Source organism: Sphingobacterium sp. GVS05A (genome assembly GCF_019969845.1).
Lineage (GTDB): Bacteria > Bacteroidota > Bacteroidia > Sphingobacteriales > Sphingobacteriaceae > Sphingobacterium.
In genome coordinates this window covers 288,358-519,043 of the sequence record NZ_JAHXYR010000002.1, presented here as the reverse complement: position 1 = coordinate 519,043, position 230,686 = coordinate 288,358, and the positions used below count along the sequence as shown (strand labels likewise).

Here is a 230,686-nt window from a genome sequence, read left to right as displayed (position 1 = left end):
TTAGGTTAATTCGCTCCCATTCCGAATTTCCATAGCTGATCTCATAATAACCATCTTTGAACCGTAAGAACGGTAATTTGAGATTTTTTTGATCTAATGGAATGGATTTAATCTCTTTTTGGTTAACAGTCACGTTTTCTAATCCATCTAAATTGAGGGCAAGAAACACCAATGGAAAGTCCATGTTTTCCTCGGCATGGACGATATATTCTATATTGAATTGGCTCTGATAATCATAATCCAGTGTGTCGCGCACAAGGTGTATGTCAATTCGTTCGCGAAGTACTTTTGCTTTACTCGAAGGAACCAACTGGGCCGTAATGCTATGGGGGCCAAATGGATTGGCCATGTTGGCTGAGAGTGCCAACACCGAAAGCAAAAGAATAATCGTTAGACCTATTATCTTACTGTTCATAATTGTTTATTTAATGCATCTTCCATTCCGCTGGTTATAAATGAACCTCGTAGGCTTATTTAATTCGCGGTTAATCTATTAGCAAACAAATAACTGGAAGTGAAAGTATAAAATAAAAAGATGAAAAAAAATCTGGATTTATATTCGCAGGCAGAAATCTCACAAAAGCCGAAGTAGGTGGGCTAGGGAGAAGATAGCGGTTATGCCCAATTCATATTCGTAGAATCCCAAAGGAAATCAAGTTTAGAGAAGGGGGCAAAGTACAATAGAAAAGACCTGTACGGCAATCGTACAGGTCTTTTTTATTGTTATAATTTTAATACCAATTATACGCCCAGCAATAAACGAGCTGGATCTTCTAATAATTGTTTTACACGAACCAAGAAGCTTACTGACTCACGACCGTCAATAATACGGTGATCGTAAGAAAGCGCGATATACATCATTGGACGGATCACAACCTGACCATTCTCAGCGATAGGACGTTGGATGATGTTGTGCATACCCAAGATTGCTGATTGTGGTGCGTTGATGATAGGTGTTGACATCATAGATCCAAATACACCACCGTTAGTGATTGTAAATGTACCACCTGTCATCTCGTCGATCGTTAATTTGTTATCACGAGCTTTACCCGCCAATGTAGCAATCGCTTTCTCGATTTGCTCCAATGACATCGCATCTGCGTTACGGATAATAGGAACAACTAGTCCTTTAGGTGCAGAAACTGCAATTGAAATATCTGCAAAATCAGAATACACGATTTCATTTTCTTCGATACGAGCATTCACTGCTGGCCATTCTGCCAATGCTGTAGTTACTGCTTTTGTAAAGAAAGACATGAAACCAAGACCGATACCAAATTTCTCTTTGAACGTATCTTTATATTTAGCACGTAGATCCATGATCGGCTGCATATTGACTTCGTTAAAAGTTGTCAACATGGCTGTTTCGTTTTTAACAGCTACTAAACGTTTTGCGATAGTTTTACGTAAAGAAGATAATTTCTCACGACGCTCATTTCTGGAACCAGCAACTGGTGCAGCTGTAGTTGTAGCGGCAGGAGCAGCAGGTTTCGCAGCTGGAGCTGCAGCTTTTGCAACAGGTTGAGCCTTGTCAGCATCTTCTTTTGTGATGCGGCCATCTTTACCTGTTCCTTTTATAGTTGAAGGATCAATTCCTTTTTCTCTCAAAATTTTTGCAGCAGCAGGAGAAGCCGTACCAGCAGCGTAGCTATCTGGATCTTCGTCTTTTGCAGCAGCAGCTGGAGCTGCAGTTGATGATGCCTCAGCAGCAGGTGCAGCAGCCGGAGCTGAACCACCAGCAGGAGCTTGACCTTCTTCAATTGTACAAACGACAGCACCGATTTCTAAAGTATCACCTTCTTGTGCAATGATTCTTAAGATACCTGCTTTTTCAGCTGGTAATTCAAACGTCGCTTTGTCTGACTCCAGTTCGGCGATGTTTTCATCCATCTCCACATAATCGCCATCTTGTTTCAACCATTGTGATAAGGTTACCTCCGTGATAGATTCACCTACGGTTGGTACTTTAATTTCTAAGCTCATATATAATGTTCTTTATTGACAATTGCGTCCTATACATAAGACGCAATTGATTTTAAATTGTTTTTATTCGAATGATTTATTTAAGATCTCTGCTTGTTGAGCAACGTGTTGTTTCATATAACCTGTTGCTGTACTTCCGCTTTCTTTACGTGCTACGAAACCTGTAAATGCAATCTCAGTACCCATCAGTTTGCGGCAGTAGTAAGACCATGCACCCATGTTCTCATTTTCCTCTTGCACCCATACAAACTCTTTAGCTTTGTTGTATTTTTTACGGATTGCTTTCAACTGCTCAGCTGGGATTGGGAACAATTGTTCGATACGAACGATCGCTACATCCTTACGTTTGTCCGCTTCTTGTTTTTCCAATAAGTCATAATAAACTTTACCAGAACAGAACAATACACGTTTTACATCTTTTGCAGCTACATTTGCATCATCGATGACCTCTTGGAATACACCTTCTGTGAAGTCTTTCAATGGAGAAACAACTTTCGGGTGACGCAACAATGATTTCGGTGTAAAGATCACCAATGGTTTGCGGAATTCGCGTACTAATTGACGACGTAACAAGTGGAAGTAGTTGGCTGGTAAGGTACAGTTTGCCAAGATCATGTTCTCATCTGCACATAATTCCAAGAATCTTTCGATACGTGCCGAAGAGTGCTCAGGACCCTGTCCTTCCATACCATGTGGAAGCATCATCACTAAGCCATTTGAACGTCTCCATTTTGTTTCCGCACTCGACAAATATTGATCTACGATGATTTGAGCACCATTGTAGAAATCACCGAATTGTGCTTCCCAAATTGTTAACGAGTTTGGATTAGAAGATGCATAACCATATTCAAAACCTAAAACAGCATATTCTGAAAGTAAGGAGTTGTAGATCGAGAATTTGTCGCCACCTTTGATATTTGCCAATGGAATATATTTCTCTTCAGAATCTTCCAAAGTCAATACCGCATGACGGTGCGAGAATGTACCACGTTGTACATCTTGACCTGAGATACGAACACGGTTGCCTTGATCCAATAAAGTCGCATAAGCCATTAATTCACCCATTGCCCAATCGTATGCATCATTGCTGATCATTTTTGCACGATCTTCGAACAGACGAGTGATCTTACGGAAGAATTTTTTGTCCGAAGGTAAAGTCGTGATCTCTTTCGCTAATTTCAAGAAAAGATCTTTTGCAACTTTAGTTTTATCCGTAGTTGTCGATACTTCTCCTTTTTTCGCTGGACGTAATCCTTCCCATGCACCTTTAAACATCGGAAGATCTTCAGTCAATACTTCAATAGTTTTCGCTTCTTCAAGTTTAGTCTGCAATTCCGCCTTAAATTCTTTTTCTATATTTTTTGAATACGCTTCGTCAATACTTCCTTCGGAGATTAATTTTTTCGCGTATACTTCTTTTGGATTCGGATGTTTTTCAATGATTTTGTACAACAACGGTTGTGTGAACTTAGGCTCATCAGCCTCATTGTGACCAAATCTTCTGTAACATAATAAATCGATAAATACGTCTGTTTTGTATTTTTGACGGTATTCAACAGCCAAATTAATCGCATAAACTACAGCTTCTGCATCATCTCCATTGACATGGAATACAGGCGAAGAAGTGATTTTTGCAACATCGGTACAATATGTTCCAGAACGTGCATCTTTATAGTTTGTTGTAAATCCGATTTGGTTATTGATAACGATATGTACTGTACCGCCAGTTTTGTAACCATCTAGTTTGGACATTTGAGTTACTTCATAGACTACGCCCTGACCAGCAATTGCAGCATCACCATGGATAATGATCGGTGCAATTTTTGATGAATCACCATCGTATTTGAAGTCGATTTTAGAACGTACCATACCCTCTACAATTGGATCTACTGTTTCCAAATGGGAAGGGTTTGGCGCCAAACTCAAGTGAACGGATTTGCCATCGTTGGTTTTGACTTCAGAAGAGAAACCCAAATGGTATTTTACGTCACCACCAAAGTTTACCTCTGGATCGTCTGCATAGGTTTTACCTTCAAATTCCGAGAAGATGGATTTGTAAGATTTACCCATGATATTGGTCAATACGTTCAAACGACCACGGTGAGCCATACCGATTACAAACTCTTGGATGCCAATTTCTGAACCTTTTTCGATAACTGAATCCAATGCAGGGATTAAGCTTTCTGCACCTTCCAAAGAGAAACGTTTTTGACCTAAAAATTTAGTACCCAAAAAGTTCTCAAATACAACAGCATGGTTCAGTTTGTTCAGGATTCTCTTTTTGGTATCCAAAGAGAATTTTGGCATATTGCGGTCCGCTTCCATGCGATCCTGCAGCCATTTTATCTTTTCTGGATTACGGATATATTTGAATTCTGCACCAATAGAACGGCAATAGGTATCTTCAACCAGTTGACGGATATCTTTTAATGTTGCTGGACCTAAGCCAACTTCTACACCTGCATTGAAAACTGTACTCATGTCTGCCTCAGCAAGACCAAAAGTTTCCAATTCCTTGCCAGGGTAGTACTTACGTCTTTCGCGAACAGGGTTGGTGTGAGTGAAGAGGTGGCCACGGTCACGGTAACCGTTGATCATGTTCAGCACATTGATTTCTTTCAATACGTGCTCAGGAGTTGCTTCGCCTACTGAACTTGTTGTTCCACCAGCATTTTGACCGAAATCAAAACCTTCAAAGAATTTTTGCCATCCGAAATCTACCGATTGGGGATCTTGCTTGTACGATTGATATAAGCCATCGACATAAGCCGAATCAGCATTACTCAAATATGTCAGATTGTCCATTTACAATTAAAACTATGAAATTTGTCAAAGTTATGAATAAAAAAAGAGTTTCTAATACTGAAATTGAATAATTTAATCAATAAATCTATCCAATTCTTAACATTTTTAGCATGATTTAAAAGCGCCCTACAGGGGTCTACAAATTTCTTTTGTTTTGAAATTATTTATTTCTGCCGAAGATTTATTTAGCGAGTAATTCATCCAATTTTGGAAGACCGTTTGGGAAGTTGGTTTTGATCAATTTCTGCCAATCCAAAGCCTTGTTGTCCTTTTCACTTGTGCCGACGCCAGCAATATGGGACCATTGTCCGTATACAGTGGCGGGAGAATAGTCCAAAAGCTGTTCTTCAAACCAGGATGCTCCCTTTAACCAATTGACCTGATACTCATGCACAAGATAACTGGCGGCGATCAATCCCGCCTGATAGGGGATATAACCCGTCTTTTTTAATTGTATCATGGTACTATTGATAAAATCATGCGCTGTCTGACCGGATTTCCATTTTTCGAATAGCTCCTCATTCACCGTTAACGGAGGGACATCTGCTGTAGTACTGTTTTTTGTACCCAGCGATTTGAAAAATACATTAGGATATTTTTTGAGCATAAAACGGAAATAATCCCGCCAAAGTAAGATGTCTATTATTTTTTCAAATCGTTTATCTTTTTTTCCTTCGCCCAATTTCTTAATGTTGTTGTAAAGAAGGATCGGGGATAAAGCTCCAGCAGCGATAAAAGGGCCCAATATGACAGGATCCTGCTCCGTTTCCGGATAGGTGGATAATACCGAATGCATAATACTCAATGCCGTATCTTCTCCACCCAATATATAGATGTCATCAACAGATTTGATCTCCTCATCTGAATAGCCTAGGTCTTTCAACGTGGGGATCTTGGTGTCTTCCAGATGCGGGGGTGTCAGGAAATTGGATGGGAAAGGAATCGGTTGACGTACCGTACTCTCACGTTCCACCTTTTTCTTGAAAACGGAAAATCCATTCGGAATATCCTTGATCGGAAAAGGGAGATCTTCTTTATGGTAAAGTGTATGCCCAATAAAATGGCGGAGGTTGATTTTGCTATTCCAGAGCTCACTCTCTACTTTTTCGGAAATAGAGGTCTCGCGCAGCGCAACTTCCCGATGGTGATAGACTTCATTAACCTGATATTTTTGGGCAATACGAGGGATAATATCTTCAGGTTTGCCAATATAGGTTAGCAGGTCACTTCCATGATTTTTTAATTTTTCTTTTAAGGCAGTGACGGCTTCGATCACAAATGCTGCACGCAGTACACCAGTATTTAAATTACCAAATTGATTGCGGTCAAAATAACGGGGGTCAAAACAATAGACAGGAATGATGAAGGAACTCTTCTCAGAGGCTTGATAAAATACCTCATTGTCATGAAGTCTTAAATCATTTCTAAACCAGATCATTGTAGCCCTTTTGTCCATAGAGGTGAAGATAAATACTTTTTAGTGCAGCCTATTTTCAGAAGATTTACAAATATATAAGGATATTGTGTTTGTGAAAATATTTAGGCGTGAATTGACATAAAAAGGACAAAGAAGTGGTTTTAGACAGAATTGCTGTTTGTAATAAATTTCTGACAACAGCTTCATTTGCTTAAGTCATACGTGGAAAATAGCCTAAACGATCGATGATTGCTCCTATATCTACAGAAAACAAGTTGCTCTAATATAAAAATAAAAATAGTGTTAAACTTATTTGAGATTTCTCTGTTCTAAAATTAGAGAATTATGATCGTAGTTAGTCAACGTATTTGAAGAGAAAAACTAGCATGGGCTTTTGCAATCTATAGGACAGTTAAAATGAGATCCAGCCGATCGTTTGGTTACTCATTAAAACCAAAGGTAGTTTCATGCTTACCTTAAAAATAAAAATAAAAAAATGACTGCAACTAGCACATTTATACCATTGAAAGCGAGTGCTCAGAAATAATTATAAGAATGAAAAAGGTGTTAATTAGTGGGCTAAATACCTATTTGGGACGACGGGCGTCATGCTATTTACAAGCGAAGGATTTTGATGTTACAGGTTTGGTGCGCAATTTGTCCATTTTTAATAAAATCGTGAAGGAGAAAGTGACCGCAAGACTTTTTGAACTTGATTTGTTGCGGAAGGGACCCGCTTATGATAATTTTCAGATCAGTAACCTGAACTTTGGGATTTATTTTACGCAGGTTCCGACCTTGGATAACGATATTCAGCTCCAGTTGGAACTGCTAGGTCTTCGTAATTTTGTTGAAATCTGTAGGCGGGCAGGCAATAACCGCGTGATCTATGTGGCCCGACTGATGGATGAGCATTTTTTAGAACCTGTTCGGAATCTATTGGAAGCTTTGCGCGTACAGTACACTATTGTGGTTAAAAGTAGTGTTATCGGTAAGGAAAGTGTGCTGAACCGAATTTTTAGCAAGTTGGCCAAACGGCAGACCATATTCTATTGGAATTGGGTGGCCTCGCTGAAATTTCATCCCTTACCTTTATTGGATGTCTACCGCTGGCTTCGGGAAATGCCTTGGGAAGGTAACTTTATATCTGAGGTGATTTACCTTGGTGGACATGAAGAGGTAACGTTTAGAAACTTGTTTTATCAATTTCTCGATTATACTTCCAATACACAAAAGCGCGAGATTGGCGTAAATAAATTTTTTGCGAAGCTATTGCTGAGCCGTTTCAACGATATCAATAAGGAAGATATCGATGAGTTTAGACGGGTGCTTTATTATGAAAAAAATGTGGACAATTCAACCTGGCAGAAAGTCCAGTCCTTTGAATTTACCCCGCTGAAAGCCTATGTCAGTATGGATACCTAATTTTTTTTGTATTGTCTAATAGTCAACGGAAACCTTCACTATGCTTATCCTTTAATGCTTTTTTGCCTGCTTTTGGGGGCTGTCGCTATAGGAGTTTTTTGTTTGTGAGCTTATGATATTTATATAAAGTAGTTATAGTCCCAATGGAGACAGGGGTGAATAATTATTTACTTCTAAATTATTCTGTTAAATTTGTGGATTAACGCGTTGATACAGATTTAATATATGGGATACAATAGTCTAGCAGCATGTGTTGCGGATCTTGAAAAACATGGTCATTTAATCCGGATTAAAGAGGAAGTCGATCCTTACCTCGAAATGGCTGCAATTCATATGCGGGTGTTTGATGTCGAGGGACCAGCATTGTATTTTGAAAATATCAAAGGTTCAGAATTTCCCGCTGTTTCCAATCTCTTTGGTACATTGAACCGTTCAAAGTTTATGTTCCGTGATTCATTGGATCATCTTAAAAAGCTGGTAGATGTCAAGATGAACCCGGGGGCTGTGCTAAAAAATCCATTTCAATATATCGGATCATCCATGACTGCGCTAGGTGCCTTACCTTGGAAAAAGAAGGCAGGCGCTCCGATTCTACATGGTAAAACAAGCATCAGCAAGCTTCCTCAAATTGTTAACTGGCCAATGGATGGTGGTGCTTTTGTCACCATGCCACAGGTCTATACGGAAGATGTAAATAAACCTGGAATTATGCATGCCAACCTGGGGATGTATCGAATTCAGCTTTCAGGAAACGATTATATCCCGGATCGGGAAATAGGATTGCACTACCAACTGCACCGCGGAATTGGTATTCATCAGACAAAGGCCAATGAACTTGGTGTGCCACTTAAGGTAAGTATTTTTGTGGGTGGTCCGCCGGCGCATCCTTTGTCTGCGGTCATGCCTCTGCCAGAAGGCCTTTCTGAAATGATCTTCGCTGGAGCCTTAGGCAATAGACGGTTCCGTTATTTTTACGATGATGAAGGTTTTTGTATTTCGGCAGATGCAGATTTCGTGATCACAGGGACTGTTTATCCCAATGAGAATAAACCGGAGGGGCCTTTTGGTGATCATATAGGCTATTATAGTCTTACCCATCCATTCCCCTTGATGAAGGTGCACAATGTATATCATAAGAAGGATCCGATCTGGTCATTTACAGTAGTAGGGAGACCACCACAGGAAGATACTAGCTTTGGAGCGCTTATTCACGAAATCACAGGGGCAGCAATTCCTCAGGAAATCTCTGGACTGCATTCGGTAAATGCTGTGGACGCGGCAGGAGTGCATCCCTTATTGTTTGCGATAGGATCAGAGCGTTACACTCCTTATCAACGTGTGGATCGTCCACAGGAGATTTTAACCATTGCCAATCAGATTCTTGGAAAAAACCAACTGAGCTTGGCCAAATATCTTTTTATTTCAGCATATGAAGATAATCCCAAATTGGATATCTACGATATTCCAGCATTTTTTGGACATATTCTGGAAAGGATTGATCCTGCGCGAGATCTTCATTTTCAGACAAATACGACCATAGATACCCTAGATTATTCGGGTGATGGATTAAACGCGGGTTCGAAGGTGGTATTTGCAGCTGCGGGAACAAAGAAAAGGGAGCTTGCACGAGAGCTACCTGCAAATTTTGACCTGCCAAGACCTTTCAACCAAGTGAAGCTTGTGATGCCGGGTGTATTGGCTATCGATGGAAAGGCTTTTACGACCTATGGAGATGAAGCTGCGGTAATCGGGGAATGGTGTCGTGTGGCTGAAGGGTTGGCATGGGAAGGTTTTCCGCTGCTGGTACTGTGTGACGATGCTAGTTTTACAGCGGAGACTGTCAATAACTTCGTCTGGACAACCTTTACGCGGAGTAATCCAGCATTTGATATTCATGGGATAAAGAGTTTTACAACATTCAAACATTGGGGCTGTGAAGGACCGATTATTATTGATGCCCGCTCGAAACCTCATCATGCACCAGCATTGATTAAAGATGAAGCTGTTGAAAAACGGGTTGATCAATTGGGCGCTAAAGGTGGCTCTCTTCATGGAATTATTTAGAAATTCGGTAGAAAGGGCTAAATATAAAGAACTTTCATAAACAATTAGCATAAAGTATATACAATTTAATCTGATGAAAACAGAAGAATTATTAGCGAAGTCAAAGGGAAGCCAGCTTCAGTTTCAGGAAGTTTTGGATCATATCGCAGAACAGTACACGTATAATCCGACGTCATTTCAAAATGGAAAGCTGAAAAACTCGGCAGCGGAAAATCAGGGGAGTGCGAAAGTATTGTATTTTGCTAAACTCAATGATCTTTCTGCCGCAGATACCTTGATTTTGTTTGCAGAGCATTATCAGAATGTATTGGATAACCCGGCGGGGGAGGGACATCAAAATATCCGCCAGTTTATGGAAAATGGCTGGGATGGGGTTGTTTTTGAGGCTGATGTACTGACCGATAAATAAGTCGGGAATGTTATCATTCATTTAAGTCAAATATAAGCCAACAGTCATTGGAGGATTTGTACCGCGATCCGATCAAATATATAGGGGCCTCGAAAGAAGCCCCTATTTGTGTAAACTAATTTATAGTACAGCGCACCTGTCTATTAACCTTTGCTTTCGCAATCTTCGTCTTTGCTGCCTCCGAAATAGACCATCCAGCAGATGCCAAATTGATCCTGGAATGAACTGTACAGTTCAGCAAAAAATGTTTCTCCCAAGGGCATTTCCACTACTTTTGCATTGGCGCTTAACGCCGTATGTAAGGTTTTTGCTTCTTCAGCATTGTCACACATCAACATCACATAGGTATTATTGCCCTGTACGTACTGCTGACCGAAAGCTGGAACGACATCCGCGCCCATAAGCATGCTCTCGCCATTGATGGAAATGGCTGTATGACAGATTTTGTTTTTGGCCTCATCTGGAATTGCTGGCATTTGTGGATCTGCAGGGATATCACCGTAACGCATGTATCCCGGATTTTTGGTTTGAAAGACCTTTTCATAAAATGTGAAAGCCTCTTCACAGTTACCGTCGAAATTTAAATAAGCGTGTAATTTTGCCATGATTTCTAATTTTTGAATATATTGATTATTTCTTTGACGCGTATCTTTTCACTTTGATGCTGGTAAAAGGTGCGCGTTATACCTTATCTTCTCAAATTTTCCTCCAATGAGCAGTAACCAGGAGGACTGTCTGTGGACGTGAAGATAAAATTAAGCTGAAGTTTTGATAAAAATCTTGCCCTAAGGCAAGATTTGAAAATGGACCTTCGCTGATAGGAAAAACCTTTAATTGCCGTGAACAATTTCTTTTCGGATACGGCTCAATGAGGTATCTGTGATGCCGAGATAAGAGGCAATATGTTTTAAAGGAGCCTGCTGGATCAGGATTGGTTTTTCTTTGATCAAACGCAGGTATCGGCTGGTCGCGGGTTCAGTGATCATGGCAATAGCTCTATTTTTGCTGTGGACCAGTTCTGCTGCCATCCATGAACGCCCCCATTCCCTAAATTCAGGAATACGATGAAATAATTCCTGATGATCTTCAAATCGTATTTTCCAAAGCTTGGTGTCCGTAAGCGCCTGAATATTTTCCACTGTTGGCGTACGTTGAAAAAAAGAAGCAACTTCAATAACGACATCGTTGTCACTGCAAAAGCCGATCGTGACCTCGTTGCCTTCATAGTCGTGCAAAAAAGAACGCGTAAGTCCATATTCTATTAAATAGTAAGCATTGGAGACCTGCCCTTTGCTCAGTATAAAATCACCTTTTTTTATCGTGATGGCTTGGTGTTTCTCTTTTATGGAATTCAGTTCATCAGGCGTAATTGCAAGATCACTGTAAAAAGTTCCTATTAGATCCATGTCCTTGGTTTATTTGATTACATAATGAAATTAAAGATAAATCTTGAAATGTGTTGTTAATCAATTGTGTGATTATTGTAAACAAATTAGTGTTTTGTTGCTAATTTTATTTGTTTGAATTATATTTTTTAGTAAAAACATAATAAAAATTAAAAATTATTATGAATTTAGTTTTTAATTGTTTTACTTTGTGTCAAGAACATAATGTAAAAACGAAATATTTAAAATTTTCATAATATGTGTGGAATTATTGGCGCTTTTGAATTGAAGCAACCTGCAGACTCATTGAGATCCCAAGTATTGGAAATGTCAAAACGTATTCGTCACCGTGGTCCAGATTGGTCGGGCATATTTACGGGCGAAAAAGCTTTATTGGCCCATGAGCGACTAGCTATTGTTGACCCGAAATCAGGTAGTCAACCTTTGTACAGCCCGGATGGTAAAGTTGTATTGGCTGTAAATGGCGAAATCTATAACCACCATGAATTAAGGAATAGCCTTCCTGATTATGCGTTCGCGACGCAGAGTGATTCGGAGGTTGTATTGGCGTTGTATTTAGCTAAGGGGCCATCATTTGTCGATGAGTTGAACGGTATCTTTGGTTTTGCATTATATGATTCGCGTGATGACTCATTTTTTGTTGCCCGTGACCACATGGGGATTATCCCATTGTATTACGGGAAAGATGCTCAAGGGCAACTGTTTGTCGCTTCTGAATTAAAGTCTTTGGAAGGTTTCTGTGAGACGATCGAGCAATTTCCTCCGGGACATTATTTATATAGTAAAGAAGGTACAACCCCACAACGTTGGTACCAACGCGATTGGGAAAGCTTTGATGCGGTGAAAGATAACGCGACTGATATCGCCGTATTGCGTAAAGCATTGGAAGATGCGGTGCATCGCCAATTGATGTCAGATGTGCCCTATGGTGTATTGCTTTCGGGAGGTCTTGACTCTTCCGTGATTGCAGCGGTAACCAAAAAATTTGCATCCAAACGTATCGAAACGGATGATAAAGAAGATGCCTGGTATCCACAATTACATTCTTTTGCCGTTGGCCTGAAAGGTGCACCAGATTTAATTGCAGCACAAAAGGCGGCTGATCATATTGGAACAATTCACCATGAAATCAACTTCACTATTCAGGAAGGCTTGGACGCCATCCGCGATGTAATCTATCACCTGGAGACCTACGATGTGACGACTATCCGCGCTTCGACTCCGATGTACTTACTGGCACGTGTGATCAAATCCATGGGAATCAAAATGGTGTTGTCTGGTGAGGGATCCGATGAGCTTTTTGGCGGCTATTTATATTTTCACAAGGCACCTAATGCGCAGGAGTTTCACGAAGAAACAGTTCGTAAACTGAAAAAACTGTACCTCTATGATTGTCTACGTGCAAATAAATCGCTGGCAGCCTGGGGTGTCGAAGGACGTGTTCCTTTTCTGGATAAAGAATTTATGGATATTGCCATGCGTATCAATCCATCTGATAAAATGATCCGTGATGGTAAAATGGAGAAATGGGTTGTGCGTAAAGCTTTTGAGGATTATCTTCCGGAAAGCATTGCCTGGCGTCAAAAAGAACAGTTCTCGGATGGTGTCGGCTATAGCTGGATAGATACCTTAAAAGAGCAGGCAGAAAGCAAGGTCTCTGATCAGGAGTTTGCTGCAGCAGCCGAACGTTTCCCAATCAATACACCAAAAAACAAGGAAGAGTTTTTGTATAGAACAATCTTCGAATCGCATTTTCCTTCTGCAGCTGCAGCACAGACTGTTCCTTCGGTAAAATCTGTCGCTTGTAGCACACCAGAAGCCCTTGCTTGGGATGCTTCTTTCCAAAATCTGAATGATCCATCTGGAAGAGCAGTAGCCTCTGTGCATCAGGAGAGCTACGAAAAGTCTAAAGTGGAAGCAGTGTAGATAATCAACCAACCATATACTTGTAATAGGGGTGCCCAAGGGCACCCCTATTTTTTGTGTAAGCAGGCCCCATGAATATGTTTTTTGAATTATCTTTAGTAATTTTCTAAAAAAACCAAACCAACCGAACCTACGGAATGGTGAACTAATTAAATTACAAATGAAACGATATACTAAACAGAGAAACTTGAAGTCTTTTGGGTTGGCATTTATGCTATTGAGTAGCTCAGCGATTTTTGCACAAAATAAAGATGCTGTTGTTGCGGCTATTGTTCAGGAAGCTCAGGCAAACTCCCAGCTTGAAAACTATGCTTTTGAACTTGTTGATATGATCGGTCCACGTTTGGTGGGGAGTCCACAAATGCAGCAGGCACACGACTGGGTGGTCAAACAATACACCGCACTTGGTGCGGATGCACGAAATGAACCTTATGGAGAATGGCGTTCCTGGGAAAGAGGGACCTCAACGGTAACGATGACTTATCCACGGATCAAATCACTCGAAGGGACGCAATTAGCCTTTAGTCCGATGACGAAGGAAAAAGGTGTAGAAGCAGAAGTGGTGGCGATGCCCCTGTTTAGTTCTCAGGCTGATTTCCAGTCTTGGTTAAAGACGGTAAAAGGTAAAATTGTCCTAATCGGAATGAACCCGATCTCGGGTCGTTCGGATGCCAACTGGAAGGAATCTGCCTCTGCCCAGGGGTATGAAAAATATCAGGCTTTAAAGAACGGGCAGCTCAAGCAATGGGAGCTCAGTATGACCTATACCGGGAGTACACGACGTACATTACCATTTGCATTGGAAACCGCTGGTGCTGTAGGTGTGATCGATTCTTACTGGACAGAACTGCCGGGACTTACACGGATTTTTGATGCGAAATCGAAGCAGATTCCTGTTTTTAATATTGCTTTGGAGGATTATAGCCTCCTTCATCGTATGGCTGTGCGTGGTGTCAAACCGCGTATACTCTTGCAGGGTAAATCCAAGGAACTCGGTACAGCAAAAACTTATAATAGCATTGCCGAGATCAAAGGAAAAGAGAAGCCCAATGAGTATGTAGTTTTGTCGGCACATTTAGATTCATGGGATGGGGCTTCGGGTGCGACAGATAATGCAACGGGGGTGATTACAATGATGGAAGCAGTTCGCATCCTGCGGAAAGTATATCCTGAAAATAAAAGAACGATCCTCGTCGGTAACTGGGGGAGTGAGGAACAAGGCTTGAATGGCTCGTCAGCTTTTGTGGAAGATCATCCCGATATCGCAAAAAATATTCAGGTGGTATGGAACCAGGATAATGGAACGGGACGTATTGTGCGTATCGGTGGTAGCGGTTTTGAAAAGGCGTATGAATATATTGGACGTTGGCTGCAATATCTACCCGAAGAATTTCGCAACGAGATTCAGACCAGTTTTCCGGGAATGCCGGGAACGGGTGGAAGTGACCACTCTTCTTTTGTACAAAAAGGGATTCCAGCCTTTGGCCTTTCTTCCACTTCCTGGGATTACGGGAAATTAACCTGGCATACAAATCGGGATACCTACGATAAAATTGTCTTCGACGAAGTCAAGCAGAATGCGATTATTGTTGCGGTATTAACTTACCTCGCTTGTGAGGAGCCGGAATTGGTGTCAAGAGAGAAAATCGTATTACCTGTGGATAAAACCGGTAAACAAATGGCATGGCCAACAAATTTACAGTCTAAAAGGACAAGCGGTAATTGATGAACCATTGAACAATTTATTCTTAATAATACAAAGGCGCCAATCGGAAAAGAAAGGCGCCTTTGTGTTAAAAACATATTGCCACTTATTTTTTTAGATGTTGATTAAAATAATCCGCAATTTTCTCGTACATATGGATACGATCTTTGCCCATCACATTATGTTCGTGAGTAGGGTATAAGAAATAATCGACCTGTTTCCCGGCCTTAATACAGGCTTCTAAAAACTCCATGCTGTTTTGTTGTACCACTACTGGGTCCTGGGCACCATGGATGATCAACAACCGTCCTTTTAGCTGATCGGCCTTATTCAATAAGGATGTCAGTTTATATCCTTCAGGGTTTTCCTGAGGTGTGTCCATATAACGCTCGCCATACATTACTTCATAAAACTTCCAGTCAATAACTGGACCTCCAGCGACTGCGGCTTTAAAAATATCGTTATGATGTAACATAAATGAAGTCGTCATAAATCCACCGAAGCTCCAGCCGAAGATCCCCATGCGTTGTTGATCGACAAAGGATTTTGATTTTAGGAATTCAATTCCTTTGAGCTGATCGGCCATTTCATTTTGACCAAGGTTACGGTGTGTAGCCGTATAAAAATCACGGCCTCGGTAATTGGTGCCGCGATTGTCCATTGTAAAGACAATATATCCCTGTTGGGCCATATAGAGATCAAAGTAACCTGCACCACCTAGCCATTTGTTGGAAACCAATTGCGAATGAGAACCACCATACAGATAATACATGACCGGATACTTCTTCGCAGGATCAAAATCATTTGGATAGATAATACGGCCGGTCAGTGGATATTTGCCATCAGCAGAAGTAAGTTGGACAAATTCTATTTTTGGATTATTAATTTTTCCGCTAAATGGATTGTCAGCTTTGACCAGGACAGTTCCCTTGCCCGATTTGACCTCTTTGATCTGGATCATGTTTGGTGTCTTCAGGTCACTATATTGGTCATAGATATATTTGCCATCACCACTCAACGAAGCCTGGTGTATACCCGATTCATTTGTTAGCTGTATTGTTTTTCCGGATTTAAGGTCTACCTCAAATAATTGACGGTCCATGCCATTATTGGTGACGCCGATATAGCTTATTTTGTTTCCATCAGCTGAGAATTCCAAGAGGTTTTCTAACACAATATCCTTGAAACCTAATTTTTTAATCAGTTTTCCCTCTGTATTGTAGAGGTAAAGCTGGTTGTAGCCATCTTTGTCGGATTGGTAAAGAAATTGATCCGCTGTGTTTGGTAAGAAGGTAAGTGGATTTTCTGGCTCTACCCAAGTTGTTGCGGTTTCCTCAAACAATGTTTTAACCAGTGCTCCGGTTTCAACATTGTATTTATTGAACTTGAGGTCATTTTGGCCGCGGTTGAGAACGCCTACATAAATGAATTTGCCTGAAGGATCCCAGGTTACACTGGTCAGGTATTGTTCGCTATGATCTCCGGTCTGTAAGGTTACTTTTTGTCCTGTAACACTGTTGTAGATAACCAGTGTTACCTCCTCCGATTTTTGCCCTGTCATGGGGTATTTTATCCATTTGATTTCGGCAACTTTCGGACTCCATTGGGGGAGTGGATAGTTGGCGACCATGGTTTCATTCTTGCGGTAGTAGAGTAATTTGTCATTTTGAGCATTCCACCACATGCCTTTTTTTATACCGAATTCCTGACGGTGGGTATAATCACTACCATTCACAATACCTTTGTCGCTGTCGTTGGTTACTGCAGTTACTTTTCCGTTTTTGTCAACGATGGCGATATTATTGTCCACCAAATAAGCGATTTTAGAAAAGTCTGTGCTTAGTTCGCGGTTAGCACCTTGGCTATCGTTGCCGATAAAACTTTCGATATTTTTGGACTTGAGATTATAGATGACAGTATATACTTTGTCTTTGCCATCTACCTGAAGCAAGAGTGAATTGCCATCACGCCATTTGTAGTCGTAAGGAAACATGCGTAAGCTGAATGTTTCGTTTGGAATTGCAGCTTTCAAAGCTGTTTCGAGCTCAGTTTTAGATAACAAGCTCGTCTCTGTCCAATTGTTTGCTGCACTTTTGGAGAGCAGATTTTGATACGATTTATCGAGGTAAGAGAGGCTGTTTGATTTTGGTATCCAGGAAGCTGCAGTAATCGATGTTGGCGCATAGGTGCGTGGTCCGAATACAGTTTCTTCCAAATTAAGGTTTCGTTGGGCATGACTGGTTAAGGCACTTGCCAACAAGAAGAATAGCGCAATTCTTTTCATTAGAATAATTTATTTTTAATGATGCTGAGCCGATCATAAGTGTTTTTTTGCCCTTATGATGGAGTTTGCTTTTAAATTTTATAGGGCTAAATTAGGGAAATAGCCCTATAAAACCTAGTACAGAATTGTTGCTTGTCTAACTGAAATTGTTGTGTGGACCTAGAGTTTGCGGAGCCAGATATTTCTAAACTGGACCAGATCACCATGATCTTGCAGGATAATGGGGCCGGGACCATGGCTCACCTGTTTCGGAAGTCCAATATACTCTGTTGTGCCGTCAATCTGGGTGTTATTCTGGACAACGACGCCATTGTGGAGAACAGTGACTGTTCCTTTGCTGATCAGTAGGCTGTCTTTGTTAAACTGAGGAGCCTTGTAGATGATATCGTATACATGCCATTTGTCCGTTACGATGACCTGAGCTAGCGGCGGACGTTGCTTGTAAAGACTTCCCGCACCACCATTGACATAGGTTGGGTTGTTATTGTTGTCCAATACCTGAATTTCATAAAGTCCCTGGAGGAAAATGCCACTATTCCCTCTGCCTTGTCCTTCGCCCTTGATGAGCTCCGGACTCTTCCATTCAATATGGAGCTGAAAGTCGCTGAAATGCTCGGTTGTCTCGATATTTCCAGTTCCGGGTTTTACTTCAAGCGTATTATTGGCAACTGTCCAGTTTGCATTCCCCTTTTCGCTCTTCCATTTGCTCAGGTCCTTGCCGTCAAAAAGAACAATGGCATCACTTGGGATTCCCTTGTTAAGTGTTACTGTTGGCGGAACAGGTTTGTAATACTCTGTATCGCTGGGTTTCATATTTGTTTGGGCATGGATTGCGCTGGAACCGCATAAGATCGCCAGGCATAGTGCCGAAGATAAAGAAAAGTTCATCTGTTGGGTTTTTGGTGTATTTAAACTTAGGAAAATTTGCCTTTATATACAATTATAATTTTAGAATAGAATCTATTTAAGTGCCTGAATGTATATGGATGAGATTTTTCTCTGGTCTGATGCTATTGAATTTGTTGAAACTGTAGATTTTTTGATTTCGGAACAATTTGCTTAGGTTTGTGCATGGCAACCATTTTACAGACAGTCTCATTGAAAGAAGCGCGGTTTTATGCGCCAATTGGCTATTACGAGGAGGAGCAGATTCTCGGGAATGAATTTTTTGTGTCTATTGATGTCTCTTTCCCTTTTCATAATACAGAAACCGAAGATTTGCGGAATACGCTAAATTATGAAGAACTGTATCAGATCACTGCTCGTGTGATGCAACCCAAACGGAAACTGCTGGAATCTGCAGCTGCAGAAATATTGGAACAGATTCGGCTAGGGGTACCTCATGCCGTAATGATTGAGGTTGTCATACGCAAATCGAATCCACCGTTTGGCGGTGATTTATCCTATTCGCAGGTCGGTTTGAAATACCTGAATGATTAATTTTCAAACTGGACCAGCAAAAGTTTGAAATACCTGCCTAAATTTGCGGATCCATTGTATAAAAGTGTCAAATTGTTAAGATGAATATTTACGATCTTGTTATAGCCGATAAGGAAAAGATAGCATTAGAAGATGTTTTTTTAGCGGAAGATAGCCGGCAGAAACTGCAACAGCTGATCAAGGAGCATCGCTATATTCGAGAGCTCTCGCAATATGGTCTGCCTGTAAGCAACAAGATTCTATTACACGGTTATTCGGGTTGCGGAAAAACAACGACGGCAAAAGCTTTGGCGACGGCACTCGACAAACCGATCTATATCTTGAACCTGAGTAACTTGATCTCATCCCGCATCGGTGAGACCTCACAGCATATCAAGCAGGTCTTTGACAAGGCGGGACGTGAAAAAGCTGTACTGTTTCTCGATGAATTTGACCAGATCGGAAAAGCACGGATCAGTGAAGAGAAAGATGTAGGGGAGATGCGCCGCCTGGTAAATACGATTATCCAACTGATCGATTATTTTCCGGCGGAAGCCGTATTGATTGCAGCAACCAATCATCCCGAAATATTGGATACGGCAATTATCCGGCGATTTCAGCTTCGGCTGGCTTTTGAATTACCCACTCATGCACAGCTGGATGCCTATTACGCTAAATTATTTTCTCCCTTTCCGCAATATGATGCATTGGTGTCACGGATTTATGATATTTCCTATGCAGAGGCAAAAGATTATATCTACGATGCTGTTAAATTTTTGCTGATTAGGGCACTGGAACAACAAGATAGACCAGAAGAGAAAAAGTAAAAGAACCATGGTTAATATTTTGTAAAATTAAATCCGCCTGAAAACAGTTTGCCTACTGCTACGTTAATGCTATACCGGGTAGTGGGATCATGTCTTCCAAGCAATGACAATATCGCGCCCTTTTATGGACGATTTTAAGTGTGTTGTGTCAAAATGTCGCTTTAAGCTATTTGAAAATGACATTTTGTCTTTATTTTGCGGCTGGTACGTGAATTGAATATCCCCTAGAAAAGAGTTAGAAAATAAAGCTTAACAAAAAATAAAAAAAATTAGGAGGACAAAAAATGGCATTAATTAAATTCCCTACAAAAAGTTTGAATACCGACGCAGTAAATCCATTTGTAAATACTGTATTTGACAATCTATTCAATGATAATTTTATTTCAGATCGTTTAGTTTCACGTGTTCCTGCGGTGAATATTTCGGAGTCTGAAAAATCATTTAAGATCGAAATGGCAGCTCCGGGATTGGATAAGTCAGATTTTAAAATCAATGTGGATAAAAATCTGATCACTATTTCAGCGGAGAAAAAAGAAGAGCAAGTAAGTGAAGAAAAACTATATAGCAAGAAGGAATTCAATTATAGTTCATTTTCAAGATCATTTACCTTACCTGAAACGGTTGACTATAGCAATATTGAAGCAGCCTATGAAGGTGGAATATTGATTTTAACTGTTGGCAAGAAAGAAGATGCTATTATCGCAAAGCGTTTGATCGAAGTAAAATAGTTCGTACCGCCTATATGATAAACATAAAGATCATATGACAAGCGCATCCTGACCGATGGTCAGTTGATACTCAAATAAGATAGTTTTTTAGGTTAGTTTATGTTTTGATCCCTCGGAATACAAAAATATTCCGAGGGATTTTTTTTATCCAATCTCTTCATATCCCTCTGCACGAGGTACTTTGGCCAGATAGGGCTCCATTTCTTCCGGTAATTTGGTCAATTTTCGCAGCTTTAAGTCAAGCCAGGCACCATCAACATTTACTGTACAGCATAATGTGCCATCCTGGCGATAGACCTTATGGATAAAAGAAAATCGACTATTGATTTTATTGTATTTGGTCAGTTCCACTTTTACCTGGACGTATTCATCCAGATGTACTTCCTTTGCGTAGATCAATTCTTCCCGAAATAGGATCGGTCCGATCTGAAACTGGGCAAACTTGTCCAAAGAAAAACCCATTTTGTTCAGCATGTTGCTCCGTGCCTGTGCACAGATATCGGCATAGGCAGAATGACGCATGTGTCGATTGGCATCTATTTGTGCCCAGATGACCTGTCCCTCATAAAATATATTTTCCATAATTATTATTGTGATTTGCCTCCTTTTTATGAACAATTTACATATTTTTAAATTAAGCTGTAACACTTTGTTTGTTTGCTATACTTATTACCTGAAAAGATCTTAAAAAGAAAATTTACCATTGGCTCATTCGGAAACAGAATTTCTTCAGTTGATTGACGAAAATAAAGGAATTATCGTCAAGGTGAGCCGTATGTATATGGATGATCACGATGGACGGCAAGATCTTTATCAGGAAATTGTTTATCAGCTCTGGAAGTCCTACGCGACGTTTAAGCAGCAAAGTAAATTTTCAACATGGATGTATCGTGTTGCATTGAATACCGCGATGGTATTTTTAAAGAAAGAGAAGAAACATCAGATTTACGATAGCCTGGAAGAACGACATGATTTTCCGGACGAATCCTATAATCCGGATAAAGACGAACAGCTAAAAATATTCTATCAGGCGGTGCATGACCTGAATGCCGTAGAAAAAGCATTGATCTTTTTGTTTTTGGAAGGCCAGAGCCATCGCGAAATCGCCGCACATCTTGGTATATCTGAAGTCAATGCGCGGGTCAAATTAAATCGTACAAAAGAACGGATTCAACAAATCATTAAAAAATACAATTATGAATTTTGATGAATTAAAAAAATCTTGGCAGGAACAGCCAACAGATGAGGATCTACAAAATCCAAATCTCAAACATTATAAGGAGGTCGGTAATATCATGGCCAAACTGAGACGCAATATCAAACGTGAATTTGTTTCATGGGTGGTGTGCATGTTTTTTCTGATTGCTGTGCCCATGCTGCCAATCTATAAAATTTCAGGGTATGCAGCTTTTGCGTATTACTTTTTTATTGTGCAGATCTCGCTGTCGAGCCTGTTGTATTACCGCAGGTTCTATTACCTGATCGAAAGTGCTAAGCAAATTGATCTCCTGGCGTCCCGTGAGCATCTCCTCAAGCTGTATTACGATCTCAAATATGCTGTGGAGACTTATCGTATCGTTGCCTACGTGATGATTCCGCAAGCCTTGTTTCTTTACCTCATTATGATTGGCCAAAATAGGGCAGTCGCTTGGTTTGAGAAATTATATCATTTCAAAGATACTCTGCAGCAGGATCCTAATTTTATACTATGGATGATTCTCTCGGCGATTTTCTCCATCCTAATTATCGTGTTGATTACCGAATTTATGATCCGGGCATATTATGGGGATTATGTCAAACAGATCAGAGAAAACCTGGACCAAATGGAAGCGGAATAAGGGTGTTGATGCGAAAAAGGTAAGAACTTTGTGGTTCTCGAACTTGGATATTTCGTATCTTGTTATCGAAAATCCTTGTCCATGATGTACAATCCGACCAAGAAGTTACAACGTAGTTCTCAAATATTAAGCATATTAGCAAAATATGGTTTCAAAGATGCCATTGCCCGATTGCCATGGAAAGGGCCAAGAGCGAGTTTAGAGCGTAATATAGATGTTGATAAAATCAGTGTATATACGCGTATTCGCATGGCTTTGGAAGAGCTCGGACCGGCCTTTATCAAGTTGGGACAATCGGCTTCCACCCGCGAAGGTTTGCTCCCAAAAGATCTCGTTGAGGAACTCAAAAAACTTGAAGATAATGTCCCGCCCTTTGAAGTCGACATTCAGGAATATCTTACTGAAGAACTCGGATTAGACATCACTGAACAATTTGAGACCATCGCATCGGAGCCCTTTGCCGCAGCGTCCATTGCTCAAGTCTATCGGGCGACATTAAAAGACGGCACAAATGTCGTCTTAAAAGTCCGTCGACCGGGAATAGATGAGGTCATGCGTGTAGATCTTGCGCTCATGCGGGATATCGCTAAGATTCTGACCATGTACAATGATGCACTGGAAAATCTCAACCTTTCCCTCATCGTAGAATCTTTCGCCATGACCCTGCAAGAGGAAATGTCTCTGGTCATCGAACGCCATAACATTGAGCGCTTTGCTAAAAATTTTAAAGGCAACAAACTGATCAAGGTGCCCAAAGTTTATCCCGATCTCTCCTCTGATCGCGTGCTCTGTATGGAGTATCTCGATGGTTTCAAAGTGACAGATGTTGTGGAAATTAAACGACGGGGAATGGATGTGGAAACCTTGGTGAAAAATGGGATCAATCTATATCTGGAACAGGTGATTATCCATGGTTTTTTTCACGGTGATCCGCACCCTGGTAATATGATGGTAATGCCCGATGGGCGTATTGCCTTTCTGGACTTTGGCAACATGGGCAAATTGCTTGGAATTGACCGACGACAGCTCGAGGAGTTTATCCAATCAGCGATTTCCGAAGATGCGGTCCGACTGGCGGATGTCATAGAGGACGTGGCTGTAGTGAGTCATATACCTGACCGAAATCAGTTTGAACGCTCCCTATATGAAATATTTGACATGATTGATAATGTTTCCCTAGGTGATCTCAGCCTTGATCTGCTGTTCAATAAACTCTGGAAGATCATTGGTGATAATCGCTTGTATTTTCCGGAATATATCTATCAGCTCATGCGGGGGATTTCTTTGATGGAGGGTATCGGCCGCCAGCTTTATCCTGATCTCAATATCATGGAGAGCATTAAGCCTTTTGCCCGACGGATCATGATGGAACGGCTATCGCCAGAAGCGATTTTCAAGAAGGGAAAACATAAGATAGAGTCTTTCGCACGCGATGTCGAAAAACTTCCGGAGGATATGCGGGCTTTGGTACGCTTATTCCGTACGGGAAATTTCACCTTGAATCATCGTCTGATCAGTGCCAGGTCCTTCAATGCCATACTCCGTAAAGGGGTCAACCGCATTGTGATCGGTATCATGTTTATGTCCCTCAACTTACTGGGGGGAATGGTAATTGTCGCGCGTATTGAACCGCAATGGTGGGGTATTCCCGTTTTTGCCTGGATATGCCTGGGCTCGGCATGGGTCTTTGCGGTCTATTTGTTTATTGCCATGATCCGGGCAAAAGATAATGATTAAATGACCGCCCCTAGTTCATCTATATTTTTGAATAATACACACAACGAATTAGCTGGTATAAGCTAATCGCATACGAAATAGTCATGGAAATCAATCTAATTGGAAAAAAAGCCCTGATTGGCGCAAGTTCTGCCGGTATCGGTGCCGGGATTGCCAAAGTTTTGGCATCCTGTGGCGCCTCGGTTACCCTCGCATCACGTAGTGAGGAGAAGTTGAAGCATACTTTGGAAAGCCTGGACAGCTCAAAAGGGCAGGTACATCAATATATTCTGGTCGATTACAATGATCATGAAGACTATAAAGCACAAATAGATCGTTATTTTGAATCAAACAAAGTGGATATCCTGGTCAATAACTCCAACGGACCACAGGCGGGAACGATTGATCAGAAAAATCTGGCGGATTACCAACATGCCTTTGAACTTTTATTTCAAAATCACTGTTATACGACATCTTGTGCCTTACCTTACATGTTGGCAAATGGTTATGGACGCATTATCAATGTATCGTCTTCCACTGTAAAAGAGCCCGTATCTAATCTGGTTTTATCAAATACCATCCGTACCGCTCTGATAAGCTGGAGCAAATCGCTTTCAGATGATGTTGCAAAGGATGGCGTGACGGTCAATAGTATATTAACAGGGCTGTTTAATACCGAAAGAATTCAGTCTTTGACTAATATGGATGCACAGCGCTTGGGTATATCCTATGAAGAAGCCTTGCAATTGCGGTTAAAACAGGTGCCGGCTGCTCGTTTGGGTGAGCCTGAGGAATATGGCTACCTGGTCGCCTTTATCTGCTCGACCTACGCCAACTACCTCACTGGAACCAATATTCCGCTGGATGGTGGTATGTTGAAAGGCTTGTAAGGTAAAAAAGAAAATCGCCCGAGATGAGGGCGGCGAGCTTATGGCTGAGTAGTAGTAAGCCTTTAAAAAAAGTGGCTATCCAAAATCTTGGGTAGCCACTTTTTTTGTGTGATTTAAAAAACTTTGCTTAGTTCAAAACCAATTCAGTATTGACAATAATGTCCACATCAGAAGCAACTGCTTCTACACCTGAAGGTAATTTATCATTGTATTTAATACCAAAATCCTGACGGTTAATTTTTGTTTTTGCTGTAAAGCCCGCACGCGTTTTTCCCCAAGGATCGGTAATAACACCACCATTTTGAGTGACATCAAAAGTTACTTTTTTAGTTACGTCGCGGATGGTCAGATCTGCCACCATAATATATTTACCTTTCACTTTCGCATTTTTGAAGGTGACGGATTTTAAAGTCATCTTAGGAAATTTGTCCGCAGCGAAGAAATCATCTGTTTTTAAGTGATTGTCACGTGCTTCAATACGCGTATCAACACTATTGACATCAATGGAAAAGTTTACTTTTGCATTGTTGAAACTTGTAGCGGTTGCAGTTTCCACTGTTCCCTCCACTTTGGTAAACTGACCATCGACAAAACTGATACCAAGGTGTTTCACATCAAATCTTGCATTGGTATGTCCCGGATCAGCAGACCATTTTACCTGCGCTACAGCAACATTAACCATTAACGCTGCCACTGCCAAAAATTGGAAAAATCTATTCATGTTGTTTTCTATTTGTTTATTTATCAAACGTTTAATTGTTCAAAATGTTTGTTTGAACAAGCTTCTGCAAAGGTGGGATAAACTTGAATAGAAAAAATTGATGTAGGTCAAGAATTTCGATTAGGCTTTAAAATTTGTCTTTTTAAGCGGCTCAAAAACTCTTGTGTCACCCCAAGATAGGAGGCCAGTTGCATATTGGAGATCCTGGGATATATTTTAGGATAGCGTTTGATAAAATCCAGATAGCGTTCCTGAGCCGTAAAACCTATGCTGGAGATAATACGGTGCTGGGATGCAATCTGTGCACGTTGGGCCATAATTCTGGAAAGTTTTTCATAAATCGGATGGTCTTCGTAGAGTTTGTCTTTATCCGTTTTTGATAACGTGAGTACTACTGAATCTTCGAGTGCCTGAATATTTTGTAAAGCCGGTTCCTGATAGTTGAAACTGGCAATATCACCCACCCACCAGTCTTCTATGGCAAATTGAAGGATATGTTCTATCCCATCAGCCGTGACATAGAATGACTTAAACAGCCCACTGACGACATAAGCTTCATAATGACAGACTTCACCTGCCCTTAAAAAGTATTCCTTCTTCTTGATTTTTCTGACATGATAACGCGATACAATATCATTTAATTCTTCTTCGCTGACATTGATGCGTTGTTTTACAAATTCCTTGAACTGTTCCATTAGGGTGTAAAATACGAAAATTTGCGCTTTATAAAGTAGAATTAACAACTAGAATGATACAATTTTACGAAACTTATGCCTCGGTCGAATTTTTGTTTTCAGTGGTGACACAATTACAAAACGATGAAAATCAAAAAACCAAACATCTTTTATCCGTTGTATCGTTCGTTGTTCTTTGTCGGTAAAGCTGTTATCGATGGTAATAGTAAAGATATGTTATCCTAATCTGTCAATTGGACATTTTGGTGTAATATTTGAATAATAGGAAACGTAATTCAACTTAGTTTCATCAATAATTGGTATCTTTTATTGAAATTTAAAATTTTGGTAAAAGTCCAACGTTAAACATGTTCTAATGAAGTTTGTAGCACCGAATAAACTTGAAAATGATAAGGTCGTATTAAAGTTGATTGACCAAAGTGATTTTGATACGCTTTATCAAGTAGCTAAAGATCCGTTGATATGGGAGCAGCATCCCAACAAAGACCGCTGGAAGGAGGAGGTTTTCCGGTCGTTTTTTGATGCTGCATTGGAAAGCAAAGCAGCTTATCTTATTTTGGATAAAGCGACTGGGGAATGCATTGGAAGCACCCGGTATTATGGTCTGAATGAGGCCGAAAAATCTATTTTTGTTGGCTTTACCTTCTATGCAAGGGCTTATTGGGGGGCGGGTATCAATCCTTTGGTCAAAGAAATGATGTTTGACTTTGCCTTTAATTTTGTAGATAAGATCTATTTACACGTAGGTGCTGAAAATTTCCGTTCGCAGAAAGCTGTCGAACGCCTTGGGGCAAGCAAAGTCGCCGAAAAAATGGTGTCTTATGTGAACGAACCCGAACGGAAGAATTTTGAATATGCACTGGAGAAATCGACCTGGCTTAGAGCCAAGAGATAAGGGACTGATCTCTTTACAGGATTATCCCTTGACTCCGCTCAATATACTGCCTATAATGACAGTTAGCACAATCAATGTGATGACGATATAGAGCTTATCTTTTTCGATAACGAAACCAAAAAGGGAGCCGATCACCCGTACAATCGGTGTACAGATCAAAAGCAAAACCCCGAGTTGTATGATTTGGGGAATATTTTTGCTGAATGCTCCTACGATAATACCGCTGATGGTCGTATTGGATTTGCCCTCACCGACGAAATCTTTATAGTTGGGTACCGTATCCTGTCCGTGGACGATCAAATACCAGATCCCACCGATCACTAACACGGAGGAGGCCAGGATAACACCTGTCCGTAAAATCTGTCCCACCAAAAGTGAGATATCCTTATCGCTCCAATAGTTTTTTGAAAATACTTGTTTCATCTGCAAATAATTATTTATTAAATGTCTATGGCCAAGGGCATAAACGAGCGCATTAATTTTTTTATGTAATTGAAATTACACTGTTCAAAATTGATATTCGACTGTGTGACACTGGTGAATATCAAATGTATGAAGCTTATTCGTCTAAAATTTATGTTGAAATCCATTGAAAATCATTTCCAGTGCGACCAATGTGATGGCAACGGCAAAAATGATACGCAAGGTCTTGGGATTCATTCTTTTCAAAAGCTTTGAACCCGTAATAGCACCACAAAGCACACCCAGAATGACTGGAAAGGCAATCCCTGGATCCATATAACCCCGTTGTAGATAGACCACAGCTGAGGCTGCGGCTGTCACCCCGATCATAAAATTACTCGTCGTGGTACTGACTTTAAAAGGAATTTTCATCATGCTATCCATGGCGAGTACTTTAAGAGAACCCGAACCGATACCCAGCAAACCAGATAGAATACCTGCGACACCCATCAATGAAAAACCACCGGCCACATTGGTCAGTTTGTAGGGGACAAGTTTGCCATCCAATGGATAAGTACTGTTCAATTTTAGCTTTTCGGCTAAAGCTGAACCGCCGGAAAAGGCATGCTCATTTTTCTTGCGCACCGTCATTGCGGCTGAAAAGATCAGTACCACACCAAAGATAATGGCGATCGTATTGGTCGGCATATAAATTGCAATAACAGCACCGATGACAGCACCGATTGTGGTCGCAATTTCCAAAAACATGCCGAGCCGAATATTGGTAATCCCTTCTTTGACATAGGCTGTAGCAGCCCCGGAAGAGGTGGCAATGGAAGCCAGCAGTGCGGCCCCAATGGCATAACGAATATCAACATGAAATAGAAGGGTCAGCAATGGAATGACGACGACCCCTCCCCCCAAGCCTGTCAGCGATCCTAAGAGTCCCGCAACAAAAGCACCCAAAAGGAGGATGAGTGTAAAGGTGAGAATAGTCATATATTTTGTTTATTGATCCAGCATGGAATAATACCAACTGAACGATAATTTGTTGTAAACTTAAGGGCTTTTTGTTGTTTTTGAAACTTTATGCCCTGAATAGATACAAATGTTACATCAACATGTACCCTGAAAAGAGATACTGCCTTACACCTCACAGCGTAGGCAGTACCGATGACCATTAATGGTCTAAGTATATAGTATATAAAATGGACTTTATTGATCTGCGACTCTCCGTTGTACTTTTTCAGTCCGGTTGAAGATGTCATAGATAATCGGGAACACGAGCAAAGTCAAGATGGTAGCGGATATCAGTCCACCGATAATGACGATCGCGAGCGGTTTTTGTGATTCCGAACCTATACCAGTAGAGAGTGCGGCTGGCAACAATCCAATTGAAGCCATTAATGCCGTCATGACCACAGGCCGCGTACGTGATTTGACCCCTTTGTAAATAGACTGATCGTTGGGCAGGCCATCTTTTTTGTTCTGATGGAATTCGGAAATCAGGATAACACCATTTTGGATACATATCCCAAATAAGGCAATCATACCCACACCCGCGGAGATCCCGAAATTCATGCCAGTCACATGTAGTGCAATAATTCCGCCGATCAATGCAAAAGGGACGTTGGCTAGAACGAGCAAAGAATCTTTGATATTGCCAAATAAGATAAACAATAAGAAGAAGATCAACACCAAGCTGATCGGCACAACCTGCGCTAGGCGATGTGTCGCCCGTTGCTGATTCTCAAACTGACCGGTCCAGCCAATGGAATAACCATCGGGTAATTTGATCTTACTAACTTTCTGCTGTGCTTCGGCAATGGTACTCCCCAGGTCACGATCACGGATGGAAAATTTGATACCAATATAGCGTTTGATATTATCCCGGTAAATAAAGGCTGCACCATTGTCCTTTTCTATTGTTGCGATACTTTTTAGAGGGATCAAGGTGCCATCACCACAGGGGACCATCAGCTGCGCAATATCTTTTTCTGTCTTCCTGTATTCTGGTGCATAACGCAGGCGAATGTTAAACTTGCGCTCCCCATCGTATAATACGGAAGCTGTCTTTCCACCAAAAGCCATTTCCAATACCGCCTGGGCATCGGCCGGTAGCACATTAAATGCAGCCATGCGTGTTCTGTCCAGGATAACACTGACCTCCGGTTGGCCGATATTCAGGATAATACCGGGCTCCTTGATCCCCTGTATATCCTTGATCTGTGCAAAGACCTCTTTCGATAGGCGGTCCAGTGTAGCGAGGTTGTCACCAAAGATCTTAATCCCGTTCTCGGCCTTAAATCCCGCGACAGCTTCCGCGACATTGTCCGAAATGGGCTGGGAATAGTTGTAGGTAATCCCTTGATACTGCTTGAGCTTATGATCCATCTCTTCGATCAGCTGATCCATGTTAATCTTTCGTGTCCATTCTTCCTTAGGTTTCAGTGCTACAGCAAATTGCACAAAGCCGAAACCGTTTGGATCTGTTCCATCGTTGCTCCGTCCGGTTTGCGATAATACACCTGTTACCTCCGGAAAGGATTCCAATGTCGTTTTTAATACTTTGGTTGTTTTGATGGATTCCTTTAAGGAAGTACTCATCGGCATTTCGGCGGTTACCCAAAGTGAACCCTCATTCAATGTAGGCAGAAACTCGGTTCCTAGAAATTTAGCGGAAAATAATACCGTACCCAGTATGACCAGTGATACAATTAAACTCAGACGTTTATTTCTAAAGGTAAATCCAAAACTTTTGGCTACGATTCTGTTCCAAAACTCCACAAAAGGATTATGCCGTTCTTTGACATTTTTGTTTAACAGGATATGGGATAGTGCCGGTACCAGGGTCAGTGTAAATAACAGCGCACCTAATAGGGCAAAACCGAGGGTAAAGGCCAGCGGCGAGAACATCTTGCCTTCCACCTTTTGGAAGGAAAATATAGGGATCAATGAGGTGATGATAATTAGTTTGGAGAAGAAAATGGCTTTTCCCAACCCGGTACCCGTCTGTTTGATCCATCCTGCCTTGGCCATTTTGTTGAATTTTTCCATTCCCAGTTTATGGGCTTTATGATCTAACATTACAAATATACCCTCGACCATGACTACAGCACCATCGATAATAATTCCGAAATCCACCGCACCCAAAGAGAGTAGATTGGCGCTCATACCCGCCAGTTTAAGACATAGAAATGCGAATAACAGGGCAAGGGGAATGACGATGGAAACGATTACTGTCGTCCGCCAGTCGGCCATGAAAAGCAATACCATCAGGGTGACCAGTACAATACCCTCGATCAAATTGTGCATGACTGTGTGGGTGGTGAAATCCATCAGGTTGTCGCGGTCATAGAAGGTTTGCATTTTGACATCCTTGGGCAATATCTTGTCGTTGAGTTCCGCAATTTTTGCTTTTACGGCTGTCAGTACCTCCCTGGGGTTTTCTCCTTTACGCATCACCACCGTACCGGCAATAACATCATCGCTTTTGCCAAAACCGGCTTGCCCTACCCGGGGCATGGAACTTTCTTTGACCTCTGCTACATTTTTGACGAATACAGGGTTTCCACGTTCGTTGATCACCGTAATGTTTTCGATATCATTGATGGAGTTGACCAAACCGATACCACGTACGACATAGGACTGTCCACTTTTTTCGATCACATCGCCACCGACATTGAGGTTACTTTTGCTGACAGCATCGTAAACCTGTAAGGGGGTAAGATTGTATTTGTCCAATTTAATGGGATCGGTACTAATCTCATAAACGAGATCCTGGCCACCGAACACATTGATGTCAGCAACCCCCGGAACACCTCTCAATGCCCGGTCAATAACCCAGGTCTGTAAGGTCAATAGATCCCTGGAATTTCGTTGGTCGCTATGTAGGGTATACCTGAATATTTCTCCTGTCGGACCGTATGGCGGTTGCACCTCAGGGTCTATATCTTCCGGGAGGCTGACCGAACGCAGCAAGTTGTTGACCTGATTGCGTGCAAAAGTATCATCCACCCCGTCATCAAAGATGATTTTAACAATGGAAAGCCCAAACATGGTCGTACTGCGGATACTGGTTCTCTTCTGAACAGGACTCATGCCCAGTTCAATAGGAGTGGTCACAAAGCGTTCTACCTCTTCGGCACTACGGCCGTTCCATTGGGTGATGATGGTAATCTGTGTATTGGTTACATCTGGAAATGCCTCAATAGGCATACTTTTGAAACTAATAAAGCCAGCAATAGCCAAAATACCAACCCAAATAAAGGTGAACGCTTTATTTTTTATGGAAAAGGCAATGATATTTTTAATGAATTTGTTCATTCTCGTAAAAAGCTAACACGGGTTAATTATTCAATGCTCTATAGATCAAAAGCTTGTTGTTGACAATTACTTGCTCGCCCTCCTGCAACCCGGTACTGATGTAGGTGGTTTCTACATTTTGTTTCATGGGTTGGATCTCGTGGATCTTAATGTCATTCTGTGATTTGTAGATTAACACAAAATACTTGTTCTGATCAAAAATGACCGCATCCGACGGGATGGCCAGTGCCTGGGTATTGGAGTGATGAAGCAGCTTGATCGTGGCTTTACTATCCGGAATAAGTAGGCCGTCTTTGTTATCCAGAACAACGCGTGCCTGCATGGCGTTGGTTTGTGGATCTATGATTTTAAAGATTTTGTCGATACTGCCCTCGAACTTTTTGTCCGGATAGCTCAATGTGGAGACAACGGCAGGCATGCCCATGCTGATCTTGTCGATATCCGTTTCATTGACATTGAGTATTGCCCAGACGTCTTTGGTGTTGGCGACATCAAAGATATTGTCGCTGCGGTCGCTACGCAATTGCATATCTTTATTGATGTTTTTTTGAACGATATATCCATCAATAGGGGATACAACGGAGTAAATATTGCCCGTACGAACATTGTAAATCTGACTGACGGCCTCTGAACGGCGCAATTGCTCCTTGGCTTTGGTCAATTGCCCTTTAGCCTCAAGCATATCCTTGTCAGTACTCAATTTACCGTTATACATATCCTCTGCGACACGGTAATTCTTTTCGGCAAGCAGCACATCCGTTTTCGCATCGGATAGATCTTTTTGTATACCCGCAACCTCTGTACTTCTGATTGTTGCGAGTACCTGGCCTTTATGTACATAATCACCCAAGGATACATTGACGGATACAACATTCCCACCAACGAGTGGAAAGATGTCAATGTAATTGTTCTGATCGGCCGATATCTTACCGAAGAAATTTAGTTCCTCCGTTACATTTTCTTTTTTTACAGTGGCAAAACTCGTCGATTTGAGCATCGTTTCGCTGATTTCAAAACCTTTGACAATCGCTGAATTGTCGGTTTCTTTATGATTCTGGCAGGCGTATAAGAATACGATGGCCAAAGTGCTTAGGAGAAGTTGTTTAGTTGACATGGCTTGAATTGAATATAGGGGTTTGCGCCAAGTAGTTAAGCTGCTCGGCATTGAGGATAATTTCTTTTTTCATATCATAAAGCTTGAGGATAGATATCCGGTAACTATCCATAAAATCGGTGAACTCAACTAGGGAGATATTGCCTTTTCTGAAATTGCTGAACACACCATCGTAGACTACAGCAATATTGTGCAGGTCGTCAGCCGTAATAGTGAAATATTGATTGTATTGATTTTCCCAAGACTGATAGTTGGAACGGATCTGCGATTCCAATAGCTGCCGTTGTACTTCGATATTCTTTTTGGCTTCTTCTTCGGCATATTTGGCCTTGATAATATTTCCCTTATTTTGTTTCCATAGCGGAAGTGGAATAGCTGCTTTGAGATTCAGTTCATTGTGAAATGTTCCTCCGTTTTGGCTGTATTCTAATCCGAGATTGATATCGGGTGTATTCAATGATTTTTGCCATTTGGTAAAAAGCTGTGAGCTTTCGGCAGTTTTTAACGCAAATTGATAGTCGGCATTATTTTCAAGTGCGAGGTCGAACATCTTGTCCATGCTCATTGTAGGTTTGATTGCTAATTCCCGATCTGCCTCCGTATCCGATAGATTGGGGAGCACATCTTCCTGATTGGAGAGCAATACCCTTAATTGTTGTTGCATACCGATAATGGTATTGGTGGCACTCGTTTTTTCGTTGGTGAGATCGATGGCCATGGTTTGCAGACGAACTTGGTCCCGAAGTGAGACGTTTCCCTTTTTGCCTTCTTCCTTATAGGCTGTCAACAGGCTGTTGAGATAATCCAGTTGTATATTGATGTCGGCCAGTTTATGCTGTTCGAAATAAAGAGAATAGAATGTTGTCCTTAGTTGTGCCCGTAGACTGGCCAACAACTGGCTGAATTGCAGTTTTGAAAGCTCAACATTTGATTTGGCAAACTCAACCTCATTTTTCTTTTTTCCACCCAGATAAAGCAATTGGGATACGCTGGCATCTTTTGATCCTCCCACATGGAATGCCTTTTTATTTTGTGGGTCATAAGCATTGACAGCGACTTCCAATTGCGGAAGCTCCCAGATTTTGGCCTGAATGACATCCGCTTCGGCTTGACTGATATCATATTGTTGCGCCAATAGGGAGAGGTTGTTTTTTCGGAAGGCTTCTTCACATTCAAGAAGCGTCATTTTTCTGCCAGAAGACTGCTGTATTGTTTTGCTAGTTGTATTTTCAGAACGAGCAGTTGTATTTTTCGAATGCATAGCATCGAAGGTAATTGTGGGGTTCTGTTGTGCAAATGCAACGGAATTTAAAAACAGCAAAAATAGCAAGGATTTCTTTGTCATCATGATCGAATCTTATGCAACAAAGAACGCGGGCGCAGATTAAAAGTCCCTTAATAAATACTTAAAAAAAGCTTAAAATTTGATCATTCTTTACCTCAGCTGCCTATTGGATGGGTAGCGAGTCGCTGTTTTCGGTAGTCGACTTGGGGAATCTGAGTGTAAATGTATGGGCCGAATGCTGTGTATTGGCTTTGTATTCGACGCTGGCCTGATGAGAATCCATAATGCGTTTGACGATCCGCAGCCCTAAGCCCGATCCGGTGGTTTCTGAGGCATTCTCGCCACGGCTGAACGCATCGAAAATACGCTTTTGATCCGTGCTGCTCAGCGCAGCTCCATGGTTGGTTACAAGTACTTTCAGTTGCGTCGGAGATTCATGGATAACAACAGTTACTTCAGGGTGATAGGAGTACAGCGCTGCATTTTTGAATAGATTGACAAAGGCGATTTCAATCAACTGTGCCGAACAAACAAGGGTCAATTTAGGATCTGCGATGCCTTTAATAGAAAAATCAAGTTGCAGTTCAGGAAATGCTTTTGCAACCTTTTCGTATGCCGTGAAAATGATTTCGTCAATCCGTTCTTCCTGATAGGTGGTTTGGAGTGTTGCCGAATCAAATTTTGAAAGGAGCATCAGCGAGTTTGTGACTTCAGAAAGATGCTGTGTTTCTTTTGCTATATTGTCAAGTACATGGCTGACATCTTCATCAAGCTGTTGTTGATGCCGGAGGTTCTCCAATTGGAATGACATTCTGGCCAGTGGTGTGCGCAGCTCATGGGAAGCACTTGAGTTAAATTCTTTTTGGGATTCAAATGCACTGGACAGCCGTTTCAGCATGGTATTGAATGCTTGGGTTAATACCGCGATCTCATCCGTATTTCCGCCATATTTAACCGGGTTGGTCAACTTACTGGCATTGATTTGTGTAATGTCCTTTTTGAGTCTGTCCAACGGATGTAATAAACGGAGAATAAGATTGTAACTAAAGATCCAGATCAGCAAGGTGCTGAGTAGGAATAAGATCGTTAAGACGATCGCCAGGTGATCTAGTTTCTCGTTGCCGGAATAATCCTGGGCTTTAACCAAAAGGTAGTAAGCCTGTTTGTTGATCAGGTAGTATTTGCCTAATATTTCATATTGGTCCTGTTTGTAGAAGATTCGTTTTTCATTGTCCAGACGGTTGATAATCGCCTGATTCCAGGTAATTGTTTTGTCTTTTACCGTGCTGAAAATAAGTTTTTTATGCTTGTCCAGGATGATGACATCCTCATAAAATAGCCCATCTTCAATATCCTGAAAATAAGTTTTATACGATTCGCGGTCAAAAGAAGGCGTATTGGCAATATAGTGTGAAATATAATCCAGTTTATCAACCAGCCGCTGACGGAATTGATCATTTCTGAAATCAACGCTGGCATAATAGATGATGAGCATCGCGATTCCGAATAGGATGGAGAATGCAATACTAAAACTGATCGCTATTTTCTTTTTTAAAGTCATTTATCCGCAGCGAGGTAATAGCCAAATCCAGGTCTGGTGTGGATAAGTTTATTTTCAAAATTCTTATCAATTTTTTTACGTAAAAAATTGATGTAAACTTCGATGGTATTTTGTGTTGTCTGAAATTGATTTTGCCATACTTCTTCCGAAATATGCTGTTTGGATAAGGTGCGTCCATTGGCCTGTGCCAATAGCAACAGCAACTGAAATTCCTTCTGTGTCAGGTTGATTTCTTCATTTGACCGCAGTACCCTGGCCTCTTCGGGATAAATAATCAGATCATCGATGACCAATGTTTTGGGGCTATTGCTTTCGTTGTGTTGCTGCCGGCGAAGAAGTGAGTTGATGCGCATCAGCAACTCATCCAGGACAAAAGGCTTGACTAAATAATCATCTGCGGCACGGAGAAATGCTTCCTTTTTGTCGTCGATATCATCATAGGCGGAGAGAATGATAATCGGGGTCAGCGCATCATGACTGCGTATTTTCTTGCAGATTTCTAGACCGTTTATCTTGGGAACATTGATGTCCAACAAGTAAAAGCCGTATTTTTTTTGATGCGTCTGCGCCAAAAATTCAATGCCATCAAAGGCCTGGTCACAAGAGAAGCCCTGACTTAGTAAAAAGGATTTAATTTCAGTAGAAAGAACCCTGTCATCTTCGAGTAGCAAAATGTCCACCATAAATGTATGCATTGTCGTTTTGTAAAAGTAAGCAAATTTTGCAAACCTCATTAATAGGATCCTTTTGGAGCTTTCTTTTCGTGGAAATAATTTAGTAACACAAGATTTACACGAAGAAATATGAAACAAAAAGAAATCTAAGTAGATTCAAATCGAAATTATAGATAAACATTATGGAAAGCAGAAGAGAATTTCTTCGAAGGACCTTGTTATTTTCCGGAGCTGCTGGTATCGCTAGTTTTATGCCGGCCTCCATTCAGAAAGCCTTTGCGATAGATCCGGTGCCGGGAAGTAGTTTTCTGGATGCGGAGCATATTGTGATCCTGATGCAGGAAAATCGTTCTTTTGATCATACGTTGGGGAGTCTCTCCGGTGTACGGGGTTTCAATGATCCACGTGCGGTGCGGTTACCCAACGACCTCCCGGTATGGTATCAGACAGATAAGGCGGGGAAGGTATTTGCTCCTTTTCGGCTAAATCTCAAAGAGAGCAAGGTGACTTGGATGGGCTCACTTCCCCACAGCAGGGCTAGTCAGGTGGACGCCTATAACCAGGGGAAATACGATCAATGGTTGACCGCGAAGCAATCGGGTAACAAGCAATATGCGGCAATGCCACTGACGCTGGGTTATTTCACACGTGAAGATTTACCTTTCCACTATGCACTGGCGGATGCTTTTACCGTATGTGATCAGAATTTCTGTTCAGGCATGACCAGTACAACGCCCAATCGTTCTTTCTTTTGGACAGGTAAGATTACCGAAATAAAAGATGGATTGCAGAAGGTCAATATTCGTAATGATGATTTCGGTTATGGCAAAATGACCTGGGAAACCTTTCCCGAGTTGTTGGAAAAGAACAATATAGATTGGCGTTTTTATCAAAATGAAACAAGCTGTGGTGGCGGACTATCGGGTGAAGAGCGGGCTTGGTTGTCCAATTTTGGTTGTAATCTATTGGAATTTTTTCAGGCCTATCAGGTCAAATTCAAAGATACTTATGTCAGCAACCTCGCAACACAGGTGCGTGATCTGCCAGGGCAAATCTCTAAGCTCGAAGAGCGGTCGCCGGAATCCGAGGAGCAGGCGGAGAAAATCCGTGTTGACATCCGTAAGAAAAGTGAAGCGCTGGAGCGGGCCGAAGCTGAACTGAAACAATTCAATGCCGATAATTATAATAAACTGTCTGATCTTACGAAATCTTTACATCAACGAGCCTTTACGATCAATAAAGGGGATAATAATTACCGTAAGCTGGAGACATTGCAGTTTAAGGAACAGGGTAAAAAGCGGACTTTGGAGGTGCCTAAAGGGGATGTGCTGGATCAGTTCCGAAAAGATGTCGACGGTGGTAAATTACCTGCGGTATCCTGGCTGGCGGGTCCCAAAAATTTCTCGGATCATCCCAGTGCTCCTTGGTATGGTGCCTGGTATGTGTCGGAAGTATTGGATATCCTGACCAAAAATCCGGAGGTCTGGAAAAAGACCATTTTTATCATCACTTACGATGAGAATGATGGCTATTACGACCATGTGAAACCTTTCCTCGTGCCGGATCTAAAGAAGAAGGATACAGGAGCCTGTTCGGAAGGAATTGATAGCGAAGTGGAAATGGTACGTCTGGACAACGAGCTCAAACAGGGGATTCCAAAAAAACAGGCCCGTGAGGGAGCGGTTGGGCTGGGATTCCGTGTGCCGATGTATATCGCATCGCCTTGGTCACGGGGAGGAAAAGTCTGCTCCCAAGTGTTTGACCATACCTCGACTTTACAGTTCTTGGAATACTTCTTTAACCATAAATACAACAAAAATATTCATCTGGATCATATCAGCGCCTGGCGGCGGACGATCTGTGGTAATTTGACAGCAGCTTTCACCCCCTTTGTCCAAGCGAAGGAGCAGCTCCCTTTTCTAGATCGAAACCAATATATAGAAACCATATACAACGCTCAGTTCAAGGATAATCCGGGCGGGTTTATTGAAATTACGGACCTGAATCAGGCTACACAGCAGGTTTGGACTTCGAAATTCAATCGCGTACAGGAAAAAGGAACCCGTAAATCACCAGCCTTGCCCTATGGGCATGATGCCGTTGGCTATGTGCAGAACGGTCAATTTAACCTGAAGATGCAGGTGGATACAACCATATTTGGTAAAAAAACGACTGGAGTGCCTTTCAACGTCTATAGTCCACTTGCCTATACAGACGAAGAGGACCAAATCGAAACCTATCGAAACTGGAATTTTGCGGTCAAGGCCGGAGATAGCCTCGACTATCAATGGGATCTGAGGAAATTTGAAGGACAGCAATATGCCTTTGAGCTGCATGGGCCAAATGGTTTCTACCGAAAGTTTGCCGGACAAAAAGACGCGCCAACATTGTTGGCAGCGGTGTCTCCAGAACTTAAATCACTGACCAAAGCACCAACAGGCAAACTGCAACTAACACTCAAAAACCTGGATGCGAAGACTGTTCAGGTGGAGGTGAAAAGTTTGAATTATCAGCATTATACAGCGACAAAGGAAATTGGAGCCGGTAAAGAACTTATCCTGCCCTTGGATATTGCCGCACAGGGCAATTGGTATGATCTTGCCATCAAGGGGCTGGGCAATGCTGGTTTTGAACTACAGCTTGCGGGACGATTGGAGACGGGAGTGGAAACCACGACTGATCCCTTATTGGCCTAGTGTTTTGCACGAAAAGCTGTTTTCATGAGCAGTCCCGCCGTGACTGTCGGTTGGACCTTCCGTTGCAGGATTTAGGTAATACAGCAATTTGACTGGGGCAGCTTGACTAAGGTCATTTAAAACTGCGGTTAGATGTTCTTCTCATCGTAAGCGAAGTAGCTACAATGGGAAGAACGCACGAGTTTGGGTATGTTTATAAAATAATAAATTTGGTTTCGGGAAAATGCTTTTGAATGTAATTGCGGAGATAACGCTGTGTTTCTGTGCTGATGGTGCTGTCTTCAAGTACGGGGAACGTATTGTAGATGACGGTATGCAGATTGATCCCACCTGTGGCAATGGCTTCCAGGCTTAATAGGGTATGATTGATACTGCCCAATTTGCCGGAGGTTACAAAAAGTAAGGGATAACCCATTTCTTTGATATAATCTATGATTAGGTAATCCTCAGCGAGTGGTACCATGAGGCCACCGGCACCTTCTACCAGTACAGCATCATAGCGTTGGCTTAACTGTGCTGTCGCTTGCCTGATTTTTTCGAAGTCTATTTCGCGTTTATCTATTTGCGCCGCCAGGTGAGGTGATGCGGGGTAGCTGAAAATTTCAGGCATGGTTGTTTTCTCCTGGTCATCTCGGGTGAAAGGGATGCCCATCAGTTCGCGGTGTAAGGTAATATCTTCGGAAATTGTTGTGTTGCCGGTCTGTACCAGTTTTTGAGTTATTGTACGCAGACCTTCTGCATTCCATTGCTTTGCAATAAGACCAGTTGCGTAACTTTTGCCTATTCCGGTATCTATGCCGGATACAAAGTAAATGTTGTTTTTCATTTCCATGTTTTTTTGCTATTTATTCGATTGTCAATTCAGTGGTATGTGCTGTTGATATCTCGCAAAGATCTAACGTTTGTCAGGGTGCCAAACTTTATGTTTGCACTGCTTCTTGTTTAATTATTCATCTTTTCTTTGCAATGATATAGATGGGGTGATAGGTTAACGGAACCTGTGTGCCGACGGCATAACGATCTATATATTCGGTACAATAGGCCTGAAGTTTGCTTTTCGTCCAACGATGATTTTTTATACCTGTTACTCCGGTTTCTTTCAGGTGGCTGAGTACCTGCAAGGGGTTTTCAAAGCTGAGGCTCAAAAGTTCTTCTTCTACGGAGAGAATTTCATAGCCCAATGCCAACAATTCCGCTACCAGTGCCGATTGGGTATGATAGGTTAAGCCGACTCCTGTTGTGCTGCTGATCTCGCGCATATTTTCTTCGCCAAATGTGCTGAATGCTAGGATACCGTGCGCTTGAAGTGCGGTATGGCAGTGCGCAAAGAAGGCGCTAGGGTCTTCAAACCATTGAATAGTGGAACAGGAGGTAATGAGATCCAGTTCGTCGGGTAAACTGCAGGTTTCGGCATCGGCACAGATAAAGCTGTAATGTTGCGAACCATGCTGCGGCAAGACAATACTCTTCATACTTTTGATCATTTCTGGACAAATATCGTTGAAGATCGTATGTTTTGGAGAGAGCTGCAGGAGCAACAAATGGGAAAAGAGTCCGGTTCCACAGCCTATTTCGAGCACCCTATCTGGTCTGATGAGAAAAATATTCCGGAGCAGTTTGATCATTTTTTCGGCAATTTGACCTTGCACAACCGCCGCCGAGTGGTAACTCTGTGCGGCTTTCGAAAAGCGGGATCTGATCCGTTGTTTGTCTATGATGTTAAGCATTTTAGATCTCCTGCAAAAGCTGTTTAAATAATTTTTCGGGATAGTGGGCCATGTCGACAAATTTATGAGGAGTGTGCGCCCATGCCCGTTGTTGGTTTTCCGAACTGAAAATGCGGTCATCAGTTCCGATATAGGCCTCATCCCATTGGAAAGCTGTTGCTGATGGTACTGTCGCCTGTTCTTCAATTGCGATCAGTTCTTTTCGCAGACTCGCGATGTCCCGCCTGGGGGCTTTAGCAAGAAAATGGTTTAACATCTCCCTTGAACCGGACATCCGTAGTCTGAATTTATCAAGCGTTTTTTCGCTTAACGTGTTCAAGGTGGCCCTGAATACCTGGACTGGAATCCCTCTGTTGTCATCAATCGGAAATGGCGTGCCATTGATTGCTGTACAGATACTGATCGGATAATGCTTTAACCGAAGTTCTGGTAATACCTGTGAGGCCGCCCATACGCCCATAGACCAAGCGAAAACCTGGATTTCTTCGTAGCCCTTTAGGAGGTTTTCGTCCAGTGTTAAGGAAGAATAGTCGTAGGCGATCATCAGATCCTGTCCGGATCGGGCGTAACCAGAAAACAGATGTTCATCCATTCCCCATCCCGCAAAGAATAAGACAAGCTTTTTGTTGGATGGTATCGGATTATTCAGTGATACCAAATTATCTGGGTTAGCCGGATGATGTGCGGGCGTAATTTTTTTGAATATCATAGGCTTGCTGCAAGTTGATGAATCAGCGATGTTGGCATCCCTGCTGTTAATGAAATACGTATTCTTGAAGTTCCTTCCGGAACGGTAGGTGGACGGATCGGAAGGACATAAAATCCTTTTCGTTGCAGTTCTTCTGCTTTCAGGACAGCCCCATTGCTATCGCCTATTATAAGAGGCAGAATATGGCTTTGTGAGCCGCATTCGTACCCCTTTGCGATGATCTGTTGTTTGAGTAATATACTGTTTTTACACAATTGCTGACGTCTATCTGAAAAACTGTCCAAGCGTTCCAGAATAAATAAACTCCAGTGGAGATTGATTGGCGGGAGTGCGGTTGTGAATAGCAATGTCCGCATTTTATTGATCAGACAATCCCGAATCGGCTGCCGACAGACGAGGTAGCCGCCTAGCGAGGCCAGCGCTTTTCCGAAGGTGCCTGTCAGGAAGTCAATGGCAGCAATGCATCCCTGCTCTTCTGCGCAGCCAAGTCCTCTTTCGCCACGTACGCCCACCGCATGAGCCTCATCCACATACAACATGACATTCGAATAACGGCGTTTGAGGCGAACCAGGTGGCCGAGGTCTGTACAATCCCCGTCCATACTGAAAATGCTTTCCGTGACGATAATGACGCGTTCGAAGTGGGAAGCATGTTTTACTAGTAATTCTTCCAGATGGGCATAGTCGGCATGGCGATACCTGAAATGCTGCGCAGCTGAAAGCCGGATCCCATCAATTAGACTGGCGTGCACCCATTTGTCAGCTAGGATTAAGGTACGCCCATGACAGATGGCTGGAAGTATACCTGTATTCATGTGATAACCACTGTTAAATACCAGGGCACTTTCGGTACCGAACATAGCGCTCAACCGCTCCTCCAGTTGGGTATACAGCACATGATTTCCAGTTAAGAGGCGTGAAGATGAAGCGCTGAAAAGCGCATTGTCGCTGTTGACCGATTGTAAAAATTCTTCACGCAATGTCAGGTCCGTAGCCAGATCCAGATAATCATTTGAGGAGAGGTTATAGCCGTTTTTCTCCTCGTATTGGATGCGGTTTCCTTGCTGGGTAATCAGAGGGAGTGCTCTGCTATTGCCTTGTTTTCCGAGTTTGTGAAGCTCATCCACAAAACTGTCAAGTAAATTGTTTTCCATTAGTAGATCTCTTTAACGACCTTGAATTGAACCTGTTCTTTCTTCTGGGGGCATCCACAAAGCTATGGTGTAGACTGTGCCCCATTAATTGATTTCTCTGACGACCTTGAGCAAAGCCTGTGTCAGTTTGTTTAACTCTTCAGGACCAATGATAAAAGGCGGCATGATATAAATCAATTTGCCAAAAGGTCTGATCCAGACACCTTCTTCAACAAATCGTTTTTGTATACTCGCCATGGATACAGGATTCTTCATTTCGATAACAGCAATGGCTCCCAAAATCCGGACATCTTCTACCTGTGGATAGTCTTTTGCTGGGGAAAGTGTTTGTTTCAGTTGTTCTTCGATAGATTTCACCTTTGCTTTCCAGTCTGTTGACAATAATAATTTGATCGAGGCAAGTGCTACTGCACAGGCCAGCGGGTTTGCCATAAAAGTCGGGCCGTGCATAAACATACCCGGGCTGCCATTGGAAATCGTTTCTGCAACAGCCGTAGAAGTGATTACTGCAGATAAGGTCATGTATCCGCCTGTTAAGGCCTTACCAAGGCATAGAATATCTGGCGCTACATCCGCATGTTCACAAGCAAAGAGCTTACCGGTGCGACCGAATCCAGTGGCGATTTCGTCAAAAATCAGCAAGATGTTATTCTCCTTACAGAGTTGTGCCGCCTGACGAAGGTACTCGGGATGATAAAAGCGCATTCCACCGGCCCCCTGAACGATAGGTTCAAGGATCAGACCCGCCAATTCGTCCTGATGTGTTCTGATAAGTGCGGCCAGTGGAGCAATGTCGCTGGCATCCCATTCTTCATCAAATCCAATTTGAGGGGCCGCTGCGAAGTAACGAAGGGGGAGGGTATTGCAGAAGATGCGATGCATACCGGTCACAGGATCGCATACAGACATGGCATTCCAGGTGTCACCGTGGTATCCCGAACGAACGGTAACAAAGTTGGTCTTGTTGATCTTCTTTTGTGCCACCCAATACTGTACAGCCATTTTGAGTGCCGCTTCCACTGCAACGGAACCTGAATCGGCATAAAATATTTTGCTGAGTGAAGGCGGTGTGATTTCAAGGAGCATTTTGCCAAGGGCAATTGCCGGTTCGTGTGTCAAACCACCAAACATCACATGCGACATCTTGTTGAGCTGGTCCGTTACCGCAGCATTTAATACCGGGTGGTTATATCCATGGATGGTACACCACCAGGATGACATGCCGTCGATCAGCTGCTGCCCATTTTCCAGTTCAATCATACAACCATCCGCCCGCTTCACTTTGTAGGCTGGCAGTGGGTCTGTGATACTGGTATAGGGATGCCATAGGTGCTGTCTGTCGAAATTGTCGGTGGTATGCTGCGCTGTCATGATGTTATTTTTTTCAATTCCTGATTTTCTACCTTTGATCTATTTTTCCTGATGCTGTTTGTCCAGATTGCGTTGAATTTTGTGGTCAGGTCTCGACCATTGTGGTTTTTCACCCAGTGCCTGGTATTGGCTATCCTCCATTGCGATGGTTTCAGGCTGGCTTTTTTTCTCAAAAGGCTGTTGGGGGATCAGTCCTAACGTTTTGAATAGCTCCATATCCTCGTTTATAGCAGGGTTGGGGGTTGTGAGTAGCTTATCGCCAGCAAAAATGGAATTTGCGCCAGCAAAAAAGCATAAGGCTTGCCCCTCGCGACTCATATTGCTGCGACCTGCTGATAAGCGAACCTGCGTTTGTGGTAATAAAATCCGGGCAGTGGCAACCATACGCACCATTTCCCATATGGATACCGTTTCCATCTCTTCCATCGGTGTACCAGCGACCGGAACCAGCGCATTGATCGGTACCGACTCGGGTTGGGGAATAAGCGAAGCCAGCGTAATCAGCATATCCGCCCGGTTGGCTATGCTTTCCCCCATACCAATAATACCGCCACTACATACAGTGATGTTTGTTTTACGGACATTTTCGATGGTTTGCAAGCGATCATCATAACTTCGGGTCGAAATGATCTCTTCATAGTATTCCGCTGAGGAATCCAGGTTGTGATTATAGGCATAGAGACCTGCCTCCGATAACCGCAGTGCTTGATTTTCGGTCAGCATACCCAAGGTACAGCAGACTTCCATATCCAGTCTGTTCAGTGTCCGTACCATATCCAATACTTGGTCAAACTCGGGACCGTCTTTGACATTGCGCCAGGCAGCTCCCATGCATATCCGTGAACTGCCACCGGCCTTGGCTGCCAGAGCCTGCGTTTTTACCTGTTCTACACTCATCAGCCGCTCGGCCTTAACGTCAGTATGATAGCGTGCTGCTTGCGGACAGTAAGCGCAATCTTCAGGACATCCACCAGTTTTTATGGAAATCAAGGTAGATACCTGTACCTTATTTGGATCATGATAGGTACGGTGAACTGTAGCAGCTTCGTACAGCAGTTCCATGATCGGTTTGTTATATAAGGCAATAACTTCTTTCTGTGTCCAATTCTTTTCTGTGCTCATATTCTATGTGTTTGATCGTTTGTAAATCAGGTTTTTATAGTAAAAGGATAGTGTGGTTGTCAAATTTCCATGCGTCTGTTTTTTTTAGTTGAATTGCAAAGATTACAGTTTAAACCTTAACTTTGGTAGTCCGAAATAAACATAATGAGTAGTCCGGTTAGTATAGGTTTTCATTCGATTATCAAGATAGATCGCCGCAAGGAGGATGCTGTTTATATACAGATCGTCTATCAATTTATCAATGCTGTCAAGCGCAACCTGCTGGAGGATGGGGATCTTCTCCCGGGAAGCCGAAAGATAGCGACGGAATTGAATGTGCACCGAAAAACAGTGGTCGCCGCACTAGCGGAACTACAAGAGCAAGGCTGGGTGGAAATTCTGCCAAACAGGGGGACCTTTGTGAAAAATCCCGAACGTGTGATTACTGCTGCTTCGGCAATCGAAGCTTTTCGGCAGCCACCGGATCGCGCTCCATATTATTTTAGAAAAGAATTGATCCTGGATACGCCGGTATTTGAAATTCCTGAAAAATATTATTTTACGGACGGTACCCCAGACTACCGTATTATCGAGACTGAGGAGCTGGTACGTTTTTACGCCTCCATGGTAAAACGGAAAAAGAAGAGTGATGAATTTCCGGCTACGACTGATGGAAATCTATTTTTTAGGGATCAATTGAGCTATTATCTCAATTTGACACGTGGTTTCCATCTCTCGCGGAACTTTCTACTGCCCATTGCCAGCCGTGAGCAGATCTTTTCTATTTTATCACGCTTATTGATTCAACAGGGGGATATTGTACTGGTCGAAAATCTAAGCTATTTTTTGCCGAACATGATCTTTAGCCAAGCCGGAGCCAAACTGAAAACGGTTCCTGTAGATGCGATGGGAATGGATATTGATTATATCGCAGATCATTTTGCACCCGGTGAGATCAGGTGTGTTTACATCAATACAAAATGCCAATACCCTACTACAGTAAGTCTTTCTGAAAAAAGGAAAATACAGCTGTTACAACTGGCCGAACAGTATAATTTTATTGTGATCGAAGATGATGTTGATTTTGAGTCTTCGCTTGTCAAAGACAAGGGAGAATCTCTTTTTCGCAAAAATGCAGGGAATAGGGTGATCTATACGGGAACATTTGGTCGTTTTTTGGATCCCGGTTTTCAGATGAATTTTTTGATTGCTCCTCAAGATCTCCTGGAGGAGGGAAAAAAATACCTAAATCTCTTTGGTAAACCCAATTTTATGATCGAAAAAACATTGGGTGAAATTATCCATCAGGGCGATATCTTTCGGTATCAGCGGAAGTTTCAAAAAATAATTGCTGAACGGAAAGACCTATTTGCGCAATTACTACAAGGTAATTTTGAAAACAAAGTTACATTTGAAGTTCCGGTTTCAGGGCTAGCGTTTTGGATCAGATTCAATGTCAGCTTTTCACTGACCATCTTACAGGAAAAAGCAAAGGAAAAAGGCGTATTGCTGCCGAGTAACTGCCTGTACCAGAACAGAACTGTGACAGCCTTGCGCTTAGGTTTTGCTCATCTCGATGAGAAAGATATGTGTGATGCGGTTCGTTTGCTGCATGAAGCTTATCAAGAGACTATCGGGGCTAGGTAGGGGTGTGCTGGCCTTGCGCATAGGTTTCGCTCATCTCGATGAGAAAGACATGTGTGATGCGGTCAGTTTGTTGCATGGAGCCTATCAAGAGACTGTCGGGGCTAAGTAGAACTGTGCCAGCCTTGCCACTTGGGTTCTGCCCATCTCGAAGAGAAAGATAGCTGTGATCCGTCTGTAGTCTGTGATCTTTTGGAATATGGTCGGAATTGTAGTCAACTAATCTGTAGGATAGCTATCAATTTTTCCTTTATTTCCTGAATGGGATCCCTTAGATCAATAAAGTATTGTCCCTGCCAATTTTTACTGTGTGTCGCCTGCTTGTTTTGGGTGATACTCCAGTCTGGATATACACGAAATCCACGTTTGCCCTCCTTTTGCGCTGTTGTTAAGATTTGTCTGTCGATCAGAACCTGTTTTGGGAAAACAAAGAGACCAGCATTTTGTTGCTGTTCCGTGGCAATAATGTAATAGTCAATAGCGTCATCGGCGGTAAATGCTGTCGTTTGACCCTGTGCGTCACGTTTCCAGAGGGTGACGAATTGTCCCACCTTTGTGGGCGTTATTTTGGCTTTTCGAAACTTGATATTCCGCTCATCAAGTTGAAAATTAAAGCCGAAATAACCAGCACATTCCTCGTCCTCGGTTAGATTCGTTATACTTTTGGATAGGATCTCTCCCAGTTGTTTTAATTCTTTAATCATGTATGCTGATACTACCTTCTCTTTTTTTTGAATTTATGATTGTCACGAAATGCCTAACAAGACCATATCCTAGCTGCTATTTTGGTACTGGCCAGTAGCCTTTATTTTGTGTCGGCGTTGTAGATTAACTGTACGACGCCCGATTTGAATGCTCTACTTTCCATGAGTTTTAAATGCAATCGTTCAGATAGATTCTCGAATAGTGGTTTTCCCTTACCCAAAACAATTGGATGAACGGAAATACGGTATATGTCAACAAGATTTGCCTGTATAAATGTTTTGATTAGACTTGCTCCACCATAAAGCCAAATATCTTTTCCCTCTTGCTGCTTTATCGCTGATACTTTTTGATGAATGTCATCACTAATAAAGATGGCACCAGGATCTTGCCTTGGCTGACGGGAAAAAACATATTTTTTCTTTGCGTGAACATTTCTCCAAAGACTAGCTTCGGCTTCACTGGCATTGCTGTCTGGCTGAAAATTTCCCCAGGCATCATAACTGACACATCCATAAAAGATGCTGTCGATACGCGATAGAAAACCATCGAAGTTCATATCATCGTCCATAATGCACCAGTCGATTTCGCCATTTGGACCTTCAATAAATCCATCTAGCGTCATGGCTAGATCCAATATGATTTTTCTCATATACATATTGCTTTAATCTATTTTTTAATGAATAAACCCTATCATAATTTGTCGTGCGGATGTTGGGCAGGAGTGTTGAATTATGGGGGGATCCCTGTGTTTTTAAGGATGCCTAAATATAGTTAAATTATAAAATGTAGGCAAATGAAAAGAAAAAGCCCGGAGAGGAATCAACCGGGCTTAGAGATTATATAAGGGGAATAATACTTGCTTAAAAAAGTGAAGACCTAGTCTTCATCGGTGATAATGTCATCACCATCTAACTCGAAACCTTCACCAAGAAAGGTATACTCTAGTTCGAATAATTCTGAATCTTTAATCATTTTATTTCTTATTTTTTGATATTCAAATTTATCACCCTTATTTAAGTTTATCGTCAATATAACATGAAGTTTTTGTTAAGGCGACGATTATATCTTTTTGAGTGCAATATCTAGTTTTTGCGCCTGGATGATCCGGCTAAAAAACTCTTTTAGATCAAAATATTCTTCGGGCAGATATAGCGGTTTATTAAATTGTGTTGCGCTCTCAATAAGTAAGGTATTCGGATCTGAATTGCTGACTTTAAAAATATAGCGGGCTGCCCGTTCAGGTAGTGCCATACTGATGTTTTTTAATTTTGTTTCGGGAGCGTATGTATACCCTTTTGGCAATTTGATCTCCATATAACTTTCTTCCTGGATCAAGGATCCAAAATCAATCGGGTAATTTCGTTCGGTCAGATTAAAAGGATTTTTGGTGGTTTTGCTTTCAATGTAAGGATTGAATGCGAGCTGGTCATTTTGTAAGTTGGCAAAATTTTCAATCTCGATTTCAAACTCTTCAGCGAGGGGTTTGTCTAAAGAATCCCTATTGGAGACTTTAAAGCTATTGATTTTGATACGGTTGTTTTCCTCATCCCATTTTTCGTAAAACTCCTCTTCTGAATTACTGCCCTGTAAACGTTCACGCATTCTCGATGCCATATAACCATTACGAGAGGTTACCCATTTTCCTTTTAATGTGCCATTCTCCATGAGCTCACCGAAGAAGAAATTACTCTGTGAAGAGGGTAGTTTTGACTCGAGTTTCACCCAGTCAGACTCGCCAGCCAAGGGAATAGAACGGCCTTGGTAGTTGACGCATTTTAAGGGGATATTTCCGAAGGGTTCATAGGGAGAGGTTGCATCTAATAGATAGTAATCTTCGCCGATTTTTACCTGGGCGACAACATGGTTGAATTCCGATATTGCAGGTGCATACAGTCCCGCATAACCGTTGTCGCGTGTAGATAAAATAACTGGAATAGCATCTAACTGAGCATAACGCAATGCATTGACCAACCCGAGATTGATGTCGGCGCTATTACCTGTTCTTTTTTCAAGCGCTTCTTTGATATTTTTCGCATAGATCGAGTGCTTATTGTTCCATTTGATCCGTTTCTGAAAATACGCGTAGAGATGGACGGCTTTTGCCATATCATTATTCGTCCCCTGCAGTACAGGTTCAATAAATTCTTTTAAGGCTCCTTTTCGCTTGACCTGGCCACCAAAACTTTCATCAGCGATTAATTTTTCCCGCACATTCTCCCAGGTAAGGGAGAAGTCTTTTGTGGGCCCCATCGGGATACTGTACCGTCCGAGTTCAAAAAAGAGAATAGACCGAAAGTTTTTAGAAGAGGTCATGTAGTCTTCACTGTGGAAGGCCGGAATATTCTCCATGATATAGGTCGTTTTGGTACCCAGAATATCACCGATTTCACTACGCAGACTGGTATTGTAATTTTCTGTTTTACGATCTTTGATGGGAAACCCTCCCTTTAAATTGGATTTATAGTGACAGATTTCCGGTATACGTGTGACATACTCACTATAGATTTTGGGAAGTTCTTCCTGAAATTCCCAGGAATTGAGGTTAAAAATAAAAGGCGATTCCGTTTTGTAGCGATATTCAATAATTGTTCCCTCCTGAACCTGCGGAATGGCAGCCTTGGTTAAGGAGATGTTTTCTGAAGAATTTTCGTTAAAGATATTTGCCTTTGTCATTTCAGTTTCGACGACTTTATCACCCTGGAGGTGATAGGAAGCTCCTTTGATGTCGGTGACAACCTCACGTTCATTTCCGCTTTTGTAAAGCGGGATGGTGAAGTTCGCATGTTCATAGCCTTCCTTGTTCAATATTTTGATCCGAACATGTTTGACGAACTCGACAACCAAGCCCGTATGCGAAGTGTAGTTGACCTGTGCGGAACCATACTCCCGAATGACAAATGCGTTGGCTGCAGTGTCCAATTTGCCAATATCGATCGCGAAATCTTCTTTTTTTACCTTACCGAATGAAAAATCTTGGGCATGAGCCCAAAAACTGCCGAGAATAAGCAGGCTGGTGAAAAAACCTTTCATAAAAAGTCACTATATGGTTAAGAATTATAGTGCTAATGTATGAAATAATATTAAATTTTATAAGGTAAAATTTTCCGTTTAAGTTGTTGTTGAACAACCTTTACGTGGATTGTTCAACAAGTTTTAATTTCTCACATATTTGCTGAATGGCTTCAGGCTGATCGGAGCGTGGAACCTAACAGTGTGTTTCGAGACCATGACCTCAAAAAGAGTGTTTTTTAGCGAGTTAAAGTCCTTTTTTGATGGGTTTTAATACGTGAAATCAAAGGTCAGCGTTACATATCGGTTGTTCTCACCCTTCCATTTTGGTCCGGAAAGTAAAATCTCCTTGGCTTTGTTGTCCAGATAATCATTGGCACTTTGTAAGATATTGATATTGGACGGGAAACCATCTTTATCAATATAGAAATTCAAGCGCACGGTACCTTCGTATCGACTGTTAGCTGTTTTCTTTTTAACGTAATTATTAAATGACTTCCATCCCCAAACGGGTTCTGCACTTTTTGTTTTCCGGGAGGACATGGTTGTAACCACTACCTCGTCAAGTGTCGCACTGGAAGGTTGTAATTTTATATTCAGGTTTTTGTTGCGGCGCATATTTAATGCAACCGTGTTATAACCTACAGCCATGATGTCGACTAGCGAGTCCACTGTGCTCGGTTGAATGGTGGCCTTGCCCTGAGCATCTGTATTTGTAGCCAGTTTGCTATTGGGCTGCATGATAGTAACACCTGATATCGGTAAGCCAGTTTCTTTGTCACGTACAGTGACCTGTAAAGGACTACCAAAGGTCTGTGGGGTCACATTGACACCAGCTATCCTGCCAGCGAGCGCATTGCTTTGACTGACCTGTTGGCCTCGGATCACAACTGAACTTCCGGTGATACTCTTTTTTGCTTGGGGGGTATAACCAAATACCTCCACACTGTCTAACATTTTTGAGTCAGCAGCGGCTAGGTCCCTGTGGATGCCACTATTCATTTTTTCAACCGGAGCTATGCGTACCGATGGCTCCTGATGTACTGGTACTGTCTCCTCCTTATATTGACCTAGATCGGAAGACTTATTGTTGCCTGCCAAGCGGGGGCTATCCTGCTCTTTGATATGAGGTTCAATGGCAGATGAGGCCGCCGTATCGTCTTGAGGTACCGATTTTGAAGAAGGTACATCAGCCGGTACAGAAACATCTGCAGTCCGCTTAGTCTCGGCCGGATTTTTTTGCTGCTGGAAATAGAGTATACCCGCACTTAGGATAGCGACTACTGTCGCAGCTATGGCCAGTCTTTTCCAGTCGAAGACTTTTATTTTAGCTTCTTTTTTATGCTCGATGCGTTGCGCAATACGCGCGTTGAGTTCGGAAGGAACAGTACTGTTTTGATCCATTTCTATACCCATAAGAATATCCGCCAACATGGGATCACGTTGGGCCTCACGTTCAATGGCGTACATCTCTTTGGGAGAAAGTTGGCCGTTGACGTATTTCTTTAAGTATGCTATGTCATAATTACTGTCGCTCATTCCAAGCCTCCATGCAATTTTTTAAATTCCGCTTCCCATTTTGGATGTAACTTTTAACTTCATTTAAGCTATATCCTGTCGAGTCACTGATCTCTTTGTAACATTTTTCCTCCAGAAAAAAGAGTCTGACGGACTGCTCCTGTTTGTCCGGTAGCTTTTCCAGACAGCCTTCCATTGCAGTCAATTGTTCCTCTTTTTCATCCTGTTGTTCATACTGATGCAGATCTTCGGGATATTTCACAAATTCATCCAAAGAAATTTGTGATTTGTTCTTTTGCGACCTTAAATACATCAGGCAATGGTTTTTGCTCAATACATAGAGCCATCTCGGAAAGTCTTTGATTTCTTGCTTATTAACTTTGTAGATGAGCTCTTCAAAAATATTCATCACGGCATCTTTGCTCAATTCTGGATCTTGGAGATACCGTAAGCAGACATAATACACCATTTCGGTATGTCGTTGATAAAGATCCCCCAATACCTTGAGATCAGATGCCTCCTGATATTGCTGCAAGAGCTCATGGTCTTGCGTTGAATCCTTTTTTGATGACTTGTATGCGAACATTTGATTTGCTAAAAATATTTTTTTTTTCTGGTTTATGGAAATTTAATATTAGCTGCATCCCTTGACAAAAAATTGAACGATATGAGAACGATACTTTTTTTAATGAGCATGCTGCTATCCATTGGTGGATATGCAAGCCAACAATACGAAGTGAAAGGAAAGGTGACCGATGCAACGAGCAAATTAGCGTTAAGAGGTGTGGTGGTAACGAATGTGCAGACCAATGAACGTCAATCCACTGACCGTGATGGAAATTATCAGATCAAGGTCACTACCGGTAGAACGACTTTGGAATTCAGTTACTTCGGCTATATTACACAGCGTGTTGAGGTAAAAAGAAAGGGGAAAGTCGATATCGTCCTGGTAAAAGATACGCATACATTGGATGAAGTTGTCGTTATGGGCTATACTCCAAAAGCTAAGCAAAGTGTGGTCGGTTCTGCGCAGATCGTCGCAGCATTGTCTGGACAGGTTGCGAATGTAAACATAAGGAAAATGCCTTATATGCCAGACCAAAATCAGGAATCGTATCAAAAAATCAAGGAAAACAAGTTTATCAATCCAATGAAGGAGCCGCTGTCAACATTTGCTGCCGATGTGGATGCTGCTTCATACAGTAATGTCCGTCGGTTTATCAATGCGGGCAGTTTGCCCGATAAGGATGCCGTACGTGTTGAAGAGATGATCAATTATTTTCAGTATCAGGTAGCGGGACCAAAGAATGGCGAACCGGTGAATATTGTAACCGAATTGACCAAGGCACCTTGGAACAATGCCCATCAATTGATGCGGGTGACGTTAAAAGCTAAAGATATCCCGACAGACAAACTTAAAGCCTCGAACTTAGTTTTTTTGATCGACGTATCGGGGTCGATGATGGGACCGGGACGATTACCTTTGGTGAAATCTTCCTTGAAAATGTTGGTGGATCAGTTGCGTGATATCGACCGTGTGGCTATTGTAACCTATGCAGGTTCGGCCGGAGTGAAACTGGAAAGTACAAGTGGAAGTCAGAAAATGAAAATCAAAACGGCCATAGACGAACTGGAGGCCGGAGGAAGTACTGCCGGTGCTGCAGGGATCAAAAAAGCCTATGAGATTGCCCGCCAAAACTTGGTTAAGGGTGGAAACAATCGGATTATTTTGGCCTCCGATGGTGATTTTAATGTGGGCGAGAGTAGTGATGAGTCTATGGAAGAACTGATTGGTAAAGAGAGTAAATCTGGTGTTTTTCTGACCGTGCTTGGTTATGGTATGGGAAATTTGAAAGATAGTAAGATGGAGATCCTAGCAGATAAAGGGCATGGAAATTATGCTTATATCGATAATATCTCCGAAGCCCGGAAAGCCATGGTTACCGAATTCGGAGGAACATTATTTACGGTGGCTAAAGATGTGAAAATTCAGGTAGAGTTCAATCCGAATTATGTACAGGCCTACCGCCTGGTCGGCTATGAAAACCGTTTGCTTGAAGCGGAAGATTTCAACAACGATCAAAAGATGGGCGGCGATATGGGCGTAGGTCATGTGGTTACCGCCCTGTATGAGATCGTTCCTGTCGGTGTCAACTCGACAATGGTCGGAACAGTTGATCCGTTGAAATACCAGCAGAACTCAACCAAAAATATCGCCGTCAAAGGAAACGGGGAATTGGCAACTGTCAAATTCCGTTACAAAGAACCTGATGGTGATAAAAGCAAATTGCAACAACAGGTGGTACAGGCTAAGGTGACCGATTTGAATAAGGTCAGCGAAGATTTACGTTTTGCAACTGCTGTGGCCGAACTGGGGATGTTACTTCGTGATTCGGACTTTAAACAACAGGCTAATTTTGATGGTTTGATCGCACGTGCGAAGACCGCAAAGGGAGCAGATGATGAGGGTTATCGTGCTGAATTTATCCGAATGGCAGAAAATGCACGGGACTTATCGAAAACGAAAATGTAGGGGGGTACAGAGTTAGTGTATTAACAATTAAGTGTTGGGGAAAGGTGGAGAAACAGTTTGGGGCAGTTGATAAACAAAATCGCTGTTCCAGGTTGTTTTATTTTTATGGCTTATTTCGAAATAACACGTGTCGTTTGGTTGGTATTAAATTTGAATAAATAGATTTTGGAAAATAGACAACTGAAAATCGTAAATAAATAGATATTTTTAGGGACAAATAATTGCTTATTTCGCTGTGTGCCGGAATTGATGCTGGTGCAGGCTAATAAAGAATAGACAAATAACACAATTTTGAATGAAAAATTTCCTTTTATGTTGTTTTCTCTTAATAGGGATGGGGATACAATCACAAGGTCAAAATACAGCGCTCAACAAACAGCAGACCATAGCTTACATCAATAAGCTGTACAAGATTGCCTATCGCTATAAAGAAACCAAAATTGACACGGTTACGGTGGACGGAAAAGTCCTGACCGTTTTTCTGTCCACTGGTCAGCATTATAGAAGCGATCTGTCAAAGTCCGAACCGCTTGTCATTGCACGGGTAAAATCAGGTTATCAAATCCGTTATAAATCCGCTGCAAATACCGAGGAGATCTTGTGGGCCATTCAAACCGAAGATGATGCCAAACGTTTACAGAAAGCTTTACAGCATTTGATCGGGATACTAAAGACAGAAAAGAAGACTGATCCTTTTGGAAGCTAATGTCGCGTTGTCGTACTGTAGCTAAACTTTTTTCTAGTATGTTCGGCAAGACACGAACTCGCCGAACATAAGAGAAAGTCTGGGGGCATGCACACAGAAGGTGTGTTTCGGATTGCTGAAGGGGTTAACCAAAATGCCCGCTGATATAATTACGAGTGGTTTCGTGTTGTGGATTGTTAAAAATCTGATGCGTATCTCCTTGCTCTATAATCTCCCCAAGATACATAAAGACCGTTTTGTCGGCGACACGTTGCGCTTGCTGCATATTGTGCGTGACGATGACAATGGTATATTTTTTTTTCAAATGGTGAATGAGTTCCTCGATCTTTAGGGTACTCACCGGGTCCAATGCCGAGCAAGGTTCATCCATCAAAATAATTTCGGGACGAAGGGCTACCGCACGGGCGATACAGAGTCTTTGTTGTTGCCCTCCGGAAAGCCGAGTAGCTGGTTTTTTCAGATCATCTTTTACCTCCTCCCAGATATACGATTCTTCCAATGCCTTTTGTACGGTTGTCTTATCAGCAATCAGATTGTTGATCTTGAGACCATAGGTGATGTTTTCGTATATGCTTTTGGGAAAGGGATTGGCTTTTTGGAATACCATACCCACACGCTTGCGTAGATCCGTAACCTCTATATCTTTTTGATAGATCTCGCGACCATCCAATTTGATATGTCCCTCTATTTTGGCTTCTGGATAGAGATCATGCATACGGTTAAAACTCCGCAAAAGGGTACTCTTGCCACATCCTGAAGGTCCGATCAGAGCGGTAACTTTATTTTCCTCAAATTCGATATTGATATTTTTCAACACCTGTTTGCTCCCAAACCATAGGTTGAGATTTTCAGTGACCAATTTACTTTTCATTATTTCTAAACTTATATCGAATATAGAAAGCTGTTAAATTCATGAGGAAGACCACAATGATAAGCACCAATGCTGTTCCGTATGCAATAGGTCTGACCTCCTCAATCGACTGATGCTGCGTGGACAACATATACAGGTGATAGGGTAGTGCCATAAACTCCTGATTGAGGTTGCCAAAGGAATTGGTGATATAGAATGCGGCTCCTGTAAATAGTATGGGTGCTGTTTCACCGGCCGCGCGGGAAAGTGTCAGGACGATACCTGTGAGTATCCCCGGTAGAGAGGCGGGAAGGACCACATCTTTGATCGATTCAAATTTGGTGGCTCCTACAGCCAATGCGGCCTCCCGCATGCTTCGTGGAATACGGAGCAGGGCCTCCTCCGTTGTGGTAATGATATAGGGAAGGGACAGCAGGCCCAAGGTCAGTCCGGCAGACAAAATCGAGGTGCCGAAATTCAATGCCTGAACGAAGAGTGCCAGACCAAACAGGCCATAGATGATCGATGGAACACCGGATAAATTACGGATGGAAGCCCGGATCGTGCGGGTCAGCCAGGTATTCTCTGCATATTCGTTGAGATAAATGGCACAACAGATTCCAAAGGGAATGGAAAATAATGCCGTTATCAGGGTCAGAAATACCGTACCTATAATCGGAGTAAGAATACCTCCCCGTGTCATACCATCGGAAGGTAGCTTGGAGACAAAATCCCAGGATAGTACATGGGAGCCTTTCGTGAAAATATCGTATAGGATCACGCACAAAAAGAAGCATACAAGTCCTGTGGACAGGAGAAGCGTACCCCATTCGACGATTGGTGCCAGTTTTTTAAATTTATGCAGCATGGTATTTTCTAAAGCGGTTGATAAAATATTCACCAATCAGATTGGCCACCAAGGTCATAAAGAATAAGACAATCGCTATGGCAAACAAAGCATAGTAATGTGTGGTCTGATAGGGGACTTCACCCATTTCGATCGCAATAGTTGCGGTAATGGTTTTGACCGAGTCAAAAAATCCTTTGGGAAATATTGCAGCATTCCCCGTGGCCATCAATACAGTCATGGTTTCGCCGATGGCTCTTCCCAGTCCCAGCATGACGGCGGCAATGATTCCTGGTGCTGCTGCTGGGATCGTGATCTTGCGCAGTGTCTGCCAGCGAGATGCACCGAGACCATAACTCGCTTCGCGGTAAGTTTGCGGTACAGCATGGATGGCATCTTCGGAAATGGTAATGATCGTTGGGAGGGCCATAATGGCCAGTAAGATTGCTCCATTTAAAGCATTCAGCCCATTGGGTAGATTGTTTAGATCCGCTATTCCGGGACCAACCAATACGATCCCCAAAAAACCGATCACGACCGAAGGAATTGCTGCAAGCATCTCTATGGCTGGTTTTAAGATCGTCTTGAGTTTGGGGCTTGCGTATTCGGAAATAAAAGCTGCGGTACCCACTCCCAGTGGAATGGCAATCAGCATAGCACCCAGAGAAACGATCGAGGTACTTACGATTAATGGCAGAATGCCGTAGGCAGGTTCTGCTGCCGTGGGATTCCATTGGCTTCCGGTGATAAAATCCAATGGCGAAACTTCCAGAAAGAAGGCAATTGCATTGTAAAGCAACATGAAGAAAATACCACCCAAAAGTGCAAGCACCAGATATCCGGTGGACTTGAATATGATTTTGGCGATCTTATCGATGGCGACTCGTTTTTTGTACTGCATGTTATTTTATTGAATAAGGTAATAACCTGAGTTTTCGATGATCTTGGTCCCTCCTCCTTTGGTTTCAAATTGGATAAATGACAGCACTTTGGCCCATGATTTTTCGGGAATAAACTGATAGAGGGGACGTTGAAAAAAATATAATCTATTTTTTATTGCTGTAGGATCTAAGGGTGATATAGCATTGGAATCTGCATCATTTTTGATTTTCAATACTTTGATACCTTTGTTATCCTGAATCTTTTTGGAAATATAACCGGCACCGACATAACCGATACCAGACTTGTCAATTTTGATGGCTTCCAGAATTTGTGCATTTCCGGTCATTTCTTTGGCCTTTTGGCTATAGGCTATTTTTAGCTTCTTGCGAATAAATGAATAGGTTCCCGAACTGCTCTGTCTACCATAGATATTGATCGGAACATCCTGTCCAGAAACAGATTTCCAGTTTTCTACCTGACCGCTCATGATTTTTGAAAGCGTTTTTACATCGATCTCCGTGATCGGATTGTCGCTGTGAACAACAAAAGCGGTGGCATCTTCGGCAAAGACAACGGTTTTCAGGAGCATGTTCTTCTTTTTGAAGAGTGCCTGCTCTTCTTCGGTCAGCGGACGCGATGAGTTGGCGATATCTGCCTGACCATTCAATAGGGAAGTAATGCCAAGTCCCGAACCGCCACCGGAGATAGCCATACTGAATGTTGGATCTGTTTTATTGTAGGCCTCGGCTAGATTAACAGCAAGATTCACTTCGGTATCCGAACCTTTCATTTTGATGGTATGATCGGTATTACCGCAGGACCATAACAGGGTACTGAAACCAAGAAGGACAGTAGAAATAAGACGATTGAAAGCCATATCATTCATTCTTACTAAGTTAAACACAACAAGAATGATTTTGTGTTAGGTTTGTGTTATCTTATTGTGAATTAATATTTTGTACACACATTACCTCATGTTGGTCGTAGTCAACCGGGGTGATTTATACGGCAAACAGCTAAATAGTGTTAAAGCGTTTTTATAAACTGAAATGATTTGATAGATTGTGGTAATTTTTCAGCTTCGATAATAGTCTTGTTATGAGCGACTCCGGTAAGTTTTTATTGCTGTTATTCATCATTTGTTTATCCAGCTATTTAAGTCCCATCTATGGCCAAAAAGGAAATGAATATAGGGGGACAGTTTTGTCGGCTGATACAACCTTACTGCTCCGGGGGATTAACCTTTTAAACTTGAATTCAAAAAAACATACTGTTACGGATGTTTATGGAGATTTTGTCCTCGACTATAGATTAGATGATACCATTGAATTCAGACATGATCACTGGCAAACGAAGCTAGTTTTTGGCGACAAGCTAACAGATTCTATCTTTCTAAAGAAACGCCCTATCGTCCTTGATGAAATTGTGATAACAAGGAACCGACATAACAAAGAGATCGATGATTTAAAGGAAATAGAAAAGGAGAAGAACAAGAAAGCTGGTATCTATTATGGAGGAAAGCCATCTATTGCACTTCTAAATCCCTTTGGCGGGAAACCCATCACTTTTTTCTACGAACTTTTTAGCAAGAATGGAAAACGAGCTAGAGCAATGGAGAAGAATATCCAACATGCGATTAAGGAAAGCAAAATAGACAGTGTCTTTAATAGAAATGCTGTTAAAATGAGTATCACCATAAAAGACGAGGATATTACGACTTTTATGGAAAACTACAGGCTAACTTTTGAACAGGTGCAATCCTGGAATACGTATGATCTGTACCTTTATATAAAGAAGAGCTATGAATCATTTACTGCGAAACGAGAATAGCAATCCTGTTTATCGTCGTAAGGTATTTGGCATAAAATTACATCATTCTTTCTCTACTGTTACTATACCCAGATAAACGCTGTTCATACTACGATTGCTGCCATCTGTTGCTGCAAAACCAAGATAGAGGTGAAAAATTGAACTTTCTCTGACCTTAGGTAGATCAATCAATTGGGATCGATATTCGATAGAATTGCCCAATGATACTCCAGTGGCATGGTTTTTCGGATCCTCAGGCAATAAGAGTACCATGCTTCTAAAGTCACTTAGCTCATGGTGCAGCAATTCTTTCGTTATTTTGAGTTCCCATTTGATCTCGATCTTGCCGTTTATGATCTCGGTGGATGTGGAAATGATAATGTCTTCCAGTCCTCTGCTAATAGCAAACTTTTCATAGTTGATTGCAGGTCCCTGTTCACCCAGGAGGACTGCATGCTCAAGATGATAAGACATCGCCGCATTAAATGCGGTCATATTTTCTCTATATCGCTGAAAACCTAAACGGAAAAATTTTGTGAATTGACCCAGAAAAGTTTGGGTAAAGGCAAATTTACTTCTGTTTTTATTTTCACTGTCAGATAGTTTTCTTCTTTTTTTGACTTTAGGAAGCGAACGTACATAGGTGATATCCTTCCATTTGCAAAACACGACAGCGCCAACCTTTCCGGATGGAGCGCCGTTTGCTCCATTATTTACTCGTGCCATAAATTCATTTATAATTGGTTTGATTCTTTTAACAGACAAGTAGGGGGAAAGTTTGCCTCAAGCAGTATACTTATTGTAAATTAACTGATACAAAACAGGGATATAATAGGGAGATTATACGCTTTCATCCGAATGAGGTCCGTATGAAGTCCGTATGAAGTCCGAATAAAGTCCGTATGAAGTCCCTATTAAATGAAAGTTAGATCCCTAGTTAAACCCTAGTTGGATCCTAGTTGAAAAAAAAATTTAGTATTGAATGGGAGAGGGCTGGGGCTTGTGATTAGTACAAAAAAAAACAGGCATTTCGCCTGTTTTATATAATATGAAATCGTAATGAATATCGTTGAGACTGATTAAAATAAGAGTATTGCGAAGACGGGAATAAGTGCAACCATTGAATACATCACCGCGACTCTTTTTTGGAGGTATAGGCTGATTGATAACAATAGTTCACTGTTTTCAATACTTTCTATTGTTCCGCCATTGCCCATAACCGAAGGACTTACTTCAACAATTTGTCCCTGTTCGTCTTCGATTTTCCAGGCCGACATCCACATATTACGCGTACTCCACTTATATTTTTTGTCAATTAGACTAATGGTTGCTCCCCCTGTCCAGTTGTTGTATTCGATGTCACCGATCAGTTCACCCTGTTTATTGCGTATTTCAGTATATGGGTTGAAAAGGCCTTTATTTTTAAAACTATATTGATCTGAACGAATAGAGACATTGGCATCTAGCGTCCAGTCATTGGATTCCAATGAGCCGATCTGAGTATCATTGTTATATAACTTTGATTTATTTCCCAATAAATTGTTCTTCCAGCTGTAAATAGATCTCTTTTCCATAATTGTCTAGTTTAATATGTTTATTTTTCAAATTAGTATACGTGTCGGGAACTATGTTACAGGTTTTTTTAAAAATGTGATAAATATCTTGTAGTCATCTACATTCTAAAGGAAGGAGCTGCTGTGATGTCCGGTAAAAACTGTATTTTCGTATTTAAAATCACATTACATTGACACATCAAGAGAAGTCGAGTCAGATCAGAAGGGAGATAAATCTTTCCTATCAACAGCTAAAAGGAGCCTATCCCATATTAAAACTTCAGAATAGTATCGGATTGGCTATATTTTTAATTGCTATTATTGCTATCCTTGCTGTATCAATATGCTGGTACAAAGCACTTGTTCCTACCTGGCTGATGATTGTTGCGAACGCTTTTTTTATGGGGGTTCTTCATGAAATCGAGCATGATCTTATTCACTGGCTTTATTTTAAAAAGCAGAAGACTGTGCATCATTTTATGCTTTTCACCGTTTGGATCTTACGTCCGCTGACAGTCAACCCTTGGATCCGGCGTACCTTACACCACCATCATCATAAATTTTCGGGGACATTACACGATGTGGAGGAACGTAGTGTGACCAATGGCGAACGTTGGACAATTAAACGTCTGCTGACAACGCCCGATGTTGTTTTGGGTGGACTACTACGTTTACATCGTATGTTTAGTGATATGGATCAGGAAGTCAAGAATGGTAACCTGAAAGTGGAGACATCGTCAAAATTGAAACAGATCATGTTTTTGAGCATTGTTCCTGTGACGATTTTTGCACATGTCATCTTATATTTCTTCTTTGCGGATGCGCTATTGGATTGGTTAAATGAACGTTCTGTGGTGAATTTGAGTTTTCCACACTATGTTGATAACATGTTGATAAGTCTAAATGTGATCATTTATACGATCCTGTTGCCTAATTTACTGCGGCAGTTTTGTTTGCATTTCATCACTTCCAATATGCATTATTTCGGTGATGTGGAGGAGGGGAATGTGATTGAACAGACGCAGGTTCTCAATATCTGGTGGACATATCCGATGCAATTATTCTGTTTCTTTTTTGGGTGGACACATAGTATTCATCACTTTGTCGTCAATGAAACCTTCTATGTACGCCATATCGGTCGTAAGAAAGCACAGGAAGTGCTGAAAAAGTACGGTGTTCGATTTAATGATCTGGGCACTTTCAAAAGGGCTAACCGTTTTCGGGAGTTTTCGAAGTAGTGTCACTTTTCTTCCGGTATTCTTTATAGTTGCCTTGTTGTTCATATGTAAGTGCACCTTCTTCACAATAAGCGCCCAGATAAACAGTGGATTATTTATTGGTAAGTATGCGCTTGGCGCAATCGGAAGCAATGAGCAACGCTGCTGCTAGCATAATAATATCTTTTAACACCAAACGTCCTGCTGCGGATAGGTAGGGGAAGCCAACGTTTGGTGAGGGTAAATCACCATCTAGTTTTGGGACAAAGGTATCAGGTGTGGTCATGAGAAAAGTTAGTGTCACGATGGACATTCCTATCGTAAATATGGCGCCCCATAAACCTATTTTTGGAAACCAGATTCCCAACAAAGTCATCGACCCGATGACGACGATTACGAAGCCCAACAGATAAGAAAAGGTATACGTCCCATTTTGTTGATGCCAACTCATATTTTTCTTAACCATCAGACCTTCTGGGTTTTTGAATAGCTGATATTCGGGAACCAGTTTTCCATTTTTATCCTCGGCATATTTTCCTGTGTTGTGGTAAAAGAAATTCATAAAGGGGCTGTTGATGACAAATGGAACAATGCCATCCGCTTCGTATTGATACACTTTTAAACCACCTATCCAGGCCATAACGATAAATATCGTGATGCGGGCAAAATTGATAAAGCTGTTTTGGCTTCTCGCGAACATGTTTATTATTTTTTCCATCTTACTTTGTCTGATTAAAGAATAAAGCAAAATTAGATAGGATTAGGTTGTCAAAACATGGACAAATAGGGTTATAACATAGACTTTTTGGCAACAATAGATAGTCCGACCTGTTCGCGAAAGACTTTTGGAGATACACCGATCATCTTTTTGAAAAACCTACTGAAATAAAACTCATCCAGATACTGTAGCTCGGCCGCAATTTCTTTGATGCTCTTAGGGGTTAAGTGAAGAAGCCTTTTGCTTTCGAGCACAATACGTTCCTGAATAAGTGTGGAAGGGGATTTACCCCATTTCTGTTTCACTTTTTTTGTGAAAGCAGCAGAACTCAGATTATAGTATTCAGCGTAAAAAGAGACACTTTTATGTGTTTTGTACTTATTTTCCAAAAGTTGTTCAAAACCATCGATAGGATCCTTACGTGATGTGGTTGGTAAGGATAGTTTATTGGTTAATATCTTCTGTTTGCTTGCAATGGCGAGGATGAGCTGCAGGTAGGTCTTTGTAATTGCCTGATCAAAGGAAGCGGACGAATATTTTAAATGATCTATTTTGTCTATGATCGCAGTAATTTCCTGAAATGCTTCTTGTGTCAACGCGACATGCGGTTGTAGGTAAATGTTGTTGAATAATAAGCCATTGCAGGCTACCTCATCCTTATGATACTCGATGCAATAGAAATCGCCATGAAATTTTAACACCTTTGTATGCTCTGCTAGCTTTTCTTTGACTGAAAACATTTGAAAAGGGGATAGAAATAAAATGCTTTTCGCAGCAGATTGATAAGGTACCAAATCTATTGAAAAGTGAAGCTCCTGCTCCATTAAAATAATGAAGTAGAATGGTTCGGTCAATTCCAACTGCTCCGAGAGGATCTCCGGGATTCCAACTTGAATAAGTGAAGACGTCATAGCAGTAAAATACAAAATTTTTATTTACCGACTTTATCCTATAGAATCGTCATGATATAATATTCATAAATTCAATACTCCCATTTATTTATAAATAGATGATTGTTTCAGTTTTATCAGCCCGTAGACTGATAAAACTGAAATATTCCAATTGGATAACTGTCAATTTCATGGTGAATGGACTTCCTCCCAATTAATGTGCACTCGTAAAATAATAGATCAAATAAAATACAATCAGCACACAAACGGCAATAATAATTGTTCGTTTGATATTGCGACCAGCAGGTGCATCATCTTTTTCTTCAACGGCTATAGGAGGTAATTTTTCCTCCTGCTTCTCATTGCTATGCTCTGGGGTGTTGAATTGATTTTCCATCTTTTTAATTGTTGTCTCTACCGATAGAACAAGTTTGAACTGCAAATCGTTTAAAATGTTCGATTTTAGAGAAGGCTGCTGCTAACCTTCAAAAACGTGGGAATGTGAATAAATAAAAAGCTAAAACGTTGTGTTTTTTAACGGATTTGCATACATTGCAGCTGCACTTAACACGAATAAACCTAAACAACCCGTAAACTGATGTTTACCATAGCTTTCGTGTTGGATAGGTCTATGAATAAATAAAACTCATGAAAAGAAGAACACTCATCGGATCTTTAATGGCTGGCTGTATGCTATTGGCCATCAATCCGACTTTTGCGCAACAAAAAGCCGAAAAAAAAGAAATTGGTCTACAGTTATATTCTGTACGTGAAGAAATCAGCAAGAATCCGAATTTCGATCAAATTCTACAAAAGATTGCTGCGCTTGGTTATACTGGAGTGGAAGCTGCTGGTTATAAAGATGGTAAACTGTACAACCTGAGCCCACAGGAATTTAAAGCCAAAGTGGAAAAAACAGGAATGAAGGTATTGTCGTCCCATGCGACAAAAACATTGTCTGCACAGGAACTTGCATCTGGAGATTTCTCAGAATCCTTGAAATGGTGGGACGAATGTATCGCTGCCCACAAAGCTGCCGGTATGAAATACATTGTAACACCTTGGATGGATGTGCCTAAGACGCTCAAAGATCTTGAAACGCAATGCCGCTATTTGGATGCTGTAGGTGCAAAATGCCGCCAACAGGGAATATTGTATGGATACCACAACCATGCACACGAATTTAAAAAGGTAGAGGATAAAGTGATGTTCGATTACATGTTGGAGCATACCAATCCTGAAAATGTGTTTTTTGAAATGGATGTTTACTGGGCAGTAATCGGAGATGTAAGCCCTGTGGATTATTTCAACAAGTACGCAGGCAGATTTAAAGCTTTACATATCAAAGACCACCGTGAAATCGGTCAAAGTGGAATGGTTGGGTTTGATGCGATCTTTAACAATGCTAAAACAGGTGGACTGAAATATCTTTTCGTTGAATTAGAAGATACACGCAATGATATTTACACAGGCCTTGAGCAAAGTATCGACTACCTGAAAAAGGCTTCTTTTGTAAAAGATAGCTATTCAAAATAGCTGTAAAATCGGGAGAAAATTGACGATGCTGAGACAATTGTCCGGTTGACAGATTTATTATTTTTCGGTAACTTGATCGTATTAATAAGGAATTGTTTAATCGTATTAAATCGGATCATATGAAACGGATTATTGTTGCTACAGACTATGCTGAAGAGGCAGAACATGCCTTGAATTTTATACTGGAAGTTTTTGCAGGTAAAGAATATGAGATTGTCTTATTTTCTCTCCAGAACCCTTCCATCCATGCGATGAATGCACGTCTTTCTCCCGATTCTATGTTCAAAATTTTTGAACATCAAAACAAGATTTTAAAACATAAAGCGGAGGCTATTACCCAACAGAGTGGGGTGCCCGCCGTCCCTTATCTGGCTACTGGTTTGTTCTACGATCAGATTACAAAATGTATTCAGGAAACCGGTGCCGATCTACTGGTCATGGGTATGGCCAAACGGTCGTTTGACCAGGATATGTTGGGCAATACAACGACCGCAGCCATCAGTAGGCTAAAAATTCCTATTCTCTCTGTACCATTGGGAGCACAATTCACCGGCCTAAAACATATTCTCTTTGCCTGCGACATCGTTCGTGGTGTCCAAAAAGAGATCCTAGAAAAAGTTAAAGATTTTGCAACTGACTTTAATGCTGTCCTAGAGGTGCTCAATATCCGTAAAACCGTCGAACAGCTAAACGAGGAAAAAGGTAGTGCTACCCGTGAAGCCATCAACGATGTGATGGGGATTGTCAGCTATTACTATAAAAATGTAACTTCAAATGAAGTGGTGAAAGCTATTCGTGATGAGGTCAAAGAAAGCCATACGGACCTATTGGTTATGATTCCTTATAAATATGGTTTCTGGAGCTCGTTGACACATCGCAGCAAAACACGGATGATGGCCTCTGGCCTCGATGTTCCATTGCTGACAATATCAATATAGTTCAATATCTGGCGGTTATTTATAGTGCCTATAAAATTTGTTGTTGAAAAGTTCCGACGGGTCGTATTTTGTTTTGGTCCTGAAAAAACTGTCTGCTTTTGGATAGACTTTCCTCATTTTGTCTTTTGTGATGTGTAAACGATAAGGAAGATAATAGGTTCCTTCATTTTTAATAGTTGCATCAACCAAAAGATCTGTGAGTGTCTGCATCTCGACTTCCTGCTGTGCTGTTTTTTTCTGATTAAACAGCAGTACGAAACCGAAAACATCTTCCTGGGCATAGTTTAGGTAAGCATCATCGTCCCGATTGACCGCACGGATCGTAATATTTAGTAGATCTAGCTTTGATTTTAATAAAATAGGTTTTATATCCTGAATGAATTTCATGAAATTTCGTTCAGGAATAAAATATTCGTGGAGCAGATCTGTCGATGTGGTATCTTTATTTTCAATCAAAGAGACTTGGCTATCCATGATCTCATTTCTGGTGAAGGTAAGATGCCTTGCCGGAATAGCGGAGGATGTCTCAAGATCCCAGCGGAGTCGCTTTCCATATTCGCTATTGACGCTGCCCCGAAATATCAGTCTCTTGGTTTCTTCCATTTTCTTGCTCTGTTGAGCCAGCTGTATCGGTTGTTCTACCGTCTGCTCAAAATAGTTGAGCGTAGCCTCCGCTAGAAAATTCTTGTTGGATACTCGTAACCGGCCAAAAACTAGATCGACCTTCGGGTTGTCAAGAATATATTTTTTATAGTATTTCATATAATTTTCGGGTGCTAAATTGATGTAATGAAATTTTAAAGATCGATTATTAACGACTTTAAGTTTCACGTCGAGTATAATACCAAATAGGCCATATCCACCAATCACATGATGAAAAAGTTCGCTATTTTCTTTCCTACTGCAAAGGAGCACCTGACCTTTGGCATTCATTAATGTAAAGGAAAGTACACTGGATGCTAAAGGTGGCGAATTTTTTTGCCATCCATGTCCATTAACACTGAGCGAGCCTCCAATAGAAAAAGAACTAAATGCTTGCATCACCGCAATTGATTTACCATAATGATCTAAATAGTGAATAGCATCTGACCAAAGTGCTCCCGAACCGACTGTCAATATATTTTCAACAGTATCCAGCTCCATGTGGTTGTAAGGGAGCATATTGAGTACAATTCCATCGGGATACATCGTATGCCCACCCATACTGTGACGCGCCCCTGCGACGGAGATTTTTAAGCCCTTGGCATTTGCATACTGCAGAATTTGCCGCAATTGATTTTCGATTGCTGACCTGTCTTTTGGAATGGCAATGATGGTGTCGACTTTGGTTGGGTTTAAGGTACTGGCATCATCCATATAATGAGGCGGAAGTGTCCTGTGGATGTCTGTTTCTCCCCATTTTGTTCTAAGAATATGGGCAATTGGAAATGCAATAATGCCAAGAACAATAACTATAATAATAAATGAAAAAAGTTTGATTTTTTTAGTTACACGCATTGGCTTTGATCAATTAGATATTGCGCAATATTGCAAAAATATTTCACCACCAAAATAATATAAATTTATTGTTTTTTAGTTCTATTTTTATGGAGAGAGCTATTTAACCGGATTTTATCAAAGTCTCTCAAAAAAAAATAATATGTGTTATGGAATTCTGCCGCCCGCCGCATCCCTGTTCAAATTATTGCTTAAAAAAATGATAAAGTATACCTGTTTGTTCCTATTTGTTTGTACTACCCAGGCGCTTTTTGGCCAGGTGAGCCACTACGAAGGCAAGATTACAGATGCCAGTGGAAAACCTCTTAAAGATGCTGCCGTGATCAGAGTGTCCGATAAGGTGCTGCTCAGTTTTTATGAACCGATTAATAGTAGAGGTCGGACTGTAGTACATTCTGATGCCAAGGGCGTATTTGGGATTAACCTCAATGACCGGGATAAAATACAGGTGTGGAAATATCCAGTTCAGCTACCAACGACTTACCTATTATATGAGTTTCGGTCGGATCCATTTGATAAGTCTGGAGGTTATCTTGTCGAACTCGTAGCAGCGAAAGAACAGCATACTGATGTGAATTTGTTTCCAATAGATAGCTCAATCACAACAGGTTCCCCTAGACCGGTCGTCTTTAGAAATAATGGTGGTTCTTATTACAGCCTCGAGGAGAAGAAAAATCGAGTGTATATTCATCAGAACCCGACGCCGGGATATGGACTCCTAGATATTAATCTGACGCTCGGTGGATCTATCAGCAGGGCGAATGATCGCGTAAAATTACAAACTGATTATTTACAGGGGCATGCTGTGGGAGGGAAATTGCTCGCTTCCGATGATGTTCCCTACAGCTGGGGACCTTTGGTTGCCCAGACTGATCCATCGACAGTTTATAACAACAAAAATATCTACCGAACTGGATACCACACATCCACGGCGGTAGATATGACCTATTATAAGGATGGCTTGGGGAAATTCTATGGCGAAATCGAATATGCAAAGAAGCAGGGGATATTTGATCCGAATCGTGGTAAATCCTGGAACTCCCAGTTGACTTATTCGCTTTATATCGGAAATGAACATCACTTCCAGGTCATGAACAAATTTAATCAATCGGATGAGGATATGCCTATGATAGGTAATAACTATGCGAATGTCCTTATGGGGGCTTATCTCTCACCGATTAACTTCGATGCTAGATCAGCACCTACTGCTACAGCATCTATAAAATATGCTAATCCTTGGTTTTTATTGCAGAATAATCGGGACAATCAATCTAATTTAAAGTACATAGGTGCGCTGAAATATGACTGGAGCCATCCGGAATTTTTTCTGGCGGCAAATCTAAACTATCAATATCATCAGGATAAACTAAACTATGGTCTAATGGGTGACATGGCTGGAATGAACCGGGATATATTTGTCAACCGTAGATTGAGAACAAATCTGTTCAATACCAATGTACAGGGTAAATATTATTTGGCTGGAGATAAAAAACTGCAATTACAGGGGGATTTTTGGTATAGGAATCAACAGATGTCTCTAGATCGTTCTGCGCTGGATTTTGCCCCAGTATCCTTGTCACACCAGTCTTCGGAGTTCCAGGTGGGATTAGTCGGGAAAGGGGTGGGGGGATATAACAACAACTGGACTTTTGACCTGTTGCCGGGACTGCTGATAAGCAACAAAAGTAAAAATAAGACCGCCGTCAATTTCGTGGGACAGGTCATCCATAAGTTTAATTTTGATCTGTTTGATTGGGGAAATATAATAACCAATGTATGGGGGAAATTTGATCTTTCACATCTCGAGCCTAATCAGATCAATAATGATATACAGTTTAGTCTGATGCGGTACTCCATCCGTGATTTTCAATCTTTCCTACCTGTGGATGAACTGTTGTTGCGGGATCCCGTAGATAAGTTGCAACGGAAAATCAATTACGAAATTGGATCTTCATTCAATTTATACCATTGGAATCTGGAAGGAAGTTTTTATCAATTTTATGTGAAGAATGGTTATGCACCGTTACTGGAAAATGGACAATATCGTCTGGCAAATGCAGTGGATTATCAGCAGAAAGGATTTCGGATCTCATTGTTTTCTCGTTTTGGTATCAATGATGAGCGATTATCTTGGACTCCGAGACTGGATTTCCACCGATACCTTAATAAAGTGGATAAGATCTATGCCGCGGGTGACCGTATTCAAATAGCCGGTATGCGGGAAATCAGTAAAAACTATATGGTAGGTCAACCGATTGGAGTCATTATGGGGACTGGATATGAGCGGGCTCCTGACAGCCAGCGACGTATTGATGCTGTGGGATATCCTGTCGTTGCTAATGAACAAAAGATTTTAGGTAACCCCAATCCGGATTTTTCATTTGTTTTTGCTAATGAGTTGAAATATAAGGGATTTTCTCTGGAGATTGATCTCGAATGGAGCAAAGGTGGGAAGGTCTGGAATGGAACACGGCAAATGCTTAATTATATGGGGCGCTCGTTAGAAACTGCTGCCGAACGAACGCTAAAAGACCAACTATTTCCGGGAATTGATCCACAGGGGAATATAAATAACAAAACGGTAGACTATTATGATCCCGCAGTGGGAACTGACAATAATAGATGGGTACGTTATGGTTTAACAGGTGTTGCCGAAGATGTTATCGAAGATGCAAGTTATCTACGTCTCTCCAGAGTAAACATTTCGCGTAATTTTGACATATCACGGCGCTACCTGCAAAAAATTAATGTGGGCCTTTATGCTGAAAATTTAGCTTACTGGAGTAAATACAAGGGCAACTTTCCTGGTTCCTCATTGCTAGGACAGAACAGTGCCGTTGGTCTGGATTATTTTAACTCGCCTCTGATGCGGACTTTTGGGTTTAATGTAATGCTGAAATTTTAATCTGACCGCCATGAATATAGATAACTTAAACACTGCCGGAAATAAATCAGGTTATGAAAGTCTCCTGTCTGATATCCCCACAAAAGGGAATCCTTATACTATTGAAAATAATTCAATGCGATGTAAACAAATAAATCTTGCACATTCGGCAAGCAGCAATAACTGGTTGTTGAGTTCTTTTTTTGCAATATTATATCTGCTATTTACAATGAATGCATTTGGTCAGGTAGATGCCGTAAATAAAAAAATAGATGAATATGCTGGTCTGCTGCCTTTAGAACGTGTGTACGCACATACGAATAAAACTATATTTGCACCCGGAGAATCGATTTATTTTACCACATATCTATGTAACTCTGCTTTTGGTGTTTCCAATCAAAGCGATATGGTCATCGTCGATCTGATTGCACCCAATGGACAGGTAATCTCACATCAACAATTTGCAATACAATCAATCTATGCTAAGGGGAGTGTAAGATTGGACAGATCGCTGGTCGGAGGTCGTTACAAATTGAAAGTGCAGACACCTTGGATGGCAAATTTTCCAAATCTAGCCTATGAAAAAGAAATTACATTGATGCGGACCAATCCACCGCGGTTGTTAATGCAGCTACAGCTGGAGAAGGAATCTTATGGGAAGGGAGAAACTGCCGTGGCAGACTTTGCTGTCAAAGATCTGGGAAACCATCCGCTTTCAAATCAAACTTTTGACTATGAGGTGAACATTGGGGGACAACTGTTTCTTTCACAAACGGGTAAGACGGATCATCTCGGTAAATCCCGTATAGAATTTGCATTGCCGGCAACCTTGAAAGACAAACATGTAAGCCTGAATATCCGATTTGTAAACCAACAGCTGATGGAGTCGATATCCAGAAATGTTCCTATTATCCTTGAAGATATAGATATTAAATTTATGCCTGAAGGTGGTTATCTTCTGGAAGGTTTTCCGAATACGGTTGCGGTTAAGGCCCTCAATGCAGAGGGATTTCCGGCCGATATTGAGGGGGGCATTTATGATGATGCAGGAAAAGAGGTGGTGAAATTTTCATCTTTCCATCAGGGGATGGGTAAGTTTTCATTTATTCCAAAAATGGGACAGTCCTACTATGCGAAACTGGAAAAGCCCTACAGGACAAATGAACGGATTACATTGCCTGCAATAAAAAACGCTGGTGTGAAAGTACAGTTGGAAGAGCAGTCAAAAGATAAATTGAAATTGCAGGTCATCAGTAGCATGGATACTCGGGTGACCTATTTGATCAGAAAAGAAGATAAAATATTTCGTACGGCAGACCTGGCTGTAACAAAGGGAATAAATTCGCTGGCTGTAGCAAAAGATGGTCTACCACAAGGGGTATTGAGTATCTCAGTGTTGCAAGGGGAACAAATTTTGAGTGAGCGTTTGTTCTTTAATACGATAGATGAGGGATTGCAGATTCAGGTAACGACTGATAAGGCCATCTACAAGACGCGGGAAGATGTGCGGTTGACGATTGAAACGCGAGATGCAAGCGGGAAATCCATTCCGGCAGCATTATCACTGAGTGTTGTTGATGATAAGCTTTTAAGTTATCTGGACGATAAACAGCATCACATGCTCTCTTGGATGTGGCTTGGAACGGCATTACAAGGTGATATCTATCAACCTGCATTCTATTTTGATCAAACGAAGGAAAAACGTACTCAGGCACTTGATATGCTTTTGTTGACACAAGGCTGGCGGAATTATCAATGGGATAAGGTCTTGAGCAATATTGAACTAAAAATTGTTCCGGCACGCGTGTACAATATGCTGTCAGGTATAGTTTATAAGCAAGCCAATGGACGGGAAACACCTTATTCATCAACGATGTATGTGGTTGCTGATAGCTTGTTATATACCGTAAAACCAGATGAAAATGGGCGTTTTTCGGTCAGGACTATTCCTTGTGCTGCCTGGCAGATTTATATACCGAAACATCGGATAAATGAAAGTTATTATATTTCTTCGTTGCAGAATGATCAGGCCAGAGACAAATCCATTGGGGTGCGAAGGAGCGATACTGGGCTCTTTTTTGGACAGTCGAGAGCAGGCCTCTCAATCCAGTCTCGAGCAGTGAAGGAATCTGTTCCGCCAACGGTGGAGACAGTATCCCCAACTTTCGATCAGGATACGAACTTGGAGGAAATTGTAGTGATCGGATATGGAGAAGATAGAAAGACGTTACTTACGGCTTCGGTGAGCAGAATCAATGTCGAAACCTTGTATGCGCAAGCAAACTTAGTATCGGCATTGTCAGGTAGGGAAGCGGGAATTAATGTCAGACCCTCTATTGAGAGGTCGACTGCACCAATTGTTATCCGGGGGATGAGCTCCATTGGTGGCAATGGTGGCCCGCTGTTTGTCGTAGATGGCATACCGTATAATGAAGCCAGTTTTTCCGACTTTAGTCGATTTTCTGCGGACCTGATCGAAAGTATCAGCGTCTTAAAAGGTTCCTCGGCAATGGCGATTTACGGTTCCCGTGGCGCCAATGGTGTTGTCCTGATCACGACAAAAGGTGGAAAAGGTGCAGAACAAATGACCAATAATGTTTTGAACAAAAGCCATCTAGTTGGCAGTCAAAAATACCTGACTTTAAATATGATATATCCGAAAATTCGTTTTGATCAACCAGAGGAGTTTTATGTGCCTAAATATCAAAATAAACAGGCTATGATCAAAGATGATTTTAGGGATAATATTTATTGGAATTACCATATTGAGACCGATGTCCGGGGCCGTGCCCAGGTTACTTTTTCCAATGCTGATGAAAATACCTCTTATCGGATCATAACGGAAGGGATTGCTGCAAATGGTATGATAGGACATAATCAGCAAGCGGCTTATCAGGTAAAAAACGAAATTGGCCTGGACGTCAAATTGCCTTTGTATGCGTCTCAGGGTGATTTGATCAATGCGCAATTGCTGGTTGATAATACCAGAAAGTTGCCACTATCCGTCAGCAGCCAGGTGGACTTGGTAGGAGACAACCTTGAATGGAAATCTGAGGGTAGTACCCTGAAAGTAGGGGCACAGAAACAAAGCCAGCTGCTTGTCCCACTTGAAGTAAAACGTCCCTCGAACGAAAAAGATAAGATACGTTTTTCCATCCGTACGGATTCCACGGTATTGGGAATTATAAAAGACATCAAATTATTTAATAAAGGCTTTCCTGTGGAGTTCGGGCATTCAACAACTAACTACCTGGAACATGAATTTGAAGTGAAAAACGCTATCCAGGGGTCGCAACGGCTTTCGGTGGAGCTATACCTTAATCCATTGAAGCAGATTACGCGGGGACTGGAGCGTATTGTCCGGGAACCATACGGCTGTTTTGAACAGGTCTCTTCTTCGGTTTATCCCAATATTTACGCGCTCTCGCTTATGCGCCAAATTAGGGCTGATGAATCCTTGCAGCGCAAGACAAAAGAATTTTTGGAAAGCGGTTATAAAAAATTAGCAGCCTACGAAATTAAAGGTGGCGGCTTTGATTGGTACGGTAAACCGCCGGCACATGAGGTTCTTTCAGCCTTTGGTTTAATTGAATTTATTGAAATGAGACCATTTATTGATGTAGATCAAAAGATGATCGACCGAACCCGCGACTGGCTTTTATCTAAAAAAGATGGTCGAGGGGGCTATCGCCAAGGCACCGGAAGGTATGCCTTTTCCGGAAACCGCACTTTGATAAACAATGCTTATATCACCTATGCGTTGAGTATTGCGGAGGTGAAGGATGAAATTGAAGCGGAGTTTCAAAAAGCCTATCAGGAAGTTTTGCGGTCAAAAGATCCTTATCTTATGGCCCTCGTTGCACTTACGGCAAGTAATCTCAAAAAAATGGAGCAATTGGAAAGCCTGAAGTTGCAATTAAAGGAATTGCTTCCCGCAGTGATTGCAGATCAGAAAGGTAAGGCAGAAGGAAGTATTACAGAATCAGATGGACGGTCGCTAAGAAACGAAACCTTAGCTTGGATAGCTCTTGTTTTTCAATTGGACAACAAGGCATCCCCGGAATTGACCACTTGCATGGAGGCGCTTATTCAATCTGCTAATCAGGGCTATTATGGCTCAACACAGGCAACTGGTCTTGCATTGAAAGCTGCGACAGGATACTATCAACTATTTGATAGTAATATGAAAGAAAAAAAAGGGAAAAACATGGAATTGTGGCTGGACGGCCAACTGTTGGTTCGTGATACCACATTCCAAACGGATTCTTTGAGCAGGTCGTTTCTGTCGGAGCTTCCCGCTGGCAAGCATCGGGTCTCCATCCGCTTGGAAAATTTGGATTATGCCGTAGCTTCCTACCGGTTCAATTATTTGACCACAGAACCACCAAGTGCAAAAGATAGGACACTGGATCTGTCAACATCTTTATCCAGCAATCATGTCCGTCTGGGCGATAATACGGTACTCAAGGTACAGTTATACAATAAAGGGGATAAGGCAACGTCTATGCCATTGATCAAGATCGGTATTCCGGGAGGACTAACGCCAGAACCACAGCAATTAAGGGATTTAATGGAAAAAGGTTTTGTGGATTACTATGAAATTTTTGGAAATTACCTGGTCTTATATTGGCGTGGAATTGATGCCAAAGAAACCAAAGAATTGTCCATAGATTTCAAAGCGCAGGTACCGGGAAAATATCAGGGTGCAGCATCTTCGGGTTATTTATATTATACCGAAGAACTGAAAGATTGGCAAGAAGGATTAAAGGTTGAGATTGAGTAGTCGAATTAATTATTTGCATAATTGGAATAAAACAAAGCCTGTCAATATACTTTCGACAGGCTTTGTTTGTATCCTATAGCTGTTTTTATTGGATAAGGGGCAAAATTTTATCCCAGATCTGCTGATAGATTTTATCATCCTGGACAAGGCCTTTGTCATCGTAGTAATAATTTCCGGAATTACCGCTTCCGGCTTGAAGGCGTTCGAACAGAAATATATTGAGAATGATTTTGGACCTTCGATCTGGGAGCGGGACAACTAAAAAATTGAAGATTCTTTTATCACCATCACGACCAAATATTGATTTGCTTTTAAGAGATACACTGGTTTGAATAAAACCTGAAGAACGGTCTAATTGAGCAATATAGTAACCGCTTTCTTGAAGTGCTTGTACGACTTTTGTATAGGCGGAATCTGCGGAAATTGTGATGGTCTTTATCCGTTCTGGATCTTGTGCAGTGGCAACATTGATCCAAAATAACATAGAAAGGGTGAATATTAGTATTAATTGTAGTCGTTGAGTCATAGTTGTAAATTAAGAGTGTAAAATAATTACTTAAAGCTAATGATTTTTCTCTTGTGAGCCAATTGTGTGACTTAACTTACCCTTTTTCCTAATATCTTTAAACTTCGTTCTACCCCATCTAGCGTAGCAATATTGGGAAGGTTGGCCCATTCCTGGAATCCCATTTTTTCAAATAAGGTGATGCTAGGTACATTGTGCGCAAAGATGAAACCCAATAAGGTATGGACGCCAAGGTTAGGGGCTTTGTCTATGCAGTATTGGAGGATTTGCTTGCCCAGTCCCCGGCCTCGCTGTTGTTCATCCAGGTAGATGCTTATCTCTACTGTCGCATCGTATGCTGGTCGACCGTAAAAAGACTGGAAGCTGACCCAGCCGAGGATATTATTTTGTTCCTCTACCAACCATAATGGTCTCTTTGACGGGCTGTGTTCGTCAAACCATTTTTGCCTGCTTTCTACGCTTACGGGACTGGTATCTGCAGTGACCATTCTCGATGCAATGGTGGTATTGTATATGGCTACGATACGAGGTAAATCTTCTTGTCTGGCGTCACGAAATACTAACTGGCTCATGTTATATGTTGTTTTAGAACTAAGGTCAAAAATATTAGTTTTATACTATAGTTGATGCTTTTTGATCAATTTTTTCCATTGTTTATTCGGCTGCAGCTTTTGAGATGAGGTGATAGTTTTTATATAACAGCGGATATTTAACACCGGACTCCCGGCCATTTCTGACCTGCTGGCAAAAAGGGGCTAAAGGGAACGTTTGGGAGCAATGTGCTTTTCAATAGGTATAAGATGAAGGCATAATTCCAAGATACCTGTATGATAAAAGCAAAAATTACACTAATTTGAACAATTATTTCTCTTGAATATGATATAATATGCTCATCTTAGGGTAAGCAAATAGTTGTTCTGTTTGCTAAAAATTATAAACCTGAATGCAAACGGAATCGTGTACGCCTATTTTAAGCGACCGAGTCCTGCATTTTACAATTCCTTAAAGTAGCTGAGTAGTCCGTGGGAGAATTGAGTAAACGGGACGTTTTGGGCTGTGACAGCTGATTTTCTTTGGATTTATCGTATCACTATGGATCAACAACTACCTAAACAATCAATTCGAATTCGCTCAATGGATGTCATGCGGGGTATGACTCTGTTTCTCATGTTATTTGTCAACGATTTATTTGCACCCGGTGTTCCGGAATGGCTGCTGCATACCAAAGCGGAAGTCGATGGCATGGGGCTGGCAGATTGGGTTTTTCCGGGATTTCTTTTTATGGTTGGTATGGCTGTACCATATGCGGTGGCTGCTCGGGAGAAGCAGGGAGAATCTACTCTTCTGATTTTTGCGCATATTGTGACCCGTACCGTGAGTTTAATCCTGATTGGTGTCTTGATTCTGAATGGTGGACGTGTGGATGCTTCATTGACGGGTATGTCTAGTTTTTGGTGGCTAGGATTGTTGTATCTCTGTGTATTTCTGATCTGGAATAGGTATCCTACTACATCCGGTAATCAGACCCTATTTAAAGGGATGCGTCTGCTTGGGGTTCTGGGGATCTGTTATTTGGCTTATTGCTTTAAAGCTGCAGAGGGTAAAGGCTTGGAGATCGGTTGGTGGGGAATCTTGGGCTTGATCGGCTGGGGTTATTTTGCTGCTGCCACTACTTTTGTGTTAAGTCGGGGAAGGCTCTCCATTGTAATATGCTTTTGGCTGCTGTTTCTTGTCCTGAATATCCTGTCTCAAACAGCATTCAAATTGCATATTCCGATCATTGGAGACTACTTAGGGGTGCTGTTATCAGGGAATGTACCTTGTATTGTATTGGCTGGAACAATCATTGGCATCTTGATCAAACGATATGCTGCTACACCTAAGCTACTTTTACGTTGGATGCTGATTATTGGAATACTTTGGTTACTGGGCGGGTTTGCACTGCGTCCCTGGTTTATATTATCCAAAATTCACGGCACGCCAAGTTGGGCATTGCTCTGTTGTGGTATCAGTCTGCTCTTACTGCTTGTTATCTACTATGTAATAGATATTCGGAAATACCATAAAGGAATATTCGTCTTCGAGGAGGCCGGAAAGAATTCTTTGACGACCTATCTCGCACCGGATTTAATTTATTTCATCTGTTGGGGATTGCAGATTCCTTTGTTTTTCTATAAACAATCGGATAATATGCTCCTTGCGGTTGGTGGTTCACTGCTATGGGCTTTCGCTATGCTGTGGTATGCTATTTTACTGAAAAAGATAAATATCTATTTAAAACTTTAATAGAAGACGGATCGTTGTACGCTTATTATATGGCTAAATAGAGAACGAAATTTAGTCAAGCGACTCAAGATCGGTTCAGTTTAATTCGAATCTTTAATATTATGATGTGTATGAAATCTAAAAACAGTATAAATCCCCTCGAGTTAATAACCCTTGGCTTTACAGCGATAGCCTTATTGTTAATGACTGTTAGCCCACAACGGAGTTGTGCACATGGGAAAAATAAAAAAGTGGTGATTGCCTACGTTACATCTTGGTCAACAGTGACGCCGGATCCGACTTACCTGACCCATATCAATTATGCTTTTGGGCATGTCAATGACAGTTTTGATGGAGTGCGTATCGACAATGAAGCCAGATTACAAAGTATTATTGCGCTGAAGAAAAAGCATCCACACTTGAAAGTCTTGTTATCCATTGGTGGTTGGGGAAGTGGTCGTTTTAGTGAGATGGCTGCTGATGTCGTTAATCGGGGGAAATTTGCCAAGGATTGTGAACGGGTTGTGAAAGATTTTAAACTAGACGGTATTGATATTGATTGGGAATATCCGACTAACTCTTCCGCCGGTATTTCTGCGGCGGAATCGGATACCGAGAATTTTACCTTATTGATGCGGGATATCCGGAAGGCTATTGGTAAGAAAAAACTATTGACACTCGCCTCGGTATCAAGTGGTCAATATATTGCTTTTGATCAGATAAAAAACGATGTAGATTTTGTGAACATCATGACTTACGACTCGGGCAATCCACCATATCATCATGCGAGCTTGCATCGTTCTCCCTTATCGGGGCGCACAACCTGTGCTGAAGCCGTTAAGGCGCATATTGCCGCTGGAATGCCTGCCGAAAAATTGGTGCTTGGTATTCCGTTTTACGGACGGGGAAATAAAACGGACATCAAAGGGTTTATAGATTATAAGGATCTCCTGAATTTACAGGGCTTTGAACAGAAATGGGATGATGAAGCGAAGGCCCACTATCTGGTCAATGCACAGGGAGAACTAGTACTGACTTTTGAAACTCCAGAATCCATTGCCTTGAAATGCGATTATGTGCATGGACAGGGCTTACTGGGAGCAATGTATTGGGAATATGCCGGTGATACCGAAAGTGGGGTATTACGGGATGCGGTGTATAAGGGAATTATACGTTGATATAGGGCACTCCAATATAAAGCCTTCCAAAAGAACCTAAAATACCGAAATTACTGAGCTGTCGCAAGACTCCTTACTTGCTGACGCAGTAATTTCGGTTATGGAATTGATTTCTAGCGTCTACGTTATTGTGATGACGATTAGAAGGCTGTCCATTTTTGACTGGACTGTCCAGAAGCTATTACCGTTTCGATAAATTTCATGCCCCTAGTTCCATCTGCAACGGTAGGGAAATCCAGCATGGCCTCCGAGGGACTGGTGCCGTTTATTTTTGCAAGAATTGTAGCTGAAAAATTCCGATAGATATTGGCAAATGCCTCGATGTAACCCTCCGGATGCCCTGCTGGTAAGCGGCTATTGTGCTGGGCAAGAGGACTAAGATATTGTTGTCCTGCACGGAATAGTTGTGCCGGTTCGTTAAGCGGTTTCAATAGGAGGCTATTGGGCTCTTGCTGGTTCCATTCCAAACCGGCTTTTTCTCCATATATCCTTATTTTTAAAGCATTCTCTTCGCCTGCCGCTACCTGTGAAGCCGAGAGTACGCCGGTTGCATCATTTTCAAACCCCAGTAGGACATTACCGTCATCTTCCAGTCGCCTTCCTGCTACGACTGTACGAAGATCAGCACAGACCTTGGTTATTTTTAAACCGGAAATATATTCAGCCAGATGAGCGGCATGTGTTCCGATATCTCCCATACAGCTGCTTAGTCCTCCTCTTTCAGGGTCTGTTCGCCAGGCGGCAAGCGGGGATTCGTTTTCAATCAATGTGCTGAGCCAACCCTGTGGGTATTCGACCATGATTTTACGGATATTGCCGAGCTTGCCTTCGCGGACCAGTTGACGTGCCTGTTTGACCATTGGATAGGCCGAATAGGTATAGGTGACGCAAAGTAGCAATCCCGATTTATTAACTTTCTGCTGTAATAATTGGGCCTCTTGCAGGGAGAAGGTCATGGGTTTTTCCAGGAGCACATGAAATCCATGTTCAAGAGCAAGCATGGCGGGTTCAAAATGGGCAACATTGGGGGTGACAATACTTACAAAATGCATCCGCTCGTCAGGGGGCAACTGACTTTCGCGCAGGATCATTTCCCGAAAATTTGTATAGATTCGATCCGTCGGGAGCGAAAGCAGCTCTCCGGACTCCTGTGCTTTAACGGGGTCAGAACTTAATGCGCCGCAGCATAGTTCGACCTGTCCATCTATCCCTGCAGCCATACGGTGCACAGCGCCAATAAAAGCATTCTTGCCACCGCCTATCATGCCCATCCTGATTTTTCTGATTTCCATAATAACTGTATTTTAGGTTTAGGCTGTTACCCGTCTGATAAACCGATCAATTTTCTATTCAAGTCATTATCACTACCAGCAGCGGCAAAATTGTCGAATGCACGATCGCCTACCCGGATAATGTACTCTTTGATATGCTGTGCACCCTCACGAGCGCCATCCTCAGAATTTTTAAATGCACATTCCCATTCGAGGACTGCCCAGCCCTGAAAATCATATTGTGTCAACTTGGTGAAAATTGCTTTGAAATTAACCTGTCCATCACCAATAGAGCGAAAGCGGCCAGCCCGTGCTTGCCAATCTTGATATCCACCATAGACACCTTGACGACCCGATGGGTTGAATTCAGCATCTTTTACATGGAACATCTTGATCCGCTCATGGTAGATGTCGATGAATTGCAGGTAGTCGAGGCATTGCAGGACAAAATGCGATGGATCGTATAGAATATTTGCCCGTTTATGGTAATTTACTTTCTCTAAAAACAGATCAAAAGTAACGCCATCATGTAGATCTTCACCCGGATGAAGCTCATAGCAAAGATCGACATCGTACTGTTCACAGATATCCAATATGGGGAGCCACATTTTGGCGAGTTCAGCGAACCCTGTTTCGATCAGATTTGCTGGACGTTGTGGCCAAGGATAAACATAGGGCCAGAGAAATGCGCCGCTAAATGTTGCGAGGGCTTTCAAACCGAGATTATGGGAGGCTTTAATCGCATAGTGGAGCTGCTGTACAGCCCATTGTTGTCGCTCATTGGGATTATTATGCAGCTCTTGTGGAGCAAATGCATCAAATAATGGGTCAAAAGACGGATGCACAGCGATCAGTTGCCCCTGTAGATGGGTCGATAATTCGGTGATCTCCAGACCATGGGATTGTACGGTGGACTGGAGCTGCTGTGCATAACCTTCGTCTTCAGCAGCTCTTTGAAGATCTATTAAGCGCGCATCCCAAGTAGGAATCTGGATACCTTTGTAACCGAGCGAGGCTGCCCATTGGCAGATACCTTCCAAGGTATTGTAGGGTGCATTGTCACCAGCAAATTGCGCCAAAAAAATAGCAGGTCCTTTAATTGTTGTCATAAATCTTTTTTTAGGTGAAAAGGTTCTCCTCTCGGAGGACCTTATATCCGTAAGTTCGTTATTTTAAGCCCAGGAACGATCCCCTTTTTTATAGGGCATATCTCCTTCGTATCGACCTGGCGCCTGATTGTATCGCAGCGCCTGTTTATAGCCTATTTCCGAAGAGAAATAGCCTAGTAGTGTCAATTGCTTAAACATGGTATAATAGTGATTGGGTAAATCTCCTTTTTTGGACATATACTCTTTTGCCTCTTTATCGATTGCTGTGAGTAGGCTAAGCCTTTGCTCAGCTGTGGCTTCCACGAATCCCAGCTTATGCATTTTATTACAGGCCACATCCAAGTTGTCCATTCCTTCAAGAAAGACCTGTTGATCCGGAGCTTCATAACAATCGTTTACCATGACCTTCATAAATGAGCCGACTTTGGCTGCTTTGGCACCCGGGCTCTTTTGGGTAGTTGGAAGTATGGTGTCGGCTACTTCGTCCAGGAATGCGATTTGCTGGGGAGTTAAATTGAGGCGTTCCTTAAGGTCGCTTTCTTTGCTGGAACTGCAGCCCGTCAAAAAAGCATTACCACCAATCACGGCTCCACCTGTAAGCAGGGCAATCATCTTTAAAAGTGTTCTTCTTTCCATGGGCTTAGCTATTATTTTTCTTGAGCTCATTGACGGCATGGTCTACGGCCCGTGCTGTCAATGCCATATAGGTCAATGATGGATTTTGGCAACCCGATGAGGTCATGCAGGCGCCATCGGTAACATATACGTTGGGACAATCCCAGACCTGATTCCACTTGTTGAGCACCGAGGTTTTGGGGTCGTGTCCCATTCTCGCGGTTCCCATTTCATGGATACCATGTCCCATGGCATGGCCACTGTCCCAGGTGTTTACATTTTTTACACCTGCGATAGTAAGCATCGCTTTTATTTCTTCCTGCATATCCTTTCGCATCTTCAGCTCATTATCTTTCAGTTCAGCATCCATAGCTAATACAGGCAATCCCCATTTGTCCTTGCGATCTTTATCCAGTGAGATTTTATTTTCGTGATAGGGGAGTATTTCTCCAAAGCCTGTTGCACCGATAGTCCACTGGCCGGGTTCAGTAAGTGCATCTTTAAAATCACCACCTATATTGAGTTCGGCAACCTCTCTGCCCCAGCCTTCACGACTGGCACCGCCTTGATAACCAAAACCACGCAGGTAATCTCTTTTGTCACTGCCTATATTGACAAATCGGGGAATATAAAATCCATTTGCCCTCTTACCGAATATATAGCGGTCTTCGTAGCCTTCCACTATTCCGGAAGCACCGATGTTGTAATGATGGTCCATTACATTATGGCCCAACTCACCACTGCTGCTCCCCAAACCTTCGGGCCAGATGTCTGTTGCTGAGTTAAATAAGACCCAAGCACTGTTGAGAGCCGAGGCACATAGAAAGACCACTTTACTCTTGAACTCATAGGTTTGGTTGGTTTCGGTATCTAAGACCTCAACACCAGTGGCCTTTTTGGTGTTTTTGTCATACAGGACCTGCCGAACCAACGAATAAGGCCTGACAGTTAAGTTGCCCGTTTTCATTGCGGCCGGTAGGGTAGAGGATTGGGTACTGAAATAGCCTCCAAAAGGGCATCCTTCCCAGCATCTGTTCCGAAATTGACATTTTGATCTCCCTGGAATCAGGGCTGTAAGGTTTGCTACCCGTCCAATGATCAGGTGCCGCTTGTCCCCATATTCTTGTTTAATGCGTTTGGCAACATCTTTTTCTACGCAGTTCAACTCCATGGGCGGCAAGAACTGTCCATCCGGAAGGTGTGCAATATTTTCTAGGGATCCGCTGATTCCCGCAAATTTTTCGACATGGTCGTACCAAGGGGCGATATCATTGTAACCTATTGGCCATGGCACGGCAATTCCATCCCGCTCATTGGCTTCAAAGTCCATTTGGCTTAGCCTATAGGACTGTCTACCCCATAAGGTGGATCGTCCTCCCATGCGGTAGCTGCGCCACCATGTAAACGGTTTCAATTCGGTGTAAGGGCAGTCTTCTTCATTTACCCATCCATCCATGACCGCTTCTGAGGCTGCCCAGCCACGGTGGATAACCGGATATTTCTTTTTCTGTTCTACTGTTGTGCGCCCGCGGTGTGGGAGATCCCATGGTTCGCGTAAGGCAGATTTATAATCTTTGACATGCTCGTAGGGGCTACCCCGTTCCAGCATCAGGACCTTCAAGCCCCTTTCACAAAGCTCTTTTGCTGCCCATCCTCCACTGATGCCAGAGCCAACGACGATGGCATCATAGGTATTAGCTTCCATACTTGATTATCGTTGAAATTGAGTTCATAATTTTATTTCGGTTTATTCTTATGCGATAGCCGCATATGCTTACATGTAGTTCCCTTGTCGTGAGATAAATTTACAGCATCAGTTGAGCATCTTTCAACCGCTATTTGGGTAAAAAAATATGCTATCTTGCTATTTTTTGTGTTTATAATCGTATATTATCTGTTCAGATAGCATATATATTTGCTAGCAATAATTTATTATGAAAACACTTATCCAGAAAATACATGTCGAAGAACAGTATTCTTTCGCCTGTCGAACGTACAGAACGCCCACTTTTGAAACTGCTTGGCATAGGCATCCCGAGTGCGAGCTGATTGTGATCACAGAAGGTAATGGAACAGCGCTTATTGGTGATTATATTGGCGATTATAAGCAGGGAGATGTATTCTTCCTCGGTTCAGATCTGCCACATTGGTTCCGTAAATCCAAGCAGGATGCTGTTGGTAGTGCTATTGTTGTTCATTTTCTGAAGGACTTTTGGGGTGCGGGATTTTTGGCGCTGCCGGAGATGCATGTGATCGCTGGATTGTTGAAAAATGACAGTACGGGAATCCAGCTTATGGGAGGTCTTTCGAATGAGATTGATCTTATGATCCGTCAAATTGAAAATACGGAGGGGCTTGAACGTATTCAGCTATTATTGAGCTGTATGCAAAGAATTGGAGCATCCGAGGAACAAAAAGTGATCACCATGGCTTTTGATACGATCGCAGGCCGTGAGGAAAATATCGTTATAGAAGCGATAATAGATTATTCTTTTAAGAATTTTTTAAACCCGATTTCACTCGAAGAGGTTGCTTCCAGCACTAATTTGTCTGTTTCGGCATTTTGCCGTTTTTTCAAAAAAAACATAAAAAAGAGTTATTTTGATTTTATCAAGGAACTCCGGATCGGCCATGCCTGCAAACTATTACGGGATACAGATCGGCCTATTTTGGACATCTGCTATAATAGTGGCTATAACAGCTGGGCACATTTTAGCAAGCAATTTAAGGTGGTGACAAAGGCATCCCCGCTAAAATATAGAAAACAGTTTCGTACAGGGTAGGGCTTAAAAAAAGAAAAGCCATACTCAATGTTGAATATGGCCTTTCTAGTGGAGCTGGAGAGATTCGAACTCTCGTCCAGTCATGGTACTGTATACGCTTTCTACATGTTTAGCTTCTCTTTGATTGTCGAGCGAGGGAAGGTGAGTCGCTTACCTATACCGTACGCCGTAGTTGCTGTTTCTCACAAGTGCTTAGCAACATCACACTTGCCAGTTCTATCGTTCGATGCCCCGAATGTTAAACCAAAGAACAGGATCTAACGGGACAAATAGCTATGTTAAGTCTAACTTAAGCAGCTAAGGCGTAGTTTTCTTCGCCAGTTATAATTCTGAAAGTTCAGATTAAAGTGCTCTACTAACAACGCACTACATGCTTACATAACCGTCTCCATCCTGTCAATTCCGGTCAACCCCAATTATGTCTTACAAAGATACGGCTTTTTTGATGATAAATCAATACAGACAGCTTTTATTTGGGGGATATTCTGTTAAAAATAGCACCATGGTGCCGTATACTCAAACTGTAGTCGGAATAATGGACTGCAGTGGGCTTCAAACCTATTTATTGTTTAATGATAGATTTGATGTTTTAGAGCCCGCTACTGCAAAATTTAAAATGAAATATTGATCTTATTTTCGCCTTGAACTGGGTCGCCTTCTTTCGTTGTGAATTTGCTTAAGGTTATTTTCTTTCCACCAATATCACAGACAAATGTATCTGTTCCATCATCAATTATCTTTCCTTTTGCTCGATAGAATGCCTTCACCTTTTCAAAAGAATCGGGTGTAAACAGAAATAGGTCTCCGGCTGGATTATTAGTTTGATCCGTGGAAAAGTTGTAGTAGGTGATTTTACCGTTGGGATACATGGGGATCAGCTTGCACAATACATCTGGAGCGGTTTCGGTAACGGCATCCCTAAAATAATAGTCCATCCCACCTTTCTCGTTCGGAGTGCCTTTGGCAGCTGAACTATCTTCCATATAATTGATCAATAATGCCAATCCGATCAATACGGGGAGACCGATTAAAATGCATTTGAAGAAAAATTTGCGCCGGTTTTTATCGCGTAATAAGAAGTTGATTTCACTCATGGTATGGGGCTGTTTGGATTGATCCTAATTTCTATCTTTTTGAAGAATTAATAAATGGTGAATATAGCAAATTCTTTACGATTTGTTGTAGTTAGTTACGTCAATAGCATTATTGAGGTGGAAAGGGATTTTTTAGGAACAAAGTAGGGGGTATTGGAGCAAATTTGTGCGGTCGTGATTAGAAAAGAATAAGGTCCAATTCCGAATCGAACTTGGACCTTATTTAATCCTTGTAGGGAGTTTCAAAAAATATTATTGCCGTCAATCACAAAGATTGACTTTTGATACCGCCTTTTATTTTAGTAATCCTGCTCGTTTGAGTAGGGGCTCAACAGACGGTTCCTGTCCTCTAAATCGCTTATAAAGCACCATTGGATGTTCTGTTCCCCCTTTGGATAAGATATTGTCCTGAAATTTATGGGCAATATCGGTGTTGAAAATGCCATTTTGTTTGAAATAATCAAACGTATCTGCGTCCAGTACTTCGGCCCATTTGTAGCTGTAGTAGCCTGATGAGTAACCGCCATTGAAAATATGGGAAAAGGCTGTGCTCATCGCATTCTCTTTCACATCAGGGTATAACTTGGTGGATGCGAATTGTTCATCTTCGAATGCTTTCAGATCAGCAATGGCACTTGGGTCTTGTCCATGCCAGCCCATATCCAACAGGCCAAAGCTCAATTGGCGCATCGTGGCCATTCCTTCCAGAAAAGATGCACTCTCACGGATTTTTTCCACGAGTTCCATTGGGATCACTTCTCCGGTTTCATAATGTTTGGCAAACAATTCCAGAGCTTCTTTTTCGTAACACCAGTTTTCCATTACCTGACTTGGTAACTCAACAAAATCCCAATAGACAGACGTACCGGATAAAGTAGGATAGATCGTGTCCGCCAACATGCCATGTAGGGCATGACCGAATTCGTGAAATAGGGTTGTTACCTCCTGAAAAGTTAATAGGGAAGGCTTAGTCGCTGTTGGACGGGTGAAATTGCATACGATAGATACATGCGGACGTTCTTGCTTACCATCTTGTACGTACTGTGGCTTGAAGGATGTCATCCATGCACCGTTTCGTTTCCCTTTACGTGGAAAGAAATCGGCATAGAAGATCGCTACCAATTCTCCATTATCTTTGGTGACTTCAAAAGTCTGTACTTCTTCGTGATAGGTTTCAATGTCGTTGACTTCTTTGAAATTGATACCAAATAGTCGGTGGGCAACCTCAAATGCACCATGCAACACATTTTCGAGCTTAAAATAGGGCTTCAGCTTTTCGTCATCCAGATTAAAACGTTCCTGTTTTAATTTCTCTGCATAGTAAGCGCCATCCCATTTTTCAAGCTGTTCGATACCGTCCAGTTTCTTGGCGAAAGCACCTAATTCAGCAAACTCATGTTGTGCTGCCGGTTTTGCTTTTCCAAGCAGATCGTTCAGAAATTCGGTTACTTTAGTCGGATTTTGTGCCATGCGCTCGGCTAACACAAAATCTGCATGGGTTGCATAACCTAATAATTTAGCGCGTTCAAAACGTAGTTTTACGATTTTCAATACATTTTGAACGTTGTTGTACTCATTGTCCTGAAAGGCCTTGCGCCCCGCGGCCAGGGTGATCTCTCGACGTAATTCGCGGTTATCGGCATAAGTGACAAAGGGCAGATAACTTGGGAAATCCAAAGTAAATAACCAGCCCTCTTTTTCATTGGCTTTAGCTAATGCCTGGGCAGCCTCAATGGCCCCCTCTGGAAGTCCCGCCAGATCTTTTTCTTCGCTAACCAGGAGCTGATAGGCATTGGTCTCTGCAAGAACATTTTCACCGAATTTTAATTTTAAAAGCGATAGTTCGGCATCAATCGCACGCAACTGTTCTTTCTGCTCATCATTCAACAGTGCTCCATTGCGAACAAAATCTTTGTAGGATTTTTCCAATAACGTTGTTTGTTCTGTGGTAAGTGACAGTTGATCTTTCTGATCGTAAACCGCTTTTACGCGTTTGAACAAGTCAAAGTTTAGCGTAATGTCATTGCCTAAAGCGGATAATTTAGGGGCAACATCCTGTGCTATCTTTTCGAGTTCATCATTGGTCTCCGCAGAATGGAGATTGAAAAAGATACTGGACAACCTGTCTAAGGTCTGTCCGGAATAGGACATCGCTGCAATGGTATTGTCAAATGTAGCTGCGTCAGAATTGTTAACAATGGCGTCAACTTCATCTTTTGTCTTTTGAATTGCTGCATCAAATGCAGGGATATAATCTTCGTTTTTTATCTGTGAAAACGGAGCCGTATCGTGCTTCGTTTTGAATTTTTCTGTTAAAATACTCATAAAGGTAAATGTAATAAATATTTGGCTGAAGCGCCAAAATCATTGTGAATTATGTGCTATGGATGATATTTCCCAAAAATGGGTATCTTCGAAGCATGAAATTGAAATCTATTTATCTGCGGATGTTAGCGATTGGACTAGTCCTGATCATGACAATGGAACTGTATGCGCAGCAGAACTGTGATTCCCTGAAAAAGGAGGTGCCAGCGTTCTGTAAGCTCCTGGATGACGATGCAAGGGTAGAGTTCCCAAAAGATTATGCTAAAATCGCTTCCTGTATGGAGATTGATTCTGTCACGGGGATGCTGCTGGGCTATGATATGGTCAAGATGAAAGCTCTACAATTGCAAAAGGAAAAAAATAGGCTTTTCACTTACGGTGACTGGATGGATATGGTGGTGGAACTGAAAACAGGTAAGGAGTATCGCAATGCCGTGCAGATGATGGAATTGATTCAGCACAGGATCAATCGTGCGGACTGGAATCAATTGCTAAAGTTGATGAAAGAGAGTATGTTACCTAGCCATCTAGAGGCTCTTGAGCTGGATAAGGTGGAGAAAATGCTTTTTGATCCGCAGAATAAGGATAAGAAATTCATCGAGGTGATGGAGCATATTAAATAAAAGGACGTATTTGAATATACCGTTGTGGAAAATTCAGCGGGATTGATACAAAAATGGGCTATCCAATTTTCTTGGATAGCCCATTCAGTATACTGTGTATTGATTATGCCAATTTGCCTAATGCTTCTTTGATTCGTTTTAATGCTTCGATCAGACTTTCGTCAGAAGCAGCATAAGATAAACGAATGTAGTTGTCATTACCAAACGAGTCACCGCCTACGGTTGCGACGTGGCCAACATTCAATAAATATAAAGCTAGATCAGATGAATTTTTAATGATATTACCATCTTGGTCTTTTTTGCCAAAGAAGGATGAAATTTCAGGGAAGAAATAGAAAGCGCCTTCTGGAAGATTGGTGCGTACTCCTGGGATATCGCTCAATAGATCAAATACCAATTGACGACGACGTGCAAAGGCTTCTTTCATTTTGTTGACCGATTCTAATCCTTGTTCATATGCAACAATACCTGCACGTTGTGAAATCGAGCAAGTACCTGAAGTTGTCTGGCCCTGTAATTTATCATTTGCTGCTGCAATAGTTTTGTTGGCGGCAATATAACCTAAACGCCAGCCTGTCATCGCAAATGCTTTTGAGAAACCATTGATGATAATAACACGATCTTTGATGCTGTCAAACTGTGCAATGGATTCGTGTTTGTCCACAAAGTTGATGTGCTCATAGATCTCATCAGATAGAATGAATATCTGTGGATGCTTCTCGAAAACCTTAGCCAATGCAGCTAGTTCATCTTTACTATAAACTGTTCCGGTTGGATTGTTTGGTGAAGAGAACATAAACAGTTTGGTTTTTGGCGTAATAGCCGCTTCCAATTGTGCAGGTGTAATCTTAAAGTTATTTTCGATCTCGGTATTGATAAATACTGATTTTCCTTCTGCTAAAACAACCATCTCCGAGTAGGATACCCAATATGGTGTAGGAATAACTACTTCATCACCTGGATTGATCAATGTTAAGATCACATTAGACAGGGATTGTTTTGCTCCTGTTGAAACAACGATCTGCGAAATATCATAGTCCAGATTATTCTCTGTCTTCAATTTATTCACAATCGCCTGACGCAATTCAGGGTATCCGGGTACTGGCGAATAACGTGTCCAGTTTTCATCCAGGGCCTTCTTTGCCGCATCTTTTACATGTTCAGGCGTGTTAAAATCAGGTTCACCTACGCTAAGGCTAATTACATTAACGCCTTTTGCTGCTAATTCGCGGCCCAACTTGGTCATTTTAAGTGTAGCCGATTCGGACAAATTATTTATCCTGTCTGATAAGTATGATGATGTGCTCATGGTAAGACAAAGATATTATATACGTCGCAAATAATTGTCTTTATTTTTGAAAATTTACAAAGAAAATGGGTGTTTTTATTGGTGCTTTGGTAACAAAAAGCGCTTGAAGCGATTTAGCCTATAAATATTGACATCTTTGTGCTATTGATGTGTAAAACTAATCGATTTGATTTGGCGTTATATCTTTACCTTTGCCCCTACAAAATGCAGGTCATGTCGAGACAAACAAGATTGGTTTTATTATCGCTGTTTACGGGAATAGGCTTAATGATCATTAAGTTTGTTGCCTATTTTTTAACAGATTCCAGCGCCATCTTTACAGATGCCGCCGAGAGTATCGTCAATGTTGTGGCCTCAGGTTTTGCATTTTATAGCATCTACCTTGCTGCACAACCTAAAGATGAAAACCATCCTTATGGACATGGTAAAGTCGAGTTTTTTTCTGTTTTCCTTGAAGGGGGGCTGATCTTTATCGCTGGTGCGATTATTTTGGCCAAAGCCTGTTACAATATCTTTTTCCCAGCAGAAATCACACATCTCGAACAGGGGATCTATTTGATCGGAATTACTTCGCTTATCAATTTTGCTGTGGGACTTTATATCATGAAAAGAGGGCGTGCTTTGGGATCCATTACCTTGGTGGCGGATGGTAAACATCTGCAGGTGGATGCCTATAGTACGATAGGTTTGATATTGGGCTTACTTCTGATGAAGCTAACGGGATTCCAATGGATCGACGTGGTGATCTCCATTATATTGGGACTTTTTATCTTATTCAATGGCTACAAATTGCTTCGGCAGTCTATCGGTGGTCTGATGGATGAGTCGGATACCGAACTTGTGCAGGATGTGGTGGCTATTTTGGAACGTAATCGTAAGGCGGAGTGGATTGATGTGCATAATCTTCGGGTGCAGCGCTATGGAAACGAACTGCATGTGGATTGCCATCTGACCCTACCCCGTTACCTTGATTTAGTGAAGGTACACGACGAAATTTCGGCAGTCGATAAGATTGTCAATAAGGAAATGTCTGTTCGCACGGAGTTTTTTGTACATGCGGATCCTTGTCTCCCACAATGTTGCCGTTATTGTCAGGTTGCAGACTGTCCGATCCGTTCGGAACAATTTAAAGGTAAGATCGCTTGGGATATGGATAAGGTGACACGCAACCAAAAGCATTTTTCCTACGCGGTGGCGGACTAAAAATGAAAATGCTTTTTGCTTGTGGCTCATGTCTATAGCAAATCTTTTCTTCCTACCTTATCACATAAACGAAAAATATACTTGATTCTATAAATATGTATAAAAAAAGGTATCTTTGCCTTTTAGCAAAAGAGTTTAAAAATCCTATATGAAGCACATTCGTAATTTCTGTATTATTGCGCATATTGACCATGGCAAAAGTACTTTGGCAGATCGCCTTTTAGAGTATACCAATACCATCAGTCAACGCGAAGCACAGGCACAATTACTTGATAATATGGATTTGGAACGTGAACGTGGTATTACGATCAAGAGTCACGCCATCCAAATGAATTATAAAAAAGATGGTCAGGAATATATCTTGAACCTGATTGATACTCCTGGACACGTTGACTTTTCATATGAAGTATCCCGTTCTATCGCTGCCTGTGAAGGGGCGTTGTTAATTGTGGATGCATCACAGGGGATTCAGGCGCAAACAATCTCAAACTTATATTTGGCTTTAGAGCATGACTTGGAAATCATCCCGATCTTAAATAAGATGGATCTTCCGGGGGCGATGCCTGAAGAGGTGAAAGATCAGATCGTCGATTTGATCGGTGGTGAACGTGATGCAATTATTCCTGCTTCTGGAAAGACCGGTCTTGGGGTTCCAGATATCCTGGAAGCTATTGTTGCACGGATTCCACACCCTGTAGGTGATGCTGATGCACCGCTACAAGCGTTGATCTTTGACTCTGTATTCAACTCATTCCGTGGTATCATGGCCTATTTCAAAGTTGAAAATGGCGAAATCCGTAAAGGGGACAGAGTAAAATTCGTAGCGACTGGCAAAGAGTACTTTGCGGATGAGATCGGTACGTTGAAGCTCAATCAAGTGCCAAAAGAAGTCATCAAGACAGGGGATGTAGGTTATATTATTTCTGGTATCAAGGAAGCTCGTGAAGTGAAAGTAGGGGATACCATTACCCATAAAGACCGCCCTTGCGGCGCGGCTATTCAAGGATTTGAAGAGGTGAAACCAATGGTGTTTGCTGGTATCTATCCTGTGGATACAGAAGACTATGAGGAATTGCGTGAATCAATGCACCGTCTGCAACTGAATGATGCCTCTTTGGTATTCGAACCGGAGTCTTCAGCAGCTTTAGGTTTTGGTTTCCGTTGTGGTTTCTTGGGTATGCTCCACATGGAGATTATTCAGGAGCGCTTGGAAAGAGAGTTTGATATGACGGTAATTACTACCGTGCCCAACGTATCTTATAAAGCCTATATGACAAAGGATAAGGAAGAAGTGATTGTACATAATCCTTCAGACTTGCCCGATCCAAGTAAATTGGATTCGATTGAAGAACCTTATATCAAAGCTAATATTATTACGAAATCGGATTTCGTGGGACCGATCATGTCTTTGTGTATTCAAAAACGCGGTACAATCATGAATCAGCATTATCTGACTTCGGACCGTGTGGAGCTGGTTTTTGAAATGCCAATGGGTGAGATTGTATTTGACTTCTATGACAAGTTGAAAACTATTTCCAAAGGTTACGCTTCATTTGACTATCATCAAATCGGTTACCGTACTTCGGATTTGGTTAAATTGGATATCCGATTGAACGATGAACCTGTGGATGCCTTGTCTTCCTTGATTCACCGAAGCAATGCCTACGATTTTGGTAAGAAGATCTGTGAGAAATTGAAAGAACTGCTGCCTCGCCAGCAATTTGAGATTCGTATCCAGGCTTCTATCGGAGCGAAGATCATCGCACGTGAAACGATTTCCGCTTTGCGTAAGGATGTAACCGCAAAATGTTATGGTGGTGATATCTCACGTAAACGTAAATTGTTGGAAAAACAGAAAAAAGGTAAAAAACGCATGCGTCAGGTTGGGAACGTAGAAATTCCGCAATCTGCATTTATGGCGGTATTGAAATTGGATTAATAACATTTAAATTATATAAAATAAAGGAGCTCTTGGGCTCCTTTTAAATACAATCAAATCTCCTAAACATGAATCTATTAGATGGTAAACTAGTTTCCGAAAAAATCAAAGAGCAAATTGCGCTGGACGCAGCCGAATTTACAACGCAAACTGGCCGTAAACCGCATTTGGTGGCTATCCTTGTCGGTAATGATGGTGGTAGTGAGACCTATGTGGCCAGCAAAATGCGCAATTGTCAATTGGTCGGCTTTGAATCTACAAATATCCGTTACGATGAAAGTATCAGCGAAGAGGAATTGATCGCTAAGGTCAAAGAAATCAACAAAGATGATACGATCGACGGTCTGATCGTTCAATTGCCTTTACCAAAACATATTGACCCGGACAAAATTACCGAAGCAATTGATTATCGCAAAGATGTGGATGGATTTCACCCGATCAACTTGGGTCGTATGCAACGTAATCTTCCTTGTTTTATCCCGGCGACACCTTATGGTATTATGTTGATGCTTGATTATTACAAAATTGAGACAGCGGGTAAACATGCTGTGGTGGTAGGTCGTAGCAATATTGTTGGTTCGCCGATGAGCATCTTATTGGCTCGCAATGCCAATCCTGGAAACTGTACTGTTACCTTAACACATAGCCGTACGAAAGATCTTAAAACTGAGGTTTTGCGTGGTGATATCGTCGTGGCGGCTATCGGTAGAAAGAATTTTGTTACTGCAGATATGGTCAAAGAGGGGGCAGTGGTAATTGATGTGGGTATCAATAGAGAAACATCTACTGAAACTAAATCTGGATTTAAATTATATGGTGACGTGGACTTTGAACATGTGGCACCTAAAGCTTCCTGGATTACTCCGGTACCGGGTGGTGTGGGTTTGATGACCATCGTCGGATTATTGAAAAATACATTGGAAGCGGCGAAGGGGACAATTTACCCAAAACAATAAGTTTTTCTATTTGGCATAGAAGTTGTAAATTGAAGACTAGTTAATCATATAATTACAAACTTACATGAAAACATCATGCAGTTGATAGGCTCCAAAATGGATAAATATAAGCTCTTGATGACTTCTTGCCATTAAAAAACAAATATTCTAATGAAAAAAATTGCACTTTTAGCAGTAGTAGCGGGAGCATTGGTAATGTCTTCTTGCAATAATTCGGAGAAAAAAGCGTCAGACTCGACAGATACTGCGCAAACAGTAGGTGAACATGTAGATGCAGCAATAGCAGATTTAAAGAACGCCGAAGAAACTGCGCGTTTGAAAGCTGAGGAAGCTAAGAAAGCTTTAGATGAAGCAATCGCCAAAGGTGATAAGGCAGCAGAAGAGAAAGCTCGTGTGGCTTCGGAAGAGGCTAATACAGCTTGGGAGAAAACTAAAACTGCGTTGCGTGACGCTGGTCAGGACGTAAAAGAAGGTTTGATAGACGCGAAAGATGCTACGGTAGACGCAGCGAATAAAGCTGCTGATAAAACTAAAGATGTAGCAAAAGATGTAGCGGATGGTACTAAAAAAGTGGCTGGTGATGTTGCTGATGGTACTAAAAAGGTAGCTAAGGATGTTGCTTCCGGCACAAAAGAGGCTGCAAAAGATGTGAAAGATGCTTTTAAAAAGTAAATGACAATAGTGGCCGCAAAGCCAAAAATGTTAGTGATGCGTTGAAAAACTAATTCGCTTACTTAAAAATAAAAAACGGAGACTGTTTCAGCCTCCGTTTTTTATGTTCTTTTATTTGTATTGACAGTCATTAATGATCAGCTTTTGGAGCGGATATCACCGCGATGTACCAGCATAGGAGGGACGCTAATCGTCGTTACAGCAGCATATCCAATATTATTATCAGGCCTACAACTATGCTGTCATTTGTATCAAATTTAGCGCTGCCGAAGGCCTATATCATCGTTGTGCTGCGGTGCAGGCAGGCTTAATGAATCGGAGCAAACAAATTATTTGTTGTAGTAATCCCACAATAATTTGGAGAGATTGCGTGTCAATACTTCTGCAGCATTGGTTTTACCCCAGCTCTTATCCTGATTGTTTTTGGTGAATATACTGAATACATAGTCTCCCTTAGGTGCATTGACTAAAATCACTTCGTTACGTACATCATCCAAGGAACCAGTTTTAGAGGCTGCCTTGACTGTAGCAGGAATCTGGGAAAGCGCTCTTTCATCATAGAACATATTGCCCAGAAAACGATACATCCGATCCGAAGATTTTACTGAGACTACTTTTCCCTGACGGATCAAAGTTAGGAGATCTGCCATCTCCTTGGCTGTCGTCTGTCCCCAACCGTATTTTTCCCAATCAGCTTTTCTTCCTTCGGTTTGCGAATTGACACGGGTATGCTGTAATTGAAGGTCGCTCATCAACTTGTTAATTGCTATTCCACCACCAGCAAGCTTTTGATTCCAGATGCTTGTTACATTGTCACTATAGGACAGCATGAGAGCGACGAGTGTTTTGAGATCAACTTTGCTGCTGTCCTTAAAAAATTGCATCAGACCTGAGCCACCATACTTTTGACTTTCACGATAGACATACTCTTGGTCCAATTGCAGCTGTCCTTTTTCAATTTTATCAAAGACGCCCACTAAAATTGGGATCTTCACAACGCTTGCTGTAGGAAAGATACTATCGGCTCCGATGTTGACTTCCTTGTGTTTCTTGAGATAATGCACATAGATACCTACTTCTCCCTGAAAACCCTGAATAAGCTGTTTTATCTCTTTTTCCAGTTTTTTATCTGTACTTCGTTTTTGCCCGAAAGAATACAAAGACAGGAATAGTAACGTAAATGATAGGAAAATTTTACTCATAGTCAGGTCTTTATCTGTATTAAATGTGGTGGATAATCGTTATTTTTATTGTTTAATGGGCTTAAGTTATGAAATATCCATGATTGGAAAGCACAAACACTGATGAAAATAACCTGGATATTCCATATAGCCTTTCAAAGATAGATTATTTGCATATGAAATTATTTATGATTTTGATCGGTTGTAAACCGAAAAATAGACGTACAGAACAGCATGATATCTTTTTTGGAATCGGTAATGAACTGAAGGATTTTATAGACCCAATTAAAGATTTCTGGCCTGATGCTGATGGTAAAATTCATATTGATGCTTACCGTGTGGTTAATAAAATCGGAGAGTTTGAAATTAAGGTGGTAGAAAAAAATAATTCTACAGTGTCGGATACAGAATTGAAATTATTTTTTGTCAACCTGGGGGGCTATAAGCCAAATGAGTTTGATGAATTTCATTACAAGGAACTGATTGTTGCCCCCAATTTGGCTAAAGCAACAGAGAAGGCCAAGCGCACCGTTTTTTGGAAGCACCATAGCACAGCTCATATTGATGATAAATATGGGTTGGATGTCGATGATATTTATGAAATAGAAGATCTGTTGCTTGATGCGGATAAAGTAAAATATCATATTCAGATTGTTCCCAAAACCGGGTTGAAAGAGGATGTAATTGCAAATGGCTATTTTAAGTTGAGCGCATTATAGCTTATTTGGCGGGCGAACTCAAAAACACATAATACTTAGACATAAACAAATCGGGCTTCTTCTTTAGGAAGCCCGATTTGTTTATATGGAGACAAGTGTCAATAGATCGTGTTTGTCTCTATTATTCTATACCTTGTTGATCTCGGTGTTGTTTACGGATAACACTATGCTTTTTACCGTAGACGAAGTAAATCAATAGACCTAGGGCCAACCAGATTGCCAGACGTTCCCAACTTTCGATAGGTAGTGAGGCCATCATCAGTACACAGACAATGATACCCATAACTGGAACAAAAGGAACTAGAGGTGTTTTGAATGGACGTTCTAGATTGGGATCGGTTTTGCGGAGTACCAATATACCTACACAAACCAATGTAAAGGCAAATAAGGTACCTATACTCACCATGTGACCAAGGTCGGAAACAGGAACAAATCCAGCGAAGATACTTACGAATACCATAAAGATTGCATTTGTTTTCCAAGGGGTCTGTCTTTTGGAAAGATCAGAAAATATTTTTGGAAGCAATCCATCTTTACTCATGGAATAGAATACCCGGCTTTGTCCGAGTAACATGACAAGAATAACAGATGTATAACCTGCAATAATCGTAATAATTAATGCTGTATTCAGAAAATGATATCCTGTTTTCGCAAATGCCGTAGCTACTGGTTTGGCATCGCCTTTAAACATGGTATAATTTTCAATACCTGTCATTACATAAGAGAACAATACATAAAGAAGGGTACAGATAATTAATGATCCGATGATACCAATTGGCATTCCTTTTTTCGGATTTTTCGCCTCTTGAGCAGCCGTACTTACAGCATCAAAACCAATAAAAGCAAAGAATACAACACCTGCTGCACGCAATACACCGCTGATTCCGAAATGACCGAAGTCATCGCTCTTTAGAAAAGCCCAAAAGCCTTGCTGTCCATTTTTGACCATTTCCTCACCAGCATTTACCGGGATAAAAGGATCGTGGTTTGCAGGGTTGATAAAGCTCCATCCCAACGCAATGAAAATCAATACAACGCCTACTTTTAGGATCACTAGGATATTGTTTACGCGTGATGATTCCTGTGTTCCACGCATTAATAGCAGCGAAAGCAAACATACGATAATGATGGCTGGTAAATTAACCATACCACCTTCCCATGGGCCTTTCAGCAGTGCGTCGGGTAGATGGATGTGGAAAATCATCAGGAGCTGATTAAAGTATTGCGACCAACTGACGGCTACAGTAGCACCCGCTAGTGCGTACTCCAATACAAGGTCCCATCCGATAATCCAGGCAACGAACTCACCCATAGTTGCGTAAGAATAGGTGTAGGCGCTCCCAGCGACCGGAATCATGGATGCAAATTCGGCGTAACAGAGACCTGCAAAAGCACAACCAACGGCAGCGATAATAAAAGATAGGATAACGGCGGGACCAGCATTCTCTGCAGCTGCAATTCCGGTTAAGGAAAATAGTCCTGCGCCAATGATAGCTCCAACACCTAGCGCAATTAATCCGCCACTTGTTAATGTTCGTTTCAGTGTATGTTCACCATTTTCATTTGCCTCAGCAATCAGTTTAGGAATCGATTTTTTAAATAGCATAGGATTAATTCTTTTTCGATTATTTAGCTTTTTAATTGTTTAATTAATGTCAAATATAAATGATATCAACGACAAAAGGGAAGATTGCGCTTCCCTTTTGTAATAAAATTTTGTATAAAATCTAAATCAAACGATTGTAGCGCTATTAGTAGGCTGCAGTAAAACGTTTGTTTGTAAACTGTTTGTTCTCGATCTCGTCCACGATGGCAACGGCAAGATCTTCAACTGATAATCTCGAACGCCCTTCTTGATCAAATACTGGCGCATCCAAGCCCGTGCGATAATTGCCCGTGCGCGTACCGCCAGCATGCGGATTCATCTCGATGGCAGGGCTGATCATGGTCCAGTTCAGTTGTTCTTCTTTGCGAATGGTATCAAGATAATCTGCTGCTGCCAAAGCTCCGGGTTTGATTTCCTGAGGGAAATCTGCTGAATCGACCAGACGATTGCCATCAATTAATAAGCTTCCAGCTCCACCAACAACAATAAATCGTTTAATGCCTGCATCCTTAACGGCTTGTTGAATTGCCAAAGCGCCTTTGGTAAAATCTTCGTATAGGTTAGGGTTAGTCCAGCCCGCATTAAATGCCGAAATAACTACATCAACGCCTGTTAAAGCATTTACCAACTGTTCATGATTTTTGATGTCAACCTGTACTTTCGTTATTTTGTCGTTCGATGGAATGCTATCTGTATGACGAGCAAGTGCTACGACCTCGTAGTTGCGGTCAACCAATTCTTTGACAAGATGTGTTCCTACGTATCCTGTGGATCCAATTACTGCTACTTTCATGTGTGTTTTTAATTAAATGTTTTACTGAAATCAACCAGCGTCATTTTTTCCAAACGCGCTACAATATCAGTGTCGACTTCCTGATAAAGATCCTGCAATTTGGCATTGATGTTTTTACCTACAATACAAGCTGGATTGGGATTGTTGAATTTGCCCGATAGCTCATTTTGTTTTGTACTTTGATAGATGTCTGCAAGGGTGATGCGCTCTTTTTCCTTGTTTATGCGAATACCTCCACCTTTGCCCTCTTTACTGATTAATAAAGCTGCTGCTTTCAGCGAAGCGATCTCCTTGCGGACTACAACAGCATTTACCTGGATGCTTGACGCGATGTATTCGGAAGAAAGCCACTGTTCGGACTCTTCCAATTGTGCTAGGACCATAATATGTAAAGCTGTTGCAAATCTCAAGTTGTGTAACATCCTGTTGCTGATTTTTTATTTTTGATAACACAAAGGTAATGCAAAAGGTTTTAAACTGAAATAAAAAATATTACAGTTTAAAACCTTCTGACAATCACATGATAAAAAGTCTCGTTTTTTATTTTTTCTCGTTAAATTTCTTGTAACTATCCATGATATATACCCGCAGTGTTTCTATGCTGCTGTTTTGGATAAACTGATATGAAGGTCTAAATCTTTCTTTAAATAGTGCTAGTTCGGAAGTGTTAAGAGGCGTCAGCTCTTTGATGAGATTATCTGTAAACTTCCGGTCAACGGCTCTTTTTTCCATTTCCGCTACGAGAAGTTTGTAGTTTGAGCGTGCCTGTTTACCTTCCTTGCTAAATATGCGACTGGGAGAGATACGGATCCCACCACGGTTTTTGCTGGCATCCGAATATTTTCCGGCTTCTTTTTCCCGTTGAATTTCAGCTGCAAGTCTACTGTCAGTCATCCGTTCGACGATAACCTGGCTCAATTCGATAGGAGTATTTATCCTGTTCAAATAGACTCTCCGTAGACTTGTATCATAAATAAATACAGTATCTTGTTCGTACCCGTTCGCTTTGATCAAGAAGAGATCATTGATATTGGCATCGATGGCAAATGATCCATCTCTGTTGGTCTGAACTTCTACTTTGCTCCGTAAATTCTGGATCTGCGCAGCTTCTATCTTTTCTCCGCTGACAAGCTCCATAATAATACCTTTGGTTTTTTCCTGTGCAAATAGTTGTCCTGAGACCAACGTAATCAATAAGCCGCTTAGAATCGTTTGTATTACTTTCATGGGGATATATATATTATACATAAATGAGCTTGTTACCTTCCGTTTTTATTCGTTTATCAAAAATAACGAATAGATTTTGAATTATCGCGCTAATTCGCCTTCCATGTATTATTGTCCGGATTCTTGTCTGGCATCACGTCATCGGGATCTAGCTGAACAGACTGCAAAGCTTCGTTTGTCGCAATTTTAAATTGCCATACATTGTTTCTTTCCCAGATTTCCACGGGTAGTTTTTTTCTTATTTTTTTGCCCGATACAGTGGTTGCCTCTACGATAATAGGCATTGGCAATTTTTCCAGATTTTCCACAGTAACCAGTGCGCCGAGCATAGGTTGATTGTTGACATAGGAAACAGCCTTGATCGCCTGATCCATTTGCCAGTTGTTGACAAACCATCCCCGCCAAAACCAATTGAGGTTTTCACCGGTTCCGTTTTCGATGGCTTTAAAGAAATCTTCTGGTGTCGGATGTTTAAAAGCCCAGTCCTGGATGTATTTTTTAAAGGCGTAATCGAAGCGCTCTTTGCCGATAATCTCATTGCGCAATAATTTTAGTCCGTAGGCTGGTTTGTAATATACAAGGGCACCAATATTACGCTCTTTCATATTTTGTGGTGTACTCATAATCGGCTCGAGATTCTGTGATGTGAAAATATACGAGCGGCTGGCCTGAAGACGATGATATTCACCTTTATTAAATTCTTGTGTCGCTAACTCATTGATAAAAGTATTGAAGCCTTCATCCATCCAGCCATGTTCACGTTCGTTGGACGCGACAATCATAGGGAACCAGTTGTGGCCAAACTCGTGATTGGTCACCCCCCAGAGTGAGCCTGCCTTGGCTTGATTGCCACAGAATGACAGGGCAGGATATTCCATACCACCTACGTTGGATGCAACATTTACGGCTACAGGATAGGGGTATTCAAACCAGTTTTTGGAATAAATTTCGATTGCCGCTTTGGTGTATTCTGTTGAACGCTCCCAAGCATTGTTGCTGTTACTTTCTACAGGATAAGCTGACAGCGCAAGAGCTTTTTTGCCACTTGGTAGATTGATCTTAGCGCCATCTAATATAAAGGCAGTAGAGGATGCCCATGCGATATCCTGTGCATTGTTGAGTTGATATTTCCAGGTCAACGCTTTTTTGTTTGGTCTGGAACTTTTTGCGGTCACTTCTTCCGCTGAGCGAATCAATACCGTTTCATCACTGCGTAATGCCAGTTGATATCTTTTGAATTGGTCTGCTGTAAACACCTCCTGTGGATTTAAGAGCTCGCCTCCTAGAACAACGATATGATTAGCAGGTGCTGTGATTTCTACCTGATAATTGCCAAATTCGCGATAAAATTCTCCGGGTCCTGTATAAGGCAATGTATTCCATCCTCTAATGTCATCATATACACAAAGCCTGGGAAACCACTGCGCAATAGCATAGATTTTTCCATTTTTGGTGTCAAGGATACCCGTACGGTCAGCACCATATTGTGGCACGGTATATTGGTAAGTAATCTTGAATGTAATTTTTCCACCTTTACTTTTCAGCGCGGCCGGTAGTCGCAGCTGCATACGTGTATCATCAATAATGTACTCTATGGTTCTTCCGTTGATATCGGTGACAGACTGGATCTGGTAACCGCCATCAAATTTCGAGTTTCCATCACCATATCGGCTATTGGTCAACGGAGAAATCAACTGACCACGGCCATGTTGTGAAAACATGTTTTGGTCTAATTGAAGCCAAAGGTAATCCATATTGTCAGGACTGTTGTTACTATAGGTAATCTCCACTGCACCAGTCACCTGATCATTTTGGTCGTTTAGTGATGCCTGTATCTTGTAGTCTGCAGCATTTTGCCAATATCCGGGGCCCGGCTTACCGGCTGCAGAACGATAATCATTTCCATTGTTCTTGAAAAACAAGGGTGCAAAAGCTTCGGTATAACTATAGTTGGATGTTTTTTCCTGGGAAAAGGACGGAAAAGCATAGCTCAAAGCAACAAGGCTCAAAGAAGCCAATGCAAGTCTTTTCATCATATCTGTTCGTATTAAATTATGTTTATTGGTCACAATATACAATGAAAAGTACATAAGGCAAAAAAAAGCTCCTTTTTAAGGAGCTTGTAACAATTATTTTAAGTTGCTGTTATAGTCGTCTTCACTGAATCCGAGTAGGATACCCTTACCATGTTCGATCACAGGGCGTTTGATCATACTGGTATGTACCTTTAATACGTTATTGGCACTATTTGCATCAACGACCCCTGCTTGTTCCTCTGCAGTCAGTTTCTTCCAGGTAGTACCCTTTTTGTTGACCAGTGATTGCCAGTCAACCTTTTTCTCCCATTCTTGTAGTTTTTCATCACTGACACCTTCTTTTTTGAAGTCATGAAATTGATAGGCAATCTGATTGTCTTCTAACCATGTCAAGGCTTTTTTTACTGTGTTACAATTTTTGATACCGTATACCTGTAGCATAATGATTACAATATTAGTGAGCCCAAATTTAAATAATCCGTGATGCATTTCATGCCTTATCAGACCTGTTTTTTTGTTGAATAGTTAGACAGTGCCGGGAGTCTGTGAGCGTTTGCATGTCAATCTATCTGATTTGGCTTGAATTGGCCTTGCTGGATAAACTACATCTCGGATGATGAACAACTGTCTGCTTTATCACCGTACAAGGATTATGCTAACAAATAATTGATAGTGTATTTAGTACACTTTAAAAATTAGGAAGTGATAATTATTTTTAATAATTTAGTAGCTTCAAGAGTTAATAAAGATTAAAATAAATCAATAACAGTAATATGAGCCTAAAAGATTTTAAAGGTGTATTGACGGGAGATCAAGTACAAGAGTTGTTTGAAGTTGCAAAGAAACACAAATTTGCTTTGCCTGCGGTAAACATTATCGGAACAAATTCTATCAATGCGGTAATGGAAACTGCTAAAGCAGTAAACTCTCCTGTAATTATTCAATTGTCAAATGGTGGTGCACAATTCTATGCGGGTAAAACATTAAATAATGACAACTTGCAAGCTTGTGTATTGGGTGCGGTATCTGCAGCACAACACGTGCATTTATTGGCAGAGCACTACGGTGTTGCGGTAATTTTACACACCGATCACGCTGCTAAAAAACTTTTACCTTGGATCGACGGTTTGTTGGACGCTGGTGAGAAATTCTTCGCACAACACGGTAAACCATTGTTCTCTTCACATATGTTGGATCTATCTGAAGAACCTATCGAAGAGAATATCGAAATTTCTGCAAAATACTTAGTGCGTATGAAACCACTAGGTATGACTGTAGAGATCGAATTAGGTGTTACAGGTGGAGAAGAAGATGGTGTTGACAACTCAGATGTTGACAGCTCTAAATTATACACACAACCAGAGGAGGTTGCTTACGCATACGAAGAATTGTCTAAAGTATCCGACAAATTTACAGTTGCGGCAGCATTTGGTAACGTACATGGTGTGTACAAACCAGGTAATGTAAAATTACAACCTGTGATCTTGCATAATTCTCAAGAATATATCCGTGAAAAATACAATCTTGCTGCTGAAAAACCAGTGAATTTTGTGTTCCACGGTGGATCTGGTTCTTCTCCAGAAGAAATTGCTGAGGCGATCTCTTATGGTGCGATCAAAATGAACATCGATACAGATATGCAATGGGCATTTTGGGATGGTGTAAGAGGTTATGAAGCTAAAAACCACGATTATTTGCAAGGACAGATCGGAAACCCTGAAGGTGCAGATTCTCCAAACAAGAAATATTACGATCCACGTGTATGGTTACGTAAAGGTGAAGAAACATTTGTTGCTCGCTTGAAAGAGGCGTTTGCTGATTTGAATGCAGTAGACGTAAACAGCAAACTGTAAGCTGAACAAAATATATTATAATATGAGGTGTCCTGGATTGCAGGGCACCTTTTTTTGTCAAAATAGGTTAAAAAAAGGGCTTAATAGTGATGATTGGCGTGTTTTTTGACATTAAGAAATTCGAATAAGTCAGGATGAATATGCAATCCCTGGTGACGATGCAAATCACGATACAGCGGAGAAGCATATCAAAAGGTGAAAATATAGATAAAACAGCTATGAAATTTTTAGGAATCAGTGCATTTCTTTTATTAATGACTCAAGTCGGTTTCGGACAGGCGAAACAAAATGTAGGCGATTTTAGTTCAGTTGTCGCTACAGATAAAATACAGGTAGAACTGATCAAATCCAATGAATCCCTGGTGACCTTTGAAGGGCAGAACCACGAGAATGTAAAGGTAGTCAATACAAATGGTGCCTTGGTCCTAAAAATGAATACCTTAAATATGTTGCAAGGAGGGAATATCTCTGTAAAAGTGTATTATAAAAGCTTGAAAAATATAGAGGCTAAAAAAGGGGCTAAGGTATTTGCCACATCAAATAATGTCGTGTCATCTGACCAGCTAAAACTCTATGCATCGGAGGGTGGATTGGTGGACCTCTATGCTGATGCGAAAAATGCTGAGGTGAAAGTGACCTCGGGAGCAACGGTAGCACTCTATGGTAAAGCAGATAGACAGGAAATTATCTCTAATTTTGGTGGAAAATATGAGGGGAAAGATTTTAAAACTAAAACCACTCTTGTCACAGTGAACGGCGGCGGAAAAGCGGAAGTCAATGTGATCGATTCTATTGAAACAAAAACTCGTGGGGGCGGCACAATCGATGTGTATGGCAAGCCAGAACAGCGCGTAGAAAAGAAAATGGCGGGCGGAACAGTCAACTTCAAATAAGAAACTGTCTTGATTTTGTCAATTTTGATCGTACGTATTTTTGATCAAAATTGACAAAATTTGAAGAAAGTTTAAGTTAAAAGATCAAATAAAAGGTTTTAGACTAAGATTTTCCTAACTATGTGTTTAACCTTTTTGTTGAAAAGGTCAAATATTTTGTTTTTCTAGTCTTGAACCTTCTTCATTTGTGCTTAAAATACGTATTTTTGTGAGGGAATAATAAAAATAGTATTATGGCAAAGCGTAATTATGTTTCAAATTCTACGGAATCTACGCGCATGTTCAAAAATGACTTTTTGGAGTCTTTGACGAAAGTGCACTGGAGTGTACCTTTGATTTTCTATGTACCCGTAGTTGTTTTCTTTTCGTATAAAGCTCTGGTTTGGGGAGAGATTTCCCTAATGACATATCTTGGGTACTTTGTTTTTGGTTTGGCATTTTGGACAGCGTTTGAATATGCACTCCACCGCTGGGTATTCCATTTTCATCCGACCTCAGAATGGGGGAAACGGATCGCTTTCATTTTTCACGGTGTACATCATGACTATCCAAGAGACCGGATGCGCTTGGTGATGCCTTTATCGGCAAGTATCCCTTTGGCAGCGTTAGTATATTTTGGATTTACATTGTTCTTTTCAAATGAGTTTATCCTGGCTTGCTTTTTCTCCGGATTTATGATTGGATACCTGATCTATGATGAATGTCACTATGCCATGCACCATGCAAACTTTAAGAGTGGGATTTTCAAACGCATTAAACAGCATCATATGTTACATCACTATTCGGATCCTGAAAAAGGATTCGGTGTGAGCTCGTCATTATGGGATGAAATATTACGTTCAGGTTTCGAAGAAAAAGAGCCCAAAAAAGAAACATCGACACTAAAAGAAGAAAAAGCATAACGCTTTTCTATTGATTATAAAAAAGCCTTTGGAGTAATTTCAAAGGCTTTTTTTGTGGGCAATATTTATTGGTTGGCGAATTTGAATTTTAAAATGCCAACTAAAAGATGACGCTTTTTGATGTGTTTAATCCTTCCTCTAAGTTGTTTTTCTTGATGTTATTTATTGTTAATAATTTTGTTAGATAAAACTAACTTATTATTTTTATTTATAAAATAACAAAAACAATAATGGAATATGTGATCATACTATTGGAGGAAAATAGAAAAAGGCTAGAACGTCATGTTCGTGATACCAATCTGATGAAGGCTGATATTCAATTGGCAACGAAAGAAATGCAGCAGATTGGTCAATTGAAACGAGCGATAAAAATTTTAAAACAGAAAGCAAAAAGCTATGGCCAATAGTGATCTACGTGCTATAGAGCGGTATTGGCAAACCTTAACACTTTCAAGCAATGCGCTTTATAATGCGGATAAATTTGAGGAGGCCTTATTGAGTTATCAGTGCGCGTTGGCCAGTGCGGAGCTATTAAATAACCATCTGACAGACTGTATTTATTTGGAAGTTCCTGTTATGCAGGTCTATATTATCTCATGCAATAATCTCGCAAATACTTATATTGCTTTAGGCGATTTCGAGCAGGCTGATCGTATGCTTAAGCGTGTGTTATATTATTTGTTACATCTTGTTGTTCACGTTCAACTCGATCAAAATGAGATTCAATCCGAACTGAAAAGAGCGACATCAGCCTATCAGCAATTTGCAGAAAAAACAAATATGGAGAAGCATAAGAGAGCGCTTTTTTTTGATTTATTCAAGGAACAATTATTTGAGCGCGAATAATAAATTAAATTTAGGTTTTGCAGCGTAGATTAGCTATCCCTTTAAAACAAAATACCGCAAAGCATTATTTTGTCTATGGATAGCTACAAATAGATAGGATCTGGTAGCTGATTATCTATGTAGTGCTCCTTCAGTAAATCTCATCGATGCGTGTGTTTCACTTCGGGTAGCTATCTGCTAAAACAATAAATAATAGGAGTAATGGTAAAATTATTTTTAGTCCGTCACGGTCAATCGCAATGGAATCTTGAGAACCGTTTTACCGGTTGGCAAAATATTGATATCACAGTCTTGGGACAACAAGAAGCGCGACAAGCCGGGAAAGCATTAATGAATGAACCAATCGATCTCGCATTTACTTCTACACTGATCCGGGCACAACATACTTTGGAGATCATTCTCAACGAGATCGGAAAGCCCAATATTCCGATTATCGTTGATGCTGCACTGAATGAGCGGAGCTACGGAAACTTAGAAGGACTAAATAAGGATGAAACCGCTGAAAAATATGGTGTGGAACAAGTCCATATCTGGCGAAGATCTTTTGATGTAGCTCCTCCGGGCGGTGAAAGCTTAAAAGATACCTACAATCGGGTGATACCGTATTTTGAGAATTTCATACAGCCAGAGTTGGACGCAGGTAAAAATGTTCTTATTGTCGCACATGGTAACAGTTTAAGAGCGCTCATTATGTATCTGGAACATCTCACCTCGGCACAGATCCTTGAGCGGGAAATAGCAACCGGAGATCCCATTACTTATCAATGGGATCACAATAAAATCATACGATAGCCGGATGTTGTCGCTAAGGTTTAGTTCGAATAGACTTAACTGTTTGCAAACAATCAGCACAGTATATGGACAGGCATCATAGGTCAAAAGATCAGGTAAAAAAGCCCCAAATTTTTGTCACCAGGAAGCACACGATCAGACCATAAAATACAGGTAGCAATGTCGCTACTGTCGTCCATTTGCGACTTCCTGTTTCCTTATAAATGGTGTATATTGTCGTGCTGCAGGGATTGTGAAGAAGACTGAACAGCATCAAATTAATGGCGGTCAGTGTTGTCCACCCACCCGCGTGTAATAAGGTCGATACCTCATTTGCTGAGCCTTCAAACAATACACCGGTACCAGCCCCGGGACTTCCGACGGTGAGTGCAGTTAACATGAGTATGGTTGGGATAACAATTTCATTGGCTGGAATGGCAACGATATAAGCCAATAAGATAACTCCATTTAGGCCTATAAATAAACCCATCGGGTCGAGGCCTTGAATGAGCCAGAGCGCTATATTTTGATCAGCGATATGAATGTTGCAGATCAACCAAATAATCGCACCAGCGGGTGCAGCAAAGATGATAGCCCGCCATAAAACGATCAATGTGCGGTCTATGAATGAGCTGTATAATGTCTGAAAGAATCTCGGTGGGCGATAAGGGGGCAGTTCTAGCGTAAAGAATGAGGATTCTCCTTTGAGTAATGTTTTTGACAATAGCCAGGAGGTGAAAAATGTAAATGCAATACCAAGGATCGCAATGAAAATTACAGCAAACATGGCGACTGAGCCAGACCATTTGGCAGGAACTAAAATACCTAAAAAAAGACTGGCGATCAAAATCTGTGTGGGCCATCTTCCATTGCACAGCGAGAAGTTATTGGTGATGATAGCAATTAATTTTTCACGTGGACTGTTAATGATCCTTGTCGCGACAACACCTGCAGCATTACAGCCAAAGCCCATACTCATGGTCAGTGCTTGTTTGCCATGAGCACCGGCTTTTTTGAATATCCGGTCTAGATTGAATGCAACCCTAGGGAGGTAACCAAAATCTTCCAACAATGTAAATAATGGAAAGAAGATCGCCATGGGTGGCAGCATGACCGATATGACCCAGGCAGTAGCTAAATAGATCCCGTCAATCAGAAAACCACCTAGCCAAACAGGAATATCCATGTCCGTTGACGTATCCTTTAAAAACGGATAAACATGATCGAGCAATAACGTTGATAGCATTTGTGAAGGATAATTTGCCCCTGTGATGGTGAGCCAAAGGATCAATCCGAGCAGCATAAACATAATCGGAAATCCCCAGATACGGTGGGTGACGATATGATCGATACTGCGGTCCAGTCGAAATGAATAGCTGTCCGAATCTGTTGAAACATGGTCTTTTACCAGTTTGCTCGCTTTTGCATAAATCGCTTCAACCAGCTCATTTCGATAATTATCTCCTAGTTTAAATCGATATGCTGTGGCGCGATGCAATATAGGAGCTAAGTTTTCACAGTCAATGGAATTGGATAGTTGTCCATTTTGTAAGGCATCAATAATGCTTTTATCATCTTCAATCAGACGCATGGCCAGCCAATTCGTGTTGGTTAGCTTGCTGTCCAGCGTATGGAGATCGTTGGCTATTGTCGCAACAGCAGTGCCAGTTTGCTTTGTCAACTGAAAAGAGGTTGTTTTTTCGGGGAGGAAACTACCGTCAGCCACTTGATGAATGGCAGCCAAGAGGTCTGAAAGACCTTCTTTAGTACGGGCGCTGGTGGCAATAACAGGTATGCCGAGATCCTTTGATAGGGTTCGTACATCAATCTCTATCCGATGACGTCGTGCCTCATCCATAAGGTTGAGACATAAGGCCGCTTTGTTGCTAATTTCGAGGATTTGAAGAAGCAGACTGAAATTGCGTTGCAACCTGCTAGCGTCGACGACAATGACCGTGACATCGGGTTGGCCAAATAGGATAAAATCTCGGGCGACCTCTTCATCTTCGGATGTAGAAAGTAAGGAGTAGATGCCGGGGAGATCAATGATTTTAAATTTATCGCCTCTATGTGAATAACTTCCTTCAGCTCGCGTAACAGTTTTACCCGGCCAGTTTCCAGTATGCTGTTTTAATCCCGTTAGCGCGTTAAAAATGGAACTTTTGCCTGTATTGGGATTTCCCGCTAAAGCAACAGTGTAGGTGGAATTTCCCAAATTTGCTCCCCATTGCTTTAGATCCGAAGTGGGATTCAGCTGGCAGGTTTCGCATGCTGTATGTTTTTTCATCGTCATCTATTTATGGATAATCAATACATGTAAGGCATCATCTTTACGAAGTGAAATCAGGGTGCCGTGTATATTATAGGCGATCGGATCACCTAGGGGACTTATATTCTGGATGCTTATTTCAGCGCCCCTGACAAAACCTAGATCAAGTAAACGCTGTCGGATTTCTTGGCGACAGTCTGTCGCTATTCCCGCGATGCTTGCAAGCTCCCCTTTTTTTAATAACCCCAATGCGATCACCTGATTGTTTATCATTTCTTATTTTGTTTTTAGTGTTGCTAAATTATAAAATTAGATTAGACTAACAAAATATAACGTTATATTTTAGTCAAAAGATGCAAATGGGCTAATGTGCCGAAGAGGTTTTTGGGCTATTAGAAAAAAATGGGAGTCCTATGTTCAGACTCCTGGCAAGTATGGATGGGTGACCCGAAAATACGGAAGAGTTATTATTAAGAAATGGGGCGTACAAGTAGTGTAGCAGTTACTTTACTACTGAGTACTTCTGAGATTCGATTGCCATAATTGACTGTTATACTGTTGTCGAAGGGCTCAATGGAAAGGATGGTTAATGTTGTGCCCAATTCAAGATCTTTGGCACTCAGGTATTGTAACAATTCTTTGGAAGAGGGTTGTACAGCCATTAACGTCACTGCGTCTCCAGTTTTGCATGTGTCGAGAAAGATATAACTTTCCGAACGCATTACACCATTATGGTCAGGAATCGGCGAGCCATGGGGGTCTACTGTCGGGTAGCCCAATAATTGATCCATCTTGGTGAAAAATTCAGGTGAATGGATGTGCTCGATCTGTTCCGCGATCTGGTGAACTTCATCCCATGCAAAGCCCATCTTTTCAACGAGATACATTTCGGTAAGTCGATGTTTGCGAATAATAAGCGCAGCTTCTTTTTTTCCTTCTTCTGTAAGCTTGAGGGGTTTATAGCTTTCGTAATGGACAAAACCTTTTTCGGATAGCTTTTTCATCATACTATTTACCGTTGGCATTTTGATTTCCAGTCGTTTACTGATCTCATTGACGCTGGCCTCGCCTTTTAGGTAGGTCAGATTGTATAATGCTTTTAAGTAGTTCTCTTCGGTCTGTGATATCATAGTACAAATTTACCAAATATTAGTTGTGTCTAATAGTAATGTTAGAAAATATTTTGTTAGTTTAATCTAACTTGTTAGATTTGTAGTTCTAAATTTATAATTAATCAAAACAAAACAATGATGATGGGATTCAGAGTTCTCTTGACAACAGTATTCATGCTGATCGGATTTATTTCCTTTGGGCAGACAGGTGGGGTAGTAGGTAAAATTTATGATAGCAATGGACTTCCGCTGAAGTCGGTATCCGTGGCTATCCCTCTTCTTAAGATGAGCACCAAATCCAATGAGCTTGGAAAATTTGCATTGGAAAAGATTCCCTATGGTACTTGGGAAGTAGAAGTGAAGCATATTGGTTTTAATACTTATCGCGATTCGATCAAGATCGAGCATGTATCCGAGATCAAGGATATCCGTTTAAATGGGTCCATCTTTTTGCTGGATGAAATTGTGGTAACAGGAACGAAGACATTTAAACGAAAAACTGAAAGCCCAGTGATCGTCAATATTTTGGATAGTAAAACCCTAGACAACCTGCAGGTATGTAATCTTTCGGAGGGATTGAAATTCCAGCCGGGCTTGCGGGTGGAAACAGATTGTCAGACCTGCAACTACACTCAATTGCGGATGAATGGACTCCAGGGAGGGTATTCGCAGATACTGATCAATGGCCGGCCTATTTTCAGTCCTTTGATGGGACTCTATGGTATGGAGCAATTGCCTGTCAATATGGTCGAAAAGATTGAGGTGGTTCGAGGTGGCGGTTCTTCGTTATATGGTTCAAGCGCCATAGGGGGCACAGTCAATGTGATTACCAAATTACCGAAGCAGAGTGGTTATGAAGTCAATTCTTTTTACCAAAGCATTGATGGAAAAACAAGTGATTTTAATCTTGGCGGAAATGCCTCCTTGGTTAATGAAAAGGGGAACGCTGGAACATCCTTTTTCTTCAATAAGCGTGATCGTGGCTTTTACGATGCAAATGGTGATAATTTTTCGGAAATACCTAAAATTGAAAATACCTCCTTCGGTATCAACTCATTCTATCGGTTTTCGGACAATCAAAAGTTGGAAGTCTCCTTGAGCAATCTGAATGAATATAGATTTGGGGGTGATATGACGAAAAAACCGGCCTACCTTACACTTCAGTCTGAGGAACGTACCCACAAAATATGGATGGGAAGTGCGGATTATCAGATTAATTTTAACCAGGATAAATCCTCATTGATCTTCTATACAGCTTTTCAAAATACCAATAGAAAACATTATACCGGAATATTCCCCGATAGTCCAGAAGAGATTGAAAATCATCTCAAAAATCCTCCTTATGGCGATTCAAAGACAACAACATTGCAGGGTGGTTTTCAATTGAACCATGAGATCAGCAATTTTTTGAACCATCGGAATGTGTTGACGATTGGATCGGAATATGTGTCCGATAAGGTTTACGATGAAATTCCAAGTTATAATTATTTGGTTGATCAGCATACGAAAGATTGGGGTAGCTTTTTTCAGAGTGACTGGGACTTTGCGGAGAAATTTAACTTGCTATCTGGGGTTCGTGTGGATAAGCATAATCTATTGGACAAGGTAATCGTCAGCCCGCGTGTAGCGCTGTTATATAAGCATGCGGCCAATACGCAGTTTCGTCTAAGCTATGGGACAGGTTTTCGGGCGCCACAGGCATTTGATACAGATCTTCATATTGCCTTTGCGGGTGGTGGTGTTTCACGTGTTCAATTATCTCCAGATCTTCGGGAGGAGCGATCAAAGAGTTTCAGCGGCTCGGTAAACTATGATAAAGCCACGGAGAAGTGGATTGCGGGTTTTACATTGGAGGGATTCTATACACAGCTGAAAAATGCCTTTGTACTTGAGGAAATCGGTACCGACGATTTTGGTAAGGTGTTTGAAAAGCGCAATGGAAATAATGCAAAAGTAGCAGGAGGGACCTTAGAATTGCGCGCCAATTATAATAAAAAGGTGCAATTGGAAACTGGATTTACCTTGCAGCAGAGTAAATATGAAAATCCTGTATCTTATCTAGAGGGTATAGAAGCTACAAGATCATTCTTGAGAACACCAGATGAATATGGTTTTGCAAACCTCAATATTACACCGGATAAAAGCTGGACAATCAATCTGAACTATGTGTACACGGGTAAGATGACGATCGCTCATGCTGGTGGTGCGGACAATTTTCCGGAAGATCAAATGGTTCATACAAAAGCATTCTCAGAGGTAAATAGTAAAGTGTCACATACTTTTAGTCTGTCAAAATTTAAAAATGTGATCGAAGTCTATGCTGGGGTGAAGAATATTTTTAATGCTTACCAACATGACTTTGATACAGGTAAAAATCGGGATAGCAATTATATTTATGGTCCTAATATGCCCCGAACTTTCTTTGTTGGGTTAAAGATAAAGACACCTTAAGTAGATTGATAAGTACATAAAAGTATTCCTGAAAAAAAAGGCCAATTAAAAAAGAATCTTCTTAAGTGACCGTTGCTGATAAATATAGGTAGATTACGAGCGGAGAAGTATATGTTGAAGTCCTCTAAAAACAAAAAATCCTGCATGAACGTTGCGCCTGCAGGATTTTTTGTTTCTGAATATCAGTTTTTATTTCAAAACGAATTTGAATCCCAATGAGAAACGGGAAGCCTCGAAATTCGATCCGTGAGATAAGTTCCACCAAGGTTTCCAGTCAAAATGCATTGCCAATGGCGCTGAAGGAATTCTAAACTCTAAACCTAAAGCTGGACGGATTGCAAAATGAGTGTGTGTGTTTCCGTCTTTCCAGTGGTAGTCATCATCCCAATCGCCATGCCATTTACCATAGTCGATAAACGATGCCTGAGGACCTACACCAACATACCAAGATAGGCCACGTGTTCCCCGTATACGTTCGTTGTACGAATAGTCTACACCAACAACTGTAATGTTATCTCCGAACAATACTTGTGCATTTACGGCATCATTTCTGCCAAAACTGTGTTTTATCTGTGGGCCGAATAGTGTCTGGCCATCGCCAAGGTCTATACCGAGACCAAGAGCTGTACGATAAGGTGTTTGTGCATTTGCCTCTCCATTGATGACAAATAAGAATGTAAAAAGTGTCAGAATAGGTAGAAGTACTTTTTTCATGATATTTTAAAAAATGTTAGTGTTAAGTTTTCGATTTGAAAACTTTCGCTGTTATAACAAATACTTTGCCAAGTGGAGGTTTTTCATTGGTTAAAAATGATTTTTTTATTAACTGTTTTATTATAAGTGAATTATTTTTGTTTTATGCTGTTCTTAATCCTTGGTGATAATATTTTAGCTCCTTATTTATATTAAAATCGAACTCTATGGGATTCAACCTAACTTGTTGAAACGATATCCGCTTGAACATTGTTCATTTGATAAATACAGGATTGAAGAACTTATTGGAAACCCATTTACGATGGCATAAGCTTAAATATTTTACTATGGAACATATTCAAATCAATAGAAAGAAAATAGAACAATGGTTGGCAGAAGGCTATGATGTCTTGCAGGATGGGAAGCTTTTAAAAGTCGAAGGAGATCTACCGGAGTTCTTGGAGCGATTCGCTGATGAGACCGAGCCGAAGACCTATCTGCTAAAGGAGTTAATTACTTGGCCGGAAGCGGAGCTTAAAAAATTGTAAAGGAAAATGAAACAAATGAGAATAGCGCAAGAAAAGATCGTTCCGATCGATTATGAGGCGCCAGAACTACCCAAAGAAATTAGGGAGTTGCGTCCCGTGGTATTCATTGAAAAAACGTCTTATTGGTGCTTATTAGGGCCAGATCCGCATGAGGGTGTTTTTGGAAATGGTGAATCACCCGCTGAAGCATTAGAGGATTGGTTAGTAAACCTTCGGAAACGGTTAAAGCAGTCGGATGAAAATGATGAAGTACTAAACTACATCAGAGATAGCCTAAATACGTCTGGTCGAGATGTTTGGTGATTTCGGTTAGTCGATAATCTCAAAATGATTGAAGGAAAGTAGGAACTTATTAGCACTAACAATTATAATAAGCTTCCGGTATCGATACTTTTTTATGCGTCCAATTTTCCAATGTGATTGCATAAGGATCCAGTTCGTATGTATTGGCTTCAAAAATATAATTATATCTCCCATTGATTAAGTTCGCACGCAGTATGGCATACCCAGGACCTTTTGCAGGTAGGGCATTCTCAATTTCGAAGAAATCAATGTCCTCGATATCGTAAATTAGGCTTGTTTCCCGTCCAGCAAAGCCAATTTTATTATTTTTCTTGTCCAACCAGATGCCACTTGACTTTCCCAGTTGTTGTTGTATGCTTGTGGGAATATTTTTTACAGCAGCATTTCTGCGGAAATTCTCCTTAATGTCCCACTTGTTTTTCAATTTAACAAGTTCGGTCACCTCAATGAGTTGATCATATACTGAGTTTTCCAAAAGATAAGGATAATCACGGTGGTTGTAAAAATGGAGTGAGGTGCCGCCATCGTCGTAGTTGCTCTCATCATCGTAGGTATAACAGATGGAGGAGGAGATGTGATCGCCAAAATCAAAAGATAGATAGCATTGGTCTTCTCTTTCGTAACCATAATCCTCCGCGTCATAGTCTTCGCTATCTAACCAAAGATCGCGGAGGTCTTTGTAGCTTTTATCTGTATTGGACTCGTCATAAATGGTGATAAAATATTCTTGAATAGGAACATGCGGTGGAATATCATCGCAGTAAATTTCCAATTCTTTCAGCCGTAGGTTGCCGATACGAACCGCGTAATCTATTTTGAAATAGATTGTCCCATATTCGTTTGCATATTCATGTCCAATACCGAGTTTTTTGATGTCAGCAAAGCTGATATCCCAAGAAATAAATTGTGATGGTTCAGTATAAACCTCAAAACCTACATGGCCGTCTTCAAAGCCACCGGGTAGGATATTATAGTTGCAGGGTTGTTGCTGGATCCAGATTTTGGCCTTGCAGTCCTGTTTTTGCTTAATGGTATGAAAGAATAATGCATCATCAAATCCAAATTGTTCGGACAACTTGGGATAGACCTTCGAAAAACCTTGCGAACTCGCGGGAATATAATGCTGGTGATCGTCAAATAGAAATAAGTAGGGAACTCCAGCTAACAATTGAACATATGCATAGCGCAATTGAGATAAGTTTACTTCTTCTTCATTACCATGATCGAGGTAAAGCAAGCGATCGTCATCCAGCCAGATGCGGTCTTTATTATTTTCTTTTGGGAAATTGGAGCTATTCTTAAAAAAATTAAACATGTTCAATTGTTGTTTTCGATAGGCCAATTTAAGATTTTAAATTCAGCTAAAATAGAACTTGTATAATGAACCTGTTGGTCGATATCAGTAAAAATGCTGTCTGAATCGGTAGAGGCTGGTAAAGCTGCCGGTATAACAGATATTGATGTATTGGAGGTGATAGATTATTACAAAACATCACGAGGACCAATTGTGTGGTGCTACAAGCGCGGTATCCTCACGTTTAGGTATTGGAATGGATTGAGATGCCTTTTATCTCGCCGCAACATTGTTGACGTAACCGATTTTGATAGTGATCGGTGATAAGTCGGGCGGTTTTGGTGCATTTGGTTTTTAATTTGCTCTTTCTTGTCGAGAATATTGATACTAGAAAAATTTCAACTGTTATGGCGGCAAAGCTATCCAATCGAAAAAAATAAGAATAAAGTATCCATCAACAAGTTTGACAAATAGAAAAAAGAGTATGTCATAGTATAGTTTATATATAATTAGAAATATAAAGAATAAATAAAATTGGCTTAACATGTAGTTTCCGGTGACGCCGTATTTTCACCTAAAAAAGTAGAGATGAAAAATAACGAGCAAATTAACCGGAGGAGATTCCTTAAAAATTCATTAATTGCAGCGGGAGGGGTTTTTATAGCACCGCTTATTGAAAGCTGTTCGGATGACCCTACAGATATTGATAGTGCACCAGACAACCTTAAAAATGGTGGATTTGAATCTGGCGTTGCAAGCTTTGATCCCTCGGCAACCGGGGTAATCATCTGGACGAGATATTCTGTAGAGACAGATGCTGAAATTACATGGGAAATAAGTAAAGAGAATAGCTTTTCGGAGATTCTTCGAAGGGGACAGGTGAAGGCCGATGCTACCAATGATTTTACTTTAGCCATTGATGTTCAGAATATAGCTTCCAATACAAAATATTATTATAGATTTTATAATGCCAAGACTAAGGAAGCAAGTGTTGTTGGTGAAACATTGACGCTTCCTGCTAAAACAGATAATGTCAATGAAGTAAAAATGGCTGTGGTATCTTGCTCTAATTTTCCAGCTGGACTTTTTAACGTATATGGAGCGATTGCAAAATCAGAGGCTGATATTGTTGTACACCTCGGAGACTACATTTATGAGTATGCACCTGGCCAATATGGCACTAATCCCTACACCAATGAACTCGGTAGAGCCCACAAACCGGCTAAAGAGATTGTAAACCTGATAGATTACAGAGAAAGATACAGACAATATAGAAGTGATAAAAATTTGCAACTTCTTCATCAGAAAAAACCATTTATATGTGTGTGGGATGATCATGAACTTACCGATAATGCATACCGATCTGGCGCCGAAAATCATCAGCCAGAGGAGGGAAGCTTTGATACCCGTAAAATGGCCGCTTTTCAAGCCTATAGTGAATATATTCCCCTAAAGACAGGCAAGGACCAACGTATTTATAGGAGTTTTACCTTTGGTAATCTTCTCTCACTCTATATGCTGGATACCCGGATAATCGCACGGGATAAACAATTGGATTACACAAACTATATAGATGGAAGCGGAAACTTTAAACAAACACAATTTCAGACTGATCTGCTCAGTAACAATAGAAAGTTGATTGGTAATGAACAAATGACTTGGTTAGGGGCTCAGATTAACGCTGATACGACAATATGGAAAGTATTGGGACAACAGATCCTAATGACCAAGATGCTGATTCCTGCGGAACTCTTAATGTTGCTGAACCGAGTAATGACTGAAATAGCACATTTTGGGAATGCTCAGCCATCTACAATGGCTGCACTTTCAGCTGCAATTGGACAGTTGGTTATCCTAAAAACGAGATACCTGCAAAAAGATCCTACACTGACACAGCAGGACATTGCAAGAATTACAACGGTTCTGCCCTATAATCTAGATGCATGGGATGGCTATTTTATGGAAAGAGAGCGTTTATATTCGATTTTAGCAGGTAAGAAAGTCGTAGTATTGGCTGGCGATACACACAATGCATGGCTAGGAAAATTGACAGATGCTCAGGGTAAATTTATAGGAACGGAATTGGCCTGCAGTTCGGTCTCGTCACCTGGATTAGAGAGTTACTTGGGAATTACCACAGATACTAAAAAAGCAATGGAACTTGCTCAGGCTTTTTCTGTATTAATTGATGAACTAGAATATGCCAATCTTTATAAGAGAGGGTATCTACATGTGAAATTTACGGCCGCCACGTCGCTTGCAGAATGGAGATTTGTGGATAACGTCATTTCAGATAGTTATACTGTTACGACAGAAAAGACGTATACTATTTCCTAGTAAGAGCCTCGATAATAGACAATCTCCAAGCAAAGTAGCTCAATCTCTCAACGAAATGGGCTAAGTGTTTGGAGACTGTCTATATACATGATATTTATTTCGTTTTTAGCACCACAATACCATGAGGCGGAATGCGTAATGTTTTCATGTCGCTCAGTCTTCCCAAATCCTTCTTTATCCAAAGATCACGTACTTTGGTATTCGGAGAAATTTGAAGCTTTTTACTGTCCAGATGATAATCCACAGCTTTATCCGATCTGTTCAGCATAGCGATAATGATATTTTTCCCACCCTGTAATTGCTTTTTCCAAAGATCAACCGTACCATCATTTCCCATAAATACAGCTTGTTTAAAAGCTTTGTCCTGATTTAAGGCAATCAGTTCCCTGTTCGTCAATATGGCAATGGTTTCCTTCGACATTTTGGTGAGGTCGTTCCCTGCCAGAAGTGGCGAATTCAGCATACACCACATGGAAAAATGTGTTTTATCTTCTTCATAAGTCATTCCTCGACCTACCTGCAACATATCCATATCATTATAATGGCCGGGGCTGCTGTACTGATTCAAATTTTTGTTGAGATCTATTATAGCTAAAACAGAACCGAAGTTGTTTCGAATATCCTCGGATATCCGCCAGGAGTCCACTAGTTTAATGGCCCATTCGCCAGGAAATTGCCAGCGGCAGATATTGATCCGCGCATTGGGCTTAACCTCCCGTATAGCTGAAATAATCTTACCGTATTGTTCTTGATCATTTAGTTTCATTTCCAGTCCACCACACCAATCTATTTTAATAAAATCGAAGTTCCATTCTTTGAAGAAGAGTTCGGCATCCTGCTGCTCATGTCCATACATACCTACTCCAATACCTTTTTTATCGTTATCCCAAATTGATCCGCAGGTATTTCGTCCTCCCTCCGAATATAAACCAGCCTTTAATCCTTTCTGATGGAGATATGCTGCGATGGTATCCATGCCGTTTGGGAATTTGGTACTATCCACGTAAAGTTTCCCATGACTGTCCCGCCCTCCGAAATAACCGTCGTCAACATTGATATAGCGATAACCTGCCTGATAAAGGCCTGTTGAGATCAACGCGTCCGCCTGTTTTTTTAATGGCTGCTACGATTCTGATGATTATTTGTTTCCATTTGGTAAACAAAGATCTAAAGGGTGTGGTCATTGAGTTACCCTTCCTAATGCTGAATTTGGTTATTATTTATTTGCAGTATCCGTTTAAGACCAGCTGATAGACGATGGGGCTATACCTCCTTTTGAAATTGCTGCGGAGTTATCCCTGTGTTTCGCTTAAAAAAACGATTGAAGTTTGATGGATCTGAAAAACCAAAAGCATAGGTAATCTCTTTAGCTGATTTTTTTAAAATTAGTTCCTTTTTTATTTCCGATATCAATTTCTGATGAATCATTTGCTGAGCTGATAGACCACTATATTGGTTGCAAAGCTTATTGAGGATTTTTGGACTGATATTGAGCATCTTTGCATACTTGCTTATATTATGATTAACAGCATATTCTTTTTCCAATAGAACCTTGAACCTTTGGAAATCTGAATGAATCACTTCGTTGTTTTGAAGATTATATGTTTTTGAATAAAGACGATTTATTGTTATAAGCAGCTGATATAAAAGTGCTCTTATTAAATGATCGCTATCATGCTGAAGATAGGAGAATTCTTGTATTATAGCTTGAACAAGGTTAACACATTGATTGAAAAAATATTCATCTAGTTTTATCGTTGGAGGCTGTACATATTGATGAAAAAATTGAAATCTATAGAGGAACAGATTATCGAAAAAAAATAGATCAAGAAAGTCTTTTTCAAAAAACAGTACATAACCCGTTAAATTCTTTTCAATTGCCCATCTTCGTGTCTGTCCAGGACTGGTGAAGACGATACTCTCGCTGGAAAGCGGGATTCTCTTATCACCTATTGATAATGTCCCACTTCCTTCTTCAATAAAGATAATCTCATAAAAACTGAGTTGATGCAAAGTGTTATCCAAGACATAATTTTCCAAGGTTTCAATGCGACCTATATCAAATAGCAAATGTCGATTATACTTATAAGGGAGAAAATGATAGGTTTTAATTTCCTTGGTATAGTTGTTTCTTTTATCCATTGATAATCGGTTTTTCGTCTATATACTGATACAATATATCGTTTATGTTCCTTTGATATTATCTGAAAGTCCCTATTTGAAAGGTATTAATATTTGGCATGTAAAACAAGTGTTTTTTCAATAAAGGAATTAGTGTAAATCTAATAGAAAGTCATTTAACCACCTTAATCCCATAAGATCGGGATACCCTAAGGCGACCGAGGGGTGTAAATGACTATAATTGGTATAAAATGACCATGTAGACGAATAGGTATCCAATAATTTTGATAATAATCACATTTAAATTGAAGACTTATGACGATGAAATACTTATTCATTCTTTTAATATTCGCAGTAACAGCATTGGATTCATTTGCAGAACAGTTTTATGTCAATCCATTGGTCGGAAATGATCTAAATTCTGGAGAAAAGTCACAACCTCTAAAAACCATTTTGGAGGCCGCAACACGTATAAATTCAAATCAGGAAAAGGGAACGTCCACGATTGTACTTTCAGTTGGTACACATCTATTGACAGAAACAGTATTATTTTCCAATAATAAATATACTGTCAAAGACCGTCTAATTATCCGGGCCGAAATTATGCCCGATGATGAAGGCTGGACTCCACAGCAGATGCCTGTGATAGTGACAGCTGTACCATTGGTCCCTGGATTTGGTGGAATGGAGGGTAGGGGGATCCAACCTGATGTAAGTCATGTGACCATCGAGGGATTACGATTTACAGGGAGTCCCGATTATTCCTATATGGATGAGGATAACTCACGTCGCTCATACCCAATATGGCGTGATGGTAAACAATTAGATGATTTGGTTGTTACACAATGTCTTTTTGCTGGTAATATTGATGTATTACCATTGCATGTAGGTGTTATTGCCAAAGGATACGGATTAATTATTGACCACTGTGTATTTTTCAATTGTAAAAACCCCGTAGTCTTTTGGAAATCTGAGGGACAGGCAGGAAGCGGTAATGCTATGCGGTATTGTCTGGTATATGGCGGTTACTTTAGTGGTGTCTGGACAACAGATGGTACCAATGGGGATACTTTTGAATTCCATCACAATATTATCGCTAATAGTAGTACGGTATGGGTTAGGGAAAAGGGAAGTACAAAGCAATATAAAGCTTTCGATTGTATTTTTTCTGATTATAATCACCTTGCAGGATACGGGAGTGGCCCTTTAAGAGGTAACAATCCAACGTCATCAGACTTCTTAACAATGGAAAGAGTGATTCTTTCTGGAGAGATACTGATTGAAAAAGATCAAAGTAAAGCGAACTATCTTCAATTGAAGGCGGGGTCTTTTGGTTCAGATCTAGGTGCTGGGCTCTTTAAAAGAAATAGGTAACAGAAAATATATATGCTATGTTAAAGGTCCAATTCTTGTTTATCTTACTTTCATCATTTCTCTTGGATCAGTATGTTGTAACTGGTAGGTTGGTGGACCACCAATATAATCCCGTTACCTATTTTATAGTTAAGGTATATAAGTCTAATCAACAGAAAGAGAAACTAGATAGATTGCGGATAGACACCGTACATCATCAAAATGGAGAATTTAAAATCGGCGAATTAAACAAAGGCAGCTATCTTTTGGAAATCGATGTGCCCGACTATACAGGATATACTATTTCTGTAGATATTAAAGACCGAAATCGTTCAATGCCGGAAATCCAGCTACAACCGACACGGTAAAGTGTACGAAATGCGTCTGTTGATAATCCAGAGCAATTATCTTATTGTCGAAAAAACTAGTTATCGATTGGGGTAAATCTCGAAAAAATGAGGTATTTTGGGATAACTGGGGTTGTCAACCATCTTATAGTTATGTACTGTAGAGTAGGTAGCTATAGTACATCCAGATTTATTCATAATGTTAAAGGCCGTGTAGAATATTCAATTCTCACGGCCTTTTCGTCTTTGTTTTTGCTAAACCTGATGTACCGATGATGGCGCAGATTTGTGTGCTATTCGGATAAGATTTACTTGGGTAGGACGATCTTAAAACTGTGTTTCAATTTCGGGTATACCGATCCACTGCCATTTACGCTGGGTAAAACCAGGATTAACATCACCATCAATTTTAAATCTTCTCAAATCTATGATACGTGTACCACGCCAAGATAAAAATATCCGACGGACAACAATGATGTCATTCAGCGTTAGGGTTGTGGATGGGGTATAATTGGATGCTCTCGAAGCATCATATTTTGCAATAACCGAATTAACAAGTTCCGTGGCATTACCTGGGATCAGTCCGCGTACAACCAATTCGGCACGGATCAATTGCATTTCATCAAAATCGCTGACAAGCAAGGGATCTCTTTCCTTAAACAAGGTCAGTGACCAATGTCCTTTGGCTGCTTTTACAACCGGAACACGGGCTTTGTCAGCTACGGTTTTTGACGCCGCAACCAAACTTGGATCAACGGCCGCATCTCTTGAGTTGATATTTAACGCATTAAAGAAGCCGTTGCTTACAGTGCCTACCGTATTAAGAAAGCTGAAGTTTTCTGTTGCAGTAAACGACTGGTTGATATGCTGCACAGCCAAGGGGTAATTGCCTGTATGGATTCCCAGTTTTGTTAGTAGGGCGTGAAGCAATCGTTTCTCAGCATCACTAGCGGAAGGAAGTGCTTGTTGCCAGTAAGTTTGTGCTTTGGTATAGGCTTCTTGATGGCTGACCTCTTTATGATCGGCATATACGGAATGGCTGCTGTTGCTGACACTGAAATAATCAGCCATCAATAACCATGCATAACCAGCATGTAACCGGGCATTTACCAATGCTGCTTGTTTGATCTTGATACCATCTTCATCTGTTGGATTTAAAGATTCTGCATTGGCAATTGCATCTTCGGCACGTGCACGGTAATTTTGTACATTGGACCACACGCTAAAGAGTGAAGTGTTGTCCGGTGTTAATTTATCATCATCCAATTCCTTGTAAAAAGGAGAGTTTGGAACTGCGGTGGGAACAATTTCATCCACAATAGCACCGGAAGCAACCAGTAGATCCGAAGCAGATGTCGCACCAGCGCGCCATACACCTGCGATGACAGGACCATAGACATAAGTACCTTTTTCGATACGACCAAGCATGGCTATGTTGTTTAGCTGAGATTCATCAATGGTGTTGTCCGGCAGCTTGGTATCATTCACCCACTTGTCACAGGAGGAAAGGGAAAGAACTGCCATACAGACGAATCCTGCTTTCCAAAAATCTTTTATTTTGATAGACATAATCATCATTTTTTAAAAACCAATATTTACACTCATGGCATAACTACGTGGAGCAGGTACTGCAGTCCAGTCGGATGATAGATAGCTGATACCACGCGTACGTTTGCTACCGCCCTGTGAATCTATTTGTGGTTCGATACCGCCATAGTTGGTCGTCAGCCACAGGTTGTTCCCCGTTAGTGACAGTACACAGCTTTTGAATAGGCCATTGGTTTGTTTCTTGGCCCAGGCACCTAAATCATAAGAGATGGTGACATTGCTCAAACGGATGAAATCGGCTTTCTCAATAAAATTACCACGAGGGCCGGCATATTTGGCCAGTTCATTTGCTGTCGCAATATACTCAGATGTGCCTGCTGTCTGTGTAGCGAGTAATGCTTTGAGATCCTCACTTGCCTTTAAGTTATTCCCTTGACTGGCTACATTTCTATTGGATATATTATAGACTTTAGCGCCTTTTGAATAGTTGAACAAAGATTGGATACGGAGGTTATTGACCAACTGAAGATTGAAACCAAATGATCCATTATAGGTAGGGAAAGGTTTGCCCAAAACCTGCGGTGCGCTTTCTTTAGCCCCTGTATATACACCGTTGTTATTGAAATTGGCGCCCTCGGATACACCTGTATAGAAAGAGAATGCAGGGAGTCCCGGACGGATCAGATTGACTGTGTTGATAATGTCATTTCCACCTGAGCTGATGACTTTATTGGACTGGTGATTGAAAATCACGAAGAGGTCCAGACTGTTTTTCTGATTACTGCTGGTAAATACGCGGCTGTTATAAGTCACTTCAATTCCTTTACCGCGGATTTTACCCACATTTTCGGGATAGTCCCCGCTTAAGCTCGAAGGCCAGCCCAAAGATGGCAATAATGTGGTATATACAATCGCGTCACGCGTGTTTTGTAAATAGTAGGTAAAGCCCAAACGCTGTTTGAAAAAGCTAAGATCCGTACCTATCTCAAACTCACCGGTGCGCTCAGGTTTGATATCAGGATTACCTTTACGCAATGGTCTGACCAAGGTGCCAAACGAAGAGTTTTCAATAAGATAGGCTGTCTGCGCATCATTTGGATAAGGTAGACGACCTGACTCACCATAAGCAGCCCTTATCTTCCATTCGTCTATCTTACCTTGCATAAATTCAAACGGTTTCACATTGTAGGCAACACTCACTGTCGGGTACCAGATACTGGCTACATTCCGACCGATCATATTGGATACATCTCTTCTGACCCCGGTATTGATAAACAACTGGTTGTTGTAGCTTAAAAATGCCTCACCATAGATACCATGGGTACGTTTTTCGAAATAGGTATCAGTTGTACCTAAGATTTCAGCTGCCGAGGAGATGTTACTAATTCCCGGTACAGCAAAATTGCGTACGCTGATACCACTGACGGTTTCGGTAGACTTGGTCAGCTGCGATAGTAGGGCTAGATTCAGTTGCCATTTATCGGCTAGGGCAAAGTTGCGCGACAACTTGACATCCCAGTTGATATTTTGGTTTTTACGGTCACTGACCTGTTTGGCACCAGTGCTGTTTGTACCCTGTAGGTAGCCATACGGAAGGTAGTTCAAACCATCGATCCTGTTGAGGTCAAGCCCCACAAGACTTTCCAGCTTGATATTAAAGGGAAGCGTATAGTTTAATTTTACACTTCCTGTAAAGCGGTCATTAGAATAACTTTTCTCAATAGCACGCCAGGTTTCTTCGGAAATAAAAGGCCAAGGCGTCTGATCGCGCATCAGATTCCAGATGGCATCATCGCGTCCTGAGGCAGACTGCGGGATGCTCAATTTACCTTTGACATAGCCCGCGGTGAAACCCAGTTTGAAGTTGTCTTTAGTAAAATCGTATCCGGCACGAAAGGTCTGTCTATTGTCTTTGTTGCCCGGGACAATACCTGAAGTGGTATTGGAGTTGGCCGAAAAGAATACACTGTTTGCCTGATCAAACTGTGCCGATAAATTGGCATAGAACTGATTTTGATGACCGCGATCAAAAAAGTTGTTCAGGGCATCGTTATTGACATATTTTGTGTATTTATTGGCGAGTTCGCTGAAACCGCCTGTATATTTTACGTTTACAGCCACGCCTTTTTTGCCACTCAGACCACGTTTGGTCTGGATAATAACGACACCGTTAGCTGCCTCTGCACCATACGAAGCTGCTGCTGCAGGTCCTTTGATCACATCGATAGAAGCAATATCGTTCATCGGTAAGTCATTCAATGCACTCATAGCTTCCTGTGAAGAGTTTACATCAGCAGTATTACTGCTACCGTAACGTACCCCATCGATAAAGATCAGAGGATCACGTTCCATACTGAAGGTTGCCGCCGAACGAATATCAAAACGGATGGGCATACCCACTTTTCCATTGGTATTGTATACTTGGGCGCCACTAATTCTTCCGTTTACCAGTTCTGCTAGGGAAGAGGGATTACTTTTCGCGACGATATCTGCTGCATCAATATGATCTACATTGGTTCCAATCGCACGTTTGCTCCGTGAATTGGCCAAACTTGCTGTGACCAATACTTCCTCCAGAGCAACACCTGATTCAAGGCTAATCTCGACCTGTTGTCCTTCCTGTACCTTGGGAAAATAACGTTCGAAGCTTTTATAACCAACCATTTTAACCAGCAAAGTCTCACCATTGTGAAGTGCAAGATTAAATTTTCCGTTAGCATCGGCGACAGTTCCGCTTTGGGGGCGCTCCTTGATGATTATACTCGCTCCCGGTACGATCGTACCCGTGCTCTTGTCATGCACGATACCCTGGATATTTTGTGCTTGAAGGGCAAAACAGGAAAGCAAAGTGATGCTCAAAAAAGTAAAAAATTGATACATATGATTTTTATAGACTGTTTTTCTTTATTTAGTTTTGATCTAAATAAGGTGAAATTTTGCGCAAAGGTAATCATATCCTAAGAATTGACAAATTGGTTTTTAACTTTTTTTAACAAAAGAGATCAAGTTAATTCCTTCATTGGGAAGGAATTATTTAAGTAGCAATAAATAATAAGTAGTTTTTGAATAACAAGTATTCTTAAATCAAGTCTTAATAGGTTTAATGTTTGAAGACAAGCTGAACTCACAATTCGTGTTACTCTACCGCTTAAATAAAAAAATCTACTTAGTTAGTAGTCTTTGTTGTGATTTTACTATTTTTGCTGAACTGTTATCACATTACATGTTAGAGGAAGTAATGCGTGTGAGGAGTTTACAATAATAAAAAGTTACATAAGATATTTATAAAGAATTAAAATAGTCAGGGATGCTTTTCGAGGAATTGCGGTTTTCACGTCGTGCGATCTTTTTGGATACAAAAATTCTAAAAACTATCTTTGTCCAAATCAATACATCATGCCTAAGTTGGAAAGTTTGAGTGATGAGGAACTACTCCTTTTGGTTTCCAAGAACCAAGACGGGGCATTTCATATGCTGTATGAAAGATATAAAGCAGCTCTGCTCGTTTACGCGATCAAACGGGTCGGCGAAGAAGCTGGTGAAGATCTGGTACAGGATGTGTTTATTCGCACCTGGAACAATAGATACTCCATCGACTACCAAAATGATTTTAAGGCCTATCTTTTTACGGCACTCAGACGTCGTATTATAGACTATTTTGCTAAGGAAAATAACGCACAGGGCTATCTGGAGGATCTCAGATCTTATGCCAGTGAGTTTGCATTTGACGAAGCTGATGAACACGTCCGCACGCAGTCTTTTCGTGATTCCATTTTCGCTGTACTTCATAGCTACGGCCCGCAATATCAAGCGGTTTTAAAATTACGCTTGCAAGGTTATTCCAATCCCGAAATAGCAGTTATGTTGGGGCTTTCTGAAAAGACTGTACGCAATCAATATTCATCTACTTTAAAAATCATACGCTCTAATTTTTCGTCTTTTTTACTTTTTTTATTTTTTTGAGGGACAATCGTCTGGCAGCGCCGTTTACCTTAGTATAGCAGCATTAGAGCTGAACTAACAATTATTACTATGAAGATCGACGATTCACTTTTCGCAAAGTATCAAGCTGGGGAATGTTCCACGGAGGAAATAGCTTTGGTTGAGCGTTGGTTGGATCAGTTGGACCGTTTTCCTGAACCTCAGGATCGACAGATGTTAATGCTTTTGGAAAATCTGGACAACAAAATGCCTTTTATCAAAAAACGCAAAAAACAATCCAGATGGAAGTGGCTAGCTGCTGCAAGTGTCCTTATTTTGTTGTCAACAACGATCTCTATATATTGGAGCAAACGGGCTGATCATGTGCAGTATGCTAACATCGAAGATGTCAAGGCACCTATAAAATCCAATGCCATTGTCGTACTGGAAAATAATACGGAATACGACTTGGATAAGTTAAAACGTAATGACACTTTAAATGCCGGTGGCTACCGCATCGTTCGGACGAATGACGATCAGATTATCTATCTAACTGGTCCTGCCCAGAAATCAAAAATCGTTTACAATACAATTCGTACGAAAACGGGTGGTACGGCCCATGTACAGCTCGCCGATGGTACTAAGGTCTGGCTGAATACGAATAGTGAACTGCGATATCCAATTTGTTTTACAGGTGATATTAGAGAGGTGGCGCTACGGGGCGAGGGTTATTTTGAAGTTGCCAAACAAGAGCGAAAGGGTAGAAGAGTGCCATTTTTTGTACGCGGCAATACGCAGACAATCCAGGTACTGGGAACGAAATTCAACGCGAATTTTACGACCAATAATGAAACAGCCCTGCTTGAAGGTGCCGTGGCTTTCTCCGATCAGGGATCACGTTTGGAACAGCGCAGAAAGGACCAGTTTTCCGTACGAATCAGGCCGAATCAGGTATATGATGGAAAGAATATTATCGAGGCCAGCGATATTACCCGTTATATCGACTGGAAAGAAGGCTATTTTGATCTGAATGACCTTAATGTTGGGCAGCTGTCCCGAAAATTAAGCGCTTGGTATGGGGTGGAGATCAAGGTCGACAATCGTTTGGCACAAGTACAGCTCTTCGGACGTGTGCGGCGTGATAAAAGCCTCAAAGAGGTGTTGGACCTGATGGGACAGGTGCATCCGATGAATTATACTATGAAAAATAATTACATATACATCAAATAGAGGAACGACGAACTAACAAAAACTAACCTTATGAAAATGAAAGTTTACCATTTTGAAAAAAGAATGGCGGCTACCGGTTTGCCCAAAGATGTCGGTAAATGTCTATCGAGGTTGATGCTGGGCGGACTGCTTTTATCGGGCTTCGTGGGGACGGCCATGGCGCAGCGCATTACACTTAAAGAAAGCAAAAGTTCCATGTATTCGGTCCTGGAGAAGATCCGGAAACAGGCAAATGTCGATCTGATCGGTGACTTAGCCTTATTAAAAAATAGCAAACCGATCAATATTCAGGTGAAAGACAAAGATATCGAACTGGTGTTGCGGGAAATCGCTGCCGGGCAGGATGTTGATTTGATTTTTCGAAATAATACGATCCTGGTACGCCGGAAGGAATCATTACCAAATACATCAAACACTAATCAGCCTAACCGACAAAAGCGTCAAATGACCGAGCAGCGGCAGATGCGGGTAGAAGGACGTGTAAGGGATGCTGCGGGAAAACCTTTAGCTGGGGTGTCCATAAAAATTATGGGGAGCACACGTAATGGTGTTTTATCTGGCGAAAATGGCCAGTTTTATGTCATTGTCAATGAACCATTGGAACTGCTGTTTTCGATGGTAGGTTATGAAAGCCAGCAGGTCAAAGTGGTTTCGGGGGAGCCGCTACAGGTGACCATGCGTCAGGTCGAGAATAAAATTGATGAAACAGTCGTAACGGGCTATACCCGGGTGCGCCGTGATAATTTTACAGGTGCGGCGACGATGGTGACGCGGCAGGAGCTGGAAAAGTTCAATTCCACAAACATCTTTACGGTACTGCAGGCTTTGGATCCTTCTTTTAAGGTAGACGAACGGGTAAATGCGGGCTCCAATCCCAACGTGATGCCACAGATCAACATTCGGGGTGTCTCCAGTGTAGGGGAATATGCCGTCAATGCACCATTGATTATCATGGATGGTTTTGAAGTGCCGATTACTACTTTGTACGACATTGATGTTAACCGCATTGAAACAATTTCCATTTTAAAGGATGCGAGTTCTACGAGTTTGTATGGTTCCCGTGGCGGGAATGGGGTGGTTGTTATTGAAACCAGATTGCCTAAAGATGGTAAGTTTACGGTAACCTATGACATGAAACCATCGGTGTCTATGGTCGACCTTTCGGATTATAACCTCATGAATGCGACTGAGAAATTGCAGTATGAAAAGCTGGCGGATTTATACAGATCAAAAACCGGCGATGCGGCATGGGATCTGATTCAGCAGGAGCATTATGATAATCTATTGACCAAACGTGAACAGGATGTGTTGGGCGGAGTGAATACCTATTGGCTGAAGCAACCGGTGCGAAATACACTTTCCATCAATCATAGCCTGCGGATGGAAGGCGGGGGGAATGGTGTGCGTTATAGCCTTGAAGGCGGTTATTTTGATAACAAAGGTGTTATGAAAGAGTCGGGGAGAACACGTGGAAATGCAGGTTTTACGCTGATCTATCGGATACCTAATGTAATTACATTCCGCAATGTGGCCACCTATATCTATACGAAAGCATACGATAGTCCTTACGGGAGTTTCAATACTTATACCAAACTCAATCCCTATGAGAAAATTTATGATGAGCAAGGGCAGTACAACATCCGTTTTGGGGAACTGGGACAGTGGTATAGTTGGGGATCAACGATGTTCAACCCCCTCTATAACGCAGGACTTGGTTTCCGTAGTGATCAGGTAAGCCAAACCTTGCAGAACAATATGTCCATTGAATGGTTTGCGTTGCCCCAATTAATTGTTAGGGCTTCTGGAACTATCGTAAGGACAAGCGCCGATATAGACAAGTATAAATCACCTTTTCATACGGATTACACCAATATTACGGATGCTAATCTGAAAGGTTCATATACGTTTGGAAACCAGAATTTTACCAAATACGAAGGAAAAGTAGATATGCAATATTCCAACAAATTCGGCAAACATCAGCTTGTGGCAAACGCCATTGCAGAAATCCGGAAGCAGAATACCGTTGGTAATCTGAATACGGTGACAGGCTATGTGGACGATCGGTTTATGACGCCTCAAATGGCGTTGCAATATGCTGCCGGTTCATTGCCTGAATCGACTTCGTTACCTGTACGTTCGGTCGGATTTTTGGGTTCCTTGTTTTATACTTATGACAATAAATATAATGTCAGTGGCACGCTGCGTTCGGATGGCGCTTCAATTTATGGTAGTCAAAATCGTTTTGGAACTTTTTGGAGTGCCGGATTTTCTTATAACATGCATAACGAGGAATGGTTTAAAAATGATTTTCTTACAAGATTACGCTGGTATTTGAATGCGGGTACCTCAAGTACGGTCAGTGAATTTAATGTGGGCATGGTGAGTACATCGTACAACTTTTTGTCGGGACGTAATTATTATAATCAATATGCTGCAATCTACAGTGGACAGGGAAATCCGGCCGTACGATGGCCTGAACAACAGCAACGGAGCGTAGGGGCGGAATTTGGCATCAAAGGTGATTTCCTGAAAATTGATGTTTCTTTTTATGACCGGATTACCAACCGTATGATTTCCACTGTTAACGTAGCTCCATCCTTTGGTTTTTATGATAATAAATTTTTTCAGAACCTAGGCAAAGTACAGAACAGAGGATTCGAAGCGATGGCCAACATGCGGCTGCTCAATAATCCGGCAAAGGATTTTAGCTGGTACCTTTCGCTCGGGGCAGTACAGAACAGAAGCAAATTGAAGGAAATATCCAATGAACTGCGTACGCTAAATGAGTCGCTAGTCAAAAAAGATGAAAAGGGCAATGTCATACAGCCATCGCAATATTATCAGCAGGGGCAGTCCCTCGGAGTTATCCGCGCGGTACCTTCCCTCGGGATAGATCCCGCTAATGGTCGTGAATTGTACCGGGATCGGAATGGTGATGTTACCTATGTTTGGGATGCCAATAATCAACAGGTCGTAGGCAATACCGAGGCAACTTTATACGGTAATGTCGGTACCTCGGTCAACTTTAAAGGACTATCGGTGCAAATTATTGGTAACTATTCCTTGGGCGGGGATATTTACAATCAAACCCTTATGGATAAGATCGAAAATAATATCGCTTTTCAAAATGCGGATCGCCGTGTATTGGAAGAACGATGGAAGCAGCCTGGTGATAAGACGAAATACAAGGCTATTGGTGATCAGTCTTTTACGCAGCCTTCGAGCCGTTTTATACAGACCGAATCGTACCTCCGGCTTTCGACGATCAATATCAATTATTCATTCAGTAATGAAATCCTCAAACGGTATAAGTTGGAAAGGTTACGGCTTAACTTCTCCATGAACGATATGTTCCGCTGGAGCACGGTACGCATGGAGCGGGGCATAAGCTATCCTTTTGCCCGAGAATTTAATTTTGGTGTAATGGTTCAATTTTAAAGCATGAAAAAGTTACTAATTGCCGTCGTGATGCTCGGTTTATTGTCGAGCTGCGAAAAGTTCTTAAATGTAAACCCAACGGATAAGGCCTATGAAGAAGATCTGCTCACCGATCGTTCAGGTTTCAACGCGGCGCTTGCGGGGGTATACGAAACATTAAATACGGATACGCTGTATGGCCGGGAGATGAAATATGGTTTTATGGAAAGTCTGGTGGGGTCATATAATGTGACTAATTCAGCCCATAAATATTATCGTTCCTTTCGTTATGAGTATAATTACGATGAGCCGAAGAAAGTGATCGATAACATCTGGGCGAGGTTTTACCAGTGTATCAATCAGACGAATATTATCCTGGGAAATGTAGGCCGTATTGAAAATGATCCCTACTACAATTTGGTGCGTGGTGAGGCAATCGGGCTAAGAGCGTTCTGTCATTTTCAGCTGTTAAAACTGTTTGGGCCAGCCGTTTCGAGCGAAGGGATTGAGGCGAAAGCGATCCCTTACCGGACTGCGGTTGTTTATTCAGCTACTAAATTTTCCTCAGCAGCGGAGGTGATCGCTTTGCTGGAAAAAGACCTGTCCGAGGCCCGGGATTTACTGGAAAAAGATCCTATTCGGTCCAATGCCCGTAATGCCAATTTAAATCAATTTGCCTATGAGCCATACAATAGCCTGATTGATTACCGGGGGATCCGAATGAATTATTACGCTATTGTCGCGCTACAGGCCATGGTGGCACAGTGGAAAGGTGATCTGGTCAACGCCGGGAAATATGCGGAAGAGGTTATTACCGAATTGAAGACAACACAAAGCATTCGGATGGCACTTTCCAGTGAAAATGGATCTGTGGGAAATACACGTATGCCCATGGAAAATATTTTTGCTTTGTTTTCCAGTAGGTTAGGGGCAAAGGTAAGCACTGTTTTTGCTCAGGCGGATGCGACAACAACAAGCTCGACTTCACCGTTTTTATTTCCCAATTATACCTGGTTGCGTACGAATCTTTACAATAGCTCGGTCCATGGCTCACTCAATGATGCACGTCTCGCTGGTTGGTTCGTACAGCCCAATACCTCTTATCCCTGGAAACTGTCCAAGTACTTGTTTGATCAGACTCGTCTGCCTTCAGACATGAATTACAGACCTTTGTATGAAAGTAAGGTGATTGGCTTGCATACAATTTATATGATTGCAGCTGAAAACTATGCTTCCATCAACCCGGCCAAGGCAATGGAATATCTAAACCTTGTCCGTAATACAAGAAATATTACCACGGATCTTGCCCTGAGCGCGGATATGACCACACAAAAGATCAGGGACCTAATATTTGACGAAATGCGTAAGGAAAATATTGGCGAGGGGTATTTATTCACAGAATATAAGCGCCTCTTTCGGCCGATAGATCGAGCCACTCCGGTACAGCCTAAAAATGAGATTTTCAGGCTACCGATTCCAGCGGATGAATTGTTGTATAATCCTCAAAATTAATCAAAATGAAAAGATATATTTTGCTTTTTTGTGCTACCGTTGTACTGGGAGCCTGTAACAAAAACGACAACATGCTTCAGTTTGATGCCGGGCAGAGCTACATTTATTTTGCTTATCCGAATGCCAATACTCGAGCAGCTGAAAAATACATTGATAGCGTATATTATGGTTTTGCGCTGGACACCGATCTGCAGCGCAAGGAAAAGACAATTGCGGTACCTATTCGGGTGGGTGGGGAGTCAAGATCCAATAACCGTACCTATGCTTACATCGTGGAAGATTCTTCCCGATATGAACCTAATACGGTGAAATTCTCTTCTCCGGTGATGGGGGCAAATAACTTTGTGGATACGCTGTTTATCACATTCCAGCGCTCCATCAAGATGAAGACCGAACCGACAGTACTCTATTTGCGGTTGGAGGGAAATAGTGAATTTGTTCCCGGGAATGTATACAATCAGAAAATAAAAATTGTCGTTGATGACATTCTGAACGAACCTTTATGGTGGAATACCTGGAAGAATTATTTCGGGCCGTATCAAAAGGAAGTATTTCAGCAATGGATGCAGATCTATTATCTCGGAGCAGATCCATCGCCTGACCTTTACACAGCCGCGCCGGGTCCGGTATATTATTGGAATAATATGCCTACCTCAGCCAATGGAAGCTGGTATCCTGTGACATTTAACTATATCCAGGTGCTCAAGCAGTATTTTATCGACCATCAGGTGTATCCGAACGGCGATAGTACGAAAGAACGAATTCAATTACCTTAACGCTCAAGCAGATGAACTTAAAAAGTCTAACTTATATCCTGTTCTTGGCAATTTTTCTATTTGAAGGCTGCTCCAAGGATTTGGGCAATTATGATTACAAAGATGTGAACGCCATTGCGATCGCCGGTTTATTGGATAATAGTCATCCCACGGGGCGGATCTATGAAATTCCTTTTCATGACACCGTCCGATTGAACCCTACTGTCATGGGCTCATTGTCAGGCAGTGATACCAGTGCGCTGACTTTTGAATGGAAGGTGGATTCCGTAACAGTAAGCAAAACGAAAAACCTTTTCTATGTAGCGAATAAACGCTATGGGAAGATTTCAGCAGAGTTTCATGTCACTGACAAATCAACGGGTACGACAACAAGCTATAATTGCTTTTTGAATATTGTGAATCCCTATAAATGGGGCTACTATGTTTTGACCCAGAATAAGGCGAAAGATGCTTCGCTCTATTGCTTATCCAGTATTTCCAAAAAATCCTCGTTTGACCAGGTCCTGCTATCCAACTTGGATAAGTTGGGGAAAAACCCTCTGTCCATCAGCGGAACAAAAAAATACGGTGCCTCGTCTTCGGACTTTTATAATGTTTTGACCATTGGTGTTCAGGATGCTGTAAATCCCGTGGTAGTTATTGATTCCCGTGAGTTTGTTCCCACTTTATTGTACAATTCGTCAAGTTACGTAGGGGGCGGAGATTTTGTGTTCCGCCCGACTCAGGTACAGGCGGATCTCTATAATGAGGTGATCTATGCGGTCAATAAAGGTAAATTTCATGTGTTAAGGAAAGGTACAATTGCACTTCCAGCATTTATCAATGATCCTTCGGACTATAAAATAGCTCCAAATGGGGTTGCTACACCACTTGGAAACGGGCGGTATTTTATGAGTATATACAACGAAAACAATAAAAGAGTGCGTGTCTGGGATAATGGGGTGACCAGTAACGAATATAATTATGTGAATGACTATAAGGAAATTGCGGGGCAGGAATTGATGAACGGAAAAACATTCCTGGCCTGTAGCTATGCTAATATCCCATCGATCAACCATATTTATCTCTTTAGACAAGATAATCAACTGTATTCCTATCGTTTGGATTATAGCGCCGATTATAAACCAAAGGCTTTCAGCCAGCTGGGAACTGCCACAGTGCCCACATCTAGTCAAATCGGTTATGTTTATTTTGATGGGCGGACAAGCAGATGGTATATGGCGGCGGGCAAGACTATTTATATGGCGTCTTATTTAGGGGTAGAATTTCAAAAATATGTGCAGCTACCATCGGATGCCACGGGTGATATTGTCAAGTTTAAGATTCTGGACGGTAAATTGATGATTGCCACGAATGATCCTACAGCGAGTAAACCCGGTTCAATTTATATCTATAACGCCAATACAATGGCATTGGAACAGGTTCACAAACATGTTGTTGATGAAATTGTCGATGTACATTTAGGCATACTGGTAGAATAATGAGATAAAGGGTAAAATATAAATTCTCGCAGAATGATTAAAAAAATAGATAAATCTAAAAACATGAACTTAAAAACATTAACATTAGCGATTCCCCTGTTGTTTTTGGGGAGTCAAGCCACTTTTGGACAGCTGGCAGCAAAAAAAGGAGTTACACAGGATGAACTTTATAAACATTTAAATGGATTGTTCCAACAGGGAACAGCGGAGTCCAAAGCGGAGGTTTTGAAGGAAGCCGATTATTTGGCGAAATCAAAAAAAGAGGAAGACCAACTGCTTGCGGGACGCATCTATACTGGCCTGGAAAAAAATGATAAGGCAGAAGCCATTAAAAAGAGTATCGGCAAGAAGTTTCCCAAAGGAATAACAGCTCGAAACGAAGCCTTTGGCAAGCTGTTTGAAAAAAATGAACTGACAGCTGCGCAAGCAGAGGCGGAGTATATTCGTTTAAGCAAGCAATTTCCTGAAAGCAGTTACGATGAAAAAAACAAGGGAATATATGGATTTGCCATGGGGACCGTCGCTCAGCAGTATGCAAAGGAGAAAAACCTTGATAAGGTGAACAGTTACTTAGATCAGCTGAGATCCACAGCAAATTATACAAATGCTGTTTTCGCGATTGGCCAGGAGCTAAACCGGCAAAAGGAATATGTCTTCGCGCAAAAAACACTGGAACCAGTTTATCTTAATCTCAGCCAACAAAAAACGGAAGGTCAAAAAGGAAATATAGGACGGCAATATCTGGGTGGTATTAGTCTACAATATGCGGAGGCCTTGTTAGGCAATCAACAGGTAGACAAAGCCTTGGATATATTAGCGAAAGTGCACCGCGAATTACCCTCAGAAACGGCAACCATAGCCTATGCTAAAGCACTGGAAGCGAAAGGAAAAAGCTTAGATGCTTTTCAGCTCATGGAGACCGAAGTTATTAAGAACGGAAAAGAACCTGAATTAATGGCCGAATTGCTGCCCTTGTATAGCAAATTGAACAATAACCTATCGGACACGACTACCTATCTCAAAGACTTAAACGGGCGCATTGATGAAATGCTGGTTTCAAAATTGAAATCTGAGATGGTCAAAAAAGAGGCCGCACAATTCTCACTTGTAGATCGTTCTGGTAAAGAAGTTTCCCTGGCAAGTATGAAAGGTAAGGTTGTAGTACTTGATTTCTGGGCAACCTGGTGTGGTCCTTGCAAAATGTCCTTTCCCGGAATGCAAGCTGCGGTAAACAAATATTCAAATGATCCTGATGTAGCCTTTTTATTTATCAACACATGGCAGAAAGAGGAGAACTATAAAGAGTTGGTCAATAATTTTATCAGCGAAAATAAATATAGTTTCCATGTTTTATTTGATGAAATGAAAGAGCGGGATAAGTCTGTTGTTACCGCATATGGTGTTAAAGGTATCCCTACTAAGGTTATTATTGATAAAGACGGTTTCATCCGTTTTCAATCTTCGGGTGGAGGAGCTGACGTGGAAAAAATTGTTCATGAAATCTCAACGAAGATCGAACTCGCAAGAAAGGGATAATTGCTCCAAGACAATAGCATAAATCTACGATAACAGCGTAAATCTAATGAAATCCGTAGCTTTCTTCTTTAATAGATGGCTGCGGATTTTTTTAAGAAAGGTGTCTTATTTGAGAGTAACATATTTACTGCACAAATTTGGAAGTTATCCCTCTTTTTTTGATATAGAAATTTAATGCCCGTCCAGCCACCTTTGGCTGGTCGGTACTCAAGATATCGGCACCGCGTTCAATAAAACTGGCATACAATTGAAATCCTTTCTTGGTAGCTTGTTTGTCAAGATTACCTTGGGTGCCCAAAATACACATAATCCCATGATCATGCAATACTTTGGTAAGCTCAGGATCAGCTTCTCGTGTGCCCACGAAGGCTAACAGCTTATTGTCAGGGATATCTTTTTCGTTGAGGCGGGCGAGGTCATCGAGGTTCTTCACAGAAGCGGATATCATTAGATCCCCGGCTAGGTTATGCACTTTGCCAGCCTGACCAGCACTATAAGTGATGATAACAACACTAGATTCGGCACGTTGCTGACGGATGACATTGATCACCGATTCGTAGGGAACATCATTTTTTATGTCTAGCGTAAATATGACCTTTCCTTTTCCCCAAGCGAGTGCTTCATCAAGAGTGGGGATCTTGTAAGGTGTTATTTTCTTGTTGTTGTCTACCAAACGCAATTTTTTGAGTTCGGCCAATGTGTGTTCACTGACAGATCCACGGCCTGTGGTGGTGCGGTTGAGCGTATTGTCATGCATGAGTACCAATGCAGAATCTTTGCTCAATCGAACATCACACTCCACAATAACAGGTTGTAGACCGGCATTGTAAGCAAAGGTCTCTAATGCATTTTCCGGATAGCCGGAAGTGGGGCCACCACGATGCAGGCTGACTAGTGGAAAACGATTATCATCATAGGTCAGAAATTGATAGAGATCTTCTACGGCCGTCAGCTGAATGCGCTTGCCCACAGGTAAGCCTTCGGTATCACCGCTGTGGCGAAAACAGCTGCTGACAAGTAGTATACAGCTCAAGAGTGAAAAAAAGAAGTGTGGGCGTATGCTCATTATTAACTATTGTACGATTAGGTATTATGCTGATTGATCAGGGCAACTAAAGTCTCTACTGTTGTGTTGAGCTGATCTATTGTCAAATGGGCTTGGCTGTAGTAGGGCTCGCGTTCTGTTAATTTCTCTTCGATAAAGGCCCGTAGTTCTTCCGGTGATTTACCGATTAGAATAGGTCTTTTGTGTAATTTTGATTGTGACAGACGATCAAATAATGCTTTTGGGGTCATTTGTAGATATACTGCATAACCATTGGCTCTGATCCAATCCATGTTGTCAAAAAAACATGGAGCGCCACCACCCGTGGATATAACGGCATAGTTGTCTGCAAATTTACGGATCTGCTCACGCTCAAGTTCTCGAAAGGCTGCTTCACCATGTTCGCCAAAATATTCGGTAATGCTCATGCCGATCTGCTTCACGATTTCTTCGTCAGTGTCGATAAAAGGTAAATCTAATTTGTTGGCCAACTTTTTTCCCAGTGTAGTCTTTCCACTGCCCATATAGCCAATCAAAAATATAGGTTTAGGCATATTATTCTATTTGTCCTTACTTAAAAAATTGTCTTCGATCGTTTTTGCATCCGGGAAATTATTGTAATGCCATTTGCCCATTACATTTCCACCTTTTAATAAGATCACCCCCGGATTGGCTCTGACCATGCTTTTTAATGGAATTAAATCCGCATAGTATATTTCAGCAATCAATTGCATCTTGTCACTCAGGTATTGTGCATCTTTGGATGCAGAGGCAGTCAGTAGGACAACACGAAGACCATTGTAATCTTTGGTCATCTGTGTCACCGTCTGATTGATTTTCTGGAGGGCATCTATATTGGTAGACGAAAGATCCTTCGCGACAATGATAACATTATAATAGGGGTTGTTGATGATCTCCTGTGTATGATCAGCACCGTCGGCGTCCGTGATCAATAAGTCGGGAATAGGAATATCATATCCTTTTTTGACAAGTCTGCTTTCCGGCTCGCCGATGATTTCCCATGATTCGTCCTCCCATAGCTTATCCGCCATATAGATTTTGTCATTGACTTTCTTGGTCTCACCTGTCTTTTTGTTTTTCATAGTATAGAGCTGCTCAAAGACATCAGCTTCTTTTCCCTCCGGAAGAACCATCAGCGAAGGGAGGTTATTACCAATTTTATAGGGTAAGAAATCTATAAAAGGAAGATAGTTGACCGTATATACTCCGATACCCAAGGAAACAATAGCTGTAATCAATGTGACAACAAATTGATTGCCAGAACCTTTGATAATAGACCGAATCTGTTTGTGATAAAAAAAGATGATCAGAATCAAGACCAATAACACCAGATCTTTGGAAAAAGATTGCCAAGGGGTCAGTGGAATGGCGTCGCCGAAACATCCACAGGAGGTGACAACTTCGAAAAACGCGGAATAAAATGTCAAAAAGGTGAAAAATAGGATCAATAACAGTAATCCCCAAGCCACTAAATTGGCATAGACACCAAACAACAATAGGGCACCTAAAAGGATTTCAAAACCACAGATCACTACAGCAATAGCGGTCGCGTATTCATTGAACGCAGTCAGGTGGAATACCTCAAAATATTCCTGTAGTTTATAGCCGAAACCAGTAGGGTCATTGGCTTTGATAAATCCAGAGAAAATAAAAAGAAGTCCAGTGAAAATGCGGCAAAAACCTAAAAGGTAATTTGTCTTTGTTGTCTGTTGTGCTGCTGTCATTATCCGATTATTGTTGTGCTAGTCCTAATTTAATTAACGCAAAAACTGCGTAGTTGAGCATATCCTGGTAATTGGCGTGAATGCCTTCGGAAACAATGGTTTGGCCATCATTGTCCTCGATCTGTTTGACCCGATGAATTTTCATTAGGATCAAATCTGTCATTGAAGAAACACGCATATCACGCCAAGCCTCACCGTAATCATGATTTTTGGCCAGCATGAGGTCTCTGGTTTCCGTTACTTTTTCGGTATATTTTTGATTGACAAAGGTGGAATCAAGGTTTTCCTCCCCATCTTCACCTAGATCAATCTGGATCATAGCCATAATACAATAATTGATAATACCGATGTATTCGTCCACGACACCCTCTCCAACCTTGGATACTTTTTTGACCTCGAGTGTACGTATGCGTTGTGCCTTGATATAAATCTGGTCGGTAATGGAAGACAGACGCATGATCCGCCATGCTGTGCCATAATCTTTTGTTTTTTTTATAAATAAATCTTGACAGTGCTTGATCACACTGTTATATTCCTGAATAGTATCCATATCGCTTTTGAAAAGAACTTGATTAAACAAGTCGAGATTATAGGACAAATATAATTAGAAAATAGTACTTCTGATGGTCAAATGAATGTACAATTTGCGCTATTTTGCTGAAATTTAAATAAATATTTGCGATTTTTCGGCCATTAAAGGTTTTAAAACTAACTTTATCTTAATTTGATATTATGCGCAGAGTTGATTGTCAACTTTGAACAGCAAGAAAATAGAAATTCATGAATTTTCAACAACCTATTATTCGCGAGGTAGAGATTACCCGATATGTTCAGCCATTTCGGGAAGGTGGATCTTTGCCGGCGCTGGTCGATGCTGATGATGGCTTTAGTTATGTCATCAAATTTAGAGGAGCAGGACAAGGACCGAAGGCACTGATTGCTGAACTGGTCGGCGGTGAGCTAGCCAGACTGTTAAAATTAAGAGTGCCTGAAATCGTCTTTGCACATCTGGATGAATCTTTTGGGCGCTCAGAACCAGATGAAGAAATACAGGATCTACTCAAATTTAGTGTGGGGAAAAACCTTGGGCTCCATTTTTTGAGTGGGGCGATTACTTTTGATGCCAATGTTGATGTGATCGGTGCGGAAGAGGCTTCGAAGATTGTGTGGCTGGATGCCTTGTTGATGAATGTTGACCGCACAGTCCGGAATACCAATATGTTGATCTGGCACAAAGAACTGTGGTTGATCGACCATGGCGCGTCCCTGTATTTTCACCACAGCTGGGAAAATTGGGAAGAACAATCGCACAAACCTTTTGTGCAGATTAAAGATCATGTGTTGTTAAAAAATGCGACCATTGTCGAAAAAATAGATGCTGAATTTGGCCCTATTTTTACGGAGGATGTTTTTCGTAAGATATTGGCCGTTGTGCCAGACGAATGGTTGGTGGATTCCGAACGTGAATTGTCAGCGGCGGATGCGAGAGAAGTGTATGTTTCATTCTTGAAACAACGTGTGGCGAGCTCGTCAATTTTTGTAAAACAGATAGAAGATGCCAGAAAGAACCTTATATGAATATGCTGTGGTGCGACTGGTACCGCGTGTAGAGCGTGAGGAATTTATCAATGTTGGTATTGCGCTCTACTGTCGTAAATATCGCTTTGCCAAGATGGTCTATGCCATCGACGAGCAAAAAGTGCGTGCGCTCTGTCCTAAAATTGAATTGGAACTAATCGAAAACCACCTGTCTTCCTTTCAACGGATCTGTAATGGCGATAAAGATGCCGGAAGACTAGCTGCGCTGGATATCACGGAGCGTTTTCGTTGGCTTACAGCTAAACGGAGCACGGTCATCCAGTGTTCGGCCTCACATCCCGGACTCTGTGAAGATCCCGAAACAACATTGCAAAATTTGTTTGAGCGCCTGGTGCTTTAGTAGACATTGTCAGGCCGCCAAATGGGACTTGTGCCAAAAGGATGAAAAAATGCTTGTTGCAACGATGCTTTAGGTAATATGTTTGGGACGGGGCTGGAACTCAAATAGAAAGAAAAAATGATTTAATCGTAGCCTTATTGGTAATAAGGCTTAATCTATCAATATTGTATAGTATATTTGTTTTAATATTTACTTTTGAAGATGCATGATTTTTATCAACATATCTATGAGCAGCAATTAGCTGTTTTAGAAATGCCTTCCAATAAGAAGATCTGCGGCTGGGCAACCAAAATTTTGGATGTGCTTTTTCCGGAGCGAAATTCTGGCGAAATGAAATCGGTAGAAGATGTAAAACTTGCTTTTGAACAATTTGAACTGGAGTTGGAACAGCTTCTTAGCAAGTCAAAAGCCTGTGGTCATTGCAATCATGCACAAGTGGCCCATCAGTTTTTTGAACGTATTCCAGTGTTGTACGAGCTGATGTGCTGGGATGCTGATGCATTGATGGATGGAGATCCGGCTGCGCAAAATAAGCGTGAGGTTGTACGCACCTATCCCGGTTTTTTTGCGATCTGTATTTTCAGAATGGCAAATGAGCTTCACCGTCTAGGTGTGCCTCTGATTCCAAGGATATTGACTGAACATGCCCATTCAAAGACAGGTATTGATATTCATCCAGGGGCGACCATTGGTCATCATCTTCACATAGATCATGGTACAGGGCTAGTCATCGGAGAGACTTGTACAATTGGTAATTACGTTAAACTATACCAAGGTGTTACGTTGGGTGCCTTGAGTGTGGATAAGGTCTTTTCGAATGTCAAACGCCATCCAACAATCGAGGACCATGTCATCATCTATTCCGGAGCGACTATTTTGGGCGGTGAGACACGTATAGGTCATCATTCAGTTATTGGTGGTAATGTTTGGTTGACGAGTTCGGTCGAACCTTATACTACAGTATACCACCAGGCAACTGCAAAATTTATAGATTCAAAACCAATCATATAGATACATTTATGGGAAATATTATAGATACCATAGGCAATACACCCCTGGTGGAGATTACCCAATTTCATGCGAATCCCAGGGTGCGGATCTTTGCAAAGATGGAGGGGAATAATCCTGCCGGCTCAGTCAAAGATCGCGCGGCGTTAAATATGATACGCTCGGCGATGGAGCGTGGTGAAATTTCAAAAGAAAGCAAGCTTATTGAAGCGACAAGTGGCAATACAGGCATAGCCCTGGCCATGATTGCCGGAATATATGGTTTAAGTTTGGAACTGGTTATGCCCGCATCGTCTACCCGCGAGCGGACGTTGACCATGGAGGCTTATGGTGCGAAGGTTACGCTCTTAGAATCTATGGAAATATGTCGTGACTATGCCGAGGAGAAAGCGTTGAAAGAAGGCTATTACATCTTAAACCAATTTGCCAATCCGGATAACTATAAAGCCCATATCAAAACAACCGGGCCAGAAATATGGCGCGATACGGATGGGAAAATTTCCCATTTTGTGAGTGCTATGGGGACGACGGGAACGATTATGGGGAATTCCATTTACCTTAAGGAGAAAAATCCAGAGATACAGATCGTCGGTTGTCAACCTACACCCGAGTCATCTATACCCGGAATCAGGCGCTGGCCAGAAGCCTATCTGCCAAAGATATTTGATCCGAGCCGTGTGGATCGTGTGATTGATATTTCACAACAGGAAGCCACAGAATTGGCGCGCGAACTGGTGAAACGCGAAGGAGTATTTGCGGGTATGAGTACAGGCGGAGCATTTGCTGGCGCGCTGAAAATTGCCAGTGAAATTGAGGAAGGTCTCATTGTCTTTATCGCATGCGATAGGGGTGACCGTTACTTAAGCTCAGACCTATTTGGTTAGTCTAAGCCAGGTCAAATAGACTCGTAATATAAACTATAGAGCCTGTCTTTATTATACTAAAACCAAGTATAATAAAGACGGGCTTTTTGTAATAAAGACTACTTTCTTATTGCAATTTTCTTATCGAATCTGACTGACCCACGTCGATAAACACTCAGTTTAACGACAAGATCTGCTTTTTACATACAAACTTTTGGTGCTATACCCCCTGTCCAAACGTCAACAGGTTATTGTCGGGATCCAGGATCGAAAACTCACGTTGTCCCCAGGGTTTGGTCTCCAGTTTGCCATTCGGATGGATGGCAATGTTACGTGCTAAAAAAGATTGATAAAGCTCATCAATATCATCAGTACGGATATAGATCATGCCATAATTCTCTTCGGGTGGCAGTTCCCTAAATTCAAAAAAATGAATCTCGATCTGATCTTTTTTGACCATCAGATATCCTTCATAATCTTCGGTGCCACAAGGTATGAAGCCCAGCTGACCGAAGTAAAAATCACTTGTGACAGCTTTGTCGCGCATCGGTAATTTGGGGTGTATCGCAGTTAGTCTCATCGTTTATTTATTTTATTTGAATCTTATTGAAATATAGTGATTTATCTTGGATCTTCCATGTGTACTTATTATTTTCCAATTGGAATGCCAATACCGAAATATGGACTGTTATAAGTGTGATTTCATTGAACCCATGGATTTATCTTTATTGATCGTATTTGATTCTCATATTCTTCAAACAAATATCGAGGCCACATTTGATTCGGATGGCTGTGCAATCCACATTTACAGGTTGAACTCTTTTTCGATGTTTTTATAGTGTATAATGTATAGTTATGACTTATTAGTATTTGTAGTTTTATTGATAAATAAAAGTTATTCAATTTTGTGCTAGATCAAAACACAAATCATGTACAAAAAAGTGACTCCCACCATGCGATACAAGCATATACTCAACAAAAAAATTACTATCCGGGAAATCATCTTTATCCTCTTGCTTATCTTATGTCTGACACCAGTCGTATCAGCTCCTCTGGCGCTATTGCTGGGGATTATTGTTGCCCAATGGATCGGGCACCCCTTTTTGGCTGTTAATCACAAAGCCACACAAATTCTTTTACAGCTTTCTGTTGTTGGTTTGGGATTCGGTATGCATATTGACTCCGCTATTCAGACAGGCAAAGACGGGTTTTTACTGACCGTTATTTCTATTATTGGGACATTGTCCCTGGGGTACATATTGGGAAAATTATTAAAACTGGAAAAATTGACAGCTTATCTCATCACCGTAGGAACGGCCATCTGCGGCGGAAGTGCAATTGCGGCGGTTTCGCCCACTGTGAAAGCCAATGAAAAGCAGATCAGTGTCGCTTTGGGAACTATCTTCGTTTTGAATGCGCTTGCTTTGTTTGTATTTCCAGTCATCGGCCGTGCCCTAGATCTCTCCCAGACACAATTTGGACTTTGGTGTGCGGTTGCAATACAGGATACGAGTTCTGTGGTAGGTGCGGCAAGTAAATACGGCACAGAGGCCCTCCAGGTAGCAACGACTGTTAAGTTAACGCGGGCGCTATGGATTATTCCTATTTCTTTGCTGAGTGCGCTTGCTTTTAATACCAAGGGTACACGGATTAAAATTCCTTATTTTATCGGATTATTTATACTGGCTATCATCTTGAATAGTTATAGTCCATTTTTTCAAGAGATAGGAACTTATGTGGTTCATATTTCCAAAGTCGGATTAACATTGACGCTCTTTTTAATCGGAGCCAGCCTGTCAAGGGATGTGTTACTGTCGGTAGGTTATAAAGCGATCCTACAGGGGCTTGTATTGTGGTTGTGCCTTGCTATCCCTGTGTTACTCTATATTTACTTCTGTCTATAAAAAAATGGGCGGTATCAAATAGCAATAGTGGCCTACTGATGCTAGTGGATTTAGGGTTGATATTTCAGTAAAACCATATCTTTTAACAATTGACCGTTTTCATAGATAGGCTGTTCGTAATTGTCTATAAAAAAATTAGCACGGACACCATATTGAACAAAGCCATTACGTTCATAAAATCGGATCTGATCTAAGCCGCAATCCCCAGTGCCAACAATCAGGTTGGGATATTGTACACGATAAGTCTCCTGGATATATTGTAATATTTCGCTCCCAAGTCCTTTGTTCTGATGTGAAGCAGCGACAGCGATATTTTTGATCTCCAGCGTCTCGCCGTCGATGGGATATAAGCAAAATACCGCAATGGGCTGTTGCTGTTCCTGAACAACAAAGACGGAGGAATCAAAAAGGTATTTATTGATTGCGGCGACAGTCTCGTCGGCTAGAAGCAACAAATCATAAGGATAGTCCTTATGATTTGTGATCTGTTTTATTTCGAATTCAGCTAACATGTAAATAGCCTATCTGAAGTTGTTAAAATGAATCCTATTCGGATTGGTTTAATTGAAGTGGTATAAAAAGATAACATCCCCAACATAAGCAGGTTTGGCACTATCCTTAATTTTTAAAGTTGCTTCAATGGTTACTTTGATCACTCCCCTGAGATTGATAACCGATTTAACATGTGTATGTAATTGTACTTCATTATCGACCAGGACCGGTTGTGCAAAACGTAGGTTTTCGATGCCATAATTGATCTCCATTTTGACATTCCTTACTTCTGCAATCTGTTTCCACAAATAAGGAATTAAGGATAGGGTCAGATAACCATGTGCAATGGTCGATTTAAATGGACTCTCTGTTTTTGCTTTTTCGCTATCGAGGTGGATCCATTGGTGGTCTAAGGTTGCATCGGCAAACAGGTTAATCTGTTTTTGATCGATTGTATGCCATTGAGATTCGCCTAATGACTTTCCTTCAAAGGCTTTGTACTCTTCATAATTGTTAATTATTGTCATATGTTATGTCTTTATCGCTTTTCGTTGGAATTTGCTCCGTAGGTTACATACAGGAATATCAAATTTTGGCTAAAGATAACCATTGTCGTTAGCAATCCAAGTATGTCTGTTATTATATGTCTACTAGTTGAACGGATTGTCATCAGCTGAATATGCTGCAATTACCGCATTTAAAGCGTTTGTCACTATGATGGGCTCCCATATGTCTTTTCTACATAGGCTTTGAAGTTGTCCAAAATGGCTTGCCATCCTTGCCGTTGCATCTCAACAGGGTTTTCGAATTCAGCATCAAAAATAACGGTAATCTCAGTCGTGGATTTTTTTGAGCTGAAATTTATGGTGACCTGACGGCCATCAGGCATAGTATAGGCTATTTTTTTAAAAGGTTCAAGTGCTGTATAGGTTCCTATAAAGTCAAAACCCATGGAGCCGTCTTTCGCCTCCATCCGATTTTTGAATTTTCCCCCAATACGTAAATCATTGATTGCACCTGTACAATGCCAGTCATCAGAAGCTTGATTCCATTGCATAATATCTTCTGCTGAGGTATATGCATTCCAGATGATCTCCACACGCACATCAATATGCGCTTGTATTTTTATCTGCTCCATATTACGTTAATAATTTTTTCTAAAGTAATTACAGTTTCCTTAATAATAACAGGAAAATTTATCTTTTGTTATGTCCCTTGTAAGATAATTATTCATATTCTCCTAAATAGATTATTAAGGAATGTCAGCTTGGTGGGTTGTTCTTGGGGAGAGACAATTTTGCGTTAAGAGGCTGGGGATTCGTGGGCTTTTTGTTAACTTTATGAATGTGAATACTTAAACCCATTTATTATGTCTCCGAAACTCCTTATTATATTCTTTTTATTGATTTCTTCGAACAGGATCCTTGCACAAGGATACCGTAATATAGCAGATATCAGTTATTGTAAAAATACCGATACCGACGCGTATAAAAAGGAACGATGCAAGCTGGATCTTTATATTCCGACCGACCGAAAAGATTTTTCCACGATTGTTTGGTTTCATGGTGGTGGATTGGAAGGGGGAAACAAATTTATACCATTGGAGCTTAAAGAGAAAGGCGTGGCTGTGGTCGCGGTTAATTATCGGTTGAGCCCTAAGGAGGAAGCACCGGGTTATATTGACGATGCCGCAGAAGCTGTTGCCTGGGCATTCTCCCATATTGCTTCCTATGGTGGCGATCCGACAAAGATCTATGTGTCAGGGCACTCCGCTGGGGGGTATCTCGCTTTAATGGTGGGACTGGATAGCAGCTATCTACACAAATACGGTGTCGATGCGAATCGGATAAAAGGCCTGGCGCCCATCAGTGGCCAGACCAATACACATTACACTATTAAAAAGGAACGGGGACAGTCCATGGTCATCCCACAAATCGATCGCTATGCGCCAATAACCTTTGCTCGGAAGGATGCGCCACCCATTGTATTGATAACAGGTGATGCGCGATTGGAGCTGCCCGCGCGATATGAAGAGAATGCGCATCTTGCAGCAATATTAAAGCAGGTTGGTCATGCAAAAACCTCTTTATACCAATTACAGGGCTTTGATCATGGGGCCGTCTATGCACCAGGCTGCTTGCTGCTGCTTAACTGGATCAAGGAATTGGAAAAATGAAACTAGACCTTTACAATAATAGAGTACTAGCGTTAAGGCATGGACTGACTGAATTTCCAGTCAGAAATTTTATAAAATAAAGTAAAAATATTACAACAACGGTTTGGGAAATAGTAACGATCTTTATCCCGTGATATATACATATAGGGGTGTTTCCTGTAAATTAAGGTATCATAGCGTAAACAATATAAATTGCAATCCGTATGTGGGCAAAAGTCAACATCTTGTTGGTCATCTGTATTTTGGGGCTATTTCTAGCACCAAGTCTGGGTTTTGCCTGCCATTTAGCACCCGAAACACCGAAGCAGGAGGAGAAATCCTGTTGTACTGAAAAAGGTGCAGATCTAAAGGATAGCGATCAAGATCCAAAGCATACTGACAAAGCGCAAGATGTAAAGGATACCGAGACGAAAGATTGCTGTAAAGATAAAAAGCAGGATTCAGGAACTTCAAGTGATCACGGTGATGACTGTGGTAAACACTGTGCCGAAAAATCATGTCGTACTTCTATGCAATGTAATCCGATGATCTCTTTTTATGAAGTAGATCTTATTTTGCCATCAGATACAGATCATCTCAAATTGTATACGTTGTACAAGCAGCCTTTTTGCTCGGATGCTTATTTTTCGATCTGGCAGCCTCCCAAAATAGCCTAATCATCGATGGTAGCCCATGCTACGTCTTTTTTGGATCGCCATCGGCGTTCAAAACCCCTCTTGATGTATTCGTTGAAAACGCCCATGGGATCTTATGATCCGGTGACGGTCTACAGTTTTTAGCTATGAATAGCTTGCTGCTGACGGAGTTGTCATAGTTATTTATCAGAAATTTATTCATTATCAGGTACTCTTATTTGAAAAGCATAAATACGAATCAAATTTTTTGGGGATATCCTATCGTTATTAAAAAATAAACCAAGTGTAACGAGTTCATTGAGACCAATGAAAACAAACATTATCAATAATCGAACGTAGGGTGTTCATGAATACAATTAAAATAAACACGAATAAATAAATATTTACAGATGAAATCCATTTCAATAATTGGCTTAGTAACCCTAGTATTACTGACCACCAACACTATACAGGCACAGATCAAAAACGCGAAAACAGCAACGATAAAAGTCTTCGGAAATACCGCCGCTGCAAAAACTGTCATCGAGCAGGAAGGCAAGGCCGGAAAGACTGCCCAGGTAGACTGGAATCAGGGAACTAAAATTGCGACGATCACTTATGATGCTTCAAAAACAAATGAAGATGAGGTTTTAAAGCGTATTGCCTTAGCAGGATTTGACAGTGAGAAGTTTCTGGCGCCTGACGATGCTTATGCCAAGTTGCCCAAAGCAGATCAATACACAAGAACATTAAAACCTATATCAAAATCGCAGCCTGCAACAACTACAGAAACTAGTGGACAACATCAGTCGGGGCAAACAGACCATTCAGCTCATCAAAATGCTACAGCTGCTATTGCGGTAAGCGGAAAAGTAACACAATTGACAAATGTGGTCGATCAATACTTTGCTTTAAAAGATGCGCTGGTCAAGACGGATGCACAGGCGGCAGCGACCAAGGCAGCGGCATTGCAGGAAGCGATCAAGACCGTGGATATGAATAAGCTTGCATCCGCTGAACATACTGTCTGGATGAAGGTAATGAACAATTTGACTGCTGACGCTGCAACCATCGCGAAGAGTAAGGATGTGACCAAACAACGTGTTGCATTTGCCTCGCTTTCGACGAAGCTTTATGAACTGGTCAAAGTGAGTTCTTTCGGGAGCCCTATCTACTATCAACATTGTCCGATGTTTAACGAAGGGAAAGGTGCAAATTGGTTGAGCAAGGAAAAGGCCGTTAAAAATCCATTCTACGGATCGCAAATGATTACTTGTGGAAGTACAGTCGAAACGCTTAATTAAATAGCAAGCCCAATGAAATATTTAGTTGCTATTATAGCGGTGTTTGGCCTCATATTGACGGTATGCACCAATCCACAAAGCAATTCAAAAGCAGCGCTTACGAGTTCAGAAAGGGATACAACGAGGCATGTAGCGGCTGCTTCAAAGCAGTACAAAAAAGGAGATCTCGTGCCTACTGAAGAGGTATGTATGGTCAATGATGCTTTTATGGCCAAGAAACAACTGCTGGTCAAACATGAGGGCAAGGCTTATTATGGCTGCTGTGAAATGTGTAAGGAACGAATCCCTAAAGAAGCCGCTGTCCGTGTTGCTATTGATCCCTTGTCCAAGAAAGAGGTTGATAAGGCCAATGCAGCTATTGCCATAACGGGTGATCAGGGTGAAGTTTCTTATTTTGAAAACGAAGAAAATTATCGGAAATACGTTGAAAATATAAACCAATAAATAGACTTAAAATGAAAAGAATGATACTGATTGTAGTTGCAGCAATGACACTTGCTGCTTGCAACAACTCAAAACCGAATCATACACATGCTGCAGATATGGCAAAGGAAGCAGAGGAGACGGGGGCTGCTATAGATAAAACGAAATCGGATACAGTTGGTGCAGAAGATACAACAGCAAAAGCGGAGATTACCGAAACTGCTGCTATGACAAAGGCCGAGGCTCCAGTCGCAAAGGATAGATCTCTTGATAAGGTGTACAGTGCTTACTTTGAATTAAAAGATGCGTTGGCGAGAGATAATGGACAGGCGGCGCAGCTGGCTGCAAAAAAGATGGAGGCTGCGGTTGCGAAGATTGATGCCACCAGGTTGGAGACCGCTTCTGCTGCTGCCTGGAAACAGTATCAACGGAAATTGGCCTTTGATACAGAACATATCGCGGGGATTGATGAAAATGGACATCAACGTGAGCACTTCGTGACGCTATCCAAAAATATCTACGCATTGCTAAAAGTAGTGCGGCCGGATGCTCCGATCTATTACCAGCATTGCCCGATGTATAATGAGGGTAAAGGTGCGCATTGGTTGAGCAAACAAAAGGCAATCGACAATCCTTATCTGGGTAAATCAATGCCTACCTGTGGATCTACTGTAGAGACAATTCAATAGCGTGATGGAAAAGTTGTTTGAAGGATTTCCCAACTTGCACCCTTTGGTGGTTCATTTCCCTATAGTGCTGCTGCTTTTAGCCTTGCTCAGTCAGGTGGTGGCTGTATGCCATAGCCGATATCGGCGGGAGCTAAATATCTTGACTTTTATCCTGTTGTTTTTGGGAACAATAGGGGCTTTTGCAGCAATTCAGACTGCATCCCATATTTCGGGGGATGCCGATGAGGAAGCCTTTGCCGTTTTTGATATCCACCAACGTTATGCCTGGATCAGCTTCTGGCTGGCGGGGATAACCACAGTTGTACGCTTCGTGGCATTGCGAAGGAGTAAAGTCATCTGGACAAACTATTTGATCGTGATTTTGTTGATAAGTTTGTCTGTGACACTATTTATCACGGGACACCATGGCGCACGGCTGGTCTATCAGTATGGTGTGGGACCTAAAAGTAATGGAGTTTTAATGAAGTAATCGCATGAAAATGAGTAATAAGAAGAATATAATAATAATTGTTTTACTATTAATGACCCAGGCCGCTGTGTTTGCGCAGAAGGTGGTGCGTCACGAACTGTATGTTCGGGATACCATTGTGAATTATGCAGGCAAAGCAAAACGGGCCATTTCCGTAAATGGGCAGATTCCTATGCCGACGTTGACATTTACCGAAGGAGATACAGCGGAAATTGTGGTTCACAATGAACTGAAAGAAAGCACATCTCTGCACTGGCATGGTATCTTTCTTCCGAACAAAGAGGATGGTGTACCGCATCTGACGCAGGAGCCGATTAAGCCGAACTCGACTTATACCTATCGTTTCCCGATTATTCAACATGGAACTCACTGGTATCATTCGCATTCGGGCTTGCAGGAACAGATCGGTATGTATGGTAGCCTTATTTTGAACAAACGTGCGGATGACAAGACTTTTCGCAAAGGAATAGATGATTTACCTACGATTCCATTAATCATAAGTGAATGGACAAATTATAATCCGGATAATATCCAGCGGATGTTACATACGGGAAATGACTGGGCAGCTATTAAAAAAGGGGCTACCCAATCTTACGCGGAGGCGATCAAAGAAGGTAAGTTTGGAACGAAAATCACCAATGAATGGAAGCGTCAGCTCGCCATGGATGTCAGTGATGTATACTACGACAAGATCCTGTTGAATGGTGCCCATTCTACGGATCTAAAGGAAGTAGATGGAAAGAAATTGAAAGTGGGAGACAAGGTACGTTTACGGATTTCAAATGGTGGTGCTTCATCTTATTTTTGGCTACGCTATGCAGGTGGGAAAATTACCGTGGTTGCTAATGACGGTAATGATGTGCTACCTGTGGAAGTGGATAGGCTGATGATCGCGGTATCGGAGACCTATGATGTGGTCCTGACGATTCCTAATGAGGGAACAGCCTACGAGTTTATGGCTACAACGGAGGATCGGACGCAATCGGCGAGTTATTTTGTTGGTAATGGCATCAAGCAATTGATTTCACCACTCCCTCGTCTCAAATATTTTGAGGGAATGAAGATGATGAATGACATGATGAAGATGGACGGTAATCTGAATGATATGGGCATGAATATGAGCCTGAATCAGATGGATATGAATGTAGTCATGTATTCTGAAATTACCGGAGATGGAAAGAAAAAGGAAGATCACAGCAAGCATAGAGGTATGGATCATGGGAAGATGAAGGCCGATGAGGATCCAAACCGTTACAATGCGAATGCACTGGGTGATATCGTCACATTGAATTATGCGATGCTGGAATCTCCCCATGAGACCGAATTGCCGAAGAACGCTCCCGTGCGGGATCTTAAATTTACCCTTACAGGAAATATGAGCCGCTATGTGTGGAGCATGGATAATAAAATTCTTTCGGAGACCGATAAGATTCCGGTGAAGAAAGGGGAAGTGCTACGGATTACTATCTACAACAACTCAATGATGCGCCACCCGATTCATTTACATGGCTTTGACTTTAGATTGCTGAATGGCAAAGGAGCAAAAGCTCCATTGAAAAATGTGGTCGATATCATGCCAATGGAAACAGATACCATTGAGTTTTTGGCAAATGAAGAAGGTGATTGGTTTTTTCATTGCCATATCTTATACCATATGATGGCCGGAATGAACCGGGTATTTGCTGTGGATGACTATAAAAATCCATATCTACCCGATAAAGCCAAAGCATATAAGGAGCTGCAACATGAAAGCAATATGACGCATTTTATGGCGCAGAATGATTTTGCGACCAACGGAAATGATGGCCAGGCGATGTTTCAGAATGCGCGCTGGCAACTGGGATCGGAATGGCGATTGGGTTACAACGACATGCATGGTTACGAGGTGGAGACACACTTGGGACGATTTTTCGGAAAGATGCAGTGGTTTATGCCTTTTGTAGGTTTTGATTACCGTTACCGCCGAATGGGCGACGATGAACATGAAAAGAATATCTTCGGTCAGGCAAATAAAAAAGATAGCCGCAAAGCGGTGAGTCTGGGTTTTATGTATACGCTACCGATGTTGGTGAATTTTCAGGCCGAAGTGTATCATGACGGTATTGTTCGATTGCAAATGATGCGGGAGGATATCCCGATTTCACGAAGAATACGTGGCGATTTTATGGTCAACTCGGATCTTGAGTATATGGCCGGACTGAATTATATCATCACAAAGAATATGGCCTTCAGAACACATTACGATAGTGATATGGGATTTGGTGTGGGACTATCGTTGAATTATTAACGAACGGATTTTTAATACGGATAGAAGAGGGGACGCGGTATGCGCCCCCCCTTTTTTTTGTGGAATTTCTTAATGCGGTGTGCACATAATCTCACCCATGGATTTTATTTTTCTCTGTTACTGGTTAATAAGGTAGCAGATTGGGTCTATTTCCTTAAATAATATAGATCTGATTGTTAAATTATCCAGATTTTACCCGGACTTTATACGCTTTTATCCGAATGAGTTCCGAATGAAGTCCGGGTAATGTCCCTATTAGTTCTTTATTAATATACTTGTTGATATGAATTTGTATGCCCTTTGTTTTCTGGAAATCCCCTGTTTTTAAGCAGATGTTCTCTATAGTGGACAGCACAAAAGAAAGCGCCAGAAATCGTTAAATTTCTGGCGCTTTTTTATGTTATTCCGGTTCTTTTAACAGACCAGGTTTGGATCGTTTAAATCATCCATTTAAATAGACTCGCTCCCCAAGAGAATCCTGCTCCGAAAGCAGTCAGCATCACAAGGTCACCGGTATTCAGTTTTTTAATATTTTGCCAGATACACAAAGGGATCGTCGCTGCAATGGTATTACCTAGATATTCGATATTACTAAGTGCTCTATCTTCAGGAATATTAAGGCTACGACCAACTGCATCGATGATACGTTGGTTGGCTTGATGTGGAATTAACCAGTTGATATCTTCAATCTGTAAGTTATTGCGCTGTAAAACAGTATTGCAGGCATCACTCATCGATTGAACAGCATGTTTGAAGACTGTTTTGCCATCTTGTTTGAGAAAACGGTTGTCATTTACGGGTAGGTTGCTGTCGATCGGGTAGAGGGAACCACCGGCTTCGATCTTCAAAAATTCACGTCCAGCACCATTGCTACGCAGGTAGGCATCCATAACACCACCTTCAATTGAGGGTTCAAGCCAAATTACGCCAGCGCCATCTCCGAATAGAATATTAGTAGAACGGTCTTTTAGATCGACATAAGTACTGATGTTATCTGCGCCGACAACAAGCACATTTTTGTAACGTTGTGTCTCCACGAGCGACGAAGCCATATCCAACGCATAAAGGAAACCTGAACAAGCGGCATTGACATCAAATGCCCATACATTGGTCAGCCCCAATTTTTCGAGAATAATATTAGCCGTTGCTGGCATAGGCATATCTGGTGTAGATGTTGCTACGATAAGCGCATCTACATCCCGCAAATCTTTATTATATTGTTTTGCTAGATCCTGAATGGCTTTGACGGCCATATCCGATGTGGCAAGATTTTCATCCAATATCCTTCGCTCCTTAATTCCCGTACGTTTGATAATCCATTCATCGGAGGTCTCGCAAAACTGCTCTAAATCGGTATTGGATCTTCTGTTTGGTGGAATATATCCACCAACCCCAGTTATTGCTGCATACGGCCTGCTCGGTATTCTTTCAGTCATAAAATAATGTACTCTTTTCTCTCTTTTTCTACAGCCAAATCTTACAAATTAGTCAAGTTGTGATTTTGCGCCGTAAAACTACGGTTAATTTGTACAACTAAAGGGTGAAAAGATAGGTTTTTGACAAAATAATTACGTTTTTGAATAAAATTGACCGTTTTTAACTTTTGTCCTATACTATTCTTTTAATCGGTCTTGATCAGGCGAAATTATATGCTGCTGGTGGTGTATTTGTCGAAATTTTAATCTTTTTGATCTTTTCAAAAGGTCAAAACGGTCTAGCAATTTTTAACGTATTAGCGCACTTATCCAGAAATCCGGGCAAGTTTGAGCAGCTCCGCCAAGCCCCTGATTCCCTCTTCGATCAGCTCTTCGGAAATAGACCCATAACCTAGACGCAAGCCACCGTAACTATCGTCTTTATGATAGTTATCTGGATGTGGAATATGGATTGATTTTTCTTTCAGCTTTTTGAAGAGCAATGTCCAGTCTACTTGATGTTTGAAAGCAAGCCAGACTGCTAATCCACCTTGGGGACAATGGTAACTTACATGCTCTGATAAATGGAGATCGAGTTGCTTGACCATAAAGTCCCGCTTGCCTCGATAATAGTTGGTTGCTTTGCGGATATGTCTTCTTACGGTGCCGTCCTGAATAAGTTCCAAAACTGCCTGCTCCATAATATTATCGCCTTGTATATCGATGAGGTAACGTAGTTGAGCAATAGCTTGCAATAAATGTTGATTTTTGCTGACAAGATAGCCTATACGAAGTGCAGGGGCTACGACTTTGCTCAATGTTCCGATGTAGATCGAATGTTGCAATTCGGCAGCCGAGGCCAGCGGGTGGTATGGCGTGTGATCGAAATGAAATTCGTAATCATAATCGTCCTCGATAATCGTAAATCCATATGCATTGGATAATTGAATCAGCTCTGACCTGCGGGCGGGGCTTAACGTAGCCGTTGTCGGATATTGTCGATGCGGTGTAATGTATAGAGCTTTGATATTTTTTTTTGCCTTTAGATGGGGTATCATTTCTTCGACAATGATACCCTCATTATCAACAGGGATTTGTATAAGTTTTGCTCCGGTATGCTCGAATATCTTCCAGGCAGAGTGGTAGCCAGGAGACTCGACGAAAATATAGTCATCCTTTTCCAGTAGACATTGAGCAATAAGATACATAGCCATTTGGCTTCCTCTACTGATACATAGGTTGTCCAAGGTGATATTCATATTGCGTTCCAGGTTGAGCATGTCGGCGATGGCTTGCCTAAAATCGATATGTCCCCTTGGGTCGGCATAGCCCATCATCTTCCAACGGGCACTCCGTTTGAAAATCTGTCGATAGGCGCGTCCGAGCTGGTCGATCGGAGCAATCTTGCTATCTGGATTACCATCATCGAAGATAATACGCAAAGGTGTCTGAAGAGTCGATACGGCTATACTTTGGTTGGAACTTTCAGCTTTGGAAAGCAACGGCGGAAGCTGCTGGGCCACAAAAATCCCACGACGCTGTTGGCTCACGACCCATCCTTCGCTCAGGAGCTGTTGGATAGCTTCAACAACGGTATTACGGTTTAGCTTCAACTGTGTGGCAAGCACTCTACTGCTTGGTAAGGCTGTACCACAGGCTAGTCTGCCAGACTGTATATCAGCGGCAATACTATCTGCCAGTTGTAAATAAATCGCCTTTGTGGAAGATCGGTCTATCTCCATTGTCAAATTCCAGGGTCTGAGCATGGGTCAATTTTATTAGGTAATTCATCCAAAGATACAATTGTTCTTTTGGATTGAAGCCCTTTACGATGATTCGATCGCATTTGTTTTTCAGGTATTGGGTTTGAGATGAGCTGCTTACTTCTGGTGGTAGTAACTGGACTATTTGCTTTAAATTGATCCTGGACTACCTACAAGGAAAGATTTAATCTGATTTTTGGGTTTAACTAAATCTTGACCATTTGATGAAACCATTTCCTGTATTTGAAAAATTGGATATCCAGATTGAACGTGCGGCTGGCTGTTTCGTATATGACCATCAGCAAGAGGCCTATTTGGATATGTATGGCGGGCACGCTGTTGTCGCTGTGGGGCATACACATCCGCATGTTGTCGATAGTACCTTGCAACAGTTGGGCAAGATTGGCTTCTATTCGAATACGATATACAATGACTTGCAGCATCAACTGGCACATCAATTGGGCCTGATGAGCGGATACACCGACTATGCGGTATTTTTTTCGAATTCTGGTGCGGAAGCAAATGAAAATGCCTTGAAACTAGCCTCGTTTTTTACAGGGAGAAAAAAGGTTTTATCCTTATCTAATGCCTTTCATGGCAGAACCTCCGGTGCTGTATCAGCGACTGATAATACGAGCCTCCGTGCTGCTGTAAATGATAATGGTCATTACTTTTTCAGTCCATTCAATGAGTTGTCCATTTTGAGAAAACAATTGGAAACCGAGGCATATTGCGCAGTGATTGTGGAACCGATTCAGGGGGTAGGCGGAATTCAGGTCGCCACAGATGAATTTCTACAGGAAGTCAGAGCGATCTGTACAAAAACAGGCACCTTGCTTATTCTAGATGAAATCCAATCGGGGTATGGCCGTACCGGAAAGTTCTTCGCACACCAGTATGCCGGAATAAAGGGGGATCTAGTTACTGTAGCGAAGGGAATAGCCAACGGTTTCCCTATGGCTGCGACTATTATTTCACCTGCTGTCAATCCACTCATGGGGCAATTGGGGACGACCTTTGGCGGCAATCATCTAGCCTGCGCCACTGCAATAGCGGTATTGGAGGTTCTCCGGGATGAAAAGCTGATTGATAATGCGGCGCAAGTAGGTGGTTTTTTAATAAGTGAATTGAAGGATATCGCTGCTGTGGCTGAGGTGAGGGGTAAAGGCTTGATGATCGGTGTAGAGTTTGATGCCGATATACAACAACTGCGACAGGAGCTGCTATTTGACGAGAAGATCTTTACTGGATATGCCGGTGCTTATACATTAAGGCTACTGCCACCGTTAAGTTTTACAATGGAGCATGCACAGATTTTTTTAAGGAGCTTAAAGAAATTGCTTGAAAAAAATAGCCGTTATTTCCAAAACCGTTCTTATCACATGGGATAGTTAGTGAAGAACTGTATACTGCAGCCTTTTATGCAAATAAAGGAAATTGCCTATCAGTTGTAATTCGTGAAGAACTGCATGTCGCTTTCCAGGACGGTATTCTATTAATGAACCGTGTCTGAGGGGATATTCTTTTGAATGGGTGAGTTTAGCTTTTTTCTTGTATTAATGACGTCAAAAAAGTAATTTCACAACAGATACTTTAATTAGATAGATACACGGAAACAGATGTCGACAATTACGAAGGGTTTACCAACAGCCGGATTGATTAGTATAGCGGATAACAAAATATTACTGGCCTACAGCAATAATAAAAAAGCTTGGTACCTGCCGGGTGGTAAAATAGATGCAGGGGAGGATTCATTACAATCACTCCGACGCGAGATTTCAGAGGAATTGAACATAGATCTTGACCCCCAAAAGATTTCGTACTATTGCCATATTACTGCTCCAGCCTATGGTATGATCCCTGAGGTGATCATGGAACAGGATTGTTTTCTGTATCCACTTACGGAAACGATACAACCAAGTAACGAAATAGGAGAAGTGAAGTACTTCTCCCATGAAGATTATTTACGCGAACCTATTCAGGTTATCGGTGTGTTGCATGTTTTTGATCGGTTGAAAGCAGATGGCCTGATTTAAGTTAAAGGCCATAACTATGCTTAAATACCATAGCCCTCATTGGCACAATTGATTGTTTTGGTATTTTGTATCGGGCTTATCTTTCCGGTCCTGGTGTTCAATCGCCAAGCTTTGAGAATCTTGTTGAAATATTCTTTGTCTTCCTCGACAACGCTAATAGCAACGATTTCGCTGTCAAATTTGTTGCCTATCCTACAGTTGCAAAGGCTAAGTTGTTCGTTGGCTTTGAGCTTACGAATATTGATTGTATCCAAGATCTTATATTTCACCTGGCCCTTTCCATTCTCCTTGTCATCAAGCAGTTCATTCAAAATACAAATCCCGTTTTTATCGCTGGTATAATATCCCGCAGCAAAGCGATAGTCACCACTTTCACTTTTGCTTGCGTCTATTACTGCACCTGATGCATGGGCATAGCTGGCCAATCCCGGAATTTCATTAATCTCCCGAAATATTTTTCCATATAATGGATTTTTCTGATTTTGAACGATGTTAAAACTTGACCAGCTGCAGATGGCCAATAATGCAAATAGTATACTTGTTAAATAACGCATAGCTTCGATTGTTTTGAATACAGTATTAAAGATAATAAATCTTGTTGCATTCTTAAATTACGATATTTATATTTTGCTCATCGACTGTTAAGAGGGGCTATTCATATTTGGAAAAATCTACGGCAAATATACAGCGATTGACCTGACTGCCATTCTGTGCCCCGGCATTGGGTTCGAATTCGGTCAGACTCCAGAGATAACCATAAGTTGCTTCATAATATAGGGATTCGGCACCATAGGGCCATCTGTAACGGACAGTGTCATCTGCGCCATCGCTGTAGCGTGCCAGTCTTGCATTGGATCCGTAGGAATTGCTCGGAGATCCTGTGCAGGATAGCCATGTCCGGTTTCCTTTTCGGAATACACCTTGAATCCCGTGGGCATGGTTATCAGTAAATAGACTGTTTTTTGGTGTAACTGTAACAATACCTGAATTTTGAAGTTTACCATCCGCGTCAATAGGAAAGCCAAAAACTTGTGGCACGATGGCGGCATCAGCGCTGCCAGCATAGTATTGGCCAGTCCAAAATTGGGTTCCTTCATCATTGACTTGAATGGTTGAAAAGGGACTGGCATTATTGATCTTTTGATATCCTATTTGTGGTAATATATACCGATAGTTGAATGCATATAAATTGCCATTGGCATCTTTTCCGCATTTCTCGCTGGTGTCATCACCCGTGCTAACTTCAATAATTTTATCAAGATCGAACACCCTGACGCCCAGATTTGTGCTACTCAGGTAGATTTTGCCTTTGAAGTAGGCGATTCCACCAGCATGTACTTTAAGTGGAGCATAAATACCATATTGTGTATGGTTTGTCGTTCCGCTAGGAATATCGGGTTGAACCAGAAGGATATGGCGGTAGGTCAGATAGGTACTTGAACTTGGGCTAATGTCAATCAGGGTAATGCGGGAACCTTTGTGCTCGGCATTATTCCGAGCATACCAGCTGACCAAAAGATAACGGACTCCATCTTTTGTGAACCCGGCAATCCCCTGTGGCCGCCAGATGGCCGTGGTTTCATCATCACTATTCCACCGGATACCCCGCACCCGATTTTCTTCGGGAATGTTGAACCCATATACCTCGGTGTAAGCACTCCCACCAATGGCCTGACGGTTTTTATTTACCTGGGAAGGATTTAGAAAACTGAATCCTGAATTGATATAGGTACTGGTATTGACATAATTGTTGACACTAACAGCAGCAGCAGTTGTGCTCGCTTTAAGTTTTGAAGCTGTTTCAGTTTCTATGGACGCTGGAGCTATTTCATTTTTTTGACAGCTGACGCTCGCCACTGCAAGCATAAAAATCAATCCAAGTGTTTGTCTTTGAATCATCGTTGTAGGTTTATGTAATCGTATACAATCCGAATAGTAAATAGTTTGTATGCTAATTGCGAAACTAAATGATTCAACTATTATTTGGATAAACGTAATATTAAATCTGTATTACGTTTGCTATCTTTTTGTTTATAGTCTTTATTTTATGGGGCTTAGTGTTCCAACCTTCTGTAAATGAGTAGCCCCCTATCAATGATCTTGTTTAATGAGATAATATCAGTGATAGGGAGCTATATTTATCCAAAGCGCAACTTATTTTGTAGCCTCTGTTTTTTCTTTTTGGGATTCTTTGTATACTTTGCTATCCTCATCGTCCATGTCCATGTCGAGGTCTTCCTCTTTGTATTTTCCCATTTTGAGTTGAAAATTATCAGCGGTACCGGTGATGCGCATCGGTATTCCGAAGATTCCAAATGGAGGCAGCCCAAGTCTGAACCCGAGATTCATCCGTCCATCAAGTGTAACCTGGCCTTCAAATCGTGGTCTGAATCCCATCATCTTCATTTTGGTACGTTCGATGGTCATGACATTGTTCTTGATATGCGATTTGATGACAACTTTTTTCACTTCGCCGTCTTTCAATTTTTCTTTTGAGGTGGATTCACTGATGCCATTCAGTAATTTGAAACCTCTGAATTTAATCTGGTTCAAGGTCAGGCTACCCTCACCGACAATGGAAGGCATCACAGGCTGCATATTACCGTTCAGTAAACCTCCTAATTTATAATCCAGCGATACAAGGCCATGCGCATTTTTGGCAGCAGTCACCATTTCTCTGAACATTGGAATTTCCTTATAGGCACGTTGAATATCAAAGCTGTCCGCTTTTACAGCGTAGTCGAATGCGGCTCTGCGGGGATTTATTGGCCTATAATTTCCATTCATAGCTGCTTTTAATCCCGCTAGTTCAAAAGTGGTGTTGTTGAGCGCCAGTTTGCCTTCTTTGACCTGTAGATCCCCCTTGAAATCTTTGATGTTCATATTGTTGTAAGAAACATTGCTGACTAAGCCCAGTACCTGAACATCCAGGTTTTTAGGCAAAAGGACCACACCTGTCTCCGAAGAAGAGGATGCTGCTGAAGGAGTATCTGCAAAAACCATGAAGTCATCAACAGTGATTTTTTTACTATTGAGCGTAAACTGCCCTTGTAACGAGGCGTTGCTATTTGTCAGGTAGTTGATGATATTATTCATATAACCTTTTACGGAGATCGAATTTCTACCATAGTTGACCAGGAATCTGTCAAAGTTCATTTTCTCCTGATGGAAGCTAAAATCACCGCTCTTGATCGCAATAGGTTGAGGGAGTAGATCTGTCTGTACCTGGATTTTACCGATGTTGATACGTCCACTATTGTGGAGTCTGGCATAACGGCCGCTAGTCGCATCGCTCTGAAGACCTTTGAGACTGAAATCTGTATGGATAAAACCATCAACGTTGGTTCCGTCCAAAGCAAAAAACTTATAGATAGGACCAAGGTTGAGTTTTCCTTTGGACTGAATATTATAGTTGATGTTATTGAAATTGCGCAGATCTGCATTCAGGAAAAATGGTTCCCCGGCGAAGGTAAATGAAACGGGTAGTATCTTGACACTCAAATCACGTAAAGATCCCTTCTCGCTATTCACGAAGGCTTCAACATGTATATTTTCCATTGGAATAGGGTATTCCTTGGATTTGATAAACCCATCTTTCATCACAATGGAAGTATTGGTTTCGGGAAAAATATTCCGTTTGAGATCGACATAACCTTTTGCATTGAGGTTTACATCGATCAGCCCAGCCAGTTCGATATCTTTGATCGGGTAGAAGCTTTTGATATCGGCCAAATTGAATAAGGCTTTGAGATCAGACTGTACCGCAATTTTGTTGAAATCTGTTATCGAAACATAACCTTTAATATAGTTGTTGAGTGCCTGAATCGAGATGTCGTGAATAGAAATGGATGCGCTTTTCATTTTGCCATCCGGATCTTTTGCTTCAAGACGATAAGCGATTTTGTCAAGTCCTTTTGGGAGATCAGCTAGTTTGAAATGGCCGTCTGTGAGGGTGTTTTTGATATCAAATGTCGGTATGGAAGCAATATATTCCTCTTCGCGTTTTTGAAGTCCGACTTTGCGTGTTGCTTTGGCATAGGTTCCGTCGACCTTGGCGTCAAGATTCCATCGTCCGCCCAAGGAGAAGCCCGGAAATTGTAGGGAAGAATAGAGTATGCCCAGGTCGAGGTCGCTTTTCATATCCGCATGTACAGTCACTGGATGAAGTCCTGCGATCTGTCCTTTTGCGTTGAAGTAACCCGATGCGACTTTAAAGTCAAACTGTTTCAGATCAATCCGGAGCGAGTCGGGATTTAAGGCTGGAAGATCAATCTTTAACTTCGCGTTCCAGTCAGTCAATGGATTATTGGATTTTTTATAGGCCATATATCCGTTGTTTATGGTCAGTCCCAGGGATAAATCGGGCATCTCATTATTGTCAACAATATAGTCACCAATTAAATTTACAAAAACTTCGGAAGTGCCTTTGACGGATAGATCTTTTATCCATGATGCGTAACTATTGGGAACCAGTGACAGCAATTCACTTAGGGTGCTCTCCTGGGATTTTAACTTGAAGTCCAGATGATAACCGTGCGATATAAAGGATAATAAGCCCCGGAATCTTACTGGTAGCTGATTAATTTTGATATCATTTCGTTCGAATATGAATGATAAATTATCGGTGTTGATACGCGTCAATAAATTGGCATCAATTGATTTTTTGTCGACATAGAGTTCATTGTCAAAAGAAAAGGAAAAAGCGGCAATCTTGGCTCTGGTATTCAAATCAAAGATATTCGACATCAGATCACCTTTACCCTCGTAGTCCAGATCTTTTGCGTCAATCCATAATGGAATAGATTGGTCTTCGTAATGCAGATTGGTCTTTTCAAATTTAATCAGCTGAAAAGCCAGTGCACTGCTCTCGGAATTATCTTTTGCCTTGGTGGAATCTGTTGGTGTAGACTTGTATATGTTGTAGTTGGCGTTACCTAAGGAATCAACCAGAATATTGATCTTCCCCTGGTTAACGATAAACTTGTCAATAATGATTTTTGATTTGAGCAAGCTCATGAGGTCAATTCCAAAGCTTACTTGTTTGGCGGCAAGCAAGGTGTCTTTTTTGAATGGCTCAGAGCCCTTTAACAACACGTCATCCATCGACGCTGTCAATAGTGGAAATTGATCAAAGAAGGTCAATCTGACCTTTGTATAGTTGAGCTCCCCATTGATATGCTCGTTTGCCAACGACTTAACTTTGTCGTTTACTTCTTTTTCGAAGATATAGGGAATGGATAATATACAAAGAATAAATAGTGCGATGAAGCTTACTAACCCGATAGAGATTCGTTTGGCAAGCTTTAGAAATGTTGCTTTTGACACAGTGTTGTTTTTTTGTGGCTACAAAAGTCCGAAAATTATTGCTAAAGTCCATTGATTGACCGATTTATTTTAAGGTTACTGGTGAAATATGTCAAGTTTCATTGACAAATGGGCGGGCAAAGTCCTTTCTTATCAGGTAGTTTTGTATTGCTCGAAAATTTTCCTGTATTTTTGCAGGGTGAATTTTCGATTTAAAAATGCGGAACAGAAAAACAGTACCATACTCATTTTCTGTTTGCTTTTGTTGCTGTTGATAGGTGGGGGGCTGCTCGGTATTATCCACCATAAAATAGATCGACTGAATAAAAGAATATTGGTAGATTTTGCCGATGAAAACATGTTGCTGGTGAATAAGCAGCTGGAATTGTTACAACAGGAGCTATACACGTCTGAGAAAAGGTTGGTTGATGCCGTACCATCAGGGGATATCCGTCGCGATTCCCTACTTATCCTCGTTCCAGCCAGTCACTTGGACCGTGTCGATAATAAGATGTGGATACTGCTTAAAACGCGTACAATACAACATCGTTTATACCATGTCTATGTCGATATTGAAAAATTAAATGCTTATTTCGCCAATCTCTATTTTGGCAGAAGGGCTTATTTTGAAATATATAGCGATAAAGGGATCTGCATCGTTTCACCTGAAAACCGAAAATGGGGGCGCCCGAAGGATAGTGATATTATTACACAGGGAAAGATCGTCAAGTCGGATTACCTAAAGCTGGATGTGATGGTTACTTCCTACCCCTGTTCCATTATTTTTGTGGGCGGTGAAATTCGGGTAAACGTCTTGTTGTTGACTATTGAGGAGGAAGTCCAGGAGGTGATGACCTATAGTATTTTACTTGGAGTTGGTCTGATGCTTGTTGCAATAGCACTTATCTATTTTAATGTGCTTGAGCGGCGCAAAATTCAGCAACTCAAATTAATGGCTTTGCAGCAGGAAAATGAATATACGCAGATGCGTCTGGTTCAATTGCGGCAACAGATCAATCCACATTTTTTGTTCAATACGTTTGGTTCACTCCAATATCTGATCGGTAAGGATAATGATCTGGCCAAGTCATTCGTTGGCAAGATGACAAAGGTCTATCGTAAAATGCTGCGTACGGACGAGTCGGACTGGTCTTCGCTACAAGAAGAACTGGAACTGGCCAGAGCCTATTTCTTTTTGCAGCAGGTGCGTTTTGGAACAGCGTTGAAGGATATGGAGATCTCCATTCCAATGGATGTGATGGGAGCGAAGCTACCACGGTTGGCTTTGCAGATGCTGGTGGAGAATGCGATCAAACATACACGGATTTCGACGGAAAATCCACTTCAGATCCATATTGTTTATCTATCGGACACCAATATCATCAAAGTAAGTAACAATTGGCAGCCACGACAGGGGACAGAGGTGGAAGGTGAAGGATATGGGCTTAATTACTTGGTATCTATGTATGCCCATTATACGTTGGATGGTTTTGACTTTGGAACAGAAGAAGGACGCTTTTTTGTCAACTTACCCTTGCTAGATCATTAAAATAGCGTAAGGTTAAGTCTGTTAAGCACGTGTTCATAGTTTCGATGCACGTGTTCATACGTTAGAAATACGTACTCGTCCCTTTCGTGGTGATTCTGTACAATATTTTTAACAAATTTGGCTCCTGATCTAGGAATTTAATTGCAAGATTAACCTAATCTTATTCGGATGAAATGATCTTCAGCTCAATAGCGCTTGATAAGAGAGCTATCAGGAGTAGATGATCGCTTCAATGCCATTGAAAAACACACCGGGTGCAACAAATGCATGTATGCTATTGAAAAACAGCACTCAGAAATAATTATTCTAAATGAACAACACTTATACCAAGCTAGCCTTTAGCCTCTTGTTTTCGGCAGGCCTCATGCAATCTTGTTCTGTATTGCAAACTGTAGGTTTACGAAAAAAAGAGACTGTTACCTCTGCGAAAGATTCTACCGCCAAGAAAGATACGACGATTGCCTATGACAAACTGTTTAAAGACGCGCGCGTGGATAGCGGCATGTTTGGTGTGATTCGAAAGGAAAATAATTATTACTTTGAAATTCCATTGAAAAAAATGGGACAGGACATTCTCCTGATTCAAAAATTGTCTTCCGTTCCTTTGGCGTTGAATGAAGCTGGTGTAAATAAGGGAATGAATTATGAAAATAAGGTCATTCGATTTACCCTACGCAAAGAGAAAAAAGAAGTCTGGGTTTCGGAGATTAAACCTCAGGTAGAAGTGCCTAAAGCTGATGCGATTGCCGCATCGGTCTACGATAATTATCGTCCCTCTTACATCGAATCGTTTAAAGTCGAGAGTTATTCAAAAGACTCCAGTGCTGTGGTGATCAAAGTCAATAAAGTGTTTGATGGATCGGAAAAGAGCTTTACGGATGTTTTCACCTCTTTGGGTTTAGGTACTTCTCCTAAAACCAGTATATCGACCATCGAGGAAATTAAATCGTATTCCAATAATATTGTTGTGAAATCGGTCCTGTCAACAAAAGTAACGGAAGGGAATGAATCGGTGCCGGTTTCATTAGAGGTTACAAGTAACCTTTATGAACTACCTGAAACGCCGATGGTGGCGCGTTTTGCGGATCCCCGTATTGGCTTTTTTACATCGCCACGTTGGTACTTTAACGATAAGCAACAGGAACTGGATAAAAAAAATCTGGTTAACCGCTGGCGACTGGAACCGAAAGATGAGGACAAAGCCCGTTACCTGAGAGGTGAATTGGTAGAACCAAAGAAACCTATTGTTTTTTATCTGGATCCGGCCACGCCAAAACAATGGCGACAAGCCATCATCGATGGTGTTCACGACTGGCAGGAAGCCTTTGAGGCGGCAGGTTTTAAGAATGCGATTTTGGCAAAACAGCAACCGGATAGTATCAAATTTGATCCAGATGATGCAAATGTATCTTCTATTGTATACGCTGCGTCAGCGCAGGCCAATGCGATGGGGCCATCTGTAGTGGATCCACGCTCCGGAGAAATTTTGGAGGCGGATGTTATCTGGTGGCATAACGTGATGACGATCCTAAATAGCTGGATGCGGATACAAACAGGTATCGTGGATACTTCGGTGCGATCGAATGTATTCTCGGATGAAAAAATGGCCCATGCCATTCGTTTTGTTTCTTCGCATGAGATTGGACATACCTTGGGTTTGATGCACAATATGGGTTCGTCGGCAAGTTTTCCGGTAGATTCACTTCGTAGTAAAAGCTTTACCGCAAAAATGGGCGGTACGGCTCCATCGATTATGGATTATGCGCGCTTCAACTACGTGGCGCAACCTGAAGATGGTGTTGAACAGATTACACCCGTGATCGGAACTTATGACAAATATGCTATTGGATGGGCTTACCGTTGGTATGGCAAAACACAGCCTTGGGATGAAATACCTTTGTTGCGGAAAGAAATTGATACCCATGTACATGACCCGATATATCATTACGGTGAACAACAAGATTCCAAAAATATTGTGGATCCAAGGGCACAGTCCGAGGATCTTGGTGACGATGCAATGAAAGCCGGTGAATATGGGATGAAAAATTTACGTCGCATGATGCCAAATATCATCAACTGGACCACGAATACGGGGGATGACTATTATCGTGCCGGTAAATTATATATGGGAGTCGTTGGTCAATGGTATGCTTACGCTGACCATGTGCTCAATAATATCGGGGGTATTTATCTTGAAAATGCTGTTTTGGGCGACCAAAAAAATGCATATAGCCCAGTACCCAAAGAGAAACAGGTAGCTGCACTGGAATATTTAAAGAAAAATGTGTTCTATATGCCGGAGTGGTTATTTGTTCCGGAACTGATGGCGAAAACTTTCCCTTTAAGAGATTCACCTATGGGACCGTTTGAATATGCACCTTATAATCTGCAGCGCGAATTTCAGTATGCCATGCTCTACAAATTGGTCAACGATGAGCGTCTATTGCGCATGGTCGAAATGGAAAACCTCTTTGGCGACAAGAAGGCATGGAGTGCTCCTGCATTTTTAGCCTCGGTACGCAAAGAGATCTTCGCAAAAACGGTCAGTGGACAGGCATTGGATCTTAAAACACGCATGTTGCAACAGAATTACGTAGATGTACTGATGGTCTCTACAAATAAGTCCATGGAGAAATTAAATGCCAAGAAATTAGCTGGTGTCGAACAATTGATTGAGGGAACTCAACCTAATCTGTGCTTGCATCCGCATCATGCAGCTTCTGCTCAAACGGGTTTACGTAATGTGCATGTCACTGGAATGATCCGCACATCGGATATGCTGACCTATAAACGTGCTGAACTATATGAGATTTACCAATTGTTGAAACAGAAACAACGGACAGGAGATGCCACAACAAAGGCACATTATATGGATCTGCAATTGCGTATTGCAAATACACTGGAATTGAACTAATATATTAACATCTATTATATCAACATCTACCAAAATGAATAAGTTTTTAATACCGCTGACCTTTATGTGTGTGCAAATGGCGCATGCACAGGAATCCAAGGAGCTGAAAGGAAAGGTACTGGATGCGGTCACATTAAAGCCAGTCGTGGGGGCGACGGTTGTTGTCGAAAGTTCGGCAGTAGCGGAAGACATTGGCGTACCCAATCAGGTACAACAATCTGCATTGGGATCATTGACTGACGCTTCGGGCGAATTTCGCCTAAAAGTTCCGGGAAACTTAAAATACGTCACCATTAGTTATGTGGGATACCAACGTATTCAGGTTCCAGTATTTCAGGATCACAGAACGATTTTGCTACAACCGAGTGGTGAATCACTGGATGAAGTAATCGTAACAGGGTATACCGACATCAAAAAACGTAAAAATACAACAGCATATAATAAAATCAATGTAGCTGATATCAAGCAGACAGGCGTTGCATCTATTGATGAAATGCTTGCTGGTCAGGTAGCTGGTTTACAGTTGAGCAATTTTAATGGTGGTCCAAATAGTGCACCACAGATCCGCATCCGCGGTACGGTATCACTCAATGGTACACAGGATCCATTGTGGGTTATTGATGGACTACCCATAGAAGGGACAGAATTGCCAAACCGGATTGATAAGGATAACCTGAATAGTCTGAATAATCTTCCGATCGCAGGAATCAATCCCGATGATATTGCAGATATCACCGTATTAAAAGATGCGGCAGCAACTTCGATTTATGGTGCACGTGCTGCTAACGGCGTTATTGTGATCACAACAAAAAGAGGTAAATCCGGTCCGGCGAAATTGCAGGTCTCAGCGAATACCTTTGTGACCGAACGCCCTGACTTTGGTAAACTCAACTTGATGAACGCCAACGAGAAGGTGGATTTTGAGCTATTGATGGCTAACCGTACCGACTTGAATTACCGTACAGGTAAGGGGGCAGTTATGCGTATCCTGGATAACGCAGATGCATTGGATGCTTATCGCTCCGGTGGATTAGCCGCTTTATCTCCGGATGTGCAGCAATCCATCAATCAATTGCGCCTTCAGCAAACAGATTGGGGAAAAGAGTTGTACCGTCAGGCATTAAACCAGCAGTATTCAGCCTCGATCTCTGGCGGTAATGACGCGCATCGTTATTATCTGTCCAGCGGCTTTTATGATGAAAAAGGAGCAACTAAAGGAGCAGATCTACGTCGTTATTCATTGACATTAAACAATGATTTCAATATCAACGATCGATTTAAAGCGGGAATTAATCTACTAGGGTCGATTTCAAACAGACGAAACCCGATCCAGGATGACGATGCATTTACCAATCCGAGTAATTATATGCGTTTGGTTAATCCATATTTGACTGTACGCGATCAATCTGGGAAGTATAGCTACGATCCGGATATCGAAGGCTATGAAAAAGATACTTACATTCCTTTCAATGCAATAGAGGAGCGGGAAAATACCAAATATGCATTGACAAATAAGGCATTGAAAGCGATTGGTTACCTGGAATATACCATTATACCGCAATTGTCTTTACGTACCGAATTTGGCTTGCAGTTTGATGAAAATAGTATGGAACGATTTGCCGATCAGGAAAGTTACAACACCCGTAAATTGCGTGCTGCAACAAGGTATTACGATTCCGCGAGTAAAACGTTTAAATATTTTTTACCTACGGGCGGTAAAATTGAAAATAACCATAATAGCATTTTTCAATACAACTGGAAAACTTACTTAAAATACAACAAAACCTGGAATGAAAAGCATGAGCTGGAACTCATGGGCGGAACAGAACTGAGACGGAGTAAGAATACAATGGTTTCATCCAAAGGTTTTGGGTATAACCCATCAACTTTGACCACACAGAATATTGTTTTTCCGAATAGCAACTATCAGGATGATCAACGATTTAATCCCTATAAAAAAGGGTTTATAGAGAATTCATATGCGTCTTTTTATGGAAATGCGACTTATACCTTTGACCGCAAATATAATGTCTATGGTAGCATTCGTTATGATGGTTCCAATATGTTTGGGGTAGATCCGCAATATCGTTTTCTGCCGATCTGGTCATTGTCTGGATCATGGAATGTGTTGGAAGAAGAATTCATCAAAGGCAAGACGGCTTTATCTGATCTCCGTGTCCGTGCTTCCTATGGTATTCAGGGAAATGTGGATCGCAATACCTATCCGTTTATTGTTGGAAACTATGACAATTCAACGATACTACCTGGATATCCAGAAGGAACAGTAGTGGTAGGTATGCCTGCCAATGACAAATTACGTTGGGAACGTACACAATCTTATAACGCTGGAATTGATTTGGGGCTTTGGAAAAATAGGCTGAATATTACAGTTGATTATTACAATAGAACAAGTAAAGACCTGATTGCAAATAGTGCTTTACCTATGGAAAATGGTTTCCAGGATGTCCAGGTAAACTGGGCTTCGGCAAGAAATCAGGGGGTGGAATTGACTATATCAAGCCGTCAGATTCAGACCGAAAAATTCTCCTGGTCAACGGATTTTAACATCGCCCACAATAATAATAAATTATTGAAGGTCATGAATAATCCCAAAGCTTATGCACCAGAGACACAAGAGGGGCGTCCGATCAATGGTATGTATGTACTGGAAACAGCTGGATTGGATAAAGACGGTGTTATGCAGTTCAGAAATCAGGATGGCTCTGTTTCGAGCGTTGAAGAGTTTTACGGATTATATGATCCTTGGGCAGATTTCTTACCAGGATATACCTCCCAGACGAGCATGACTGCAGCAGATTACCGTGCTAAATTCAAATACAAAGGCAGCAAGGATCCGAAATTTGTAGGTGGTATGACCAACCGTTTTCGTTATGCTAATTTTGACCTGGCGATTTCAGCGGTCTTCAACCTAGAGCGTTGGGTAAGCCGCACACCGACTTACAATCCGGCTAAAGTTGATCGCGGGCAAAATTATACGAAGGATCTCCTGATGGCTCTACAGGGTAAGACAGCCTTGCCAGCATTGGGAAGTATCAGTTCGGAACTAAATGAGCGTTGGATGGCCTATGGTTGGATGGAAAGCAATGATCCGATCAATTCATTTAATCAGTATGATATCTGGGCCAAGAAAATGAGTTATGTCCGTATCAATAGTATCCGTCTAGGGTATACGTTGCCAGCGGCCATGAGCAAGAAGATCGGAGCAAACAATTTGCGTGTGAATGTAGAAGGGCGCAATCTATTTGTTTTCGGAGCAAATTATGAGGGATATTTTGACCCAGAAACCTACGGTAATTATTATGCGCAACCGATCAGCAAATCTTTTGCTTTTGGTCTTTCGGCAAGTTTTTAATTCTTTTAATTGATTATAAAATGAAGAAGATAGTTTATTTTGGAATGATCATGACAGCTAGTGTATTGACTTCCTGCAATAAATACTTAGATATACAACCGGTGGGGACTGTCATTCCCACCTCAGAAAGTGATTTTAGAGGCTTGATGACAAGTGGCTACACTAGTTTTCCAGCACATAAATCGTATCTGTCTTTACGTACAGACGAACTGCTTTTGGATGAAAGCTCTACAGATGCTGCCCGAACCAAAGATATTTATCTCTGGAACGATCAAAATCCCGATCCGGCAACCACTGCTTATCCGTATCTGGCCTTCTATAAGAGTATTTTCTATAGTAACCAGATCATCAGTACGATTGACGAAAAATTGACCAGTAACGCTAACGTCGATCAGATCAAAGGTGAGGCTTACCTGATGCGTGCCTATGCTCATTTTGAATTACTGAATTGCTATAGTGAGGTCTATTCACCAAGCAATGTAGGTTTGCGTGGAGTTCCGCTGTCGACCAAAATCGATCTGGAACAACGTTTTGTGCCGGCAACCATAGGCGACTCGTATACGCAGGTGCTATCAGATATGGAGAAGGGGACAGCATTGCTTACGGTAGACGATCAGGCCAAAGGCGCAAATTACCGCTTTAGCAAGCGTGGGGCATATGCGATGGCATCACGTCTTCATTTGTATCGCGGGGAATGGAAAGAGGCAATTGAAACAGCTGAAAAAGCATTGACTATAAATAGTAGATTGGTCGATCTAAACGCTATTGGAAGTAAGCTGCCGAACGATTTTGAGTCGGAAGAGATGATTATGGCGTTGGAGAAAGTATCTATTCCAGAAGTTCGTTCGAGTTCATTTATTTCGCCTTCTTTATTGTCGTCCTACTCAGAAGGTGATTTGAGAAAGGGACGTTACTTCCAAAAAAGAGGTGGTGACTATGTTTCCCTTAAAGGTGGAGAAAATCGTTTTAATGTTAGTTTTAGAAATGCTGAACTTTATTTGACGATCGCCGAATGCAATGTGCGTTTGGGAAATACGGCGGAAGCGCTAAAATATTTGTCCGCATTGAAGAAAAACAGATTTACGGTCGATGCTTACGCCAAAGAAACAAAAGCTGATGCGACCTTGTCCAAAGAACAATTGCTGGATGCGGTATTACTTGAACGTAAACTTGAATTAGCTCTTGAAGGTTTGCGTTGGTACGATTTAAAACGTACAACAAGGCCTACAATAACACATGCGAGTTTTGGTAGAACGGTGACCTTGCAGCAAAACGATCCGCGTTATGTGATCCGTTATCCACAGGAAGCGATCAATAATAATCCAGATCTATTAAAATAAGGTCAATTTTTTTTAATCCTTTATATATTAATCCATTTTCTTTCTTAGGAAATGGATTTTTTATTACATTCAACCCATGGGATGGAATATATTGATTGTCGAAGACGAAGACTGGGCTTTTGTAGGCTTAAAGGAGATGTTGACAGACCTTTATGGGGATGGCACATTGACCTTTACCAATGCAAAGGAGATTCAGGAAGCGGTGAATACTATCAATAAGCATCATTTTGACCTGATCTTTATGGATATCCATCTGATGGATGGACTGAGTTTTGAAATATTTAAGCAGGTATCGATTGATGTGCCGCTTATTTTTACAACAGCCTATGAACAATATGCATTGGAGGCTTTTCAAAATCAAGGTTATGCCTATCTATTAAAACCTTTCGATGTGGAAGAGCTCGCGCAGACAATGAAACGTCTTGAGCCGCTGTTACCCAAAGCTGAGTTGCGTCTAAAGCAACGCTTTTTGGTGAAGTATGGCAACTTTTTAAAGTCCCTGGCGATTGCCGATATTGCCTACTTTATGGCAGAAGATAAAGAACTATATGCGGTGGAAAAAGAGTCTGGTGTAGCCTATATTATTGAAGATAGTCTAGTCCACTTGGTGACTCAGGTAGATCCATTCGTTTTTTTTCAAATTAATAGAAAATTTCTTATTCGTATTGATTCTATTCAGTCTATGTTAAAAATAAGTCGGAATAGAATTAAATTGGAACTAATTCCCCAAACTCCAAATGGAATTGAAGTGATTGTTAGCGAAGAGCGTTCCCCAAATTTTCAGCGCTGGCTAGATCAATAATAATTTGTTAGCTTGCTTACTATCAACTTGTTGTCCTGAGTGGTATCTGTAATTATTTGATTTTCAATTATTTATTTTTTTATAAAAAATGTATAGTAAATTAGTATAGATTGTATTATATTTGCGATCTGATAAAATCTATCAATTTAGTAGATTTTTAAATACACTATGTTTTGCCACATTTTTTGGTGATATAATTACATTGAATTTATTTATTTTCTATATATTTATTATACTTAACTCATTTATTAAATATCCTTAATATGCACTCAACATTCAAATACATTCCTATTGTAGCGGTAGCATTGTCTAGTGCCAGTATGAATAAATTGTATGCACAGCAACGTTCCATCCAGGGGAAAGTTACTGATGCGACCACCGGCCAGTCGCTAGCTGGCGTAAGTGTACGTATATCAGATCAGAATAAGGTGACACTAACTGATGCTAAAGGTGAGTTTACGATTAGCGCTTTGGGCAAGGATGCTCCTCTTTTGGATTTTTCATTTATAGGCTACGAATCACAACAACTGAGAGCCACCGGAGGTACTATCTCTTTGGCTTTGAAGCCATCGAGCACAGATTTGGAAGAAGTCGTTGTGGTGGCTTATGGTACATCTAAAAGATCTAATATTACTGGTTCAGTTAGTACCGTGAGCAGTAAAGCGATCGAGAACAGACAGGTTTCTAATATCACAAAAGCATTAGAAGGTCAGGTTCCGGGATTACAGTCGGTCGCTTCTTCAGGCCAACCTGGTACCGAGGCGACTATCCGGATCAGAGGGATTGGATCTATCAATGCCTCCAGTGCACCTTTGATCGTATTGGATGGCAACCCTTATGCCGGTGACATCAATTCCATTAATCCGAACGATATACAGTCGATCTCGGTATTAAAGGACGCTGCTTCCAGCGCACTTTACGGTTCTAGGGGGGCTAACGGGGTAATTATTATTACGACCAAATCAGGTATCGCCTCTGATAATACAAAAATTAATTTGAATTTTACTCAAGGTTATTCAACCCGGGCAGTTCGCGATTATGATCAGGTGTCGACCGATGAGTATTTTCAACTCTATTGGGAAGCTCTAAGAAATAAAAATCTGTCCAATGGATTATCTGCGGCTCAATCAGCGACAAATGCAAGTAAAACATTGTTGACAGATCTTAATATCAATCCTTATGGTGGTCAGTTTCCACAGCCCGTAGGACAAGATGGTAAACTTGTTGCGGGAGCAAAAACCCTTTGGGATGATCCCTGGACAGATGTATTACAGCGTACCGGTGTGCGTACACAGGCCGACCTTGGATTTAGTGGGGGTGGGGCAAAAAGTACCTATTACATTTCGGGAGGATATCTTAACGATCAAGGGGTCGCAATAGAATCGGGATTTAAACGCTATAACTTAAGAGCTAATATTGATAGTAAGGTTAAATCTTGGTTGAATGCAGGGGTGAATATCGGTGGTAGCAGCACGCAGCAGAAATACCCTCAATCCGAGGATAGCAATACGGCTAATATCATCAACTTTACGAGACTGGTTCCATCTTTTTATCCGTATTATGAACGAAATCCGGATGGATCTTTTGTGCTCGATGCCAACGGAAATAAAGTGTATGATTTTGGGGAGTACAGACCAAGTGGCGCAACACCGCGAAATAATTTGGCAGCTTCTTTACCACTGGATAAAAATGATATTCGTCGGGAGAATCTTTCTGCACGGGCTTATTTGGAAGCATTATTTACCAAAAATTTAAAATTAAAATCGACCTACAGTGTTGATTATACCAATGGGAATACACATGATTATACCAATCCAGTCCTGGGAGATGGTGTGAATACTGGAGGTTATGTATATCGCTCAAATGTGCGTACTGTTGCACAGACCTGGAACAATTTATTGACTTACGAAAAACAGTTTGGTTTGCACTATCTTAATGTATTGGCTGGCCAGGAGTATTATGCTTTCAATAGCAGTAATATTAGTGGAAGTAGGGAGCGCTTTGTGATGCCTGATCTTTTTGAACCAGTGGCTGCGTCACAATTAAATGATTTTACTGGATCCAGTGTTGATTATAGATTATTGAGTTTTTTAGGGCGAGTAGAATATAACTACGATAACAAGTATTATCTATCTGGATCCTTAAGAACTGACGGATCTTCTCGATTCGCCCCTGATACCCGTTGGGGTACTTTTTGGTCCTTGGGTGGTTCATGGAAATTAAAGCAGGAGAACTTTTTGAAAGATAATTCCACGATTAATCAGTTGACTGTGAGGGCGAGCTATGGCGGGCAGGGAAATGATAATCTCGGAACGTATTATGCCTACAAAGGGCTATATACTATTGCTAACAGTTTGGGCAGAGGGGGAACCTATACGGGGAGATTGGCTACTCCGGATTTAAAGTGGGAATCGAATCTCAATCTCAATGTAGGTTTTGACGTGTCTGCATTTGACAACAGGGTATCGTTAACTGTTGAGTATTTTAACCGAAGGAGTAAAGATCTACTGTTCACAATGCCAATGGCATATTCAACAGGGTATACCGGCTATGATGCAAATATTGGCGCTTTGAAAAATACGGGTATCGATGTTGATATCCATACAATTCCTGTTCAGAATGAAAACTTTAGATGGAATCTGGATGTTAATTTTTCGCATTTCAAAAATAAGATCACGGCGCTGCCAAATAACAATAAATCAATTCCAACAGGAAATAAACTCCTGCGTGTAGGTGGTAGTATTTATGACTTCTACTTGCCAGAATGGGCTGGTGTAAATCCTGAAAATGGATTACCTCAATGGTATACAGCTGATAAAGATGGTTATAAGACAGGCGAAAAAACTTCGGAATATGGAAAAGCAGGCAATTTTATAGCAGGTAGCTCGCTTCCAGATTTGGTCGGCGGGATTCAGAATAGCTTTACCTATAGAAATTTTGATCTATCAGCCTTGTTGAGTTTCAGCCTTGGCGGTCAAATATTGGATAATGATTATATTCAGATTATGCACAATGGAAGTAATCCGGGACGTGCTTGGTCAAAGGAAATACTTGAACACTGGACACCAGAGAATACGCAAACTGATGTACCTAAATTGACGACGGATAATCTGAACTGGACTTCATCATCGACACGTTTTTTATACAGTGGTACCTATGCGCGTCTTAAAAATGTCAGTCTGGGATATAGTCTCTCACCAGTGCTAATTAAAAGAATTGGGATAGAAAAGCTCCGCGTTTTTGCGACTGCTGAAAACCTACTGACATTTTATGGTCATCAAGGAATGGACCCTGAACAAACGGTGAATGGAGCTACTTATTTCCGTTATCCAGCGATGCGGACAATTTCTGGTGGCGTTCAGTTTGTTTTTTAATGATGTGTTGTTAAGCTAAAAAATTAAATGAAAATCATGAAACTAAAAATTACATCTATACTTATAGCCTTATCCTTGGCCAATACATCGTGTAAGGATATTCTAGAGACCAGTCCGACTACGTCTGTATCAGAAGAAGAGGTCTTTAAAAATACGGACAATGTCGCAACGGTTATAAATGGTACTTGGAAATATTTGAATGATACCTATTTTACCTATGCTAACCCAGGGTATACAGCGGTAATGCGCACGAGTGATGCCATGGGAAGTGATGTAGCTGTAACGACCAAATATGGCTATCGGGATGCTTATGCATTTACCGAATTAACAAATAATCGGTCCAACCGCGTTAATTCTTTTTGGATCATGTTGTATAAAGTGATTGACAATATGAATAATGTTATCGCAAAAGTGGACAATGCCGCGGGTTCTGTTGAGGCTAAAAATATTTTGAAAGGAAGGGCAAAGGCATTGCGTGCATTTTCTTATCTCAATTTGGCCTCTTTTTATCAGTTTAGCTATTTAAAGGACAAAGGTGCTAAATCGGTTCCAATTTATACAGAACCGAGTACGGCGGCAACACAGGGCCACCCCAGAGCAACCTTGGAAGAAGTGTATAAATTGATATTGAATGATCTTCAGGATAGTGAAAAGCTGTTGGCAACTGTTGTGAGAGATGTCAAATATGATATCAACATTGATGTCGTTAATGGCTTACTGGCGCGTGCTTATCTGCAAACTGGACAATGGAAACTGGCAGCGGAATATGCTGCAAAAGCTGCTAAAAACTATGAATTGATGAGTGCGTCAGATTATCAAACTGGTTTTAATGATTTAGGAAATAAAGAGTGGATTTGGGGACATATGCAAACGAATGAGCAGAGCGTCGCAAGTTACACCTTCCACTACCTGGATGTGTCATCTGCAGGATCTTATTACTATAGTTTTATGGCTGACCCTTATTTTAAAAACTTATTCGACACGAATGATGTTCGTTATACTTTGTTTGAATGGGACAATTTACCTGGTAGAGAGGGATTTCTGCGCTATAAGAAATTTAAATTTAAATCTAATTTAATTGGTGATATTGTATATATGCGGTCAGCCGAGATGGTTTTGATTGAAGCTGAAGGCTATGCGAGAGCAGGAGAAAAAGATAAGGCAATAGCGGTATTGAATAAATTGCGTACAGCCAGAAACGCGAAATTATTTACTGGAAATGATGTTGATCAATTAATTGCAGAAATTCTTATTGAAAGACGCAAGGAGCTATGGGGAGAAGGATTTGCATTATCTGATATTCTTCGTACTCAGGGTAAGGTGACCCGGAAGTCGTATGTTGACGACGATGGAAAACCTATCCAAGTAGAGATTGTCGGGGCTGATGGTAAACCTAAATTGGTTAATGGTCAAGGTCATCGTGTTATTAAATTTCCTGACGGATCGACTTTTGTCCAAAACAGCTCCTATTACTTATTTTCTATCCCTTACGAAGAGACTTTAAGAAATCCAAATCTCTAGTCGTTATTCTTTTGGTTTTTTATTACTCAAAGAAAGCTAGTATGTTTATTTACTGGCTTTCTTTTTCTGAATAGTAACAAATTAGACTTATAGGTGGGAATGAATGTTGTACTTTTCCACATTATGTTAATAACTGTGTTGAAAAGCTGTTTAAAAGAAAAGATACTGTTATTAACAGTACTTATTAACATTATGTTGATAACCCTTCTTTTTCTTTGCCTTCTTGCTTTTGTTCAGCCAGATAATATACCCTGTGATTGGCAGGGAAGCACAAAAAAGACTGGCGATAAAAGCAATAATCTTTGTTCCCAAGCCTCCGATACTACCGGTGTGGATGTCATAATTGAGCGATCCAAGTTTATCTCCGAACCGCAAGTTGTCACCGCTTTTGATTTGTTTTAAACTGGCCTCTTTTCTGTCAAAATATAACCAGTTAAAGACACCGCTTCGTTTTTCATACCTTCTGATTTGAATATCGACTTCTTGCTCTGTTTCTTTTTTCAACCGGATGGAAAGCATTTCGGCCTGCGGATAATTTTTGAGACTATAGTGCAGTGCATTGTCCTGAAATTTTTCGTAAGCTAAGGGGATTGGTGTCGGGACAGCTAGCGTTTTAGATGTCGCTTCCTGTTGAAAAAGATTAAATGTAGCGATATAGGTCTTTTTGAATCCCGGAAATGCGAATGCCAAACCTGTAATAGCAAAAGCCATTGCAATAAAAAGGCTATAGAAGCCAATCACATTGTGCAGATCGTGATTTAACCGTTTCCATTTAACTTTTGTGTCTACCCAAAAGCTCCTGCGGAGATTTTTTCCCTTCCATTTTTTCGGCCACCACAATACGATCCCGCTCAATAGAATGACAATAAATAGCGCTGTAGACCAACTGACTAAAGCATGACCATATTTTTTTCCCAGCAACAAATTGAGATGGAGTTGTAATACCAATTGAAAAAACTCTGTCTTTGTGTTTTCAACTTGTTGCACCTTACCCGTATAAGGATTAATGAACACCCTTTTATAATAGCGAAAGTAATTCCAATGGCCAAAGGCTGTTTCATCTGTTTTCATGGCACGAAATACCCAGGTTCGATCTTTAGCCGGATAGAGGTCTATACGGGAGATTTTCTGCCCCTCGTCCAGACTATGCTGCGCATTGTGCAGTAAGGTGCTTAATGGGAGTGGATCTGAGGAGCTGTCAACAAGGGGTATAAAATACTTTTCGGGATAAGCCCATAGTTTGAGCTCATCCTGAAAGGTATATATACATCCCGTTATACTTAAAATGAATACAATAATGCCGGTGATTATCCCGAGCCATTTATGCAGCCAAAGTATGCTCGACTTGATCATCTAAAATTTGTAATTGATATTAAAGGAAGCCATCATTCCCTGACCTCTTACATATTCCTCATTTAGCGCACGGTATTGACTTACAACTGGGTAGTAGTTCTTATTTAAAAGATTTTCAACGCCTAGTCCCAATGACCATTGTTTGTTAATCTGATAATTACCATTTAAGTTAAAAAGATCTACTGGTTTAACCGGCCCCTCGCTGTTTTTATATACACCTTTGTCGTTAGGCAGGAATCTGTCACGAGCCCCGGTATGTACCCAGAATAATTGAAAGGTCAATGGTTTGATCGGGGTATAATAGATATATCCCGTCGCTTTGATCGGAGCGATACGTGAGCCATTGAGGTAGGATTTCGTGCCGTCTTCTTTTTTCGATTTCCCCTCAACATACGCATACGTTCCACCCACAGTCAGTTGCGGGCTGATGGTTGCACTTAGGGCTACTTCATATCCATAGACATCCTCGGGAAGTCGTTGTGGCATCAGATAACCGCCAATGTCTACAAGTTCCACACCCATTTTTGAAGTACTATAATAGTAGGAAGCAGATAATTGGAAAATACTGTAGTTGCTGGAAAACCCGATTTCATAGTTATTGGTAATGATGGGATCTGTTTTTAGACTATCTAGGTCGTTGTCGGTTGCCCTGCGGACAATGCGGCCAAGTTCATTGATGGCAAAACCCTGTGAAAAGCTTATGAAAGGGTTAAAGAATGAATATTTATTATAACGGAGGCCGGCATTGAATGTAGCTCCTTTATACGGTATTTCGCCGCCTTTAACAGCGATGCTACCCGCATTGTCCGGGCCCGTAGCAATGGTGTTGAAATCTTTTATTTTGACGGTTGCATTTTCATAACGGACCCCACCTTTGAAAATTAGATTTTCTAGGAAATCAATCTTTACTTGTGCATAAGGTGCCACGTTGAGCATATTCATATAAGGAATATAGACTCTACCATCCGTTAGGTTTTGATCAGTGACATCATTCAGGAGATCAATTCCGTAAGTGACATCCGCCTTAGAACCAAATACTTGAAAAGGCGTGTTGAGATTGATACGCAATCCTTTTTTCTCGGAGTTGATCTGTGTTTGACCAGGACCATACCATGCCGATGCTTTTTCGACATAACGATTCATGGATCGAAAGGTGTTATAATAAGCCGATGCAACGAGAGAAGTGGAGGCAAAAAGATTATTTTTCGTATAAGTCAGCATCGCATTGTGGTTGTAAGGCGTGCCGGCAGGTTTGCCAGGATCATCTCCTTTTACACCGATAGTCGGGGATTGTCCATAGACACCCGTTTGGCTGATGTATCTGTTGTGCTGATTGCTTCGATAAAAATTATATACAGCGGATAGATTGGAACTGTTATCGATGGTGTAGCCAAGTTTGAGGAATGCATTGTATTGATAGGTATTTGAAAGACCATCAGTCTGACCGAGGGCTGTTCCATCACCATCGCGCTGAAGACCCACATAATCCGCCGATCCGCTGACGGTGTAATCCCAGCTGTTTTTTCGGCCATATAATGTTTGGGCGGCACGATAGCCCAACGTTCCGCCACTGTTTATAGGATTGAAGGTTGTTCTCAGGCTGGTAATTCCTTGGATAGGAGCTGAATCTTTTGCTGGATTGCGCGTGATGTAGTTGATAATCCCGCCAGCTGAGCCATTTCCATAGATGGAGGTTGCTCCTTTAATAACTTCCACGCGTTCAATAACACTGGGATCGATCGTGCGTAGATCGCGCTGTCCATTCATTAATGGTGTGGATTGCGGGATCCCATCTATTAAAACCAGTACAGATCGCCCGCGTAAAGTCTGACCTGAATTGGTTGCTTTGTTGGTAGCCGTACCCAAACCTGGAATTGTATTGCCAAGTATCGTTGAAAGATTGGTGCTGATCTGGCTCTGTGCTTCGATCTCTTTTGTTGTTAAAATGGATACCGAAGAAGGCACTGTAGAGATACTTTCGGCTTTACGACCGGCGGTAACAATAATCTCGTCTAAAGTCTGTGTTGCATTTAACTGAAATAGGATAGGACCACTGACCGTATCTAAACTCACTGTTTTTTCAAGGGCTGAGTAACCAGTATAGGAAACTCGAAATTGAAGTGGGCTATTCGACGGTACTTTAGCGAGATGAAATTGCCCCTGCTGATTAGAGTAACCAATGTTTTTCCCATTGAGCTTGATATTGGCTTGAGCCACTGGTTGATTTTCTGTATTTTTAACAAGGAGAGATAACTCTTGTGCATGTAACTGAGTCCCGAGAAGGACAAGGCTTCCTGCTGCGAACATCATATATCGTGTTCTATTCTTCATGGTAGTTTATTTAGATCAAATATAAATTGATGCAAATATAGAATATTTAATTTTTCTTCATCTAAAAAACTGCTATTTTTTTCGCTTAATATGCTCATCTAGCGGCTGTCTCATTCAAAAAATTACCAACGATAAATAGGAATACAATTTGGAGGGGCTTTCTTGATCACCAGGAATATTAAGGAATAGAGGAATGTTTTACCATCGTATAGGGGCTGTAGCAGAAAATCTATTCGATGTTGTTAAGCTGCTCGTTTTATTTTCTTTATTTTGAGTACATATTTTGTTTACGATTTATTGATATAGGATGGCTATTTTAGCAATTCATATTTCCATAATTAAATAGGTAGATGGCTGCTTTAGATCACAATGATATACGGTTGAAAACGATTTCTGTATTTCTATTATTATTTTTATCTAGTTTATTATACACGAAAGTTTTAGCTCAAAGCAACCAGAGGCTAAAGTTTGAATCTGTAGAAGCCATGCGTGCATACTTTAAGTATGCTGAAGGAAAGAAGATCATAAGCGGTCACCGCGGGACTATAGAAGATGGTCTTCCTGAAAATTCTATTGCGGCTTTTGAGGCTGTATTATGTAAAACTCCAGCAATTTTTGAAATAGATCCACGCTATACGAAAGATAGTGTTGCGGTATTACTCCATGATGCAAACTTGGAGCGGGTGACAAATGGGGTCGGTCGGGTGTCGGATTATACATGGGCTGAATTGCGTGCACTTCGTCTGAAAGACCATGCTGGAAATATTACTAAATATCCTATTAATACCCTAGATGAAGTGATTGAATGGGCAAAAGGGAAAACCATTTTAAATCTCGATAAGAAAGATCTACCATTGTCGGCAACCGCAGCTATATTGCGAAAGCATAATGCATATAGCTGGGTTTGGGTAACGGTACATAATGTTGAACAGGCGGCCTACTATTTGGCCCAAAATCCGGATCAGTATATGTCTATGCATATCAAAGATCAGGCAGCCTTAGCTAAATTTAAGGCTTCGGGATTGCCCTATGGTCGGATGATTGTCTATATTGGTCCTGAGTTAAAAGAATCGAATGCAGAAATGTACCGCTTTTTTAATGGGAAAGGGGTGATGTGTATGATTTCGTCAGCGCCAACTTATGACAAACTAACAAAGAAAGAAGAAAGAAGAGAAAAATATAGGGCGATATTCGCCCAGGGTGCATCTATTCTTGAATCTGATTTACCGATGGAGGTGGCAGATGCAATTGATTAATCCAATTCGACGTTATCAGCCAGAAAATTAAAATATTTTGGTGATTCCTCTTCAAAAATCTCTTTTCCTTCCATCATATAGGCGCGAAGAAGGTATTCTTGTGCAGATTCGGTATTAGCTGTTTCCAGGTAACACTGTCCTAATCGTAGCATGATAAAAGGATTTTCATAAGCATTCTCGATGATATTGCCTTTGGCATTTTCAAAGTGTGGAAGTGCGTTTTCGAAGTCGTCCTCTAAGAAATAAGCATCCCCAATGGAGGCTTCCAACCAAAGACTTTCAGCGTGGACATTTTGTGGGCTAGGGATTAAATTGAGCGCCTCAGTCCATGCCCTAATTGCCTCGCGAAAGTTCTCTTCATCACAATAAGCATTTCCCTCTTCACTCAGTTGGTCGATTTTATCTAATATTTGATCATCCATGGCATTCTTTCTTAATGGTCTTTTACGAAGTTAGGAAATAATTGAAAAAAAAACACCTGAAATCTTAAACTTCAGGTGTTCAAAGGGGTAGAAAATACTTTTTTATTTATTCCACCATACTTTGGTGTTGATCACATCATCTCCTTGTTGTGCCAGGGCTGCTTGATAATTTGATCTATTTGTACTTTGTTCCTTCAATGGATATACCAAACGACTTGGTATGGCATCGCCAACTTCGGGATTAAAGGTATAGCTGACGGGTTTGCCATCGATAGTTCCGCTCCAGGTGACATCTCCTTTTTTGATGAGAAATAATGGGTAGCCTGTTCTTCTGATTTCTGACCAAGCTTCTATGCTCTGATTGAAAAGTGCTAAGTATTTTTGGGAAAGCACATGCTCTTTATTAGCAGCTGGCAGTTTGCTGATATAGCTATTAATATCTTCTTGCGATACCCCCCACTTTTCTAGCGAAGCGCGAGTTCCTTTCTCATAATTAGTTTGATCCCAATTGTTATTTTCTGCCAAGAGGAATGCTATTTCAGCGTATTCCAGAAGAACTTCGCCATAGTCAGCCGCGTTGATCGCGTCACTTGGTAAAGATATTTTATCCACAGGGAATAGATTTCCGGCGGCTAAAGGAAGCCCATACGGCTGGCCGAAATAGGCATTTCCCGAGGATGTTGGTTTTGCGAATTTAGACAAGCGAGGATCTGCAATTTTAAAGGGGCCACGTGTACCCTGCAGGGCTTCTATAAGTACATTTGAAACGGCAAAATCTTTTCGGTTGGCTGTCACTGTGGCCCGGAATAGTGGTGCTTCATTGGGTGGAGTTTTAGAATATTTAAATACGGCATTATCGCTGTTAGCGGTAAATACGCCTTTCTTTATCGCATCGGCAATATGCGTTGCTGCCAATGCAGCATCTTTTGCCTTAATGCGATTGGCTATCCGTAACCGTAGTGAATTGGCAAATTTTGCCCAGCTGGCATTGGATCCCTTATAGATAATATCAGCGGTGCCAAATGTGGTTGCTGTTGTGTATTTCGTTAGGGTATCAGCCGCTTGTTGCAGTTCGTTTAGAATATCTTTATAGATTTTTTCCTGACTTGCATATTTAGGCGTTAAGTTGTCTGGGTCCTGTTGCAGGGCTTCAAAATCAGCATCTTTATTTCCGTAAGACTCATAGGGAATATTACCAAAAACATCGGTTAATGATTGAAAAGCATAAGATTTAAGAATTCTTGCAATCGCAATCTGGTTCGCATTGGAACCTGCTGTTCCTGCTGCGGCGATGGCCTTAGTCTTTTCATTTGAATTGAGTTTTATAATTTCATTCAGATTATTGAGCGATTTGTAAGTTGCCGTCCAGTAATTATCGGAATAACTCGTTGGTATTTGATAACGCGATTGATCGGTGTATATATTTTGGGCAAAATATTGTGAAAATAATTGTGCTCCACGTAAACTGACCTCCTCGCTTCGTAAGGCATTAATCAATTGCTTTTCGGCAGTTACCAAAATTGTCGGTGTTGTAACGGTGGCGGGACGGTTAGGATCTGTATTTATATCGTTAAACGTAGACTTAGAGCATGATGTAACAATAAGTGAAGCACCGATTACTGAAGTATATAATATAGTTGATATTTTCATTTTTTTAGAATTTAAGGTTTACATTAAAACCGTAAGTAACTGGAACAGGGATATTACCACCTTCAATACCCTGTACATTACCGCTACTGGAGGTGAATTCAGGATCAATGTATTTACTCTTGGTATAGATATTCCAAAGATTACGGCCATAGACATTGACCCCAATATTTTTAATGACTTTGGCATTGGCTAATTTGAAATTATAACCCAGCGTCACTTCTCTCAGTTTAACATAAGTGGCATCAAAAATGGAAAAAGTGGTAGGGCCATTGTACTCATTGCGCGCCCATTGCTGCGCTGTAATATTGGTGGTATTTTGTTGAACGTTCTCAACGGCATATGTACCGTCGCTGTGGAATGTGACATCGCCTTTGACACCATTCAAAACAACACCCGTTTCACGGATATTATTAGCCGCTGTTTTGTCCAGGATGCCTGAATACATACCAACTTTATACGTTTGGGAGAAAAATTTTCCGCCAACACGACCTGAGACCAAAAATCCTAAGCTAAAGTTTTTGTAGCGGAAGCTATTTTGAAAACCAAAGGTGAAATCAGGAAGAATAGATCCCAGGGGTACCAATTGGGAGGTTTTCATGTAAGTTCCATCCGCCTGAACAACGCGTTGTCCATCTGCTGCATATACAAAGTCATAGCCTAAAAATTGTCCATAGGACTCGCCTTCACGTGCTACTAATTCAACTAACGAATTGCTTAAACTCAATGTATTTACCTGATCGTCTAATTTGATCACTTTGTTTTTGTTTTTGGCCCAGTTAATTGTAGCGTCCCAAGTAAAGTTTTCATTTTTGATTGGCGTGCCATTAAGAACAATTTCGAGACCTTTGTTATTAATTTTTCCTGCATTAAATACTTTGCTTGCGTATCCAAAAGACGAAGAAACAGGGACAGGAAGGATTTGATTTCTGGAATTATTGTTGTAGTAAGTTATATCAAATCCTAAGCGATTTTTGAACAATTGCACGTTCAGACCTGTTTCCCAAGAACTGGTAATTTCAGGTTTTAAATTAGCATTTGGTTTAATACTCGGGAGGCCGTAAGAAGCTTGCCCTTCATACGATTGCTCGGGTTCATAGACCTTATACAGTTGATAAGGATCTGTGTCATTCCCAACTTGGGCCCATCCTAAACGTATTTTTCCGAAACTTAGCCAATCCAATTGTTTGAATGCTTCTAATTGACTAAAGACAAAACTACCTGTTAGGGAAGGATATATAAAAGAGTTGTTATCTGTTGGTAATGTTGAAGACCAGTCATTACGCACTGTTCCATCTAAGTAAAGCAAATCATTATATCCTAAAGAAAAGCTTCCATAAACAGATGCAATGCGTCTGTGATATTTAAAGTTGTCAATTTTGACTGAATTCGCATTTTTTAGATTGTAATAATTTGGAATAATTAGACCTCCTTGTGTAATGGCATAATCTTGCTTGCGCTGCTGGTCACGAAGATTGGCTCCGATATTTCCAATAAGTGAGAATTTATCCCAGTTTTTTTTTGCTGTGGCTAAAAATTCATAATTATATTCGTTTAGTTTATTGCTTGTCTCTTCATATTGTGAAGTGCTGCGAGAGTATACAGCGATACGGTCCTGAGATTGGAACGAATAAATATCTCCATGTACTTTAGCTCCTAAGGAAAGCCAGCTATTCAAGTCATATTGTAATCCAATATTTCCATAAAAGCGGTCTCTATTATCTTCCATATAAGACTCGTAAGCAGACCAGTAGGGGTTATCGATAAAGCGCGTTGCTTCTGCTGTAGGTGTATTTTGCCATCCAGTACGATTCCATGCTAATGGAGTTCCATCCTCACGTTTATAATTTTCTAATATCTTGTAATCCACTTGTACTGCTCCCCATTGGAATGCCTCGAGGATAATATTTCTGTTGGATGCACCTGTCCATGGGCGGCCTACGGATGCGTTACGGATGTAGTTGAAATTAGAATTAATTTTCAATTTGCCCAGCTGTGTCCCTCCCGAAAAGTTAAATGTATTACGACCTAAACTAGAATTCGGAGTTGTTCCTTTTACATTTTTGTTCGTGTAGGAAAATCGGTAATTTGTATTTCCACTATTGCCGGCGATAGCAAAATTATTGGTATTGGCTACACCGGTCCGAAAAAAATAGCTAACATCATTTTTTGGATAAAGCCATGGCGACGGATTCAGGTAATTGGATTCGTCTTCAGGGTTTAAATTATACCACTGCAAGACAGGTGTACCATCGAGTTTAGGGCCCCAGCTTTCATCTGCAGCGTAGTCTACGATTTTATAGTCTTTACCATTGATATTTTGAGTCTGAAAAACAGTAGAATAACCCTGGCCGTATAAATGTTGTCTTTTCGGAAGCCGGACAATATTCTCAAAATCAACACCAGTGTTTAACGAAATATCTATCTTTTCCCCTTTTGATGCACGCTTCGTCGTAATTAGTATAACTCCATTAGCGGCTCTCGAACCATACAAGGCAGCAGCAGAGGGACCTTTTAATACGGAGATGTTATCGATATCGTCAGGATTGATATCTTGTATCATATTACCGACGTCTTTGCCTGCACTTCCATTAATGGTCGATGAGGAGTTTAAATCGGTGTTATCAATTGGAGTACCATCAATAACATATAACGGTTGGTTATTTCCCGCAATGGAATTGATGCCCCGAAGCAAAACGTGGGAGGATCCGCCCATGTTGCCACCGGATGTAGTCACTTGAAGACCAGCAACTTTTCCTGATAGTGCACTGAGCGCGTTAGTGGGACGTGTTTGAAGTTCAACAGATTTGACTTCTTGGACTGCATATCCTAATGATTTCTTTTCGCGCGAAATACCTAGGGCGGTTATAACAACTTCATCCAATTGGGAACTCGTTGGTGAAAGCTGGATTGTTGTGAGTCCGCCTGGATTGGTTTGGACAGTTTTGGAATCAAAACCAATATATTGAACCTGGATACTGATAGAATTACCATTTGATGGTAACTCAAATAGGCCATTTGCATCCGTTTGCACCTGTTTTTTACTTATTGTTTCTGTAATCGTTGCGCCTTGAATAGGGGCATTGTTGTTGTCGATTACTTTTCCTTTTATGGTGGATTGAGCGTATAGCGTGCCCGTGCTTAAGCAAAGCGCTGCCAGTACGACAAAATCTATGTTGTTTTTTGCCATATTAATTTAATGATAATGAGTGGATTTTTTTGTTTGTGGTTATAGGAGATCGTTTGAATCGAACTGGAAAACATCTCCTAGAAGCATTCGTTTTACAGGTATATGTATTGCACTGATTTTCATGTGTTAAAAAATGTTAATGCAAATATATAAAATCCATCTAATAACTATACTTTATTTTTTGTTTTTTTGTAAATACGATGTCAGAATGTTTATAATAAACTCGCTGGCTAGCTGAGACTACCATTGTAACTTCAATGACATACTGAACGATATCATTGTCATAAAATATACTCGTTGGCTCGATGGAATTACTTTTATAATACTAATGGAATACCAACAAGGCACCTTTGTCGTATAGATACAGTTATAGTTTAAGTATTCATAACGTATGAATGAAGTGTAGCTATGGGTATATAAGCTAATGTTTAACCAGTACCTTATTTTTGCTAGAAGCGTGTTTGTAAGATGGTGACTATGGATAATTTATGGAACAATACAGTGGAAGAGGGAATTTCCTTGTGGATTAACAAGAATAGGATAACGGTCTGAAATAAAGCAGGGTATCTCGTTTATGGATCCCCTGTTTTTGTTTTAATGGTCAATGTTTACTTTATAGATTGTCTCGGCTTCCCCATCATCAAATTGTCGGATTTGCTCGATGAGTGTTTGTTTCATCTTAGTGACTATGTGCTGATAGCTTGGGTCCTTATAAACATTTCGAAGCTCATTCGGATCTTTTTCAAGATCGAAAAGCTCCCAGCTTTCGACCCGCTTATAATAACGGATAAGTTTATAACGGTCGTCCCTAACGCCAAAATGTGGGCTTACGGCATGTTCACCATTTTCAAAATAATGGTAATATAGATCTTTGCGATGCTCTTCTTTTGTGTTTTTTAGAATATGGACAAAGGATTTTCCCTGCATGTCAACAGGTTTTTTGATCGCTGCCAACTCGAGTAAGGTTGGAGCGATATCAGCATTTACCAATTTTGCTTCGATTTTTGTCGCAGGTTTAATCAATGGGGGATAACGCATTAACATCGGTGTCCGGAATGACTCTTCGTACATCCATCTTTTATCAAACCAACCGTGTTCGCCCATATAGAATCCCTGATCCGAAAGATAGATTACGATGGTATTTTGGCGGAGAGATTTCTGATCCAGGTAGTCCAATACTTTACCTATATTGCGATCCATAGATTGAGCGGTATTGAGATAATCGATCATATAACGTTTGAACTTCCACTCGGCAAGTTGTTTGCCTGTTAGCTTGCCTTGTTGCAGTTGTTCATAAATTGGTCGATAATAGGCGATATAATTGTTTTTCTGATCTTGGTCCATTCGTTTGAAATTACCGTCATTCATCATTTCTTCTAATGAGTTGAACATTTTGAGATCATAACCCATCTTCATATCCTTATCGATTGACATTTCCTGTAACGCGGCGGCCTGTCTGCTTTGGTAATTATCATAAAATGTCGCTGGTAGGGTAAAATTCACGGTATCATAGGTTCCGAAGTCTTTTGGGTCGGGCATCCATGTGCGGTGTGTCGCCTTATGACCGATGACCAGACAGAAGGGCTTGTTTGAATCTAGGGTATCCAGCCAATTGATCGATTTTTCCGTCACGATATCTGATACATAGCCTTCAGCGCGCTTACGCCCTTGTTTGCTGATGAAATCGGGATTGAAATACGTGCCCTGACCCACCAGGATATCATAATAATTAAATCCCTGAAGCTTTTCTCCTAAATGAATTTTGCCCACCCAAGCTGTTTGATAGCCCACCTGTTGTAACTGTTTGACAAATAAATCCTGGTTGAAGTCAAATTCGGAAGTTTCATTGTCCTTAAATCCATTCTTGTGGCTATACTTGCCTGTTAGTAGTGTGGCTCTGGCTGGACCGCAAATGGAGTTGTTAACATATGCATGGTTGAAAATCGCACCTTCGGAAGCAATACGATCAATTTGCGGCGTTTTTCCATACTTTGAACCATAGGCGCTAATGGCTTGATAAGCGTGATCATCTGATATGATGATAACCACATTGGGCTTATTTTGCGCAAGGGCCTGACTATACATTCCCAGTAAAACTAGTCCCATGGTGATAAATCTGAACTTCATAATAAAAAAAAGATGTTTGGTTTATTGATTCAGGAATAAATATAGCCTTTATTTAGTTGATGCGTTCATCGGTAGGGGATAAAAAAACACCTGAAGTGGGGAACCTCAGGTGTTTAACCTAACCAATTATTAACCTAAATTTATGAAAAGTATACTTTTTAAAGTATAGAAAGTTATATTCAATATTCATGCCATTTTGAGTTCTGACCTACTATAGTTTTTCTTTTGTGTTATTTTTGTTACTAAAATTACTTCTTAAATTTGTTTTAGTAATATTAATAGACTATACTTTGTTGTTTTGTGATAATTAATAAATTATTTTGGTTTACTTCAGTAAACCAGCTATATATAAAATTCATGTCAGACAGAATCGGAGTATTTTAGAAAGAAGGGTTTATAAATGAGGGATGAACTTCGGACCAAAAAATAAATCCCTGTTTAATACAAACAAGGATGGTTAGATTGGTTAGAAATATAATCGGAACAATTCGTCCCATTCGGCATCTAGACTACCAGTATATACTGCCTGTCGGGCTCGATTATACCAATAGCGGGCATTCCAAGGATCTCCTTCCTTGCGGTGAAGGTAAGCATGTACGTGAGCGGCTTCAACACCATCTAGCTGATCGATGAGGTCGTGTGCGGTTTTCCAATCACCTTTTTTGTCATACCACAATGATTTTTGTACAGCAGACCAGTGATGATTAGGACTGTCTAATAATTGAAATTCTTCTATTGTCATTTTGTTAATTCTTTGCTCCAGATTTCATAAATATCATCTCCTTTAGAGCTTTTTCCACTGTGATGCCATTTGTTATCTTCCAGCTTTCCATTAAAATTCAGTTCTTGCCCCACCTTATTATTGTCTCTTGAAAAGAATTGTATTGTTTCTGTGTAACGATTGTTTTTGTAACTGTAGCGTCCGCCACCGGTTCCATAAAATCCTTTTTGGGCCGGATTAATGGCAATCCATTGGAAGTAACCGTCGACCAGAATCTTTATTGTTTTGCGATCTGCTTTTGGAATCTCGTGCATCTTTGCATCTTGTTGTCTACCCGTAATTCTCCACAAAGCATCTAAATCTTGGCTGATGGTTTTCTGTTTGACAAAGATCTTGTTGGAATCGGGCAACTTTATCTGGATATTACCTTTTTCGGTTTTAACATACAAGTTGGTTGATTTACCGATATCGGTACTGTCTTTCGTGTCATATTCGATAACTACACTGATCGTGTTGTCTTGCTGCTGGATTGCGCCGCCCCAAGTATAACCAAAATGCTTATTGGTCACATCATATTGTATGAAAGAAAGGTAGTGATTCTTGATCAAAATTAGGTTTTTGGTGGTTCCTGCCGTGGAAATATATGCGCCATCAGCAAGTTGTGCCTTAGCTTGGAAATGTACAGCTACAAGCGATAAGCACAATAGTAAAATACAGTTTCTCATAACAAATCAAAGCATGTTGTCTTTTAAAGATACAAAATAAAAATGTTGAATAGTGTACTGGGGATTGCAGACTCATAAAAAAGGCTGATTCTTTGTCAAAGAATCAGCCTTTTTTAGCGGAATATATGATTTATTTGAATTTACTCGCTAATGCGGCAAGCTTACTAGCCATATCCGTTTGCGGTTCTGGCTGTCTTTTGCCTTCATTTCTCTTATTCTTTGGAAGAACAGGTTTTTCATCTGTTTTCATTGATAAGGCAATACGGTTACGTTTCTCATCCACCTCTGTAACCGTGACTGTGACATGTTGTTGTACTTTGATCACCTCATGTGGGTCGGAGATATAACGGTTGGACAGTTGGCTCAGGTGAACTAAGCCATCTTGATGTACGCCAATATCAACAAAAGCGCCAAAGTTGGTAATGTTGGTCACGATGCCGGGAAGTTTCATGCCAATACGTAAATCGCCAATGCTATTGACACCCTCAGTGAATGAAAAGGCTTCAAACTTTTCCCTTGGATCAAGACCGGGTTTGGCTAGTTCATTAAGAATATCATTTAAGGTTGGTAGACCCACTTCCGCAGAGATATAGTTTTTCAACGGAATGGATTTTCTTAATTCAGCATCTTTGAGTAAGTCTTCTACTTTTTTACCCAGGTCTTTTGCCATTTGCTCGACCAGTGCATAACGCTCAGGGTGTACAGCAGAAGAATCCAATGGATTGGCAGCATTTCTTATCCGAAGGAAACCTGCAGCTTGTTCATATGCTTTGTCACCAAGTCTAGGTACCTTTTTCAATTCTCGACGTGAGGAAAATGGGCCGTTTTCATTTCTATATTTAATAATCTGCTGCGCTAGAGATGGTCCTAGCCCAGAGACGTATGATAATATCTGTTTTGAGGCGGTATTCAGTTCCACACCTACCGCATTTACACAGCTGATGACGGTATCGTCCAACGATGTCTGTAGCTTATTTTGGTCTACATCATGTTGATATTGGCCGACACCGATAGATTTTGGATCAATTTTAACCAACTCGGCCAATGGATCCATTAATCTTCTTCCGATTGATACTGCACCGCGTACGGTGATATCATGGTCCGGAAACTCTTCACGTGCTGTCTCTGATGCAGAATAGATTGAAGCTCCACTTTCATTGACCATAACAATGGTCACATTGTTGAGGCCCAGTTTCTTTACAAAGTCTTCAGTTTCACGTCCTGCCGTTCCATTACCGATTGCAATGGCTTGAATATCGTGTTTGGATACAAGATAGTTGATTGTCTTTTGTGCTTCGGCAAGTCCATTTGCGCCATTGTGTGGAAAAATAGCCGTATTTTCTTTTAGCTGGCCTTGTTCGTCCAACACAACGGTCTTACATCCAGTTCGGAAACCGGGGTCTATTGCAAGTAATCTTTTTTGTCCCAATGGTGCTGCTAAAAGTAATTGACGAACATTGTCCGCAAAAACTTTGATAGCCTCTTCATCCGCTTTTTGACGGGTCAATACACGGATTTCTGTCTCCATAGAAGGTTTCAATAATCGCTTATAGCTATCTGTCAATGCCAATTTTACTTGTGCGGCAGCATCGTTGGATGCTTTTATATAAAGTGATTCAATGGTCGGAAGGATATTTTCTTCATTGATGTCGATATCCAGATAAAGTAATTCTTCTTTTTCGCCACGACGCATCGCCAAAACGCGGTGTGAGGGGGCGTCTTTTAGCGATTCGGACCACTCGTAATAATCTTGATATTTAATAGCCGCTTCTTCTTTTCCCGGAATCACTCTGGACACGAATTCAGCCTTTTCTAGGAATATCGCTCTTGATTTGGATCGTACTGTCGCATCTTCCGCAATGATTTCAGCAATGATGTCTCTTGCTCCGGCTAGTGCTTCGTCGCTATTGTTTACTCCTTTTTCTGCATCTATTAACGAACTTGCAAGTTCCAGATAATCTGTTTTTTCCTGCGCCAAAAGAAGATCTGCCAGTGGCTGAAGTCCTTTTTCGCGAGCGACGCTGGCTCTTGTTTTACGTTTGGGTTTGTAAGGCAGGTAGATGTCTTCCAGATTCGCCATCGTCTCGGCTGTCATGACCTGTTGTTCAAGTTCAGGTGTCAATTTACCCTGATCATTGATGGATTTTAAAACAGCTTCTTTACGTTTATCCAGATCCTTCAGTTGTTGGGAACGATCTCTGATGTTTGTAATCTGAACCTCATCCAGACTTCCTGTCATTTCTTTCCGATAACGGGAGATAAATGGAACAGTAGCGCCTTCTTCTAATAGTTGAATTGTCGTGCGAACTTGTTTTTCGCTTATGGATAGCTCGTTAGCAATAGTAATTTCGTGTGATAATAAGCTCATTGTAGATTTTACTTTAAAAAGGAAAGCTGTTGAATGGTTATTCAACAGCTCTATGAAATATCTGATTGTAAATTAATGCAATGGAATTACGCAGGTTTGTTTGTGTTTTCCTCTTGTTCTGTGGGTTTCTTTTCTCCTCCTTCGTTGTTTTTGGCCTCAGCAAAGTGGTCATTGTATCCGTAAGTGATATGAGAAGGTTCCTCTCCGTAATCTAGTTGCTTATGTGGATTGTGTTCCACGACTCCCGCAGGAGTTGTAAATTCATATTTTTTCTTCGCTGGTTCAGATTCTGAGCTTTCAGCAGTTTCTACTGACTGGGATTCTTGCTCAGCTTTGGCTTGTTCTTCCGCAACTTTTACATCACTAGGGACGGTTTCCTCTTTGACTTCCGTCTTAACGTCTATGTCTTTTTCAAAATTATTGATCTGATCTGAAATCTCACGCTTGATGCCTTCGGATGCATCTTTGAATTCTCGTATCCCTCTTCCTAAACCTCTTGCCAATTCAGGAAGCTTCTTGCCACCAAAAAGTAGCAAGATCGCAAACACGATTAAAATCATCTCCTGTGTTCCGATGTTTAGAAATGTTATTACTGGATTGTACATACTCTTTTCCTCTTCTTTTGATTACTAACTAGATGCTAAGTTACACTTATATTTCTATAGTTCTTAGACTAACAGGTAAATTTAAGATAATTTTAAGGTATTTGAAACATAAAAATTACTTAACAAAGGAGCTGTATTTGGCGAGTAAATTTTGTTATATTTTTGCTAAATATTTTTTAATATGACGATAGAGCGGAAATATCTTTGTATTTTTGTGCCTATTTTTTTGAGGAATTGATTATGTTGGGAAAATTTAAAACATTCAAGCCGTATTACAAAAGTACGATCGTATTGGCCGGTCCGGTTGTCATTTCACAACTGGGACATACATTAGTACATACCGCGGATAGCGTTATAGTCGGACATTTTGCTGGAACGATTCCATTGGCCGCAGTGTCCTTGGTGAACGCTGTCTTTATGATCGTTATGGTAGTCGGATTAGGAATTGCCTATGGGATCACACCATTGATCGCACAGGAAAATGGTCGCAATAATAAGGAGGAGTGCGCTGTATTATTATCAAATAGCTTTTGGTTGAATATCATTACCGGTATATTGTTGTTCTGTTTGGTCTATTTTGGTTCTATGCTCGCAATTGATCATCTGAATCAGGATCCGGCTGTTGTAAAGGAGGCGAAACCTTATTTACTGATTTTAAGCCTTTCTATGTTACCGCTGATGGTATTCAGTACATTTAAGCAATTTGCCGAAGGTCTGGGCTTTACCAAGCAAGCGATGAATGTAACCATCTGGGGAAACGTACTCAATATTATATTGGCAATCATCTTTGTCAAGGGTATGTTCGGAATTACGCCGATGGGTGTAAAAGGGGTTGGATATAGTACGCTGATTGACCGTGTCTTGATGATGGCGGTGATGATGACCTATGTGTTGCGATCGCAAAAGTTTAAGGGCTATATACAACATTTTAAAATTACAGTAATAGACAAGGTAAGACTAGGGAAAATATTGCGCATCGGTGCACCTGTTGCAATGCAATATGTTTTTGAAATTGGTGCGTTTGCTGGAGCATCTTTACTGGCCGGAACGATCAGTGCTACGGCTCAAGCTTCCCATCAGGTAGCAATCCAGTTAGCTGCAATGACCTATATGATGGCCAGCGGTATTGCTGCGGCTGCAACAATTAAAGTGGGCAATAGCTATGGAAATAGAAACCTGTTCCGCTTGGAGCGCTTTGCCATAACTTCTTATCAGTTGGTTTTGATCTTTATGTTGATTACGGCGTCATTGTTTGCGATTTTCAATAATTATCTGCCTTATATTTTTACTTCTGATAAGGCCGTAGTCGTTATCGCTGCTCAATTACTGATCATTGCGGGTCTTTTTCAATTATTTGATGGCACACAGGTCGTTGGACTAGGCGTTTTGAGAGGTATGGGTGATGTGAATATCCCTACGATCATTACTTTTATTGCTTATTGGATTATCGGACTGCCAAGTGGTTATGTGATGGGAATACTTTTTGACTGGGGTATTAAAGGGATTTGGTACGGCTTGACCCTTGGTTTATTGACTTCATCGGTATTGCTCTATTTGCGGTTCCAATTAGTGATCAAGAGAAAGAAGCTTCAATTTGAAAATAGCATATTATAAAAGCTGCTGGAAGATAAACACGCCTTAATATAGCTGAAAGTATATTCCTGTTAGAATATATGTGATGTAAATAAAAAAGTGGCTGTCCAAAAGGACAGCCACTTTTTTATAGCAATACTGTTTTGCTGTTATATTTCTCTGTTGCTATCCCAGTTTTCGAGATAGTCTGCAACCCGTTTCAAGAATGTGCCGCCTAGGGCGCCATCTATTGCACGGTGATCGTAGGATAGGGACAGATACATCATATGTCTAATTCCGATCATATCACCGTATTCTGTTTCGATTACCGCGGGTTTCTTTGTTATTGTACCGACTGCCAATATCGCCGCTTGTGGCTGATTGATAATAGGCGTTCCCATGATATTACCAAAAGCACCAATGTTGGTAAATGTGAATGTCCCATCTTGTGTATCATCGGGTTTTAATTTATTTGCCCGTGAACGCTGTGCAAGGTCGTTCACTGATTTGCTTAGCCCTACTAGACTCAACTGATCAGCATTCTTTATTACCGGTACGATGAGATTCCCATTTGGCAGCGCTGCAGCCATACCGATATTGATATTTTTCTTTTTAATAATATTATAACCATCGATTGATATATTAACCAAAGGAAAGTCTTTTAAAGCCTTGGTAATGGCTTCTATAAATAGTGGTGTGAACGTAATATTTTCTCCCTCACGTTTCTTATACGCATCTTTTACTTTATTGCGCCATAGGACTAGGTTGGTTACATCTGCTTCCACAAATGAACAGACATGTGGGGATACTTGGACACTCTTGACCATATGATCGGAAATCAAGCGTCGCATACGATCCATTTCAATAATTTCGTCGCTACCGTTTACAACAGTGTGGACTGTTGGAGTTGGTGTAACTTGAGCCGGTTCATTTTTGATCAGAGGGGCATTTGTTGGTTTCGCATGATCTGTGTTTTGCTGAGTGCCTCTATTGGCTACGTACAACAGAATATCCTCTTTCGTAACTCTACCTTCAGCTCCCGTGCCTTGGATACGATCAAGTTCTTCCTGAGATAATCCCTCATGACGCGCGATGTTTTTTACTAGCGGCGAATAGAAGCGGACACCTTGTTCGTAATGTGTATTTGTTGTTTCTTCGACCGGACTACTCAATTGCGCTATACCGGGTATTTCGAAATTGGTAGTTTCATTTGAAAATGTAGGTTGATCAGCTAGGCTCTCCTGCGATTGAACAGTGGGTTCGCTTGTTTTGGTATCTCCTTCTATTTCTATAATTGCAACAACATCACCAACCTGAACGATTTGGTCTGCAGTATAAAGTTGTTCCTTCAAAATTCCCTTTACAGGAGAAGGTACCTCTGAATCAACTTTATCCGTTGCGATTTCCAATAAAGTGTCATCTTCTTCAATCAAGTCACCAGGTTGTTTCAACCATTTGGTAATTGTTGCCTCCGATACACTTTCTCCCATTTTTGGAAGTAAGAGTTTATATAAAGCCATATTTTTTAGCAATCTCGTTATAGAAAAACGAAGTTAATTAAATTGTGGTTTACTTTCAACAATTTGAAATATTATTCCTTAAAAAACGATTTTATTAAAATTTTATTTTAAGTTACTCGAATTTTGCACCTTCTTCTTTTACTAGTAGTTTCCAGAGTAGGAGAAGCGCATTCATGCGTGTACGTTCGATGTTTATGCGCCTATCGTTGTTGAATTGAAATTTCTTTGTGATCACTTCTTTTTTTCCAGCTACCGCCACCCAGACTGTTCCGACAGGTTTCTCAACAGAACCGCCGCCCGGACCTGCTATCCCGGTTGTTGCAATAGCATAATCTGTACTAAATTTTGCTTTCGCACCGCTTGCCATTTCTATGGCTGTCTGTTCACTGACAGCGCCAAATTGCTCCAATGTTGTTTCATGGACATTTAGCAATTGCTGTTTTAGTCTATTGGAGTAGGGGATTGTTCCCCCGACGAAGATTTCGCTGCTTCCGGGATTCGCTGTTAATGAGGCCGCGAGACTACCGCCTGTACAGCTTTCAGCTGTAGTCAACGTAAGCCGCTGTTGAGTAAATTGCTTAATCAAATATGCTTCAATAGTGGTATCATAATCCGCAATCACATAATTTTTTAAGCGATTCAGAAGTTTGCTCTTAAAGAGCTTTACTTCTTGAATAATATCCACTTTGTTTTTACTTTTTCCGGAAAGCCGTAGGCGAATAAAAGCTAATGTGGGTAAATAGGCCAATTTAACAGTTGAAGGAAGTTCTTCTTCAATATCCCTTATTTCTTCAGCAAGATAAGACTCTCCGATACCACCTACAAGTAAGGTTTCGTGGTGGATGAAGATATCTTTATTTTGTTGCTCGATCAAAGGGAAGACACGCTGTTCCATTAGATGCTTCATTTCAAACGGTACACCGGGCATAAAAATATAGTGCTTTTGTGCATCGGAAACCAACATACCTGGTGCCGTACCATAATCGTTGAATAATATTTCACAGTTTGCCAGAACATCGGCTTGCTGTCGATTAATCTCTAGCATTTCCATATTGCGGGACTCAAAGAAACTTGTTACATGTTGGAGTACTTTTTCGTCACGGATTAATGTAGTGCCAAAATATTTTGCCGCGGTTTTTTTCGTAACATCATCTTTAGTTGGACCAAGCCCTCCGGTAATTAAAATTAAATCGGCTCTCGTGGATGCGTCTTTTAAAGTATTGAAAATAGCTTCCTCGGTGTCGGGAATGGATGTCATCTGGACAATATCTATCTCGAATTTCCCCAATTGTTGTGCAATCCAGCTGGAGTTGGTATCGATAATCTGGCCTATCAGAATCTCATCTCCGATCGTAATAATTTCTGCTTTCATAGTATAAACTTACATAAAATTACGGATCAACTATACGCTAAAATTGTTTTGATTAAAAGAATTTAAAGATGGTCCTTTTCGCGTAATAACTGGGTTTGAATTTTTGGGTGTATACCGGATTAATTGTATAAAAAAAGCAGTTATTTTAAAAATAACTGCCTCCAGAACTTGCCCTTTTTGTCAATTTGAGATCTTGCAATATGGATGCCTTCGCTCGAATGGTGACATTATAACTTCGATATCGTCCAAATGGCATCCACCCAAATGACATATCCCAACAGTGTAAATCTCGATAAATATTGAAGGAAGTCATGACAACTTCTTTTTGTTTGAAATCGTACCCGGATTGAAACGTTACTTTCCATTTAGGTGTAACACTAAAGTCTCCATGTAAATTTAGTGTACTCGTAATCTGATTGTCCATGCGTCGTGTACTCGTATTAAAGAACTTGGACATATTAAAACTGAACGAAGCTGCTAGGTTCCAGGGAATATTAAAGTCTACAAAAGCATTTGGATCGGAACTGATTCGGGCCAAAGCCTGAGCCTGCTCTGGGGTCATTCCAGCATTGGACATTTGCTTTCTCAGTGAATCGATGTTGTCACCCCGTGATTTGGCTGCTTTCGGATTTAGACTATAGTCAAAGGATAAACCAAAATTTGTCAGACGGGCCAAACTTCCATCTTTAATCGCATATCTGTTGACGCGGACACCATTTTCATTTACAGAATAAGGGTCAAAGGTACCGTTGAAGTTTACATTCATCTTCTGATCGAAAAATGCTGTCCGACCGGAGAAAGTTATCGGAGATAGTTTTAATGAATCTGCAACAAAATTATAATTTCCACTAAAGGTCAAACCTTGAAGAATTGGTATCTTTTTGAAACCACCGTCGGTGGTGTCAGATTTGCTCTTCACCTTGGCCTCGATATTGTTGTCAATTGAGAAGCCTATACCCGCAGATTTTCCGGCAGAAGGCGAACCATATACTCCCTGCGAAAAGATGGAATATACATTACGATTGCCATATTGATCATTATATTGTTGATAGAACCCATAACGTGGGTCTGAGAAATCCGGTCTATAGTTAAAATTGATTGATGGAGTGACCACATGTCTGATCGCTTCGATTTTTCCGATCTTTGGATACATACCGTATATCTTGGTCGAAAGACCAGTAGATACAGAGTAATCGTAAGCACGATTAAATCCTTGTAGTGTATCAAGCCGTTGTTTATAACCTGCTGGTGTGTTATCAATACGTTGTCTGGTACTTTGTAAGTACCAACGTTCGGTGTAGTTTACACTAGTATTGAATTGAAAGTATTTAAATGCGTTAAGCGATAAGCTGATCGGAATGTTATGCTGGAAACCATTCTGAAACCTTTTGAAACCTCCAGAACTAAATAACAAGCTGTCTTTGGTATTGACTGTATTTTGTGCTTGAAAACTATAACCAACATTAATACGTTGATACCATTTTTGTTCGCCTACACGGTCTTTGCTGTCAAAGGGATTGAATGAAGAAACGTTTAAACTGATATTTGGTAAACTTAACTGAATACTCCTGTCAGCCATATTCTGACTATGGGTTAAACTTGCTGTTAGATTTACTTTTCCATCGGCAAATACTTTTCCATAACTGATAGATGACCCCATTCTGTTTTGGGCCAGATTTTCATAGGTGGTTAGGTTGCTTCCTGTACCTGTATTGCGGAAATAGGAGGCAGTACCGAAGTTTACACTAGCAGAAAAAGATGTTCCCGGGTTAGCTTCTTGACGTTGGGTATGGTTCCAGGTTACATTGAAGTCTTTGTTTGAACCATAATTATCGGTGCCTTCTATCCCTGTTTTCGTATTTGCATAACGTATATTAAATCCACCGTTGAATTTATAATTTACGGTATAACGTGTGTTCATGGATACTTCCCATGAACCTTTTGAATATAATGATCCTCTAATTTCACTATCCCAGTAATCGTTGAAAGCGAGATACCAACCAATGTCACGCATGGAAAAGCCTCGCGTATAATCTTCACCAAAAGATGGGAAAAGAAATCCTGAGGCTCTTTTGTCGGGTTTAGGGAAAAAAGCAAATGGGAAGGCTACAGGCATAGGGACCCCCATTACCACTAAATAAGCAGGACCGGAAATGATCTGATTTTTAGTTACGATCCCTTTAGATATATGTATACCAAAATGGGTGTGTGGCTCCGGTAAATTACAAGTACTATAGAGTCCCTTGTAGATTGACATCTCATCATAGATATTCTTTCGGACGATATTGGCTTGGATAAAGCCTCCATCTACCTCGGTCATAATGCCATAGGTATTCCCTTCCTGCTTTTCGTAATCATAATAGAGGGAATCTACCGTTTTAGGAGATTCGCCATTTCCCATAATAACAATAGGACGGCCTACATATTTGCCGCTTTTATCATAAATGCCTGATGCGAAAATCTTTTTTTGATTGCGGTCGAGTCGGATGTAATCAGCGGAAAGTTCAAAATCCTGATACTTTACTTTTGCACCACGATATAAATGGCTAATATTCTTTGCTACTTCCGATTTTTGGGAATCGACTGCGATGATGCTGACTTCCGCCTGCAATCCATTGCCTTTTTTCTTCGTGGTATCCTGCCCGGATTTAGTAGAATCGGCAGGTTTTATTTTTGTTGTATCCTGCAGTTTACTGGTCGCCGAGACAGGGTCCTTACTTTGAAGTCCGTTCTGTTTTAATGGAATATTGCTCTGAGCGAATGTTGAATTGCTCATTGCAAGAATGATAAATAGTGTTAAAATGTTGATTAACGACTTCAAAATTAAAGACAAATGTTATTTTTGTGAAATAATGTTAAACTTCGAAGGACAAAATTAGTCAAAAAACAAATAGAAAATATGTTAAATATCGTTATCTATTAAAGAAATAATATTGACTCATTTTGTATCGTTTATAGTAGAGCAAATAATTATTCAATGAAATCAGATTTAAGAATTAGAAAATGGTGTAGCATTATGTTTGCTACTTTGGGATTTTTTTTATTGAATTCTTTCAAATTAAACAACGGCCAACCCGAACCGCCAGACTATCAGATTAAAACCATTGTTATTGATGCTGGACATGGTGGAAAAGATACCGGTGCACAGGGCCGTCGATCCCTAGAAAAGAATGTAGCGTTGGACGTGGCGTTAAAGCTCGGCCGACAAATTCAAAAAGATATTCCTGGAGTTAAGATTATCTACACGCGGACTTCTGATGAATTTGTGGAATTGTATAAACGTATTCGTTTGGCCAATGCTAACAAAGCGGATTTATTTATTTCCATTCACTGTAATTCAGGTGGTTCTAGCGCCCATGGTACAGAAAGCTTGGTTTCTGGTTCGCATCGTTTAGGGCAACAGGATGCTGCTGTCCGTGAGAATGCATCGTTATTGCTCGAATCAAATTATAAAGAAAATTACCAGGGATTTGATCCTAAAGACCCTGAAAGTGCTATTATTTTTTCATTGATGAAAAACAGATTCCGTGAAAAAAGTATTCGTTTGGCACAGATGATTGAGGGAGAGTACGTGAAAGCGGGAAGACATAGCCGTGGGTTCTGGGAAAAAGGATTAGCAGTATTAGCAGAGGCAGGAATGCCAGCAGTTTTGACAGAAATCGGATTTATCAGTAATAGGGAAGAGGAAAGCTATCTTTTATCGGATGAAGGGCAACAAGAAATTGTCAATAATTTGGTTTCGGCTTTAAAAATTTATAAAAATTCTGTTGAACGCTAAACAGATTTGCTTTTATGCTGTTTTAAAGTTATATTAATGATGCATTACAAAAAAAATGATTTGTGAAAATATCAAATGAAACAAAAGTCGGCATATTAGCAACAGTTGCAATTGCTCTATTATTTATAGGGTATAGTTTTTTAAAAGGAAACGACGTCTTCAGTAGCGATAATACATTTTATACCACTTACCATACAGTCGACGGGTTAACTTCTTCCAAGCCGGTTTTAGTTAACGGTTATCAGATAGGACGGGTGTCAAAAATGACCTTACAACCAGATGGTAAAATAAAAACGGAATTTAAGATCCATTCCCATTATAAAATCCCTAAAAATACCATCGCTCGCATTTCCAGCACAGATCTATTGGGTAGCAAGGCAATTGTTTTTGAGATGGGCAATAGCACAGAAATGGCAAAAGATGGCGATTTTCTAAATTCAGGTATCCAAGCGAATATTATGGATAAAGTTGAACCAATTCAAAAGCGAATTGAAACTATTACGATCAAACTGGATTCTACATTGACAGTAGTTAATACGGTGCTAGATAAACAATTTCAAGATGATTTTAAGAATAGTATTCATAGCATATCCACTTCCCTGAAAAATGTCGAAGGAATCACAAAAGATGTAGAGGGGCTTGTGGGAACTGAAAAGGGACGGTTAAATAGAATTATGGCCAATTTGGAATCGATCACATCCAATTTCTCACAAAATGGTGAGAAAATCAACGCAATAATGGCTAATCTAAATAATATAACAGATAAAGCGGCACGATTGGATTTTGAACAAACCATGAACAAAGTAAATGCGACAATGTCCGATTTTCAAAATATTACTAGCAAGATTAATAGTGGTAAGGGGTCAATTGGTTTGTTGCTTAATGATGAAGAATTATACCACAATCTAAATAACGCATCTAAAGAAATGGATAATCTGATGAAGGATGTTAAGGAGAAACCCGGTAAATATATCAAGCTTTCTATTTTTGGGAAAAAAGGTGAAAAATAGATTTTGGTTATCAGAAGCCTTATATAGAAAAAGCCTGCAATTTGCAGGCTTTTTCTATATAAGGCTTCTTTAGATGCTGGAATTATGCTCCCCATCAGAGTAGCAGTTACGTCGCACCTGAATAGTTCTCAAATACGCTACTATTGTCACCGACAAACTGTCCCGCGACTTTTTCCTTTTTCTGTTCAGAAGTTCTGCTTTACTGTTTTGGGGTTACGTTTTTTTTATGGCTGTATATAGTATTTTAGTCGGCTACAGGTAAGCGTTAACGGTGTTAAATTTTCTTTTGAGGGGTCATTGGGGCTATTTTATGAAATCACCACGTGTGTTTTTATCTACGCTGTTTATCATTGCTGGTGCTTAACTTATGACCAAGTTGATACCATAGCCAATATTAAAACTCTATCAACACTATTTTTATAGGGTATTAACAGAGGGTTAATAGGGATATACCCCTGTTACCCCCCTGTTATACCCTTGTTAATACCCCGTAATCTCCCTTTTAATAAATAAGTAGGTGTTAATCAGTAGTTAACTTGATCCTTTGTTATCTGAAATGATCGAAAAAGATGGAATGAAATAGATTACAGCCCCTGCGGATGGTCAATTTGAAAGGGAAATCAATAATTCTGAATCCAGAAATATCGGGTTTACTTTATGGTCAGCCATTAAACCAAAATTAACGCCACTCAATAAGTGGCGTTAATTTTGATAATTGCAATATTTTACTAGCGATTTTATCAGTAGCGTAAGTATATTATCTCACTTTCTTATTTTACAGCGGTATTAGAGGGTTTCTTTAAGCCAGGTAAAGAATTCTCTTTGCCAGACCAGAGCATTGTGTCCCGATAATACCCAGTGGTTTTCATCCGGGAGATAGACAAGTCTGCTTTTTATTTTTTTCAATTGAGCAAGTTGAAAGGCTGCTAAACCTTGTCCTATTGGAACACGGTAATCTTTTCCGCCTTGAAAAATCAGAATAGGCGTATGCCAGTTATTTGCTTTCTCAATCGGATTAAACTGTGTATAAGATTTTTCGTTTTTGCTATCCCAGTAGGCACCACCCAATTCATGATTGGCAAAGAACAATTCTTCCGTCGTACCATACCAACTTCTCATATCGAATAAGCCGTTATGTGCAATGAATGTTTTGAAACGATTTTGATGGACTCCGGCTAACTGGTAAACGGAATAACCACCATAACTAGCGCCAATTGCTGCCCGACGCGCTGTATCGACATATGTTTCTTTGGATATATCATCTATAGCAGATAAATAGTCTCTGATGGGTTGTCCGCCCCAATCTTGTGAAATCGCCTCATTCCATTTTACTCCCCAACCGGGCATGCCTCTACGATTTGGTGCGATAACAATGTAACCTTGTGAAGCAATTAATTGCAGGTTCCAACGGAAAGAATAAAACTGCGTGAGCGCAGATTGTGGCCCGCCTTCACAATAGAGTATAGTTGGGTATTTTTTTGCAGGATCAAAATTTGGAGGATAAATTACCCATGAAAATAAGTCAGCACCATCGGAGGCTTTTGTAATACGTCTTTCAATTTTGTTTTCCGCAATTGCTGCATACTTGTCGTCATTGACCTTTGTGACCGCTGTCAAAGATTTGTTTTTGAGGTCAAAGCTAAAGACTTCAGTCGCACGCGTGAATTTGGTCAAAGTAACAATCAACTTATCTCCGGTTTGACCAACAATACCCGTAATATCAAAGTCTCCAGTTGAAATTTGTTGGATCTTCGGAAGACTTTTTGACTTTATATTCGAAGGTACCTCTAATTCAAATAACTGCACAGTACCTTTGGTGGCGGCAGTAAAGTATATTTTGCGATTATCATTGCTCCAAATAAAACTGTTGACGGTACCATCCCAGTGTGCTGTTAAATTTAAACGGATTGAACTGCTTTTATCAAATAGGATGATGTCATTTTTGTCGGACTCATAACCATCGGTTCTCATACTGAGCCAAGTTAAACTTTTACCATCTGGAGAATAACTTGGTGCAACGTCATAGCCGTTCATGCCTTCGGTAAGATTAGTGGTTGTACCAGAAGATAATTCATAACGATAAATATCTGTGTTGGTGCTCACGGCATAATCTGTCCCGAATTTTTTCTTACAGACATATAGTATCGCTTTGCTGTCGGGAGACCAAATGAAATCTTCTGCACCACCGAAAGGTGCCTGCGGACTGTAGTAAGGTTGATCCTTCAGTAGATCAACGGGATCGCCTATTTTTCCATTACTGTAGCTGGCCACAAAAGGGTGATTGAATTTTCCATCATTGAATGTATCCCAATGCCTGTAATCTAAGTTGTCATAAATATAAGCATCCGATTTAGGCAGTTCTGGGTATTTATCTGTGCTATGGTATTTTTTTATTAATACAGATTGGCTAAAAAGAATATGCGTTCCATCTGGAGAAAATTTAACATTTTCCAGGGCCATTTCACCGGATGTCAGCTGAGTTGCATCTCCCTTTGTCAGATTTTTTTTCCATAGGTGGCCTTTCGATAGATAAATAACATCACCATTTTGTTCGATCTGGACTACTGTTTCGCCTCCTTTCTGATCCGTAAATTGACCACCAGCACCATTGGCTAATGAGATCGTATAAAGATTCTTCTCACTCGTATTGCTTTCCAGGTTGTAATTAGAAACACCATACAGCAATGTTTTACCATCTGAAGAAAGTCCTTCAGCCGATACACGACCGAGATCCCAAAGGGTGCTAGGGCTAATAGGTTGTGGTGTTTCCGTAACCATCTTAAAACTGGATTTTCCACCTTTGCTTTCTTGCGCATTGCTGAGGTTGCATGCCATAATCGCTAATGTAAATATTGTAAGTTTTTTCATATATATAATGCTGAAAAATGTCCTCGCAAGTTACAGATTTTGCTACTAAAAGCTAAGCAAAGGATAAAAATAGCCGTCTTATTTAGTAAAAAGACGGCTATTTGTTTGGATACCTTTATTTCTTGAGCAATATGCCGATAATTACCCAATAGATTTTGAGATGTTGCTTATTGATCAGCATGATTGTTGTCAAATTGATACCAATTAATTTTTGTGGAAACACGCATCAGGATTGCCAAAATAATAAAGATTCCGATCGTTCCCGCGATAAGCGAGTAATCTCTAAGTTGCATGAGTACATAGATGAATAAATAGAACGTACCTAAAATAGATCCGAGTAAAAGTGCAGATTTAAGATCTTTTGTAATCGCTTTTATAAAACTTGCAATGAGCACTACTGTCGCGATTGCTGCGATTAAATACGCAAGATTAAATCCGATATGTTCTGATAATGCCAATAATAGTGTATAAAAGAGTACCATGGCTGCTCCAATTAGTACATATTGGATAATATGGATTCTTTTTTTCTTGATGATTTCGGTGAATAGGAGCGAAGTAAACGTTAAGAGGATGATCAAAATACCGTATTTAGCAACCCGTGTCGTTTTTTGGTAGTTATTGATATCTGGCAGGAAATTGATGGTGATCATATCCGAGTTGACCAACATGTCACTAGGTACGTTTGTATCAGATGCAGCAGCGGCAGTGGGCTGGGGAGACTCAGATTCATCTGTCAGGTTGCCCCTGTTTTTTTCGAAAAGATAGATTGGATAAATATCTCCTGACCATTGTTGGGGCAGCTTGCGGCTAAAAGAAGGGATCTCCCAGGATGCTGAAAAATTGGAGTTGTCGACTGTTCGCTTAGTTGGTAAGAATGCACCGACAAAACTCGGATTAGCCCAATTCCCTTTTGCGGAAATATTTGTTTGATCACCGAGTGGGACAAAATTTAATGATTTTGAACCTTTTAGATCTAGTGTGATTTTGAAAAGGCTCTCGCTTTGGGGATTGATTGAAATTGGGCAGACCAAATTTTGATTGAATAGTTTGAGGTTGTTGAAATCGGGATCGAAAGCTGACTCTAGACCATTCCATTTGAGAATAGGGCGTTTACCTAATCCCTTAAAATCTTGTATACCAAATACTAATCGACTTCCTTTCCAGTCAATCTTTTCAATTGGGATTTCCAGCTTTGTTAGATCGATTTTATTAAAGCTACCTTCGATCGAGATATGACTGTTGTATACCACAGAATTATAGATCCCCCTGGAAAGATGCTGTGGACTGATGTCTGTGCTGATATTCGAGCTTTGGGGCAGAATAAATATCCACTTTGTTTGTTTGTATTCTAATGTTGCTGAGTTTTTACTTTTTTCAGCGGGCTTCTGAATAATTTCGCTGTAGGGGATTGCTACGACGGGACCGGAGATGACCTGCTCCTGGCCCCAATTAAGTGCAATACCTTCAGATACGCTTTGCTCGCGAGTTTTACGTTCTTCAATTAGATCGCTGATCAATGTCAGTGGTATGAGCAATAGTAATGAAAGAAATAAGATGACAAATAATTTTAGGACAGTTGAGTTGCTAATTTTATCAAAAAGCGAATACTGTTCTGCTGCAAATGAGCTTTGGGGTGTATTTTGGTTTTCCATGATTTCATTTATTTAAATCAAGCTGAATATTTTTACTGTATAATGCAATTTGGAGTTCGGTAAGCTGGTAATGAAGTATCTCTTTGAATTCAATATGATGGAATCTTTGTAGGGATCGGCCTTTCTGGAAGGTTTTCTTGTAATATTTAAAATGTTCTGGAAAAAGAATGCCTCCAATCGCGATCATTCCCATTAAATATAGACTGACTTTTCCGTTACCTAACAGAAGATATTGCATGGCAATTTCATCTTGAATTTCAGTTCCCGTTCCCGTTATAATATGGAAGACATCGTGATTTTCCAATTTCGGCATGACATCAAAGCCCTTGCTTGCATAAAAGAGACCCAAACTATGGCCAATGCTCCCAATTGGGTAGGTTAAAAATTCCTCTTTGCTAATTCCCCATGCTTTTTTGTTCCATTTGAAAATATCTGCATACACTTTGGAAGACCAGTTGTAGAGATGAAGCATGAGTTTTAATCGAATTCCTTTCATGTTTTATTGTTTTTAAAAGTACTTTGAATTTCAAAGTGTTTGGGTAAAAAAATTATTTATATTGTTGTTTTATTAAATTTTCTAATGCAATAAGGTGGTTTTCAAATGCTTTTAAACCTTTTGTTGTCCTTTTATATTTGGTATTGGGCTTGCGGTCGACAAAACTTTTCTCCACGACAATATACTCTTCCTTCTCCAGTGTCTTGAGGTTGGAGGCTAGATTTCCATCAGTTACTTCCAATACTTCTTTGAACGAATTGAAGTCATATTCTTCATTCACTGCAAGAACGCTCATAATTTGTAAGCGGACTCTATTTTCGAATATTTTGTCATATAAAGAAAGATCTAATTTCACGATTCGTACTTTTTGTAAACGATAAAACCATAGATGATATGTAACACACCAAATCCTAATCCCCATAACATCAGTCCGTGGTCTGGAAGACATACTGCCATTAAACCTAAGCATATTTCTAGTATGCCTAACCATTTCACTTCTGCGAAGGTATAAATGCTGCCAGCAGCTAAAGCCAAGCCATAGAAAATAAGCAGTATTCCAGCAATCAAATGATAATAACCTTGAGAAAGTAGGACTAATGCTAAAACTCCTCCAGTTATCAAAGGGATTGAAACTGCAAATAAAAGAGATTTGCTGGTAATGTTCCAAATCGACTGCTTATTTTTCTTAGCTTTCTTGCGAGCCATTAAACATCCGGTCAATAATGAGAGCGTCAGAATCAATAGAGCAACTATTAAAAAGAGTGTAGGAATAGTCAGACCAGAGGCGAACCGATTGATCACAGCTTCGGGATTTGCTATCGCATAGTAGCCAAGTAAAGTTCCTAATAACGCATAGCAGCCGATAAGAACACCTGACAAACCGCTTATCGAAACAAATTTGGAGGATTTCTCCATCAATAATCTGATCTCTCCAAGCTCTTTAAATAAATCTTTTTGTTCCATAAAAGTACTTTGATATTCAAAGTAAATGAATAATAATGAATTATGCAAGCGGCAGAAAGAATATTGAAAAAAAATAAAAAAAAGAGTGGAAAATACTTGCAAGATATAGGTTTGGTTTCTATCTTTGTGGCATCAAAAGAAATCCTAATGCGGAAGTGGCGTAATTGGTAGCCGCACCAGACTTAGGATCTGGCGCCGCAAGGCGTGGGGGTTCGAGTCCCTTCTTCCGCACTTGATGTCCTCCCGAACTTAAAACCTCGGGAGGATTTTTTTATGAATGCGATATAGCTAAAAAGAGTATGAATATTTCACACGAGAATGTAGATGCAATCAATGCGGTCGTCAACGTCGCATTAGCACCTGAAGATTATAATCCTCAAGTCGACAAAGAGATTAAAGCGCAAGCTAAAAAGGCGAAATTACCAGGTTTCCGTCCGGGTCAGGTTCCAGTGGGACATATCAGACGTACTTATGGTAAATCTATTTTATTTGATGAGATCAATAAATTGGTGAACGATAAAATCACGAATTATATTTCAGAAAATAAATTAGAAGTTTTAGGTCAGCCACTTCCTTTGGAAGATGACGCACAATATAGCTGGGATTATAAAGATAATTTCAATTTTAAATATGAGATTGGTTTAGCTCCTGCTTTTGAATTACCTTTTACTACTGAGACTGAGTTTGCTGTTTACAATATCAAAGCTGATCAAGAGACTTTGGCAGATCGTATCAAAAACTTACGTCGTAGCTATGGAAAGATGACTAATCCAGAAGTATCAGAAGAAGGGGATGTATTGTATGCTACCTTGAAACAAGATAAAGAGGAAGGTCTTGAGAAAACAACTTCGATCCGTACTGATATCGTTGAAGATGCAAAAATCAAGAAATCTTTAGTAGGTCTTAAAAAAGACGATGCTGTTAAAATCGATGTTAAGAAAGCTTTCAAAACAGAAGATTTAGCACGTATCTTAGGTATCACTGAAGAAGAAGCTACAGCTTTGGATGTAACAAAATTCGAATTGACTGTTAAAAACATCAACCGTTTAGAAGAAGCTGATCTTAACCAAGAATTTTTCGATAAATTGTTTGCGGAAGGTGAAGTAACTGAAGAAGCTCAATTTACTGAAAAAGTAAAAGAAGAAGTAGAAAACTTGTTCAAGCAAAACTCAGATCAAAAATTACGTAACGATATGTATACTTTTGGTATGGACAAAGTTGACGTAAAATTCCCTGAAGAGTTTTTGAAAAGATGGTTGAAAGCGACTAACCCTAGCATTTCTGAAGAAGAGCTTAACGAAGGATTTGCTGATTTCTTGAACAACTTGAAATGGACAATCATCGAAAACCGTGTCGTTACTGAAAACGGTCTTGAAGTTAAATATGATGAGGTAATCAATTTAGCGAAAGAACGTATCTACGCACAAATCAAAATGTACAATATCAACGAAGAGCCTTCTGATGAGCAATTGAATCAGTTTGCAATTCAATTGTTACAAGACAGAGAGCAAGGTAACCGTTTGTTCGAAGAAGCTAAAGCTTTGAAAGTATTTGATCACTTAAAAGGTTTGGTTAAATTGAACAGCAGCGATATTGAATTTAAAGAATTCGAAAAATTAGCGTAAGCGGTTTTTAACATTATTATAAAAAAAGCCTTCCAAATATCTTGGAAGGCTTTTTTTATGCCTTCAATGAAGTCCTTTATACTGTTGATCGTTTTGATTTATAGAAGCGACCTAGATATATCCCTTGCTCTGATCTTACCATTCGGTAATCACTGATTCATTCAGCTTTTTTGATTGTGATGGGATAGGCGGACTAGCTTTTACTATTATTTTAGTAGCCTATTGTTAGTTGGGTTGGCTTTTCTTTGCGTCTGTTTGGGTTGGAATAAAGAAATTATTCTTCTTTCCCAATGGAAATAGCCTTTTCAGAAATTCAGAGAAAGTGTTAAACTCTTGCCGATATAATAATCCAAAGGCGCTGATATATTCCCCATCGTTTGGACTAAGAAGAAAGTTTCTTGTGTTTAGGCGGTTGGAAGCCCTAAGTACAAGTCGACCATCTTTGCGCAAATAAAACATAGCTTCAGCATCAGTTGAAACACGATCTGAGAATACATTCAAATCTGTTAACGCCTGACTCCTGCGATCCGAAATACCGCCTGTGAGAACTAACCTGTCATTAAATAAACGAAGGGACGCAGAGGCGTCATTCAATGATTTAATATTGATATCAAAGAAATTGATATTGAGTGATTGTGCGATGATATTATTGATTTGATTGAAAGCAATTTCGGTGCCCGCTGATAGTAATGTATTGTTGACTTCTTTCCCAAAATCACTTTGTGTTCCGGGGGTGAAGCTACGTCTCACAATTAAACTGAGCGCTTGCTGGTTCACATTATTGGCATCAGAGAAATACCCTTGCAGCTCGTCCTTCACACCAGGGTTCTGTGGGAAATTGATGTCAAATGTAATATCGGGTTGACTCAATTGACCTTTTAAAATCATGTCCGCTTGTGCTAGTACACGCTCAGGGTTTTCCTCTCTTCCCGCAGCATTGTACAGTGGAGCTAAGCTGGTTCTCTGTTGGTATATCGCGTTGATATTGATATTGGCTTCAGTCGGATTGCCAGCCCATCGTACAGTTCCACCCTCCTTTAAGTCAAATATTTTGTTGATATAATCCTGTGCGGTGAAATTAAACTTACCACTGTTTACGATGAAATCACCGAACATTTCAAAATCTCCCAGTGAAGATATTCGCATATTCAGGTTACTATTTCCTTTGCCCGATAGTTCCCCCATACTTGAAAAAAGGTTGATTTCAGCATTTGGCGTGATTAGTAGATCCATATTCATCGTCAAACCATTAAAATCCCGTTTCTTTTGATTTTTCTTGATTTTGGTGGAATCTTTTTCTATAAAGTAGATAAAATCACTATCGGAAATCGTACTTGCGCTATTAAAAGGTATATTGATGACTGTGTTTTCTTCTGATTTAGCACGTATATTGATATTCATTGCTGATGTCAATCCCTTAAACTGGAAGGTTCCGGAAGCGTAAGCGGTGCCATAGTAAGTATTGTTATCTTTTATTGTTGTATTCAATACCATGAAATTCTTTGCCTCGGCTGTCACATCTATATCCGGGTCACTTAACTTGTTAAGATCAACAATGCCGTCGATGGTCGCTATATTGTTTTTTTGATCGTATATTTTGAGACCAGTAAGGAAAATTCTATTGTTGGTCACATTGATTTCTTCGGAAAGACGATAGGGAGTTTTGAGGTAATTGATAACCATTGAAGCATTGTCAAGCTTTCCCGATCCACTAATTTTGGGGTTTAGGATATCACCTTCTATGTCAAGGTCTGCATTTATCTTACCTTTAATGTTGGAAACTAGACTTCGCAAAAACGGTTGAAAAACAAATACATCTGTATTAACCATCGTTGCCCTAAGGTTGAGTTTGTTATTTTCACTTAGGTGGTTGTAGGAACCCCTTAACTGAATTAATTTATCACCTTCTTCTATTTTACTATCTAGTTTTACCAATTGGTTTTCAGGGTCATAATTAGCACTAAGTGCTAATGCTCCTATTGGGATATTGTTGTAAAGGATGGGGGATGTCTTGATGTTGGCAACGATAAATGGAGACTTAAAAACAGAATTAACCTCAATCTTTCCATTTAAATTTCCTGACAAATTGATACCGTGTGGTTTTGTGATACCATTGAGCGAACTGAGATTAAAATCCTGGAATCTTAAATTGATTTGATCTGAAACGTCATTTGATAATATACCATCAATATGCACTTTCTGCTCAGCATGACTCAATGTGAGTTTCTCAAAATACCATTTGCCTTTTGAAATTTTTAATTGTGCATCATTGTTGACAAGCCACTGTTCTTTGTTGATAAGTATATTGGATGGGTAAAAATTGATGAAAGCCGGTTTTGCATGGGCAAAACGGATAACGCCATTGAGATCTAAGCTATTACTGGCTTCCAGTTCTGACATTTTTATGTTGAACTGTAGACTGTCATTGACTAAGGTGTTTGAAATATTTACATTCTTGATATAAGTGCTATCCGTAAAATTGATCTGGTCTATGGAAGTCTGTAGTTCCATATTTTTAAGATTGGCATTTTGGTCAATAATCAAATGGGTTAGACGTATACCATTGTATTTAAATTCAGGTGCATAAAAATTAAAATTTGCGGTCTGCTTTTCGCTGGCAAATTTTGCATTCAATGTTGCTCCACTATCCAGGGCGATGTCTTTTCTAAAGAAGGTTGCAATAGGTCTGAAAGATTTTATATTGATATTGAGGTCAAAATCCTGACGGTTAAAGTCATTCTTTTCAAATCCAATTGCGGGGGCGTAACGCATCGCTAGTGCCTTAAAATAGGGGACAATCGTGTTTAGATCAATTCTTCCTTTGAGGTCGATATGGCCAATAGCGGACTGCAGTGTTAACGACCGCGCTTCTTGATCTCCTTCTGCGAGGAAATTGATGTTTTTGATCACAAACTTTCCTTTGGAGGAAGTAAAACTTACACTATCGGATTTAAATTCCCCGGTAATATTATTGATGTTATCCCCAATTAAGCTCGTATGTAATTTGGTGTCTACAATGTTGATTGAGTCACCTTGAAAGAAATTGAGCTTTTTTAAATTTGCCTGTTGTATATCCGCATCCAAGTGATAGTTAGGCTGGGCGGACCAGTCTATATCTGTCGTAAACTGTAACCTAAGATGTGGGTCATGTATTGTTCCCGAACCGAGAAATAATTGTTTGTCTATATCGCCTTTAACCTGAATCTGCTGATAGGTATATTGTTTAAAACTGAAATTAGTTAGTTTACCTGCTATATTAAGCTTTAAATCCTTGGGATCAGTACCCGTTCCATCGAGCTGTAGATCGAAGCCAGAACTGCCTAAATCTTTTAATTTGGTAGCTTTACCAAGATCAAATTTTTTAGACTGAAATTTGCCGGCATATTTTATTTCTTTTCGTAGGTCTAGTGCTCCATCAGCTTCTACATTACCAATGTCAGTAGCGAAGGCACCAATGGTTTTAAATTTATTGTACTTTCCAAGTAAGCTACCTTTGAATGTGAATTTATTGAAAAGTGTGACAATCTCAGGAAGTTTGAAGTTTTTTAAATTGCCGAGTTCACTAATAATATTTTTGAGATCACTATGTTCAGAGGATATAAAAACATGGGGAACAATAAAGTCTGTCTTGTCTATATCAGGTAGGCCTATAATTTTTAGATCGCCCGCTAATTTGGTGTTTTTTCCAATGGTCAGATCTACTTGTGAAGCATTGATGGCTGCTACAGTACCCTTCAGGTTCGATTTTTTGATCTTTACATCAAACTTGACCTGGTGCATTGGGGATGAAAAGAGGGCAATATCTTCGGAGTGTATGCGCGAATCGCGTGCACGTATCTCGACATTGACTTTATGGATAAAGTCTGAAAAATCTGAGAAATTATTGTAGCTTAATTTTATATAATTTTTGACTGTGGAACGATTGGTTGTGAGCATGAGATCTGTCAGTTCAATGCTTTTGTTACTTACTGAAGCATGGGCGAGGAGTCCCTTAATAACCAATCCTTTTTTTTCATTAAGATTGAAACCTTTGATGTCTGCTGAGATACGATTGGAGTCAATTTTTATATTACTAAAGTGTGCATTTAATTTTGATATGCCTAAATCGCCAAAATCAACAACTTTGTTATAGTGTTTTTGCCTGTGGTTAACATAGTTGAATGAGTTGTTGTTGATAATAAGTTCTTTAATGTCAAAGATTATTTTTTTTGAACTTTTCTTTTTCTCTTTCTTTGGTGGGTTGAAATATCGGATTAAAAATGAGATATTGCTGCTATCCTTAAATTGTTCGAAATTACTTTCCGTATTTTCAATCTTCAACTTATTAATGACAACCCTGTTCAATTCTATTAGCTGGGATAGATTTACAATTGCCTCTATTTTTTCGGATTTTATAATTTTTTGACCTTCTGGGGTATAAATTTCGAAGCCCTCTATCACAACAGATTTAAAGGGTTTAAAATAAATACTTTTTAAACTGATTTTGGTGTCCAGCTCCTTGGATAAATACTTGATGGCCTTTTGTGCAACAAAATTTTGTACAGGTTTCAGCTGTAGCGATAATGCCAATGCAAGCAGTATAATGAATATACTACCCAGGACTATTGACATTATTTTTATTATTTTTTTGATACTTTTGTATTCTAATTTATAACTCCAGCTATGGCTATTATTTTAGGGATTGAATCCTCTTGTGATGAAACCTCCGCTTCTATTTGTATTAACGGTGAAATTCATTCAAATGTTATTGCTACTCAGGCAATCCACGCAAAATATGGTGGAGTTGTTCCCGAGTTAGCCTCACGTGCCCATCAACAAAATATTATTCCTACGGTGGACGAAGCCATTCGTCAAGCAAAAATAAGCAAAAATCAAATAGATGCAGTGAGTTTTACGCGCGGACCTGGATTATTAGGTGCTCTTTTGGTCGGAACTTCTTTTGCAAAATCATTTGCACTTGCTCAGAATATTCCGTTAATCGATATAAATCATATGCAGGCGCATATTTTGGCCCATTTTATTGAAGAACCGAAACCGAGTTTTCCTTTTTTATGTCTAACTGTTTCAGGTGGGCATACACAAATTGTCCTGGTAAAAGATTACTTCGAAATGGAATTATTGGGTGAGACCTTGGACGATGCTGCAGGGGAGGCCTTTGATAAGACAGCTAAAATACTGAATTTGCCTTACCCCGGTGGTCCGCTTATCGATAAATTTGCAAGCCAGGGTAATTCCAATACATATAAATTACCAGAACCTCAAATTCCTGGACTTAATTTTAGCTTTTCAGGGTTAAAGACAGCAATACTCTACCTTGTTCAAGATCAGTTAAAACAGAATCCTGATTTCTTGACAGAAAATATCGCAGATCTCTGTGCTAGTGTGCAATCTCGTATTGTCTCTATCTTATTAAATAAATTGAAGAAAGCCGCAAAGCAAACGGGGGTGAAAGATATCGCGATTGCGGGCGGTGTTTCTGCTAATTCTGGGCTAAGAAAGGGATTGATTGGAATGGGGGAGCAATACCATTGGAATGTCTTTATTCCTAAATTCGAGTATTGTACAGATAATGCAGCGATGATCGCCATTGCTGGATATCATAAATATTTAAAAGGGGACTTTGTTGGTCAGGATGTAGCTCCGATGGCGAGAATGCATTTATAAAATATTATTAAAGAACGTTTCCCTAATAATCTAACTAGGGAAACGATAATTTCCTTATAAAGGAGAACTGTAACCGTAGGCTTGTGCTGCTGAAGTAAACTTATCTTTTTTAGGCTGATAGAAGTTTAATTCATAACCTTCTGCTCCCCAAAAAATGCTAACAAAACTAATTCCTGCCTCCGAACGCAGTACAGTGAGAACCTGGAATGCGTCATTATCAAACTGACCACCATCATCGACTCGCCAAGTACTAATATCATCATAGGTGGCCGGAAAATCCAAATTAATTAATTGGTCTTCTTTGACATAAGAAAATACCGCCAGTGCCGAATCTTGTTGGTTTTCAAAGACTGTGAGATTGAATTCAGCTTGATCTTTCAGGACCGCAACTGTAGTACTTTTGCTTATTTTCCTTTTATATTTTTTTTCCAGTATTTCCTTTACCTCTGGAGTTGTCTCGCGCTCAACTTTTGTAAAAGGTTCTATTTTGTATTGACTCAAGAAGGCTTGATTGACCAACATTCCAAAATCACCGGATTTAATTTCGTTCTTTATCGTGAACAATGAGCCTTCGCTATTGGCAAAGTTTTGTGCTGTCTGTCTTCCATTGCTTTCCTTATTGTCCGTTTTATTCTGTATAAATCCCAATGGGCTAACTTGATTTTCTATAATGACATAGTTGTATTTTTCGGGACTCTCCATAGCCTGATCCATTGGAAGGGCAATTAATGAATCTTTTTGCTGATTCAAAAAGCCAAAATAAGGTGAAATTAATTGCTCTTTATTTTCACTCTTAACCGGAGGTTTGGACTGATTTTGACTGTTGTCACAACCGTATAATGTAAGTAGAAGAATAGCTAAAAAAAGTGATTTCATAAGAGTGTGTAAAATTTTTATGAAATATAAGGCTTTCGCGCATCATAATGAAAAGATTTAAACTTTAATGTTATGATGAACTCAAAATTGAATATCTATCGCAAGGAATGGCTGGATGTTATCTTTGCAGGTCGCAACAAGATGTATGGTGCATATGAATTGCGGAATTTGTCAAATAAAGCAACGAACGTGGGGCTAGCTATTGTTGTTTCCTTTGCTTTCCTTTTGATCGTGGGTTCTTATGGGTATAATAAATATTTTAAGAAAGCCATGCCAGCAACAACTACTACGACTGTGGATTTTCCTGATGATTTAGAAGAACTCCAGAAAGAGGTCGAGAAAAAAGAGGAGGTGAAAGAAGAACCTATTTTAATGCAGGAAGAAGCACCGCAGCAGATCGCACAGGATGTTTCGAAGTTTGATTTGGTGCGTCTGCCGGAGCCTAAGATTACGAAGGCAAATGAAGTAACTGAGGATGTTGCTACACAGGATGAACTGAATAAACCCAATACAATGACCGCTCGTATTACATTAAAAGCAAATGCCGCTGGAACGCACATCGCAAGAGGTGAATTTGGTCCCTCTAAGAAAGATGGTGGTATTACAGGCCGTACGGTAGGACCGGAGTCGGAGGGAGGTATTGATAGCGACGCAGGTACAGTGTTTCGGGCGGTTGAGGTAATGCCACGTCCGGAAGGGGGAATGCCTGCTTTCATGAAATGGGTGTCGGAAAACTATAATTTTCCGCAATCAGCTTTGGATCATGGCGTGTCTGGGGTTATCGAAGTATCTTTTGTAGTGGAGCGAGATGGATCTTTGACTGATATTGTCGTAAAACGGGATATGAATTTTGGAACTGGTGAAGCTGCAATTAATTTATTAAAAAAGGCAAAAAAATGGAAAGCTGGGGTTCAGAATGGACGTACTGTGCGGGTGGCTTATACTTTGCCTATCCGTTTAAGCGCGGCATCTCAATAAAACCAATCTTAACTTTATTTAACAGATGAGGTTTTAAACTTTTGATGGTCAATAATACTCTTATAGATAAATAGGTTGGAAAGTCAATCTATTAAAATTGAAAGATTGTTGATTTAAAAAATAGAGAGATGAAAAAATTGATGTTAAGTTTGGCGTTATCCGGATTAATGTTAACAGGTTTCGCGCAGGAGAAAAAGGATCTTAAATCAGATACCAAAGAAATGACGGCTCCCTTGCACAAGCATTCAAAGGATAGAAAGCACGATGGCTTAAAAAATAAAAATCCTGAGGAGTTGGCTAAGATCAAAACAGATCGCATGGACCAAAAGTTGAAGTTTACAGATCAACAACGCAAAGAGGTGTATGCATTTCATTTGAAGCAAGCGCAGGATCATAAAAAAATCGCGGCGGAGCGCAAATTGTATCGTGAAAAGATGAGAAAACAACGTGCTGCGGATCATGAAAAAATGATGGGATTATTGACTCCAGAACAGCAAAAGACATTAAAAGATTCTTATGCTGAGAACCATAGAACACACAGAGAGCATTGGAAAAAGGATCGACAAATGCAAAAAGGTGATTTTAAGAAAGGCGAGGGTGAAAAAGTAGTTGATGCTGAGGCAAAAACAACTTAAGGTAAAAAAAAAGAGTAGTTTTCATATTAATAATTGGTGAGTGTTAGTTGAAAAGGGGATCATTGATCCCCTTTTTATTTTTTATAGTGTGCACATATCCGATGTACTGTTTTTAATCCGTTGTTTTAGCGAATAAACCTTCGTGTAATAGAGTTTGTATCAAAAAGCTTCGTAACCAAATAGCTTAAACCAAAACTTAGAAGGGCAATTGACAGAATTTTTAGGGAAGCGGGAAGATAATCAATATTCAGAAACGTATCTGTCATCGCCTGTACAATAACAAAATGACATAAATAGATGCCAAATGTTGCTCCAGATATATTTTTTATCCATTTAGATTCGCGAATATTTAATTTTTGCACGATGAGAAATATAGCTACAGTCATCATTGCGACGTCGCTATTACAGAAATACCAATCAATCTCCAAATTAGCATAATTTCCCGGATAATGTTTTTGGGTTAGCAGGAAGCCTGAAAACGTGATGATAAAGCCTATTACAAATACCACTTTTTTGTTATTCTTTGTTTTTCTGCTGCTCTTTCCATTGTTTGGAAAAGGATTTTTCCGCTAGCTTGGGTAATTCCCGTTGATCGCCCCAGGTTTTTTTAAAAAACTTTCGGAGGAAAAAGTTCTTGAATTTCCCGCCAAAGAAATCAATCAATTTTCGACGTTGTATTCCGTATGTAAACCAGCTCCAGACTTTTTGTTCTGTTTTAGTTGATAAACCCTGCTCTACGGAGTCTTTTCTGTTGACAAGAAGCATACGTTGGATATCGATGCCTACAGGGCAAACTTCTGTACATTTACCGCAAAGGGTAGATGCATAGCTTAGATGCTTAAACTCCTTCATCCCATTTAAATGAGGGGAAATTAGAGATCCGATCGGTCCTTGATAGGTTGTTTCATATGTATGTCCGCCTATATTTTGATAAATAGGACATACATTTAAGCAAGCTCCACAGCGAATGCAATATAGACCCTGACGTTGTTCTTTTTGTGCAAGGAGATTACTACGTCCATTGTCAAGCAGGATAACATACATTTCTTCAGGTCCATCAGACTCGTAAGATTGTTTCGGTCCTGTGAGTAACGTGTTGTAAACAGTTAAGTTTTGACCTGTACCATGTGTGGATAAAAGTGGCCAAAATACTTCCAGATCTTGTAGTGTGGGAATAATCTTCTCAATGCCCACCACAGCAATATGTGTTTTTGGAAAAGTAGAAGTCAGACGTGCATTCCCTTCATTTTCTGTAATCGCTATACTCCCAGTTTCAGCAACTAAGAAATTAGCTCCGGTAATACCGACTTCTGCTGCTAAATATTTGTCTCTTAATAACTCGCGCGCTTTTAGTGTTAACTGTTCTGCAGATGCATCCAAAGGAGTGTCAAATTTTTCATGAAAAAGCTTTGCAATATCTTCCAAGCTTAAATGCATAGCAGGCGTCACAAAGTGGTAGGGTTTCTGGTCTAGCAGCTGAATAATATATTCTCCAAGATCAGTCTCGATGGCTTCTATGTTTTTGGATTCCAGAAAATGATTTAATTCAATTTCTTCTGTAGCCATAGATTTAGATTTTACAATCGACCGTGTTCTTTTTCGTTCGATGATTTTATAAATCTCCTCCCGCGCCTCATCAGCATCATTAGCCCAGATTACTTTTCCACCACGTGCGGTAAAATTTGCCTCAAATTGCAATAGATATCGATCGAGATTTTCCATTACTTTCCATTTGATCAAATTTGCTTTTATTTTGGAGTTTTCGAGATTTGCAAATTTGCTTTTCCCCTTTTCGAAAGCAATACTGTATTTGTCGATATTATAATTTATAATATCGCGATGTTTGGTGTCAAATGCTTTCTGTGCACTTTCCTTTAAAAACGTATTTGCCGTACTCTCTGACATCTAATCTACTGATTTTTCACAAAAAAAGTTGGTCGTTTCCTACCAACTTTTAAATATAGTGTTAATAAATTGTTTCTCGAAAATCGAGCTTGAAATTTATTCTTTTATATTAATATTTAAGCTTAATTCATTCAATTGTTCCTGGTGAATAGTTGATGGAGCATCAATCATGATATCCCTTCCCGAATTGTTTTTTGGAAAGGCAATCACATCACGAATGGAATCTAGACCAGCTAATAGCGATACAAGTCTGTCAAAGCCAAACGCTAAACCTCCATGTGGAGGAGCTCCATAGGTGAACGCTTCCATTAAGAAACCAAATTGTTTCTGTGCTTCTTCGGGACTAAATCCAAGGTGTTTAAACATCAGTGACTGCAGGTCTCTGTCATGAATACGGATAGATCCACCGCCCACTTCGACACCGTTTAATACAAAGTCATAAGCATTTGCTCTTACTTCACCAGGGTTTGTATCCAGTAACGGAATATCTTCCGGTTTTGGAGAGGTGAAAGGATGGTGCATGGCATGGTAGCGTGCGTTGTCCTCATCCCATTCCAATAAAGGGAAATCGATAACCCATAACGGAGCAAAGGTGTTTTTGTCGCGAAGACCAAGCTGTGAGGCAACTTCTAGGCGCAATTCGTTTAATTGTTTACGAACTTTATCTTTGCCACCAGCCATAATTAGTAAGAGGTCACCTGGTTTCGCGTGGAACTTAGCGGCAATGGCCGTTAATTGTTCTGGCGTAAAAAATTTATCAACAGAAGATTTAACTGAGCCATCTTCATTCACACGAGCATAGACTAAACCTGTAGCGCCGATTTGAGGACGTTTAATAAAATCGGTTAAGGCATCCAGTTGTTTTCTGGTATAATCCGCACAGTTCTCGGCATTGATACCAACAACCAACTCTGCTGCATCAAATACAGGGAATCCCTTTTCTTTGGCTACATCATTTAATTCAACAAACTGCATTCCAAAACGGATATCCGGTTTGTCGGATCCATATAGACGCATGGCATCAGCATAGGTCATACGTGGTACAGCGCCAAGGTCTATGCCTTTGATCGTTTTGAAGATGTGTTTTGCTAATCCTTCAAAAATATTCAGTATATCTTCCTGTTCTACAAAAGACATCTCACAGTCGATTTGTGTGAACTCTGGCTGGCGGTCAGCACGTAAGTCCTCATCGCGGAAACATTTGACAATTTGAAAATAACGATCAAAACCTGATACCATCAATAGCTGTTTGAATGTCTGCGGTGATTGAGGCAATGCATAAAATTCACCTGGATTCATGCGGGAAGGAACCACAAAATCTCGTGCTCCCTCCGGAGTAGATTTGATGAGATATGGTGTCTCTACTTCTAAGAAATTTTGAGAGTCAAGGTAACGACGCACTTCCTGAGAAGTTTTATGTCGTAAAATAAGGTTCTCACGTACCGGATTACGACGTAAATCCAGATATCTGAATTTCATTCTGATATCATCGCCACCATCTGTTTCATCCTCTATTGTAAAAGGCGGTAATTTAGCTGCATTTAATATTTCAAGATTTGAAACCTTGATTTCGATATCTCCAGTGGAGATTTTAGCATTCTTATTGGAACGTTCAATAACCTCTCCGGTTACCTTTATGACATATTCTCTTCCCAGTTCACGGGCACTAGGACGTAAAGACGCGTCATCATCTGCATTGAACGTTAATTGTGTGATACCATATCGGTCTCTAACATCGATGAAAGTCATACCGCCCAAATCGCGGGATTTTTGAACCCATCCACTCAGGGTAACCGTTTTCCCTAAGTCAGCTAATGTTAATTCTCCACAAGTGTGTGTTCTGTGCATATCTTAATAAAAATAAAATTTATGCAAAATTATTGGTTTTACTCGACAATAACGAATTCTACTGTGCTTATTTGAATGCTGTTCTCCCACTTTCAACCACACTGGAGGGGTTATCTGTTTTTCAGTCCTCCACTTTCTCCCATTTTTTAGAAAAAAGGGAGCAAAATTAAATTTCTAAAGAGGAAATTTTTACAATTCATTTCCATTTTTCTGAAAAAAAACCGAAAAATATCTGTCCATGTTTTGAAGATATATTTGATTTAAATACGTGTTTAACTGTTTGTAAATAAGGTTTTATGCTTTGTAGTGGAATTGGATGTTTTTTTTTCTTGTAGCTATTTTTCGATGTGGAAAACTTTTTTATGTTGTAAAGTGGGGGAAAGTGGGAGAAAGTGTATACTTTTACATTTAAATTAGAATAGGATAATTGACGATATGACTCAGTTGATCGGAGAATTCGAATGCAAGCTAGACGCCAAAGGAAGGATGGTGTTGCCAGCGGCGCTCAAGAGGCAGATGCCTCATGTTGAGCGCGATGGGCTTGTTGTGAATCGCGGTTTTGAGAAGCATTTGGTTTTTTATCCACGCGAGGAGTGGGACTTGATGACAGCTAAACTGGCTAAGTTAAATCAATTTGATCCGAAAGTGCGGGCTTTTGTGCGTGCTTTTACTCGTGGAGCCACAGAGTTGACTTTGGATGCGGCTGGTCGTGTTTTGTTGCCAAAAAGCTTGCTTGAATTTGCAGGAATAACAACAGAGTTGGTTTTGGCTTGTCAGTTTAACAAGATAGAAGTTTGGTCAAAAGAGGGGTATGATGATTTGATGGGCGACGGAGGTGTGGAAGATATATCGTCTTTAGCGGCAGAGGTAATGGGGGATATTAATTTTGGAATATAATAATATGGAGAATGTGTACCATGTTCCGGTAATGTTGCAAGAATGCATGGATGCTTTGGCGATCAAGCCGAATGGTGTGTATGTGGATGTAACTTTTGGTGGAGGTGGTCACTCTCGTGAAATACTGAAGAGGCTGGGGCCGGAGGGAAAGCTGTTTGCTTTCGATCAGGATCCAGATGCTTTGGGAAATGTGATTGATGATCCTCGTTTTACATTGATTCATCAAAATTTCAGGTTTTTAAAGAATAGTCTTCGTCTGCATGGTGCGCGCACAGTGGATGGTATTTTAGCTGATTTGGGTGTTTCATCGCATCAGTTTGATGCAGCAGATCGTGGCTTTTCAATCCGATTTGATGCTGATTTGGATATGCGTATGGATCAGGTGGGAGATTTGGATGCGAAGGCCGTGTTGGCGACTTATGCTGAAGAAGATCTTCATCGGATTTTTGGTATGTATGGCGAGATTATGAATGCAAAGTCATTGGCGAAAACAATTGTAACAGCTCGTTTGGCACAGCCGATACATACGGTTGCTGAATTGAAAGAAGTTATTCAGCGAATGGTTCCAAAGGGAAAAGAACATAAATACCATGCGCAGGTTTTTCAGGCTTTGCGTATCGAGGTTAACCGTGAATTGGAGGCTTTACAAGAGTTTTTGTTGCAAACTGTTGATGTGTTGAAAAGTGAAGGAAGATTGGTGGTGATGTCTTATCATTCCTTAGAAGATCGTTTGGTCAAAAATTTCATGGCCAAAGGGAAATTTAAAGGAGATGTTGAGAAAGATTTTTTTGGAAATGAAATTAAGCCGTTCCATGTGTTGAGCCGTAAGGCGATTACAGCATCGCCGCAGGAACTGGCTGTAAATAATAGATCGCGCAGTGCGAAACTGCGTATTGCTGAAAGGTTGGATTTGTCTTAAAAATGGAGCGAAAAGATGAGCAGGAATACAATAAGACAGAAAGAATTGAGTGAAGAAGTTCAGGAAGAACTACAAGAAACTGTCGAGGAAAAGGCGGAAGAAACAGAAGCGTTTATTAAAACGCTTTTTACCGTTGGAGACCTTTCCTTAAACAAAATATTGGAGTATCTCCCTTTTGGGGCTTTCATCGCCTTTTTGATGTTGTTGTATATCTCTAACCGTCACTTCGCTGAGCGAACTATTCGAGGTATCGATAAAGTAAGCAAGGAAGTTAAAGAATTAGGTTGGGATCATAAGTCACTATCTGCTGAACTGATGAAAATGTCCACGCAAACGGAGATCGCAAAGCGTGTGGACTCATTGGGTTTGAAAGAGCGTGTGGAGCCGCCGATCAAGATTGAAGTTGTAGAGAAAAAAGAAGATAAATAGAGAGAGTTATGAGTATCAGAAACACGATTCTTATTCGCGTCTATTTTGCCTTTGGACTTATTGTGCTTCTTGCATTTATGGTATTTGGGAAAATGCTGAAGTTGCAATATGTGGATGGGCAACATTGGAAGGCTTTGGCGGATAGTCTTTCTATTCAAGAGCGTGAGGTTGAAGCTGCACGGGGGAATATCTATTCCAACGACGGAAGCTTATTGGCAACTTCTGTTCCTGAGTATGAACTTCGTTTTGATGCTATGGCTATTCCCGAAGAAGAAAATGAATATTTCAATCTCAAAGTTGATTCTCTCGCGATTAAACTGGCTGATTTTTTTAAGGATAAATCATCCCGGCAATATTTGACATTACTAAAACAGGCGCGGAATAAAAAACAACGCTATCTACTAATTAAGCGGAATGTGTCACATCAGGATTTAAAGAAGGTGAAGCAATTTCCTTTATTTAAGTCAGCTCGTGTTGAAAAAGAACGTTTTCCTAGCGGTTTGATTACCGACAGACAGAATAAACGGATTTTGCCCTTCGTTAATCTGGCAGCAAGAACTATTGGATATAAAAACGTAAAGGAAAATATCCATGTCGGCTTAGAGGGAGCATATGGTGAGTATATTGATGGAAAGAGTGGAAAGAGATTGATGCAGCGTATTGCTGGTGGGGTTTGGATTCCTGTCAATAGAGATATTGAGGTAGCACCTGTTGATGGTTCGGACATCATATCCACAATTGATGTAAATATGCAGGATATGGCTCAAAGAGCGCTGGAGAAACAGATGATTGTGAGCAATGCTGATGAAGGTTGTGTTGTGATGATGGAAGTGAAAACAGGAGAGGTGCGGGCCGTTGCAAATTTTATGCGGGATAAAGATGGTGTTTATCGGGAGAAGTTCAATCTTGCTATTGCGCAAAGCGCGGATCCGGGCTCAACTTTTAAACTTGCCTCTTATCTAGCATTGATTGATGATAAGAAAATCGATTCAAGTACAACCATAAATATCGGAAATGGTAACTGGCCGATTTACAAACATACAATCCGCGATTCGCATGCACCCAAAAAATCTATAGTCTCGGCTAAAAGAGCTTTTGAAGAATCGTCGAATGTTGGGGTTACAAAATTTGTCTATCAGGCTTATAAAGATAACCCAGATCAGTTTACGTCGAAACTGCATTCTTTTGGATTCGGTAAGACGTTAGATCTACAGATTCCGGGAGAAGGAGTTCCATTGGTAAAAACATCGAAAAGTAAATCTTGGAGTGGATTGTCATTGGTTCAGATGGCTTATGGTTATGAGATGAAGATTACGCCATTACAGACCTTGACATTTTATAACGCTGTTGCAAATAACGGTAAATTGATTGCACCACTATTTGTCAAAGAGATAAGGCATTTGGGGAATACGATTCAAACCTTTCGGGCAAAGGTAATTAATGAAAAGATCGCTTCGGATCATGCATTGGCAGAGGTGAGGGGAATGATGGAAGGTGTCATGACGGAGGGTACAGGAAGAAGTGTTGCTAGCCCATTGTATACATCGGGAGGTAAGACGGGAACAGCGCAGATGGCTGATGGCTCAAGAGGTTATGGAGCGAGGAGATACCAGTCATCTTTTGCAGGCTATTTCCCAGCTGAAGATCCGAAATATTCGATTATCGTGGTGATTCGAAATCCGAGAAATGGTTATTATGGTGGATCGGTGGCCGGACCTGTTTTTAAAGAACTTGCGGATATGGTTTATGCCAATGATATGGAGATGCAGGGGAAAAAATCATTTAAGGCAGTTAATGTTGGCGGAAGAATGCCGTTGACCTTGCAAGGGTCAAGAGAAGCGAGTAAGAA

Annotated in this window: 184 protein-coding genes, 1 tRNA gene, 1 other RNA gene and 1 pseudogene (2 of these 187 running past the window's edge); 85 read left to right on the top strand and 102 right to left on the bottom strand. The window is 40.8% G+C overall.

What is annotated here, in order from left to right:
* From LC454_RS06930 to LC454_RS06915, 4 genes are all read right to left on the bottom strand, one after another.
* Positions 1-415 carry the 5' portion of a hypothetical protein gene (locus tag LC454_RS06930; RefSeq protein WP_223580963.1) on the bottom strand. Its footprint begins 662 nt before the window's first position, so 415 of the gene's 1,077 nt are visible here — the first part of the coding sequence; its start codon is at positions 413-415; its stop codon lies beyond the left edge, outside the window.
* A 326-nt stretch (positions 416-741) separates the two neighbouring features.
* Positions 742-1,983 carry a 2-oxoglutarate dehydrogenase complex dihydrolipoyllysine-residue succinyltransferase gene (gene odhB, locus LC454_RS06925; protein WP_223580962.1) on the bottom strand — a complete coding sequence of 414 codons (1,242 nt, stop codon included), beginning with the start codon at positions 1,981-1,983 and terminating at the stop codon, positions 742-744.
* A gap of 63 nt (positions 1,984-2,046) precedes the next feature.
* Positions 2,047-4,788: a 2-oxoglutarate dehydrogenase E1 component gene (locus LC454_RS06920; RefSeq protein ID WP_223580960.1), complete on the bottom strand. Its 2,742-nt coding sequence runs from the start codon at positions 4,786-4,788 to the stop codon at positions 2,047-2,049.
* Between the two features lie 181 nt (positions 4,789-4,969).
* Complete coding sequence (locus LC454_RS06915) at positions 4,970-6,226, bottom strand: deoxyribodipyrimidine photo-lyase (RefSeq protein ID WP_223580958.1); 1,257 nt, start codon at positions 6,224-6,226, stop codon at positions 4,970-4,972.
* Positions 6,227-6,760: 534 nt separating this feature from the next.
* On the opposite strand from LC454_RS06915, the gene LC454_RS06910 reads away from it, so the two are divergent.
* The 3 genes from LC454_RS06910 (at position 6,761) to LC454_RS06900 (ending at position 10,103) form a co-directional block, all read left to right on the top strand.
* Positions 6,761-7,630: a hypothetical protein gene (locus LC454_RS06910; protein ID WP_223580956.1), complete on the top strand. Its 870-nt coding sequence runs from the start codon at positions 6,761-6,763 to the stop codon at positions 7,628-7,630.
* A 225-nt stretch (positions 7,631-7,855) separates the two neighbouring features.
* Entirely contained in the window at positions 7,856-9,694 is a 1,839-nt protein-coding gene (locus LC454_RS06905; RefSeq protein ID WP_223580954.1) for a UbiD family decarboxylase, read from the top strand.
* 73 nt (positions 9,695-9,767) lie between these two features.
* Positions 9,768-10,103: a HopJ type III effector protein gene (locus LC454_RS06900; RefSeq protein WP_223580952.1), complete on the top strand. Its 336-nt coding sequence runs from the start codon at positions 9,768-9,770 to the stop codon at positions 10,101-10,103.
* A 143-nt stretch (positions 10,104-10,246) separates the two neighbouring features.
* Here the strand turns inward: LC454_RS06900 and LC454_RS06895 are convergent, their stop codons facing one another.
* Positions 10,247-10,708, bottom strand: coding sequence for a VOC family protein (locus tag LC454_RS06895; protein ID WP_223580950.1), 462 nt, complete (start codon positions 10,706-10,708; stop codon positions 10,247-10,249).
* Positions 10,709-10,933: 225 nt separating this feature from the next.
* Positions 10,934-11,509 carry a Crp/Fnr family transcriptional regulator gene (locus LC454_RS06890; protein WP_223580948.1) on the bottom strand — a complete coding sequence of 192 codons (576 nt, stop codon included), beginning with the start codon at positions 11,507-11,509 and terminating at the stop codon, positions 10,934-10,936.
* A 237-nt stretch (positions 11,510-11,746) separates the two neighbouring features.
* Between LC454_RS06890 and asnB the strand changes: the two genes are divergently transcribed.
* Complete coding sequence (gene asnB / locus LC454_RS06885; RefSeq protein WP_223580946.1) at positions 11,747-13,435, top strand: asparagine synthase B; 1,689 nt, start codon at positions 11,747-11,749, stop codon at positions 13,433-13,435.
* A 160-nt stretch (positions 13,436-13,595) separates the two neighbouring features.
* Complete coding sequence (locus tag LC454_RS06880) at positions 13,596-15,161, top strand: M20/M25/M40 family metallo-hydrolase (protein ID WP_223580944.1); 1,566 nt, start codon at positions 13,596-13,598, stop codon at positions 15,159-15,161.
* An 85-nt stretch (positions 15,162-15,246) separates the two neighbouring features.
* Here LC454_RS06880 and LC454_RS06875 read toward each other — a convergent pair whose 3' ends face one another.
* Together LC454_RS06875 and LC454_RS06870 are read right to left on the bottom strand one after the other, a co-directional pair.
* Entirely contained in the window at positions 15,247-17,424 is a 2,178-nt protein-coding gene (locus LC454_RS06875) for a S9 family peptidase (protein ID WP_223580942.1), read from the bottom strand.
* Positions 17,425-17,583: 159 nt separating this feature from the next.
* On the bottom strand, positions 17,584-18,312 hold the full coding sequence (locus tag LC454_RS06870) for a DUF1080 domain-containing protein (protein ID WP_223580940.1): 729 nt from the start codon (positions 18,310-18,312) through the stop codon (positions 17,584-17,586).
* Between the two features lie 183 nt (positions 18,313-18,495).
* Here LC454_RS06870 and LC454_RS06865 point away from each other — a divergent pair, with 183 nt between their 5' ends.
* From LC454_RS06865 to LC454_RS06855, 3 genes are all read left to right on the top strand, one after another.
* A complete protein-coding gene (locus LC454_RS06865) occupies positions 18,496-18,864 on the top strand; it encodes a dihydroneopterin aldolase (protein WP_120262114.1) in 369 nt (122 codons plus the stop codon).
* Between the two features lie 80 nt (positions 18,865-18,944).
* Positions 18,945-19,670 (top strand): AAA family ATPase, encoded by a 726-nt coding sequence (locus LC454_RS06860; protein ID WP_223580933.1) that lies wholly within the window; start codon positions 18,945-18,947, stop codon positions 19,668-19,670.
* Between the two features lie 284 nt (positions 19,671-19,954).
* The gene (locus LC454_RS06855; RefSeq protein ID WP_120262112.1) at positions 19,955-20,398 is read left to right on the top strand and encodes an Hsp20/alpha crystallin family protein; all 444 of its coding nucleotides are present in this window, start codon (positions 19,955-19,957) and stop codon (positions 20,396-20,398) included.
* A gap of 144 nt (positions 20,399-20,542) precedes the next feature.
* Here LC454_RS06855 and LC454_RS06850 read toward each other — a convergent pair whose 3' ends face one another.
* Positions 20,543-20,980: an acyl-CoA thioesterase gene (locus tag LC454_RS06850; protein ID WP_223580931.1), complete on the bottom strand. Its 438-nt coding sequence runs from the start codon at positions 20,978-20,980 to the stop codon at positions 20,543-20,545.
* A 121-nt stretch (positions 20,981-21,101) separates the two neighbouring features.
* On the opposite strand from LC454_RS06850, the gene LC454_RS06845 reads away from it, so the two are divergent.
* From LC454_RS06845 to LC454_RS06830, 4 genes are all read left to right on the top strand, one after another.
* Positions 21,102-21,605 (top strand): RNA polymerase sigma factor, encoded by a 504-nt coding sequence (locus LC454_RS06845; RefSeq protein WP_223580929.1) that lies wholly within the window; start codon positions 21,102-21,104, stop codon positions 21,603-21,605.
* Positions 21,595-22,236, top strand: coding sequence for a hypothetical protein (locus LC454_RS06840; RefSeq protein WP_223580927.1), 642 nt, complete (start codon positions 21,595-21,597; stop codon positions 22,234-22,236). Before LC454_RS06845 ends, LC454_RS06840 begins: the two co-directional genes overlap by 11 nt.
* A gap of 81 nt (positions 22,237-22,317) precedes the next feature.
* A complete protein-coding gene (locus LC454_RS06835; protein WP_223580925.1) occupies positions 22,318-23,973 on the top strand; it encodes an ABC1 kinase family protein in 1,656 nt (551 codons plus the stop codon).
* 83 nt (positions 23,974-24,056) lie between these two features.
* A complete protein-coding gene (locus LC454_RS06830; protein ID WP_223580923.1) occupies positions 24,057-24,842 on the top strand; it encodes an SDR family oxidoreductase in 786 nt (261 codons plus the stop codon).
* A gap of 127 nt (positions 24,843-24,969) precedes the next feature.
* Here the strand turns inward: LC454_RS06830 and LC454_RS06825 are convergent, their stop codons facing one another.
* Positions 24,970-25,563, bottom strand: coding sequence for a YceI family protein (locus tag LC454_RS06825; RefSeq protein WP_120262106.1), 594 nt, complete (start codon positions 25,561-25,563; stop codon positions 24,970-24,972).
* A gap of 107 nt (positions 25,564-25,670) precedes the next feature.
* Positions 25,671-26,258, bottom strand: coding sequence for a Crp/Fnr family transcriptional regulator (locus LC454_RS06820; protein ID WP_120262105.1), 588 nt, complete (start codon positions 26,256-26,258; stop codon positions 25,671-25,673).
* A 355-nt stretch (positions 26,259-26,613) separates the two neighbouring features.
* Between LC454_RS06820 and LC454_RS06815 the strand changes: the two genes are divergently transcribed.
* Positions 26,614-27,153 (top strand): GNAT family N-acetyltransferase, encoded by a 540-nt coding sequence (locus tag LC454_RS06815; RefSeq protein ID WP_223580921.1) that lies wholly within the window; start codon positions 26,614-26,616, stop codon positions 27,151-27,153.
* Positions 27,154-27,174: 21 nt separating this feature from the next.
* Here LC454_RS06815 and LC454_RS06810 read toward each other — a convergent pair whose 3' ends face one another.
* The 7 genes from LC454_RS06810 to LC454_RS06780 all read right to left on the bottom strand — a co-directional run bounded on the left by LC454_RS06810 (position 27,175) and on the right by LC454_RS06780 (position 36,536).
* On the bottom strand, positions 27,175-27,576 hold the full coding sequence (locus LC454_RS06810) for a DUF1634 domain-containing protein (RefSeq protein WP_223580919.1): 402 nt from the start codon (positions 27,574-27,576) through the stop codon (positions 27,175-27,177).
* Positions 27,577-27,720: 144 nt separating this feature from the next.
* Complete coding sequence (locus tag LC454_RS06805; RefSeq protein WP_223580917.1) at positions 27,721-28,554, bottom strand: sulfite exporter TauE/SafE family protein; 834 nt, start codon at positions 28,552-28,554, stop codon at positions 27,721-27,723.
* A gap of 216 nt (positions 28,555-28,770) precedes the next feature.
* Positions 28,771-31,881 (bottom strand): efflux RND transporter permease subunit, encoded by a 3,111-nt coding sequence (locus LC454_RS06800; protein ID WP_223580915.1) that lies wholly within the window; start codon positions 31,879-31,881, stop codon positions 28,771-28,773.
* A gap of 22 nt (positions 31,882-31,903) precedes the next feature.
* A complete protein-coding gene (locus tag LC454_RS06795; protein WP_223580913.1) occupies positions 31,904-32,995 on the bottom strand; it encodes an efflux RND transporter periplasmic adaptor subunit in 1,092 nt (363 codons plus the stop codon).
* On the bottom strand, positions 32,985-34,343 hold the full coding sequence (locus LC454_RS06790) for a TolC family protein (RefSeq protein WP_223580911.1): 1,359 nt from the start codon (positions 34,341-34,343) through the stop codon (positions 32,985-32,987). Before LC454_RS06790 ends, LC454_RS06795 begins: the two co-directional genes overlap by 11 nt.
* A gap of 100 nt (positions 34,344-34,443) precedes the next feature.
* A complete protein-coding gene (locus LC454_RS06785) occupies positions 34,444-35,841 on the bottom strand; it encodes a sensor histidine kinase (RefSeq protein WP_223580909.1) in 1,398 nt (465 codons plus the stop codon).
* Complete coding sequence (locus tag LC454_RS06780) at positions 35,838-36,536, bottom strand: response regulator transcription factor (protein ID WP_223580901.1); 699 nt, start codon at positions 36,534-36,536, stop codon at positions 35,838-35,840. The genes LC454_RS06785 and LC454_RS06780 overlap by 4 nt, the downstream gene beginning before the upstream one ends.
* Before the next feature lie 161 nt (positions 36,537-36,697).
* Between LC454_RS06780 and LC454_RS06775 the strand changes: the two genes are divergently transcribed.
* On the top strand, positions 36,698-39,211 hold the full coding sequence (locus tag LC454_RS06775; RefSeq protein WP_223580899.1) for a phosphocholine-specific phospholipase C: 2,514 nt from the start codon (positions 36,698-36,700) through the stop codon (positions 39,209-39,211).
* 193 nt (positions 39,212-39,404) lie between these two features.
* On the opposite strand, the gene bioD is transcribed toward LC454_RS06775, so the two are convergent.
* From bioD to bioB, 6 genes are all read right to left on the bottom strand, one after another.
* Complete coding sequence (bioD, locus tag LC454_RS06770; RefSeq protein ID WP_223580897.1) at positions 39,405-40,037, bottom strand: dethiobiotin synthase; 633 nt, start codon at positions 40,035-40,037, stop codon at positions 39,405-39,407.
* 124 nt (positions 40,038-40,161) lie between these two features.
* Positions 40,162-40,938 carry a malonyl-ACP O-methyltransferase BioC gene (bioC, locus tag LC454_RS06765; protein WP_223580895.1) on the bottom strand — a complete coding sequence of 259 codons (777 nt, stop codon included), beginning with the start codon at positions 40,936-40,938 and terminating at the stop codon, positions 40,162-40,164.
* Between the two features lies 1 nt (position 40,939).
* On the bottom strand, positions 40,940-41,647 hold the full coding sequence (locus LC454_RS06760; protein ID WP_223580893.1) for a DUF452 family protein: 708 nt from the start codon (positions 41,645-41,647) through the stop codon (positions 40,940-40,942).
* Positions 41,644-42,801, bottom strand: a complete 1,158-nt coding sequence (locus LC454_RS06755; protein ID WP_223580891.1) for an 8-amino-7-oxononanoate synthase — start codon at positions 42,799-42,801, stop codon at positions 41,644-41,646. The genes LC454_RS06760 and LC454_RS06755 overlap by 4 nt, the downstream gene beginning before the upstream one ends.
* An 84-nt stretch (positions 42,802-42,885) precedes the next feature.
* The gene (bioA, locus tag LC454_RS06750; RefSeq protein WP_223580889.1) at positions 42,886-44,172 is read right to left on the bottom strand and encodes an adenosylmethionine--8-amino-7-oxononanoate transaminase; all 1,287 of its coding nucleotides are present in this window, start codon (positions 44,170-44,172) and stop codon (positions 42,886-42,888) included.
* 39 nt (positions 44,173-44,211) lie between these two features.
* Positions 44,212-45,294 (bottom strand): biotin synthase BioB, encoded by a 1,083-nt coding sequence (gene bioB / locus LC454_RS06745; RefSeq protein ID WP_223580887.1) that lies wholly within the window; start codon positions 45,292-45,294, stop codon positions 44,212-44,214.
* A gap of 144 nt (positions 45,295-45,438) precedes the next feature.
* On the opposite strand from bioB, the gene LC454_RS06740 reads away from it, so the two are divergent.
* Positions 45,439-46,920, top strand: a complete 1,482-nt coding sequence (locus tag LC454_RS06740; protein ID WP_223580885.1) for a PLP-dependent aminotransferase family protein — start codon at positions 45,439-45,441, stop codon at positions 46,918-46,920.
* A gap of 212 nt (positions 46,921-47,132) precedes the next feature.
* Here LC454_RS06740 and LC454_RS06735 read toward each other — a convergent pair whose 3' ends face one another.
* The 5 genes from LC454_RS06735 to LC454_RS06715 all read right to left on the bottom strand — a co-directional run bounded on the left by LC454_RS06735 (position 47,133) and on the right by LC454_RS06715 (position 52,735).
* Positions 47,133-47,621 carry a MepB family protein gene (locus LC454_RS06735; protein ID WP_223580884.1) on the bottom strand — a complete coding sequence of 163 codons (489 nt, stop codon included), beginning with the start codon at positions 47,619-47,621 and terminating at the stop codon, positions 47,133-47,135.
* Positions 47,622-47,722: 101 nt separating this feature from the next.
* Positions 47,723-48,271 carry a dihydrofolate reductase family protein gene (locus LC454_RS06730; protein ID WP_223580883.1) on the bottom strand — a complete coding sequence of 183 codons (549 nt, stop codon included), beginning with the start codon at positions 48,269-48,271 and terminating at the stop codon, positions 47,723-47,725.
* Positions 48,272-48,681: 410 nt separating this feature from the next.
* The gene (locus tag LC454_RS06725; protein WP_223580882.1) at positions 48,682-50,652 is read right to left on the bottom strand and encodes a DUF3857 domain-containing protein; all 1,971 of its coding nucleotides are present in this window, start codon (positions 50,650-50,652) and stop codon (positions 48,682-48,684) included.
* 249 nt (positions 50,653-50,901) lie between these two features.
* A complete protein-coding gene (locus LC454_RS06720; RefSeq protein ID WP_223580881.1) occupies positions 50,902-52,170 on the bottom strand; it encodes an energy transducer TonB in 1,269 nt (422 codons plus the stop codon).
* Positions 52,157-52,735, bottom strand: coding sequence for an RNA polymerase sigma factor (locus tag LC454_RS06715; protein WP_223580880.1), 579 nt, complete (start codon positions 52,733-52,735; stop codon positions 52,157-52,159). Before LC454_RS06715 ends, LC454_RS06720 begins: the two co-directional genes overlap by 14 nt.
* A gap of 81 nt (positions 52,736-52,816) precedes the next feature.
* Between LC454_RS06715 and LC454_RS06710 the strand changes: the two genes are divergently transcribed.
* Both LC454_RS06710 and LC454_RS06705 read left to right on the top strand, forming a co-directional pair.
* The gene (locus LC454_RS06710; RefSeq protein ID WP_223580878.1) at positions 52,817-54,682 is read left to right on the top strand and encodes a vWA domain-containing protein; all 1,866 of its coding nucleotides are present in this window, start codon (positions 52,817-52,819) and stop codon (positions 54,680-54,682) included.
* Positions 54,683-54,977: 295 nt separating this feature from the next.
* Positions 54,978-55,388 (top strand): hypothetical protein, encoded by a 411-nt coding sequence (locus LC454_RS06705; RefSeq protein ID WP_223580876.1) that lies wholly within the window; start codon positions 54,978-54,980, stop codon positions 55,386-55,388.
* A gap of 124 nt (positions 55,389-55,512) precedes the next feature.
* On the opposite strand, the gene pstB is transcribed toward LC454_RS06705, so the two are convergent.
* From pstB to LC454_RS06685, 4 genes are read right to left on the bottom strand one after another with little or no spacing between them, the layout of a single operon-like run.
* The gene (gene pstB, locus LC454_RS06700; protein WP_223580874.1) at positions 55,513-56,259 is read right to left on the bottom strand and encodes a phosphate ABC transporter ATP-binding protein PstB; all 747 of its coding nucleotides are present in this window, start codon (positions 56,257-56,259) and stop codon (positions 55,513-55,515) included.
* Positions 56,249-57,106: a phosphate ABC transporter permease PstA gene (gene pstA, locus LC454_RS06695; RefSeq protein WP_120262083.1), complete on the bottom strand. Its 858-nt coding sequence runs from the start codon at positions 57,104-57,106 to the stop codon at positions 56,249-56,251. Before pstA ends, pstB begins: the two co-directional genes overlap by 11 nt.
* On the bottom strand, positions 57,096-57,986 hold the full coding sequence (gene pstC, locus LC454_RS06690) for a phosphate ABC transporter permease subunit PstC (protein ID WP_120262082.1): 891 nt from the start codon (positions 57,984-57,986) through the stop codon (positions 57,096-57,098). The genes pstA and pstC overlap by 11 nt, the downstream gene beginning before the upstream one ends.
* A 6-nt stretch (positions 57,987-57,992) precedes the next feature.
* Positions 57,993-58,871 carry a PstS family phosphate ABC transporter substrate-binding protein gene (locus LC454_RS06685; RefSeq protein WP_223580872.1) on the bottom strand — a complete coding sequence of 293 codons (879 nt, stop codon included), beginning with the start codon at positions 58,869-58,871 and terminating at the stop codon, positions 57,993-57,995.
* 347 nt (positions 58,872-59,218) lie between these two features.
* Here LC454_RS06685 and LC454_RS06680 point away from each other — a divergent pair, with 347 nt between their 5' ends.
* On the top strand, positions 59,219-59,797 hold the full coding sequence (locus LC454_RS06680) for a hypothetical protein (RefSeq protein WP_223580870.1): 579 nt from the start codon (positions 59,219-59,221) through the stop codon (positions 59,795-59,797).
* 42 nt (positions 59,798-59,839) lie between these two features.
* Here the strand turns inward: LC454_RS06680 and LC454_RS06675 are convergent, their stop codons facing one another.
* Both LC454_RS06675 and LC454_RS06670 read right to left on the bottom strand, forming a co-directional pair.
* Positions 59,840-60,502, bottom strand: coding sequence for a DUF6266 family protein (locus tag LC454_RS06675; protein ID WP_223580868.1), 663 nt, complete (start codon positions 60,500-60,502; stop codon positions 59,840-59,842).
* Between the two features lie 353 nt (positions 60,503-60,855).
* Positions 60,856-61,350, bottom strand: a complete 495-nt coding sequence (locus LC454_RS06670) for a hypothetical protein (protein WP_223580866.1) — start codon at positions 61,348-61,350, stop codon at positions 60,856-60,858.
* A 170-nt stretch (positions 61,351-61,520) separates the two neighbouring features.
* Here LC454_RS06670 and LC454_RS06665 point away from each other — a divergent pair, with 170 nt between their 5' ends.
* Entirely contained in the window at positions 61,521-62,567 is a 1,047-nt protein-coding gene (locus tag LC454_RS06665; RefSeq protein ID WP_223580864.1) for a fatty acid desaturase, read from the top strand.
* Between the two features lie 91 nt (positions 62,568-62,658).
* Here LC454_RS06665 and LC454_RS06660 read toward each other — a convergent pair whose 3' ends face one another.
* From LC454_RS06660 to LC454_RS06650, 3 genes are all read right to left on the bottom strand, one after another.
* The gene (locus LC454_RS06660) at positions 62,659-63,264 is read right to left on the bottom strand and encodes a DUF417 family protein (RefSeq protein WP_223580863.1); all 606 of its coding nucleotides are present in this window, start codon (positions 63,262-63,264) and stop codon (positions 62,659-62,661) included.
* A 71-nt stretch (positions 63,265-63,335) separates the two neighbouring features.
* The gene (locus LC454_RS06655) at positions 63,336-64,175 is read right to left on the bottom strand and encodes a helix-turn-helix domain-containing protein (protein WP_223580861.1); all 840 of its coding nucleotides are present in this window, start codon (positions 64,173-64,175) and stop codon (positions 63,336-63,338) included.
* A gap of 193 nt (positions 64,176-64,368) precedes the next feature.
* Positions 64,369-64,551: a hypothetical protein gene (locus LC454_RS06650; protein WP_223580859.1), complete on the bottom strand. Its 183-nt coding sequence runs from the start codon at positions 64,549-64,551 to the stop codon at positions 64,369-64,371.
* 251 nt (positions 64,552-64,802) lie between these two features.
* Between LC454_RS06650 and LC454_RS06645 the strand changes: the two genes are divergently transcribed.
* Both LC454_RS06645 and LC454_RS06640 read left to right on the top strand, forming a co-directional pair.
* Positions 64,803-65,690, top strand: coding sequence for a sugar phosphate isomerase/epimerase family protein (locus tag LC454_RS06645; protein ID WP_223580858.1), 888 nt, complete (start codon positions 64,803-64,805; stop codon positions 65,688-65,690).
* A gap of 119 nt (positions 65,691-65,809) precedes the next feature.
* Positions 65,810-66,628 carry a universal stress protein gene (locus LC454_RS06640; RefSeq protein ID WP_223580857.1) on the top strand — a complete coding sequence of 273 codons (819 nt, stop codon included), beginning with the start codon at positions 65,810-65,812 and terminating at the stop codon, positions 66,626-66,628.
* A 15-nt stretch (positions 66,629-66,643) separates the two neighbouring features.
* Here the strand turns inward: LC454_RS06640 and LC454_RS06635 are convergent, their stop codons facing one another.
* The gene (locus tag LC454_RS06635) at positions 66,644-68,125 is read right to left on the bottom strand and encodes an FAD-dependent oxidoreductase (protein ID WP_223580856.1); all 1,482 of its coding nucleotides are present in this window, start codon (positions 68,123-68,125) and stop codon (positions 66,644-66,646) included.
* 199 nt (positions 68,126-68,324) lie between these two features.
* Between LC454_RS06635 and LC454_RS06630 the strand changes: the two genes are divergently transcribed.
* Together LC454_RS06630 and LC454_RS06625 are read left to right on the top strand one after the other, a co-directional pair.
* Positions 68,325-71,030, top strand: a complete 2,706-nt coding sequence (locus LC454_RS06630; RefSeq protein WP_223580855.1) for a hypothetical protein — start codon at positions 68,325-68,327, stop codon at positions 71,028-71,030.
* Between the two features lie 10 nt (positions 71,031-71,040).
* Positions 71,041-75,792: a TonB-dependent receptor plug domain-containing protein gene (locus tag LC454_RS06625; protein ID WP_223580854.1), complete on the top strand. Its 4,752-nt coding sequence runs from the start codon at positions 71,041-71,043 to the stop codon at positions 75,790-75,792.
* Positions 75,793-75,877: 85 nt separating this feature from the next.
* Here the strand turns inward: LC454_RS06625 and LC454_RS06620 are convergent, their stop codons facing one another.
* Both LC454_RS06620 and LC454_RS06615 read right to left on the bottom strand, forming a co-directional pair.
* A complete protein-coding gene (locus LC454_RS06620; protein ID WP_223580853.1) occupies positions 75,878-76,276 on the bottom strand; it encodes a hypothetical protein in 399 nt (132 codons plus the stop codon).
* Between the two features lie 113 nt (positions 76,277-76,389).
* Positions 76,390-76,890, bottom strand: coding sequence for a GNAT family N-acetyltransferase (locus LC454_RS06615; RefSeq protein WP_223580852.1), 501 nt, complete (start codon positions 76,888-76,890; stop codon positions 76,390-76,392).
* Positions 76,891-77,410: 520 nt separating this feature from the next.
* Between LC454_RS06615 and LC454_RS06610 the strand changes: the two genes are divergently transcribed.
* Together LC454_RS06610 and LC454_RS06605 are read left to right on the top strand one after the other, a co-directional pair.
* On the top strand, positions 77,411-78,604 hold the full coding sequence (locus LC454_RS06610) for a DUF5009 domain-containing protein (protein WP_223580850.1): 1,194 nt from the start codon (positions 77,411-77,413) through the stop codon (positions 78,602-78,604).
* Between the two features lie 110 nt (positions 78,605-78,714).
* On the top strand, positions 78,715-79,761 hold the full coding sequence (locus LC454_RS06605; protein ID WP_223580848.1) for a glycoside hydrolase family 18 protein: 1,047 nt from the start codon (positions 78,715-78,717) through the stop codon (positions 79,759-79,761).
* A gap of 140 nt (positions 79,762-79,901) precedes the next feature.
* Here LC454_RS06605 and LC454_RS06600 read toward each other — a convergent pair whose 3' ends face one another.
* The 4 genes from LC454_RS06600 to LC454_RS06585 form a co-directional block, all read right to left on the bottom strand.
* Positions 79,902-81,053: a Gfo/Idh/MocA family protein gene (locus tag LC454_RS06600; RefSeq protein WP_223580846.1), complete on the bottom strand. Its 1,152-nt coding sequence runs from the start codon at positions 81,051-81,053 to the stop codon at positions 79,902-79,904.
* Positions 81,054-81,079: 26 nt separating this feature from the next.
* The gene (locus LC454_RS06595; RefSeq protein ID WP_223580844.1) at positions 81,080-82,141 is read right to left on the bottom strand and encodes a sugar phosphate isomerase/epimerase family protein; all 1,062 of its coding nucleotides are present in this window, start codon (positions 82,139-82,141) and stop codon (positions 81,080-81,082) included.
* 63 nt (positions 82,142-82,204) lie between these two features.
* Positions 82,205-82,777, bottom strand: a complete 573-nt coding sequence (locus tag LC454_RS06590) for a gluconate 2-dehydrogenase subunit 3 family protein (protein WP_223580842.1) — start codon at positions 82,775-82,777, stop codon at positions 82,205-82,207.
* A 4-nt stretch (positions 82,778-82,781) separates the two neighbouring features.
* Complete coding sequence (locus LC454_RS06585) at positions 82,782-84,461, bottom strand: GMC oxidoreductase (RefSeq protein WP_223580840.1); 1,680 nt, start codon at positions 84,459-84,461, stop codon at positions 82,782-82,784.
* Between the two features lie 229 nt (positions 84,462-84,690).
* Here LC454_RS06585 and LC454_RS06580 point away from each other — a divergent pair, with 229 nt between their 5' ends.
* Positions 84,691-85,539, top strand: coding sequence for an AraC family transcriptional regulator (locus LC454_RS06580; RefSeq protein WP_223580838.1), 849 nt, complete (start codon positions 84,691-84,693; stop codon positions 85,537-85,539).
* 46 nt (positions 85,540-85,585) lie between these two features.
* Here the strand turns inward: LC454_RS06580 and ssrA are convergent.
* The 3 genes from ssrA to LC454_RS06565 form a co-directional block, all read right to left on the bottom strand.
* Positions 85,586-85,953: a transfer-messenger RNA gene (ssrA, locus tag LC454_RS06575) on the bottom strand.
* A 197-nt stretch (positions 85,954-86,150) separates the two neighbouring features.
* On the bottom strand, positions 86,151-86,633 hold the full coding sequence (locus tag LC454_RS06570; protein WP_223580836.1) for a hypothetical protein: 483 nt from the start codon (positions 86,631-86,633) through the stop codon (positions 86,151-86,153).
* Between the two features lie 294 nt (positions 86,634-86,927).
* Positions 86,928-88,958: a M3 family metallopeptidase gene (locus tag LC454_RS06565; protein ID WP_223580834.1), complete on the bottom strand. Its 2,031-nt coding sequence runs from the start codon at positions 88,956-88,958 to the stop codon at positions 86,928-86,930.
* Positions 88,959-89,053: 95 nt separating this feature from the next.
* Here LC454_RS06565 and LC454_RS06560 point away from each other — a divergent pair, with 95 nt between their 5' ends.
* Positions 89,054-89,581 carry a hypothetical protein gene (locus LC454_RS06560; RefSeq protein WP_223580832.1) on the top strand — a complete coding sequence of 176 codons (528 nt, stop codon included), beginning with the start codon at positions 89,054-89,056 and terminating at the stop codon, positions 89,579-89,581.
* Positions 89,582-89,684: 103 nt separating this feature from the next.
* Here the strand turns inward: LC454_RS06560 and LC454_RS06555 are convergent, their stop codons facing one another.
* Positions 89,685-90,890, bottom strand: a complete 1,206-nt coding sequence (locus LC454_RS06555; protein WP_223580831.1) for a pyridoxal phosphate-dependent aminotransferase — start codon at positions 90,888-90,890, stop codon at positions 89,685-89,687.
* A 213-nt stretch (positions 90,891-91,103) separates the two neighbouring features.
* Here LC454_RS06555 and LC454_RS06550 point away from each other — a divergent pair, with 213 nt between their 5' ends.
* The 4 genes from LC454_RS06550 to LC454_RS06535 all read left to right on the top strand — a co-directional run bounded on the left by LC454_RS06550 (position 91,104) and on the right by LC454_RS06535 (position 95,660).
* Entirely contained in the window at positions 91,104-92,093 is a 990-nt protein-coding gene (locus tag LC454_RS06550; RefSeq protein ID WP_223580829.1) for a cation diffusion facilitator family transporter, read from the top strand.
* Between the two features lie 148 nt (positions 92,094-92,241).
* Positions 92,242-94,032, top strand: coding sequence for a translation elongation factor 4 (lepA, locus tag LC454_RS06545; protein ID WP_120262021.1), 1,791 nt, complete (start codon positions 92,242-92,244; stop codon positions 94,030-94,032).
* Positions 94,033-94,100: 68 nt separating this feature from the next.
* Entirely contained in the window at positions 94,101-94,988 is an 888-nt protein-coding gene (locus LC454_RS06540; protein WP_223580827.1) for a bifunctional 5,10-methylenetetrahydrofolate dehydrogenase/5,10-methenyltetrahydrofolate cyclohydrolase, read from the top strand.
* Between the two features lie 150 nt (positions 94,989-95,138).
* Positions 95,139-95,660 (top strand): hypothetical protein, encoded by a 522-nt coding sequence (locus LC454_RS06535; RefSeq protein ID WP_223580825.1) that lies wholly within the window; start codon positions 95,139-95,141, stop codon positions 95,658-95,660.
* Positions 95,661-95,989: 329 nt separating this feature from the next.
* Here LC454_RS06535 and LC454_RS06530 read toward each other — a convergent pair whose 3' ends face one another.
* On the bottom strand, positions 95,990-96,862 hold the full coding sequence (locus tag LC454_RS06530) for a serine hydrolase (RefSeq protein ID WP_223580823.1): 873 nt from the start codon (positions 96,860-96,862) through the stop codon (positions 95,990-95,992).
* A 155-nt stretch (positions 96,863-97,017) separates the two neighbouring features.
* Here LC454_RS06530 and LC454_RS06525 point away from each other — a divergent pair, with 155 nt between their 5' ends.
* The gene (locus tag LC454_RS06525) at positions 97,018-97,560 is read left to right on the top strand and encodes a DUF1543 domain-containing protein (protein ID WP_223580821.1); all 543 of its coding nucleotides are present in this window, start codon (positions 97,018-97,020) and stop codon (positions 97,558-97,560) included.
* Positions 97,561-97,681: 121 nt separating this feature from the next.
* Here LC454_RS06525 and LC454_RS06520 read toward each other — a convergent pair whose 3' ends face one another.
* From LC454_RS06520 to LC454_RS06495, 6 genes are all read right to left on the bottom strand, one after another.
* Positions 97,682-99,166 carry an amino acid permease gene (locus tag LC454_RS06520; protein WP_120262017.1) on the bottom strand — a complete coding sequence of 495 codons (1,485 nt, stop codon included), beginning with the start codon at positions 99,164-99,166 and terminating at the stop codon, positions 97,682-97,684.
* 145 nt (positions 99,167-99,311) lie between these two features.
* On the bottom strand, positions 99,312-99,959 hold the full coding sequence (locus tag LC454_RS06515; protein ID WP_223580819.1) for an NAD(P)-dependent oxidoreductase: 648 nt from the start codon (positions 99,957-99,959) through the stop codon (positions 99,312-99,314).
* An 8-nt stretch (positions 99,960-99,967) separates the two neighbouring features.
* The gene (locus LC454_RS06510) at positions 99,968-100,381 is read right to left on the bottom strand and encodes an Rrf2 family transcriptional regulator (protein ID WP_223580816.1); all 414 of its coding nucleotides are present in this window, start codon (positions 100,379-100,381) and stop codon (positions 99,968-99,970) included.
* A 118-nt stretch (positions 100,382-100,499) separates the two neighbouring features.
* On the bottom strand, positions 100,500-101,186 hold the full coding sequence (locus LC454_RS06505; RefSeq protein ID WP_223580814.1) for a hypothetical protein: 687 nt from the start codon (positions 101,184-101,186) through the stop codon (positions 100,500-100,502).
* Between the two features lie 89 nt (positions 101,187-101,275).
* Entirely contained in the window at positions 101,276-103,222 is a 1,947-nt protein-coding gene (locus LC454_RS06500) for a M1 family metallopeptidase (protein ID WP_223580813.1), read from the bottom strand.
* Between the two features lie 93 nt (positions 103,223-103,315).
* Positions 103,316-103,663 carry an ArsC family reductase gene (locus tag LC454_RS06495; protein WP_223580811.1) on the bottom strand — a complete coding sequence of 116 codons (348 nt, stop codon included), beginning with the start codon at positions 103,661-103,663 and terminating at the stop codon, positions 103,316-103,318.
* A 332-nt stretch (positions 103,664-103,995) separates the two neighbouring features.
* On the opposite strand from LC454_RS06495, the gene fbaA reads away from it, so the two are divergent.
* From fbaA to LC454_RS06465, 6 genes are all read left to right on the top strand, one after another.
* Positions 103,996-105,075 (top strand): class II fructose-bisphosphate aldolase, encoded by a 1,080-nt coding sequence (gene fbaA, locus LC454_RS06490; RefSeq protein ID WP_223580804.1) that lies wholly within the window; start codon positions 103,996-103,998, stop codon positions 105,073-105,075.
* Positions 105,076-105,293: 218 nt separating this feature from the next.
* Positions 105,294-105,968, top strand: a complete 675-nt coding sequence (locus LC454_RS06485; RefSeq protein ID WP_223580802.1) for a head GIN domain-containing protein — start codon at positions 105,294-105,296, stop codon at positions 105,966-105,968.
* Between the two features lie 233 nt (positions 105,969-106,201).
* Entirely contained in the window at positions 106,202-106,870 is a 669-nt protein-coding gene (locus tag LC454_RS06480) for a sterol desaturase family protein (protein WP_223580800.1), read from the top strand.
* A gap of 230 nt (positions 106,871-107,100) precedes the next feature.
* A complete protein-coding gene (locus tag LC454_RS06475) occupies positions 107,101-107,277 on the top strand; it encodes a hypothetical protein (RefSeq protein ID WP_223580798.1) in 177 nt (58 codons plus the stop codon).
* On the top strand, positions 107,267-107,716 hold the full coding sequence (locus LC454_RS06470) for a tetratricopeptide repeat protein (RefSeq protein WP_223580796.1): 450 nt from the start codon (positions 107,267-107,269) through the stop codon (positions 107,714-107,716). Before LC454_RS06475 ends, LC454_RS06470 begins: the two co-directional genes overlap by 11 nt.
* A gap of 201 nt (positions 107,717-107,917) precedes the next feature.
* Complete coding sequence (locus tag LC454_RS06465) at positions 107,918-108,508, top strand: 2,3-bisphosphoglycerate-dependent phosphoglycerate mutase (protein ID WP_223580794.1); 591 nt, start codon at positions 107,918-107,920, stop codon at positions 108,506-108,508.
* A 91-nt stretch (positions 108,509-108,599) separates the two neighbouring features.
* Here LC454_RS06465 and feoB read toward each other — a convergent pair whose 3' ends face one another.
* From feoB to LC454_RS06450, 3 genes are all read right to left on the bottom strand, one after another.
* Complete coding sequence (gene feoB, locus LC454_RS06460; RefSeq protein ID WP_223580792.1) at positions 108,600-110,774, bottom strand: ferrous iron transport protein B; 2,175 nt, start codon at positions 110,772-110,774, stop codon at positions 108,600-108,602.
* Between the two features lie 6 nt (positions 110,775-110,780).
* Complete coding sequence (locus tag LC454_RS06455; protein ID WP_223580790.1) at positions 110,781-111,029, bottom strand: ferrous iron transport protein A; 249 nt, start codon at positions 111,027-111,029, stop codon at positions 110,781-110,783.
* A gap of 197 nt (positions 111,030-111,226) precedes the next feature.
* Complete coding sequence (locus LC454_RS06450) at positions 111,227-111,886, bottom strand: metal-dependent transcriptional regulator (RefSeq protein WP_223580788.1); 660 nt, start codon at positions 111,884-111,886, stop codon at positions 111,227-111,229.
* A gap of 117 nt (positions 111,887-112,003) precedes the next feature.
* On the opposite strand from LC454_RS06450, the gene LC454_RS06445 reads away from it, so the two are divergent.
* A complete protein-coding gene (locus LC454_RS06445; RefSeq protein WP_223580786.1) occupies positions 112,004-114,319 on the top strand; it encodes a TonB-dependent receptor domain-containing protein in 2,316 nt (771 codons plus the stop codon).
* A gap of 189 nt (positions 114,320-114,508) precedes the next feature.
* On the opposite strand, the gene LC454_RS06440 is transcribed toward LC454_RS06445, so the two are convergent.
* The gene (locus LC454_RS06440) at positions 114,509-115,033 is read right to left on the bottom strand and encodes a hypothetical protein (RefSeq protein WP_223580784.1); all 525 of its coding nucleotides are present in this window, start codon (positions 115,031-115,033) and stop codon (positions 114,509-114,511) included.
* 326 nt (positions 115,034-115,359) lie between these two features.
* Between LC454_RS06440 and LC454_RS06435 the strand changes: the two genes are divergently transcribed.
* Positions 115,360-115,560, top strand: a complete 201-nt coding sequence (locus LC454_RS06435; protein ID WP_223580782.1) for a hypothetical protein — start codon at positions 115,360-115,362, stop codon at positions 115,558-115,560.
* 6 nt (positions 115,561-115,566) lie between these two features.
* Positions 115,567-115,863 carry a hypothetical protein gene (locus LC454_RS06430; protein ID WP_223580780.1) on the top strand — a complete coding sequence of 99 codons (297 nt, stop codon included), beginning with the start codon at positions 115,567-115,569 and terminating at the stop codon, positions 115,861-115,863.
* A 55-nt stretch (positions 115,864-115,918) separates the two neighbouring features.
* On the opposite strand, the gene LC454_RS06425 is transcribed toward LC454_RS06430, so the two are convergent.
* Positions 115,919-117,178: a hypothetical protein gene (locus LC454_RS06425; protein ID WP_223580778.1), complete on the bottom strand. Its 1,260-nt coding sequence runs from the start codon at positions 117,176-117,178 to the stop codon at positions 115,919-115,921.
* Positions 117,179-117,745: 567 nt separating this feature from the next.
* On the opposite strand from LC454_RS06425, the gene LC454_RS06420 reads away from it, so the two are divergent.
* On the top strand, positions 117,746-119,494 hold the full coding sequence (locus tag LC454_RS06420; protein ID WP_223580776.1) for an alkaline phosphatase D family protein: 1,749 nt from the start codon (positions 117,746-117,748) through the stop codon (positions 119,492-119,494).
* A 94-nt stretch (positions 119,495-119,588) separates the two neighbouring features.
* Here LC454_RS06420 and LC454_RS26385 read toward each other — a convergent pair whose 3' ends face one another.
* From LC454_RS26385 to LC454_RS06410, 3 genes and pseudogenes are all read right to left on the bottom strand, one after another.
* Entirely contained in the window at positions 119,589-119,831 is a 243-nt protein-coding gene (locus LC454_RS26385) for a hypothetical protein (protein ID WP_262903051.1), read from the bottom strand.
* Positions 119,832-119,867: 36 nt separating this feature from the next.
* Positions 119,868-120,596 (bottom strand): annotated as a pseudogene (locus LC454_RS06415) (glycoside hydrolase family 27 protein); the annotation flags it as partial.
* 161 nt (positions 120,597-120,757) lie between these two features.
* Positions 120,758-121,564: an AraC family transcriptional regulator gene (locus tag LC454_RS06410; RefSeq protein ID WP_223580772.1), complete on the bottom strand. Its 807-nt coding sequence runs from the start codon at positions 121,562-121,564 to the stop codon at positions 120,758-120,760.
* Positions 121,565-121,936: 372 nt separating this feature from the next.
* Here LC454_RS06410 and LC454_RS06405 point away from each other — a divergent pair, with 372 nt between their 5' ends.
* Together LC454_RS06405 and LC454_RS06400 are read left to right on the top strand one after the other, a co-directional pair.
* Positions 121,937-122,989, top strand: a complete 1,053-nt coding sequence (locus LC454_RS06405) for a hypothetical protein (protein WP_223580770.1) — start codon at positions 121,937-121,939, stop codon at positions 122,987-122,989.
* Positions 122,990-123,006: 17 nt separating this feature from the next.
* A complete protein-coding gene (locus tag LC454_RS06400) occupies positions 123,007-123,336 on the top strand; it encodes a hypothetical protein (protein ID WP_223580768.1) in 330 nt (109 codons plus the stop codon).
* Positions 123,337-123,642: 306 nt separating this feature from the next.
* On the opposite strand, the gene LC454_RS06395 is transcribed toward LC454_RS06400, so the two are convergent.
* Together LC454_RS06395 and LC454_RS06390 are read right to left on the bottom strand one after the other, a co-directional pair.
* Positions 123,643-124,884 carry a hypothetical protein gene (locus LC454_RS06395; RefSeq protein ID WP_223580766.1) on the bottom strand — a complete coding sequence of 414 codons (1,242 nt, stop codon included), beginning with the start codon at positions 124,882-124,884 and terminating at the stop codon, positions 123,643-123,645.
* 12 nt (positions 124,885-124,896) lie between these two features.
* Positions 124,897-127,743 carry a TonB-dependent receptor domain-containing protein gene (locus tag LC454_RS06390; protein WP_223580764.1) on the bottom strand — a complete coding sequence of 949 codons (2,847 nt, stop codon included), beginning with the start codon at positions 127,741-127,743 and terminating at the stop codon, positions 124,897-124,899.
* Between the two features lie 516 nt (positions 127,744-128,259).
* Here LC454_RS06390 and LC454_RS06385 point away from each other — a divergent pair.
* The 7 genes from LC454_RS06385 to LC454_RS06355 all read left to right on the top strand — a co-directional run bounded on the left by LC454_RS06385 (position 128,260) and on the right by LC454_RS06355 (position 138,736).
* Positions 128,260-128,826, top strand: a complete 567-nt coding sequence (locus LC454_RS06385) for an RNA polymerase sigma factor (protein WP_223580760.1) — start codon at positions 128,260-128,262, stop codon at positions 128,824-128,826.
* Between the two features lie 69 nt (positions 128,827-128,895).
* Positions 128,896-130,014, top strand: a complete 1,119-nt coding sequence (locus LC454_RS06380; protein WP_223580759.1) for a FecR family protein — start codon at positions 128,896-128,898, stop codon at positions 130,012-130,014.
* 30 nt (positions 130,015-130,044) lie between these two features.
* Positions 130,045-133,452, top strand: a complete 3,408-nt coding sequence (locus tag LC454_RS06375; protein ID WP_223580758.1) for a SusC/RagA family TonB-linked outer membrane protein — start codon at positions 130,045-130,047, stop codon at positions 133,450-133,452.
* Positions 133,453-133,455: 3 nt separating this feature from the next.
* On the top strand, positions 133,456-134,943 hold the full coding sequence (locus tag LC454_RS06370) for a RagB/SusD family nutrient uptake outer membrane protein (protein ID WP_223580756.1): 1,488 nt from the start codon (positions 133,456-133,458) through the stop codon (positions 134,941-134,943).
* Between the two features lie 5 nt (positions 134,944-134,948).
* The gene (locus LC454_RS06365) at positions 134,949-135,719 is read left to right on the top strand and encodes a DUF4843 domain-containing protein (protein WP_223580754.1); all 771 of its coding nucleotides are present in this window, start codon (positions 134,949-134,951) and stop codon (positions 135,717-135,719) included.
* Positions 135,720-135,730: 11 nt separating this feature from the next.
* A complete protein-coding gene (locus tag LC454_RS06360) occupies positions 135,731-137,200 on the top strand; it encodes a PKD-like family lipoprotein (protein ID WP_223580752.1) in 1,470 nt (489 codons plus the stop codon).
* Positions 137,201-137,263: 63 nt separating this feature from the next.
* A complete protein-coding gene (locus LC454_RS06355; protein ID WP_223580750.1) occupies positions 137,264-138,736 on the top strand; it encodes a TlpA disulfide reductase family protein in 1,473 nt (490 codons plus the stop codon).
* Between the two features lie 124 nt (positions 138,737-138,860).
* Here the strand turns inward: LC454_RS06355 and LC454_RS06350 are convergent, their stop codons facing one another.
* The 4 genes from LC454_RS06350 to LC454_RS06335 are packed head-to-tail and all read right to left on the bottom strand — an operon-like array spanning position 138,861 to position 142,076.
* Entirely contained in the window at positions 138,861-139,802 is a 942-nt protein-coding gene (locus LC454_RS06350; RefSeq protein ID WP_223580748.1) for a glycerophosphodiester phosphodiesterase family protein, read from the bottom strand.
* A gap of 17 nt (positions 139,803-139,819) precedes the next feature.
* Positions 139,820-140,335, bottom strand: a complete 516-nt coding sequence (locus tag LC454_RS06345) for a shikimate kinase (RefSeq protein WP_223580746.1) — start codon at positions 140,333-140,335, stop codon at positions 139,820-139,822.
* A 6-nt stretch (positions 140,336-140,341) separates the two neighbouring features.
* Positions 140,342-141,526 carry a BT_3928 family protein gene (locus LC454_RS06340; protein ID WP_223580744.1) on the bottom strand — a complete coding sequence of 395 codons (1,185 nt, stop codon included), beginning with the start codon at positions 141,524-141,526 and terminating at the stop codon, positions 140,342-140,344.
* Between the two features lie 7 nt (positions 141,527-141,533).
* On the bottom strand, positions 141,534-142,076 hold the full coding sequence (locus LC454_RS06335; protein WP_223580742.1) for a DUF1599 domain-containing protein: 543 nt from the start codon (positions 142,074-142,076) through the stop codon (positions 141,534-141,536).
* Between the two features lie 230 nt (positions 142,077-142,306).
* On the opposite strand from LC454_RS06335, the gene LC454_RS06330 reads away from it, so the two are divergent.
* From LC454_RS06330 to cysM, 4 genes are all read left to right on the top strand, one after another.
* Positions 142,307-143,104 carry a HipA family kinase gene (locus LC454_RS06330; protein WP_223580740.1) on the top strand — a complete coding sequence of 266 codons (798 nt, stop codon included), beginning with the start codon at positions 142,307-142,309 and terminating at the stop codon, positions 143,102-143,104.
* Complete coding sequence (locus LC454_RS06325; RefSeq protein ID WP_223580738.1) at positions 143,082-143,465, top strand: DUF3037 domain-containing protein; 384 nt, start codon at positions 143,082-143,084, stop codon at positions 143,463-143,465. The genes LC454_RS06330 and LC454_RS06325 overlap by 23 nt, the downstream gene beginning before the upstream one ends.
* A gap of 201 nt (positions 143,466-143,666) precedes the next feature.
* The gene (locus LC454_RS06320) at positions 143,667-144,476 is read left to right on the top strand and encodes a serine O-acetyltransferase (RefSeq protein ID WP_223580736.1); all 810 of its coding nucleotides are present in this window, start codon (positions 143,667-143,669) and stop codon (positions 144,474-144,476) included.
* Between the two features lie 8 nt (positions 144,477-144,484).
* Complete coding sequence (cysM, locus tag LC454_RS06315; protein WP_223580734.1) at positions 144,485-145,357, top strand: cysteine synthase CysM; 873 nt, start codon at positions 144,485-144,487, stop codon at positions 145,355-145,357.
* Positions 145,358-145,556: 199 nt separating this feature from the next.
* Here cysM and LC454_RS06310 read toward each other — a convergent pair whose 3' ends face one another.
* Positions 145,557-145,916, bottom strand: coding sequence for a bleomycin resistance protein (locus LC454_RS06310; protein ID WP_223580732.1), 360 nt, complete (start codon positions 145,914-145,916; stop codon positions 145,557-145,559).
* Positions 145,917-146,265: 349 nt separating this feature from the next.
* Between LC454_RS06310 and LC454_RS06305 the strand changes: the two genes are divergently transcribed.
* The gene (locus LC454_RS06305; protein ID WP_223580730.1) at positions 146,266-147,240 is read left to right on the top strand and encodes a YeiH family protein; all 975 of its coding nucleotides are present in this window, start codon (positions 146,266-146,268) and stop codon (positions 147,238-147,240) included.
* 50 nt (positions 147,241-147,290) lie between these two features.
* Here the strand turns inward: LC454_RS06305 and LC454_RS06300 are convergent, their stop codons facing one another.
* The 3 genes from LC454_RS06300 to LC454_RS06290 form a co-directional block, all read right to left on the bottom strand.
* Positions 147,291-147,752, bottom strand: a complete 462-nt coding sequence (locus LC454_RS06300) for a GNAT family N-acetyltransferase (protein ID WP_223580729.1) — start codon at positions 147,750-147,752, stop codon at positions 147,291-147,293.
* A gap of 48 nt (positions 147,753-147,800) precedes the next feature.
* Positions 147,801-148,259 carry a MaoC family dehydratase gene (locus LC454_RS06295; protein ID WP_223580727.1) on the bottom strand — a complete coding sequence of 153 codons (459 nt, stop codon included), beginning with the start codon at positions 148,257-148,259 and terminating at the stop codon, positions 147,801-147,803.
* Between the two features lie 185 nt (positions 148,260-148,444).
* On the bottom strand, positions 148,445-148,870 hold the full coding sequence (locus LC454_RS06290) for an SRPBCC family protein (RefSeq protein WP_223580725.1): 426 nt from the start codon (positions 148,868-148,870) through the stop codon (positions 148,445-148,447).
* Between the two features lie 231 nt (positions 148,871-149,101).
* Here LC454_RS06290 and LC454_RS06285 point away from each other — a divergent pair, with 231 nt between their 5' ends.
* The 7 genes from LC454_RS06285 (at position 149,102) to LC454_RS06255 (ending at position 155,694) form a co-directional block, all read left to right on the top strand.
* On the top strand, positions 149,102-149,908 hold the full coding sequence (locus LC454_RS06285; RefSeq protein WP_223580723.1) for an alpha/beta hydrolase: 807 nt from the start codon (positions 149,102-149,104) through the stop codon (positions 149,906-149,908).
* A gap of 203 nt (positions 149,909-150,111) precedes the next feature.
* On the top strand, positions 150,112-150,564 hold the full coding sequence (locus LC454_RS06280; protein WP_223580721.1) for a hypothetical protein: 453 nt from the start codon (positions 150,112-150,114) through the stop codon (positions 150,562-150,564).
* 368 nt (positions 150,565-150,932) lie between these two features.
* Positions 150,933-151,826, top strand: a complete 894-nt coding sequence (locus tag LC454_RS06275) for a DUF3347 domain-containing protein (protein ID WP_223580719.1) — start codon at positions 150,933-150,935, stop codon at positions 151,824-151,826.
* Between the two features lie 12 nt (positions 151,827-151,838).
* Positions 151,839-152,270, top strand: coding sequence for a hypothetical protein (locus LC454_RS06270; RefSeq protein WP_223580717.1), 432 nt, complete (start codon positions 151,839-151,841; stop codon positions 152,268-152,270).
* An 11-nt stretch (positions 152,271-152,281) separates the two neighbouring features.
* Complete coding sequence (locus tag LC454_RS06265) at positions 152,282-152,938, top strand: DUF3347 domain-containing protein (RefSeq protein ID WP_223580714.1); 657 nt, start codon at positions 152,282-152,284, stop codon at positions 152,936-152,938.
* A gap of 4 nt (positions 152,939-152,942) precedes the next feature.
* A complete protein-coding gene (locus LC454_RS06260; RefSeq protein ID WP_223580713.1) occupies positions 152,943-153,407 on the top strand; it encodes a DUF2231 domain-containing protein in 465 nt (154 codons plus the stop codon).
* 10 nt (positions 153,408-153,417) lie between these two features.
* A complete protein-coding gene (locus tag LC454_RS06255) occupies positions 153,418-155,694 on the top strand; it encodes a multicopper oxidase family protein (RefSeq protein ID WP_223580711.1) in 2,277 nt (758 codons plus the stop codon).
* 437 nt (positions 155,695-156,131) lie between these two features.
* Here LC454_RS06255 and LC454_RS06250 read toward each other — a convergent pair whose 3' ends face one another.
* Complete coding sequence (locus tag LC454_RS06250) at positions 156,132-157,130, bottom strand: beta-ketoacyl-ACP synthase III (RefSeq protein WP_223580708.1); 999 nt, start codon at positions 157,128-157,130, stop codon at positions 156,132-156,134.
* A gap of 305 nt (positions 157,131-157,435) precedes the next feature.
* Positions 157,436-158,875: a PLP-dependent aminotransferase family protein gene (locus tag LC454_RS06245; protein ID WP_223580705.1), complete on the bottom strand. Its 1,440-nt coding sequence runs from the start codon at positions 158,873-158,875 to the stop codon at positions 157,436-157,438.
* Between the two features lie 221 nt (positions 158,876-159,096).
* On the opposite strand from LC454_RS06245, the gene LC454_RS06240 reads away from it, so the two are divergent.
* Together LC454_RS06240 and LC454_RS06235 are read left to right on the top strand one after the other, a co-directional pair.
* On the top strand, positions 159,097-160,263 hold the full coding sequence (locus LC454_RS06240; RefSeq protein ID WP_223580703.1) for an aspartate aminotransferase family protein: 1,167 nt from the start codon (positions 159,097-159,099) through the stop codon (positions 160,261-160,263).
* Positions 160,264-160,491: 228 nt separating this feature from the next.
* The gene (locus tag LC454_RS06235; protein WP_120259537.1) at positions 160,492-160,908 is read left to right on the top strand and encodes an NUDIX hydrolase; all 417 of its coding nucleotides are present in this window, start codon (positions 160,492-160,494) and stop codon (positions 160,906-160,908) included.
* 20 nt (positions 160,909-160,928) lie between these two features.
* On the opposite strand, the gene LC454_RS06230 is transcribed toward LC454_RS06235, so the two are convergent.
* The 3 genes from LC454_RS06230 to LC454_RS26515 all read right to left on the bottom strand — a co-directional run bounded on the left by LC454_RS06230 (position 160,929) and on the right by LC454_RS26515 (position 166,233).
* A complete protein-coding gene (locus LC454_RS06230; RefSeq protein ID WP_223580692.1) occupies positions 160,929-161,462 on the bottom strand; it encodes a hypothetical protein in 534 nt (177 codons plus the stop codon).
* Between the two features lie 97 nt (positions 161,463-161,559).
* Complete coding sequence (locus LC454_RS06225) at positions 161,560-162,807, bottom strand: hypothetical protein (protein ID WP_223580691.1); 1,248 nt, start codon at positions 162,805-162,807, stop codon at positions 161,560-161,562.
* Between the two features lie 255 nt (positions 162,808-163,062).
* Positions 163,063-166,233 (bottom strand): AsmA-like C-terminal region-containing protein, encoded by a 3,171-nt coding sequence (locus tag LC454_RS26515; RefSeq protein ID WP_223580689.1) that lies wholly within the window; start codon positions 166,231-166,233, stop codon positions 163,063-163,065.
* A gap of 88 nt (positions 166,234-166,321) precedes the next feature.
* On the opposite strand from LC454_RS26515, the gene LC454_RS06215 reads away from it, so the two are divergent.
* The 7 genes from LC454_RS06215 to LC454_RS06185 all read left to right on the top strand — a co-directional run bounded on the left by LC454_RS06215 (position 166,322) and on the right by LC454_RS06185 (position 181,085).
* Positions 166,322-167,761 carry a sensor histidine kinase gene (locus LC454_RS06215; protein WP_223580687.1) on the top strand — a complete coding sequence of 480 codons (1,440 nt, stop codon included), beginning with the start codon at positions 166,322-166,324 and terminating at the stop codon, positions 167,759-167,761.
* Positions 167,762-168,071: 310 nt separating this feature from the next.
* A complete protein-coding gene (locus LC454_RS06210; RefSeq protein WP_223580685.1) occupies positions 168,072-170,675 on the top strand; it encodes a zinc-dependent metalloprotease in 2,604 nt (867 codons plus the stop codon).
* A 34-nt stretch (positions 170,676-170,709) separates the two neighbouring features.
* Positions 170,710-174,048, top strand: coding sequence for a SusC/RagA family TonB-linked outer membrane protein (locus tag LC454_RS06205; protein WP_223580683.1), 3,339 nt, complete (start codon positions 170,710-170,712; stop codon positions 174,046-174,048).
* Positions 174,049-174,068: 20 nt separating this feature from the next.
* On the top strand, positions 174,069-175,388 hold the full coding sequence (locus tag LC454_RS06200; protein WP_223580681.1) for a RagB/SusD family nutrient uptake outer membrane protein: 1,320 nt from the start codon (positions 174,069-174,071) through the stop codon (positions 175,386-175,388).
* Positions 175,389-175,464: 76 nt separating this feature from the next.
* Positions 175,465-176,190, top strand: coding sequence for a LytR/AlgR family response regulator transcription factor (locus LC454_RS06195; protein ID WP_223580679.1), 726 nt, complete (start codon positions 175,465-175,467; stop codon positions 176,188-176,190).
* Between the two features lie 263 nt (positions 176,191-176,453).
* Positions 176,454-179,564, top strand: a complete 3,111-nt coding sequence (locus LC454_RS06190; RefSeq protein WP_223580676.1) for a SusC/RagA family TonB-linked outer membrane protein — start codon at positions 176,454-176,456, stop codon at positions 179,562-179,564.
* Positions 179,565-179,600: 36 nt separating this feature from the next.
* Positions 179,601-181,085: a RagB/SusD family nutrient uptake outer membrane protein gene (locus tag LC454_RS06185; protein WP_223580674.1), complete on the top strand. Its 1,485-nt coding sequence runs from the start codon at positions 179,601-179,603 to the stop codon at positions 181,083-181,085.
* Between the two features lie 171 nt (positions 181,086-181,256).
* Here the strand turns inward: LC454_RS06185 and LC454_RS06180 are convergent, their stop codons facing one another.
* Together LC454_RS06180 and LC454_RS06175 are read right to left on the bottom strand one after the other, a co-directional pair.
* Complete coding sequence (locus LC454_RS06180) at positions 181,257-182,438, bottom strand: PepSY-associated TM helix domain-containing protein (protein WP_223580672.1); 1,182 nt, start codon at positions 182,436-182,438, stop codon at positions 181,257-181,259.
* Positions 182,439-184,769, bottom strand: a complete 2,331-nt coding sequence (locus LC454_RS06175; protein WP_223580670.1) for a TonB-dependent receptor — start codon at positions 184,767-184,769, stop codon at positions 182,439-182,441.
* Positions 184,770-185,119: 350 nt separating this feature from the next.
* Here LC454_RS06175 and LC454_RS06170 point away from each other — a divergent pair, with 350 nt between their 5' ends.
* Positions 185,120-186,025: a glycerophosphodiester phosphodiesterase family protein gene (locus tag LC454_RS06170; protein ID WP_223580668.1), complete on the top strand. Its 906-nt coding sequence runs from the start codon at positions 185,120-185,122 to the stop codon at positions 186,023-186,025.
* Here the strand turns inward: LC454_RS06170 and LC454_RS06165 are convergent.
* The 8 genes from LC454_RS06165 to LC454_RS26510 form a co-directional block, all read right to left on the bottom strand.
* Entirely contained in the window at positions 186,022-186,447 is a 426-nt protein-coding gene (locus LC454_RS06165; RefSeq protein ID WP_223580666.1) for a hypothetical protein, read from the bottom strand. The genes LC454_RS06170 and LC454_RS06165 overlap by 4 nt on opposite strands.
* A gap of 102 nt (positions 186,448-186,549) precedes the next feature.
* Entirely contained in the window at positions 186,550-188,097 is a 1,548-nt protein-coding gene (locus LC454_RS06160) for a SusD/RagB family nutrient-binding outer membrane lipoprotein (protein ID WP_223580662.1), read from the bottom strand.
* Between the two features lie 4 nt (positions 188,098-188,101).
* A complete protein-coding gene (locus tag LC454_RS06155; protein ID WP_223580661.1) occupies positions 188,102-191,284 on the bottom strand; it encodes a SusC/RagA family TonB-linked outer membrane protein in 3,183 nt (1,060 codons plus the stop codon).
* Positions 191,285-191,878: 594 nt separating this feature from the next.
* Entirely contained in the window at positions 191,879-193,411 is a 1,533-nt protein-coding gene (locus LC454_RS06150; RefSeq protein ID WP_223580660.1) for a sulfatase, read from the bottom strand.
* A 466-nt stretch (positions 193,412-193,877) separates the two neighbouring features.
* On the bottom strand, positions 193,878-194,153 hold the full coding sequence (locus tag LC454_RS06145; protein ID WP_223580658.1) for a hypothetical protein: 276 nt from the start codon (positions 194,151-194,153) through the stop codon (positions 193,878-193,880).
* On the bottom strand, positions 194,150-194,857 hold the full coding sequence (locus tag LC454_RS06140; RefSeq protein WP_223580656.1) for a hypothetical protein: 708 nt from the start codon (positions 194,855-194,857) through the stop codon (positions 194,150-194,152). Before LC454_RS06140 ends, LC454_RS06145 begins: the two co-directional genes overlap by 4 nt.
* Positions 194,858-194,987: 130 nt before the next feature.
* Positions 194,988-197,225 (bottom strand): Tex family protein, encoded by a 2,238-nt coding sequence (locus tag LC454_RS06135; protein ID WP_223580654.1) that lies wholly within the window; start codon positions 197,223-197,225, stop codon positions 194,988-194,990.
* An 86-nt stretch (positions 197,226-197,311) separates the two neighbouring features.
* A complete protein-coding gene (locus tag LC454_RS26510; protein ID WP_317196247.1) occupies positions 197,312-197,830 on the bottom strand; it encodes a twin-arginine translocase TatA/TatE family subunit in 519 nt (172 codons plus the stop codon).
* Between the two features lie 240 nt (positions 197,831-198,070).
* Between LC454_RS26510 and LC454_RS06125 the strand changes: the two genes are divergently transcribed.
* Positions 198,071-199,444, top strand: coding sequence for an MATE family efflux transporter (locus LC454_RS06125; RefSeq protein ID WP_223580652.1), 1,374 nt, complete (start codon positions 198,071-198,073; stop codon positions 199,442-199,444).
* Between the two features lie 128 nt (positions 199,445-199,572).
* On the opposite strand, the gene LC454_RS06120 is transcribed toward LC454_RS06125, so the two are convergent.
* The 3 genes from LC454_RS06120 to LC454_RS06110 form a co-directional block, all read right to left on the bottom strand.
* Entirely contained in the window at positions 199,573-200,922 is a 1,350-nt protein-coding gene (locus LC454_RS06120) for a dihydrolipoamide acetyltransferase family protein (protein ID WP_223580649.1), read from the bottom strand.
* Positions 200,923-201,034: 112 nt separating this feature from the next.
* A complete protein-coding gene (locus tag LC454_RS06115; RefSeq protein WP_223580647.1) occupies positions 201,035-202,294 on the bottom strand; it encodes a competence/damage-inducible protein A in 1,260 nt (419 codons plus the stop codon).
* Between the two features lie 145 nt (positions 202,295-202,439).
* On the bottom strand, positions 202,440-205,070 hold the full coding sequence (locus tag LC454_RS06110; RefSeq protein WP_223580645.1) for a putative LPS assembly protein LptD: 2,631 nt from the start codon (positions 205,068-205,070) through the stop codon (positions 202,440-202,442).
* A 201-nt stretch (positions 205,071-205,271) separates the two neighbouring features.
* On the opposite strand from LC454_RS06110, the gene LC454_RS06105 reads away from it, so the two are divergent.
* Positions 205,272-206,072, top strand: a complete 801-nt coding sequence (locus LC454_RS06105) for an N-acetylmuramoyl-L-alanine amidase (RefSeq protein ID WP_223580643.1) — start codon at positions 205,272-205,274, stop codon at positions 206,070-206,072.
* A 62-nt stretch (positions 206,073-206,134) separates the two neighbouring features.
* Positions 206,135-207,082, top strand: a complete 948-nt coding sequence (locus LC454_RS06100) for an MlaD family protein (protein WP_223580641.1) — start codon at positions 206,135-206,137, stop codon at positions 207,080-207,082.
* A gap of 786 nt (positions 207,083-207,868) precedes the next feature.
* On the opposite strand, the gene LC454_RS06095 is transcribed toward LC454_RS06100, so the two are convergent.
* The 5 genes from LC454_RS06095 to LC454_RS06075 form a co-directional block, all read right to left on the bottom strand.
* Positions 207,869-209,950, bottom strand: coding sequence for a S9 family peptidase (locus LC454_RS06095; RefSeq protein WP_223580639.1), 2,082 nt, complete (start codon positions 209,948-209,950; stop codon positions 207,869-207,871).
* 167 nt (positions 209,951-210,117) lie between these two features.
* Positions 210,118-211,602, bottom strand: a complete 1,485-nt coding sequence (gene creD, locus LC454_RS06090) for a cell envelope integrity protein CreD (RefSeq protein ID WP_223580637.1) — start codon at positions 211,600-211,602, stop codon at positions 210,118-210,120.
* A gap of 4 nt (positions 211,603-211,606) precedes the next feature.
* On the bottom strand, positions 211,607-212,098 hold the full coding sequence (locus LC454_RS06085) for a Coq4 family protein (protein WP_223580635.1): 492 nt from the start codon (positions 212,096-212,098) through the stop codon (positions 211,607-211,609).
* Positions 212,099-212,150: 52 nt separating this feature from the next.
* Entirely contained in the window at positions 212,151-212,453 is a 303-nt protein-coding gene (locus tag LC454_RS06080; protein WP_120259565.1) for a winged helix-turn-helix domain-containing protein, read from the bottom strand.
* Complete coding sequence (locus tag LC454_RS06075; protein WP_223580633.1) at positions 212,450-213,061, bottom strand: hypothetical protein; 612 nt, start codon at positions 213,059-213,061, stop codon at positions 212,450-212,452. Before LC454_RS06075 ends, LC454_RS06080 begins: the two co-directional genes overlap by 4 nt.
* Positions 213,062-213,210: 149 nt before the next feature.
* On the opposite strand from LC454_RS06075, the gene LC454_RS06070 reads away from it, so the two are divergent.
* Positions 213,211-213,292: transfer RNA gene (locus LC454_RS06070), tRNA-Leu, on the top strand.
* A 68-nt stretch (positions 213,293-213,360) separates the two neighbouring features.
* Positions 213,361-214,686, top strand: coding sequence for a trigger factor (locus LC454_RS06065; RefSeq protein ID WP_223580631.1), 1,326 nt, complete (start codon positions 213,361-213,363; stop codon positions 214,684-214,686).
* Positions 214,687-214,911: 225 nt separating this feature from the next.
* Here the strand turns inward: LC454_RS06065 and LC454_RS06060 are convergent, their stop codons facing one another.
* A complete protein-coding gene (locus tag LC454_RS06060) occupies positions 214,912-219,297 on the bottom strand; it encodes a translocation/assembly module TamB domain-containing protein (RefSeq protein WP_223580628.1) in 4,386 nt (1,461 codons plus the stop codon).
* A gap of 51 nt (positions 219,298-219,348) precedes the next feature.
* Here LC454_RS06060 and tsaD point away from each other — a divergent pair, with 51 nt between their 5' ends.
* Complete coding sequence (tsaD, locus tag LC454_RS06055) at positions 219,349-220,350, top strand: tRNA (adenosine(37)-N6)-threonylcarbamoyltransferase complex transferase subunit TsaD (RefSeq protein ID WP_223580625.1); 1,002 nt, start codon at positions 219,349-219,351, stop codon at positions 220,348-220,350.
* 54 nt (positions 220,351-220,404) lie between these two features.
* Here tsaD and LC454_RS06050 read toward each other — a convergent pair whose 3' ends face one another.
* Positions 220,405-221,226, bottom strand: coding sequence for a hypothetical protein (locus LC454_RS06050; protein WP_223580623.1), 822 nt, complete (start codon positions 221,224-221,226; stop codon positions 220,405-220,407).
* A gap of 72 nt (positions 221,227-221,298) precedes the next feature.
* Between LC454_RS06050 and LC454_RS06045 the strand changes: the two genes are divergently transcribed.
* Both LC454_RS06045 and LC454_RS06040 read left to right on the top strand, forming a co-directional pair.
* Positions 221,299-222,204, top strand: a complete 906-nt coding sequence (locus LC454_RS06045) for an energy transducer TonB (protein ID WP_223580621.1) — start codon at positions 221,299-221,301, stop codon at positions 222,202-222,204.
* A gap of 128 nt (positions 222,205-222,332) precedes the next feature.
* Complete coding sequence (locus tag LC454_RS06040) at positions 222,333-222,839, top strand: hypothetical protein (protein WP_223580619.1); 507 nt, start codon at positions 222,333-222,335, stop codon at positions 222,837-222,839.
* Positions 222,840-222,964: 125 nt separating this feature from the next.
* Here the strand turns inward: LC454_RS06040 and LC454_RS26620 are convergent, their stop codons facing one another.
* From LC454_RS26620 to aspS, 3 genes are all read right to left on the bottom strand, one after another.
* The gene (locus LC454_RS26620; RefSeq protein ID WP_223580617.1) at positions 222,965-223,348 is read right to left on the bottom strand and encodes an acyltransferase family protein; all 384 of its coding nucleotides are present in this window, start codon (positions 223,346-223,348) and stop codon (positions 222,965-222,967) included.
* 7 nt (positions 223,349-223,355) lie between these two features.
* Positions 223,356-224,744, bottom strand: coding sequence for a LutB/LldF family L-lactate oxidation iron-sulfur protein (locus tag LC454_RS06030; protein ID WP_223580615.1), 1,389 nt, complete (start codon positions 224,742-224,744; stop codon positions 223,356-223,358).
* Positions 224,745-224,840: 96 nt separating this feature from the next.
* Positions 224,841-226,592 carry an aspartate--tRNA ligase gene (aspS, locus tag LC454_RS06025; RefSeq protein ID WP_223580613.1) on the bottom strand — a complete coding sequence of 584 codons (1,752 nt, stop codon included), beginning with the start codon at positions 226,590-226,592 and terminating at the stop codon, positions 224,841-224,843.
* 435 nt (positions 226,593-227,027) lie between these two features.
* On the opposite strand from aspS, the gene mraZ reads away from it, so the two are divergent.
* The 4 genes in view from mraZ to LC454_RS06005 are tightly spaced (at most 15 nt apart) and all read left to right on the top strand, a layout consistent with a single transcriptional unit that may run on beyond the window.
* Entirely contained in the window at positions 227,028-227,489 is a 462-nt protein-coding gene (mraZ, locus tag LC454_RS06020; RefSeq protein ID WP_223580611.1) for a division/cell wall cluster transcriptional repressor MraZ, read from the top strand.
* A gap of 4 nt (positions 227,490-227,493) precedes the next feature.
* Positions 227,494-228,408: a 16S rRNA (cytosine(1402)-N(4))-methyltransferase RsmH gene (gene rsmH / locus LC454_RS06015; RefSeq protein WP_223580609.1), complete on the top strand. Its 915-nt coding sequence runs from the start codon at positions 227,494-227,496 to the stop codon at positions 228,406-228,408.
* 15 nt (positions 228,409-228,423) lie between these two features.
* On the top strand, positions 228,424-228,837 hold the full coding sequence (locus LC454_RS06010; RefSeq protein ID WP_120259578.1) for an FtsL-like putative cell division protein: 414 nt from the start codon (positions 228,424-228,426) through the stop codon (positions 228,835-228,837).
* Between the two features lie 8 nt (positions 228,838-228,845).
* Positions 228,846-230,686, top strand: the 5' portion of a protein-coding gene (locus tag LC454_RS06005; protein ID WP_223580607.1) for a penicillin-binding protein. It continues 277 nt past the right edge of the window; the window shows 1,841 of its 2,118 coding nt (coding positions 1-1,841); its start codon is at positions 228,846-228,848; its stop codon lies off the right edge, out of view.

Excerpts from the sequence above, each read along its gene's own strand:
- LC454_RS06645 (WP_223580858.1), top strand. The coding sequence starts at position 64,803 with ATGAAAAGAAGAACACTCATCGGATCTTTAATGGCTGGCTGTATGCTA.
- LC454_RS06670 (WP_223580866.1), bottom strand. The coding sequence starts at position 61,350 with ATGGAAAAGAGATCTATTTACAGCTGGAAGAACAATTTATTGGGAAAT.
- LC454_RS06165 (WP_223580666.1), bottom strand. The coding sequence starts at position 186,447 with ATGGATGATCAAATATTAGATAAAATCGACCAACTGAGTGAAGAGGGA.
- LC454_RS06790 (WP_223580911.1), bottom strand. The coding sequence starts at position 34,343 with ATGATGACAAAGAAATCCTTGCTATTTTTGCTGTTTTTAAATTCCGTT.
- LC454_RS06175 (WP_223580670.1), bottom strand. The coding sequence starts at position 184,769 with ATGAAGAATAGAACACGATATATGATGTTCGCAGCAGGAAGCCTTGTC.
- LC454_RS26385 (WP_262903051.1), bottom strand. The coding sequence starts at position 119,831 with ATGGGAAATGATGGTACGGTTGATCTTTGGAAAAAGCAATTACAGGGT.
- LC454_RS06640 (WP_223580857.1), top strand. The coding sequence starts at position 65,810 with ATGAAACGGATTATTGTTGCTACAGACTATGCTGAAGAGGCAGAACAT.
- LC454_RS06400 (WP_223580768.1), top strand. The coding sequence starts at position 123,007 with ATGTTAAAGGTCCAATTCTTGTTTATCTTACTTTCATCATTTCTCTTG.
- LC454_RS06720 (WP_223580881.1), bottom strand. The coding sequence starts at position 52,170 with ATGAGCGACAGTAATTATGACATAGCATACTTAAAGAAATACGTCAAC.
- tsaD (WP_223580625.1), top strand. The coding sequence starts at position 219,349 with ATGGCTATTATTTTAGGGATTGAATCCTCTTGTGATGAAACCTCCGCT.
- LC454_RS06435 (WP_223580782.1), top strand. The coding sequence starts at position 115,360 with ATGGAACATATTCAAATCAATAGAAAGAAAATAGAACAATGGTTGGCA.
- LC454_RS06815 (WP_223580921.1), top strand. The coding sequence starts at position 26,614 with ATGAAGTTTGTAGCACCGAATAAACTTGAAAATGATAAGGTCGTATTA.
- LC454_RS06295 (WP_223580727.1), bottom strand. The coding sequence starts at position 148,259 with ATGACAATAATTAACAATTATGAAGAGTACAAAGCCTTTGAAGGAAAG.
- LC454_RS06620 (WP_223580853.1), bottom strand. The coding sequence starts at position 76,276 with ATGTTATTTTGGATCAATGTTGCCACTGCACAAGATCCAGAACGGATA.
- LC454_RS06205 (WP_223580683.1), top strand. The coding sequence starts at position 170,710 with ATGAATAAGTTTTTAATACCGCTGACCTTTATGTGTGTGCAAATGGCG.
- LC454_RS06280 (WP_223580721.1), top strand. The coding sequence starts at position 150,112 with ATGTGGGCAAAAGTCAACATCTTGTTGGTCATCTGTATTTTGGGGCTA.
- LC454_RS06240 (WP_223580703.1), top strand. The coding sequence starts at position 159,097 with ATGAAACCATTTCCTGTATTTGAAAAATTGGATATCCAGATTGAACGT.
- LC454_RS06580 (WP_223580838.1), top strand. The coding sequence starts at position 84,691 with ATGAAAACACTTATCCAGAAAATACATGTCGAAGAACAGTATTCTTTC.
- LC454_RS06875 (WP_223580942.1), bottom strand. The coding sequence starts at position 17,424 with ATGAAAAGAATTGCGCTATTCTTCTTGTTGGCAAGTGCCTTAACCAGT.
- lepA (WP_120262021.1), top strand. The coding sequence starts at position 92,242 with ATGAAGCACATTCGTAATTTCTGTATTATTGCGCATATTGACCATGGC.
- LC454_RS06755 (WP_223580891.1), bottom strand. The coding sequence starts at position 42,801 with ATGGAAAACAATTTACTTGACAGTTTTGTGGATGAGCTTCACAAACTC.
- LC454_RS06420 (WP_223580776.1), top strand. The coding sequence starts at position 117,746 with ATGAAAAATAACGAGCAAATTAACCGGAGGAGATTCCTTAAAAATTCA.
- LC454_RS06550 (WP_223580829.1), top strand. The coding sequence starts at position 91,104 with ATGTCGAGACAAACAAGATTGGTTTTATTATCGCTGTTTACGGGAATA.
- LC454_RS06635 (WP_223580856.1), bottom strand. The coding sequence starts at position 68,125 with ATGCGTGTAACTAAAAAAATCAAACTTTTTTCATTTATTATTATAGTT.
- LC454_RS06850 (WP_223580931.1), bottom strand. The coding sequence starts at position 20,980 with ATGGAAAATATATTTTATGAGGGACAGGTCATCTGGGCACAAATAGAT.
- LC454_RS06705 (WP_223580876.1), top strand. The coding sequence starts at position 54,978 with ATGAAAAATTTCCTTTTATGTTGTTTTCTCTTAATAGGGATGGGGATA.
- LC454_RS06060 (WP_223580628.1), bottom strand. The coding sequence starts at position 219,297 with ATGTCAATAGTCCTGGGTAGTATATTCATTATACTGCTTGCATTGGCA.
- LC454_RS06600 (WP_223580846.1), bottom strand. The coding sequence starts at position 81,053 with ATGGAAATCAGAAAAATCAGGATGGGCATGATAGGCGGTGGCAAGAAT.
- LC454_RS06190 (WP_223580676.1), top strand. The coding sequence starts at position 176,454 with ATGCACTCAACATTCAAATACATTCCTATTGTAGCGGTAGCATTGTCT.
- LC454_RS06650 (WP_223580859.1), bottom strand. The coding sequence starts at position 64,551 with ATGGAAAATCAATTCAACACCCCAGAGCATAGCAATGAGAAGCAGGAG.
- LC454_RS06715 (WP_223580880.1), bottom strand. The coding sequence starts at position 52,735 with ATGTTCGCATACAAGTCATCAAAAAAGGATTCAACGCAAGACCATGAG.
- LC454_RS06125 (WP_223580652.1), top strand. The coding sequence starts at position 198,071 with ATGTTGGGAAAATTTAAAACATTCAAGCCGTATTACAAAAGTACGATC.
- LC454_RS06840 (WP_223580927.1), top strand. The coding sequence starts at position 21,595 with ATGAATTTTGATGAATTAAAAAAATCTTGGCAGGAACAGCCAACAGAT.
- LC454_RS06075 (WP_223580633.1), bottom strand. The coding sequence starts at position 213,061 with ATGGAACAAAAAGATTTATTTAAAGAGCTTGGAGAGATCAGATTATTG.
- LC454_RS06320 (WP_223580736.1), top strand. The coding sequence starts at position 143,667 with ATGCATGATTTTTATCAACATATCTATGAGCAGCAATTAGCTGTTTTA.
- LC454_RS06760 (WP_223580893.1), bottom strand. The coding sequence starts at position 41,647 with ATGATATTCAAAAAAATTACGCCCGCACATCATCCGGCTAACCCAGAT.
- LC454_RS06510 (WP_223580816.1), bottom strand. The coding sequence starts at position 100,381 with ATGTTACACAACTTGAGATTTGCAACAGCTTTACATATTATGGTCCTA.
- LC454_RS06900 (WP_223580952.1), top strand. The coding sequence starts at position 9,768 with ATGAAAACAGAAGAATTATTAGCGAAGTCAAAGGGAAGCCAGCTTCAG.
- LC454_RS06275 (WP_223580719.1), top strand. The coding sequence starts at position 150,933 with ATGAAATCCATTTCAATAATTGGCTTAGTAACCCTAGTATTACTGACC.
- LC454_RS06195 (WP_223580679.1), top strand. The coding sequence starts at position 175,465 with ATGGGATGGAATATATTGATTGTCGAAGACGAAGACTGGGCTTTTGTA.
- LC454_RS06800 (WP_223580915.1), bottom strand. The coding sequence starts at position 31,881 with ATGAACAAATTCATTAAAAATATCATTGCCTTTTCCATAAAAAATAAA.
- LC454_RS06405 (WP_223580770.1), top strand. The coding sequence starts at position 121,937 with ATGAAATACTTATTCATTCTTTTAATATTCGCAGTAACAGCATTGGAT.
- LC454_RS06230 (WP_223580692.1), bottom strand. The coding sequence starts at position 161,462 with ATGCGTTATTTAACAAGTATACTATTTGCATTATTGGCCATCTGCAGC.
- LC454_RS06910 (WP_223580956.1), top strand. The coding sequence starts at position 6,761 with ATGAAAAAGGTGTTAATTAGTGGGCTAAATACCTATTTGGGACGACGG.
- LC454_RS06595 (WP_223580844.1), bottom strand. The coding sequence starts at position 82,141 with ATGACAACAATTAAAGGACCTGCTATTTTTTTGGCGCAATTTGCTGGT.
- LC454_RS06725 (WP_223580882.1), bottom strand. The coding sequence starts at position 50,652 with ATGAAAGGTTTTTTCACCAGCCTGCTTATTCTCGGCAGTTTTTGGGCT.
- LC454_RS06050 (WP_223580623.1), bottom strand. The coding sequence starts at position 221,226 with ATGAAATCACTTTTTTTAGCTATTCTTCTACTTACATTATACGGTTGT.
- LC454_RS06155 (WP_223580661.1), bottom strand. The coding sequence starts at position 191,284 with ATGGCAAAAAACAACATAGATTTTGTCGTACTGGCAGCGCTTTGCTTA.
- LC454_RS06085 (WP_223580635.1), bottom strand. The coding sequence starts at position 212,098 with ATGAAAGGAATTCGATTAAAACTCATGCTTCATCTCTACAACTGGTCT.
- LC454_RS06250 (WP_223580708.1), bottom strand. The coding sequence starts at position 157,130 with ATGACTGAAAGAATACCGAGCAGGCCGTATGCAGCAATAACTGGGGTT.
- pstA (WP_120262083.1), bottom strand. The coding sequence starts at position 57,106 with ATGCTGCATAAATTTAAAAAACTGGCACCAATCGTCGAATGGGGTACG.
- LC454_RS06375 (WP_223580758.1), top strand. The coding sequence starts at position 130,045 with ATGAAAATGAAAGTTTACCATTTTGAAAAAAGAATGGCGGCTACCGGT.
- LC454_RS06365 (WP_223580754.1), top strand. The coding sequence starts at position 134,949 with ATGAAAAGATATATTTTGCTTTTTTGTGCTACCGTTGTACTGGGAGCC.
- LC454_RS06475 (WP_223580798.1), top strand. The coding sequence starts at position 107,101 with ATGGAATATGTGATCATACTATTGGAGGAAAATAGAAAAAGGCTAGAA.
- LC454_RS06360 (WP_223580752.1), top strand. The coding sequence starts at position 135,731 with ATGAACTTAAAAAGTCTAACTTATATCCTGTTCTTGGCAATTTTTCTA.
- LC454_RS06895 (WP_223580950.1), bottom strand. The coding sequence starts at position 10,708 with ATGGCAAAATTACACGCTTATTTAAATTTCGACGGTAACTGTGAAGAG.
- cysM (WP_223580734.1), top strand. The coding sequence starts at position 144,485 with ATGGGAAATATTATAGATACCATAGGCAATACACCCCTGGTGGAGATT.
- LC454_RS06820 (WP_120262105.1), bottom strand. The coding sequence starts at position 26,258 with ATGGAACAGTTCAAGGAATTTGTAAAACAACGCATCAATGTCAGCGAA.
- LC454_RS06590 (WP_223580842.1), bottom strand. The coding sequence starts at position 82,777 with ATGGAAAGAAGAACACTTTTAAAGATGATTGCCCTGCTTACAGGTGGA.
- LC454_RS06160 (WP_223580662.1), bottom strand. The coding sequence starts at position 188,097 with ATGAAAATATCAACTATATTATATACTTCAGTAATCGGTGCTTCACTT.
- mraZ (WP_223580611.1), top strand. The coding sequence starts at position 227,028 with ATGACTCAGTTGATCGGAGAATTCGAATGCAAGCTAGACGCCAAAGGA.
- pstB (WP_223580874.1), bottom strand. The coding sequence starts at position 56,259 with ATGAAAAGTAAATTGGTCACTGAAAATCTCAACCTATGGTTTGGGAGC.
- LC454_RS06325 (WP_223580738.1), top strand. The coding sequence starts at position 143,082 with ATGCCAGAAAGAACCTTATATGAATATGCTGTGGTGCGACTGGTACCG.
- LC454_RS06660 (WP_223580863.1), bottom strand. The coding sequence starts at position 63,264 with ATGGAAAAAATAATAAACATGTTCGCGAGAAGCCAAAACAGCTTTATC.
- LC454_RS06730 (WP_223580883.1), bottom strand. The coding sequence starts at position 48,271 with ATGAGAAAAATCATATTGGATCTAGCCATGACGCTAGATGGATTTATT.
- LC454_RS06555 (WP_223580831.1), bottom strand. The coding sequence starts at position 90,890 with ATGAGCACATCATCATACTTATCAGACAGGATAAATAATTTGTCCGAA.
- LC454_RS06570 (WP_223580836.1), bottom strand. The coding sequence starts at position 86,633 with ATGAGTGAAATCAACTTCTTATTACGCGATAAAAACCGGCGCAAATTT.
- fbaA (WP_223580804.1), top strand. The coding sequence starts at position 103,996 with ATGAGCCTAAAAGATTTTAAAGGTGTATTGACGGGAGATCAAGTACAA.
- LC454_RS06095 (WP_223580639.1), bottom strand. The coding sequence starts at position 209,950 with ATGAAAAAACTTACAATATTTACATTAGCGATTATGGCATGCAACCTC.
- LC454_RS06780 (WP_223580901.1), bottom strand. The coding sequence starts at position 36,536 with ATGCATACATTTATGGTGGACATTTTGCTACTCGAAGATGACAGGGTT.
- LC454_RS06120 (WP_223580649.1), bottom strand. The coding sequence starts at position 200,922 with ATGGCTTTATATAAACTCTTACTTCCAAAAATGGGAGAAAGTGTATCG.
- LC454_RS06785 (WP_223580909.1), bottom strand. The coding sequence starts at position 35,841 with ATGACTTTAAAAAAGAAAATAGCGATCAGTTTTAGTATTGCATTCTCC.
- LC454_RS06865 (WP_120262114.1), top strand. The coding sequence starts at position 18,496 with ATGGCAACCATTTTACAGACAGTCTCATTGAAAGAAGCGCGGTTTTAT.
- rsmH (WP_223580609.1), top strand. The coding sequence starts at position 227,494 with ATGGAGAATGTGTACCATGTTCCGGTAATGTTGCAAGAATGCATGGAT.
- LC454_RS06610 (WP_223580850.1), top strand. The coding sequence starts at position 77,411 with ATGGATCAACAACTACCTAAACAATCAATTCGAATTCGCTCAATGGAT.
- LC454_RS06880 (WP_223580944.1), top strand. The coding sequence starts at position 13,596 with ATGAAACGATATACTAAACAGAGAAACTTGAAGTCTTTTGGGTTGGCA.
- LC454_RS06185 (WP_223580674.1), top strand. The coding sequence starts at position 179,601 with ATGAAACTAAAAATTACATCTATACTTATAGCCTTATCCTTGGCCAAT.
- LC454_RS06370 (WP_223580756.1), top strand. The coding sequence starts at position 133,456 with ATGAAAAAGTTACTAATTGCCGTCGTGATGCTCGGTTTATTGTCGAGC.
- LC454_RS06835 (WP_223580925.1), top strand. The coding sequence starts at position 22,318 with ATGATGTACAATCCGACCAAGAAGTTACAACGTAGTTCTCAAATATTA.
- asnB (WP_223580946.1), top strand. The coding sequence starts at position 11,747 with ATGTGTGGAATTATTGGCGCTTTTGAATTGAAGCAACCTGCAGACTCA.
- LC454_RS06830 (WP_223580923.1), top strand. The coding sequence starts at position 24,057 with ATGGAAATCAATCTAATTGGAAAAAAAGCCCTGATTGGCGCAAGTTCT.
- LC454_RS06170 (WP_223580668.1), top strand. The coding sequence starts at position 185,120 with ATGGCTGCTTTAGATCACAATGATATACGGTTGAAAACGATTTCTGTA.
- LC454_RS06040 (WP_223580619.1), top strand. The coding sequence starts at position 222,333 with ATGAAAAAATTGATGTTAAGTTTGGCGTTATCCGGATTAATGTTAACA.
- LC454_RS06340 (WP_223580744.1), bottom strand. The coding sequence starts at position 141,526 with ATGACAGCAGCACAACAGACAACAAAGACAAATTACCTTTTAGGTTTT.
- LC454_RS06480 (WP_223580800.1), top strand. The coding sequence starts at position 106,202 with ATGGCAAAGCGTAATTATGTTTCAAATTCTACGGAATCTACGCGCATG.
- LC454_RS06515 (WP_223580819.1), bottom strand. The coding sequence starts at position 99,959 with ATGAAAGTAGCAGTAATTGGATCCACAGGATACGTAGGAACACATCTT.
- LC454_RS06285 (WP_223580723.1), top strand. The coding sequence starts at position 149,102 with ATGTCTCCGAAACTCCTTATTATATTCTTTTTATTGATTTCTTCGAAC.
- LC454_RS06890 (WP_223580948.1), bottom strand. The coding sequence starts at position 11,509 with ATGGATCTAATAGGAACTTTTTACAGTGATCTTGCAATTACGCCTGAT.
- LC454_RS06860 (WP_223580933.1), top strand. The coding sequence starts at position 18,945 with ATGAATATTTACGATCTTGTTATAGCCGATAAGGAAAAGATAGCATTA.
- LC454_RS06655 (WP_223580861.1), bottom strand. The coding sequence starts at position 64,175 with ATGACGTCTTCACTTATTCAAGTTGGAATCCCGGAGATCCTCTCGGAG.
- LC454_RS06010 (WP_120259578.1), top strand. The coding sequence starts at position 228,424 with ATGAGCAGGAATACAATAAGACAGAAAGAATTGAGTGAAGAAGTTCAG.
- LC454_RS06235 (WP_120259537.1), top strand. The coding sequence starts at position 160,492 with ATGTCGACAATTACGAAGGGTTTACCAACAGCCGGATTGATTAGTATA.
- LC454_RS06525 (WP_223580821.1), top strand. The coding sequence starts at position 97,018 with ATGAAATTATTTATGATTTTGATCGGTTGTAAACCGAAAAATAGACGT.
- LC454_RS06380 (WP_223580759.1), top strand. The coding sequence starts at position 128,896 with ATGAAGATCGACGATTCACTTTTCGCAAAGTATCAAGCTGGGGAATGT.
- LC454_RS06330 (WP_223580740.1), top strand. The coding sequence starts at position 142,307 with ATGAATTTTCAACAACCTATTATTCGCGAGGTAGAGATTACCCGATAT.
- LC454_RS06585 (WP_223580840.1), bottom strand. The coding sequence starts at position 84,461 with ATGGAAGCTAATACCTATGATGCCATCGTCGTTGGCTCTGGCATCAGT.
- LC454_RS06065 (WP_223580631.1), top strand. The coding sequence starts at position 213,361 with ATGAATATTTCACACGAGAATGTAGATGCAATCAATGCGGTCGTCAAC.
- LC454_RS06455 (WP_223580790.1), bottom strand. The coding sequence starts at position 111,029 with ATGATAAACAATCAGGTGATCGCATTGGGGTTATTAAAAAAAGGGGAG.
- LC454_RS06310 (WP_223580732.1), bottom strand. The coding sequence starts at position 145,916 with ATGAGACTAACTGCGATACACCCCAAATTACCGATGCGCGACAAAGCT.
- creD (WP_223580637.1), bottom strand. The coding sequence starts at position 211,602 with ATGGAAAACCAAAATACACCCCAAAGCTCATTTGCAGCAGAACAGTAT.
- LC454_RS06305 (WP_223580730.1), top strand. The coding sequence starts at position 146,266 with ATGTACAAAAAAGTGACTCCCACCATGCGATACAAGCATATACTCAAC.
- LC454_RS06500 (WP_223580813.1), bottom strand. The coding sequence starts at position 103,222 with ATGATGAAAAGACTTGCATTGGCTTCTTTGAGCCTTGTTGCTTTGAGC.
- LC454_RS06245 (WP_223580705.1), bottom strand. The coding sequence starts at position 158,875 with ATGCTCAGACCCTGGAATTTGACAATGGAGATAGACCGATCTTCCACA.
- LC454_RS06385 (WP_223580760.1), top strand. The coding sequence starts at position 128,260 with ATGCCTAAGTTGGAAAGTTTGAGTGATGAGGAACTACTCCTTTTGGTT.
- LC454_RS06675 (WP_223580868.1), bottom strand. The coding sequence starts at position 60,502 with ATGGCACGAGTAAATAATGGAGCAAACGGCGCTCCATCCGGAAAGGTT.
- LC454_RS06615 (WP_223580852.1), bottom strand. The coding sequence starts at position 76,890 with ATGAGCCAGTTAGTATTTCGTGACGCCAGACAAGAAGATTTACCTCGT.
- LC454_RS06735 (WP_223580884.1), bottom strand. The coding sequence starts at position 47,621 with ATGATTAAAGAATTAAAACAACTGGGAGAGATCCTATCCAAAAGTATA.
- LC454_RS06105 (WP_223580643.1), top strand. The coding sequence starts at position 205,272 with ATGAAATCAGATTTAAGAATTAGAAAATGGTGTAGCATTATGTTTGCT.
- LC454_RS06210 (WP_223580685.1), top strand. The coding sequence starts at position 168,072 with ATGAACAACACTTATACCAAGCTAGCCTTTAGCCTCTTGTTTTCGGCA.
- LC454_RS06805 (WP_223580917.1), bottom strand. The coding sequence starts at position 28,554 with ATGACTATTCTCACCTTTACACTCATCCTCCTTTTGGGTGCTTTTGTT.
- bioB (WP_223580887.1), bottom strand. The coding sequence starts at position 45,294 with ATGAGCACAGAAAAGAATTGGACACAGAAAGAAGTTATTGCCTTATAT.
- LC454_RS06810 (WP_223580919.1), bottom strand. The coding sequence starts at position 27,576 with ATGAAACAAGTATTTTCAAAAAACTATTGGAGCGATAAGGATATCTCA.
- bioA (WP_223580889.1), bottom strand. The coding sequence starts at position 44,172 with ATGACAGCGCAGCATACCACCGACAATTTCGACAGACAGCACCTATGG.
- LC454_RS06030 (WP_223580615.1), bottom strand. The coding sequence starts at position 224,744 with ATGTCAGAGAGTACGGCAAATACGTTTTTAAAGGAAAGTGCACAGAAA.
- aspS (WP_223580613.1), bottom strand. The coding sequence starts at position 226,592 with ATGCACAGAACACACACTTGTGGAGAATTAACATTAGCTGACTTAGGG.
- odhB (WP_223580962.1), bottom strand. The coding sequence starts at position 1,983 with ATGAGCTTAGAAATTAAAGTACCAACCGTAGGTGAATCTATCACGGAG.
- LC454_RS06110 (WP_223580645.1), bottom strand. The coding sequence starts at position 205,070 with ATGAGCAATTCAACATTCGCTCAGAGCAATATTCCATTAAAACAGAAC.
- LC454_RS06540 (WP_223580827.1), top strand. The coding sequence starts at position 94,101 with ATGAATCTATTAGATGGTAAACTAGTTTCCGAAAAAATCAAAGAGCAA.
- LC454_RS06905 (WP_223580954.1), top strand. The coding sequence starts at position 7,856 with ATGGGATACAATAGTCTAGCAGCATGTGTTGCGGATCTTGAAAAACAT.
- LC454_RS06920 (WP_223580960.1), bottom strand. The coding sequence starts at position 4,788 with ATGGACAATCTGACATATTTGAGTAATGCTGATTCGGCTTATGTCGAT.
- LC454_RS06740 (WP_223580885.1), top strand. The coding sequence starts at position 45,439 with ATGAGTAGTCCGGTTAGTATAGGTTTTCATTCGATTATCAAGATAGAT.
- LC454_RS06465 (WP_223580794.1), top strand. The coding sequence starts at position 107,918 with ATGGTAAAATTATTTTTAGTCCGTCACGGTCAATCGCAATGGAATCTT.
- LC454_RS06565 (WP_223580834.1), bottom strand. The coding sequence starts at position 88,958 with ATGAGTATTTTAACAGAAAAATTCAAAACGAAGCACGATACGGCTCCG.
- LC454_RS06485 (WP_223580802.1), top strand. The coding sequence starts at position 105,294 with ATGAAATTTTTAGGAATCAGTGCATTTCTTTTATTAATGACTCAAGTC.
- LC454_RS06425 (WP_223580778.1), bottom strand. The coding sequence starts at position 117,178 with ATGTTTAATTTTTTTAAGAATAGCTCCAATTTCCCAAAAGAAAATAAT.
- LC454_RS06495 (WP_223580811.1), bottom strand. The coding sequence starts at position 103,663 with ATGCTACAGGTATACGGTATCAAAAATTGTAACACAGTAAAAAAAGCC.
- LC454_RS06470 (WP_223580796.1), top strand. The coding sequence starts at position 107,267 with ATGGCCAATAGTGATCTACGTGCTATAGAGCGGTATTGGCAAACCTTA.
- LC454_RS06270 (WP_223580717.1), top strand. The coding sequence starts at position 151,839 with ATGAAATATTTAGTTGCTATTATAGCGGTGTTTGGCCTCATATTGACG.
- LC454_RS06630 (WP_223580855.1), top strand. The coding sequence starts at position 68,325 with ATGATAAAGTATACCTGTTTGTTCCTATTTGTTTGTACTACCCAGGCG.
- LC454_RS06215 (WP_223580687.1), top strand. The coding sequence starts at position 166,322 with ATGTCAAGTTTCATTGACAAATGGGCGGGCAAAGTCCTTTCTTATCAG.
- LC454_RS06915 (WP_223580958.1), bottom strand. The coding sequence starts at position 6,226 with ATGATCTGGTTTAGAAATGATTTAAGACTTCATGACAATGAGGTATTT.
- feoB (WP_223580792.1), bottom strand. The coding sequence starts at position 110,774 with ATGAAAAAACATACAGCATGCGAAACCTGCCAGCTGAATCCCACTTCG.
- pstC (WP_120262082.1), bottom strand. The coding sequence starts at position 57,986 with ATGCAGTACAAAAAACGAGTCGCCATCGATAAGATCGCCAAAATCATA.
- LC454_RS06350 (WP_223580748.1), bottom strand. The coding sequence starts at position 139,802 with ATGAGCATACGCCCACACTTCTTTTTTTCACTCTTGAGCTGTATACTA.
- LC454_RS06855 (WP_120262112.1), top strand. The coding sequence starts at position 19,955 with ATGGCATTAATTAAATTCCCTACAAAAAGTTTGAATACCGACGCAGTA.
- LC454_RS06335 (WP_223580742.1), bottom strand. The coding sequence starts at position 142,076 with ATGGATACTATTCAGGAATATAACAGTGTGATCAAGCACTGTCAAGAT.
- LC454_RS06395 (WP_223580766.1), bottom strand. The coding sequence starts at position 124,884 with ATGTCTATCAAAATAAAAGATTTTTGGAAAGCAGGATTCGTCTGTATG.
- bioD (WP_223580897.1), bottom strand. The coding sequence starts at position 40,037 with ATGAAAAACAACATTTACTTTGTATCCGGCATAGATACCGGAATAGGC.
- LC454_RS06355 (WP_223580750.1), top strand. The coding sequence starts at position 137,264 with ATGAACTTAAAAACATTAACATTAGCGATTCCCCTGTTGTTTTTGGGG.
- LC454_RS06225 (WP_223580691.1), bottom strand. The coding sequence starts at position 162,807 with ATGATTCAAAGACAAACACTTGGATTGATTTTTATGCTTGCAGTGGCG.
- LC454_RS26510 (WP_317196247.1), bottom strand. The coding sequence starts at position 197,830 with ATGTACAATCCAGTAATAACATTTCTAAACATCGGAACACAGGAGATG.
- LC454_RS06140 (WP_223580656.1), bottom strand. The coding sequence starts at position 194,857 with ATGAGAAACTGTATTTTACTATTGTGCTTATCGCTTGTAGCTGTACAT.
- LC454_RS06535 (WP_223580825.1), top strand. The coding sequence starts at position 95,139 with ATGAAAAAAATTGCACTTTTAGCAGTAGTAGCGGGAGCATTGGTAATG.
- LC454_RS06265 (WP_223580714.1), top strand. The coding sequence starts at position 152,282 with ATGAAAAGAATGATACTGATTGTAGTTGCAGCAATGACACTTGCTGCT.
- LC454_RS06260 (WP_223580713.1), top strand. The coding sequence starts at position 152,943 with ATGGAAAAGTTGTTTGAAGGATTTCCCAACTTGCACCCTTTGGTGGTT.
- LC454_RS06450 (WP_223580788.1), bottom strand. The coding sequence starts at position 111,886 with ATGATATCACAGACCGAAGAGAACTACTTAAAAGCATTATACAATCTG.
- LC454_RS06795 (WP_223580913.1), bottom strand. The coding sequence starts at position 32,995 with ATGTCAACTAAACAACTTCTCCTAAGCACTTTGGCCATCGTATTCTTA.
- LC454_RS06605 (WP_223580848.1), top strand. The coding sequence starts at position 78,715 with ATGAAATCTAAAAACAGTATAAATCCCCTCGAGTTAATAACCCTTGGC.
- LC454_RS06870 (WP_223580940.1), bottom strand. The coding sequence starts at position 18,312 with ATGAACTTTTCTTTATCTTCGGCACTATGCCTGGCGATCTTATGCGGT.
- LC454_RS06145 (WP_223580658.1), bottom strand. The coding sequence starts at position 194,153 with ATGACAATAGAAGAATTTCAATTATTAGACAGTCCTAATCATCACTGG.
- LC454_RS06505 (WP_223580814.1), bottom strand. The coding sequence starts at position 101,186 with ATGAAAGTAATACAAACGATTCTAAGCGGCTTATTGATTACGTTGGTC.
- LC454_RS06200 (WP_223580681.1), top strand. The coding sequence starts at position 174,069 with ATGAAGAAGATAGTTTATTTTGGAATGATCATGACAGCTAGTGTATTG.
- LC454_RS06290 (WP_223580725.1), bottom strand. The coding sequence starts at position 148,870 with ATGGAGCAGATAAAAATACAAGCGCATATTGATGTGCGTGTGGAGATC.
- LC454_RS06560 (WP_223580832.1), top strand. The coding sequence starts at position 89,054 with ATGAAATTGAAATCTATTTATCTGCGGATGTTAGCGATTGGACTAGTC.
- LC454_RS06045 (WP_223580621.1), top strand. The coding sequence starts at position 221,299 with ATGATGAACTCAAAATTGAATATCTATCGCAAGGAATGGCTGGATGTT.
- LC454_RS06300 (WP_223580729.1), bottom strand. The coding sequence starts at position 147,752 with ATGTTAGCTGAATTCGAAATAAAACAGATCACAAATCATAAGGACTAT.
- LC454_RS06180 (WP_223580672.1), bottom strand. The coding sequence starts at position 182,438 with ATGATCAAGTCGAGCATACTTTGGCTGCATAAATGGCTCGGGATAATC.
- LC454_RS06150 (WP_223580660.1), bottom strand. The coding sequence starts at position 193,411 with ATGAAGTTCAGATTTATCACCATGGGACTAGTTTTACTGGGAATGTAT.
- LC454_RS06430 (WP_223580780.1), top strand. The coding sequence starts at position 115,567 with ATGAAACAAATGAGAATAGCGCAAGAAAAGATCGTTCCGATCGATTAT.
- LC454_RS06390 (WP_223580764.1), bottom strand. The coding sequence starts at position 127,743 with ATGTATCAATTTTTTACTTTTTTGAGCATCACTTTGCTTTCCTGTTTT.
- LC454_RS06825 (WP_120262106.1), bottom strand. The coding sequence starts at position 25,563 with ATGAATAGATTTTTCCAATTTTTGGCAGTGGCAGCGTTAATGGTTAAT.
- LC454_RS06135 (WP_223580654.1), bottom strand. The coding sequence starts at position 197,225 with ATGAGCTTATTATCACACGAAATTACTATTGCTAACGAGCTATCCATA.
- LC454_RS06115 (WP_223580647.1), bottom strand. The coding sequence starts at position 202,294 with ATGAAAGCAGAAATTATTACGATCGGAGATGAGATTCTGATAGGCCAG.
- LC454_RS06445 (WP_223580786.1), top strand. The coding sequence starts at position 112,004 with ATGATGATGGGATTCAGAGTTCTCTTGACAACAGTATTCATGCTGATC.
- LC454_RS06530 (WP_223580823.1), bottom strand. The coding sequence starts at position 96,862 with ATGAGTAAAATTTTCCTATCATTTACGTTACTATTCCTGTCTTTGTAT.
- LC454_RS06345 (WP_223580746.1), bottom strand. The coding sequence starts at position 140,335 with ATGCCTAAACCTATATTTTTGATTGGCTATATGGGCAGTGGAAAGACT.
- LC454_RS06710 (WP_223580878.1), top strand. The coding sequence starts at position 52,817 with ATGAGAACGATACTTTTTTTAATGAGCATGCTGCTATCCATTGGTGGA.
- LC454_RS06255 (WP_223580711.1), top strand. The coding sequence starts at position 153,418 with ATGAGTAATAAGAAGAATATAATAATAATTGTTTTACTATTAATGACC.
- LC454_RS06775 (WP_223580899.1), top strand. The coding sequence starts at position 36,698 with ATGGAAAGCAGAAGAGAATTTCTTCGAAGGACCTTGTTATTTTCCGGA.
- bioC (WP_223580895.1), bottom strand. The coding sequence starts at position 40,938 with ATGCTTAACATCATAGACAAACAACGGATCAGATCCCGCTTTTCGAAA.
- LC454_RS06520 (WP_120262017.1), bottom strand. The coding sequence starts at position 99,166 with ATGCTATTTAAAAAATCGATTCCTAAACTGATTGCTGAGGCAAATGAA.
- LC454_RS06625 (WP_223580854.1), top strand. The coding sequence starts at position 71,041 with ATGAATATAGATAACTTAAACACTGCCGGAAATAAATCAGGTTATGAA.
- LC454_RS06440 (WP_223580784.1), bottom strand. The coding sequence starts at position 115,033 with ATGAAAAAAGTACTTCTACCTATTCTGACACTTTTTACATTCTTATTT.